Genomic DNA, 227,581 nt, shown 5'->3' with positions numbered 1-227,581 from the left:
GGCCCGGCTGGGCGCGACCGTCATCACCCAGCAGAACGCGAAGGTGCACGTCTCCGGTCACGCGTCCGCGGGCGAGCTGCTGTACCTGTACAACGCGGTGCGGCCCACCAACGCCATGCCGGTGCACGGCGAGTGGCGGCACCTGCGCGCCAACGCGGCGCTGGCCGTCGCGACCGGTGTGCCCGAGGAGCGCGTGGTGCTGGCCGAGGACGGCGTGGTGGTCGACCTGGTCGACGGCATCGCGACCATCGTGGGCCGGGTGCCGGTCGGTCACGTGTACGTGGACGGGCTCTCGGTGGGCGACGTGGGCGAGTCCACGCTGTCGGATCGCCTGGTGCTCGGCGAGGGCGGTTTCATCGCCATCACCGTGGCCATCGACTCCACCACCGGCAAGGCGGTGAGCACCCCCGAGGTGAGCGGGCGCGGCTTCTCCGACGATCCGACCGCCCTGTCGGCCGCCGCCGAACTCGTGGAGGCCGAACTGCTGCGCCTGGCGGGCGAGGGCGTCACCGACACCCACCGCATCGCCCAGTCCGTGCGTCGCGTGGTCGGCCGCTGGGTGGCCGACACCTACCGCCGCCGCCCGATGATCGTGCCCACCGTCATCGGCGTCTGACCCCCCGCACACGCGAGAAGCGCCGGAAGGCAATGCCTTCCGGCGCTTCTCATGTCGTCACGACGGGCGTTACTGCGCCTGGCAGGCCGCCGAGTCGAGCTTCGCGGCGCGCACGATATTGCAGGTGAACTGGTGCGACACCTTCCAGGTGTCGCCCTCGGCCACGAACTCGACGAAGGAGTTCTCCACCGGCTGGCCGCCGATGGTGACATCCGCGTCGGCCTTCAGCTTGCCTTCGCTCGGGTCGCCGACGTTGGTGATCTGCACCGTCACGTCGTTCTGCTTGGCCGCCTCGACCAGCTTGTCGACCAGCTGGGGGTCGCGCTCGGCGTCCTGGATCCAGGAGATCTTCTCCTCGGTGCCGACCGACGGGTCGAACGCCTTGTTGATGCGCTCGTTGAGCTCCTCGACCGTCGGCTTGGGCAGGTTCGGCGGCGTGGTGGTGGCGGGCGCCTCGCCCTCCACCGTGGCCTCCTCGCTCTTGCCCTCCTCGAACTGACCCGCGGGCGAGGTGGTGGCCGCGGAGCCGGTGGACGAGTCGTCGTCGGAGCTGCTGCACGCGCCCAAGGCGAGTGCCGACGCGGTCGCCACCAGGGCGATCGCGGCGCGAATCGAACGGTTCTTCACGTGATTCCCCTGTTTGGAAGTGAGTCGCGGTCCGGTGCCGGACGCGAAGGTGTCGGACTACAGCGAGTAGCCGGAGGTGCAGCGCCAGTCGACGACCCAGCCGCCGGACAGGCGGCCCAGCGCGGCCGAGCGGGCGGCGGAGTAGCTGGCGCGCGCGGCGCCGCTCCAGTACGACCGGTTGCTGGCGAGCACGCCGCAGCCGTTGGTCCACGACACCAGCGTGTAGCAGCCCGCGCCGCACACGCCCACGGCGGCGTTCTCGGCCTCGGCGTAGCTGCCGTAGTTGTTGGCGATGCCGTAGGCGCCGCTGCGCGACACGGCGATCGCACCGTAGTACCCGTACTGGGCTTCCGCGGCCGGCGCGGTCACCAGCATCGAACCGACCGTCGCCACGATGACCGCGGCGGCGGTGAAGAACTTCTTCAAGACGAATCCCCTTCTGGAAAGGTCCACGACCCTATGGACGAGTGACAAGCTACCGAGCAACGCCGTAGGAAGCCAGTCCGAAACTCGCGAATCGCGTTTTCGGCCTGTCTCCACGGCGCCGCCGTGGGATATGTTCTGCGCGTGAGCATGGCACAGCGAGAGCGCTCGGACCTGGTGGACGCGATGAACGTGGCGGGTCCCGACGCGGCGACCCTGTGCGGCGAATGGACCGTGCGCGATCTGGCGGCGCACCTGATCGTCCGGGAGCGCAGGCCCGACGCCGCTCCCGGCATCCTGCTGAAGCCGTTCGCGGGCTACCTGGCATCCGTGCAGGACAAGGTGGCGCGCAAGCCCTTTCCCGAGCTGCTGGAGCTGGTGCGCACCGGTCCGCCGTGGTGGTCGCCGCTCAAGCCCGTGGACGCGCTGGCGAATCTGAGCGAGATGTTCATCCACCACGAGGATGTGCGCCGCGCCGAACCCGGTTGGGCGCCGCGCGAACTCGCCGCCGCCGACGAGGAGAAGCTGTGGCGGCTGGTGCGCCGCGTCGGGAAGATGGCCTACCGCGCCTCGCCCGTCACGGTCGTGCTCCGTACGCCGGGCGGGGAGACGGTCACCGCGAAGCGGGTGGCCGAGCCGGTGGTGAGTCTGGTCGCCGCGCCGTCGGAACTGCTGCTGCATGCGTTCGGCCGCGATCAGGTGCGGTTGGAGACCGAGGGCGATCCGGACGCGATCCGCACCGTGCTCAGCTTGGACCGTTCGGTCTGAAACCGCGCCGTTCCGCGTCGCGAGCGGCCGATTTCGGGCCCGACCGGGGCGATTGGGACGGACGATACGTGTGTTGCGGATGGTGGGAATGGGGCGCTTCCCGCTAGCCTGGGTCCATGGCAGGTAAGTCCCGCGGCACCACGACACCTCGTGCGCGGGCGGGATCGACCCGGGGGAGGACCACCGCGGCGCGCTCTCGTTCCGCCACACCGCGCCGTGGCACGGCCGCGCGCGGACGTCCCGCGCCCGCCCGCAGGCCCGCGCGCCGGGCGTCGAACACCGCGCCGCTCGCGGTGTTCAAACGCAGCGTCACCGGCGGCTGGACCATGCTCGCGCGCGGCGTCGGCGCCACCACCCGCACGCTCAGCCGCGCGGGCGAGATCGAACACGGCCACCGCCGCGACGGCATCGCGCTGGGACTCATCGCGCTCAGCGGCGTCATCGCCGCGGCGGTGTGGCTCTCGGCGGGCGGCCCGATCGGACGCTGGGTGGAGGAGGCGATCCGCGCGGTCTCCGGATCCGCGTCGGCCGCGCTGCCGTTCGTCGCGACGGGCATCGCCGTCATCCTCATGCGCACCGAACCGCATCCCGAGATCCGGCCGCGCCTCGTGCTGGGCGGGCTGCTCGTCGGGTTGCCGCTGCTGGGCATCTGGCATCTGGCGGCGGGCGCGCCCACCGACGCGCACGGCCGTTCCCGCGCCGCCGGTTTCGTCGGATTCGTCATCGGCGGACCGCTGGCCGACGGGCTCACCGCCTGGCTGGCGGTGCCGATTCTGGTGCTGGCCATCGTGTTCGGCGTCCTGCTGCTCACCGGCACCACCGTGCGCGAGGTGCCGCAACGCTTGCGCGAATACTTCGGCACCGCCGCGGGCGGTGACGAATACGGCGAATTCGCGCCCGAGCGCGGCGAATTCGACCCGGCCGACTACGACCCCGAGGGTTTCCCGGTGCGTCGCACCGCCTCCCGCCGCCGCGGCCGCACGCCCGACGAGAACTACCCGCCCGACGAGTTCGGCGGCTCCGACGAGGTCACCGAGGTGCTGGGCGAACCGCCGCTGCGCGACGCCAAACCCATCGCCGCCGAACCGCCTCCGGCGCCCCCGAAGCCGAAGAAGAAGCCCGCGCCCAAGGTCCAGGACCAGACTCCGCCGCCCCCGAAGGAGCCGGAGTTCGTGGCGGACCGCGTCATCGAGGGCGACTACACGCTGCCGCCGCTGAGCCTGCTCACCGACGGCGATCCGCCCAAGAAGCGCAGCGCCGCCAACGAATCGATGATCGAGGCGATCACCGAGGTGCTGGTGCAGTTCAAGATCGACGCGGCGGTCACCGGATTCGTGCGCGGCCCGACGGTCACCCGCTACGAGGTGGAGCTCGGGCCCGGCGTGAAGGTCGAGAAGATCACCGCGCTGGCCCGCAATATCGCCTACGCGGTGGCCACCGAGAACGTGCGGCTGCTCGCGCCGATCCCCGGCAAGTCGGCGGTCGGCATCGAGGTGCCCAACTCCGACCGCGAACTGGTGCGCCTGGCCGATGTGCTCAAGGCGCCCTCCACCCGCAACGACCACCACCCGCTGGTGATCGGTCTCGGCAAGAACATCGAGGGCGAGTTCGTCTCGGCGAACCTGGCCAAGATGCCGCACCTGCTCGTCGCGGGTTCCACCGGCTCCGGTAAGTCCAGCTTCGTGAACTCCATGCTGGTCTCGCTGTTGCAGCGGGCCACGCCGGAGGAGGTCAGGATGATCCTGATCGACCCGAAGATGGTGGAACTCACGCCCTACGAAGGCATTCCGCACCTGATCACGCCCATCATCACCCAGCCGAAGAAGGCCGCCGCCGCGCTGGCCTGGCTGGTGGAGGAGATGGAGCAGCGCTACCAGGACATGCAGGCCAACAAGGTGCGCCACATCGACGACTTCAACAAGAAGGTGAAGTCGGGCGCCATCACCGCCCCGCTGGGCAGCGAGCGCGTCTACCGGCCCTATCCGTACATCCTGGCCATCGTGGACGAGCTGGCCGACCTCATGATGACCGCGCCGCGCGATGTGGAGGACGCGATCGTGCGCATCACGCAGAAGGCGCGCGCGGCGGGCATCCACCTGGTGCTGGCCACCCAGCGGCCGTCGGTGGACGTGGTGACCGGCCTGATCAAGACGAACGTGCCGTCGCGGCTGGCGTTCGCGACGTCCTCGCTCACCGACTCGCGCGTCATCCTGGACCAGCCCGGCGCCGAGAAGCTGATCGGCATGGGCGACGGTCTGTTCCTGCCGATGGGCGCGGGCAAACCCACCCGCCTGCAGGGCGCGTTCATCAGCGACGAGGAGATCCACGGCGTCGTCGACTTCGCCAAGAACCAGGCCGAGCCGGACTACCAGGAGGGCGTCACCGCGGCCAAGGCCGGCGAGAAGAAGGACGTCGATCCCGATATCGGCGACGATCTCGAATTGCTGGTCCAGGCGGTCGAATTGGTGGTCACCTCGCAGTTCGGCTCCACGTCGATGTTGCAGCGCAAACTGCGCGTCGGGTTCGCCAAGGCCGGGCGGCTCATGGACCTCATGGAGACGCGCGGCGTGGTGGGGCCCAGCGAGGGGTCCAAGGCCCGCGACGTGCTGGTCAAACCCGACGAACTCGACGGTGTGCTGTGGTCGATCCGCGGCGGCGGGGACGAGGCGCCCGAACCCGAGGAGTGAGCGCTCACCACAGGTGGGTGTGGTGGATCAGCGCGTCCACCAGCAGGGCGATGCCGAAGAGCGCGAACAGGATGCGCACCGACGCCGGGCCGTAGCGGGTCATCCCGCGCAGGACGGCCCGGTAGGCGCGGCGGGTGCGCCGCGTGTCGCGGGCGGCCAGCGCGAGCACCAGTAGCGGCAGCGAGAGCGCCAGCACGCAGTAGACGACGATGATCGCGGGCCACCCCGGCGGCTGGCGGGCGGAGAGCATCGCCAGACCGGCCAGGTACGGCACCGCCGTCGGCGCCTGCGCCAGGCCGATGGCCATCCCGACGAGCGCGAGCACCCAGGGGCGCCTGCGGGCGCGCACGGCCCACGCCGGTGGCTCGCGCACCGAACCCGCGGGCAGCGCGGCCAGCGCCAGCAGCACCGCGGCGGCCACCAGTTCACCCCGGTAGCGAATGGCGGGCGTCATCCGGAAATCGACCAGCTCGGTGAGCCAGCCGATGCCGAGCACGGTCAGGATGCCGAACGCGGTGGTCATCGCGAACACGCCCGCCACGAAGCTCAGCCCGCCCGGCAGCGGTGAGCGGCGGGCCAGCTTGCTGTCGGCGACCACGGCCGCCGTGACGCCCACCAGCAGCAGGTCCAGGGAATCCAGGAAGGCGAATCCGGCGAGCGCCAGGAGCAAGGTCGACATGACGCCACCGACCTTACGGGGGCGGCAGGTGTGTGTGGAATCATGGGGCGGCAACGACCCCGCAAGCCGACACGAACGGACAAATCGGGCAGTATGGCCGTCATGACCACCAACTCCGACAGGGCCGCGATATGCAGGTGACCGCACTCGTCTGGGTGATCACGATCGCGGTGATCCTCGGGCTGTTCGTCTTCGACTTCTTCGCGCACGTCCGTACGCCGCACGAGCCGACTTTCCGCGAATCCGGCTTCTGGTCGGCGTTCTACATCGCGTTGGCGCTGGCCTTCGGCGGGATCGTCGCCTGGCAGTGGGGCTCGACCTACGCCGGGGAGTACTACGCCGGTTTCGTCACCGAGAAGGCCCTCTCGGTGGACAACCTGTTCATCTTCCTCATCATCATGACCACGTTCGCGGTGCCGCGGATCTACCAGCAGAAGGTGCTGCTCATCGGCATCGTGCTGGCGCTGGTCATGCGCGGTGTCTTCATCGCGATCGGCGCCGCCGCCATCAACGCCTTCAGTTGGGTGTTCTACCTGTTCGGCGCGTTCCTGATCTATACGGCCGTGAACCTGCTGCGCGAGAGCGGGCACGAGGTGGAGGCCGAGGAGAAGCGCGACAGCCGCATCGTCGCGCTCGCCAAGCGCTATCTGCCGACCACCGAGGAGTACCACGGCGACAAGCTGGTCGTGCGGATCGACGGCAAGCGCGTGGTGACCCCGCTACTGCTGGCGCTGCTGGCCATCGGCTTCGCCGACCTGCTGTTCGCGCTGGACTCCATCCCCGCGATCTACGGCCTCACCCAGGAGCCGTACCTGGTGTTCACCGCCAACGCGTTCGCGCTCATGGGCCTGCGTCAGCTGTACTTCCTGATCGGCGGCCTGCTGGACCGCCTGGTGTACCTGTCCTACGGTCTGTCGGCCATCCTGGCGTTCATCGGCATCAAGCTGGTGCTGCACGCGCTGCACGAGAACACGCTGCCGTTCATCAACGGCGGTGAGCACGTGAAGGTCCCGGAGATCACCACCCCGGTGTCGCTGAGCGTGATCCTCGGCATCCTGGTGATCGCCACCGTGGCCAGCCTGATCAAGACCAGGGGCAAGGCCGCGTCCTCGACCTCGACCAAGTCCGAGTCCTAGCCGCAGGGTGCGCGCCCGGCCTCGCGCCGGGCGAGCGTCCGCGTCAGGCGAACGCGCCCATCACCGGCTTCCACTCGACGGCGCGGACCGCGTCGATGAGGTTCTCCCTGGCGAACGGGTCGTGCGCCAGCAACTCCTCGAGCGTGGCCGCGTCGTCGGCGCGGAAGAGCAGCAGCGCGCCGGAACCGTCCGGGTACGGGCCGGTGGAGAGCACCGTGCCCGCCTCGACGAGCCCGTTCAACCAGGCCCGGTGCTCGGGGCGGTGGGTGTCGCGGGCCGCGACGGTGGCCTCGGAGTAGGTGTAGTGGACGGCGAAGATCGGCACGGCTTTCGCTTTCTCGAACGGGGGGATCTCAGAGGGTGAGCAGCATGCGGGTGTTGCCGAGAGTGTTCGGTTTCACATAACTCAGGTCGAGGAACTCGGCGACGCCGGTGTCGTAGGACCGGCACATCTCGGCGTAGACCTCGGCGGTGACCGGGGTGCCGTCGATCTCGGCGAACCCGTGCCGCGCGAAGAACTCCACCTCGAAGGTCAGCACGAACAGCCTGCGCAGCTCCAGTTCCCGTGCCACCGCGATCAGCCGCCGCACGATCAGCTTGCCCACGCCGGCGCCCTTGACGTCGGGGTGCACCGCCACGGTGCGCACTTCGCCCAGATCGGCCCACAGCACGTGCAGCGCGCCACAGCCGACCACACGGCCGTCCCACTCGGCGACCCAGAACTCCTGCACCGCCTCGTAGAGCGTGACCAGGTTCTTCTCCAGCAGGATACGGCCCGCGTACACGTCGACCAGGCTCTTGATCTGCGGAACGTCAGAGGTTCGCGCTCGTCGCACGACGGGGCCCGCGCCAGGCGCGGCGGCTGCCGCGCTCGGATACGTGTCGCTGGTCGGACCACCTGCCGGTCCCCGAGAGGTCATGGGGTGCACAGTAGTCGGCCGGGTTACCGATAGTCTGATTGTGTGCCGCACATCCTGTCGTTCCGCTCACCGCATCGCGCCGGGGTAGCGCCGACGGATGTGCGCGTGGTCGTTTCCGCGACGCTCGCGTGCGGGGCGGGGGCATGAGCGTGCAGCCGGAGGAAATCGATCGGGGCTGGCCCGAGGCGGGTCTGCGACGTCCGGAGGCGTCCGGCGTCGCGGCGGAGACGCCGGTCCCGCTGCTCAATATCGCCAACGTGCTCACCATGGCGCGCATCGCGATCGTGCCGCTGTTCGTGCTCGCGCTCTTCGCGGGCGGCGGGCACGACACCGCCTGGCGGATCACCGCCACCGCGCTGTTCGCCTTGGCCGCCATCACCGACCGCTTCGACGGTCAGCTGGCCCGCAAGTACGGGCTGGTCACCGATTTCGGCAAGCTCGCCGACCCGATCGCCGACAAGGCGCTCATCGGCGCGGCCCTCATCGGGCTCTCCGTGCTGGGCGATGTGCCCTGGTGGATCACCCTCGTCATCTGCGGCCGCGAACTGGGCATCACGCTGTTGCGGCTGCTGGTGGTGCGGCGCGGGGTGATCCCGGCCGGGCGCGGCGGCAAGCTCAAGACGCTGGTGCAGTCTGTCGCCATCGGGGTGCTGCTGCTGCCGCTGGCCGGCGGTTTCGCCACCGCGGGCATGGCGCTGATGTACGTGGCGGTCGCGCTCACCGTCGTCACCGGGCTCGACTACGTCGGCCAGGCCGCGCGGGTGTGGTTCGCGGGCGGATCGGCGCGGAACCGCGCCGCATGACCGATCCGCTCACCACCGGCACCGACGCGGCCGAGCTGGTGCGCGCGCTCACCGCGACGGGCCACACCGTGGCCACCGCCGAATCGCTCACGGCGGGCCTGGTGGCCGCGACCGTCGCCGGGGTGCCCGGGGCCAGCAAGGTGCTGCGCGGCGGGCTCGTGGTGTACGCCACCGACCTCAAACACACCCTCGCCGACGTCGGCGCCGACCTGCTCGCCACCGAGGGACCGGTGTCGGCGGGCGCCGCCGAACAGCTCGCGGCGGGCGCCAGGGCCCGCTGCGGCGCCGACTGGGGGATCGGCCTGACCGGCGTCGCCGGACCCGATATCCAGGACGGGCATCCGGTGGGCACGGTGTTCCTCGGCCTGTCCGGACCGTGGCACTCCGAGGTGATGCGGTTGCAACTCCCGGGCGACCGGTGGACGATCAGACACACCGCGACTCGCGTCGCGGTGCGGGAACTGCTGCGGTGCGTTCAGGGCGGCTGAGTTTCGCGGGAACCATCGCGGCACCCCGGCACGTTGTGCTGGAAAGAACGGTGCACGCGTGGCCTGCCCTCGGGCGGCGCCGGGCGATCGGGAGCGAAGGAGATCGACATGACGCTGCTGCGAGAGGCGATCGGGGACAGTCTGCGGCGTGCTCGTCTCGCCCAGCACCGAACCCTGCGCGAGGTGTCCACCTCCGCGCGGGTGAGCCTCGGCTACCTGTCCGAGGTCGAACGGGGCCGCAAGGAGGCCTCCAGCGAGCTGCTGGCGGCCATCTGCGCGGCGCTGGACGTGCCGCTGTCGCGCGTGCTGTGGGACGTGAGCACGGTGATGGCGGGTGCCGACGGACCACCCGTGGAGGAGGCCGCCGCGGTGCCGGAGGCCGAGCGCAGCGAGGCCCCCGCCCCCGCCGAGGCCGCGGGCGAGCCCGCCGCCGCGACCATGTCCGCGGGCGCCGACGCCCGCCACCGGATCGCCGAGGAGACCAGGATCGTCATCCCGGCCCCCAAGGCCGACATGCTGGTCCTGGTGAAGAGCAACTGAGCGAATACGCCCGCTCGCGGGCAACGCTGCGGGCGGGCGCCGAAAACGGCTAGATTCTGTAGTAGGCGTCGATCGGGCCGGGTTGCTCCGGTCCGGCTGCCGCATGGTGGAGGATAGGCAATAACCGGGCGCGCGAAAGTCGCGGGCCCCGGCCGCGTCAAGCGGTACATCAGATGGAGGCGGGATCAATCGATGGCTAATCCGTTCGTCAAGGCCTGGAAATACCTGATGGCCCTCTTCGACTCCAAGATCGAGGAGCACGCGGATCCGAAGGTGCAGATCCAGCAGGCTATCGAGGAAGCCCAGCGGCAGCACCAGGCCCTCTCACAGCAGGCCGCGTCGGTCATCGGCAACCAGCGTCAGCTGGAGATGAAGCTGAACCGCCAGCTCGACGAGGTCGAGAAGCTCAACGCCAACGCGCGCCAGGCGGTGCTGCTGGCCGACCAGGCCGCGGCCGCGGGCGACACCGAGAAGGCGATCCAGTACACCAACGCGGCCGAGGCCTTCGCCGCGCAGCTGGTCACCGCCGAGCAGTCGGTGGAGGACCTCAAGGTGCTGCACGACCAGTCGCTGCAGGCCGCCGCGCAGGCCAAGAAGGCGGTCGAGCAGAACGCGATGCTGTTGCAGCAGAAGGTCGCCGAGCGCACCAAGCTGCTCAGCCAGCTGGAGCAGGCCAAGATGCAGGAGCAGGTCTCGGCCTCGCTGCAGCAGATGGACTCCACGCTGTCCGCGCCCGGCACCACCCCGAGCCTGGACGCGGTGCGCGAGAAGATCGAGCGCCGCTACGCCAACGCGCTGGGTTCGGCCGAGCTGGCGCAGAACTCGGTGCAGGGTCGCATGATGGAGGTCCAGCAGGCCAGCATCCAGATGGCCGGGCACAGCAAGCTCGAGCAGATCCGCGCCTCCATGCGCGGGGAGTCGCTGCCCGCGGGCGGCCAGCAGCAGGCCGCGCCCACCCAGGTCAACCCCGCGGCCGCCCCGCACCTGAACAAGGGCCAGGCCGCCCAGCAGTAGGCAGTTCGATCGAGAAGGGACCGGCGCGGTGGACGACGCGAACCGGCGCACCCCCCGGCGGGCGAGCTTGTCATGCCCGTCGGTGCGCACCGCCCGGCCCGCCGTCGGCCGCGCGACGTCCCCGCTCGCAGGTGTGAGGTAGAAGCATGAGCCGCAAGCGAACTCCCGCCCGCGCCTGGCAGGCGCCCGCGCCGCATCCCGGGCAGTTCGGCATGCCGAACGGGTCGCTGCCGGAGACGCTGCGCGATATGGGGGAGCATGCGCTCGTCGCGGTGCGCCGATGGGCCGATCCCCGGGAGCGAGAGCTGCGCAAGCGCCGCCGGGCCCGCCGCCGCAGCTACCAGCTCGGCACCGTCTCCGGCCTCACCACCGCGGGAACCGTTGGGCTGGTGGTGATCTCGGCGCCCGCCTGGGCCGTGGTGGTTCTCGGTGGCGGCGCTGTCGCGCTGGTCACCGGCACCGCCCTCAGCGCCCGCCGCTACCTGCGCCTGCGGCGATCCCCGCTGCCGCAGGCGGCGTTCGTCCCCCGCAAACAACCTCCGCTGCGCTCGGCCGCCCGCGCGCCGATCACCCGCCTGATCGGCGTCGAACGGGCGATGCACGGCCTCGTCGCCCAGATCGCCGCCAGCCACCGGCTCCCCGAGGACGAACTCACCGAGATGGTCGAGACCGCCGCCTCCGGCGCCGCCGCGCTGCACGCCCTGGCCTCCGACATCGTCGGCATGGAACGCGCCATCGCCTCCCTCGGCCACACCAACCCGCAGGCCGTGCAGGCGCTGATCGGCAACGTGCGCTTCGCACTCGGCCGCATCGAGGCGGGCATCGCCGAATACGAGCAGGTGGTCGCCGCCGCGGGCCGGGTGCTGGCGGTGCCGGAGAGCAGCGTCGTGGCGCACCGCTTCGACGGGATCGTGGCCGAACTGCGCGACGCCGCCGACCGTCTCGACGGCTGGGCGCAGGCGCTCACCGAGGTCGCCGACAGCACCGCCGTCGCCGCGCCGAACCTGTCCACCCTCGGGTACCGCACGGAGCGCCCGCTCTCGGGGTGAACCCTGAAATGCACCCCCATATCGCTGTTGACCTGGTGATTTCTGCCGCCCGGGGTGTCAGCATGGAGGTGTCGGATCGCCGGTGGGGCGCTTCGAGCGAAACGTCCAGGAGGCTGGAAATGCTGTGGAAGATCATCGGAGTCGTCGCGGTCGTCTGGATCGCCCTGGCCATCATCGGTGCGCTGATCAAGGGGCTGTTCCCGATCCTGGTGATCAGCGCCGTGGTGTTCGGCCTGTACCTGCTGTACAAGGCGGTGTCGGGCTCGGACAATTCGGCCAGCAAGCTGTAGACCGCGAAAAGCCAACGGGCCGTACCACCTCCATCGAGGAGGGGCACGGCCCGTTTCCGTGTGACTAGAGCTGACCGCTCTCGGCGATGACGACCTCGCGGGTGGGCTGCCCGGACTCCGAACCGGCCTGCTCGACGGCGGTCACCACGTCCAGGCCCTCGACCACGGTGCCGAACACCACGTGCTTGCCGTCCAGCCACGGGGTGGCGGCCGTGGTGATGAAGAACTGCGAGCCGTTGGTGCCGGGGCCGCGGTTGGCCATGCTCAGCACGCCGGGGCCGGTGTGGGTGAGCTGGAAGTTCTCGTCGCGGAACGTGTCGCCGTAGATGCTCTTGCCGCCGGTGCCGTCACCGTTGGTGAAGTCACCGCCCTGCGCCATGAAACCCGGGATGATCCGGTGGAACTTCGACCCCTTGTACCCGAAGCCGCGCTCCCCGGTGGCCAGCGCCCGGAAGTTCTCCGCCGTCTCGGGCACCACGTCGGAACGCAGCTCGATCACCACGCGCCCGGCCGGGGCGCCGTCGACGGTCAGATCGAAGAACACCCGGGGCAGCGCGTCGGCCTTGGCCGGGGTGGCGGTGAGCGGACCGGAGGCGAACAGGGCCAGGAGCGCGACGCCGAGGACGAGGGCGGCGCGAGTGAGCTTGGTCATGGCCCCACTGTCTACCGCACCCGGGTGGCGCGCGCGACACTCGGTCGGACATTCTCGGCCGGAGGCCTCGCGCCGGCGTGTTGAATGGGTCCATGGAGCAGCTTCCGGAGGACTGGCAGCGTGGTCTGGTGATCGCGGCGCATCCCGACGACATCGAGTACGGCCCGGCGGCCGCCGTCGCGCGCTGGACGAGTCAGGGCAAGGACATTCGCTATCTGCTCGTCACCAGCGGCGAGGCGGGGATCGCCGGCTTGCCGCCCGCCGAGGCGGGCCCGTTGCGCGAGGCCGAGGAGATCGCCTCGGCGAAGGTGGTGGGCGTGCCCGAGGTCGAATTCCTCGGCTATCCGGACGGCCGGATCACCGAGAGCCTGGCACTGCGCCGCGATCTGGCCGCCGCCCTGCGCAGGCACCGCCCGGAGATGGTCGTGCTGGGGCATTTCGGCAACACCTGGGCGCCGGGCATCGCCAACAGCGCCGACCATCGCGCCGTCGGGCGGGCCGCGCTGGACGCGGTGTCCGACGCCGGGAACGAGTGGATCTTCCCGGAACTGGCCGAGCTGGCGCCCTGGTCGGCGCGCTGGGCCGCGGTGGCGGGCCCGGTCGTGACGCACGCGGTGGACGTCACCGACCACATCGGCGCGGCCTACGCCTCGCTCGCCGAACATCGCCGCTACCTGGAAGCGCTGAGCCCCGAACCCGTGGCCGACCAGGTGCGCGCCGTCGTGGACCGGTCCACCGGACCCAAGGAGGGATTCCCGGCCGAGCGGGCGGTCGGCTTCGAGCTGTATTACTTCGGGTGAGCGGCGCGCGGAACGCGAAACCGCTTGTGGCGGTGGGTCGCATTCCCGTCCGGACGGGCCTTCCCGCCGAGGTGCGGCCATGTGGCAGGCTGGGCGGATGCGTGTAGCCGTGGTTGCCGGTCCCGATCCGGGACATGCCTTTCCGGCGCTGGCGCTGTGCGAGCGGTTCCTGGCCGCCGGTGACGACCCCGTGCTGTTCACCGGTCCGCGCTGGTTCGACCAGGCCAGGGACGCGGGCATCGCCGTGCGCAGGCTCAAGGGTCTCGCGCCGCGCCCGGTGGACGACGACGGCGACGCCGGCCGGCGCATCCACGAGCGGGCCGCGCACATCTCCACCGAGATCCTGCCCGACCTGAGCGCGATGCTGCCCGAACTCGTCGTCTCCGACGTGCTCACCGCGGGCGGCGGGATGGCCGCCGAACGCCTGGGCGTGCCCTGGGTGGAACTGTCCCCGCACCCGCTCTACCAGCCGTCGAAAGGGTTGCCGCCCATCGGGAGTGGGCTCGCGCCGGGGGAGGGACTGCGCGGGCGGATGCGCGACGGCGCGCTGCGCGCGATGACGGCGCGCGCCATCCGCAACGGGTTGCGGCAGCGGGCGAGAGCGCGGGAGGGCGTGGGCCTGCCCGCCGAGGACCCGGGTCCGGCGGCGCGCCTGCTTGCCACCCTGCCCGCCCTCGAGGTGCCGCGCCCGGACTGGCCCGAGAACGCCCACGTGGTGGGGCCCCTGCTGTGGGAGCCGACCGAGCACGAACTGGCGCTGCCCCCGGGCGGCGAGCCGCTGGTGATGGTGGCGCCCTCCACCGCGCACACCGGCGTCGCGGGGATGACCGAGACCGTGCTGGCCGGGTTGGACGGCGCGGGCGTGCGGGTGGCGATCTCGATGATCGACACCCCGCCCGCCGACCTGCCGCCGTGGGCGACGGCCGGGCTCGGCCGCCAGGACCGGCTGCTCACCCACGCGGCGGTGGTGGTGGGCGGCGGCGGCCACGGACTGCTGGCGAAATCGCTGCTCGCCGGCGTGCCCGTGGTCACGGTGCCCGGCGGCGGCGACCAGTGGGAACTCGCCAATCGTGCCGCGCGCCAAGGCAGTTCGATCGTCGTGCGCCCGCTGACCGCCGAGTCGGTCCGCGCGGCCGTGCAGGAGATGCTGGACCACCCGCGCTACACGGCCGCCGCCGAGGCCGCCGCGCTGAGCAACGCGGAGGTGGCCGACCCGATCGAGATCTGTCACCGGGTGGTCGAGAGCGTCCGGGCGTCCTGAACCGCCGGGGCGCACCCGCGCGGACGCGAGTATCTTGAATACGGTGCGGTTGACCGAGTTCCAGGAACTGATGCACGGCGAGTTCGGGGTGGCGCGCGGGGACGCCCTGCTGGCCGACCATGTGATCCCCAGCCTCGGCCGGACCGGCGCCGACGCCATCGAATCCGGGGTCGATCCCCGCGACGTGTGGCGGGCGCTGTGCGCCGAGTTCGACGTCCCGAAGGCGCGCTGGTGACCGCGGACCGGGTCGCCGAGCGGCGTCCGTACCGCCTGGACGAGCGGTTGCGCATGGTGCCCGTGGACCCGGAGGGCTTGGCGGCCCGGGTCGCCAAGGCGAACCCGCACGACTTCGCGAGTTTCCGCCAGACCGGACTGGAACTGATGCTGCTCGGCAGGCACGACGCGGCGCTGGACCACCTGGACCGGGCCGCGGAACTGGCCGTCACCGACCGCCAGCGGATCTCGGTCTGGATCAACCTGGCCGACGTGCACCGCTACCGGGGCGCCGCCCCCACCGCCGAGATCCTGTACCGGCGCGCCGTCGAGGCCGCGCGCGACGCCGGCGACGAGGAGGCGCTGTCCTTCGCCGCCCAGCATCTGGGCAAGGCACTGGCCGAACAGGGCCGCGCCGCCGAGGCGCGCGCACTGCTCAATGAGGCGCTGCGCCTGCGTCTCGCCGAAGGCGACGCCGAACTCATCGAATCCACCCGCACCGCCCTGGAGAACCTGGCCGAGCTGGTGATCCCCCTGCCCGCCGCGGTGACCGAGCTGCTGGGAGAGAACCCGGCCCACTCCGACGAGCACGAGGGGCTCAGCGGTGGCGTGGTCCGGGTGAACGGCACGTACTGGCTCAAGCGCGGCCCGCACGCGGTGGCCGAGCACGACCGGCTGATCTGGTTGCGCGGGCGGGGGATTCCGGTGCCGGAGGTGGCGGTGTTCGCCGAGGACGTGCTGGTGCTCGCCGACGCGGGCGCCCCCAGTCTGGCCGCCGCGCCCGGCGATTCGCCGGGCACGGCCATGGGCGAGGTGCTGCGCCGGTTGCACGCGCTGCCGGTGTCGGAGTGCCCGTTCGACGGCAGGCTCGACGTGACGCTGAACCTCGCGCGCAGGCAGGTCGTGGAGGGACTGGTCGACCCCGCCGACTTCGACGCCGACAACGCCGCGCTCACCCCCGAGGAGATCCTGGCCCGGCTGGTCGCCGAGCGCCCGGCCACCGAGGACCTGGTGGTGGCGCACGGCGATTTCACCCCGCCCAACGTGCTGGCGGGCGGAACGCTGCTGGACGTGGGCGCGCTCGGTCTCGCCGACCGCTACCGCGATCTGGCGCTCGCCGAACGCGACCTGCGCGAGGATTTCGGCCCGGCCGAGGTGGACGCGTTCTTCGCCGCGTACGGCCTGACCGATCCGGACCGGGTCCGCCTGGACTACTACCGCCTGCTCGACGAAGTGTTCTGAGCGGGACTCACGGTTTCCTGGCGTAGTGCCGCGCCGCCTTGGTGCGGTTGCCGCAGGTCGTCATGGAATGCCAGCGCCGGGTGCCGTTGCGCGAGGTGTCGTAGAAGAACAGCACGCACTGCGGGTGCGCGCACTGCCGGATGCGCTCGGGCGCTTCGGCCAGTAGCGAGAGCAGGTTCTCGGCGGCCAGCCAGGCCGGCAACCACCACTGTCGCGGCACGTCGGGCGTGCTGGCGGGCCCGTTCTCGGTGAGCGATCGGCGCAGGCGTCCGTGCTCGAGCACGGCGTTGAGGCCGGCGTGGTCGGCGTCCACGACGGTGGCGTGCACGGCGTCGCGGGCGGTGCGCACGGCGGTGAGCGTGCGCACGTCGGCGGGGAGCTCGCGCAAGCCCGCCGCGTCGAGCCAGACGCGCAAGCCCGCCACGTCGGTGAGCAGGTCGCGCGGGCCGGTCTCGTCGATCCAGCGCGTGTTCAACAGGTCCAGTGCGAGGGGTTCGCCGACGTGCGGACGCGGATCGAGCATGCCTGAGGGTAACGAGCGGCCGGCGGGTGTTTCGGCCACCACCGTTCTTCTAACCTCCTAAAACCATTTCAACGGTTGACGCACGGGGAGCTCGCGCGCTACGGTTATAACCGTTCAACAATCATACAACGGTTATAACCTCGGAGGAATCATGACCGCAGTGGCCGCACCCCAGCTCGCGACCGGGCACGTGGGGCTCAACGTCTCGGACCTGGATCGGTCGGTGGCGTTCTATCGCCGCGCGCTCGGCTTCGACGAACTCGGCGCGGGCGGGGAGGGCACGCGGCGCTTCGCCTTCCTCGGTGCCGACGGCAAGCTGCTGCTCACGCTGTGGCAGCAGTCCGAGGGCGAGTTCTCCACGGCGACACCGGGACTGCACCACCTGTCGTTCCAGGTCGACGACATCGATCAGGTGCGCGCCGTGGAGGCCACGCTGCGCGAGTTGTCGGTGCGCTTCGCCTACGACGGCGTCGTCGCACACGGGGAAGGCGCGGCCTCGGGCGGCATCTTCTTCGCCGATCCCGACGGCATCCGGCTCGAGGTGTACGCGCCCGGCGGCGCCGAGGCCGCGCCCGCACCCAGCGGCGCCGCGCCCACCTGCGGCTTCTTCTGAGCGACCGGACCCGCACGCCCGGAAGGGGATTCGTGATGACGCCGTTCCACGCCGGCGAGCTCGCGGTGCAGCGCCGGATGGCGCAGGCCGACATCGCGGTGAAAGTGGCCCGCACGATCCGCACGGGCGTGCCGCCGGTCGCGGCGGAGTTCCTGGCCGCGCAGCCGATGGTGGTGCTCGGCGCCGCCGACGGCGCGGGGCGGCTGTGGGCGAGTCAGCTCACGGGGCCGTCCGGCTTCGTCCGCACGACGGGGGAGGACGCCCTCGCGGTGGACGCGCGTCCCGCGGCCGGGGATCCGCTGGCCGAGGTGCTCGCGGGCCCCGCGCCGGTCGGCATGATCGCGCTGGAGCCGAGGCGGCGCAGGCGGATGCGCGTCAACGGGCACGCCGTCCCCGACGGGACGGGCCTGCTGATCACCACCGACCAGGTGTACTCGAACTGCCCGAAGTACATCTCGCGCAGGGAGATCGAGGACTATCGGCCGGGGGAGTCGTCCCCGGTGGCGCGTGGCACCGAACTCGACGCCGCGCAGCGCGCCGCCGTCGCGGCCGCGGATACCTTCTTCATCGCCAGCGCCGACGAAGACGGCAACGCGGACGCTTCGCATCGCGGCGGCAATCCGGGCTTCCTGCAAGTGCTTTCGCCGACCGAGCTGCGCTGGCCCGACTATCGCGGCAACTCCCTGTTCATGACGCTCGGCAACCTCGCCGTGCGCCCGGAATGCGGCCTGCTGATCCCGGACTGGACCACCGGAGGCGCGCTCCAGCTCACCGGCACCGCCGAGATCCGTTGGGAGACAGGTCTGTTCACGGCGGGTGCGCAGTGCGTGGTCGACTTCACCGTCACCGGTGTGGCCGCCGTCGCGACGGGCCCGTTGCGCTGGGGGCCGCCCGAGCTGTCGCCGGTCAATCCGTGAACGCCGGGTGGGCGCACGCCCGCCGCGGTTGTCGATGAGTTCTGCCGGTCCCCGGGCGGCGGGGCGGCCCGCGCCGTGCACGTGTGCGGGGTGGTCCGCCGGACCGACGGATCGCAACCGCGTCCGGGAGTGTCGTGGGCGCGTGTCGTTCGACCGCGCTGCTGCCGGGCGCGCGGGGCGTGCCGTGGGCGCGCGGGTCGTCCGGTCGGCGAGGTCGCCCGGCATCTCGCGGGTGCCGCGTGACCCGGGTGCGTGGGTCCTCGAGGGGCGGGGCGGTCCCGTCCGCGCGGGGTCCGGAACCGCGCCGCGTGTCGCCGGGCGCGTCGCTTGACTCGAACACTTGTTCGTCTAATGTGGTCATCGGAACTTGTCGGTGCCGCCCTCTAATGTGGGCGCCAACCACAGATCGAGAGACTCACCCGGCGAGAAGGGGATCGAAGGACATGGCACCACAGGCGTACGACCGCGACAAAGCGCTCGAACTGGCACTGGCCCAGGTGGAGAAGAGCTTCGGCAAGGGCGCGGTGATGCGGCTCGGCGAGGAGGCCCGCCAGCCCATCTCGGTGATCCCGACCGGGTCCATCGCGCTGGACGTGGCGCTGGGCATCGGCGGCCTCCCGCGCGGCCGCGTCGTCGAGATCTACGGCCCGGAATCCTCGGGTAAGACCACCGTCGCGCTGCACGCGGTGGCCAACGCCCAGGCGGCGGGCGGCGTCGCGGCGTTCATCGACGCCGAGCACGCGCTCGACCCCGACTACGCCCGCAAGCTCGGCGTCGACACCGACGCGCTGCTCGTCTCCCAGCCCGACACCGGTGAGCAGGCGCTCGAGATCGCCGACATGCTGGTCCGCTCCGGCGCCATCGACATCATCGTCATCGACTCGGTGGCCGCGCTCGTGCCGCGCGCCGAGATCGAGGGCGAGATGGGCGACAGCCACGTCGGCCTGCAGGCCCGCCTGATGAGCCAGGCGCTGCGCAAGATGACCAGCGCGCTCAACAACTCCGGCACCACCGCCATTTTCATCAACCAGCTGCGCGAGAAGATCGGCGTGATGTTCGGCTCGCCCGAGACCACCACCGGCGGCAAGGCGCTGAAGTTCTACGCCTCCGTGCGCCTGGACGTGCGCCGCATCGAAACCCTCAAGGACGGCAGCGACGCGGTCGGCAACCGCACCCGCGTCAAGGTCGTCAAGAACAAGGTGTCGCCGCCGTTCAAGCAGGCCGAGTTCGACATCCTGTACGGCCACGGCATCTCCAAGGAGGGCTCGCTCATCGATATGGGTGTCGAGCAGGGCTTCATCCGCAAGTCCGGCTCCTGGTACACCTACGAAGGCGACCAGCTGGGCCAGGGCAAGGAGAACGCCCGGAAGTTCCTGCTGGACAACACCGATGTGCGCGACGAGATCGAGAAGAAGATCAAGGAGAAGCTCGGAATCGGCGCGGATGTGACCGCCGACGTGGCCGAGGTGCCCGCCGATTTCTGAGTCCACCCCCTGCCGGCGTCCCCGTCGCGCCGATCGGCCCGCCCCCGGGCAGGCCGATCCGGTGCAGGATATGCGGCGCCGACTGCACGAACTCCTGTCCGCCGGACCCGTGGATACCACGGAGAACCGTTCCGGCGCACGGGAATCGGGACCTGTCCGGTCGGTCGAAGGTGGTTCGGCCGATGCGGACTTCCTGGGAGCCCGGTCGAGTTCGCCCGATCCGCAGCGGGCGGACTCGACCGGGGCCCCGTCCCGGAACGCGCGGCGAGGACGCTCCCGCCGCGGCGACTCCCGGTCCGGCGCGTCCGCGCGCGGCCGGGTGGGCCCGGTGGCGGCCGGGTCCGAGGGGGACGCGTGGGAGACGGAGGCGGGCGCGAGCCGGTCGACGTCGGAGCGCGCCCCCGTCGGCGGGACGGTCGAGCAGGCGAAAGAGGCGTGTCTGCGCCTGCTCGCCGTCCGCGCCCGCAGCCGTGCCGAACTGCTGAATCGCCTGGCGGCCAAGGGGTTCACCGTCGAGGTCGCCGAATCCGCCGTCGCGCGACTCGCCGAGGTCGGCCTGGTGGACGATGCCGCCTTCGCCGAACAGTGGGTGCACGCCCGGCACACCTTCTCCGGTAAGGGGCGCCAAGCCCTCGCCCAGGAACTGCGCCGCAAGGGCGTGGCCCAGGAAGACGCCGCACCCGCCCTCGCCGCGATCTCCACCGACGACGAACAGGCCCGCGCCACCGATCTGGTCCGTCGCAAACTCCGCACCCTGCCCCGGGACCTGGACCGCGACAAGGCGATCCGCCGCCTCGTCGGCATGCTGGCCCGGCGCGGCTACAGCCAATCCACCGCCTACACCGTCGTCAAAGCCGAACTCGCCGCCGCCGACCACGAACCGGCTGATCCGCACGGCCTGGACGACCTCGGCGAACCCTGACGACGGCACGGCTCACCCCGGCGCGGCCCCGCGAACATCGCGCGTGATTCGCCCGTGATCCGGCCCGCGCGCAGTGACGTGGATTACTCGAAACCCCTCCGCGTATTCTCCCTCGGGCCGAGGGGAATTCGGCGCGACGGCATATCCGCCGGTCCGAAGTCGATCATCCTGTTGCCACGGGAAATACGATCACTGCGAACACGACAGCACCCGAATATCACACCTAGAGTTGCCCTATCGTCTTTTTCATCGCGACCTAGGTTCTGCTATGGGGTGATTGTCATGACAACCTGCCACCTGCGAGCCGATCACGCGAAGCCCATCGACGCGCTTCTCGGCAATCGGGCCCAACGGTACTTCGGTGACGGATTCCGGCAGGGAACGGTGCGCTTCACCCGTGCCGCCGCCACCGATCCCGACGAGAACGCCCGCTGCGTCGGGTTCGGTTCCCTCGAGTATCCGGGGATGTGGTCACTGAAGAGTTCGGGGCCGCAAAGTATTCACGTCAGCACGATTGATACTTATCTGCTGGCGGTGTCGGCCGCATCGTCGCTATTGGAGACCACACTCCTGCGCGGGCGGCGGCGGGGCGACGATCCGCTCGGCTCGGCCTGGGTGCGCCGCTGCATCATCAAGGCGGGCACCGTGCCCATAGAAATGGGGCTCGACCGGATTCCCGTTTCCGCGACCCGGATCAATTCCTCCGACGCCGCCGCCGGACGCGTCCACGTGATTTCGGTGACGGTCGGAAATATGCTCGCGATTCTCGATATCGACACCGGGTCCACGGTGCCGCCGCAGAGCGCGACGGACGTACCGCGCAGCTATCGCGGGCACGCCACCGATCTCGCCGGCGTCACGGTGGCGCCGGACTTCTCGTCGGTGTCGGCCGACGCGGAGTACCGGACCGTGCCGGGCCCGGCCGAGAGCTACGCGGAGATCGAATCGCGGTTCCCCGGCAGCGTCACCTTCGCCGAGGCCTTCGTGGACATGCTCCAACTGGGCCAGGTGGGCCTCTACGCGATGGACGGCTTCGCGCGCGCGGACAGCAACACGCTCTGGATGCGCAGCACCCACTACGAGGCCACGACGCCGATCCGCCCGCGCGAATCCGGTGAACGGGTCACCACCGAGATCCACGGCGCGCGCGTCGTCACCCTGAAGGGCAGGCGGTGGCGCGCCGCGACCCTGGTGTCGCACCGCCCGTCGATGACGCTGAGTTGTTCCGTGGCACACGCGCTTCCGGACATCTCCCTCGGAAAGGTCGGCCACGATGACAGTGCGGCACACGGTATCGCTGCTGGGCATCGGCGGGTACGTTCCGTCGACCCGGCTCACCAATAAGCACCTGGAACAGCGCTTCGACACCACCGACGAGTGGATCACCCAGCGCACCGGGGTGCGGGTGCGCTACCACGCCGGTCCGGGCGAGGCGACGGGCGATCTGGCCGTCGCGGCCGGGCGCCGGGCCCTCGACCACGCGGGCCGCGACGCGGTCGACGCGGTGATCGTCGCGACCACCACCCCCGACCACCCGTGTCCGGGCACCGCGCCCGCGGTCGCCAGGCGGCTCGGGCTGGGCACGGTGGCGGCGTTCGACGTGCAGGCGGTGTGCAGCGGATTCCTGTACGCGGCCGCGATCGCCGACTCGTTCGTCCGATCCGGTGCGGCCGCTTCGGTTCTGGTGATCGGCGCCGACACGTTCAGCTCCATCCTGGACCCGGCCGACCGCACCACCTCGGTGATCTTCGGCGACGGCGCGGGGGCCGCCGTCATCGGCCGGTCCGCACGTCCGGACGAAAGTGGCTGGGGCGCTTTCGATCTCGGCAGCGACGGCGACGCGGCGGACTGGATCACGGTGCCGGGCGGCGGTTCCCGGGCCGCGTCCGCCCCGCACCTGGCGCTGGCCCCGGCCTTCCGGATGGAGGGACGCAAGGTGTTCCGGGCGGCGGTGGACTCGATGGCCGCGTCGTGCCGGACCGTGCTGGCGCGGGCGGGTTGGCGCGCGGGCGAGGTGACCCACGTCGTCGGGCACCAGGCCAATATCCGCATCCTGCGCTCCCTGGCCCACGTGCTCGATGTGCCGGAATCGCGCCTGGTGGTGCACCTGGACCGGGTGGGCAACACCTCGGCGGCGTCGATCCCGCTGGCGTTGACCGCGGCCAGCGGCCGTTTCGCCCCCGGCGACAAGATCCTGCTGACCGCGTTCGGCGGCGGCCTCACCTGGGGCGCGGCCACGCTCGTGTGGCCCGACGATGTATCCGCTACGACAGTGCTGGGAGAAACCGATGACTGACGTGACCTATCGCGAGCTGGCAGAACTGCTCGATCAGCACTTCCCCGAATTCGCGGGGGAGGTCGGGGAGGACACCACCTACGACGACCTGGATCTCGACTCGCTGGTGCTGGTCGAACTCGCCGTTGTGGTGTCGAAGAAGTTCGGCGTGGTGATCTCCGAGGAAGACGTGTTCGACGCCAAGGGTTTTCGGGCGCTGGCCGAGGTCGTGAACCGGCGCAGGCGGGAGGGGCCGGTCGGTGCCGCGGTGGACTGACCGGACGGGACCCCACCGCATGGTGTTCGCCGACGTGGACGGCACGGTGCTGCGGGGTTCCAGCCTGATCGACTTCCTGCTGTTCGACGCGCGGCGGCGCGGGGTGCGCGCGGCGGGGGAGGAGCTGGTCGCAACGGTGCGCGCGGCGGTGGCGGCGGGAGCGCCGCGCCACCGCACGGCTCCGCTGCTGTATTCGTGGTGGGCCGGTCGCCCGGTCCCGGAAGTTTTCGAGGCGGCGCGCGACTGGGTCGGCGCGCGGGTGCGGGCCGGCGATCTCGTCCATCGCGCCGTGCTGGACGAGATCGAGGGCCATCGCCGCGCGGGTGCGGAGGTGGTGTTCGTCTCCGCGTCCTTCGACGCGCCGCTCACGGCATTGTCGGAAGCATTGGGGGCCAACGCTTTCCGATGCACGCCCATGGAGGTGCGCGAGCGGGTCTACACCGGCGCGACCGGCGCGCCCATGCTCGGCGAGCGCAAGGCCGAGGTGGTGCGCGGCTGGCCCGTGCCCGCGGGCGCGCACCGCGTCGGCTACGGCGACCACGTGAGCGATCTGCCCATGCTGGCGGCCGTGGACGAACCCGTCGCGGTGACCGACGGGAGCGACGAAGCCCTGGTCACGGCCGCGCGAGCCCGGGGCTGGCGGGTGTTGCGCGCCGTTGCGGTTGAAGCAAATCGCTCGAACTCGTAATATCCGAGTTCGAAGTATATTCCGAGCCGGGGTCGTCCGGCTGCCACTTGTTCGCCCCTTCCCACGGAGGCATGACATGGCTCTCCCCACCACCGAGGCGCGCGCGTCCAACCCGGTGCTGGCCCTCGCCGCCCTGGCCATCGCCCAGCTGACGATCGGCCTGGACTACAACATCGTCTTCGTCGCGCTGCCGGAGATCTCGTCGAGCATGGGGTTCGGCCCGAACCACCTGCAGTGGACCGTCAGCGCCTACACGGTCGCGTTCGGCGGCTTCCTGCTGCTCGGCGGCCGCTGCGCCGACCTGATCGGCCGCAGGCGCATGTTCTACATCGGTCTCACGCTCTACGCGGCGGGCTCGACGCTGGGTGGTTTCGCCCAGAGCCCCGGCCTGCTGCTGGCCGCCCGCGCCGTGCAGGGTCTGGGCGGCGCGGTGCTCGCACCCGCGACGCTGTCGCTGATCACCACCGCGTTCAAGGAAGGTCCCGAACGCAACCGCGCGCTGGGCATCTGGGGCGCGTCCGGCTCTAGCGGCATGGTGCTCGGCTCGCTGCTCGGCGGCGTGCTGACCGAATGGCTCGGCTGGCGCGCGGTGTTCTTCGTGAACCTGCCGATCGTCGCGCTCGCCGCGGTGCTGGCCGCGGCGTCCATCTCGCGTGACGCGAACCCGCCGGTGTCGTTGCGCTCGTTCGACATTCCCGGCGCGATCGCCATCACCGGCGCGTCGACGCTGCTGGTGCTCGGCCTGGTACAGGGGCCGGAATCGGGCTGGACCGCACCGCTCACCGTCGTGAGCCTGCTCGCCGCGCTGGCGCTGGTGCTGGTGTTCGTCCGGATCGAATCCCGCACCGCCGAACCGCTGATTCCGCTGCGCGCGTTCCGCTATCGAAATCTGGTGCTGGGCGCGGGTATCGCGTTCAGCTTCATGGCGACCCTCGGCGCCATCCCGTACTTCCTGACCACCGTGTTGCAGAACGTCTACGGCTACAGCGCGTTCGAGACCGGGCTCGCGTTCATCCTGCCGTGCGCCTGCGTGCTGGCCGGCACCATGATCGGGGCGCGGCTGGCCTCCACCATCGGGCTGCGCGCTATGCTGCCCGCCGCCATGCTCGCGGCCGGGGCCGGGATCCTGCTGTTCGCGGTGCTGTTGCGGACCGACGGGTCGTTCGCCCGGCTCGCCGTCGGCATCGCGATCTTCAGCCTGGCGCAGGGCGTGATCTTCACCGGCATGTACGCCGCCGCGACGTCCGGGCTGCCCGACGAGGAACAGGGACTGGCCTCCGGCGTCGCCTCGAGCGGACAGCAGATCGGCGGCGCGGTCGGCCTGGCCGTGCTGGTGGCGGTGGCGGGCGCGGCGGGTGCCGACGCGGTGGGCGACGCGGCCGTCGTGGACGGGGCCCGCGCGGCCGCGTTCGTCGCGGCGTTCCTCATCGCGGCCGCCTCGATTCTCGGTCTGGCGCTGCGCATTGCGCGTCCGCAGCCGGACGCACCGGAACCAGGCCCGGTGCCGGAGGCGACCGGCGCCGACGGCGCGCGCGTGGCCGGTCTGGCGGCCGAGGGGGAGCGCCGATGAGCGCCGCCGCCCCGCTGCGGGTGGGCATCGTCGGGCTCAGCGCGTCGAGCGGGTGGGCCTCGCGGGCGCACGTGGCCGCGCTCGACGCCAGCCCGCACTTCACCCTGACCGGCGTCGCGGGCAGCACGCCCGCCTCGACGGCGGCGGCCGCCGAGAAATACGGGCTCCCGGTGGCCGCGGCCGATCCCGCCGCGCTGGCCGCCGACGAGCGGGTGGACGCGATCGTGGTCGCGGTGCGGGTGCCGCGCCACGAGGAGATCCTGCGGCAGGTGCTGCCGTTCGGCAAACCCACCTTCAGCGAATGGCCGCTCGCGCCCGACGCGCGGATCGCGGCCGAGCTGGCCGGGCTCGCCGAACGGCACGGCGCGCCGACGGCCGTCGGATTGCAGGCCAGGCACGTGCCGCAGGTGCGCCTGATCAAGCGACTGCTCGAGGGCGGCTATATCGGAGATGTGCTGTCCGCCAGGCTGATCGGTGACGCGGGCGGGTGGGGTGCGGCGACGCAGTCCGCGACCGCCTACACCGTGGACGCGGCCTCCGGCGCCGGGATGGCGGCCATCCCGTTCGGCCACACCCTCGACGCGGTGATCGACGTGCTCGGCCCACTGCACCCGGCCGGTGTCGTCACCGCCGTCGGGCAACCGGTGGTGCGGGTCCTCGACACCGGCGAGACCGTCCGCAAGACCACGCCCGACCAGCTCGGCCTGGTGGCCACCACCGCGGACGGCGCTGTGTTCACGGCCCACTACCAGGGCGGGCTCGGGCCCGGTACGACGTTCCTGTGGGAGATCCGCGGCACCGCGGGCGCCCTGCAATTGACCGGCGCCACCGGACATCTCCAGTTCGGCGCGGTCACACTGCGCGGCGCCAAGGGCGACGGCGACCTCGCGGAGCTCGAACCCGTCGCGGGGACCGACTACCGCGGGGTCGGGAGCGGTCTGAGCGGTCCGGCGGCGGTGGTCGCCGAGCAGTACGAAGCGTGGTACGAGGCGCTGACCGGCACGCCGTCGGAGCACGGCACGGCCGTCGACTTCCGGCACGCCGTCGCCCACCACGACCTGATCGACGGACTCCTCGCCCCGGGCCGGGTCGCCCGGAGCGCGGAACGCGACGAGCGGCGGCCGCACGTCATCACCTGACCTTTTCGATCCAGACGGCGTCGCTGCGACGGGGCAGTGCGGGATGCCGGCGGCCGGTCCCACCGGTCGCGGGACAGTATCAGGGAGGGAGACGAGCATGTCCGCTGCCACGAACATCCGGATGGTCGACGGCGACAACACTCCGCTGCGCGAGCTGGGGAATTTCCTGGCCAGGAAACGCGCGGCCATCCGGCCCGAGGACGTCGGGATTCCGGTCGCGCCGGGCGGCAAGCGACGCACGCCCGGCCTGCGCCGGGAGGAGGTCGCGTTCATGGCCGGCGTCGGATTGTCCTGGTACACCTGGATCGAACAGGGCCGCGCCGAGAACGTTTCGGCCTCGGTGCTGGACCGGCTCGCCGAGGTGCTCCAGATGACGTTGAACGAACGTCTCTATCTGCGCAGGCTCGCCGGCCTGGATTCCAAGGTGGCCCGGCCCGACAACCTGGTGCCGGTCGGACTGCTCCAGCCGTATCCGGACAGCTGGGCCGCCGGGCCCGCCTATGTGGTCGACTACACCTGGAACGTGCTCGTCGTCAACGAGGCCGCGCGCGAGATCCTCGCGCTCGCACCGGGGGTCAACCTGCTGGCGTCGGTGTTCGAGGACCCCGCCGTGAGCGGGGCGTTCACCGATGTCCCGCGCGCCCAGGAGGAATGGGTGGCGCGCTTCCGCACGCACATCTCCAGCTATCCGTGCGACGAGCGGATCTGCTCGCTGGTGCAGGGACTCTCCGACCGCAATCCGCGCTTCCGCAAGCTGTGGCAGCGCCACAATATCGCCGAGGATTCCTGCGGCGACATCCATCTCAACACCGACCGCGGCCCCACGCTCATGCACTGGACCACCCTGTGCTTCACCGAGCGCATGGGAATGAAGTTCGTCGCGTATTACCCGTTGCATTCCGAATCCGGCGGCGAATATTCCTGAGCCTGTTGGCCGCACACATACTCTCATTGCGCACAGGACATGGCGCGGCGGATATGCGAATCTGGGTCGACGGATTCGATTTCCGTGCCGATACGCACTCGTAGGCGCCGATTCAACCGGCCGACGGAGGAATAATGGATACATCATTCGGGATATTTCTTTCGCCGTTGCACGATCCGAAAACCGACCCGCACGTCAATATCCACCGGGATCTGGAACTGGTGGAATTCGCCGACCGGCTCGGCTTCGACGAATGCTGGTTCGGCGAGCACCATTCGCTGGGCTGGCCGCTGATCGGCGCGCCGGAGACGATGATCGCGGCTGCCGCCGTGCGCACCAGCCGCATCGTGCTGGCCAACGGCGTGGTGACCGTGCCGTTCCACCACCCCTTCCACATCGCCACCAGGGCGCTGCTGCTCGACCACCTCACCCGCGGCCGCTACATCCTCGGCCTCGGCCCCGGCGCCACCCCGAACGACGCCTACATGCTCGGCGTCCCGGCCGAGGAGCTCAAACCGCGCACCAAGGCGGCGCTGCCGACGATCATCGAACTCGTCAACGGCGACCGGCGCCTCACCGAGCACACCGACTGGTACGACCTGGTCGACGCGCGCATGCAACTGCCCCCGTACACCAAGGGCGGCATCGGGTTCGCCGTGTCGAGCGTCGGGTCGCCGTTCGGACCGCAGGTGGCCGCCGAATTCGGCCTGAGCCTGCTCTCGTTCGGCGCGCCGCCGCCCGGCTGGCCGGGTGCGGATCTGGCGGGGCAGTGGCGGATCGCGGAGGAGTCGGCGGCCGCCCACGGCACGACCGTGGACCGCGCCGACTGGCGGATCGCCGTCCCCATCCACATCGCCGAGACCAGGGAAGAGGCCTACGCCGCCGCGGAATACGGCTTCGGCCGGTGGATGCACAACTACTGGGGCGAGGCCGTCGGCGCACCCGTCACCCCGGGGGCGTCGCCGCGCGAGGACATCAGCACCGCCGTCGCCGAGAAGCGGGCGATCGTCGGGTCGGTCGAGGACGCGGTGGCCGCGATCGCCGAACTCCAGGACCGCACCGGCGGATTCGGCACCTTCCTGGCGTACTCGATGAACTGGGCGTCCTGGGAGGCCACCAAGCGCAGCTACGAACTGCTGGCCACCGAGGTCGCGCCGGTGTTCACCGGATCGACGGCGCGCGGGCTGGATTCGATCGCGTGGAGCAAGCGGTGGCAGGCCGACCGGGCGGCCGCCGCCGAGGCGCCCGTGCCGGTTCCGGTGCGCTGATGGGCATCCGGATCGCGCTGCTCGGCGCCTACGGCGCGGGCAAGACGACCCTGGCCACCGCGGCCGCCGCCGCGCTCGGGATACCGGCCGTGCAGGCGGACGGGCCGATGCGCCTCGACCCGGCCGACCCCGGCGAGAACGTGCACGACTGGACGCCCGCGCAGCTGTTCGGGCTGACGGTGGAGCGGTACGCGGCGCGCCGGGCGGCCGAACGCCACGACAGCTTCGTCTCCGACGGCGGCGTGCTGCACGAATTCGTCTACGGCGCACTGCGTCTGCGCTACGGCTCCTATCCGGGCACCCGCCGGCGCGCCGACCGCGCCCAGGTCCCGGCCGACGATCTGACGCGCACGCTCTCGCTGTTCTGGGCGCCCTACCCCCACGTCGAGCGCTACATCGACGCCACCTACACCCTGCTCGTCCATCTGCCTACCCGGTGGCCGCAGCCGGATGAGGACCCGCCCATCGACGAGCTGTTCCGCGCGCACACCGACGCCATGATCACCGAAATCGGCGCCCGATCGCGCCTGCCGGTGCACGTGCTCACCGGCGACACCGTCGACGAGCGGCTCGACCAGCTCACCGGGATCGTCGGCTCCACCCACCCGAAAGGGGTTCTGACATGACCACATTCGCCGAGATCACCGCCAAACGAGGCCCGGCGACGCCGCTGAAGGAGCGCGTCGCGCCCACCATGGCGCTGCCGAGTTTCCGCGACAACCCCCGGCTCAAGCTCGCGATCTCCGGCACCTTCTCCTCCGGCAAATCCACCACCACCGAGGCGCTGTCGATCGCCACGGGGCTGCCGCGCACGCACGCCAAGACCTCGCGCCAGTTGCTCGTGGACCTGGTGCCGGGCAAGACGGTGATGGAACTGAACGCCATGGAGCTGGTGAAACTGGGGCTGCGCCGCTTCGAGGAGCGCGTGCACAACGAATCCGGGCCGGGGCCGTTCATCTCCGACGGCGGCGTGTTCCACGAGTGGGTGTACTTCGAGGCGCGCATGCGCGTGGGCATCAACCCCGGGGCGACCTGGTGGTTCCAGTGGATCAAGAAGGCCGTGGGCTTCCCGGTCAAGCGGTTCTACCAGCGCTACACCGACACCCTCGGCGATATCACCCGGGCGCGCGCCAAGCGGATCTACGACGCGTACGTGCACCTGCCGGTCGAGTTCGACATGGAACCCGACGGGCACCGCCCGGTGTCGGAGCCGTTCCGGCGGCTCTCCGACGATCTGCTCATCGCCGCGCTCGAGGATCTCGAGATTCCCTACCGGGTGGTGGGCGGCACCATCGCCGAGCGGGTGACCACCATCATCGAGCTGTTCGATCTGCCGATCGCGGTGCCGGTGGAGGAGGCGATCGAGCAGGCGCGCCACCGGGTGGCGACCGACCTCGACGATCTCAAGGCCGATGCCCGCTTCCACGAGGCGCAGCGCGAGAAGAGCCTCTACCGGCGGATCAGCTACGCGTTGCGCTACTGAGCGGGGGACCGGCCGCGGTGCCGGATCATCCAGGGAGGGAACGAATGATCGGCAACGACAGTCGTCCGGCCGCGATGGTGGCGGACGGGCGCGCGCCCACCATGACCGCGGTCGGGCAGCACCGGCTCGGTGATCCGGACGTGCTCGAGCTCGTCACCGTGCCGGTGCCGCGGCCGGGCCCGGGGGAGGTGCTGGTGCGCGTCGCGGCGACCAGCCTGAACCCCACCGACTGGGTGCACCGGCGCGCGGAGGGGTTCCTCGGCGCGATCCCCGCGGGCGCGCCGCCGCGTGTGCTGGGCTGGGACGTGTCCGGCACGGTGGAATGCGTCGGGCTCGGCGTCACTCTCCACGACGTCGGCGACGACGTGTTCGGCATGCTGCCCTACCCCGGCGGGTATGGCGCGGCCGCCGAATACGTGGTCGCCCCCGCGCGGGCGCTGGTGCCCAAGCCGAGGGACGTGCCCCACACGCACGCGGCCGCCGTGTCGCTGGCCGGCGTCACCGCCGTGCAGGCGCTGATCGACACCGCGCACCTGCGTCCGGGCGACCGGGTGCTGGTGCACGCCGGGGCCGGGGGCGTGGGTCACCTGGCCACCCAGCTGGCGGCGGGGCACGGGGCGCACGTGGTCGCGACGGCCAGCCGCGGCCACCACGACTTCGTCAGCGAGTGCGGCGCGTGCCAGGTGATCGACTACACCACAACCCCGTTCGAGGACGAGGCGCACGACATCGACGTCGTCATCGACTGCGTGGGCGGCGACTACCCGGACCGGTCCGCGCGGACCCTGCGCGACGGGCGCGGCACCATCGTGTCGCTGGCGCTGAACCGGACCGAGCGGCTGCCCGCGCGTCCCGGACTACGGCACAAGCTGATGCTGGTCGAGGCCGACCACTACAGCATGTGCACCCTGGAGGAACTGCTCGCCGACGGCGTCCTCACGCCGCACCTCGCGGCGACCTTCCCGCTGGACCGCGCCGCCGACGGGCACCGGCTCGGCGAGACCGGCCACGTCGCCGGGAAAATCGTTCTCACGACCTGAGCGGACCACCATGACCCGAACGATCGTCGATCAGCACGCCTTTCGCGACACCCTGGGCCGGTTCGCCACCGGCATCGCCGTCATCTGCACCGTCGAGGACGGTGAACCGCACGGCTTCGCCTGCCAGTCGTTCACCGCGCTGTCTTTGTCGCCGCCGCAGGTGCTGTTCTGTCCGGCGCGCACCTCGCGGGCCTGGGCGGTGATCGCGCGCACCCGCTCGTTCGCCGTGAGCGTGCTCGCCGGCGATCAGCGCCCGGTCAGCGGGGTCTTCGGCTCGAAGGCCGAGCGGAAATTCGATGCGGTGGAATGGTTTCCGGCGCCCGGTTCCGGCAATCCGGTGCTGGCGGGCAGCCTGGCCTGGGTGGACGCCGAGATCACCTCGGTCGCCGACGGCGGGGACCACGAGGTGGTGATCGGCCGGGTGCTGCGCGTCGGCGTGGCGGACGCCGACCCCGGCCCGCTGCTGTACTACCGGGGCCGCTACGCCGGCGCGCTGGTCAGCGACCCGTAGCGGCGGCCAGGCGCTCCTCGGCGCACGAATCCACCGCCTTGCTCAGCAAGCGCGAAAGCTGTTCCTGCTCACCGGCATCCAGGGCGTCCAAGGGGGACCGCGCGGACAGGGCGGCCAGCACGTTGGCGCGACAGCGCTCGCCGCTCTCGGTGAGCACGACCTGCTTGGAGCGCCGATCCCGCGGGTGCGGTTCGCGGCGGATCAGCGACTGCGCCTCCATCCGGTCGGCCACGTAGGTGGCGTTGGACGCTTCGCAGGCCATCCGCGTCGCGAGTTCGCGCAACGTCATCGGGCCGTCGAGTTCGCGCAGCGCGACGACCTGGGAGGTGGTGATGCCCAGTTGCTCGGCGACCGCGCGGGAATGCGCATCCAGCAGTTGAGCCAGTCGCGCCGCCAAACCGGCGACCTGATCACGGGATGCGCATTCTTTCGGCATGGTTCCATCGTATCGCCGCCAATGGTCGCGGTTCCGCCGAAACCGGTATTCCGTGACTTCTCGGGCGGGAATATTTCTCCGCCGTTTCGAAAGTGTTCGATGTATTCACGCGACGGCGTCGCGGATTCGTACCGGCGAAATGTGATTTCCGGCAAACGCACGGCGGCGGCGGTATGAAACCCGCGCGAACGCCGAGCCCGGAATCGAGGGCACGCCGGTGCCGCAGGCGGGCGCGAAGCGCACCGGTCGCGCGGCCCGGCCCCGTACGATGTTCGCTGAGGTGTTACCGAGACAGGGTGAAGGGAGGAGTACCGGCATGACCATCGATATTCGCAAGGTGACCGTTCTGGGAACCGGGGTGCTCGGTTCGCAGATCGCCTTCCAGACCGCGTTCCACGGCTTCGATGTCACCGCCTACGACATCGACGACGAAGCGCTCGACGCCGCGCGCGACCGCTTCGCGACGCTCGTCACCACCTACGAGGCCGAGGTCGAGGGCGCGGGCGGCGGCAAGGCCGGGCGGACCGCCGAGAGCATTACGCTGACCGCCGACCTGGCCGACGCCGTCAAAGACGCGGACCTGGTGATCGAGGCGGTGCCCGAGGTGCTGACCATCAAACAGGACACCTACCGCAAACTGGCCGAATTGGCGCCCGAGCGCACCATTTTCGCGACCAACTCCTCCACGCTGCTGCCCAGCGATATCGAGGACGCCACCGGCCGTCCCGACAAGTTCCTCGCCCTGCACTTCGCCAATCGGGTGTGGAAGTTCAACACCGCCGAGGTGATGGGCACCGCCGACACCGACCCGGCCGTGTTCGCCGCGGTGGTCGCGTTCGCGGAGAACATCGGCATGGTGCCGATCGAATTGCACAAGGAGAAGGCGGGTTACGTGCTGAACTCGCTGCTGGTGCCGTTCCTGAACTCGGGCATCGCGCTGGCCGCGGGCGGCTACGCCGACCCGGAGGCCGTCGACAAGACCTGGCGCATCGCGACCGGCGCGCCCATGGGCCCGTTCCAGATCCTCGACATCATCGGCCTCACCACCCCGTACAACATCCTGGCCAACAGCGGCGAGGCCGACGGCGAGCAGCTCGCCGCCTGGCTCAAGGCGAACTACATCGACAAGGGCAAGCTCGGCATCGCCACGGGTGAGGGGTTCTACCGCTACAACGGGTGACGTCGCGATCGGTCACCCGCACCGATCGCCGACGAGCCGGGATCGGTCGTCGCTCCTCACGAAAAACGAAGGCGGCCCGCGAGATTCGCGGGCCGCCTCGTCGTCGCGTGGATCAGGGTTTCTTGGTGACGTCCACGCCCGGCGCGGCGTCGGTGATGACCGAGTCCGCGGCGAGCACCGCACCGCCCTTGGTGCGCTTGCGGATCCGCAGGCGCTGCTCCACCTTCGTCGCCGTCCAGCTGAGCGCGCTGTTGAGCAGGATCATGATGATCGCCACCACGATCAGCGACGGGATGATGTTGCCCTCGAGCGCGCCGAGCGACATGCCGTTCCGGACGATCTCCTCGTAGGTGATGATGTAGCCCAGCGCGGAGTCCTTGAGCGCCACCACCATCTGCGAGATGAGCGCGGGCAGCATGGCCGTCACCGCCTGCGGCAGCAGCACCAGGCGCATCAGCTGCGACTTGCGCATGCCCAGCGCCACCGCCGCCTCGGTCTGCCCCCTGGGCAGCGAGAGGATGCCCGCGCGCACGATCTCGGCGATCACCGCGCCGTTGTAGATGGTGAGCGCGGTGACGACCGCGCCCAGCGCCAGGTACTCCGAGTCGAACACGTCGTAGAACCCGTACACGGCGTAGAGGAAGATCATCAGGATCAACACCGGGATGGCGCGGGCAACCTCGACGATCGTGCCCGCCACCCAGCGCACCGCCCGGTGGTCGGACAGGCGCGCGATGCCGAACACGGTGCCGAGCACCAGCGCCAGCACGATGGACAGCAGCGCCGCCACGATGGTGCCGCGCAGACCGGGGATCAGGTACGTGCTCCACACGTCGCCGTCCAGGAACGGCGTCCACTTGTCGGCCGCGAACTGGCCCTGCTCGTCGAAGCCGCGGTAGACGAACCAGCCCGCGGCCACGACCGCGATCAGCACCAGCAGCGAGAAGAAGTGATTGCGCAGCCGCGCCTTCGGCCCGGGGGCGTCGAAGAGAACAGAGGCCTGTGCCTTCATCGCGCCACCTCGTATCGCTTGGCGAAGTACCCGAACAGCAGACCCATCGGCAGCGTGAGTATCACGAAGCCGGTCGCGAAGATCGCGCCGATGAGCAGCAGCGCCGCCTCGGTCTCGAGCATGTTCTTCATGAGGAACGACGCCTCGGCGACGCTGATGGCCGCGGCGACGGTGGTGTTCTTGGTGAGCGCGATCAGCACGCTGCCCAGCGGGGCGATCACCGACCGGAAAGCCTGCGGCAGCACGATGAAGCGCAGGTTCTGGGTGAAGGTGAGGCCGAGCGAGCGGCCCGCCTCCGACTGTCCCATCGCGACGGTGTTGATGCCGGCGCGCAGCGACTCGCAGACGAACGCGCCGGTGTAGATGGACAGGCCGATCACGGCCCACCGGAAGTTGTTGTTCGCCAGCGAATCCGGGCCGTCGGCGGCCAGCTTGATCTGCAACTGGGTGTAGAGGCCGACCGAACAGAACAGCAGGATCAGCGTGAGCGGGGTGTTACGGAAGATGTTGACGTACGCCGCGCCGACCCAGCGGGCGACCGGTACCGGCGAAACGCGCATGCCCGCGACGATCGTGCCGAGCACGAGGGCGCCGATCGCGGACAGCACGGCGAGCTGGATGGTCGTCCAGAAGGCGTCCAGGAGCTCGGTGTCGTACTTGGAGATCAAATCGAACACGGTGGGTGCGTGCCTCCGATCAGGACGGATCGCGGCGCGGGCGGCCTGCGATCGAGGCGGGTGGTCCCGGGATCCGCCGGGACCACCCGCACGAGGGTGGTGAGATCAGTACCGGTCGACCGTCGGCGTGGGCGGGGTGGGGTAGCTGGCCGCCTGGCCCACCGTCTCCTGGAACGCCCGGTCCCAGCTGCCGTCGGCGAACATCGCCTCGATGGCGTCGTTGATCTTGCCGCGCAGTTCGTCGTCGCCCTTCTTCAGGCCGATGCCGTAGTTCTCGGTGGTGAACGGCTCACCGACGACCTTGTAGGTGCCGGGCGACTGCGAGGCGTAGCCGGCCAGGATGATGTCGTCGGTGGTGACCGCCGCCAGCGCACCGCTGTTCACGCCCTCGAGGCACAGCGAGTACGTGTCGTAGGTCTGCAACTGGGTGTCGGGGAAGTTCTTCTGGATGTTCTGCGCCGGGGTGGAACCCGTCACCGAGCACACCGTCTTGCCCGCGATCGACTCCGAACCCGTGACCTCGGTGTTGTCGGCCTTCACCAGCAGCGACTGGCCCGCGATGTAGTAGGGGCCGGCGAAGTCGACCTTCTCTTTGCGCGCGTCGGTGATCGAGTAGGTCGCGACGATGAAGTCGACCTGGCCGTTCTCGATCAGGGTCTCGCGCTGCGGGGTCGGGGCCTCCTTGAAGGTGATGCCCTCGGGCTGCACGCCCAGCTTGCCCGCGACGTACTTGGCGACCTCGACGTCGAAACCGCTGTAGGAGCCGTCCCGGTTGCGGATGCCGACGCCGGGCTGGTCGAACTTGATGCCGATGGTGAGCTTGCCGTCGGCGGCGTTCTCCAGGGCCGACTTCTTCTCGCCGCCGCCACAGCCCGCGGTGAGCGCGGCGGCCAGGGATACGGCGAGTGCTCCGACACCGATCCGGAGCGCACGGTTGATCCTCATGGATTACTTCTCCCTCTCATGGGTGTGAACAGCTGGACTAGTGGCTGAGAATCTTGCCCAGGAAATCCTTGGCGCGCTCGGATTCCGGTGCGGTGAAGAAGGTCTCGGGGTCGGCATCCTCGACCACCTGTCCGTCGGCCATGAACAGCACCCGGTTGCCCGCGCGGCGGGCGAAGCCCATCTCGTGGGTGACCACGAGCATGGTCATCCCCTCCTTGGCCAGCGAGACCATCACGTCGAGCACCTCGTTGACCATCTCCGGGTCCAGCGCCGAGGTGGGCTCGTCGAACAGCATCACCTTGGGGTTCATGGCCAGGGCGCGCGCGATGGCGACGCGCTGCTGCTGGCCGCCGGAGAGCTGCGCGGGGTACTTCTCGGCCTGGTTGGCGATGCCGACGCGCTCGAGCAGTTCCATCGCGCGGGCGCGGGCCGCGTCCTTCTTCTGCTTGCGCACCTTCAGCGGCGCGAGCATCACGTTTTCCAGAATCGTCTTGTGCGCGAACAGGTTGAAGGACTGGAACACCATGCCGACATCGGCGCGCAGGGCGGCCAGCGACCGGCCCTCGGCGGGCAGCGGCACGCCGTCGATGGCGATATCGCCGGTGTCGATGGGCTCGAGGCGGTTGATGGTGCGGCACAGGGTCGATTTCCCGGAGCCGGAGGGTCCGAGGACGATCACGACCTGTCCTTTGGGGACCTCGAGGTCGATCTCACGCAACACGTGCAGATCGCCGAAGTGCTTGTTCACCTTGCGCATCGAGATCATCGGTGGCGCGGTGTCAGCGGTGGTGCCCTTGTCCAGGCTCGTGGCGTCCCCGGTCGGTTCGGGCGCGGAGGCGGCGTCGGTCATGGTCCATGACCTTAAAGGGAAAAGCCGGATTTGCCGCGCTTTCCGCGACACGCCGTCACGGCACGCCGAATCGTCACACTGCTGTAATCTCGCGGCTCGGCAGGCTACCGGGTCGTCACGTGCGCGGATGCCCGCGAGATTCGATTTTCGGGGCTGCGTACCCTGGACGGGTGGATTCGATCGGACAGCTCGCGACACCAGTGCGCAGTTACGAGGTCCGGACCTTCGGCTGCCAGATGAACGTGCACGATTCCGAACGCCTGTCGGGATTGCTGGAGGACGCCGGCTATGTCAAGGCCGCGCCGGGGGCGACGGCCGACCTCGTCGTCTTCAACACGTGTGCGGTGCGCGAGAACGCCGACAACAAGCTGTACGGCACCCTCGGTCACCTCGCGCCGGTGAAGGCGGGCAGGCCGGGCATGCAGATCGCCGTCGGCGGCTGCCTGGCGCAGAAGGACCGCGAGACCGTCGTGCGCAAGGCGCCGTGGGTGGACGTGGTGTTCGGCACGCACAACATCGGCTCGCTGCCCGTGCTGCTGGAGCGCGCGCGCCACAACGAGGAAGCCCAGGTCGAGATCCTGGAATCGCTCGAGGCGTTCCCGTCCACGCTGCCCGCCCGGCGCGAGTCCGCCTACGCGGGCTGGGTGTCGATCTCGGTGGGCTGCAATAACACCTGCACGTTCTGCATCGTGCCGTCGCTGCGCGGCAAGGAGGTCGACCGCCGCCCCGGCGACGTGCTCGCCGAGGTGCAGGCGCTGGTCGATCAGGGCGTCGTGGAGGTCACCCTGCTGGGGCAGAACGTGAACTCCTACGGCGTGAACTTCGCCGACCCCACCGAGGACCGCGACCGCGGCGCCTTCGCGAAGCTGTTGCGCGCGTGCGGGCGCATCGAGGGGCTGGAGCGGGTGCGCTTCACCTCCCCGCACCCCGCCGAGTTCACCGACGACGTGATCGAGGCGATGGCCGAGACGCCGAACATCTGCCCGCAGCTGCACATGCCGTTGCAGTCCGGGTCGGACCGGGTGCTCAAGGCGATGCGCCGCTCCTACCGCAAGGCCCGCTACCTGGGCATCATCGAGAAGGTCCGGGCGGCGATGCCGCACGCGGCCATCACCACCGACATCATCGTGGGCTTCCCCGGCGAGACCGAGGAGGACTTCCTCGAGACCCTCGACGTGGTGCGCCAGGCACGGTTCACCAGCGCCTATACCTTCCAGTACTCCAAGCGGCCCGGCACGCCCGCCGCCGACATGCCCGGCCAGCTGCCCAAGCAGGTCGTGCAGGAGCGCTACGACCGGCTCATCGCGCTGCAGGAGGAGGTGTCGCTGGCGGCCAACCGCGCGCTGGTGGGCGCCGAGGTGGAGCTGCTGGTGGCCGACGGCGCGGGCAAGAAGAACGCCGCCACCGCCCGGATGAGCGGGCGCGCCCGCGACGGCAGGCTGGTGCACTTCCGGCCGGGCGGCACCGCCGAGCCGATTCGTCCCGGCGATCTCGTCACCGTCGACATCACCGGCGCCGCACCGCATCACCTGATCGCGGACTCGGCGATCAAAGCGCACCGGCGCACCCGCGCGGGTGACGCCCACGAGCGCGGCCAGACCCCGAAGACCGAACCGATCGGCGTCGGGCTGGGGCTGCCGAGGATCGGCGCGCCCGCCCCCGAGCCGGTGGCCGCGGGCTGCGCGACCGGCTGCGGGACATGAGCGCGGCGCGCGGGACCGATCCGGACGACGAGCGCCGCCCCGGCGACGACTCCGGTACTACCGCGCGTAGTGGGTCGGCGGACGCGGCGGGCGACGGGGATGGCACAGTGGAGGCGAACAGCCGTCCGGTCCAGCCGCCCGAAGGAGACGAGAGCGCCGTGAGCTCGGTGGAGAGCAGGGAATTCGAACAGTTCCGCGACGACCTCGACAGTGTCGAGCGGCGCCTCGCGGGGGAGATCGACCCGGGTGCGCGGGCCATGGTGGTGGCGGTCGCGGTGTTCGCGCTGCTGCTCTCGCTGGCGCTGCCGCACGCGGGCACCGCGCGCGGTTTCGACGTGCTGCTGAACACCGAGGCGAGCACGATCGAGCACATCGGGCTGCCCTCGCGCCTGTTCGTCGCGTTCATCGCCGTGTTCGGCATCGGCTTCTCGCTCCTGGCGCTGATGACCCGGCGCTGGGTGCTGGCCTGGATCGCCGTCGCGGGCTCGGCCGTCGCGAGCGTGTTCGGCGTGCTGGCCATCTGGCACCGTCAGACCCCCGGCCTGGACAACTACGTCGGGGCGGGTCCCGGCATCGGCCTGATCCTGGGCGTGCTCGCCGTGATGACCCTGACCTTCCACTGGGTCCGCGTCGTCTGGAGCCGCACCGCCATGCACCTGGCCGCCGAAGAACAGCGCCGCAACGCCGCCGCGGCCGCCGAGAACGAGGAGCGCCGCCGCCTGCTGGGCGAGTGAGTCCGGGGGACTGTTGGGCGAGTGGGCGCGGGGCAGCGCGATCGGCGTGAGGATCATCCACACTCACGGCAGCGTCCCCGGCGACCACCCCGAGCCCCACGCATGCCGCAACCCTGAATGACCACGCGAAAGTGCTTGGTGCGCAGGGTGATTCGTGAACTCAGCGGTTGCTGACGGCGCCCTCGGCGGCCTCGGCCCATTCCCGCCACTGCTTGGCCTGCTCGAGCGCCTTCTCGGCGTCGCGCTGCTTGCCCGCGGCCTGCGCCTTGGCGGCCTGCTCCTCGAAGTGGGCGACCTTCTCGCGGAACTGGGCGGCGCGGGCCACCGCCTCCGGATCGGTGCGCCGCCACTGGGCGTCCACAGCCTCGCGGACCCGCTTCTCGATGGCGCGCAGCTTGCCCTCGAGCTCCTGCATGCGCTCGCGCGGCACCTTGCCGATCGCGTCCCACTTGTCCTGGAGTTCGCGCAGCGCGGCGCGGGCGGCGTCCAGGCCGTTGGCCGGGTCGATGTGGCCGTAGGCGCGCAGCAGTTCCTCCTTGGCGGTGGCGTTCGTCTCGAACTCCGCGTCGCGTTCGGAGACCGCGGCGTTGCGCGCGGCGAAGAACACGTCCTGGGCGCTCTTGAACCGCCGCCACAGCGCCTCGTCGGCCTCGCGGGGCGCCCGGCCCGCCGCCTTCCACTCGGTGAGCAGATCGCGGAACACGGCCGCGGTGCCGACCCAGTCGGTGGAACCGGACAGTTCCTCGGCGCGCACGCACAGCTCTTCCTTGCGCGCCTTGGCGGCGGCGCGTTCGCGGTCGAGTTCGGCGAAGTGCGCGCCGCGGCGGCGGTTGAACGATTCGCGCGCCTTGGAGTAGCGCTTCCACAGCGCGTCGTCCACCTTGCGGTCGACGCCGCGGATGGTCTTCCACTCGTCGAGGATCTCGCGCAGCCGGTCGCCCGCGGCCTTCCACTGGGTGGACTCCGCGGCGATCTTCTCCGCCTCGGCGCACAGCGCTTCCTTGCGCTCGGTGTGCTCGTGGCGGGCGCGCTCCTTCTCCTCCTTGGCGTGTGCGGCCGCTTCCTCGGAGTGCTCGGTGATGGCCTCGAGCCGTTTGGCGAGGCCCTCGATATCGCCGATGACGGCGGCGGTGGGCAGCGACTCGGCCAGCGCCAGGGCGGCGGCCTTGGTCTTGCGCGCGTCGGCGCCCGCGGCGAGGCGGGCTTCGAGCAGCCCGACCTCGGTGGCCAGATCGTCGAAGCGGCGGCCGAAGTGGGCTAGGCCCTCGGCGGCATCGCCGGCCTGCCAGGACCCGATGACGCGCTCGCCGTCGGCGGTCTTCACCCAGGCGGTGCCGTCCTCGTCGACGCGGCCCCATTTGCTCGGATCGGTGACGGTGGGGACCACCACGGGGTGCGGATGATCGTGACCCGGGACGGCGTGCGGCTTGGGATGGGCCGTCCCGGCGCCCGGCTTGGGTGCACCGGAGGGGCGCGGCGCGGTGCCGGGGGTGGCCTTCGCGGTTCCGTTGCTGTCGGTCATTGCTCTCCGTCCCTGCCGCGCGTCACGGCTGCCTGGTTACACCCTGGCTCATCCCGTGCAACCCGGTCCGAGCCCTGTGGACCATAGGTCCCCTCACCCCCGAGGGCGCGAACCCCGGGAGCTGTCAACCCGTCATGACCTGGGTTGTCGTCCCTCGACACTATCAATCTCGGCGGCGATTGACCCCACAGACACGAGAAGCCGGGGGCGTGGGTGAGCGGGCACCGCCGTGCGGCGGGCCGCGCGGGCGAACCGCTACCGTTTACCGCGTGTTGAGTATCGCCGCCCTGGTTCCGTCGCCGCCGGTCCTGGTCCCGGAACTGTCCGGCCGCCCGGTGGCCGCGACCGGGGCGGACGCCGACGACCCGCTGGTGTCGCTGCGCGCCGCCGTGCTGGCGGCGGGGCAGCGGCTGGCGGCCGTGGCCGCGCGGTGGACGGTGCTCGGCGCCGGGCCCGAAGCGGCCTCGCTCGGACCGGAGGCGAGCGGCACGTTCCGTGGTTTCGGTGCGGACGTGCGCGTTTCCCTGGGCGGCGCGGCCGGTCCGCCCGACCCGCTGCTGCCGCTTGCCGCGCTGATCGCCGGATGGTTGCGCGAGCAGGTCGCGCCCGAGGCGCGTGCCGACGCGCGCATCGTCGCGGCCGCCACCGCGGCCGAGGGCTGCGCCGACGTGGGCGCGATTTTGCGCGCGGAACTGGACGCCGACCCCGAACCGCACGGCGTGCTGGTCGTGGCCGACGGCGCCGCGACCCTGGCGAAGAACTCGCCCGGCTATTTCGACGAACGCGCCGAGGCGCACCAGGACGAGCTGGACCGTGCGCTGAGCGCGGGCGACCGGGCGGGCCTGCACGCGCTCGACCCCGGGCGGTGCGCGGAACTGGTCCTCGCGGGCCGCCCCGCCTACCAGGCGCTCGGCGGACTGTTCGCCACCGACCCCGCCGACCCATCCGTCGAAACCCTGTATCGCGCAGCACCTTTCGGCGTCGGCTACCACGTGAGCCTCTGGCGGCCCACCCGGGAGGCGCGATGACCCTCCCGATCGCCGTGGTCGGCCCCACCGCGACGGGGAAGTCCGATCTGGGCCTCGACCTGGCCGAACGCCTCGGCGGCGAGATCGTCAATATCGACGCCATGCAGCTGTACCGGGGCATGGACATCGGCACCGCGAAGCTGCCGCCCGCGCAGCGGCGCGGCATCCCGCACCACCAGCTCGACGTGCTCGACGTGACCGAGACCGCCAGCGTCGCCACCTACCAGGGGGCGGCCGCCGCCGACGTCGAGGACATCCTGGCCCGCGGCCGCGTTCCGATCGTGGTCGGCGGTTCGATGATGTACGTGCAGGCGCTGCTGGACGAGTGGGCGTTCCCCGCCACCGATCCCGAGGTCCGCGCCCGCTGGGAACGGGTGCTCGAGACCGAAGGCGTCGCGGCGGTGCACGCCGCCCTGCGCGCCGCAGACCCGGTCGCGGCGCGCACCATCCTGCCCACCGACGGCCGGCGCATGGTGCGCGCGCTGGAGGTGGTCGAGCTGACCGGGCGGCCGTTCGCGGCCTCCGCCCCGGTGATCGGCGAACCGCGCTGGGGCACCGTCATTCTCGGCGTCGACCGGGACACCGCCGCCTTGGACGAGCGCATCGAGCGCCGCACCGCGCTCATGTTCGAGACCGGACTCGTGGACGAGGTGATCGGCCTGCTCGACCGGGGCCTGCGCGACGGCGTCACCGCCCGCCGCGCCATCGGCTACGCGCAGGTGCTCGCCCACCTGGACGGCGAATACGATCTGGACCACGCCCGCGAACGCACCCTCATCGGCACCCGGCGCTACGTGCGCAGGCAGCGCTCCTGGTTCCGCCGCGACCCTCGGGTCCGCTGGCTGGACGGCGCCGATCCGGGGCTGCTCGACGCGGCGCTGGCCGCCGTCGCGACCGCGCGACACGACACAGAACGGACCCCGCAGTGACCCGACGCGTCAGCACCCGCAACGCTTCCGTGCAGGTGTGGCAGGCCTACCTGAACAACCGCACCAAACGGCACCGCGACGGCCGGTTCCTGGTGCAGGGCGTGCGCCCGATCACCCAGGCGGTGGCCAGCGGCTGGCCGCTGGAGACGCTGATCTACCGGCTCGGCGGGCCTGAACTCTCGTCGTGGGCGCGCGACCTGCTCGACGACACCGATGTGCCGAGCGTCGGGCTGGTGCCCGAGCTCATGGCCGATCTGGGCGAGAAGGCGAGCGGCACACCGGAATTGGTGGCTGTCGCCGAGACGCGGCACCCGGATCTGGACGAGTTCGCGCCCGGTGAGCCGGGCGAGGACGCGCCCGTGATCGTGGTGTTCGACCGCCCCAACTCGCCGGGCAACCTCGGGACGCTGATCCGCTCGGCCGACGCGTTCGGCGCCGACGCGGTGATCGTCACCGGGCACGGCGCCGACCAGTACGACCCGCAGGCGGTGCGCGCCTCCACGGGCTCGCTGTTCGCGGTGCCGGTGTACCGGGCGGCCGGGCCCGCGCAGGTGCTGGCATTGCGCGACCGGCAGGTGGCGCGCGGCATCCCCACCGCCGTGCTGGGCACCGACGAGCACGGCGCCGGCCCGCTCTACGACCGCGACCTCACCGACGCGGTGATCCTGGTGGTGGGCAACGAGACCTCCGGGATGAGCGCGGCCTGGCAGGATGCCTGTGACGAGGTGCTGTCCATCCCGATGGGCGGCACCGCCAGCTCGCTGGGCGCGCCGTCGGCGGGCGCGGTGGGGCTCTACGAAATTTCCCGGCAGCGCCGGACGTTCGCCAGATGACGACATGAGGAGATCACACGCGTGACGGACATCGAGTTCAGCAAGGGCCACGGCACCCAGAACGATTTCGTGGTGCTGCCCGACGAGGATGTCCGCCTCGACCTCACCCCCGAGCGCGTCGCCGCGCTCTGCGACCGGCAGCGCGGGCTCGGCGCCGACGGCGTGCTGCGGGTGGCCCGCGCGGGCGCGCTGCTCGCGGCGGGCGTGCTCCCCGCGCTGCCCGAGGGCGTGAGCGGGGACGACTGGTTCATGGACTACCGCAACGCCGACGGCTCGATCGCCGAGATGTGCGGCAACGGCGTGCGCGTCTTCGCGCACTACCTGGCCGCGACCGGTCGCGAGCCGCGCGGCGAGCACGTGGTGGGCAGCCGCGCCGGGGCGCGCCCGGTGACCGTGCACGCGGCCGATCCGGTGCGCGGTGAGGTGACGGTGGGCATGGGGGTGGTGCGCGAACTCGGCGAATCCACCGCGTCGATCGCGGGCTGGGCGGTGCCCGGTCTCGGCATCGATGTCGGCAATCCGCACCTGGCCTGCGTGGAGCGGGGACTGTCGGCCGAGGCGCTGGCCAAACTGGATCTGACCGTCCCGCCGGGCTACGACCCCGACCTGTTCCCGCAGGGGGTGAACATCGAGATCCTCACCCCGCTCGGCGGCGACGGCGCCGTCGACATGCGCGTCTACGAACGCGGTGTCGGCGAAACCCGTTCCTGCGGAACGGGAACCGTCGCGGCCGCGGCGGCGGCGCTGGCCGCGGAGGGTTTCGCGATCGCCACCGATACCGGCGAGGTGACGGTGCGGGTGCCCGGGGGAGCGGTGACCGTCACGGTGGCGAACGGGTCCGCGACGCTGCGCGGGCCGTCCGAACTCGTCGCGACCGGCAGGCTCGCGGGCCCGTGGTGGGACGGTCTGTGACCGTTCGCCGGGCGGATAACCGAATGCGCCGGGTCGCCGGACCTGGCAGCATGGAAGGCGTATGAGGAATTCAGAGACATTCGATATGACCGAGGCCGACGATCTGGACCCGGCCGAGGAATCGCGCGAGGGTGACGTGGTGGCCGAACATGCCGCCCGCATGCGGCGCAACGGGTGGAGCGCCGAGCCCACCGTCGGTGAACTCCAGCTCGAGGACCGCGGTTCGCTGCGGCGCGTGGCAGGACTGTCCACCGAGCTCACCGACATCACCGAGGTCGAGTATCGGCAGCTGCGCCTGGAACGGGTCGTGCTGGTCGGGGTGTGGACCTCGGGTTCGGCGGCGCAGGCCGACGCGAGCATGGCCGAGCTGGCCGCGCTCGCCGAGACCGCGGGCTCGCAGGTGCTCGACGCGCTGATCCAGCGTCGCGACCGGCCCGACCCCGCGACCTACATCGGCTCCGGCAAGGCCGACGAGTTGCGCTCGGTGGTGCTCGAGACCGGCGCCGACACCGTCATCTGCGACGGCGAGCTGACCCCGGCCCAGCTGACCGCGCTGGAGAAGGTCGTCAAGGTCAAGGTGATCGACCGGACCGCGCTGATCCTGGACATCTTCGCCCAGCACGCCACCTCCAGCGAGGGCAAGGCGCAGGTCGCGCTGGCCCAGATGGAATACATGCTGCCGCGGCTGCGCGGCTGGGGTGAGTCCATGTCCCGCCAGGCCGGCGGCCGGGCGGGCAGCAATGGAGGTGTGGGCCTGCGCGGTCCCGGTGAGACCAAGATCGAGACCGACCGCCGCCGCATCCGCGAGCGGATGGCCAAGCTGCGGCGCGAGATCCGCGAGATGAAGACCGCGCGCGAGACCAAGCGGGCGCGGCGCACCTCGTCGGGCATTCCGCAGGTCGCCATCGTCGGCTACACCAACGCGGGCAAGTCCAGCCTGATGAACGCGCTCACCGGCGCGGGCATCCTGGTGCAGGACGCGCTGTTCGCCACCCTGGACCCCACCACCCGCCGCGCCGAGCTGGACGACGGGCGCGAGGTGGTGTTCACCGACACCGTCGGCTTCGTGCGGCACCTGCCCACCCAGCTGGTCGAGGCGTTCCGCTCCACGCTGGAGGAGGTGACCGGCGCGGACCTGCTGCTGCACGTGGTGGACGGCTCCGACCCGATGCCGGCCGACCAGATCAAGGCCGTGCGCGAGGTGATCACCGACGTGATCAAGGAGGCCGGGTCGGCCGCGCCGCCGGAGTTGCTGGTGGTGAACAAGATCGACGCCGCCGACCCGACGGAGCTCACCCGGCTGCGCGGGGTGCTGCCCGACGCGGAGTTCGTCTCCGCGCGCACCGGCGCGGGCATCGAGGAGCTGCGCACCCGTCTGGCCACCGTGCTGGGCGGGCTCGACGTGGAGGTCGGCGTGCTGCTGCCCTACACGCGGGGTGACCTGCTCGCGCGCATCCACGCCGACGGCAGGCTGCTGTCCACCGAGCACGAGGAGACCGGCACCCGGGTGCGCGCCCTGGTGCCGCGCGCGCTGGCCGCGGCGCTGTCGGAGTTCGCCGACGGCGGCGTGCCGGTGGCCGCCGAGAAGTAGAACCGACCGCTCCGTACGCGCCCGTGGTGGTGATGTGCGGGGCGGTTCGTTCGTGCCGGGTGTCACTCCCGGAATCACCCTGGCGGACAAGGGGATTCGCACGGCAATTCGGCCTCGGTGGTCGTTGCGGCGCCATGCGGTGTGACCGATCCCACCTCGCCGAGCGACCATCCTGCAACCTGTTCCACCGTGATCCGGTAGTCTGGTTCGCGACGCCGCGACCGTCCGTGGTGCAGGGGACTTTCATTCCGTACGACGATGTGCCGGGATTATCGACATCCGATGGGGACGACACATGCCTGAATCCTCGCCCGCCGTGGCCCAGCTGTCCGACGGCGCACCGCTCGACGTGCGCCTCGGCGAGACCGACCTGCGCGTCCTCGAGGCGCTGCTCGCCCCACTGCGCGCCTGGACCAGTCCGCGATTCCTCGGCCTGGAGAACATCCCCGCCGACGGCCCGGTCCTGCTGGTCGGCAACCACAACCTCATGGGCGCCATCGACGCGCCCCTGCTGATGCCCGCCGTGCTGCGCGAGCGCGGCCGCGTCATCCGGGGGTTGGCCGAGCACGTGCTCATCGCGGTGCCCGGCGTGCGGCACTTCCTGCACCACTACGGCGCGGTGCGCGGCACCCGCGACAACTGCATGGCGCTGCTCGGGCGCGGCGAGGCGGTGCTGGTGTTCCCCGGCGGCGGGCGCGAGGCGGTGCGCCGCAAGAACGAGAAGTACCTGCTCAAGTGGGAGGGGCGCACCGGTTTCGCGCGGATGGCGCTGGAGGCGGGCGTGCCGATCGTGCCGGTCGCCATGATCGGCGTGGACGACGCGTTCGACATCGTCTTCGACGGTGACCACCCCGTCCTGCGGCCGCTGCGCTGGACCGTGCAGGCCCTCGGCCTCAAGCCCGACCTCACCCCGCCCCTGCTGCGCGGCGTGGGCCCCACCTTCCTGCCGCGCCCGGAGCGCTTCTACTTCTCCGCCGGCGTGCCCATCGATCCGGCGCCGTGGCGCGGCGCGGGCGATCTCGACGCCGCCGCCACCGAACTGCGCGACGTCGTGCGCAAGGCCCTCGAAGAGGAACTGAAATTCCTGCTCGCCGAACGCGACCGCGACTCCGGCCGCACCCTCACCGGCCGCCTCCGCGGGTTGCTCCCGTTCTGATCCGATCGGACCACCTCCTACCTCACCCGGCTGCGGGACCGTCGGCGAGCGCGCCCCACAGCTCTCTGCGCACTCCGCCGTGATGGGCTCGACCTCCACCGCCCGGTCGGCACCTCGGTCCCGCGGCCCCACTCTCCGCCTGGTCGACGGCACGGGCGGCGACCGAGCGGCCGGGCGGCAGCGCAGCACCATCGCTGGGCCTGCCCGCGTGATCGTCGTCGGCTATGGGTTCGCGCGCTCTCCGCCGGGTGGTCAGGTTTGCCGGGAGTGGCGCTGGATCGGACTCCGTCTACTCCGCTTTTCCTGGTGAAACCGCGCGTTCTCCGGGCGTGAAGTTAACAGTCATTCATGTTTCGGGTACCGTGTGCGGTAACGACGGGTCGGTGTGGACCGGCCGGGTGTCACCAGGAGGTTGGTTGTGGAGCGCACACTTTTCGAGCCCGAGCACGATCTGTTCCGGGAGTCGTTCCGCAAGTTTCTCGATCAGCACGTCGCGCCCCACCACGCGAAGTGGGAAGAGCAGGGCATCGTCGATCGCGACGTGTGGCTCGAGGCGGGCAAGCAGGGCTTCCTCGGCATGGCCGTGCCGGAGGAGTTCGGCGGTGGTGGGGTGCAGGACTTCCGCTACAACGCGATCATCACCGAGGAGTGCGTGAAGGGGCAGTACTCGGGCCTGGGCTTCGCCCTGCACAACGACGTGGTCGCGCCCTACCTGCTGGAGCTGGCCGACGAGGAGCAGAAGCGGCGCTGGCTGCCCGGCTTCTGTTCCGGGGAGCTCATCACCGCCATCGCCATGACCGAACCGGGCACCGGCTCGGACCTGCAGGGCATCAAGGCGCGTGCGGTGCGCGACGGCGACGAGTGGATCCTCAACGGCGCCAAGACCTTCATCACCAACGGCATCAACGCCGACATCGTGATCGTCGTCGCCCAGACCGATCCGGAGAAGGGCGCCATGGGCTTCAGCCTGCTGGTGGTCGAGCGCGGCATGCCCGGCTTCGAGCGCGGCCGCAACCTCGACAAGATCGGCCTCAAAGCCCAGGACACCGCCGAGCTCAGCTTCACCGACGTGCGCGTGCCCGCCGCCAACCTGCTCGGCACCGAGGGCATGGGCTTCATCCACCTCATGCACAACCTGCCGCAGGAGCGCCTGTCCATCGCCGTCATGGCCGCCGCCGCGATGGAGGCCTGCCTCGACATGACTTGCCAGTACGTGCGCGACCGCAAGGCCTTCGGCAAGCCGATCGGCGCGCTGCAGAACACCCGCTTCGTGCTCGCCGAACTGGCCACCAAGACCACCGCCGTGCGGATCATGGTGGATCGCTTCATCGAGGAGCTGAACGCGGGCAAGCTCAGCGTCGAGGACGCGGCCATGGCGAAGTGGTGGAGCACCGAGGAGCAGCTCGACCTCATCAACCGCTGCCTGCAGCTGCACGGCGGCTACGGCTACATGAAGGAATACCCGATCGCCAAGGCCTACATGGACGCCCGCATCCAGACCATCTACGGCGGCACCACCGAGATCATGAAGGAGATCATCGGGCGCGGGCTGAAACTCGCCTGACACCGGGCTGTTTCGCGCAGGGGAGGGGGCCGCCGCCCCGTCCCCTGCGTTCGGACGGGGCTCGCGGCGTCACGCCTGCGACAGGGTACCCACGGTCGCGCCGAGCGCCAGGAGTTCTTCCGCGACCAGTGCGGAAGCCTGCCGAACGGTGGTGTAGCGCACGGGCAGTCGGGTCTGGGCGATGTCGTTGAGCATCCCGAGGACGGCCTGCACCCGGAGGCGGGCCGCGGGCGCCGACCACTCCGGGTGGACGGCTCGGACGGTGCGGACCCAGTCGAAGACGTAGTCCAGCTGGACGGCGCGAATCTGCTGACGGTGCGGCTCGGGGAGGTGGATCACCTCGGTGAGCAGGACCTGCACCAGGCCGGGGTTGTCGAACGCGAAGGCGAGATAGCTCGCGATCAGCGCCCGCACCGCGTCGGTGTCGTCGCGCGCGGCCGCGAGGGCGCGATTCATGTCGATGCGCAGCCATTCGGCGCCACGGGTGAGTGCGGCGGCCAGCACGTCCTCTTTGCGGGCGAAGTGGTGGTAGACGCTGGGCCCGGCGATGCCGACGACCGTACCGATGTCCTCCATACCGACGTGGGCGTAGCCGTCGCGGGCGAACAGGTCGATCGCGGCGGCCAGCAGTTGCTCACGCCGCGTGCCGGGGCGCAGCGGCGCCTCCGGCGCGGCACCCGATGTCCCCGTCCGGAGCGCGGGCACGGGGGCGTGGACGACGGTCTCGATCAATGTGCCGAGCAGCGTGGAGAATTCGGGTTCGGGCAGGGTCACGTTGTGGAACGAGACGCTGGTCGCGACGGCCACCGCGCACGTCGCGAGCAGAACGGTAGCCTCGGCACCGAGGTCGGGACGCTGCGCGGCGATCTGGTCGGCCACCCGGCGGCGGAACCCGCGCATGCGGTGGTGCAGCGCGGTGCGGGTGTCCGGGGGGAGCTGCCGGGCCTCACGCCGCCACAGCACACCGACGTGGCGTTGCGCGATCGCGGCCGCGGCCAGGTCCGAGGCGAGCGGACGGGCGCCGGACTCGGTCTCGTCCAGCAGCCGGTCGGCGGCGTCGAGCGAGTCGGTGATCACCGCTTCGAGCAGCTGCCGCTTACCGCGGAAGTGCCGGTAGAGCGCGGAGGGGCCGACGGCGACCGCCTCGGCGATATCGCTCATCGCGACGTTGGCGTACCCGTCGCGGGCGAACAGCTCGGTGGCCGCGTCGAGGATGAGCGCCCGGCGGTTCGCCGGGCGTGTGCCGCGTGCGGGGCGGGCGTCACGCGTGGCCGGACTCCCGCTCACCCGCACCCCCTTCTCCGTCTCATGACACGTCGCGGCCGGCCTGTTCCCAATGCGGCTTGCGCAGCTCGCGTTTGAGGATCTTACCGGCGCCCGACAGGGGCAACGCGTCGGCGAACTCGACGCTGCGCGGGATCTTGTAGTTCGCGATGAGGGACTTGCAGTGGGTACCGAGTTCCTCGGCCGTGGCCGTCCGGCCGGGCGCGAGGACGACCACCGCGTGCACCCGCTCACCCCAGTCGGCGTCGGGGATGCCGATCACCGCGCACTGGGCGACGGCGGGATGCTTGGCCAGCGCGTTCTCCACCTCGGCGCTGTAGACGTTCTCGCCGCCGGTCACGATCATGTCCTTGAGCCGGTCCACGACGAACACGTAGCCCGCCTCGTCCATGTAGCCGCCGTCGCCGGTGTGCATCCACCCGTCGACCACCGCGGCGGCGGTCTCCTCGGGTTTGTTCCAGTACCCGAGCATCACGTTGTCGCCTTTGACGACGATCTCGCCCACGGTGCCGCGTGGCACCTCGTTCCCGTCGGGATCGACCACGCGCACCTCGGCGTGTGCGACGGCCCGCCCGGCGGCGCGCCGCAACTCGGGCCGCCGGTGGTCCTCGGCGGTGAGCAGCGTGGCGATCGGGGAGAGCTCGGTCATGCCGTAGGCCTGGGTGAACTCCGCCGAGGGGAAGGCCTTCGCCGCCCGCTCGAGCAGCGCCTCGGAGATCGGTGAGGCGCCGTAGAGCACGCGGCGCAGGCCGGACAGGTCGTGCTCGGCCGCGCCGGGGTCGTCGACGAGCATCTGGATCATGGTCGGGACCAGCAGCGAATCCGTGACCCGGTGTTCGGCCATGGCTTTCAGCACGCCGGGCGGGGTGAACACCGGCACGATCACGTGCGTCGCGCCCAGGACATTGCCGATGTTCCACGCCGCGTAGTCGGCGAGGTGGAACATCGGCGCGGCGTGCAGCAGGCGGCCGTGGCGGGTCGCCAGGTCGGTCGTGGCGAGTGCGCCCAGCGCGGAGGTGACGACGTTGTCGTGGCTGAGCATCACGCCTTTGGGGAAGCCGGTGGTGCCGCCGGTGTAGAAGAGGCCGAGCAGCTCGGCGCCGCCGGTTCGGGTGTCGGGCGCCGGATCGGACTCGGCCACCAGCGTCTCGTAGTCGAGGGTGCCGTCGGGCCGTTCCCCGTCGCCGATGAACACGACGTGTTCGAGCGGGTACTCCGCCAGGATCGCGGGCAGGGCCTGGGCGAACATGTCGTCCACGAGCAGCGTCGTCGTGCCCGAATCCCGCAGCGAGTAGACGATCTCGGCGGGACTCCACCGGATGTTGACCGGGTTGACGACCGCCCCGAGCCACGGCACCGCGATGTAGTACTCGTGATACCGATCGGAATTGAGCGCCAGAATGCCGACGCGGTCACCCTTGCCGACACCGAGCCCGCGCAGGGCACCCGCGAATCGCGCGACGCGGTCGGCCGATTCGGCGACGGTGCGGGTGCGCTCCCCGTAGATCGTCGCGAGGGCGTCGGGGCGCTGCTGGAGCGCGCGGTGCAGCGACTGCGTGAGGTACATCAGAAATCGAACCCTCCGCCGCAAACCAGCGTCTGCCCGCTGACGTAGTCGGACTCCGGCGTGCACAGCAGGTACACCGCGCCCGCGGCTTCGGCGGGCGCGCCGCCGCGCCCGAGCGGGATCATCCGCTCCATGGCCGCGAGCAGGTCGGGGTTGACGCCGACCTTGATCTGCTTGCCCGCCACGTCGATGGTGCCGCCGGTGTCGGCGGGCGCCTCGGTGAGCCGGGTCTTGATCAGGCCGAACGCGACCGTGTTGGCGGTGACGTTGTAGCGGCCCCACTCCTTGGCGATCGTCTTGGTGAGGCCCGTGAGGCCCGCCTTGGCCGCGGAGTAGTTGGCCTGCCCGGCGTTGCCGCCGGTGCCCGCGAGCGAGGAGATGTTGACGACCTTGCGGCAGGGGACGGGCTCGCCGGCCTGCCGCGCCTTCTTCACCAGGTCGCTGATCACCGGCTGCGCGGCGCGCAGGATCTGGAACGGCGCTTTGAGGTGCACGTCGAGGATCGCGTCCCACTGCTCGTCGGTCATCTTCTGGATGACGCTGTCCCAGGTGTAGCCGGCGTTATTGACGATGATGTCGAGGCCGCCGTAGGTGTCGACCGCGGTCTGCACGAACCGCTCGCCGAACCCGGATTCGGTGACGCTGCCGACGCAGGTGGTGGCGGTGCCGCCCGCGGCCTCGATGGCGGCGACCGTCTCCTTCGCCGGTTCGGCGTCGAGGTCGTTGACGACCACGCGCGCGCCTTCGGCGGCCAGTTTGAGTGCGATCTCGCGTCCGATGCCGCGGCCGGAGCCGGAGACGATCGCGATCCTGCCGTCGAGATTACCCATGGTGTACGAGTCCTTCCTGAAGGGAGATGCGGGCGTCACCGGTCAGGGTGACGGTGCCGTCGGGCAGGGTGACCGCGAGGTCGACCGTGGCGATATCGCCGTCGACGGCGGTCACCGTGCCCGTGCAGATCGGTTCGGCGTGTACCGGTGTGATGGCCGCGAAGCGCACTTGGAACGACCGGATGCCCTCCTGCCGAACCCACGAGGTGAGCAGCCTGCCGAGGTAGGCCATCGACAGCATGCCGTGCGCGAACACGTCGTCGAGCCCGGCCGAGCGCGCGACATCGATGTCGATGTGCATCGGGTTGTGATCGCCCGAGGCGCCGGCGAACAGCGCCAGCGTGGTCCGCGAGATCGGGGGCAGTTTCAGCGGGGGCAGTTCGGTGCCGACGGTGACGGTCATTTGCGCACCACCACAACGGTTTTCAGGTCGGCGACGGCCGAGCCGTCGGCGCGGGTCACTGCCGTCTCCTTCACGATGAACGTCAACGCGCCGCCCTTCTTCTGGTACGTGTCGGTGATACGCGGCGTCGCGGTGAGCGTGTCGCCGGCGCGCGCGGGGGAGTGGTAGACGAACGACTGCTCCCCGTGCAGGACCTTGCGCAGGTCCACGCCGAGCTCGGCGAGCCAGGCGAACGGGTCGGGCTGTTCGAGTTCGATCGCGAACAAGAACGTCGGCGGCACCACGTCGGTGGGGTTCGGCTCGCCGATCGCCTTGGCGAACAAGCGGAGCCGGCCCGCGTCGATGTACAGCGTCGAGGGAGCGAGTCCGGTACCGATCATCGGCCCACCTTTTCGTAGAGCGTGACGACCGTGGCACCGCCGAGGCCGATATTGTGCTGGAGCGCGACGATGCAGCCGTCCACCTGGCGTGCGTCGGCCTCGCCCCGCAGTTGCCACACCAGTTCGGCGCACTGCGCGAGTCCGGTGGCGCCCAGCGGATGTCCCTTCGACAGCAGCCCGCCCGACGGGTTGGTCACGACCCGCCCGCCATAGGTGTTGTCGCCGTCGAGGATGAACTTCTCGGCCGTGCCCTCGGGCGTGAAGCCCAGTGCCTCGTAGGTGAGCAGTTCGTTGGCGGTGAAGCAGTCGTGCAGTTCGGCGACCTTGATGTCCTCGGGGCCGACACCGCTGGCCTCGTACACCTGCCGGGCGGCCTCGCGCGCCATGTCGTAGCCGACGATCGCGGCCATCGACCGGGATTCGAACGTCGAGGCGGTGTCGGTTGTCATCGCCTGCGCCGCGATCGCGACATCGGCGCGCAATCCGTGCGTGCGGGCGAAGTCCTCGCTGCAGACCACGGCGGCTGCCGCGCCGCAGGTGGGCGGGCAGCACTGCAGGCGGGTGAGCGGGCCGTAGATGTGCGGGGAGGCGAGCACTTCCTCGACGGTGAGCTCGTCGCGGAACACCGCGTAAGGGTTGTGTTCGGCGTGTTTTCGCGATTTCACCGAGATCGCGGCGAAGGTCTCCGGCGCGGTACCGTACTTGTGCGCGTACTCGCGGCCCGCGCCCCCGAACAACTGCGCCGCGAACGGCGCCTCGCTGGTGCCCTGGATGTCGTGGACGATCTCCGAGAACGAGTCGAACGGCGTCGGGCGGTCGGTGAACGACATGGCCAGCGCGCCGCGCTGCATCTGCTCGAAACCGAGGGCGAGCACGCACTCGGCCGCGCCCGAGGCCACGGCCTGGCGCGCCAGGTACAGCGCCGACGACCCGGTCGAACAATTGTTGTTCACGTTGAGCACCGGGATGCCCGCGGGGCCGACCCGGTACAGCGCGGCCTGGCCGGAGGTGGAATCGCCGTACACCCACCCGGCGTAGGCCTGCTGGATGAGCGAGTAGTCGACCCCGGCGTCGGCGAGCGCAGCCCTGGTCGCCTTCTCGCCCATCACGTCGTAGGTCTCGGTACGGCTGGGGGTGGTGAAGGGAATCATCCCCACACCGGCGATGAGCGCTCGGCGTGACATCGGTGTCTCCTTGGTGCTGCCGGAATGAATCTAATAGATATTCACATAGCACGGTAAGGTATCAGCCGAAGCCGGGCAATGGGCCGGTTTCAACGAAAGTCGCAAGATTCACTTATGGCGGGTGCCGCAGTCCCGGGCGCGGGGGTGAACGCGTCGGTGTCGTCCCGCGACAGGCGCGGATTCAGCCGGTCGGGAGCAGGCAGGCGACGACGGTCCGGGTGGGGCGCGCGGCCGTGGCCGGATCGTGGTGGTCGATGCGGAATCCGTTGGCGCGCAGCAGGTTCACCAGTCCGTCGCCGCAGACCTCGCGGGCGTGCCCGGGTTCCATGACGAGGAGGTAGGCGTCCACGGCGAGACCGGTCAGGGCGGGGCGGTCGAGATCGACGGCGACGAAGCGACCGCCGGGGGTGAGCACGCGGGCGGACTCGCGGATCGCCGCGCGGCGCACCTCCGTCGGGACCTCGTGCAGGCCGAACGCCGCCATCACCACGTCGAAGGAGTTGTCCGGGTAGGGGAGCGCGGCGACATCGCCGCGCACCAGATCGACGGTGGTGATACCCGCCGACGACAGCTTGCGCAGGCCGACCGCGATCATCTCGGGGGAGATGTCCACGCCGACCGCGTGCGCGCCGGGCCGCCGCCGCGCCGGCAGCCGGGATGCGTAGCCGGTGCCCGCGCACAACTCTCGCACGCGCCCTGCGCGACGTGGCGCACCAACTCCTCGTGCGGGCGGCCCGGCAGCAGCGGGTTCGCCGCCTCCAGCACCTCGCCCGCCAGGGTGAACTTCACGCGGTTCCGCAGCGTCGACAGGGGAGTCGACCTACGGTCGGCGCACCGCCCCCACGAGGTACGAATCCGGCGTCACTTGCGCCGGGTGCGCACCAGCAGGCCGGCCACGTGCGCGCAGGCGGCCGAGCGCGCGCCCTCGGCGTCGCCGGAGCGGATCGCCGCGACGATGCGGTCGTGCTCGACCACGGCGATGCGGCGATTGTCGGGTGAGGTCCACATGTCGGAGCGGTACAGGTGCGCCTGTCCGTCCAGCCGGAACAGGGCCTCGCTCAACGGCTTGTTGTCGGCGATATCGCGGATGGCGGTGTGGAATTCGAGGTCGAGCCGGGCGTCGCGGCGCTGGTCGGCGGGCGAGTCCAGCAGATCGCGCTGTTCGTCGAGCATCGCCGACAGTTCCGCCACGTTGCGGTGCGTGGCCCGCAGCGTGGCGTGGTAGGCGGCGAGCCCGTCGAGGACTTCGCGGACCTGGAACACCGACCGGATGGTGTCGTCGTCCACGGTGTCGACCTTGGCGCCCGCGTTGCGGGTATAGACGGCGATGCCCTCGTTGATGAGCTGCTGCACCGCCTCCCGCACCGGCGTGCGGCTGACGTTCAGCTTCGCCGCCAGCGCGGGCACGCTCAGCGGCGTACCGGGCGGCAGGTCGCCCGCGAAGATCTGTTCGCGCAGGGTGGCGTGGACCGATTCGGCGAGCAGGGCGCGCTCGGTCGTCGTCATCTGTTGTTCTCCGCTGGTCCTGGCCACGCCCCACGGTAACGCGGGGCGTGGCGGGCTCGTCGTGGCGCGCGCGGGATCACCGGTCGCGGGCCGCCAGCACGCGCTCGGCTTCGCGCAGACCGGCCGGCGCGACGCCGGACTTCATCCCCGCCAGCTTGGCGGCGATGTTCTCGGCGATGGTGATCGGCGGATAGCCGGTCTCGCCGGGGCCGAGGCAGCCGGGCAGCGTCTCGATCACCGCGTCGTGGTTGCCGTCGAAGAAGAACGCCGCCGAGCGCCGCCGCCGGATGCGGCCGTCCACGATGGGCGGGTCCACGCGGTGCACCGTGGACAGCCACCGGTCGTTGGTCCAGCGCGCCATGGCGTCGCCCAGGTTCACCAGCAGTGCGCCCTCGGCGGGTTGCACGTCGTGCCACACGCCGTCCCCGTCGAGCACCTGCAACCCCGGTACGCGGTCGGCCCAGAGGATGGTGAGGATGCCGAAGTCGGTGTGCGCGCCCATGCCTGTCAGCTCACCGGCGAGCTGGATCTCGGATTCCGGTAGCGCGTAGTTGTTCATCTTCAGCACTTCGATCGAGTGATCGGTGAGCGCGTCGAAATAGCCTTCGGGCAGATGCAGCGCATCGGTGAACGCGCGCAACAGGATTCGCGACAGCTCCTGCGCGTGCCGGAAGTACTCCTCGATCGCGGGCCGGAATTCGGGCAGCACGCCCGGCCAGGTGTTGGGCGCGTAGCTCACGGCGGGCAGGGTCAGGCCCGGGTAGGCCGCGGCCTCGGTGCCGACGGTGAGCGATTCGTAGAAGTCGTTCATCATCGACGCCGACGCGATGCCCAGACTCATGCTCAGCGACTCGGTCTTCGGCGGCGAGTAGCCGCGATTCTCGGTGACGGGGCGCCGGTACTCCTTCTTCGTGTCGAGCGGCAGTGCGAAGAACGCGTCGAGCGCGTCGGCCAGGGCGCCGGTGACCTCGTCGGGAATGCCGTGCCCGACGATCTGGACGAAGCCCACCTCCCGGCAGGCGCGGTCCAGACGCGCGGCGAGCTCGGCGCGCGCCTCGGCGGACGATTCGACGCGGTAGGGCGTGATATCGATGGCCGGTACTTCGAACGTGTCGGACATATGTTCTCTCCCTGAGTGATTCATCGGTGCTCGCCCGAGGTGTGCCACTTGCCGACGAGCGCCCGCGAGACGGCGCTGAACACGACGAACACGGTGACGCCGAGCAGCGCGGCGAGGATGATGGCGGCGAACAGGTCTTCGGACTGCAACCGGCTGCGGTAGACGTCGAGCAGGGTGCCGATGCCGGGCTGGCCCTTCGCGAAGAACATGTCGCCGATGATCGCGCCCACCACGACCAGTCCGCCGGAGATCCGCAGACCGGTGAGGATGGACGGAAGTGCCGCGGGCAGTTCGAGTTTCACCAGCCGGTCCCACTTCGACGCGCGCGCCAGCGTGAACAGCTCGTGCTGGCTGCGCTCCACGGATTGCAGGCCGAACAGCGTGTTGGTGATGATCGGGAACAGCGCGATGATCACGCACACCAGCGTGCGCGCGAAGGTGCCGTAGCCGAACCACAATCCGATCAGCGGCACCAGGGCGAGGATCGGAATCACCTGGAGGGCGACGGCGTACGGGTAGATCGCCCGCTCCACCCACCGGGCGCGGCTCATGAGGGTGCCGATCGCGACGCCCGCCACCGCCGCCACGGCGAATCCGATCGCGGCCACGCGCGCGGTCACCGCGAGCGCCTCCAGCATCGGCCCCACGTGGGCGGGGTCGAGCAGCGATTCGGTGAGCACGCGGTGCGGGGCGGGCAGCAGGAAGCGGCGCTCCGGCGCGAGCACGAGGTAGGTGACGGCGTACCAGGCGGCGATCCCCACGGCGAACGACGCGAGCGGCAGGCCGATCGCGCTCGCGGTGCGTCCGGCGAGGCGGCCCAGCGTGGCCGAGTGGTCGGCCGGTTCTCTGGCTTTCGTCGCGGTGGCGGGCATTTCGGTGCGGGACACCAAGGGGACGGCGGTGTCGGTCATCGGGTTCCTCCGTGCAGGGACGCTGAGATCCGGGAGACGTGGTCGGTGAAGGCGGGCTCGTAGCGCAGGCCGGGGTCGCGCGGGTACGGGAAGTCGATGTCGATCACGTCGGCGATCCGGCCCGGCCGGGGCGTCATCACCACCACCCGGTTGGCGAGGAACACCGCCTCCGACACCGAGTGCGTGATGAACATGGCGGTGAATCCCTTGTCGCTGTAGAGCTTCTGGAGTTCGCCCTGCATGTCCAGGCGGGTCATCTCGTCGAGCGCGCCGAACGGTTCGTCCAGCAGCAGCACCTCCGGCGCGAGGGTGAGCGCGCGGGCCAGCGAGGCGCGCATCTTCATCCCGCCCGACAGCGTCTTGGGCAGCTGCCCGGCGAAATCGGTGAGGCCGACGGCGGCCAGCGCGGCGTCGGCGCGGGCCCGGCGGGTGGCGCGGTCGGCGCCGCGCAGTTCGATGGACAGCTCCACGTTGCGGCGCACGCTGCGCCACGGCAGCAGGGTGGGCTCCTGGAAGATGAAGCCGACCGATTCGGTGGCGACCGCCGCGGACCCGGAGGTCGGGCGTTCCAGACCGGCCGCCATGCGCAGCAGCGTCGATTTGCCGCAGCCCGAGGGACCGACGACGGCGACGAAGTCGCCGCGCCGCACCCGCAGGTCGATGCCCTCGAGGGCGACGGTTCCGGTGGGGAACCGCTTGGTGACGGAATCGAAGGACAGCTCGACGCCTTTGGTCAGTGTCCGCGCGTCCGAATCGCGCATCGTGTTCGCGAGCCCCATGCCTGGCCTCCGGGTCGGTGTGTGCATGCAGATCCACATGCTCGAACGTGACCAATGGTGGATTACATGTATGACGTGGCAATTGCCCCGTGTTACGCCGGGATGACTTTCTGCGTATTTACCTGGACATATCAGCGTCATCGGGAGAGTTCACGGAGTGGAAACAAATCCGACATTGCATGTAATCACCGGCGTTCGATAGTGGTCGTCGTTCGTCGGACGACCCGATCGGCGACCACCACCGCCCCCGCGGTACCCCGTTCGACCGGCGTTGCCCCGCCGCTTTCCCGTCGAGGAGACCAGTGACACCATCCCGATTCCGCACCCCGGCCGCCCTGGCCACCGCGGTCCTCGCCACCCTCACCCTGGCCGCGTGCGGCGGCGACGCCACCGACACGGCCGCCGTCGCGCTGGAGCCGGCCACCGGCGCGCGGGCGCTCGCCGACGTGTGTCCCGCGACCGTCGACATCCAGCTGCAATGGCAGCCGCAATCGGATATGGGCGCGCTGTTCCAGATGCTCGGCCCCGGCTACACCGTCGACACCGACGCCCGCTCGGTCACCGGGCCGCTGGTCGCGGGCGGCAAGGACACCGGCGTCGACCTCACGCTGCGCGCGGGCGGCCCCGCGATCGGGTTCCAGTCGGTGTCCTCGCAGCTCTACGTCGACGAGGAGATCGACCTCGGCATCGTGCACGGCGACCAGCTCGTGGCGGCGGCGGGCAGCCAGCGGGTGATCGGCCTGACGCCGCTGCTCGAGTACAGCCCCGCGATCCTCCTGTGGGACCCGGCCACCCACCCGGAGTGGCAGACCATCGCCGATATCGGCAAGTCCGGCGCGACGGTGGTGGTGTCGAAGGAGCAGATCTTCCCGCAGTGGCTGGTCGCGAGTGGCCTGCTCGAGGCCGGCCAGCTCGACACCACCTACGACGGCGCCCCCGCCCGTTTCGTCGGGGACCCCTCCATCGCCCAGCAGGGTTTCGCGAACTCCGAGCCCTACTCCTACGAGAACGACACCCCCGCCTGGAACAAGCCGGTGAAGTACGCGCTGGTCAAGGACGCGGGCTTCGACATCTACGCCTCCAACGTGGTGGTGCGCCCCGACAAGCTGGACGCGCTGACGCCCTGCCTGGAGCGGCTGGTGCCGATCATCCAGCAGTCCGGCGTGGACTACGTAGGCGCGCCGGAGCGGGCCAACGAGACCATCGTCGACATCATCGCCGCCGACCTCGCCTACAAGCCCTACAGCGCGGGCCAGGCCGCGGCGGGCGCGGAACTGCTTGCCGCGCAAGGGCTTCTCGCCAACGGGGCGAGCGGCACGTTCGGCACCTACGACCCCGCCCGCACCCAGCGCACCGTCGACCAGCTGCTCCCCATCCTCAACGCGGGCGGTGCGAATCTGCCCGCCGATCTGACCGGCGCGCAACTGTTCGATCCACGGTTCACCGACCCGTCCATCGGCATCCGCTGACCCCACCACGAGGAGATTCCCCATGACGCTCACCGAATTGCAGCGCGAGTCCAGGATGGGCGCGCTCGGGATCGAGACCACCGACCGCGAGATCCGCCGGATCAGCCTGGCGGACTTCGACTCCCGGCGCGCGGCGATCACCGAGGAGCTGTGGTCGGCCGCCACCGACATCGGGTTCTTCCAGGTCGTCGACCACGGCATCGACCTGGCGCGGGTGCGGGCCGCGTTCGCCGCGGCCGAGGCGTACTTCGCGCTGCCCGCCGAGGTGAAGGGCAAGTACCCGCTGAAGAAGGGCTTCAACTCCGGCTGGGAGTCCATGACGCAGGTGCGGCCCTCCATCGGGACGCCGGACCAGAAGGAGTCCTTCCAGGTCACCCGCCCGCACATGGACGACCTGTGGCCCACCGAGGACGAGCTGCCCGGATTCCGCGACACCGTGCTGGGTTTCGAGGCGTCGTGCTGGGAGCTGGCCATGCGGGTGCTCTCCTGCTTCGCCGACAAGCTCGGCTTCGAGCGGGACTTCTTCGCCGCGGCGCACGACCCGTCCACACCCGCCTACCAGAGCACGCTTCGACTGCTGCACTATTTCGCGCTGCCCGAGGACGCGGAGTTCGGCCCGGACACCTGGCGGGCCGGGGCGCACACCGACTTCGACTGCCTCACACTGCTTTTCCAGCGTGCCGGGCAGGGCGGTCTGCAAGTGTGTCCCGGCGCGGAGATGGAGACCCAGGAGTGGACGCCGATCGAACCGGCCGACGAGGTGATCACCTGCAATATCGGTGACATGCTCACCCGCTGGAGCGACGACCGACTGCCCTCCAACTTCCATCGCGTGAAGACGCCCGGCCCCGGCGAATACCGCGGCGCGCGCTACAGTCTCGCGTTCTTCGCGCAGGCCAACCGGGATGTGGTGATCTCCGGGCCGGCGGGCAAGTACCCGCCGATCACCGCGGAGGACTACCTGTACCAGCGGGTGAACGCCAACTTCGCCCGGCCGGCGCGATGAGCGCCGCGCTGCGCGGACTGCTGGGTGCGCTGCGGCGGCTGTGCGGGGACGCCGCCGCCGTGCACACCACGCTGCCGTTCAATCCCGGCTGCTGACCACTGATTCCGGAGCTCTACGGAGGATGCGATGACCACGACCGTCACCGGCGTGACCGTCTACACGGGCGGCGGCTGGCTGCCGGACCGTGATGTGCTGATCGAGGACGGGCTGGTGACGGCGATCGCGCCCGCGGGCACGGCGGGCGCGGGCGGCGTCGACGGGCGCGGGGGCTACCTGATCCCCGGCTTCGTCAACACCCACACCCACCTCCAGCAGTCGCTGCAACGCGGAATCGCCGAGGGGACACCGCTGTTGGAGTGGTTGCTCGCGGTCGGCGCGGAAGCCGTCGCGATCACCCCGGAGCGGGCCTACACGGCGACGGTGGCGGCGGCGCTGGAGGCGTTGCGCAGCGGGACCACGACGCTGATGGAGCACATGTGGCCGCATCCCTCGGCGGAGGTGCACGACGCCGTCGTCCGAGGATTGCGCGATACGGGGATTCGCGCCGTGCTCGGGCGCGGGATCGCCGACCGCGCGGACGCCAGCCGGCGGTGGGGGTTCGAACCGCGGCTCATGCAACCGCTGGACGACGTGCTCGCGCATACCGAACAACTGTTGAAAGACACCGAGGGCAGCGTCATTCAGGTCGGGCTCGCGGTGCCCAATCCGCGATCGGTGACGCCGGAGGGGATGGGCGCGATCGGTGAGTTCGCGCGCGAGCGCGGGCTGCCCGTCTCGATCCACCTGCTCGAGACGCCTACCGACGACCTGATGTGCCGCGAGCACGCCGGGCTCGGTGCGGTCGACTACCTCGACGCGCACGGGTTCCTGTGGGATCGGGTGCTCGCCGTGCACTGCGTCGCGCTGGACGAGTCCGGACGGCGCACACTCGCCGAACGCGGTGTCGCGGTGTCGTACAACCCGGTGAGCAATATGCGCTTGGGCAGCGGCGTGGCGGCCGTGCCCGATCTGCTCGACGCGGGCGTCGCGGTGGGGCTGGGCGTGGACGGCGCGGCCAGCAACGACACCCAGGACATGCTGGAATCGCTGCGCGCGGGCGCCTACGTGCAGCGCGCCGTGCGCGGGCGGGCCGATCTGCTCGGGTTCGCGGACATGCTCGACATCGCCTCGGGCGGCGCGAATTCCGCGCTCGGACTGCCCGCGCGCTCGGGCGGGGTTACGGTCGGGGACGTCGCCGACCTGACGTTGCTCCGGTTCGAGCGGGACTTCGCGACGCTGCCCGTGCGCGATCCCGGAGCGTCGATTCTCACCACCGGCAGCAGCCGGATCGTCGACACGGTGCTGGTGGGTGGGGAGGTTGTGGTGCGCGACGGGCGCAGCACCCGGGTGGACGAAGCCGAGCTGGTCCGGGAGCTCGTCGCCCTGGGGTGAGTGTTCGTTGCCGGTCCGAATCCCAGCCATCCCCTCCCCGGCGATCGTACTCGGTCGGCCCAGCATCATTCACCGCACCGTCTCTCGGCCACCGGCGACCCGTCCGCCGATCGGCCGTGCCGCGACCCGAGAGGTCCGACAGCCCAGCATCGTTCATCGAGTTGCCCGGTCCGCGGTGGCACGACGGCCCTTCTCGCTGACCGGGATTCCAGCCGATCGTCCCGGTTCGCCCGGGACCGAAGACGAAGGAGAACCCACATGACCGCACTATCGGGCGCGATCGTCCTCGGGCCGAACCAGTACGGCAAAGCCGAGAACCGCGTCGTGCGCATCCACCGCGAGAACGCCCGTCACGAGATCCGCGACGTGAACGTATCCACCACGCTGCGTGGCGATTTCGCGGCCGCCCACCTCGAGGGCGACCAGTCCGCGGTGCTGCCGACCGACAGTCAGAAGAACACCGCCTACGCCTTCGCCAAAGACCGCCTCGGTGCGATCGAGGACTACGGCCTCGATCTGGCCCGCCATTTCGCCAGCCGTTTCGCCGCCGTCGACTGCGCCCGGATCGATATCGAGGAGTACCTGTGGCAGCGCGCGACCGTCGCGGGGCGCGAGCACGACCACACCTGGATCCGCCGCGGGCAGGAGGTGCGCACCGCCGCCGTCACAGCCACTGCCGATGAGGCCTGGGTGATCGCGGGTCTGAAAGACCTCACCCTGCTCAAGTCCACCGGCTCCGCCTTCGAGGGCTTCCTGGTGGACGAGTACACCACCCTGCGCCCCGCCGCCGACCGCGTCCTCGCCACCACGGTCACCGTCGAGTGGCGTTACACGGCAACCGATATCGCTTGGGACACCACCTACGCGGACGTCCGCGCCCTCTTGATCGACCGCTTCGCCGACGTCGACTCGAAAGCCTTGCAGCAGACCTTGTTCGAGATGGGCAAGGCGGTCCTCGAAGCTCATCCACCCATCGCCGAAATCCGCCTCTCCGCCCCGAACAACCACCACTTCGCCTACGACCTCACCCCCTTCGGCCTCCCCAACCCCAACGAGGTCTTCCACGCCGCCGACCGCCCCTACGGCCTCATCCAAGCCTCCGTCCTCCGCACCGACGCCCCTGACGCGGGACCGTCCTGGCAGAAGGGCGCGGCCTGAATCGGCCGTCCTGTATGGCCGGCAGCCGCCTGACGCGAGGGAGTGTGCCACCTCGATCGTCACCTCGTGGCAGGCGTCGAGCCGCGTCCCGCCACCGCACCGCCTTCCGGTCGGCGGCGTCAACCGCGTCCTGAGCGCGCCAAGTATTCCAGCGCGAGCGTCGCCGCGTTGGCGCCGCACATGCCGTGTGCTCCGGGGCCCGGTGGGGTGGCGGCGGAGCAGAGGTACATGCCCGGTAGGCCGAGGGTGTAGGGGGACAGGGTGATTCGGGGGCCGAAGAGCAGTTGGCGGAGATCCTTGGCGCCGGTCATGATGTCGCCGCCCGCGAAATTGGCGTTGCGGGCGGGGATTTCGGTGGTGGACCGGACTTCGAGGCCGATGATCCGGTCGCGGAAGCCGGGGGCGAAGCGCTCGATCTGGGCGATGATCGCGGCGGTGGCGTCGCCCGGGTAGCCGTGCGGCACATGCGCGTAACTCCACACCGGGTGGACATCGCCCACCGATCGCGACGGGTCGGCTAGGTACTGCTGGCCGACCAGGACGAACGGACGCTCCGGCATCCGGCCCGCGTGGATGTCGCGTTCGGTGGCGGCCAGTTCGGCGTGGGTGCCCGCGAGATGGACGGTGCCGGCCCGGTGCGCGTCGGGGTTGGTCCACGGCACACCACCTTCCACCGCGAAATCGACCTTGAACGCCCCCGGCCCGCGCCGGAATCGCCGGAACGCCTTGGCGATTCGGGTGGGAAGCCGGTCGCCGAGAATGCGGGCGACCGACGCCGGATCCAGATCGAACAGCGTGACATCCGAATCCGCCAGCTGCGCGGCGGATTCCACGCGCACCCCGGTCTCGATCTTGCCTCCCAGATCGGCGAGCAACGCGGCCAGCGCGCCGGTGATGGCCCGCGACCCACCCTCGGCCACCGCCCACCCGTAACGGTGGCCCGCCGTGAGGATGCCCAACCCGATCGCCGAGGTGAGCGGGTAGTGCAGCGGCCGGAACGCGTGCGCCGCCACTCCGGTGAACAGTGCGCGCGCCTGCGGCGTCCGGAAGTACCGCGCGAACGCCGAACCGGGCAGCGCGGTCGGTGCGCCGAAGCGCGCCAACGTGATCGGGTGCCGGGGCACCCGCAGCAGCGGCCGCATGATGTCCTCGGCCAGCGCGTCGTACCGGGCGACCGGTCCCTCGAACGCCCACCGCCACCGCGCGCCGTCACGGCCGAGCCCGGCGGCGGTCCGCTCGACCGAGCGATGCAGCACGCCCGCCGATCCGTCGTCGAGCGGGTGGACGCAGTCGATCTCGGGCAGCCGCCAGGTCAACCCGTACCGGTCCAGTCCGAGCCCGTTCAGGAACGGCGACCCCACGGCCATCGGATGGATCGCCGAACAGTGGTCGTGTAACAGCCCCGGCACGATGGCTTCGGAACTCCTTGTCCCCCCGCCGATCTCGTCGGCCGCCTCCAGCACGGTCACCGTGACGCCCTCGGTGGCGAGGGCGACGGCGGCCGCGAGCCCGTTGGGGCCCGCGCCCACCACCGTCGCCGTGCTCACGCCAGCGCCTCGCGACCCTGCTCGGCGGGGCGCTCGGCCCGCGCCGCCGCCAGCGACCAGGTGACGTGCAGCGGGATCGGCCCGTTCGGCAGCCACGGCTGCTCGGCGACGGCGTCGGCCACCCGCCAGGTGCCGGTCTCGATGACGCCGTGCGCTGCGTCGATCAGCTTGTAGCGCTGGATGCCGCTGCCGAACGCCTCGGACTCCACCCACGCGATCACGCACTCGCCCGGTGCGAAGCGCGCCTCGCTCTGCACCGCGCGGATCATGTCCTCGTCGTGCAGGTGCCCGTCGCCGAAGTTGAAGCCCAGGATCGAGTTGCACAGGAACTCGGCCTCGCGCACGGTGCGCGTATCCACATCGGGCAGGCGGGCGATGAGCAGCGAGAACAGGCCGCGCGCCTGGCTGTGCATGCTGCGCCACGCGACCGTCTTCTGCAGGGTGATCTCGGCCCACGGCGGTTCGTAGCCGAAGGCGATGAACTGGTCGATCTGGTTGCCCGACGAGCGGGTGACGCGGTTGAGCTTGTCCTCCGCGCCCGGCGCGAACGCCCACACCGCCGACGCCCAGTTGCCCGCGTACTGCCGCATCGAGGGCAGGAACGACACCTTGTCGGGACGCAGATTGCCCAGCACCGGGAAGAACAGCAGTGCCACCGCGAGGCCGATCAGCAGCCACGGCGAGGACATGTCGGCCAGCGAGAAACCGTTCCAGTTCGGGAATCCGAGGAACAGGAAGACGGTCGCGTAGGCGAACACCACGTTCCATTCCAGCGGAACCGCCAGGGGGAACGTCGAAATGATGAACAGGTGGAAGGTCACCATCACGAGCACGGCCGCCAAGGTGAGCCACTTGTTCGTGGAGAACAGCAGGGTCAGCGGAGCCACGATCTCGACGAACGTGCCGCCGCCGTGTGCCATCACATCGGCCAGCCGCGAGGGACGCATGTCCTTCGGGAAGTCCCGGTAGTGCGCCCGCTTCACGAACTTGAAGGGAATCGACGGGCTGTTGGACACCATGGGCGGAACCACATTCGAGAAGTGCCTGCTCAGCTTGGAGAAGCCCGCGCCGACCCACACCACCACGATCAGCATCTTCAGCGCCACGATCATGTCCACGAACGGCAGCGCCGCGAAGAACACCAGCGCGGGCAGATACTGCTCGCCGCGCGCGGCCAGGAAGATCGTCTTGTCCCGCAGGCCCACCAGTATCAGCAGCGCGATGGGCGCGATCAACAGCGCCGGAGCCACCAGGCCCGAGGTGATCGAGGGCGCCACGCTCGCGAGCGAATCACTGGGCACGCCAGGCGAAACCAGCGCGACCACGAGGCTGGCCAGCAGCGCCAGGTACAGCGTCACGTCGACCCAGGTGCGCCGGTCGCCGTTCGTGCCCGGCACCCACCGCCACGGCCGCAGCCGGATGGTCCCCGGCCGCGCCCAGAAGCGGATGCCGCCGGTCATCGGCTTGACCTTGCCCGCCAGCGGCCCCCAGGACCCGGCCACGCCGATCGCCTCCAGCAGCACCGTCCACAGGATGACCTTCTGGTAGACGATGGGCTGGTTCCACCAGTCGGCGACATGCCAGAACGCGGGCAGCCCCGAGGTGAGCGTCGCCACCGTGATGCCGCCGATCGCGAAGAACACGACGAGCTTCGCGATGTAGACGAGGTGCACCATGCGCGGCGACCCGAAGCCGTTGTCGGCCCAGTCGAGCGCGAGGATGCGCATGCGCTCCATGAGCGGTCTGCGCAGGAACGATTCCGGCTCCACTGCCGGCAGGTCTGGTGTGGTGAATCCCATTGGAGTAACCCCTGATTCGTTTCGGAGGGTGCGATGTCAGACGGCGTCGGCGGTGACGAGGGCGCGGCGCAGCGAGGGCTTGTCGAGCTTGCCGACCGCGTTCTTGGGCAGCTCGTCGAGCACGGTGACGTCCACGGGCAGTTTGTATTTCGACATCCGGGCGCCGACGTGGGCGAGGATCCGCTCGGGCGGCAGGTCCGCGCCGGAGTTCAGCGCGACGAACAGCACCGGTTCTTCGCCGTACAGCGCGCTGGGCCTGCCGACCACGGCCGCCTCGGCGACCTCGGGCAGCTGGTAGACGACGTTCTCGATCTCCTTCGGGTAGATGTTCTCGCCGCCGCGGATGATCATGTCCTTGGCGCGGTCCACCAGCACCAGGTAGCCGTCGGCGTCGAGGTAGCCGATGTCGCCGGTGTGCAGCCAGCCGCCGGCCAGCGTCTTCGCCGTCTCGGCGGGACGATTCAGATAGCCGCGCATGACATTCGGGCCCTGGATGAGTACTTCGCCCGCCTCGCCGTCGGGTACCGGCGCGCCCGTCTCGTCGGCGATCCGCACGCGCTGGCCCGGCAGCGGGCGGCCCACGGTGCCGGGTTTGCGCGGCCCGGCCACCGGGTTGAGCGTGCTGGCGCAGGTGCCCTCGGACAGGCCGTAACCCTCGACAATCGTGATGCCGTAACGGGATTCGAACTTCTCGATCAGTTCGACGCTGGCCGGAGCCGCGCCGCAGATGCCGAACCGCACCCGCGAAGTGTCGGGACGGACCTGCGGCGGCAGGTCGGCGAGCATCGTGTAGATGGTCGGCACCGCCGAGAAGTAGGTGGCGCCGCTGGTGACGAGCCGGTCGAAGAACGTCTTCGGGCTGAAGCGCCCGGCGATGGTGGTGCGCCCGCCCGCCAGCAGCGGCGAGAGCGTGCTCACCACGATCCCGTTGACGTGGAACAGCGGCAGCACCAGCAGGCTGTGATCGGCGGCCGACAGTCCCAGCGCGTCGATCATCATGGCGCACATGGCATTCAGGTTCGCGTGGTCGAGCACCACGCCCTTCGGGCGGCCGGTGGTGCCGCTGGTGTAGATCAGCAGCGCGGGCTCGGCGTCGCCGACGCGGACCGGTTCGGTCGCCACCGGTTCGGGGTGGAGCAGTTCGGCGGGGGAGACCACGATCGTGTCGCCCGACGCGTAGGTGCTGTCGGTGACGAGCACCTTGGCATGCGCGTCGGTGAGCTGGTAATCGACCTCGGCGTTTGTCAGCGCCGGATTGACGGGCGTGAGCGCCGCACCCGTGTACCAGGCGGCGAACAGGGTGACGACCAACGTCACCGTGTTCGGCAACATGACGGCGACCACGTCGCCCGGCCCCACGCCGTGCGACCGCAGCGCGGCGGCGGCGCGGCGCACCCGCTCGTCGAACTGCGCGGCGGTGAGAGTGACGTCGTCGTCGGAAAGGCAAGGCGCGCCGGGGTTCTGGCGTCGGCGCGTGCCGGGGAGATCGGCGAGAGGCATGGGCGGTCCTGGTGTGGTGGTCCGGCTGATGACTCCCTAAAGGTAGGAATCAGTGACCTGGACCACACCATCGTGCGACGACGAACTACTCGCGCGGCTTTGTCTCCCGGAGACAATCGGCGGAGCTCGGCGGAACCCCGGCTCGCCAGAACCCCGGGGCTCGGCAGAACTCAGCGCCGCAGCACCGCCGACCCGAGCCAGTGGCAGGCCAGCAGCGCCACCTCCACGTCGAGGCGGTCCGCGCCGATCGGGCGCCCGCGCCGGTCGACCGCCTTGCGCACGCGGTACTTCACCGAGTTGAAGTGCAGGTCCAGCTCGAGCGCCGCCGCCTTGTAGCTGGCGCCGGTGCGCAGGAAGATCCGCAGCGTCTCGCGCAACCGGGCGTCGTCGGGGCTGTCGGTGGCCAGGCCGCCGAGCACGTCGCCCACCCATTCGCGCAGGTCGGCGGGATCGTCACCGAGCAGCGCGACCAGCGGCAATCCCGGATCGTCGGCGGCCACCACCCGGTGGCGGCCCGCACCGGCCACGGCGACCGCCCGCGCCCGCTGGGCCTGCCGGTGCGAGCGGCGGAAGCCGTCGATCCCCGCGCCCGGCCGCCCGATCGCGGCGTGCGGCGCGCCCGCCTGCCGGGCGAAGAACCGGCGGACGGCGGTGACAGGGCCGTCTGGTGCGGCACGGAACGGCAGCCAGGCCCAGCCGCTCGCGGTGTCGGTGGCGGCGAACAGCGGCGCGGCGTCGGTGCCCACCGCGTCGGCCAGCTCCCGGGCGAACCGCTGCAACCGGGTGAGCTGCTCGTCGTCGCCCGGTACGGCTTGCCCGTCGGGATACCACAGCACCAGCGCGAGGTGATGCCAGCGCAGCGGGTAGCGGATGGTCTCGGTCTCGGCGTCCACGTCGACGGGCGCGCGTTCGGCGAGCAGTTCCCGCACCCGCAGCGCGCGCACGCTGTTGCGGTTCTCCAGCCAGCGGTCGCGCTCCTCCTCGTACACCGCGACCACCTGCTGGCTGATCCAGTCGATGTAGGCGAACAGCACCCGGGTGATGGTCTCGATCGCCACGATCCCGGTGCCGGGCGGCATGTCGATACTGCGTAACTCGGCGAACACCAGCTCGGTCAACCGGCGCTGCCCCAGCCGGTATGCCCGGACCAGCGCGTTCACCGGCACACCGTGCTGGGCCAGGCGGCGCGCGTATTCGAGCGCGGCCGCGGGCGCGGTGATGCGCTCGACGGCGATGCCGTGGCGCAGCGCGTGCAGGATGGTGTCGACATTGCCCTCGACGCTGGCGCCGAGGAGTTCGAGGGTGCGCGCGTCGACGCGCAGCTCGGAGATCTGGTCGGTGAGCTCGTCGCTGATGACGCCGCTGACCTCGGTCACCCGCTCGTTCATGCGGGCGGCCAGGACGGCGACGTAGCCGCTCACATCGACCTCGTCGTCGGGACTCACGCCTCGAGGGTAGAGCGGCGAGCAGCGTGGGGAGGGCGTTTGCGTTGTCTCCCGGAGACGAAGATTCGCGGTGCGCGGGGCCGTCAGATGTCCGCGCGCAACAGGTCGAGCACCGCGTTCGGAGTCCAGCGCGGCGCCGCGCCCGGCCGGGTCGCCAGGTATTCGGCGATGCGGGGGAGCGGCCAGCCGTGGGATTCGGCCAGTCCCGCCGCGAGGTGGCGCAGGTACGCGGCGGCCGGCGGATTGCCCGGCAGGTCGGTGTGCCGCCACGGCGCGGTGCAGGTGAGGATCGGGTGACCGTCGAGATCGCCCGCGTGCACCAGGGTTTCGTAGCGGCCGGGCCCGAGGGCGTGGTGGCCGTCGGCGAGAACCTCGGCGAGCTCGAGGTCTTCGCCGGGTGGCCGGTACATCTCCTGCGCGACGATGTCCGAGAACTGCTGGGCGGTGATCAGATACGCGTGCGCGGCGGTCTCGCCCGCCGCGTTCGGCGTGTAGAAGGCGCGGCCGCCGGTCCAGGTCAGGGATTCGGTGGCGAAGTACAGCAGGCCGGGCAGCGTGACCGGGCGCGACTCGCGTGGCTCGGCGGTGTCGCGGCAGCCGGGCAGGGTGATCGCGCCGCCGCTGGGCCGTCCGCCGGCCAGGTAGCAGCGCAGCCGCTGCCGGTGCATGTTCGAGCCGTACGCGGCGTACCACACCCTCCCGGTCACCAGGCCATTGTGCCTCCGATGCCCATCCCCGGCGGCGGTGACTACGAATACTTCGACACAGTCCGTCGTTCGCTCGGCGGTGAGCGGGGCGACCGGCGGGTCACACATTGGGAGGAGGAGCGATGATCCCGCAGTTCGTGAATGCGCTGATAGCGGCCGTGAACGACTTCCTGGCACGGCTGTTGGTTCCGTGACCCCGGAGGGCCCGGGTGTGCCCCACCCGGGCCCTCACCACCAGCCGGTCGCCCGCTGCAACGCCAGGCACGACAGGGCCAGCACCAGGCCGAGCGCCCCGCCGAACACCAGCGGTCGCACGCCCGCCGAACGGATCCGCCGCCACGACAGCGAGGTCCCGATGGCGGCCAGCACCGCCGCGATCAACCACGTGCTCGTCCGCGACAGCGGCTCCGCCCAGCTCTCGGGCACCACCCCGAGCCCGGCGATCACCGAGGCCGCCACGAACAGCACCACGAACAGCGGAATCGTCCGCCACGCCGCGCGTTGCGCGCCGCTGGCCCCGCGCGAGCCCAGATGCAGTCCCACGCACATCGGCACGATCAACAGGCTGCGCACCAGCTTCACGATCACCGCGAACTGGGCCGCCGCCGCGCCGAAGATCGTGCCCGCGGCCAGCACCGACGACGTGTCGTTGATCGCCGTGCCCGCCCACAGGCCGAACGCCTCCTGCGACATGCCGAGCATTCGGCCCACCGGCGGAAACACCAGCACCGCAACGACATTGAACACGAAGATGGTGCCCAGCGCGTAGGCAACCCGCTCCCGGTCGGGGCGCAGCACCGCCGTCGCGGCCGCGATCGCCGACGCGCCGCAAATGGTCGTGCCCACCGCGATGAGGGTGGCCGACTGCCGGTCCATCGCCAGCATCCGGCCCACCAGCAGGGCGGCGACGGCGCCCACCACCACGGTGCCCGCCAGCACCACGGCGGTCTGCCTGCCCACGCTCAGCACCGCGCCGAACGGCAGTCCCAGACCGAGCAGCACGATGGCCGCGCCCAGCACCCGCTGCCTGGTCCATTCCAGTCCCGGCCCGAACACGCCGTCCTCGTCCACCGCCCGCCGCCGCGCGACGCCGACCGCCGCGCCGATCGCCAACGCCACCACCGGCGCGCCCAGCACCGGCAGTGCCGAGCCGATCAGCACGGCGACGGTGGCGAGCGCGGCGACGAGCGCGAGTCCGGGCAGGAATCGGGGTGAACAGCACATGCCTCACACCTTCACCGGCGCGCGCCGCGCCGAGTAGAGGCCGATTCGGCAGAGGCTCATCAGTGTGGCTTATGGGCATGCCGCGCGGTCGCGGTCGGGGGACTCCGCATAATCGTCCCCATGACGCTGCCACCGGGAACACCCGATCTGGAGGTTCTCGACCTGCTCGTCTCGGTCGCCGAACTCGGCAGCCTCGGGGCGGCCGCCCGCCGCCACGGCATCAGCCAGCCCGCCGCGAGCATGCGGATCAGCGCGCTGGAGCGCCGCCTGCACCTGCGCCTGCTCGACCGCGGGCCGACCGGCTCGGCGCTCACCGACGCGGGGCGCGCCGTGGTGGACCGCGCTCGCGACGTGCTCGAGGCCGCCCGCTCCTTCGGTGACGCGGTCGCCGAACTGCGCGCGCGAGCGGTGCCGCGCCTGCGCGTGGCCGCGTCGAAAACCATTGCCGACCATCGCATTCCGCAGTGGTTGCAGACACTGCGGGACACCCACCCCGAGGTGTCGGTGGCGCTGGAGGTGGCCAACAGCCGCCAGGTGATGGACATGGTGCGCGGCGGTGGCGCCGACCTCGGCTTCGTGGAAGGACCGCATCCGCCGCCCGATCTCGGCAGCCGCGTGCTCGGCGCCGACGAACTGGTGGTCGTGGTGGCACCGGCGCACGCGTGGGCGACCCGCCGCGACCCGCTCACCGTCGACGAGCTGGCGGCGACGCCGCTGCTGTGGCGCGAACCAGGCTCGGGCACCCGCGACGCGGTCTGGGAGGCGCTGGCCGAGCGGGCCGAACCCGCCCGTCCCGCCGCCGAACTCGGCTCGGCGGCCACCATCGTCGCCGCCGCCCGCACCGCCCTGGCCCCGGCCGTCCTCAGCCGCCTCATCGCCGCACCGGACTTGGCTTCGGGCGCGCTGGTGGAGGTTCCGCTCGCCGGCGGCCCGGTGCTCACCCGCCAGTTCCGCGCGGTCTGGCGGCGGGGCGCGCCGCCGTCCGGCCCGGCGCGGGCGCTGGCGGATATCGCCGCGGGGGATCTGCCCGCGCAGTAGGACTGTTCGCGGGCTTCCCGGTGCCGGTCGGTCAGTCCCGCGCGGTCTGGCGCCCCGGCACCGGTGCGGGCGGTCACGGCGTGGATGTCCGCGCGCGAGGTGCCGAGACCGGGCTCGGGTGACAGCGGCGCGTTTGGTGTGCCGCCCGACCGGCGACGGGGTTCGTGGGCAGGAGTGTTCGGCGTGGTATCCGAGTGCTGCTGCTCGCGTGGGGGTGTGCCGGTCACGGAACGCCGAGATTGCCCAGCGCGTGGGCTCGCCATGGGTACCGGGAGCTGTCGGCGCCTGCCCGCCGCAGCGCCCGGAGTGGTCCGCTCGCACTTCGCCGACCTCGCGCGCAAGTGGTGGTATTGCCGGATGCCCGCGCATTCGCGCAGGTAGGGGCACCGGTTCGGCGGCAGACAACTGGCGTAACCGCGCGGTAATTGCCGGAAACGCCGCGCGTAACCATCTCTTCCCAGCATTTGCCGCATGACAGGCAGAACGTATTCGCGGCTCCCGGGGAGCACCGCCGGGGGGAGCAGGCGCTCGGCGCCTGCGCGGCGGATCAGGGACATCCTGCGGGCGCGCATCCGCAGCGGCGTCTACGGCAACCGGCCGCTGCCCTCGGAGGCGCAGTTCGCCGCCGACTTCGCCACCAGCCGCAATATCGTGCGCGACGCGCTCACCCTGCTGCGCGACGAGGGACTGGTCGACCGCGTGCCCGGCGCGGGCACCTTCGTGGTCGTCGACAAAGCGGTGCAGAGCCTGGACCGCCTGCGCGGGCTCGCGGAGACCTTCGAGACCGGCGGCGACCGGGTGGTCAACACCGTGCTGCTCGCCGAGGTGGTGCCCGCGACCCCGATGGTGGCCGAACGCCTCGAACTCGAGCCCGCCACGCCGGTCGTCGCGCTGGAACGAGTCCGTCACCTCGACGGGGAACCGCTTTCCCTCGACGCGAGCTACCTCACCGCCGACGTGGGCGCCCCGCTGCTGGACATGGACCTCACCGGTTGCGACGTATTCCGTTTGCTGGAAGCCGAATTGGGCCTGCCGCTGGGTTCGGCGGCGGTGTCCATCGAGGCGGTCGCCGCCGATCCGACGGTCGCGGGCCTGCTCGCGGTGCGGCCCGGCTCGCCGCTGCTGTTCCTGGAACGACTCACCTACACCGACACCGGCCGCCCCATCGACCTCGAGTACGTGCGCTATCGCGGCGACCGGTTCTCGCTGTCGGGGCGGCTGCACCGCATCCCGGTCGCGCCGAATCGCGGTGCGCCCGAACCGAACGAAAGGGGCTGATCCGGATGTCGACCGACATTCCACCCGCCGCCACCCGCCGGGAACTGGCCTGCGATGTGCTGGTCGTGGGCGGCGGCACCGCGGGCACCATGGCCGCGCTCACCGCCGCCCGCCACGGCGCCGACGTGCTGCTGCTGGAGAAGGCGCACGTGCGGCACTCCGGCGCGCTGGCCATGGGCATGGACGGCGTCAATAACGCGGTGGTGCCCGGCAAGGCCAGCCCCGAGGACTACGTCGCCGACATCACCGTCGCCAACGACGGAATCGTCAACCAGCGCACCGTGTATCAGACCGCGACCCGCGGTTTCGAGATGGTGCAGCGGCTCGAGGGCTACGGCGTCAAATTCGAGAAGGACGAGCACGGCGAGTACGCGGTGCGTAAAGTGCACCGCTCCGGCAGCTACGTACTGCCCATGCCGGAGGGTCGCGACGTCAAGAAGGTGCTGTACCGCACTTTGCGCGCCCGCGACGTGCGGGCCAAGGTCACCATCAGCAACCGGGTCATGCCGGTGCGGGTCCTCACGGTGGGGGGAAAGGCGGTGGGCGCGGTCGGATTCGACACGCGCACCGGGGAATTCGTGACGATCTCGGCGGGCGCGGTGATCCTGGCGACCGGCGCCTGCGGCCGCCTGGGCCTGCCCGCCAGCGGCTACCTGTACGGCACCTACGAGAACCCCACCAACGCCGGCGACGGCTACGCCATGGCCTACCACGCCGGCGCCGAGCTCTCCGGCATCGAATGCTTCCAGATCAACCCGCTCATCAAGGATTACAACGGCCCGGCCTGCGCCTACGTCGCCAACCCCTTCGGCGGCTACCAGGTCAACGCCGAAGGCAACCGGTTCGTCGACTGCGACTACTGGTCGGGCCAGATGATGGCCGAGGTCAAACGCGAACTCGACAGCGCGCGCGGCCCCATCTACCTCAAGCTGAGCCACCTGCCGGACGCCACCATCACCCAGATCGAAGGCATCCTGCACACCACCGAACGCCCCACCCGCGGCACCTTCCACGCCGGGCGCGGCACCGACTACCGGACCCGCGACATCGAGATGCACATCTCCGAAATCGGTTTGTGCAGTGGGCATTCCGCCTCGGGCGTCTGGGTGGACGAGCACGCGGCCACCACCGTCCCCGGCCTCTACGCGGCGGGCGACATGGCGCTGGTCCCGCACAACTACATGATCGGCGCGTTCGTCTACGGCGACATCGCGGGGGAGAGCGCCACCGGCTACGCGAAGTCCGCCGCCCGTCCCGCCCTCCCCGAGGATCAGATCGAGGCCGCGCACGCGCTGATCTACCGCCCGCTCGGCAACCCGGACGGCCCGCCCCAGCAACAGGTCGAATACAAGCTGCGCCGCTTCGTCAACGACTACCTGCAACCGCCGAAGACCCAGCGCTACCTCACCCTCGGCGTGGAGGCCTTCGAACGGATGCACACCGATATCGCCGCCATGGGCGGGCGCACCCCGCACGAGCTGATGCGCTGCGCGGAGGTCACGTTCATCCGCGACTGCGCGGAGATGGCGGCGCGGGCGTCGCTGCGGCGCACCGAAAGCCGGTGGGGCCTCTACCATCAGCGCGCCGACTGGCCGAATGCCGATGACGCCGAATGGTTCTGCCACCTGAACCTGAGGCGCGGCGACTCGGGCGCCATGGAGTTCGTGACGCGTCCGGTCGCGCCCTACATCGTCCCGGTACCCGGCTTCACCCGCCCCGACGGCGTCCCCGACGTCGCGGCGCCGGATCTCGTCGGCGCGTGGAGCGGACGATGAGCGCCCGGCTGCTCGCGCTGATGGACCTCGCCGAAGAGTGTCCCGAACTCACCGAACTCGCGCCGTTCCTGCGCGATCCCGATCCGGAGGTCCGGCGCACCGCGCTCTCGGTGCTGAGCGAGACCACCGAGGAGTGGGCGGCGGCGTCGCCGCTCATCGCGGCGGGACTCGCCGATCCCGACGTGTCGGTGCGGCACGCCGCGATCGGCCTGCTCACCGAACTGCTCGAAGTGCTGGTTCCCGGAACGGAATTCGACGCGGTGCTGCGCGCCGCGGCCGGCGCGCCGGAACCGGCCGTGCGCGCGGCGGCGATCGAAGCGCTCTGGCGGCACCGGCGCACCGACGCCGCCGAACTGGCCGGGCGCCTGGCCGATCCGAACGCGGAGGTGCGCCGCGTCGTCGTCGGTGGGCTCACCTCCGTCGACGCCCTGGCCGAATTGGACACCGCGGCCGTCGATCCCGCGCCGCTGGTGCGGATCGCCGTTGCCAAAGGCGTCGCCGCCGTGGGCGATCCGCGCGGCGCGGCCACGCTGACCGGGCTCGCCCGCGACGACGACCCGCTGGTGCGCGCCGCCGCGTTCACCGCCCTGGCCGCGACCGGTTGCGACGGCGAGGCGTCGGCCCTCGCCGCGTCCGCGATGACCGATCCCGCCTGGGAAGTCCGCCAGGGCGCGGCCGCCGCACTGGCGGTGGCCGACCCCGACCTGGCCGCGCCGCTGCTCGTCGCGGCGATCACCGACGACAACCTCGATGTCCGCAAGGCCGCCGTGCGCGGACTGGCCGAGCGGATCGCCGAATACCCGGAGGTCACCGAAGCCCTTCGCACCGCCCTGGAGGACCCGGACGCCGACGTCCGCGCCTTCGCCCGCATAGGGATAGCCAACTCCGGAAAGGACCTCTGATGGCCCAGGTGAACACCCGTGTCGACGTGCCGGTCACGGTCGACGACGCCAAATGCATCGACGGCTGCACGCTGTGCGTCGACATGTGCCCGCTCGACTCGCTCGCGATCCACCCCGACACCGGCAAGGCGTACATGCACGTCGACGAGTGCTGGTACTGCGGTCCGTGCGCGGCGCGCTGCCCGGTCGACGCGGTCACCGTGAACATCCCCTACCTGCTGCGCTGATGGCGGGTGGAGGGCATCACGATGAGGAACACACGTATCCGCGCCGCCGCGCTGCTGCTCGGCCCCGTGCTCGCCGCGACGTTGCTCGCCGGCTGCGGGTCCGGCGGTGACGACGGCGCGATCACCGTCAATGTCGGGTACCAGTCCAAGACGATCAACACCGTCACGGCGGGCACCCTGCTGCGCGATCGCGGCACCTTCGAGGCGAAACTGGCCGAACTGGGCGCGGCCACCGGCGTCACCTACCGGGTGGAGTGGAAGGACTTCGCCTCCGGGCCGCCGCTCACCGCGCAGATGCTGGCCGGCCAGGTCGACATCGGCTCCATGGGCGACGCGCCGCTGCTGGTGAACGGCTCCAAGACCCGCGATCACGCCGACGTCGCCTCGGCGCTGATCGCGGTCACCGGCTACAACCTGCGCGGTTCGCTGAATCAGGTTGTGGTGCCTCGGGATTCGCCCGCGTCCACGTTGGCCGATCTGCGCGGCGAGGTGGTGTCCACCAGCGTCGGGTCGGCCGCGCACGGCATGCTCGCGACCGGACTCTCGGCCGCCGGGCTCACCCTCGAGGACGTGAAGCTGCTCGGCCAGGACCCGCCGGTCGGCGCGTCCGCGTTGCAGGGCGCGCAGGTGGCGGCGCTGGCGCAGTTCGTGCCGTGGCCGCAGACCCTGGTGTTCGACGGCAAGGCGCGCCTGCTCTACGACGGCGGCAGCGCCGAGATCCCGACCTTCCACGGCGTCGTGGCGGGCAAGCGATTCGGCGAACAGCATCCCGCGGTGGTGCAGGCGTTCCTCGCGGCGCAGCGCGAGACCACCGACTACCTCAACGCCAACCCCCTCGAAGCGGCGCAGCGCGTCGCCGAGATCACCGGCATCCCCGCCGAAGTGGTCTACCTCTACAACGGTCCCAACGGCCTGGTGAGCTTCGATCCGACCATCAAACAGCCTTTGGTGGAAGCCCTCGGATCCCTGCTCCCGTTCCTCCAGAGTTTGGGCGCGCTGGCCGATCTCGACCTCGGCCGGTTCGTCGATGACAGCCACCTGCGCGCCCTCTACGGCGCCGACTACGACCTCGCCCGCGACAGCACGGCCGCGCCGAGCCCGCTCGCCGGAACCGACCCGGTGTGCGGCGGTGTGGCCGACGATCCGGCCACCGCTTCGGAGGTGTGGTTCGCGGGACAGGACGGCACCACCGTCACCAGGACGCCCGCCTGCCTGCTGCGCCTCGTCGCCGAACGGGGCGGTGACCTGCGCGCCGCCTACGTCCCCGACGCGGGCACCGGCCTGCGGATCTTCGCCACGGCCGCCACCTGGGTGCACGACCCCGCCGCCGCGCCGGAGGAACGGCTGCGGCCCTTCGCCGTGGCCGCCGACGCCCGCGCCTACGCGGACAGCAGACCCGGCAGCACCGTCCTCGAGTACGCGGACGCGCTGCGAGCGCGCTAGCGGCGCACCGACTTTCACCCGACAGGAGTTCACATGACCCTCTCCGCGGAACCCCTCACCACCGCACCACCCGACGCCGGAGTCGCCGGTGGCAAACCACTCCGTATTCCATTGCCGGGCAAGGCGATCACGCGTCGTGCTCGGTCGGCGCTGCTGACCGCCGTTCCATTGGCGGGCCTGGTGCTGCTGTGGTACCTGCTCACCACCAACCAGGTGGTGCTGTGGCTGCGCTTCGACAAGATCCCCACGCCCGGTGCGGTGTTCGAGTCCTTCCGTACCCAACTCGGCACCGCCTCCTACTACGGCGACATCCTCGCCAGCACCCGCCGTATCCTGATCGGATTCGGCCTGGCCACCGTGACCGGTGTGCTGATCGGCATGGCGATCGGGCGCTCGCGCACGGTCAGCGCGCTGGTGCGGCCGGTGGTCGAGGTCTTCCGGCCGATCCCCGCGATCGCCCTGGTGCCGCTGGCCATCCTGCTGTTCCCGACCGGGGAGCAGGGCATCGTGTTCATCACGTTCTTCGCCGCGTTCTTCCCGGTGACCGTCAGCACCATCCACGCCATGCACGCGCTGCCGAAGGTGTGGGAGGAGGCGGCCCGCACGCTGGGCGCGCGACGGCACGAGATCCTGTTCCGGATCGCGCTGCCCGGCGCGCTGCCCGGCATCTTCTCCGGACTGTCGGTGGCGATGGGTGTCGCGTGGATCTGCGTGATCAGCGCGGAGATGATCTCCGGGCAGTTCGGCATCGGCTACTTCACCTGGCAGTCCTACGGTCTGCTCGACTACGCGAGTGTGGTGGTCGGCATGCTGACCATCGGCCTGCTCGGCTGGGCCACCGCGTTCGGGGTGGAACAGCTCGGCCGCCGGGTGAACCGATGGCTGCCGAGGGCCGTCCGGTGAGCGCGGGGGCGTCGGTGCGGTTGGCGGGGCTGCGCATCGCCTACGGGGACAGCCTCGCCGCCGAAGTGGACCTGACGGTGGCGCCGGGGGAGATCGTGGTGCTGCTCGGGCCGTCGGGCTGCGGCAAGTCCACGGTCCTGCGCGCGATGGCCGGGCTGCTGCCGCCGGTCGGCGGCACGGTCTCCGTCGACGGCGCGACCGTCGGGGCGGACGCCGGCGGCTGCGCCATGGTGTTCCAGGAGGACGCGCTGCTGCCGTGGCGCACCGCCCGCCGCAACGTGGAGTTCGCGCTGAAGTTGCGCGGCGTGCCGCGCGGCCGGCGGCGCGCGGAGGCGCTGGACCTGCTCGACCAGGTGGGCCTGGCCGGCTACGGGGACCACCTGCCCGGCGCGCTCTCGGGCGGGATGCGCCAGCGGGTGCAGCTGGCCCGCACCCTGGCCGCGCGGCCGCGGGTGCTGCTCATGGACGAGCCGTTCGGCGCGCTGGACGCCCAGACCAGGGCCGAGATGCAACGGCTGCTGATCTCGGTGTGGCAGCACCACCGCACCACCGTCCTGTTCGTCACCCACGACGTGGACGAGGCGCTGCTGCTCGCCGACCGGATCGTGCTGCTCTCGCCGCGCCCGGCGCGGATACGGCGCATCGTCGCGATCGACAGTCCCCGGGCGCCCGGCGCGCGGTTCGAACCCGAATTCGCCCGCAGGCGATACGAAATCCTGGCCGCGCTCGGCGAGACCGCCGCCGGCTCGACGGAGAGGAGCGCGTCATGACCTTCGTCATCGGCGCCGCGTGCGTGGACGTGATGGACCGCGCGTGCGTGGAGGAATGCCCGGTGGACTGCATCTACACCGGCGGGCGGATGGCCTACATCCACCCCGCCGAATGCGTGGACTGCGGCGCCTGCGAACCGGTGTGCCCGGTGGAGGCGATCTACCTCGACGCCGACATCCCGGCCGACCAGCGCGAGTTCGTCGACGAGAACGCGCGGTTCTTCGCCGAACCGCTGCCGGGGCGCGAGGCGCCGCTCGGATCGCCGGGCAGCGCGGCGAAAGCCGGTGAGATCGGGGTCGATACGCCGTTCGTCACGGAGTACGGGGTCTGACCCGATCCGGTGGCGGAGCGTCCCCCCGTGCGCGCCCTGGTCCGGTGGCGGAGCGTGCTCCGAGCCCGCCCGGTCCGGTGGCGGAGCGTCCCCCGAGCCCGCTCCGGTCCAGCGGCGCAGCATCCCTCGCGTCCGCGTGGGGTACGGGGAGAACCCGCGGTCGCGATACAGCGCGTATTGCGGCGCGCCCGCCACGGTCTCGTCCGTAGGTCGACCGTGGGAGGCAGGCAAGCGCCGGCGACACCGCCTCAGTGGAATGGCACAGCCTCGCTCGGGCCGCCCATGATCCGGCGTCACCGGCGTCACCGGCGGTCACCGGCGTGACGCGCGATATCTGTTGTAGCGCTGTGTGTTTCGGTGACAACGTCGTCGTCCGCGATGTCGCACCACTTCCAGTTACCGTCGAGTAACCTACGCCCGTTGTGAGTACTGAACAGTACCGCGCGAACTGGACACCGGATCGGCTCGGAGTTGGTATTTTCCCGGAAACCCGCCGTACGGCGGGTGTGGTACGAGTCGACGGGGGACCGCGGGCGCGTGTTCGAGTGGGATCTACCCGGCAGCGGGTCGGGTGTGCTGATGTTGGCGCGGGAGCGTGGCGTGGCGGCGGCGCCGGGGCCGCCGAGCGCGGACTGGGAGCTGGGCGCGGTGCGCGTGCTGGTGCGGCGTTTCGGCGGCGAACCCGGCCTCGGGCTGGAAGCGGGCCGCCGGTGCGCGGTGCGGGTCGGCGGGCCGTGGGGGCTGGCCGCGCTGTCCAGCAGCACGCTGCGGCAGGTGATCGACCTCGCGGTGCGCTATGCCGACCCTGGCTCCGGTCTGGGGCGCTTGACCTTCCGGGAGGACGAGCGGGAGGCGGCGCTGGTGTTCGACGACCTGTCGGTGCCCGGCGATCTGCGCCCGTTTCTCGCCGAGCGCGCCTTCGCGGAGATCCAGGGGATCGGTGCGCGATTGTTCGCCGCGGGGTTGCCGGTGCGGCGGGTGACGTTCCGGCACGGCATGCCCGCGCACACCCGGCGTCATCGCGCCGTGTTCGGGGTGGAGCCGCACTTCCGCGCGGCCGAGGACGCGCTGGTGTTCGCCGCCGCGTCGCTGGACCGGCGGTTGCCCCGCCCCACCAAGGGCGCGCGCGACTCCGCGGCGCGCCTGTGCCGGGATCTGTTGGACGACCGCAGCATTCTGACCGGCGTGGCCGCCGAGGTGCGCGAGGTGCTGATCCGCGATCCCGGCGTGATCCCCGATCTCACCGAGGTGGCCGCCGCGCTGTACATGAGTCCGCGCACCCTCTCGCGCAAGCTCAGCATGGAGGGCACCACGTTCCGGGTGCTGGTGGACGAGGTGCGCCAGGCGCTGTCCGAACAGCTGCTCGGGCACACCCGGATGACCACCGAGCAGGTCGCCAGCAGGCTCGGCTACGCGGAATCCGCGTCGTTCATCCGCGCCTTCCGGCGCTGGAACGGGTGCCCGCCCAGGGATTTCCGCTCCCGGGCGGGCGTCCGTGCCTGAGCCGCGCTAGATCTTGCGGATGACGGTGACGACCTTGCCCAGCACGCGGGCGTCGTTGCCGGGGATCGGCTCGAACAGCGGGTTGTGCGGCATCAGCCAGACGTCCTTGCCGGTGCGCTTGAAGGTCTTGACGGTGGCCTCGCCGTCGATCATCGCCGCGACGATATCGCCGTTGTCGGCGACGTTCTGCTGGCGCACCACCACCCAGTCGCCGTCGCAGATGGCCGCGTCGACCATCGACTGACCGACCACCTTCAGCAGGAACAGCGAGCCCTCGCCGACCAGCTCGCGCGGCAGCGGGAACACGTCCTCCACGGCCTGTTCGGCGAGAATCGGCCCACCGGCAGCGATCCGGCCGAGCACCGGGACGAACGTCGGCTCCGGACGGCCGGAATCGGCCACCGCCGCGTCGGCGTCGTCCAGGGCGGCGGCGCCCGGCAGGCTGGTCACCGCGCGCACGGCCTCGTCGAGGCCGCGCACGTCCACGGCGCGCGGACGATTCGGGTCGCGCCGCAGGTAGCCCTTGCGCTCGAGCGCGCGCAGCTGGTGGGCCACCGAGGAGGTGGAGGTGAGGCCGACCGCGTCGCCGATCTCCCGGATGCTCGGGGGGTAGCCGCGCTCGCTCACCGAGGTGCGGATGACCTCGAGGACCTTGCGCTGACGCGCGGTGAGATCGGTGCCGTTGAGAGCGGGGTCCGCGCCGGTGCCGCCCTCGTCGTCCGCGTCGTCTGTATGGCTCACCGGGTCCGCCCTTCCTGTGGTAGTCATCGCCCTTCGAATCTAGTCCGGTCCCGGCCCCGGATCAAACATCTGTTCGACGCATGTCGGGCGTTTCCCGCTGACATTGTCGGTGGCTCGTGGTAGAAATTCGAACATCAGTTCTTCGAACAAGTGATCGAACGCGACTCCTTCGAGCCATCCCCACAGCATCCATACGGAGGTTTGTCCGATGAACACAGCGATCCGCGAAACCCGCACCGCCGCCGATGCGCCCGCGCCGCTCGACCAGCTCCGCGCCCGGCGCACCGCCCAGCGCGGCGTCGTGCGGCGGGAGGTCGCCGAGCGCGGCCCCCGCGCGGGTGGCCCCGGCGTCGACGCGCGTGTCTACCGGCGCGGGCCGGTGCGCACCCCCGCCCTGCGGTACACCCGCGGCGCGCACCCGGTGCGCAGCGCCGAGGAGGCGCAGGTCGGCTTCGCCACCCTCGCTCTCGCCGCCCTGATCACCGCGATGTTCGTCATCGCCCTCATCGGCCTGGCCCACTGGCGCGCGGGCTCGATCGAGGGCACCGTGCCCGCCCCCGCGCCTGTTCAGGTCGAACAGCCCACGTGGGGTGGCGCCGTCCCCGCGCGCTGACGCCGCGACGGGGTCCCGCCGGGCCGTGGCCGATCCGGCCGATTCGGCGGCCGAAAATATCGATCGAGAACTGGAACACGTTGCTACTGTGCTGAAAACGTGACCCAGGCAACATCTTTGCCTCGATCGAGTCGGGATCCCCAGCCATGTCGCAGCACCCCGCGCGTCGCGCGTCGCGCGCACTCACCGCCCTGCTCTTCTGCCTCCTGCTCGGAGTCGCCGCCCTACCCGCCGCGCACGCGACGCCCGCCTACCACGGATATCTCGACCTGCCCTCCCTCAACGGCGAGGGCGAGCGCGGCGGCGGCTTGCATCCGGATCTCCCGCTGGACGAACCCACCCTGCGCGCCGCGCTGGATCGGGCACGTGCCGACGGGATCGCCCCGCGCCGCTACGCCACACTGCTGCACCAGTATTGGCTCGTGGTGGCCACCGGCAACGCCGCCATCGACCTGACCGGCTGGGACCCGAACCGCGGCGTCGCCGCCAACGCGCCCACGTTCAACCAGGTCTACGTCAACTACTTGCGCTTGGCCACCGCGCATCCCGAGTTCTGGTGGGCCGGTCTGGCCGGCATCGCGGGTGGTTCGTTCGCCTCCGGCTTCTTCGACATGAGCGACGTGGGCGGCGTCCTCGACCTGCCCGGCATCCACCAGCTCGGCAACGCCGTCGCCGACCTGTTGCGCGGCACACCACCGGAATTGGCGGGCGCCGTGCCCGCCGACATCCGGCTGCTGGCCACCGAGGGATCGCGTCTCACCGTCGCCGACATCACCTGGTACCAGACCCGGCTGATGATCATGCAGCGCCACATCTTCACCGACCTGGTCCCCATGCACGAGGCTTACGTCGCCCGCGGCCTGGCCGGGATCGACGAAATGCTCGCCGCCGGCCTCATCGACGCCGACATCCACGCGGCCTGGCGGTCGATCGAATCCGGCACTCGCGAGGGCTACATCGACGCCCTGATCCGCATGACCGACCGCGAGCAGAACCACGTCATCGCCGACCAGTGGGACGAGACCTCCGGCGGGCGCGGCGTGATGGGCCGGGTGCTCACCTATGTCAGCACCGTCGCGGGCAAACCCGCTGTGCCCGGCGTGCGGGCGCCAGGGGTGTTCGCGCCCGTGACGGTGCGCGCCGAAGTGGGCGGCCGCAGCCTCGCGCTGCGCATGCCGCTGCCCGATTTCAACTGGGCCGACCGCGACACCCGCTGGACCTACATCACCGGCGACCTGGTGCCCCGCCACATCGATCTGGAGTCGAACGCCGCGCTCGCCGCCACCGTGCTGGGCGAGCCGTTCGCCGACAAGCTGGCGCGCGGCCGGTTGCTGCCCCGGCTGCCCGATCTGCTCGCCGATCTCACCGCGCACTGGCAACTGGTCGGGTGATCGGCAGCGCCGCCCGGAACGCCCGGTTCCGGCACGGGTATCCTCGAAGGACTATGAAGGTATACCGGAGGTCGCCAGGGGTATACCTGCGCCGGGTACATCGACGAAGGATCTCGGATGCATTGCCCGTACTGCCGACACCCTGACTCGCGGGTGGTCGATTCGCGCGAGGCCGAGGAGGGCGCGGCCATCCGCCGCCGCCGCTCGTGCCCGAACTGCGGGCGGCGCTTCACCACGGTGGAGACCGCGATCCTGTCGGTGGTCAAGCGCAGCGGCGTCACCGAACCGTTCAGCCGCGAGAAGGTGATCCGCGGTGTGCGGCGCGCCTGCCAGGGCCGCGAGGTCGACGACGACGCCCTGAACCTGCTCGCCCAGCAGGTCGAGGACGCGGTGCGCGCCAAGGGTTCCCCGGAGGTCCCCAGCCACGAGGTCGGCCTGGCCATCCTGGGCCCGCTGCGCGATCTGGACGAGGTCGCCTACCTGCGCTTCGCCTCGGTCTACCGTTCCTTCACCTCCGCCGAGGACTTCGAACACGAGATCCGCGACATGCGCGCCGCCCGCGCGGCGGCGGCCGTCACCGCCGACTGAGAGCGCGGTCCGAGGTCGGACCGCCCGAGCGTGTTTCGACCGGTCGGCCAGGGCGGTCCCACGTGCCCCGGCCGAGGTCTGCCATTCGGGCGGGCCGGAGAAGAGGTGGGGGAGTAAGGCGCAACGCCGTCGCGGGTTCGACCGGGCGCTGTTTCGGCGACGTGGCCCGGTCGTCCCTCAGCGGCGTATCGAGGCGATCGCCTTCTCGATCCGTTTGGCCGACACCGGGTACGGGGTGCCGAGCTTCTGGGCGAACAGGCTCACGCGGAGTTCCTCGATCATCCACCAGATCGCGGTGACGTCGGGGGCGTGTTTACGCCCCTCGGGCAGGCTCGCGACCAGGCGGTCGTAGGCGTCGAGCACGCGGTCGATCTCGGCCATGCCCTGACGGTCGCGCACGGCCGAACCCGGCAGCGATTCCAGCCGCGCCAGCGCGGCCCGGAGGTAGCGGGGGAGTTCCCGCAGCCGCTCCCCGCCCCATTCGGTGACGAAACCGGCGAACACCAGGTCGGCGAGCTGGTGGCGGACGTCGTCGGCGATATCGCGTTCGGCGACACCGGTCAGCGCCGAGGACACCGCGTGCGCCGCCGCGAGCACCGGCACCACCCGCCGCACGATCCGCGCCACCTCCGTCGCCAGCTTCGGCCGGACGGCGGCGACGAGCGCGTCGAAGGCGCCCGGATCGCGCACCGGCCCGCCCGCCGCGGCGATCAGCTCGTCGGCGGCCGCGGCGCGGCAGTCCTCGATCAGCGCGTCCAGCGAACCGTACGGATTCTGGCTCAGCGCAAGGCGATCCGTGGCCGACAGCCCCGAGGTGACGGTGCGCGTGGAGGTCGGGATCGCGGCCAGCACCAGGGCGCGGGTGCCCGCGCGCATGGCGGCGGCCTGGGCGGCGGGGGAGCTGAGCACCCGCACCGCGACACCCTCCTTCTCGGGCACCAGCGCCGGGTAGCCGGTCACGGTCTGCCCCGCCACCTGCCGGCGCACGGTGGGCTCGAGCGTGCCCAGCGACTCGGACGTCCACACCGTCGCGGCCGGGCGTTCCGCACCCGCTGCGGCCCGCGCGACCGACTTCGAAACCTGTTCGGCGAGCTTGGTTTTCAGTGCGGCCAGGTCCTTGCCCTTGGCGAGCACCCGCCCGCCGCGATCCACGGCCGCGAACGTCATGCGCAGGTGATCGGGCAGCGCCGCGGGGTCCAGATCCTTCGGCGCGATGGTCACCGACCCCAGGCGTGTCAGTTCCCGCGCGAGCCCGGTGCGCAGCGGCTCGGCGCGCGGGGTGAGCGCGGCCAGCGCGGCGGCGGCGAAGTCGGGCGCGGGAACCACGGTGCGCCGCAAGGTCTTCGGCAACGTCTTGATGAGCGCGGCGGCCAGCTCCTCCCGCATACCGGGCACCAGCCAGTCGAAGCCGACGGCCCGCACGTGCGCGAGCTGCTCCACCGGGATGCGGACGGTGACGCCGTCGTCCTCCTGACCGGGCTCGAACTGGTAGGTCAGCGGGAAGCTGAGTTCGCCCTGGCGCCAGGCGTCGGGGAACGCGGTCGGGTCCAGCGCGGCGGCCTTCTCGTTCACCACCGTGGATTTCGTGAAGTCCAGCAGCGCGGGATCTTTGCGTCGCGCCGTGCGCCACCAGGTGTCGAAATGCCGCGCCGACACCACGTCGGCGGGGACGCGCTTGTCGTAGAACTCGAACAGCACCTCGTCGTCGACGAGGATGTCGCGGCGGCGCGCCCGGTGTTCGAGATCGGCGACGTCCTCGAGCAGCGCGCGGTTGCGATGGAAGAACTCGTGGCGGGTCTGCCATTCGCCCTGCACCAGCGCGTGCCGCAGGAACAGTTCGCGCGACAGTTCGGGATCGATGCGCCCGTAGTCCACCGGACGCCCCGTCACCAGCGGCACCCCGTAGAGCGTGACCCGCTCGTAGGCGCGGGCGGCGCCGCGTTTGCTGGACCAATGCGGTTCGGAGTAGGTGCGTTTCACCAGATCGCCCGCGAGCCGTTCGGCCCACTCCGGTTCCACCTTGGCCGCCATCCGCCCCCACAGCCGGGAGGTCTCGACCAACTCCGCCGCCATCACCCACCGCGGCGGCTTCTTCGCCAGCGACGAGCCGGGGAAGATCATGAACTTGGCGTTGCGCGCGCCGAGGAACTCCCGCGATTCGGCCTCGCGCACACCGATATGGGACAGCATGCCCGCCAGGAGGGATTGGTGGATCGCCGTCGAGTCCCAGGGGAGACCGTCGGACACGGTGGGTTTGCCGCGCCCGGCGCCTCGCGCCGCACGGCCGGAGCCGGCCGCCGCAGGCACAGATTCTGTTGCCGCCGAGGTGGTTTCGGAATCCGATCGGCGACCGGAATCCCTCGCCGTCCGGCTGCTTTCGGCCGACCAGCCCAGTCCCTTGGTGATGGTCCGCAGCTGCCCGTGCAGATCCTGCCACTCCCTGATCCGCAGGTAGTGCAGGAACTCGTCGCGGCACATGCGCCGGAACTGATTGGACGACAGCGACTTCCGCTGTTCGGTCAGGTAGTCCCACAGCCGCAGGTAGGCCAGGAAGTCCGAGCCCTCCACGGTGAACCTGGCGTGCTTCTCATCCGCGGCCTGCTGATGCTCGGCCGGGCGCTCGCGCACATCCTGGATGGACAGCGCCGCCACGATCACCAGCACGTCGGCCAGGCAGCCGTCGCGATGCGCCTGCACCAGCATCCGCGCCATGCGCGGATCGACGGGCAGCTGCGCCATATCGCGGCCCACCGGCGTGAGCGTGAGCTCGGCTTCGCCGCGCGCCAGCGCGCCCAGCTCCTCGAGCAGGGCGATGCCGTCGCGGATGGCGCGACCGTCGGGGGCCTCCACGAACGGGAAGCTCTCGATATCGCCGAGCCCGAGCGCGGTCATCTGGAGGATGACGGCGGCGAGGTTGGTGCGCAGGATCTCCGGTTCGGTGAACGCGGGCCGCGACTCGAAATCGTCCTCGGCGTAGAGGCGGATCGCGATGCCGTCGGCGACGCGGCCGCAGCGGCCGGAGCGCTGCCGCGCCGAGGCCTGCGAGACCGGTTCGATCGGCAGCCGCTGCACCTTCGTGCGCATCGAATAGCGCGAGATGCGGGCGGTGCCCGGATCCACGACATAGCGGATGCCCGGCACGGTGAGTGAGGTCTCGGCCACGTTGGTGGCCAGCACCACGCGCCGGCCGGTGTGCGGGGCGAACACCCGGTGCTGTTCGGCCGCCGAGAGCCGGGCGTAGAGCGGCAGGATCTCGGTGCGCGGCAGCTTCAGATCGCGCAGGGCGTCGGCGGTGTCGCGGATCTCGCGTTCCCCCGAGAGGAAGACCAGCACGTCGCCGTCGCCCTCGGCGAACAGTTCGCGCACCGCGTCGCCGATGGCGTCGGTCGGGTCGCGGTCCACCACCCGGGTGTCCTCGTCGTCCTCGTCGGCCGCGGGCAGCTCCAGCGAGAGCGGCCGGTACCGGATCTCGACCGGATAGGACCGCCCGGAGACCTCGACAATCGGTGCGGGCGTGCCCTTCTCGTCGGCGAAGTGCCGGGCGAACAGCTCCGGGTCGATGGTCGCCGAGGTGATGATCACCTTCAGGTCGGGCCTGCGCGGCAGCAGCTGTTTCAGGTAGCCGAGCAGGAAGTCGATATTGAGGCTGCGCTCGTGCGCCTCGTCGATGATGATCGTGTCGTAGCGGCGCAGCAGCCGGTCGCGCTGGATCTCGGCGAGCAGGATGCCGTCGGTCATGAGTTTGACCAGGGTGCGCTCGGAGGCGTGGTCGGTGAAGCGCACCGTGTAGCCCACCACGTCGCCCAGTTCGGTGCCCAGCTCCTCGGCGATGCGTTCGGCGACCGTGCGCGCAGCCAGCCTGCGCGGCTGGGTGTGGCCGATGGCGCCGCGGATGCCGCGGCCCAGTTCCAGGCAGATCTTCGGGATCTGGGTGGTCTTGCCCGACCCCGTCTCGCCCGCGACGATCACCACCTGGTGCTCGGCGATGGCCTTCGCGATATCGGCGCGGCGCGTGGTGACGGGCAGCTGCTCGGGGTAGCGAATGCGCGGCACCGCCGCGCGGCGTGCTTCGACCCGCAGTTCGGCGGCGTCGATCTCGGCGGCGATCTGCTCCAATTCCGCGCCGCGGGCCCGGTCCAGCCGACGGCGCAGCCGGTGCTCGTCGCGGAGGGAGAGATTCGCCAGGCGGGTGCGGAGCTCGCGCGCTCCGGTGTCAGCTGTCCTGGTCATCGCGCCGTCCAGCCTACCGGGCCGGGCCCGACCGCCCGTCGTGACGGCGGCGACACCCGCCCGCGCGGAGATTGCCACCCGTGTGCCGGTGCCGGTGATTCGGCGGGGCGATCGGCCCCGCGTGTGCGAGGATCGCCCCATGAACGCGGGCTCGGGCACGGCGTGGTGGATCAGGGGGCTCCGGGTTGCCTTCGGTGTACTCGGTGTCGTGGCGCTGGTGTGGATTCCGGTGCGCAACCTGGACGTCGAGACCTTCTCGACGGCGAACTACTTCAGCTACTTCACCATCCAGTCCAACGTCGTGGGCGTCGTGGTGCTGTTGATCGGCGGCCTGCGCGATCCGCTCGCGCAACGCTGGCAGGTGATCCGCGGCGCGGCCACGCTCTACCTGATGATCACCGGCGTCGTGTACGCGGTGCTGCTGGCCGATATCGACGTGATGCTCACCGACAAGTGGATCAACGACATCCTGCACCGCGTGCTCCCGATCGTGCTGGTGCTCGACTGGCTCGCGGCCCCCGCCGCCCTGGCGATCACCGGCAAACTGATCGGTGGCTGGCTGATCTATCCCGTCGTCTACGGCGCCTACACCCTCATTCGCGGCCCGATCGTGGACTGGTACCCGTACCCGTTCATCGATCCTCGCGAACAAGGTTATGTGTCGCTCACCATCGGGCTGATCGTACTGACCGGGGTGTTCGCGCTGCTGGCCGTGGCGGTGGCGGCGGTGGGGAATCTCGCCGGGCGGTGGCGGGAACGGAGTCCGGCCCCATAGGCCCCGGCCGGGCGGGCGGCGGCGCGGTGCGGTAAAGGTGGTGGACATGAGTGCGTTGTGGCATGGGTTCGCCGATATGGGTGCCGTCGAGCGGGACGGCGCGTTCGTGGTGGCGCGTGGGGAGGGCGCCTACATCTACGACGAGGCGGGCACCCGCTACCTCGACGCCACCGCCGGGCTGTGGTTCGCCAACGTGGGGCACGGTCGCGCGGAGATCGCGGAGGCGGCCGCCGCCCAGATGCGCACGCTCGCGCACTATTCCAACTTCGGCGATCTCGCCGCGCCCGTCACGCGGGAGCTGGCCGAGCGGCTCGCGGCGATCGCGCCGGTGCCCGGCAGCAAGATCCTGTTCACCTCGGGCGGTTCGGACGCGATCGACACCGCCGCCAAGCTGGCCCGCCGCTACTGGCACGTGCGGGGCAAACCGGAGAAGACGCTGGTGGTGGGCCGCGAACGCGCCTATCACGGCATGCACATCGGCGGCACGGCGCTCGCCGGTATCCCGGTGAACCGCGAGGGGTACGGCGAGTTCGTGCCCGATGCGCGCACCGTCGCCTGGGACGACCCGAAGGGCCTGCTGAGCCTGATCGAGGAGGTGGGCGCCGACCGCGTCGCCGCGTTCTTCTGCGAACCGGTCATCGGTGCGGGCGGGGTGTACCCGCCGCCGCAGGGCTATCTCGCCGAGGTGCGCGAGCTGTGCCGCGAGCACGACATCCTGTTCGTCGTCGACGAGGTGGTGACCGGGTTCGGCCGCATCGGCGGCAGCTGGTTCGCCTCCTCCCGCTTCGACCTCCAGCCCGACATCATGACCACCGCGAAGGGCCTCACCAGCGGCTACCTGCCGATGGGCGCGGTCTTCGCCGCGCCGCACCTGGCCGAGCCGTTCTTCGCCGGCGGGGTGTGGTGGCGGCACGGCTACACCTACGGCGGGCACGCGGCGGCCGCCGCCGCGGCCATGGCGAACCTCGACATCCTCGAGCGCGAGAACCTGCTCGCCGCCTCCGCCCGGCTGGAGGGCACGCTGCACGAGAAGCTCGCCCCGCTGGCCGCGCACCCGCGCGTGTCGGAGGTGCGCAGCGGGTTCGGCGCGGTGGCGGCCGTGCAGCTGGCCGATCCGTCCGAAGCGCTCGGACTCGTGAAAGACCTGCGGGCCCAAGGGGTTTCGAGCCGTGCCGCCGGGCAGGGCGCCTTGCAGATCTCGCCGTCGTTCGTGATCACCGACGAGCAGGTGGACGAACTCGTCGCCGCATTCACGCGCGCGCTCGGCTGACCGCACCCGAAATTCACTGGCCGGGCGTGCCCGCCCGGCGCTACCTTTTCCTGTTCGCATTCGTCGTCGCGGGGAGGGAAAGGTATGGAGGCGGCCGTCACGGTCACTCCGGATCAGCTGCCGGAGCTGTTGCTGCACGTCGCCGTCGTCCGGCCGGTATTCCTGTGGGGCGCACCGGGTATCGGCAAGAGCTCGCTGGTGCGCACGTTCGCCGAATCGCTCGGACTGGAGTGCGTGACGCTGCTCGGCACCCAGCTGGCGCCCGAGGATCTGATCGGGGTGCCGCAGATCGTCGGCGACCGCAGCCGGTTCGCGCCGCCCGAGATCATCGCCCGCCCGGAGCCGTACTGCCTGTTCCTGGACGAGCTGAACGCCGCCTCCCCGGAGGTGCAGAAGTCGTTCTACTCGCTGATCCTGGACCGTCGCATCGGCACCTATGAACTGCCCGCGGGCTCGGTCGTCATCGGCGCGGGCAACCGCGCCACCGACAACGCGCTCGCACGCCCGATGGCCTCGGCGCTGGTCAACCGCATGGTGCACCTCCACCTGCGCGCCGATGTGGACGACTGGCTGAAATGGGCCGCGCACCACGACATCCACCCGTGGATCGTGCGCTACCTGACCCAGCGCCCCGACCACCTGTGGTCGCCGACGCCGAAGACCGAGGCGCCGTTCTCCACCCCGCGCGGCTGGCACATGCTCTCCGACGCCCTGCACTCCTGCGGCGAGGACGTCGGCGCGGAAACCCTGGAAGTGCTGGCGGCGGGCACCCTCACCGCGGGGCACGCCTCGGCGTTCCGCGCGTTCGTGAAGACCATCCGGCACGCCTACGACCTCGACGCCGTGCTGAAGGGCGAGGCGGATTGGCCGCGCGAGCCCGCCGACCGCGATCTGCTCTACTTCCTCTCCGAGACCTTCCGCGCCCGGCTGATCAAGGAGTTGCCCGGTGCGCGCGCCCAGGTTTCGCCCACGGTGAGCCGATTCGTGTTGCGCGCCAAGGCGATGCTGGTCGAGCTCGCCGAGATCTCGGTCGAGTGCGCGCAATTGGTGATCGCCTCCGACGAGGACGGCGCGCCGGTGCTGCCCGCGTGGTTCCTCGTGGAGGTCTCGCGCGATCTGCCCCGACTGGCCGCGCGGCGCTGAGATGGCGGGTTCGCGACGCAAGCGCAAGGAATCCGTCGACCCGTGGCGCAAGGCCGTGGAGGACGGCTGGCAGATCGCGCGCGGACACCGCGCGCTGGGATACCTGGCGGGCCACTTCTACGCGCTCGATGAGCACACGCCGCGCGAGGTATGGGCGCAGATCTTCGGCGGCGCCGTCGGCTTCCACCCGAAACGTCGTGCCACCGCGGCGGAATGGGCGTGGGCGTTCGCGCACTGCCTGCTGCACGCGGGGTTCGGGCACCTCGATCCGCGCATCGCCGACCGACGCAATCTCGGCCCCGAGCCCGACGGCTCGGCGCGAAGGCGCGATCTGTGGGAGCCACATCCGGCCTATCGCGCCGCCTGTTGCGCGGTGGTCGATCAGTACCTGGCCACCATGAAGATCGGCGCCCGCCCGCTCGACTTCCCGGCCGCGCCCCCGATCTCGGACGAACACGCGACGGCGCTGCGGTGGGGCGACACCGCGGTTCCCGCAGCCTACGAGCGGCCGGAGACCCCCGATTTCTTCATCAGTGGCGCCGGGGCAGCGGCCCGCGCCGACCACCAGGGCGCGTTCGCCACCGGTCTGGCCGCGGCCGCCCGCGACGCGCTCGCCCTCGCCGGTGGTGTGCACACCGTCGACGGACTGCGGAACAAGCAGCCGTGGGACCTGGCGCTGGGCTGGTTCGTGTCCTCGTATCCGCTGCTCGGCGCGCTGGCCGCGGGGATGACGGTGGTGGCCGACGCGGATCTCGCACGCGGCTGGGACATCTCGATCGCCGCCGTGAACGCCGAAGCGGCCGAGATCTACGTCAACCCGCTGGCCGGGCTGACGACCGACGAGTGGCGTTTCGTCCTCGCGCACGAGATGCTGCACGCCGCGCTGCGCCACGGCGAGCGCGCGGGCTGGCGCGACCACTACCTGTTCAACGTGGCCTGCGACTACGTGGTGAACGGCTGGCTGGTCGAGATGGCGGTGGGGGAGATGCCCGAGGGCCTGCTCTACGACCCCGAGCTGAAAGGGTGTTCCGCCGAGGAGATCTACGACCGGCTCGCCACCGACCTGCGGCGCCAGCGCAAACTGCGCACCCTGCGCGGACGCGGTCTGGGCGACGTGCTCGGCGAGCCGCCGGCGCATCCCGGCAGCGCCGGACGCTACGTGGACCTCGACGAGTACTACCGCAACGCGCTCGTCACCGGGCTGGCCTACCACCTCAACAGTGGGCGCGGCGACGTCCCCGCCGGGCTGGAACAGGCGATCCGGGCGCTGGACCAGCCGCCGCTGCCGTGGGACGCGCAACTCGCGCGCTGGTTCGACGAGTACGTCCCGGCCGTCGAACGCCGCCGCAGCTACGCCCGCGCCTCCCGGCGCCAGGCATCCACGCCCGACATCCCGCGCCCGGCCTGGGTGCGCCCGGAGGATCAGGTGCGGATGCCCACGTTCGGCGTCGTCCTCGACACGTCCGGGTCGATGGATGTGAAGCTGCTCGGTAAAGGGTTGGGCGCCATCGCTTCCTACGCGCTGGCACGGGACGTGTCGCGCGCCCGGGTCGTCTACTGCGACGCCGCCGCCCACGACGCCGGCTACCTGCCGGTCGAAGAGATCGCGCGCGGCGTGCGGGTGCGCGGGCGCGGCGGCACCGTGCTGCAACCGGGCATCCGCCTGCTCGAACGCGCCGACGACTTCCCGCCCGACGGCCCGATCCTGGTCATCACCGACGGCGCCTGCGACGTCCTGCGTATCCGCCGCGAACACGCCTTCCTCATCCCGGCGGGCGCGACCCTGCCGTTCCGGCCGCGCGGTCCGGTCTTCCGGATGCGGTGAGTGGTCGCGGTGGCGGCGGAGGCCGGCCCCGGAACCGCTGTGGTGGAGAGGGTTTCGCTCGCCAGTGTGACCCGCGACGGGTCCGAGCGCCTCCATGGTCACTGTGCCCGTGCACCGATGCGACGGAGGCCGTTTCGCGTTCCAGTGCGCAAAGGCAAGGTCAGCTGCCTACAGGGCCAGGGTGAAGAACATGCTGTGCGTGTCCTCGATGTACTCCCCGAACGGTGGGCAGCGCACGAATCCGTGCCGCTCGTAAAGGCGTTGGGCGGGTGCGTAATACGGTGCCGCGCCGGTCTCCAGGCTCAGCCGCCGATAGCCACGGTCTTGTGCGACGTTGATTATGTGAGCGAGCAGCGCAGCCCCCACACCGCGGCCGGTGTGTCCCGGTGCGGTGCGCATGGATTTGATCTCTCCGTGCTCGGCGTCGAGTTCCTTCAGCGCGCCGCACCCGAGGAGGACGGTGGCGTCGCGCATGCTCCACACGGTGACGCCGGGCGCGCGCAGGGCGCCGGGGTCGAGCGCGTGCATGCTGTCGGCGGGGGAGTGCGCGCGCATCTCGGCCAGGTGCGCCGTGAGCAACGCGAGGATGTCGGGGCCGGTGAGGTCGTCGACGCCGATGCGCGGCTGCTGGGACATGAACCAATCTTGACCCTGGATTCTCGACGGCGCGAGGCGCGGCACCTACTGTGGGATAGCTGACTTCCGGGTGGTGGTGTGACATGAAGCGGGTGAGCGCGATCGCGACCGGCGCGGCGCGGCGGATCGCCGACGAGACCTACTACGCGAGCCTCGCGGTGCGCGCCGGGCTGGTCACGCCGGAACGGCCGGATCGGTTGGTGCACATGGGCGCCGCCGTGGCGCGCTTCGGCACGCTCGGCGGACTGGTCACTTTCGCCGCGCTGCGCTACCGCGACCGCGCGGCGCTGATCGACGAGCGGGGCGCGGTCACCTTCCGCGAACTCGACGAGCGCAGCAGCGCCCTGGCCAATGCCTGGCGAGCGCGCGGCCTGCGCGACGGCGAAGGCGTCGCGATCCTGGCCCGCAACCACCGCGGCTTCCACTACGCCCTGTTCGCCGCCGCCAAATGCGGTGCGCGCGTCATCCTGCTCAACACCGATTTCGCCGGACCGCAACTGCGCGAGGTGGCCGAACGCGAAGGCGCCGACCTGCTGGTCCACGACGACGAGTACACCGGCATCCTCGGCGACCTGCGCACCCGGCGCGGCCGCTTCCGCGCCTGGACCGACGCGCCCGCCGTCGACTCCCTCGACAACCTCATCGCGGCCGGTGCGCGCACCCCGCCGCGCCGCCCGGCCACCACCGCGAAGATCGTGCTGCTCACCAGCGGTACCACCGGCACGCCCAAGGGCGCCGCCCGGCGTGAACCGCTCTCCCTCGCCCCGCTCGGCGCGATCCTGAGCCGCATCCCGTTCCGCGCCCGCGAAGTCACCGAATGCCCGGCGCCGCTGTTCCACACGCTCGGCTTCGCGCACGCCATCATGGCGCTGGGCTTCGGGTCGACGCTGGTGGTGCGGCGCCGGTTCGACCCGGCCGAGGTGCTGCGGAGCCTGCACACCCATCGCGCGACGGCGCTGGTGGCGGTGCCCGCGATGCTGCGGCGCATCGTGGACCTCGGACCGCAAGCGCGTGCGGGACTGGACTTCTCGCGGTTGCGCATCATCGTCGTCGCGGGTTCACAGCTCGGCGCGGAACTGTGCGTGCGGGTCACCGAGGCGTTCGGGCCCGTGGTGCACAATCTGTACGGCTCCACCGAGGTCGCCTACGCGACCATCGCCACTCCCGCCGATCTGGCCGTCGAGCCGGGCTGCGTCGGCAGGCCGGTGCCGAGTGCCACCGTGAAGATCTTCGACGACCACGACCGGGAGCTGCCGCGTGGCCGCACCGGACGCATCTTCGTGGGCAACGACTTCCGGTTCGACGGCTACACCGGCGGCGGCGACAAGACCCGCCTCGGCCGTCTGATCGCCACCGGCGACCTCGGCCATTTCGACAGCGCGGGCAGGCTTTTCGTCGAAGGCCGCGAGGACGACATGATCGTCTCCGGTGGCGAGAACGTCTTCCCGGGCGAGGTGGAGGAACTGCTCGCCGCCCACCCGGCGATCGAGGAGGTCTGCGCGTTCGGGGTGGACGACGAGCGCCACGGCCAGCGCCTGCGCGCCGTGGTGGTCGTCCGCCCCGGCCACTCGCTCACCGCCGACGACGTGCGCGACCACGTCCGCAGCCACCTGGCCCGCTTCAAAGTGCCCCGCGACGTGCGGTTCGCCGAGGCGTTGCCCCGCAACCCGACCGGCAAGGTCCTCGTCCGCGTCCTGCGCGAACAGCCCTAGCTCCGACCCGTTTTCGCGGCCGCGGTCGCCTTCTCCTCTGTTCTCGGAGCCGCGTCGTCGGGCGGGCTACCGCGGCATCGGCGTGCCGTCTGCATTGCCGAACGGCGATCTGCGCGCGGCTAGGAAGGCGATACGCGCCTTACGCCGCACCGAACAGGCGGCGCACGCGGCGGCGCAGGTGGATGGGAGCGGGGCGCGCGGTCGCGAACCAGCCGGGCTGGCCGACGTCCACCAGGCCGCCCCGGCGTTGTTCGACGCACGCCACGATGGCGTCGGCCACCGGTTCCGGGCCCGGCGCGTAGCCGGGTGCCACCGTGCTGACGAGCACGCCGCGTCCGGCCAACCCGTCCTGGAGGGCGGCGCCGAGCCCGGTGACGGCGTGCTTGGTGGCGCAGTAGACGGCCGTGCCGAGCGCGCCCGTCACGCCTGCCGCCGAGCCGATATTGACGATGTGGCCGCTGCCCTGGTCGAGGAATGCCCGTGCGGCCGCGCGGGTTCCGGCGATGACCGCGCGCAGGTTCACGTCGATCTGGCGGTCGGTATCGGCGTCGGACTCGACCAGGAACTCCTCGGCCGGTGGCGCGTCGGCGGCGTTCACCACCGCGTCGAGCCCGCCGAGTTTGCGCGCGGCCGCGTCGAGAAAGTCGGGGAACGCCTCCGCGCGAGCGGTGTCCAGCGTCAGGCCGTGGATCACGCCCCCGTGCAATCGTCCGAACTGATCGGCCACGGCGCGCGCCCGTCCGTGATCCGGGTCCCCGATCACCACCCAGGACCCGGCGGCCAGGAAGGCCAAGGCGGTTTCGCGGCCGATTCCGCTCGCCCCACTGATGATCGCCACACGTTTGCCAACAAGTGTCCTCTTCGACATATGTTCTCGCTCGCCTCCGTTCGCCTTCGACGGTAAGGCCGCGCTGACGGCGGAGCCATGCGATGTCGGGTCACGACTTTTCGTATATCGGCCAGTCCCGGCGCGCGATGCGCGAAGTTCGCCGACTCCGGGGCGGACGCCGGGGACGCGCGGCTGTCCTTGCGATGTCCGGCCAAACGCATGCGGATTCCGGCCAGCGGCGTCCACCATGGAACCGTGTCCTCCTGGGAGTGGCGGCGTTCGGTGACCCTGTCGGCGGTCTTGGTCGAGCTCGCGGGCGAGTACGGCCTCGGGCCGGGAGAGTGCCTGCGCGGCACCGGGATCGAGCCGGCGCTGCTCGGCACGCCGGGCGGCGAGGTCACCGCCGCGCAGGAGCTGGCGCTCGTCGGCAATGTCGTCGACCGCTTCGGCGACCGGCCCGGCCTGGGCATCGAGGCCGGAATGCGCACGCACGTCACCAGTTACGGCGCGCTCGGACTCGCCCTGCTGAGCAGTTCGACCGTGGGCTCGGCGGTGGATCTGCTGCTGCGCTACATCCGCATGACCACCACGTTCGCCCGCACCTGGCACGTGCGGCGCGACGGCCACCTGCTGCTCTACGCCGACGACCGCGACATCGCGCCCCCGCTGCGCGGCTTCCTGCTCGAGCGCGATGTGGCGGTGCTGCTGCGCAACTGGGCCGCCGTCTGCCAGCAGCCCGCGCCGGTGGTCCGCGGCGAGGTGGCCTGGGACCTGCGCCCACGCCTGCAACCGCTGCTGGACGACTACGGCATTCCGTGCACCGACGGCCCCGGCCCGCACCTGGTGGTGTTCGACACCGCGGGCTTCGAAGACCCGCTGCCGCAGGCGAGCCCGCTCACCGCCCGGTTCTACGAGGAGCAGTGCGCGCGCCTGCTGCGGCGGCGCGGGCTCGAGACCGGCGTGGCGGGTGCGGTGCGGGAGGTGCTGCTGCACCGGCTCGGCGGGCGCGTCGCCCAGGAGGACGTGGCGGCCGCGCTGCACATGAGCCTGCGCACCATGCGCCGCAGGCTCGCCGAGGAGGGCACCTCCTACCGCACGCTGTGCGTGGAGACCTACGGCGGGCTCGCCGAAGAGCTGCTCGCGACCGGGCTCACCGTCGAGGACGTCGCCTACCGCATGGGATACGCGGGCGCGCCGAGCTTTTCGAACGCGTTCAAACAGTGGCGCGGTGTCTCGCCCGGCCGCTTCGCGCGCACCGCGCTGGAGCGGCACGGCGCCGGAAACGCCACCTCCCGCAAGCGCCGGGTGCGAGCATGAACTGAGCAGTCCCACGATCGCGGCGACGAAAGGTGGTGGGGTGTGGCCGAATTCGTGCAGGAATACGCCGCGGTGCGGTGGACGGTGGTGGTGGCGTTCCTGGTGGCCTCGGTCATCGTGGTGGCGCGGTTCGCGACCGTCCGCCCGGCCGTCGCGAGCGGCCCGGATCCCGCTGTCGCGCACCGGGAATCCGACGCCGCGCACCTGGTGATGTGCTTGGTGATGCTGGCGATGCTGGTGTTCCCCACCGGCGCGTCGCCGCACGCGCTGCGCGGGGTGCTCGTCGCCATGACGGTGGTGTTCGCCGCCTCCGTGGTGCACCGCCTCGCGCAGTGGCGCGCGGGTGTGCCGGAGGCCGCGGCGGGGGCGTTCGCTATCGGCTACCACGCGGTGGCGGCCGGGGCGATGCTGTTCGCCATGGGCGGGCACGGCGCGTCCGGGCACACCGGCCCACCGATGCTCCCCGCGCTGGCGCTGGCCGCGCTGTTCGCCGCCGACGCGCTCGCGGTGCTGCTGGCCCGGGGTGGGCACCGGCTGCCGCATCCGATCGGCGGGAGCCGGGTGGCGTCGATCCCGCACGTGGTGATGGACCTCGGCGCCGCCTACATGCTCATCGCCGCCGTCGCCGGCTGACGATTCTCAGATGTCGACCACCGAGTCGGCTACCACCCGGCCACCCAGGCGCACCCAGCCGTCGGAATCCCATTCGGTGAACAGCTGCGAGCCCGCGCCCTGCGTGATGATCAGGCTGCGCCGCAACTGCGCGGTGAGCGCCACCGCCGCCGCGCCGGTCGCCTGGTCCTCCTCGATGCCCAGCGTGGGCGCGAACATGCGCGAGCGGATCGCGCCGCGATGCTCGTCGGTCCAGGTCCACAGGTAGTGCGGGCCGCCGGGAAAATCGTCGGGGCGCAGCGCGGCCAGTTCCTCGGCGTCGGCGAGCTGGTGGAGTTCGAAGGCGGGCGCCCACGCGGCCCGCGCCTTGATCCAGGTCAGGCCCTCGGCCAGCTCCACGGGCACCGGACCCGCCGGCATCTCCAGCACCCGCACCGGGGTGCCCTGCTCGGCGAACCACCAGGCGGTGCCCACCGAGGGGTGACCGGCGAAGGGGAGTTCGACGGCCGGGGTGAAGATCCGTATCCGGGCGATCTCGTCGACCGGGTCCTCGACCACCACGGTCTCGCTGTACCCGGCGCGCGCGGCCAAGGCCTGCCGGTCGGCGGCGCCGACATCGTCCGCGCGGGCGATACCCAGATGGTTGCCGAGACGTCCGGTCGCGTCGGTGAATACGCGCAACACCTCGATCCGTGTGCTCATGGCCTCCGGTTCATCCTGTGTGCCCATGGCCGCGAGCCTACCGGCTGCACCCGCTGGCAACCCATGGGCGAACACAATGTTCACCACACGACGGAGGCCCCGACCTGTCCGGGTCGGGGCCTCCGCAGCGGAACGCGTCTCAGACCGCGGCGCCCGCGAGCGCCTCGGTGGACTGCACGGCCTGGCCCACACCGGCCACGATGGCGGCGGCCCGCAGCGATTCGAAGATCACCTCGCGGTCCACGCCCGCCTCGCGCAGCGTGTGCTCGTGCGCTTCCAGGCAGTGGGCGCAGCCGTTGATCGAGGAGACCGCGAACGACCACAGCTCGAAATCGGCCTTGTCGACGCCGGGGGAGCCGATGATCTGCATCCGCAGACCGGCCCGCAGGTCGTCGTAGCGGCCGCCGAGGAACGCCTTGCCCCGGTAGAACACATTGTTCATGCCCATGATCGAGGCGGCGCCGAGCGCGGCGTTGTACGCCTCGGCCGACAGGATGTCGGCGGCCTCCTCGGCGATCTCGCGCAGCGTCGTCGCCGACCGGGTCGCGGCCGCCGACGCCAGCAGGGTGCCCCACAGCTGCTGCTCGTTCAGCACGGTGGTGCGTGCCAGGGAGGACAGGTTGAGCTTGAGGTCCTTCGCGTACTCGGGGAGGGAGTTCTTCAGGTTCTCAATGCTCATTTCGTATGGTTCCTCTTGTCGATCTGGGCCCCGGCGGGCCGGTGTGGGAAGGTGCTCCCCGCATGGCGCGGGGCGCGGATTCGATAGGGGGAGCGGGGATTCCGGCTCAGACGCTGGCGGCGAGCAGCTCGCCGGCGTTGATGGTCGGGTCGCCCTTCTTCCAGTTGCAGGCGCACAGCTCGTCGGACTGCAGGGCGTCGAGCACGCGCAGCACCTCGTCGACGTTGCGGCCGACCGAACCGGCGGTCACCGAGACGAACTGGATCTCGTTGTTCGGGTCGACGATGAAGGTGGCGCGGTCGGCGACGCCGTCGGCGTTGAGCACACCGGTCGCGGCGGCCAGCTCACGCTTGAGGTCCGACAGGATCGGGAAGGGGAGGGTCTTGAGGTCCTCGTGCTGGGCCCGCCACTGGAAGTGCACGAACTCGTTGTCCACCGAGGCGCCCAGCACCTGCGCGTCGCGGTCGGCGAACTCGTCGTTCAGCTTGCCGAAGGCGGCGATCTCGGTGGGGCACACGAAGGTGAAGTCCTTCGGCCAGAAGAAGACGATGCGCCACTTGCCCGCGTGGTCGTCGCTGGTGATCTGGGTGAAGTAGTCGTCGGGCTGCTGAGCGTCGACCTTCGACAAATCTCCGCCGATGACGGCCTTGAGGTTGTATGCCGGGAACTGGTCGCCGATGGTCAGCAGGGCCATGCTGTCTCTCCTCGTGATTTCGTGGGTTTGACGTGCGAAAGCGTTCGTCAGTGATCTTGCCGAAAGAACGGTGAAAGGTAAAGGTGATCAGTCGCACTACACTGATAGGCGTGACTGATCAGACTTATCAGCCGACACTCTCGCAGCTGCGTGCGTTCGTGGCGATCGCGGAATACCGGCACTTCGGCACCGCGGCCGCCCGGCTCTCTGTGAGCCAGCCCACGTTATCGCAAGCGCTGGCCGCATTGGAAAACGGCCTGGGGCTGCAGCTGATCGAGCGCAGCACCCGCCGCGTCCTGGTCACGGCGGCGGGCATGCGGCTGCTGCCGCAGGCGATGGCGACGCTGGAGGCGGCCGACCGCTTCGTCGCCACGGCCACCGGCGACGGGCTGGGCGGCGCGCTGCGGCTGGGCATCATCCCCACGGTCGCGCCGTATGTGCTGCCGGGCCTGCTGCCCGAGCTGCGCAAGCGCCTGCCGGCCCTGGTGCCGCAGGTGGTGGAGGATCAGACCGCGCGGCTGCTCGAAGGGTTGCGCACCGGCGTGCTCGACGTGGCGCTGCTGGCGTTGCCCGCCGACGCGCCCGGCCTCGTCGAGATCCCGCTCTACACCGAGGAATTCGTGCTGGTCACCCCGCGCGGGCACGAGTTGGCCGGCCGCCGCGACATCGCGCCCTCGGTGCTCGGGTCGCTCCCGCTGTTGCTGCTCGACGAAGGGCACTGCCTGCGCGATCAGGCGCTGGAGCTGTGCCGCTCGGCCGACGTGCACCCCGGCGCCGTCGGCGATACGCGCGCCGCCTCGCTGGCCACGGTGGTGCAGTGCGTGGCGGGCGGGCTCGGTGTCACGCTCATCCCCGAGATGGCCGTGCCCGCCGAAACGGCAAGGGGCACACTGGAAACGGCGCGCTTCGCCGACCCGGCGCCGGGCCGCACCATCGGCCTGGCCTTCCGCGCGTCCAGCGCCCGGCGCGAGGACTACGAGTACCTGGCCGCCATCATCCGCGCGCAGCGGCCGCTGTGAGGCGTTGACCGGGCGGGCGGTGTCTGGGACGCTGCTGACGTGCGGATTCATCATCTCAACTGCGGCTCGATGGCGCTGGGCATGGTCGACCACTGCCTGCTGATCGAGACCGAGACCGGACTGGTCCTGGTGGACACCGGCTACGGCACGGCGTGCGTGCGCGATCCGGGCCGGATGGTCGGGCCCGCGCGGTTCGCCCTCGGCGCGGCACTGGCCGAGCACGAGACCGCCGTGCACCGCGTCCGGGCGCTCGGCCTGGACCCGGCGGACGTGCGCGACATCGTGCTCACCCACCTCGACCTGGATCACGCGGGCGGACTGTCCGACTTCCCCGACGCCCGCGTGCACGTGCACGGTCCGGAACTGCGGGCGGCCGAGAAGTCGCGGAATCCGCGGTACCGGCCCGCCCAGTGGGCGCACGGCCCGAAGTGGGAGATCAACGAGGCGAACGGCGGGGACGAGTGGTTCGGCTTCCGCGCCGTGCGCGAGCTCCCCGGCCTGCCGCCCGAGATCCTGGTGGTGCCGCTGTACGGCCACACCGCCGGGCACGTCGGCGTCGCCGTCGACACCGGGCAGGGGTGGTTGCTGCACGCGGGGGATTCGTATTACGTGGGCAGCGAAGTCGATCCGGTGCGCCCGCACACGCCGTTGATCTTCACGGTGCTGGAGGCGCAGTCATTGCTCAGTCAGGTGTTCCGGGACAACAAGCGGCGGTTGAGCGAGCTCAACCGCGAGCACGGGGGCGAGGTCACGGTGTTCTCGTCGCATGACACGAAGGCGTTCGAGCGGCTTTCGGGGTAAGCCAACGCCTTCGGCGTATTGCTCGGCATTTGGTGCCAATGCCACAGGTGTGGGTTGTGGCTCGGTCGGACTCCGGGTGTGTTCCGGGAGTCGCTCGGTGAGCCACCCCTTGCCCGCTGCGGCTGAGGCGCTGTCGGTGGGCGGCGGGATGACAAGCGTCGGCTGAGTGAACTCGGTCATGACCACGGGGCTTTGGTTCGGGCGGGTGTGGGGCCAAGTGCCTTATCCGTGATCGGGTGAAGTGCGCGTTCACCGGCCGACGTCGTCGGCCTTTGCTCGGCATCTAGTGCCGATGGCATACCTGTGGTTCTGGCAGGCGGGGGTTGGTGAGTGACGTTAGAGTTGGTCGGCAAAAGGGAGGAGAGTGCGTTGCACGATTCGACTGCCGGGCGGCTGAGCCGTGTCGCCGAGCCCGGGCTCGCCCTTTTCGCTTATGGCACACTGCAATTCCCCGAAGTGCTGATGCGGTTGATCGGGCGCTGCCCGGATCTGGCGCCCGCGCGGGTGCCGGACTGGCGGGTGGCAGCCCTGCCCGGTCGGGTGTACCCGGGCCTGGTGCCCGCGCCCGGTGCGAGGGCCGTGGGGAAGCTGGTGACCGGGTTGAGCGAGCGTGAGTGGGCGGTGCTCGACGCGTTCGAGGACGACGAATACGAACTGCTGCCGGTGGAGCCCGAAGGGGTCTCCGGCATCGTGCTGACCTACGTGTGGACCGCCGAGGTCGACGAACACGACTGGCGCGCCGAGGAATTCGACGCCGAGCTGCTGGCTGACTTCCTCGCCCGCTACACACACGGCCAACTCGCGCCACCCTGAGCGAACCAGGGGATGCAGGCGCGAAAACCCCGGCTCCGGTGGGAAATCCCTTCGGGGCCGGGGTTTTTCGGTGGGTCAGGCGTGAACGCGCAGGGCGTGTGGTTCGATGGCGCCGCGGATCAGGGCGCGGCCGTCGACGGTCTCCGGCCGGTAGGGGAGCCTGGTCAAACGGTCCACCATGCCGGGCACCGGATCGTCGATCTCGTCCACCAGCCCGAACAGGAACGACCATTCGTGCTCGTCGCTGCCGTAGTGCACGACCGTGCCGAACTGGTCGTGGAAGCGCTGCCAGGAGCGCTTCAGGGTCTCGTTGCGCCACATCGTCGCGCACCCCGCCTGCGCGCTCAGCACGCCGCCGGGAGCGAGCAGAGCCCGACATCGGGACAGGAACTCCGACTCGTAGAGGCGGTTGTGCTGGGCGTCCTCCACCCGCTCGTCGGGCAGATCGATGACGATCACGTCGTAGCGGGCGCCGGTCCGGCGCGCGGTGGCCAGGAAGTCCCAGCCGTCGGCGTAGTGCACCGTGATCGGGCCCTCGCCGCGCACGGCGGCCTCGAGCTCGTCGGGGGTGTAGCCGTAGGGGAGGTGGCGCGCGCACAGCTCCACCTCGAGCTGATCGATGTCGACGTGATCGACGTGCGTCGCGCCCGCCGCCACCGACATCTGGCTGGCCACGCCCTCGCCGGAACCGATGATGAGGACGTTGTCGAGCTTCTCGGCCAGCACGAAGGCGGGCACCATCATCGCCTCGTGGTAGGTCAGCTGGGAATACTCGGTGGACTGGCGGTCGTCGTCGGAGAACAGGCTGACGCCCTGCTCGGTGCGCGCGATCACCATGTGCTGGAACGGCGTACGGGTGTCCACGATCACCTCGTGGAGATCCCAGAGGCGGGTCAGGCCGTCGCCGACCGGCTCCTCGATCCGCTGCGCGCCGTGTCCGCGGCGCACGACCTTCATCTGGACATCCTTCGGCGACAACGCGTCCCGCAGATGTTCGACGGCCTTCGTGGCGCCCGCGCCGATGCTGCCGCAGGTGAACACGTCGACGAAGATGTCGCCGGACTCCGGATAGGTGTGAATCGAGGCGTGGGACTCCGACAACAGCGCGAGGACGGTCACCCCCTGCGGTGCGAACTTCTTGTGCACGACATCGCAGATGGTGACGCCCGCCGCGATCAGAGACTCACGCAACGCCGATTCGAGTCGTTCGAGATCGTCGCACAGGGCTGCGTCGACACCACCGAACTCGGCCAGCACGTGCCAGCCGGTGAATTCCGCCGTCATAGGCAAACTCACTCTCGCTCAGCGCCCGAGACATGAACGGTCAAGGGCGGAAAACCATTGAAGGACACCGACGAATAGCTCGCGGTATAGGCGCCGGTGTCGAGGATCTGGAGGCGATCACCGGCTCGCAACGTGGTCGGCAGAAGGACCCGTGTGCGTTGATACAGTACATCGTCGCCGTCGCAGGTCGGACCGGCGATCACCGCCTCGTCGACGGGGTCTCCGTCACGGTCGGTGACGAAGCGGTAGGCGATGTACTCGTTCTCGGTCTCGGCCATGCCGTTGTAGCGGCCGATGTCGAGATACACCCAGCGCCGTCCGTCCGGCGCGTGACGCACGCCGACGACCTCGGCGTGGATGGTGCCCGCGTTCCCGACCAGCGCGCGGCCCGGCTCTATCACCAGATCCGCTGTCTCGGGCAGGAATTCGGCCGCCGCGGCGTTCACCACGGCGGCGATCTCGCTCAGCGCGGGCGCGGCGTCGGCGTACGAAATGGGCAGGCCACCACCGATGTTCACCGAGGTGACGCGAATATCTTTGTCCGCCAACGCGTCCGCGATCGCCCCCGCCTGCCGGATGCCGATCCGCCAGGCCTCGGGATCGAGCTGCTGGGACCCCACGTGGAAGTACGGACCCGCCACCGCGAGACCGAGATCACGCGCCCGCACCAGCAGGCGCAGCGCCTCGGCGGGGGTGCAGCCGAACTTCGCGCCGAACGGGGTGCGCGACTGCGGCGCCGAGGCCAGGAACCGGCACTCCACCTCCGCGCCCGGCGCCAGTTCGGCGATGCGCTCGAGATCGTCCTCGGTGTCGAAGGCGAAGCGGCGCACCCCGGCGGCGTGGGCGCGGGCGATATCGGCCGCCTTCTTGATCGGGTTGCCATAGCAGAGCTTGCTCGCGGCGACGCCCAGGCCCAGGCACAGGTCGATCTCCCCGATGCTGGCCACGTCGAACTCCGCGCCCTCGGCGTCGAGCAGCGTGATCAGCTCGGGCACCGGACTCGCCTTCACCGCGTAGCGGAGGCGCGAGCGCGCGCCGCGGGCACGCACGGCGGCGTCGAGCGCGCGGAAGTTCTCCCGGACGCGGTCCGGGTGGATGACGAGGTACGGGGATTCGGGCATGGTTGATCTTTCGCGTGGGCGGCAGCGGAGAGAGTATCAGCGGCCCCTACCCGGGAACGAATCCGTCGAAACCTGGAATTCTTCCGGTGTGGACAGGGGGGACGGCGCGGGGTGAGGGCCTACCCTTCGGACACCGTGACCTCGTCGAACACCACTTCGCCCGCCGCGTCGGACTCGGCCAGATCGACCACCGCCTCGATCGCCCAGCCGTGTTCACCGGCCGGATCGTCGAGGGTCTGGCGCACGTGCCAGAAGCCGGGACGCGTTTCCACCTGGAACATCTGCGGGCCGCGCGCGTCGGGCCCGGTTCCGATGCTCTCGTACTCCGCGAAGTACGGCGCCAGCGCGGCCTCCCAGTCCGGACCGGGGCCCAGCGCGGCCAGCTCGTCCCAGCGGCGCAGCGCGGCCAGATCCACCCGGCGGAACATGGCGTTGCGCACCATCACCCGGAAGGCGCGCTCGTTCGCCGAGATCGGGCGCACCGCCTCCGCGCCGAACGCGACCTGCTCGGCGTCGGCCTCCGCGCCGGGGCCGGTGAGCTGCTCCCATTCGTCGAGCAGGCTCGAATCCACTTGGCGCACCAGCTCACCCAGCCATTCGGTGAGGTCGTCGAGCTCCTCGGTGCGCGCGGCGTCGGGCACGGTGCGGCGCAGCGCGCGGTAGGCGTCGGCCAGATAGCGCAGCACCACGCCCTCCGAGCGGGCCAGCTCGTAGTGGGAGATCAGCTCGGCGAAGGTCATCGAGCGCTCCACCATGTCGCGCACCACCGACTTCGGCGACGGCGCGAACTCCGACACCCACGGGTGCCCGGCGCGGTAGGTCTCGTAGGCCGGTTCGATCAGCTCGGCCAGCGGCTTGGGCCAGGTGACCTCCTCGAGCAGCTCCATGCGCTCCTCGTACTCGATGCCGTCGGCCTTCATCTCGGCGACGGCCTCGCCGCGGGCCTTGTGCTGCTGGGCCATCAGCAGCTGGCGCGGGTCCTCCAGAGTCGATTCGATGAGTGACACCACATCGAGGGTATACGTGAGGGAGTCGCGGTCGAGGAGTTCGAACGCGGCCAGCGCGAACGGCGAGAGCGGTTGGTCGAGCGCGAAATCGCGTTGCAGATCGACGGTGAGGCGGGCGTAGCGGCCCTTGGCGTCGGGTTCCGGCAACTGCTGCACCACGCCCGCGTCGCGCAGCGCGCGGTACAGGCGGATCGCGCGCAGGATGTGCCTGCGCTGCGCCGGGCGCGGTTCGTGGTTGTCCTCGAGCAGGTGCCGCATCGCCTGGAAACAGTTGCCGGGCCGGGCGATCACGTTGAGCAGCATGGCGTTGGTCACCGCGAACCGCGACACCATCGGCTCCGGCTGGGCCGCGACCAGCCGGTCGAAGGTCTCCTCGCTCCAGGACACGAATCCCTCGGGGGGCTTGCGGCGCTGCACTTTTCGCTGTTTCTTCGGGTCGTCGCCCGCCTTGGCCAGCAGGCGGGCGTTCTCCACCTCATGCTCGGGGGCCTGCACCACCACCGTGCCCATGGTGTCGAAGCCCGCACGCCCGGCGCGCCCGGCGATCTGGTGGAACTCGCGCGCCTTGAGCCTGCGGGTGCGCACGCCGTCGAACTTGGTCAGGCCGGTCAGCAGCACGGTGCGGATCGGCACGTTGATGCCGACGCCGAGGGTGTCGGTGCCGCACACCACCTTCAGCAGACCGTCCTGGGCCAGCTTCTCCACCAGCCGGCGGTACTTCGGCAGCATGCCCGCGTGGTGCACGCCGATGCCGTGGCGGATGAGCCGCGAGAGCGTCTTGCCGAAGCCCGCCGCGAACCGGAAATCGCCGAGTGCCGCGGCGATCGCGTCCTTCTCGGCGCGGGTGGAGAAGTTCACGCTGGTCAGCGCCTGCGCCCGTTCCAGCGCGGCGGCCTGGGTGAAGTGCACGACGTACACCGGGGCCTGATGGGTGGTGACCAGTTCCTCGAGCGTCTCGGTGATGGGTGTGCGCACATACGAGAAGTGCAGCGGCACCGGCCTTTCCGAGCCCGAGACGACGGCGGTGGGGCGGCCGGTGCGGCGCTCCAGATCGCGGGCGAAGAAATCGACCTCGCCGAGCGTGGCCGACATCAGCAGGAACTGGGCGCGCGGCAGCTCCAGCAGCGGCACTTGCCAGGCCCAGCCGCGGTCGGGGTCGGCGTAGAAGTGGAACTCGTCCATCACGACCTGGCCCACGTCGGCGCCGGGGCCCTCGCGCAGCGCCAGGTTGGCCAGGATCTCGGCGGTCGCGCAGATGATCGGGGCGTCGGCGTTCACGGCGGCGTCGCCGGTGACCATGCCGACCTTGTCGGCGCCGAACACCTCGCACAGCGCGAAGAACTTCTCGCTCACCAGCGCCTTGATGGGCGCGGTGTAGTAGGTGCGCTGCCCCCGGGCGAGCGCGAACAGGTGCGCGCCGACGGCGACCAGGGATTTGCCCGAGCCGGTGGGGGTGGCCAGGATGACGTGGGATCCCGAGGCCAGCTCCAGCAGCGCCTCGTCCTGCGCCGGATACAACGGCGTGCCCTGCTCGGCGGCCCACATGCCGAACGTCTCGTACAGCGCGTCGGCGTCGGTACCCGGAATGTCGAGCAGCTCGGTCAGATCCACTCCGACCAGCTTAGGGGACGGTCCGCGCGCGTCCCGGTCCGGTGGTCACCCGTCCGTGACGGCGCCGCCGCCCGCGGAGTCTCAGGTGTTGTCGCCGCCCTCGTAGCCGCCCTGTTCGGCCAGGAACCGCTCGAACTCCGCGCCCAGTTCGTCGCCGCTGGGCAGCTCGCCGTCGCCGGCCAGCAGGCTGGACTGGCGCTCCTGGGAGGTGACGAAGCTGTCGTACTGGCGTTCCAGCGCGTGCACCACGGTCTCCACCTCGGAGTTTCCCGCGATGTGCTCGTTGACCTGTTCGCGGACCCGGGCCGCGGCCTCGCCCAGCGCCGCCAGTGGCAGCGTGAGCCCGGCGTTGTCGGCGACGTTCTCCAGCAGCGTCTGCGCCGCCTCGGGGTAGGCGGTCTGGGCCAGGTAGTGCGGCACGTGCACCGAGAACCCGACCGATTCGTGCCCGTGCTGGGCCATCCGGAACTCCAGCAGCGAGGACGCGCTGCCCGGCACCTGCAATTCGCCCGGCCAGCGCTGGTGATCGCCGATCAGGTCGCGGTCGGAGGAGTGCGCGGTGATACCGAGCGGACGGGTGTGCGGGATGGCCATCGGAATGGCGCTGAGCCCGATACTGCGCCGTACACCGAGCTGTTCGGCCAGCAGCCGCACCGCGGTGGTGAACTTCTCCCAGCGCAGGTCCGGTTCCAGACCCGCCAGCAGCAGGAACGGGGTGCCCGCGGTGTCGCGCAGCGCCCACAGGTTCAGCTCCGGCTCCGCGTAGTCGGCGAAGTGGTCGGTCTTGAACGTCATCAGCGGGCGGCGCGAGCGGTAGTCCAGCAGCTCGTCCACGTCGAACGAGGCGACCAGTTCGCTCTCCAGGCTCTCGCGCAGGTGCGTGGTGGCCAGGCGCACGGCGTGGCCCGCGTCGGTGAACCCCTCCAGCCCGTGGACCAGGACCGGGCCCGAGCCGTCGGCGGACGACAGCTGCGGAGCGGGGAACTCCAGTTCGTACATTCGCGACTCGTAGTCCATCGCGTACTCCTTCCTGCGCGGTCCGCCGTCGCGGCCGGTCGCGGGCAGCGCGGCGGGGGACCCACGTCCATTGTCCCCCATGGCGGCGCGGCGCACCGAACATGGTGCGGACACCGACCCGTACGTGATGCCAACAGTCGCGCGGCACCGCGCATTCCCGAACGCGTTGCGCCCCGCGCACTCCCCGGGTCGGCGTCGGCGTGGCATCGCGGCCGGGCACCGTGAGTTTGGCACAGTGGGCGTGTGACTGTGCCGGTTTCGTCGGGGCCGAGGTACGTGGTCGTCGCGCTGGCGCTCGCCGCGTGCGCCGCCCTGCTGGCCGGCTGCGGGCAGACCGTCACCGGCGAGCCCGTGGCCGTGGAGCAGCCGGTGCGGCGGGTCGACGCCCAGCTGAGCGCGTTGCTGCCCGATCCGGCGCGGTTTCCCGCCGGGTATCCCGCGGTGGTGCTGCCGCCCGAGGCGGCCGCGCAGGCCGCGGGGGATCTGAACGGCGTCGCGCGCGGTTCCTCGGTGCGGCCCGAGACGTGCGCGCCGCCCGAACAGCGGTACGGGCCGGACGACACGGTGATCGCGGTGGGGACCGCCGAGCGGACCCGCGCGACCCTGACGGTCGAACTCACCCGCACCGATGATCCGCTGTCCGCTCTGCGCGAACAGGTGCGCCGGTGCGGGGAACTGCGCGTGGGCCGGGCTGGCGCGACCGCGACGGTGACCACGACGCTCGACCCGTCCCCGCCGGTGGACGCCGACGACACGCTCGCCCTGCGGCGCACGGTCGCACCCGATGTGGGCGGCGCCGGGCTCACCCAGTCCATGCGGACGCTCGCCGGCCAGATCGGCGATGTGCGAATCACCGTGACGTACATGACATTCGGCGACGAAACCCCCGATACGGCGGCACTCGACGAGTTGTTCACCACGGCGGTGGGGAAGGTGCGCGCGGCCTAGGGTCTCGCGTGTCGTGATCGCCGGTCACGGAGCAGTCCGGCTCGGCTCCGAAAACTTGCGCCGTGCGTGTCTGTCGTTGCCGGGTACCCGAGCGCAGTCGTGCCGCCGGCGGCGGGAGCCGAGTGGCCGGCCCGGTTGCGCTGCGAGCCCGGCACGGGCCGGGTTGTGCACAGCCGCCGTGTTTTCCCCAGGCCTGTCATCGGCCCAGGTCGGCGCCCCGGCGGCGGTGCGCCGGAGCGCGGAGCATGGCGGCATGACCACTCCAGCGAATCCGGCCCGCGGCACGGGCGCCGCGGCACGCACCGCAGCCACCGACCGTGCGCGCGCCGAACCGGCCGCCCCGGACATCGCCGTCCGCCCGCCGGGCGTGCGCCACCGCCCGCCGGGTGCCCGCCCCGCGCGAATCTGCCCGCGCCCGCAGGGAATCGGCCTCGACCGGCCCGCCCGATACCTGCGGGGCGATCCGGGTGAGGCCCGCGGCGGGTACATCCCGGAATGCGCGGAACCCTCGCCGATGTACCGGGGCGGCTACACCCGGCGCCCGGTGCGGGTGGACGATCCCGGCGAGCTGATCGCCGCGCTCCCCGCCATGGTCGGCTTCTACCCGCACCGGTCCCTGCTCGTCGCCGTGCTCGGCCCGCCGGTCGCGCCGGGCGCGAGCTCCGGGATCGCCGCCGTGGTGCGCTTCGACCTGGACCCGCCGGGTGGGCGGCGCGGTTCGGCGGCCGCGTTCGCGGACTGCGTGCGGCGCATCTGCGCAGCCGAGGGCGCCAGGGAGACGCTGGCGGTGATCGTCGACGACCGCATGGACCCGCCGCCACCCGGGGCCCACTCGGGGCACGTGGTGATCGCCGATCTGATGCTGCACCTGGGTGGCGACGGCATCCGCGTCCGCGGCGCCTGGGCCGCCACCGCGATCGAGGAGGGCGGGGCGTGGTGGAGCGTGCGCGGCCCGGTGTCGCAGGGGGAGCTCCCCGATCCGACGGCGTCCACCGTCGCACTGGCCCACGTCCTGGACGGGCGGCCGATCCTGCGCTCGCGCACCGAACTCACCGCGATCGTCCGGCCGGACGCCGCGCGGGTGGCGGAGGTGTCGGCCGCGCTCGGCGACGCGCTGGGCCGGGCGCGCGACCGGCTCGCGGCGGCCGTGCGCCACGACGACGTCACCGGATACCGCAGGCGGGCACTGGAATACGTGCTGTGGCAGGTGGCGTGTGCGGGCTCCGGCACCATTCCGGCCGCGCGCGAGATCGCGGAAGTGCTTGCCGCCCTGCGTGATCGCACGGTCCGCGACGCGATGTTCGCGCTCGCCGCGGGCGACCACGCCGCCGACGCCGAGCGCCTATGGGTCACGCTGGTGCGGGCGGCGCCGGGTCGCGACCGCGCCGAGGCGGGCGCGTTGCTCGGCTACAGCGCGTATCTGCGCGGGGACGGCCCGCTCGCCGGTATCGCGCTGGAGTCCGCGCTCGACGCGGACCCGGACCATACGATCGCGATGCTGCTGGACACGGCGCTACGGGCGGGCATGCGCCCGGAACAGCTGCGCCGCCTCGCCCGCACCGGTCACGACACCGCCGCCCTGCTGGGCATCGATCTGGGACCGGTACGGACGTGAGGGCGGCGTCAGGGGGCGCTGTGCGCGCGAGAACCGAGGGAGCGCAAGAACTCCCACGCGTCGGCGACGATCACGTCCAGATCGGTGTGGCGCGGTGCCCAGCCGAGCTCGGCGATCACCCGTTCGCTGGAGGCGATGAGGGTGGCCGGATCGCCCGGCCTGCGCGGCGCGTCCTGTGCGGCGATCGGCAGGCCGGTGACCCGCTCGCACGCCGAGATCACCTCGCGCACCGAGAATCCCGCGCCGCTGCCGAGGTTGTAGATCCGGTGCACGCCCGGTTCCGAGGCGCGCAACGCCAGCAGGTGCGCGTCGGCGAGATCGCGGATGTGGATGTAGTCGCGCACCGCGGTGCCGTCGGGGGTGGGCCAGTCGGTGCCGAACACCGAGATGGCCTTGCGGTGCCCGAGCGCGACCTGGAGCACGAGGGGGATGAGATGCGTTTCCACCACGCGGTTCTCGCCGAGGCCGCCGTAGGCGCCCGCCACGTTGAAGTAGCGCAGGCTCGTGGCCGCCAACCCGTGCGCGATCGCGTAGGAGGTGATCGCGTGATCGATGGCGAGTTTGGAGGCGCCGTAGGGGTTGGTGGGCGCGGTGGGCGCGTCCTCGGTGATCGGCACCCGTTCGGGCTCGCCGTACACGGCGGCGGTGGAGGAGAACACCAGGCGCGGCGTGTTCGTCAGGCGCATCGCCTCGAGCAGTTCGAGGGTCTTCACCACGTTGCCGTGCCAGTACTTCTCCGGCTGCTGCACCGATTCGCCGACCAGCGACTGCGCCGCGAAATGCAGGACGCCGTCGAAGGATTCGGCGCGCAGCAGGGCGGGCGCCGCCTCGGCCACATCGCCCGGCACGAACCGGGCGCCCGCGGGCACGCCCTCGGCGTTACCGGTGGAGAGATCGTCGACGACGACCACCTCGTGGCCGTCTTCGAGCAGGACCTGCGCGCAGACGCCGCCGACGTAGCCGGCGCCGCCCGTGACCAGAAGTCTCACGGATCAGACCAGCCTGACCTGGACGGCGTGCGCCATCTCGTCGGACAGTTCGAAGCCGTCGTGACCGGGAACGGTGATGATCACCGAACCGGGCTTGGTCTCCACGGTGACGCGGGCGTCCGGCACCACGCCCGCCTCCCGCAGCTGACCGATGACCTCGGGGTCGGTCTGGATGTGCTCGGCGAGGCGGCGCACCACGACCGCGTGCACCTGCCCGTGCGGCAGCTCCGAGAGCCGAACCAACTGCTCCTCGATCGCGACGGGTGCCTCGACACCCAGTTCGTCCAGTCCGGGGATCGGGTTGCCGTACGGCGAGGTGGTGGGGTGATTGAGCACCTCGACCAGACGCCGCTCCACGTCCTCGCTCATCACGTGTTCCCAGCGACACGCCTCGGCGTGCACGTTCTGCCAGTCCAGGCCGATGATGTCGACCAGCAGGCGCTCGGCCAGCCGATGCTTGCGCATCACGGCGACGGCCATGCTGCGCCCCTTCTCGGTGAGCTCGAGGTGACGGTCGCCCGCGACCAGCAGCAGGCCGTCGCGTTCCATGCGCGCGACGGTCTGGCTCACCGTCGGGCCGCTCTGCTCGAGGCGCTCGGCGATCCGGGCGCGCAGGGGCACCACGCCCTCCTCCTCGAGGTCGTAGATGGTACGGAGATACATCTCCGTGGTGTCGACCAGATCCTTCACCTGTTACCCCTTCGTCGGCACGAATTCTACCCACGCAAGCTCGTTGGGCCGTGTGCCGGACCGGTACGCGTCCCGACGCCGGAACCCCTGTCGGCGCACGGGCTGTCGCCGCGTTCGCACTTGTTCTCTTTCTACTGCATGCGAACGTCCGACGGGGCCGGTAGCTTCCCGCGTACCGTTGCGAGCATGGCCACTGCACCCTCGGCGTCCTCCCGGGAACCCGGGGCGCGCCGGAGCGGGAGCACCGTCGTCTGGAGCGATCGCTATGTCGACTACTCCTGGACTCCGGAGCACCCGATGAAACCGGCGCGCCTGAAGTTCACCATGGCGTTGGCGGAAAGTCTCGGATTGTTCGACGGTGTCGAGCGCTTGGAGCCGGCGGAGGCGGGCCTGCCCGACCTGCTGCGCGTCCACACCGCCGACTACATCGAGGCCGTGCGGCACGCTGTCCAGCCCCCTGGCGAACCGGTGGCGCCACCGTACGGCCTCGGGTCCGCCGACAACCCGGTGTTCCCGCGGATGCACGAGGCGGCGTCGGTGATCGTCGGCGGCACCCTGGCCGCCGCGCGCGAGATCGCCGAGGGCCGCACCCGCCGGGCCGTGAGCATCGGGGGTGGTATGCATCACGCCATGCCCGACTCGGCGGCCGGCTTCTGTGTGTACAACGACGTGGCGGTCGCCATCTCGTGGCTGCTCGACCACGGCTTCGACCGGATCGCCTATATCGACGTGGACGTGCACCACGGCGACGGGGTGCAGCGGGTGTTCTACACCGACCCGCGGGTGCTCACCGTGTCCATCCACCAGCACCCGGCGACGCTGTGGCCCAACACCGGCTGGCCGGAGGAGACCGGTCTCGGCGCGGCGGAGGGCACGGCGATCAACCTGCCCGTGCTGCCGGGCACCCCCGACGCGCAGTGGTTGCGCGGATTCCACGCGGTGGTGCCGAGCGCGGTGGCGGCGTTCCGCCCGCAGATCGTGGTGAGCCAGTGCGGGGTGGACACCCACCGGGAGGACCCGCTGGCCGATCTCGCGCTCACCGTGGACGGGCAGCGCGCGGCGTTCCTGGCGATGCGCGACCTGGCCGACAAGTACGCCGAGGGCCGCTGGCTGGCCGTGGGTGGCGGCGGCTACGGACTGGTGCGCGTGGTGCCGCGGGCGTGGACCCACCTGCTCGCGGCCGCGCTGGACCGCGAGATCCCCACCGGCACCGCGATTCCCGCGGACTGGCTGGAGATGATCGGGGCGGCCGCGCCGTCGATCACCCCGCCGCGCACCATGGGCGACGGAGGGAACATCGAGTTCCGCCCCTGGGACGGTCCCGGGGGCGCCGTCGAAACCGGGGACGCCAGATTCGACCGCCTCCAGCGGTCCATCGACACGGCCGTATCGGCCACCCGCCGGGCGGCTTTCGGCGCGCTCGGTCTCGATCCGGAGGACCCTCGTGACTGACCAGCCCCTCGTCCCGGACTCGCCGTCGACCCCGGCCGTGCCGCCCCCGCCGCCGGAGCACTGGTTCGCCGACGTGCTCGCCTCCGACGGGGGCGTGGTGCGCCTGCGCCCGGTCACGCCCGAGGACGCCGAGCGCATCCAGGAATTCCACCGGGCGCTGTCCGAGCGCACCCGGTATCTGCGGTATTTCGGTCCGTACCCGCGGATTTCGCCCAAGGACCTGTACCGCACGACCCACCTCGACTACCACGACCGCGTCGGGCTGGTGGTGGAGCTGGGGGAGTCGATCATCGCGGTCGGCCGCTACGAACTGCTCGATCGCACCGGTCCGCGCGCCGCCGAGGTCGCGTTCGTGGTGGCCGACGAACACCAGGGCCGCGGGCTGGGCTCCATCCTGCTCGAGCATCTGGCCGGTGCGGCGGCGGAGAACAAGATCGAGACCTTCGTGGCGGACGTACTCGCGGAGAACACTGTGATGGTCACCGTGTTCCGCGAGGCCGGCTACCAGGTGGAGCGCAGCCGCGACGGGTCGGTGCTGCACCTGGAGTTCGCCATCGACCCCACCGAAGCGCTGGTGTCCGTGCGGGATTCGCGCGAGCGCGCCTCCGAGGCGCGCAGCGTCGGCAACCTGCTCGCACCGCGGTCGGTGGCAGTGATCGGGGCGACACCCGCGGTCGGGCGGGTCGGCGGCGCGGTGCTGGCGAACCTGCTCTCCGGGGTGTTCCAGGGACCGGTGTTCCCGGTGAACCCGACGCGTCAGGCGGTGCGCGGCGTGCGCGCGTACGCGACGGTCCGCGAGATCCCCGACGAGGTGGACGTGGCCGTGGTCGCGGTGCCCGCCGAGGCGATCGACTCGGTGCTCGACGACTGTATGGCCAAGGGCGTCAAGGGACTGGTGGTGCTCACCGCGGGCTTCGGGGAGACGGGCACCGAGGGGATGTCGGCCGAGCGCGCCCTGGTCGCGGCCGCGCGGATGCACGGGATGCGGGTGGTGGGGCCGAGCGCCCTCGGCATCGCCAATACGGATCCGGCGGTCTCGCTCAACGCGACCTTGGCCCCGGTGCTGCCCGCGCGCGGGCGCATCGGATTCTTCTGTCAGTCCGGCCCTTTGGGCGCGGCGATCCTCGCCGAGGCCGCGGCACGCAACCTGGGGCTGTCGACGTTCGTGTCGGCGGGCAACCGCGCCGACGTGTCCGGCAACGACCTGCTCCAGTACTGGGACACCGCGCCCGACACCGACGTGATCCTGCTGTATCTGGAGAGTTTCGGTAATCCGCGCAAGTTCTCCCGCATCGCGCGGCGGGTGGCGCGCGGCAAGCCGATCGTCGCGGTGAGCAGCGGGCGTCAGGTGGCGCGCGGCGGGGCGTCCGGCGATATGGACCGCTCGATCGTGCGAGACCTGTTCGCGCAGGCCGGCATCGTGCAGGTGGACTCGATCTCGGAGCTGTTCGACTGCGCGGCACTGCTGGGGTATCAGCCGCTGCCGGGCGGGCCCCGTCTCACGGTGATCAGCAACAGCACGGCGCTGAGCTGGCTGGCGGCCGACGCCGCGCGCGGTGAGGGACTCACGGTGGGCGAGCCGGTGGACCTGGGGCCGCAGGCCACACCCGGTGCGTACCTGGACGCGGTGGTGGAGGCGTTGCGCTCACCCGAAACCGATTCGGTCATCGTGGTTTTCGCGCCGCCGGTGCCCGTGCCGATGGGCGCGTTCGCCGACGCCATCCGGGAGGCGGCGAGCGCGGTGCCCGAGGCGGAGAAGCCCATCCTCGCGACATTCGTGGCCGAGCAGGGCCTGCCGAATCTGCTCACGGTGCGCGGGCCGGGCGGGATGGCGGTGCGCGGGTCCATCCCGTCCTACCCCGATCCGGAGCGGGCGGCCCGCGCCCTCGCGCGGGTGCGCCGGTACGCCGAATGGCGCACCCGCCCGGGTTCGGCGGTGGTGCGACCCGAGGGGATCGACGCCGAGCGCGCGCGGGAACTGGTGTCGCGGTGGATGGCGGAGTCCGGTGGGCGGTGGCTCACCGACCTCGAGGTGGCGGAACTGCTGGCGTGCTACGGGATCCGGGTGGTCGACTTCCGGGAGGTGCGCGACGCCGAGGAGGCAGTCGCGGCGGCAGAGGAACTCGGCTATCCGGTGGCGGCGAAGGCGACGGGGGAGATGTGGCGGCGCCGCCCCGACCTGTCGGGTGTGCGCCTGGACCTGTGGCGGCCCGAGGCGGTGCGGCAGGCCTACGCCGACCTGGTGGAGGTCTGCGGGGACCCGGTGCTGCACATCCAGAAGATGGCGCCCAAGGGCGTGGGCTGCATCGTGCGGGTGCAGGACGATCCGTCGTTCGGTTCGGTGATCGAGTTCGGCCTGTCGGGCATGATCATCGAATTGCTCGGCGACCGCGCCTACCGCGCGCTGCCGCTCTCGGCCGACGAGGCGGCCGCGCTGATCGACGCACCGCGCGCCGCGCCCCTGCTGTCGGGCACACCGGCCAGCCCACGCGTGGACAAGGCCGCCCTCGCCGAACTCGCCCAACGCATTTCGGCCCTCTTCGACGACCTCCCGGAAATGCGGGAACTCTCCTGCGACCCCGTCCTGGCTTCGCCCACCTCCGCCGCCATCCTCCACGCCCGCGGCCGCGTCGGCCCCGAACCCAGCCGCTTCGACACCGGCCCCCGCCGCCTGGCCTGACGCCCCCAGAGGCTATCGGGAACGGAACTCACGGCGAGCCTGTCGGTGGCCGGGGTGGACGAACGCCCCGGGCGGATGAGCGGGGAACTCGTGACGGCGGTCGGGGTGGGCTGACGGGCCCGGAGGATTCGGGGATGGAACTCACCGCGGACCTGGCGGCGGCCGGGGTGAGCGGATGCCTCGAGCCGATTCGGGATGGTACTCGTGGCGGACCTGGCGGCGGCCGGGGTGAACGGAAGCCCGAGCCGATTCGGGGATGGAACCCGGCTTGATCTGGGACGATCGAGATTCGATCAGAGAGGCTCGGGATGAAAGGTGCGGGGGTCGCGGGGTTGGCCGCGCTGGTGTGCTCGGCCGCCGCCTGTGCGTTGCCGTTCGGGGCCGGGTCGCCGGTGGTGCGGGAGGATGAGCTGGAGCGGTCGGTGCGGCAGTCGCTCGGGGAGGAACTGGGGCAGGAGCCGGAGGTGGACTGCCCCGGCGATCTGGAGGGCACCGCGGGCACGACGATGCGGTGCGCCTTCACCGCGGAGGGCAAGACCTTCGACCTGACCGTGACGGTCACCTCGATCGAGAACGACACGGTCAAATACGACATCGAAGTCGAGTCCGCGCCGTGACGCGACGCCGACAAGAGTTCGCCGACCGGCTCGCGCGAACCCGGAGGGGGGCGGGACGCGCGGACACCGGTCGGCGCTGACGGTGACCGGAACGGTCACCGAGCTGGGGGCCCGAGCCGCGGGAAAGCGGCGCCCGGCGGGTGGATCAGCTGGCGTAGGCCCGCAGGCGGTCGGCCCGCTCACCCTTGCGCAGCTTGGACATGACCTCGCGCTCGATCTGGCGCACCCGCTCGCGGGACAGCCCGAACAGCTTGCCGATCTGGTCGAGGGTGCGGGGCTGGCCGTCGTCGAGGCCGAACCGCAGGCGGATCACCTGCTGCTCGCGCTCGTCGAGGGTGGCGAGCACGCTGCGCACGTCGTGGTGCAGCAGGCCCGCGATCACCGCGGACTCGGCGGAGGTGGCCTCGGAATCCTCGATGAAATCGCCGAGCGGGGCCTCTTCGTCGTTGCCGACCGGCATGTCCAGGCTCACCGGGTCGCGGCTGTGGTCGAGCAGATCGGAGATCTTCTCCACCGGGATGCCGGACTCGTTGGCCAGTTCCTGGTCGGTCGCCTCGCGGCCCAGCTGCTGATGCAGTTCCCGCTTGATCCTGGCCAGCTTGTTGACCTGCTCCACCAGGTGGACGGGCAGGCGGATGGTGCGGCTCTGGTCGGCCATACCGCGGGTGATGGCCTGGCGGATCCACCAGGTGGCGTAGGTGGAGAACTTGAAGCCCTTGGCGTAGTCGAACTTCTCCATCGCGCGGATGAGGCCCAGGTTGCCCTCCTGGATGAGGTCCAGCAGCGGCATGCCGCGGCCGGTGTAGCGTTTGGCCAGTGACACCACGAGGCGCAAGTTGGCTTCCAGCAGGTGGGCACGGGCGGCCTGGCCCTCGCGCACGATGATCGCGAGATCCTTCTTGCGGCTCGCGGAGAGCCGCTTGCCCGTCTCCAGCAGGTGCTGGGCGTAGAGGCCCGCCTCGATGCGCTTGGCCAGCTCGACCTCGTCGGCGGCCGTGAGCAGCGCGGTGCGGCCGATCCCGTTCAGGTACACGCGTACCAGGTCGGCGGCGGGGCTCTGGGCGTCGAGGTCCGAATCGCTGGTGCGCACACGAGTGGTGGCGGGGCTTGTCATGACTTGCCTCCTGTCGGTGGTGTCTCACTCCGAACAACGGACCCGACACGGAGAAAGTTCCCCGCACAGGCGCCGATAAACCGCGCTGAACTGCGGCTTTCGGCACCTGCGTCTGAGAAGTTCCTGAGAACAGCGCGCCGGGGAACTCGCGGGGGTCGTCTCGGACCCGACCGGCGCGCTCCGCCTCACCCGGCGGACGGAACCGGACGGATCAGACCGTGCCGCACCAGGCCCGCCACGACCGCGAGCGCGTCGGCCGCGAGTTCCGGGGTGACGTCCTCGTATCCGTGGGCGAGTGCCAGCAGTTCGACCAGCTCGTATAACGGGAGCCCGTCGGAGCGCATTCCCGCGACCAGGGAGATCGTCGTCCCGTCCACCTCGTGCTGCCAGCGCGGTCCGTCGCCGCGGTGCAGGCGCGCGACGCGTTCGTCCCAGCCCTCGGGGCCGGGCAGGAACACCCGCTCGAGGGCGGTGGCGGGATCCACGGCGAATCGGGTGGACCAGGCGAGCCCTTCGTCGGCCGCCGCGGCGCGCAACCAGGCCGACCGCTCGAAGTAGGCGCTCGCTTCCGCGCCGAGCGGGTCGTCGAACCCGTGGGTGAGGTCCTCGGCGAGCAGTTCGGTGGGGCCGTCGATCGCGCGCAGGTAGACGAAGCCGAATCCGATGCCCTCGACGCCGGCGGCGGCGAACGCGTCCAACCAACGTTCGGCCCGCTCCTGCGCGGCGGGATCGCGCGGGTCCAGCCCCGCGTCGCGCAGCCAGGTGCCCACGTACAGGGCGGGATCGGCGACGTCGCGCTGCACCACCCAGGCGTCCACCCCGTGCGCGGGCAGCCAGGAGGAGACCCGGTGGCGCCAGTCCTCGCCGTCGACGTGGACCCAGGCCGAGAGCATGGCGGCGGTGCCGCCGGGGGCGAGTAGATCGGGCGCCCGGGAGATGACCAGTTCGCTTGCGCCGTCGAGCGCCAGTCCGGAGTCGCGATAGGTGTGCTCGATGCGCGCCGGACCCACGACGAACGGCGGATTGGCGACCACCTGATCGAAACGCCTGCCCGCGACCGGCTCGAACCACGAGCCTTCCAGCAGTTCGATGTCGAGGTCGTTGAGCGCGGCGGTGGCCTCGGCCAGCCACAGCGCGCGCGGGTTCACATCGGTCGCCGTGACCGAGCGGGCGTAGGGCGCCGCGTGCACCGCCTGCACGCCGCAGCCCGTGCCGAGATCGAGCACGGTGCCGACCGGACGGGTCGGGGTGGCGCGCAGCAGCGACAGCGAGGCGTGGCCGACGCCGAGCACGTGATCCTCGGTCAGCGTGCGCCTGCGCATGGAGTCGTCCAGATCGGACAGGATCCAGCGGTTGCCCGCGCCCGCGTCGAGGGGGCGCAGGTCCAGCGCGGCGCGGATCTCGTCGCCGTCGCGGGTGAGCAGGCCGGCCGCGAGCGCGCGCTCCACATCGACGGGCGCGAGCGCCGCGCTCACCTCCCGCTCCGGCAGCGCGTCGCCGAGCAGCAGCAGGCGGATCAGCGTGCCCAGCTCACCGAGCGCACGGGCGGCCCGGCGCACCGGCACCGGCTCGGACCGGCCCAGCGCCGCGTGCACGTCCTCGCCCAGCGCGGTGAGCAGGGTGTCGGCGTCGTACCCGATCCGGGTCAGCGTCGCCCGCAGATCCGGGCACAGCGCGGTGAGCAGGGAGCCGGTGGTCGTCTGATTCGCAGGCACCCCCGTACTCTGCCACCGCCGGCGACCGGCCCCATATCCGCGCGCCCGGTGTCGCGCCCCGATCGCCTGCCGAGAGGAGTGCCCTTCGCACGGGGCGATCACCGCAGTGACGACTGGATGCTGGCAGTGGTCCGCTGACCAGAGTCGAATCCGTGGCCGCTCCCGGGGCATCCGGTGGTGGGGGAGACGCCACGCATGCCGAGACAACGGTTGGTTGGTGGATTGCACCGCCCGGTCGGGCCGCGTCCCGGGTGCGGTCGCAGCGGTGGGCGTGGCGGGCGCTGGGATGCGGTCGCTCCTGCGAGTCGGATCCGGTTGGCTCCGCTCCGGTTTCCGGAGGGGAGCGGACTCGATACCGTCGGGACGCCCCCTACACCCCTTCCGGGTCGCGGCTCGTCACGCAGTACTCCAGGTCGGCCGGGTCGGTGAGGACGATCCAGTGCTCGTGGCGGCGCACGACGGTGGCGCCGAGGGATTCGTGCCAGGCGGCGGTGGCGTCGATGTCCGAGGAGGACAGGTCGATGTGGGCGGTGGTGGGACGGTCCTCGCCGAGGCGCTGCAACAGGAGCTGGATCGGCAGCTGGTCGGCCGACCGCAGGCGGGCGAATTCGGGCAGGCGGCCCGTCGTGTACTCCCAGCCGGTGAGTTCGCTCCAGAACTGGGTCTCGGTGGCGTGCGCGGAGTCTCCGATATCCAGACAGACCTGGTCGAGGCGGGTGAGGGTGCCGTCGGGCGCGCGGAAGGCGGGCGCGGGGGCGCCTTGGGCGCGCCCCGACGGCGTGAAGCAGAAGATCTGCCCGCCCGGCGAGCGCAGCACCGCGTAGTCGGGGTGGTTGGCGACCAGGTCGGCGTCCAGGTCCAGGGCCGCGCGCACGGCGGTGGCGATGTCGTCGACGTCGAAGTCCAGGTGTACGCCGCCCAGTCCGGCGACCGACTGCATCTTCACGCCGGCCGCGGCGAACAGCGCGGGATCGGGGAGCAGCGTGAGGAATTCGTCGTTCGGGCCGCGACGGGGCGAGAGGGCGGTGCCCGTGATCGTCGACCAGAACGCGGCGCAGTCGTCGAAACGTTGTGCGGGACGGTCCAGGAAGGCCCATGCCCAGCGAATCACGGTGTTCTCCTGTGTGGTTCGGCGCGGGCCGGTGTGGTGGGCGCCACGCGGTGCGGCACACACAGTAGGGCCCGGTGCGAGACGTGTCGAGGCGACGTGGCGTGATCTCGAGGTTCTGTGACGTTTCTGCCACTAGTTCGCGGGGGTAACCTCCGGCAAGCTCGGCGGGTGACCGAACTGCGTACCTCACCGGCGGCCACCGGTTCCGGCCGCCCGCACCCCGCCTGGATCGTGGCCGGCGTCGGCTTCGTCGCCCTGCTGGGCGCGGCCGCGTTTCGCTCGGTGCCGAGCGTGCTGCTCGGCCCGCTGCACGAGGAGTTCGGCTGGTCGCACGGCACCATCGGACTGGCCGTCTCGCTGAATCTGCTGCTCTACGGGCTGATCTCGCCGTTCGCGGCGGCGCTGATGGACCGGTTCGGCATCCGCCGGGTGGTGGCGTGCGCGCTGGTGCTGGTGGCCGCGGGCAGCGGCCTCACCGTCTTCATGACGCAGGCGTGGCAGCTGGTGGCGACTTGGGGACTGCTCGTCGGCGTCGGCGTGGGGTCGATGTCGATGCCGTTCGTGGCGACCATCACCGGACGCTGGTTCGTCCGCCATCGCGGCCTGGTCACCGGCGTGCTCACCGCGGCGGGCGCGACGGGCCAGCTGATCTTCCTGCCGTTGATCGCCGCGCTGGCCCAGGACCACGGCTGGCGGTTGCCCGCGCTGGTGGTGGCGGGTACCGCGCTGGCGGTGGTGCCGCTGGTGCTGCTGTTCATCCGCGAGTACCCGAGCGATGTGGGCGTCGCGGCGTACGGCGCGCAGCCCGGCGCGGACGCGCAAGTGCGCGTGCCCGCGGCCGGTGCGTCGCGGGCGCTGACCGTGCTGGGCCGCATCGCGCGCACCCGCGGATTCTGGCTGCTGGCAGGCGGTTTCGCGGTGTGCGGGGCCTCGACCAACGGGCTGGTCGGCACGCATTTCGTGAGCGCGGCGCACGACCACGGAATGCCCCCGACCACGGCGGCGGGCCTGCTCGCGCTGGTCGGGGTGTTCGACGTGGCGGGCACCATCGCCTCGGGCTGGCTCACCGATCGCGTCGACCCCCGCTACCTGCTGCTGGCCTACTACAGCCTGCGCGGGCTGTCGCTGATGATCCTGCCCTCGCTGTTCGCGCCGCACACCGAGCCCAGCATGTGGGTGTTCGTCGTCTTCTACGGCCTGGACTGGATCGCGACCGTGCCGCCGACGGTGGCGCTGTGCCGGGAACTGTTCGGCGACGACGGGCCGGTGGCGTTCGGGTGGGTGTTCGCCTCGCATCAGATCGGGTCGGCGTTGGCGGCGACCGGCGCGGGCGTCATCCGCGACGCGCAGGGCAGCTACGACCTCGCCTGGTACGTGGCGGGCGCGCTGTGCGGACTGGCCGCCCTGATGTCGATCCTGGTGCGGCGGCGCGCCGGGTGAGCCTCAGCCGTCGATCGCGTTGTGCGGCGTGGACTCGATCGCGCGGCGCGGGCGGTCCCAGCGGCTCGGCTCGTCCTTGCTGCGCGGCGGCCGGTCGTTGGCGATGAGCACCGCGATCCACGGCAGCGGCACCGAGGCGCCGATGATGAGCAGCGAGATCCACGGATTGGCCCAGATCCCGTAGGCGGCACCGGCCAGCACCAGTGCGGGTATGCGGAACGCCATGATGATCGTGTAGCGGCGCACCCGCGCCCGGTGCTGATCCTCCAGCGACGGGGCGGCCTCGGTGATGAGCACCGGATGTTCTCGGTCGGCGCCGGGGAAGTACCCCCGCGATCGCTTGGTGGAGGTGGGCACCGTGACATCCGGCCCGTGGTCGCTGTCGCCGGCGTTCGGGGTATCGCCGTCCTGCTGCATACCTCGAGTCTTCCACTCCGCGCCCGCCCTGCACACCCCGAGGTCGGTTCTCCTCGCCCGCGAGCGGGCCGGCCGCCGCATGCGGCATCATGGAATCCGTGAGTACCGACACCCTGGTTCGCCCGGATACGACGACCGACGAGACGACGGGCGACGACACCCCGAAGTTCTTCCACTACGTGAAGAAGGACCGGATCGCGGAGAGTGCCGTCATGGGCACCATGGTCGTCGCCCTGTGCGGCGAGGTCTTCCCCGTCACCCGGTCCCCGAAGCCCGGCTCCCCGGTCTGCCCGGACTGCAAGAAGGTCTACGAGACCCTCCGCAAGGGCGACTGACTCGAACGTCGTCGCGCCGCACCTCGCGCGGTGCGGCGCGTTGTCGTGCTCGGTGTGCGGTGCTCCAGGTTGTGCGCAGTGCTCTAAGTTGTGCGCAGTGCTCTAGGTTCCGCGGAGGGCGTCGGGCACCTGGGCCAGCGTTCCGTCGTCCTCGGCACGCTTCTCGACGGACTCGGCCGGCGGATCGTCCTTCGCCACCGGCTCCTTCACCAGCGACACCGTCGCCTCCTCGTCGTCCCCGCGCACCTGGTTGGTCCACCACTCCTTCATCTGCTCGATGCGGGTGGCGCGGGCGGGCCAGAACTCCTGGACTGCGGCGTTGAACTCGGCGCCGAGGATCACCGCGAAGCCGAGCGAGAACGTGAACAGCAGGAACGCGATCGGGGTGGCCAGCGCGCCGTAGCTGACGCCGGTCTCGGTGATCCAGGACAGGTAGCGCCGCAGCCCCTCACTGGCCGCCATGAAGAACACGCCGGCCACCAGCGCCCCGCCGAAGAGCCGGTGCCAGGGCAGCGTGCGGTGCAGCGCGAGCTTGTAGAGGGTGGTCAACCCGACGATGAGCAGCAGGCCGACGCCCGGATAGTAGAAGCTGTCCACCAGCCGCAGCCCCGGCTCGCGCCACGAATCCGGCAGTACTCGCCCGATCAGGGTGGGCCCCAGCGCCACCAGCGGCAGGATCAGCACCGCCGCCACCAGGAACTGCACGTAGAGCAGCAGCGCGAAGATGCGCTGCCACACCGGGTGCCTGGCATCCTTCTGGTCGTGCGCCTCCACGATGGCGTCCACGAACGTGGCCATCGCCGAGGAACCCGCCCACAGCGAGAGCACGAAGCCCACCGACACCACCGCACCGCGCCCGCGGCCCAGCACATCGGCGACGGTGGGCTCGATCAGATCGTTCACCACGGCGGGACTGAACAATTCCCGGCTGAACGTGATGATCTTGGAATTCACGATCTCGACGGTGTCGGGCCCGAACCAGCCGCCCACGTACCCGAGGCTGCCGAGCACGCCGAGCAGCAGCGGCGCCAGCGAGAGCGTCTGCCAGAACGCGGCCGCCGCCGATTTGGCGAAGATCGAGTCGTGCCAGGCCTTCACCGCCACCCGCACCACGAGCCTGCGGGCCTGGCGCAGCCCGTGGCGCACCCGGCGCGCCGCGGCGGCCGGACCGCGTGGCGGCACGCCACCGCCGCCGCTGTGGACCGGCTCCTCGCCGTCCCACGCGGCGCCCTCGGGTAGCGCGCTGACATCGGACATGTGCCTACAGCATCGCGCACCGGGCCGCCGCGCACAGCGGCGTCCCCGCGACGTGTCGGCGGGCGACGGGTGAACATCGTGCGCGAACCCCCGATCGCTGTGACGCGGATCAAGCCCGCCGCGTCGGTTTGGCGACACGCCGTCACGGGCCGCTACTGTCTTCTTCGTGACGGGTTCGGATGGCGCTGCGGCGGGAGATGGGGCGACTCCGGGCAATTCGCACACGCCCGCCGGCGGGGGTTCGCTGCGCGCCTGGCAGCGCCGCGCATTGACGAAGTACCTGGCCACGAAGCCGCGCGACTTCCTCGCGGTGGCCACGCCCGGTGCCGGTAAGACCACCTTCGCGCTGCGCGTCGCCGCGGAACTGCTGGCCGACCGCACCGTCGACCAGGTCACCGTGGTCGCGCCGACCGAGCACCTCAAGCACCAGTGGGCGGGCGCGGCGGCCCGCGTGGGCATCCAGCTCGATTCCCGGTTCTCCAACGCGACCGGTGGCACCTCCGGCGACTACCACGGCGTGGTGGTCACCTACGCGCAGGTCGCCTCGCATCCCTCGCGGCACCGGGTGCGCACGGAGAACCGCAGGACGCTGGTGATCCTCGACGAGATCCACCACGCGGGCGACGCGAAGAGCTGGGGTGAGGCCACCGAGGACGCGTTCGGCAGCGCGACGCGGCGCCTGGCGCTCACCGGTACCCCGTTCCGCTCCGACGACAGCCAGATCCCGTTCGTCACCTACGAACCCGACGAGTCGGGCTTCCCGCGCTCGCGCGCCGACCACACCTACGGCTACGCCGACGCGCTGGCCGACGGCGTCGTGCGCCCCGTCGTCTTCCTGGCCTACTCCGGTGACGCGCACTGGCGCGACAGCGCGGGCGAGGAGCACACGGCCCGCCTCGGCGAGCCGCTGAACGCCGAGCAGACGGCCCGCGCCTGGCGCACGGCCCTGGACCCGGCGGGCGACTGGATCTCGAAGGTGTTGCGCGCCGCCGACATTCGCCTGCGCCAGAAGCGCACCTCCGGCATGCCCGACGCGGGTGGCCTGGTGATCGCGACCGATCAGGAACGCGCCCGCGAGTACGCCGAACTGCTGGAACACATTTCGGGGGAGAAGCCGGCGCTGGTGCTCTCCGACGATCCCAGCTCCTCGCAGCGCATCGGCGAGTTCAGCGCGAGCACCCAGCCGTGGATGGTGGCGGTGCGCATGGTGTCCGAAGGTGTCGACGTGCCGCGCCTCGCGGTGGGCGTGTACGCGACGAGCGCGTCGACGCCGCTGTACTTCGCCCAGGCCATCGGCCGTTTCGTGCGCGCCCGCAGGCCGGGGGAGACGGCGAGCGTGTTCCTGCCCTCGGTGCCGGTGTTGCTGGATCTGGCCGCGCAGCTGGAGTTGCAGCGCGACCACGTGATCGGCAAACCGCACCGGGAGAAGAACACCCTCGACGACGAGCTGCTCATCGACGCGAACCGCCAGAAGGACGAGCCGGGCGAGGAGGAGAAGAAGTTCGTGGCGCTGGCCGCGGACGCCGAACTCGACCAGGTGATCTACGACGGTTCCTCGTTCGGTACCGCGACTGTGGCGGGCAGCGACGAGGAGGCCGACTACCTCGGCATCCCCGGCCTGCTCGACGCCGAGCAGATGCGCGCGCTGCTGCGCGACCGCCAGGCCCGCCAGGTCGCCGACCGGGGCGAGGTGAAGGTGCAGGAGGCCGGCCCGCAGGTCGCGACCGCCGCCGAGCGGGTGGCCACCGCCGACCGCCTCGGTGAACTGCGCCGCGAGCTGAACAGCCTGGTCGCCATGCACCACCATCGCACCGGGAAACCGCACGGCGTGATCCACGGTGAACTGCGCCGGGAATGCGGAGGCCCGCCGACCGCGCTGGCCACCGCCGAGCAGCTCCACGAGCGGATCGCGGCGCTGCGCCGTCGGTGAGCCTCAGGACGGCCAGGCCGCCATCGCGACGTCGATGGATCCGGTGAGTTCGTCGAGCCCCGCGCCGTCGCGCGCCTGGATCGACAGCCCGTACAGCACGGTCGTGTAGAACGTGGCCAGCGCTGCGGTGTCGACGTGCGCGGCCAGATCCCCTTCGGCCACACCGCGATCGAGGCGCGCGCGGATCTCCGCGGTGGTCTCGCGGCGCTTCTCGACGAGGAAGTCGCGCACGCCGGTGCTGCGGGTGGTGTAGGTGGCGCCGGCGAGAACCACCATGCAGCCGCGCGGTTTTCCCGCCTCGGTGTACGCGACGGCGTTGTCGCGCAGCATCGCCTCGACGGCCGCGCGGGCAGTGGGTTCCTCGCGCAGGGCGCGGTCGGTGTACCCGCCCTCGGCGTCGCCGTAGACGTCGACCGCCGCGCGGAACAGCTCCTCCTTGGAACCGAACGCCGCGTACAGGCTGGGGGAGTTGATGCCCATCGCGGCCGTGAGATCGCTCATCGACGTGCCTTCGTACCCGTGCTCCCAGAACACCTCCATGGCCCGGCGCAGCGCCACGGACCGGTCGAACGCCCGCGGCCGTCCCCGTTCTGCCATCGCGCACCCCTTTCTGTACCGATCATTAAATATACCCGTTGACAGATACGGTGCCGTGCGCTTGGCTATTTATGTATCAATCGACACAGAATTGGAGTTCTCCGATGACGGATCTCGCGGGCAAGGTGGCACTGGTGACGGGCGGTAGCAGGGGGATCGGCGCGGCCATCGCCCGCCGCCTCGCCGCCGACGGCGCCACCGTCGCGCTGACCTACCGCAACGGCGGTGCGCTCGCCGAGGAGGTCGTGAGCGGCATCGAAGCCGGGGGCGGGCACGCCTTGGCCATCCGCGCCGACAGCGGGGACGCGGCCGAGGTCGCCGCCGCCGTGCACTACGCCGCCGACGAACTGGGACGCTTCGACATCCTGGTGAACAACGCGGGCATCTTCGCGGCCAAGCCCTTCGAGGAGTTCTCCGTCGAGGAGGTCGACCGGGCGCTGCACGTGCACGCCCGCGCCGCGTTCGTCGGCGCGCAGGCGGCGGTGGGGCGGATGAACGGCGGCGGGCGCATCATCAGCATCGGCAGCAATCTCACCGAACGCGCGCCCTTCGCCGGGCTCACCCTCTACAACCTCAGCAAGTCGGCGCTCAACGGTTTCACCAAAGCCCTTGCGCGCGAACTGGGTCCGCGCGACATCACCGTCAACCTGGTGCAGCCGGGCTCGACGGACACCGATATGAACCCCGCCGACGCCGAGGACGCCGCCGATCAGGTCGCGCTCTCCGCGCTCGGCCGGTTCGGCGCGGCCGAGGACATCGCGGGCACCGTCGCGTTCCTCGCCGGCCCGTCGGGGCGCAATATCACCGGCGCCATCCTCACCGTGGACGGCGGCACCAACGCCTGAGCCGCACGGCGGCCATCGCGGGCTCGCCGCCCGGCGCCGAGCAGGGCAGGGACCTCGCCGCTGGTCGCCGGCGTCCGCTCAGCGCACCATGCACGCCGCGCGGTGTTCTCGCGCACGACCCGCCTGCGACGCGGTGGCTCATCCGCCGAAGTACCGGCCGGGCGGCACACCCACGGCCCGCCGGAACGCCGCGACGTACGCGCTGGGCGTGGCGTAGCCGACCCGCCCCGCGATCCGCGCCACCGGCAGGCCCGCCGCGAGCAGCGGCAGCGAGGCCGCCAGCCGGGTCTGGGTGCGCCACTGGGCGAACCCGAGCCCGGTCTCGGCGGCGAACAGGCGGGCCAGGGTGCGGGAGCCGGCCGCCACCTCGCCGCCGAACTCGGCGAGGGTGCGCTGATCGGACGGGTCGGCGGTGAGCGCGTCGGCCACCGCCAGCGCGCGGGGATCGGTGGGCCGGTGCGCGCCGATCGGGATCACGTCCACCGGCTCGAGCAGATCGAAGACCACCGCCTCGGCGCGGGCGCGCGCGGCGGGGTCGACCGTGCCGGTGAGGTGGCCGAACAATTCGCCGAGCAGCCGGCCCACCCGCAGCATGGTCGGCGCGGTGAGCGTGACCGGGCAGCGCTCGGGTTCGACGAAGATGCCGCTCAGGGTCGCGCCGTCGGCGGTGCCGGTGCGGTGCGGGTGCCCGCCCGGGATACACAGCGCGCGGGTCGGCGGCAGCACCCAGTGCCCGCGGGCCGTCTCGACGGCGAGTACTCCCCGTGCGGCCCAGGCGGTTTGGTGCTGCGGGTGGGCGTGCGTGTCGAACCAGTGTCCGGCGGGCAGGCGCGCCGCGCCGAACACCATGGCCGTCGGTCCCGGTGGTGCGCTCACCAGCGCGGGATGTCCGTTCTGCGACACGGTTCGTCACGGTAGCCGCTCGCGGACGGGCGTGGGGATTCCTACCGTCGAGGGATGGCGATGAACTTCCTGCACCGGTGGTGCTGCCGGTCGGCGATGTAGGAGCGGGTCAGCACGACGCGGCTGGTGCCGTGGGCGCTGGACGGGCTGGACCTCGGCGCGTCCACCCTCGAGATCGGCCCCGGTTATGGCGCGAACATCCGCGCGCTGCGCGAGCGCACCGGCGCGCTCACCGGCGTCGAGATCGATCCCGAGCTGGCGGCCCGGCGGCGGACCACACACCCCGGCGAGGTGCGGGTGGTCGAGGACGACGGCGCCGAAATGCCGCTGCCCGACGGGGGATTCGACTCCGTGGTGTCCTTCACGATGCTGCACCACGTGCCGTCCCCCGAGCGTCAGGACGCCCTGTTCGCCGAGGCGCTGCGGGTGCTGCGCCCCGGCGGGGTGTTCGCGGGCAGCGATGGCCTCGACGGCTTCGGCTTCCGCCTCATCCACCTCGGCGACACCTGCGTGCCCGTCCCCCGGACACCGCGACCGGCCGCCTCGCCCGCGCGGGATTCACCGATATCGAGATCGCAACGGGCGCAAGCAGTTTCCGCTTCCGCGCCCGCCGGCCGGACTGACCGCTCAGCCCAGCACCTGGACCGCGTAGAACACCGCGGTCAGCACGGCCAGCGCACCGAGCGCGGTGCGCAGGGCGGTGTCGGGCACGCGCGGTTGCAGGTGCGCGCCCAGGTGGCCGCCGCACAATCCGCCCAGCCCGCAGGCGAATCCGAGGAGCCACTCCGGGGCGATATCGGGGCCCGCGGTGGTGATCGCGAGCACGGCGTAGGTGAGCGCACCGACGATCGAGGTGACGAAGGTGGCGGTGAGCGCGGCGGGGGCGAGCACCGCCAGCGCCACGCCACGACCGGCCAGGATCGGGCTGAGCAGAGTCGCCACCGATGCCGTAGACGCCCCCGACCACGCACACCGCGAGCGCGGCCACGCCCACCGTCGTGAGGACATCCATCCGCACACTATGGCAGGACCCGCGCCGCTCGGATCCTCACCCGGCGTCGAAGAAGTGCTCCGGGTCGAGGGTGTGGAGCGGGGTCCAGCGGGGTGATTCCGGGGCGGTGTCCGAATCCGGGTGGGCCGCTTCGAAATAGCCCTGGAGCTCCAGCGCCAGGCGCGGGTGCTCGTCCACGCGGCGGGCCACGTCGTAGAGCACCGCCAGCAGGTGGACGCAGCGGGGGTTGCGCGCCGGACAGGAGCAGTCGGTCGCGGCCAGGACCGGGGCCGGGTGCACGCCGGCGCCGGCCAGCGCGCGGTGCGCCTCGTCGGTGACGATCGTCGCGTCCGGGATCACGGCGGCGATGGCGTCCACCGTCTGCCGCGACAGCGGTGCGACCTCCACGTGGGTCACCGACGCCTGTCCGCCGCGATGGATGTGCGCGCGCACCACCCGGCCCTCGACGGTGGCCGACACGCCCTGGTTGCGGGCGATGCTGCGGGCGCGGGGCAGCATCGGATCGGGCCGGGTCTGGCGCAGCGGTTCGGCCAGGCGCACCCAGTCCCGGCCCCACGCGGTGTAGCCGAATTCGTTGTCCGCCATCAGTTCTCCCGCTTGCGTCGCAGGATCTCGACGAGCTGGTCGTCGTCGAGGTTCGCCAGTGCCGCGATGCCCGACTCGTCGGACAGGTCGGTCAGCGCGGATTTGCGGTCGTGCATGCCGGCGATGTGTTCCTCCACGGTGGTGGCGCTGGTGAGCGTGGTGATGGTGACGGTGCGGGTCTGGCCGATGCGGTGCGCCCGGTCGGAGGCCTGCGCCTCCACGGCGGGATTCCACCAGCGGTCGAAGTGGATCACGTCGGCGGCGCGGGTGAGGGTGAGCCCGGTGCCCGCCGCGCGCAGGCTCAGGACCAGCACCGGCGGCCCGCCCTCGGACTGGAACTCGCGCACTATCGCGTCGCGCGCGGCGCCGTCGAGGCCGCCGTGGAAGAACGGCGCGTCGATGCCGAACTGCTCGGCGAAATGCCGCACCAGCAGCTCACCGGTCTGCCGGTACTGCGTGAACACCAGTGTGGGAGAACGCGTTTCGAGATTGGTGGCGACGATGTCGGCGCACTGGTCGAGTTTGCCGGAGCGTCCGGCGAGTTCGGTGAGCTCGCCGGTGATCAGGCCGGGGTGGTTGCAGACCTGTTTGAGCGCGGTGAGCGCGGCGAGCACCTTGCCGCGCCGCGCGAACCCGGAGCCGAACCCGTCGTCCACGGCGCGGTCGAGCAGCCGGTCGTAGAGCCGTTCCTGCTCGGCGGTGAGGTCGCAGAGCAGATCGGTGTGGATCTTGGCGGGCAGGGCGGAGGCGACCTGACTCTTCTTGCGCGCCAGCATGATCGGCTCGAGCGCGTCGCGCAGGCGGGCCGCCGCCGTGGTCGAGCCCTCGCCGATGGGCCGCACGAACCGGCGGCGGAACTGGGCGCGGTGCGCGAACAGGCGCGGGGCGACGAGGTTGAGCAGCGCCCACAGCTCCTCGAGGTGGTTCTCGACCGGCGTGCCCGTCAGCGCGATCTTCGCGGCGGCGGGCAGCGACCGCGCCGCGCGGGAGACCTGCGTGCGCGGATTCTTCAGCGCCTGCGCCTCGTCGAAAACAGCTGTTGCCCAGTGTGTTTCGGTCAGCGCCGCGCCGTGGATCCGGAGGGTGGGGTAGCCGGTGACGACGATGTCCCCGGCGCCCGCCTTCAACTCCCCGCCCCGCCACGCGAGGGCGCGCGGCCCCGGCGCGAATCGCGCGATCTCGTGCACCCAGTTGCCGACGAGCGAGGTCGGGCACACCACCAGCTGCGGCCCGTCCTCGGCGCGGCCGGTCAGGAACCCGATGGCCTGCACGGTTTTTCCGAGGCCCATCTCGTCGGCCAGGACCGCGCCGCCGTACGCGTCGATCGTCTCGTGCAGCCAGCCCACGCCGCGCACCTGGTACGGACGCAGATCCGCACGCACCACCGGCGCGAGATCGCCTGCCAGACGGGTGGTTTCGCGCAGCACCCGCAGCGCCCGCTCGCTCGACACGATCGACGTGCCCACGGCGTCGGGAACGGCGTGCGCGGCGGGTGGCAATCCGTCCGGAGTGTCGCCACGCAAGACTTCCTGCCAGCGGAGCAGGGAATCGGCCGGCGGGGAGCCGGCTTCGGCAGCGGCCAGTTCGTCGGGAGTGACCACCGCGCACGCGACGTCGACGACTTCGATTCCGCTCCGATCCGGGGTGGGGACGGCCAGCGCGAGGGTCTCGCGATCGCCGAATCCGTCCGGTGCCGGGCCCGGTGCGCGGCCGGACCAGGTCCACAGGGCGAAGAGGTGGCGGTCGGGCAGGTAGGTGGCCTGTGTGGTGCGCAGGGCAAACCCCCATGATTGTCGTATGGTGTACGGAATGCTGGGACAACGTACACCATACGATGTTTTATTCCCAGGCCGTCTTTCGAGGAGTGTTGCGTGCCGCACGATGACGCCGCCGAGGCCAGGCAATTGCTCACCCTGCTGTGGCGCGAGGTGCTGCCCCCGCGCGCGGGCGGGCGCGGGCCGAAGCAGACCGTGAGCGTGGACGCGGTGGTGGCCGCGGCGGTGCGACTGGCCGATCGTGACGGCTACGAGAAGGTGTCCATCCGCGCGGTCGCGGCCGAACTGGGCCTGCGTCCCATGAGCCTCTACACCTACGTGCCGAGCAAGCGGGCGCTGACGGCGCTCATGGTCGACGCCGTCGCCGACGAGGACGCGCCGATTCCGGCGGAGCTGCCGGCGCGGGAACGGATGGCGGGGATCGCGCGCCAGGTGCGTGCCGAACTGCTCGCCCACCCGTGGTTGCTCGACGTCTCCCCGTGGCGCATGGTGTTGGGGCCCGGCCGGATGCGCCGCTACGAGAATCAGCTGGCCGCGCTCGAGGGGATCGGCCTGACGGATCTGGCGATGGACCGGGTGGTGGCGGTGCTGACCGAATTCGCCACCGGGAACGCGAGGATGGCGGTGGCGGCCGCGCGCGAGACGGCCGAGCTCAGCGACGAGCGGTGGTGGGAGCGCTACGGGCCGGAGCTGACCGAGATCATGCCCGCCGACCGTTTCCCGCTGGCCGGCCGGGTCGGCGCGGCGGTGGGGGAGCACTATCGCGCGCCCGCCGATCCGGACGGCGCGTTCGAGTTCGGGCTGGGCCGGATGCTGGACGGCATCCTGGCCGGACTCGACGGCGACGCCGCGAAGGACTGACTACAACACAGCGGCAGCGGGCGACGTGTCCGTCGCCCGCTGCCGGGGATGTTCAGTTGTTCGATGCTGTTGTGTCGGGACGTGAACGGCGGGTCAGAGGGCGGGCGCCGATTCCGTGTCGATGACGGCCTCGAGCTCGCGCAACCGATCCATGTGCTCGTTCGCGTGATGCTGGCAGAAGAGCAACTCTCCACCTGCGGGCAGGGTGGCGCGCACCCGTGCGGCCGCCCCGCAGCGGTCGCAACGATCGACCGCGGTCAGTGGGGTGCTTGTCAGGGTTCCTGGCATGACTCCTCCGTCCTGGCTCCCGGCACTACAGTCCGTTCACCTGGTGTGGGGCCCGTGGTCACTCACCACGAGCTCGCTACCGCTACTTCCCAGCAGTGGTATGACTACTCTGTCAGACGTTCGGGACGGGGGCATTGTTCCCGCAAGTGATTCTGTGTGTTTTCTCTAACACGACCTGGTGTTTCGCTGAAGGCGAACATCCCAGCTCGCGCGGACCGCACACCGTCGATCACCCCACGAACACGCCTATCCAGTTGGTCTGGAAGGAGATTACCCGTGACGTACGACACTCAACCGCCGGTTTGGAGTTGTGACCTGGCACAGGGCGCGCAATTTCCGGCAAACCACCGCACGCCGCGTCCCGCTGCCGTAGTCGTGGTTTCGTGGCGAGCCCGGCGGGATGCGTGGCGATCGCGAGAAGTGGAGTCGACGTGCCGCACGGTGGCCCGCGAGTGCTCGGTCCGGCCGCGCGGCGGTTCGTCCCAGGGGCTTGTCAGGCGCGGTGACCTGCGCCACTATACTCTATGTCATCATGCATAATCCGCAGCGGTGAGGAGACGGGCGTACGGCATGGAGATCGGTGTGGTGGTGGAGCCGCGGTTGCCCGGCGCCCTGGAGTTCGTCGGGGAACTCGAGCGGCTGGGGGTGTCGTCGGTCTGGGTGCCGGAGGTCTGGGGGTACGACGCGCTGACCGCGCTCGCCTTCCTGGCCGCGCGCACCGAGCGAATCGGGTTGGGCACCTTCGTCGTTCAGCTCGGCTCGCGGAGCCCGGCGCTGCTGGCCACCTCGGCGCTGAGCTTGCAGGTGCTCTCGGGGGAGCGGTTCCGCCTCGGGATCGGGGTGTCGGGTCCCCGGGTGATGGAGGGGTGGCACGGGGTGCGGTTCCGGCGCCCGGTCCAGACCACCAGGGAGACCATCGAGATCGTGCGCGCCGTCGCGCGGGGTGGGCCGTTGCGCTACGAGGGGCAGGTGTACGAACTGCCGCTGCCCGACAGTCGCGGCCGCGCGCTGAGCCCGCTCACGGCGCCGGGCCACGTCCCGGTCTACGTCGCGGCGATGGGGCCGGCCAACCTGGAACTCACCGGCGCCGTGGCCGACGGCTGGCTGGGCAACGCGTTCATCCCGGAATCCGCCGAGGTGTTCTTCGCGCCGCTGCGCGCGGGGGCCGAGTCGCGCGGCCGGACGCTGGCGGATCTGGATCTCGTGGCCCCGGTCGCGGTGGAGATCCACGACGACGAGGCCGCCGCCGCGGCCGCCCGCCGCCGCCACGCCGACGGCTACGCGTTCACCATCGGCGCCATGGGCTCCTCGGCCGGTGAGAACTTCTACAACGCGGCCTTCGCCCGCCTCGGCTTCGGCGCACAGATCGCGCGGGTCGCCGAGTTGTGGCAGTCCGGGCGGCGCGAGGAGGCTCGCGCGGCGGTGCCGCTCGAGCTGGGCGCGCTGACCAACCTGGTCGGCACCCGCGCGCACGTCGCGCAGCGGCTCGACCGCTACCGCGAAGCGGGGATCACCACCGTGCTGGCCAAATCGGAGGGCGGTTTCGACGCCCAGCTCGCGACCGTCACCACCCTGCTCGAACTCGCCCGCTGACGAGCGATCGTTCCGTAAGAAAGGAAACCCGTGCGCTACCGCGACTGTCCGACGATCGAAGTGACCCGGCGCGTCGCCTGCACCCCCGAGCAGGCATGGAAGCTGGTCACCGACATCACCTTTCCCGCCCGGCACTCCACGGAGGTGGAGTCGGTGGAGTGGATCGCCCCGGCCGATCGGGTGGCGCCGGGGGCGCGGTTCCGGGGCAGCAACCGGCACGAGGCGCTGGGCGCGTGGCAGACCGAGTGCGAGGTCGTGGAGGTCGAACCGGAACGCCGCTGGGTCTACGACGTGCACGGTCCCGACGGGGTCGGCGCCACCTGGGGCTTCGAGATCGACCCGGCCCGCGACGGTGTGATCGTGCGGCAGTGGGCGCGGATGGGGCCCGGCTCGTCGGGGCTGAGCGTCGCGATCGCGAGCATGCCGGACAAGGAGGCGCGCATCGTCGCCAACCGGCTGGCGGAGTGGGAGCAGAACATGCGGGCCACCCTGGCGGCGATCGAGGCGGCCTGCGGTTCGGCGGGCTGATCGCCCGGTCAGCGTGTCTTGGTGAGGAAGAGCTGGGACTCGACCAGCAGCTCGAGCTGCTCGGCGACCTGGTCGAGCGGTGCGGTGCTGCGCTGGGCCCGGCACAGCACCGTCGCGCCCTCGATCGCGGCCAGCGACATCGTGGCCAGCCGCGCCGACACCGCGGGTGCCAGCCCCTCGGCGTCGAACGCGCCGGTCAGCGCCGCGTGCCACCGCGCGAAGAGGGCCTCCGCGTGGGCGAACAACTCCGGGTCGTCGTCGGCGGGGCCGACCGCTACCGCCACCACCGGGCAGCCCGCCGTGAAGTCGCTGTCGCGCAGGATGGTGCGCCACAGGTCGGTGAAATCGGCCAGCGCGCCGCGATATCCGCGCGCGGAGGCCGAGTCGATGATCGTGCCGATGGCGTCGCCGGCGAAGCGGAGGGCCTCGGTCAGCAGTTGCGCTCGCCCGCCGGGGAAGTGGTGATACACCGAGCCGCGCGGAGCGCCGCTGCGGGCGAGGACGGCGTCGATGGTCACGCCGCCCGCGCCGCGTTCGCGCAGGACCTCGACCGCGGCGGTCACCATGCGCTCCCGCGTCGACTTCCGTTCCGTCACGCCGACCTCCACCCGGCACCGCGTCGCCTTGCCGCGCGAGAATTATAGGAGACAGCATAATCCGTGCTCCGTGCTCCGTGCTCCGTGCTCCGTGCTCCGTGCTCCGTGCTCCGTGCTCCGTGCTCCGTGCTCCGTGGTCGCGGACGCTCGCGCGATCCCAGGACGCGGTGAAGCCGGCGGTTGCGCTGTTCGATCAGGCGTGCCAGGAAGGTCGCCATTCAGCGCGTGCACAACTCGCCGACGCCACCCCGGCGTGGACGCGAGCCCCACTCCGAACGTCACCCGCGTGCCGAAGCTGCGCCCCATAGGATCGTCGGGGCGTGCTCGATCGACGCGCACCGGCGAGACAGGAGTGGGATGTGCCCGTGACCCCCGACAGCCGTCGACTGGTCCACCTCTGTGACCCGGAGCAGTGGCGGACCGCCCAGCGGCTCGGCGAACACCGCCCGGATTCCCTGACCACGGAAGGCTTCATCCACCTGTCCGCCCCCGCCCAGGTCCACCTGCCCGCCAACCGCCTCTTCGCGGGCCGCCGCGATCTGCTGCTCCTGCACATCGACCCCGGCGCCCTCACCGACCCCGTCCGCTGGGAACCCGGCGTCCCCACCGACCCGGCCTCCATGCGTTTCCCCCACCTCTACGGCCCGCTCCCGGTCGCCGCCGTCACGGCGGTCAGCGACTACCTTCCCGGCCCCGACGGCACCTTCGCTCCGCTGCCGGACTGAGTCAGTGCGCCCGGGATTGGCGGGCGACGATGGCGGCCTGGACCCGGGATCGCACACCGAGTTTCGTGAGGACGCGGGAGACGTGGGTCTTCACGGTGGTCTCGCCGATGAACAGGCGGGCGGCGATCTGGGCGTTGGACAGGCCCTCGCCGAGGCAGTCCAGGACTTCGCGTTCGCGCTCGGTGAGGTCGGCCAGGCCGTCCGGTTCGGTGGTGGCGGCCTCGGGTGGGGTGGCGGCGAAGGCGGAGATCACCGCGCGGGTCACCTCCGGGGCGAGCACGCCGTCGCCCGAGGCGACCGCGCGCACCGCCTCCACCAGCGCCTGACCGGACGTCGATTTGAGGACGAAGCCGGACGCGCCCGCCCGCAGCGTGCGGAACACGTACTCGTCGAGGTCGAACGTGGTGAGGATGAGCACCCGCGCCAGGCTGTCGGTGGTGATCCGCTCGGTGGCCTCGATCCCGTCCACGCCCGGCATACGGACGTCCATGAGCACCACGTCGGGCCGCAGCGCCTTGGCCTGCGCCACCGCGATATCGCCGTCGGCGGCCTCGCCCACCACCTCGATGCCCTCGGCGGTGTCGAGGATCATCCGCAGACCCGCCCGGATGGCGCCGTGGTCGTCGGCGATGAGTACCCGGATCATGACACCTCCGCGTTGCGAGTCGGCGCCGCCGCCAGCGGCAGTTCGGCGTGCACGGACCAGTCGCCGTCGACGGGGCCCGCGGTGAAACGGCCGCCCAGGGCGGCGGCGCGCTCGCGCATGTTGATCAGCCCCCGGTGCGCGGAGTCGGGGTCGGCCGACGGCCGGGCCGCGGTGGTCGTGGGATTGCGGACCGTCACCGCGAGGGTGTCGCCGCCGGCGCGCACGCCGATCTCCACACGCTGCCCCGGCGCGTGCTTCATCGCGTTGGTCAGCGCCTCCTGGATGATCCGGTAGGCGGCCTGGTCTACGGCGCTGGGCAGCGGTTCGTCCGGCAGCGCGTCGGCCACGCGCACCGCGATCCCCGCCGACCGCGCCGCGTCCACCAGGATCGGCAGCTGCGCGAGCGTGCGGGGCGCGACGGCGTCGTCCTCGGCGCCGTCGTCGCGGCGCAGCAGGCCGATCATGGTCCGCATCTCCTGCAGCGCGCTCACGCTGTTGGCGCGGATGGAGCCGAGGATGCCCGCCATTGCGGGGTCGGCGGGGCGCGCGTTCAGCACGCCGAGCGCGGCCTCGGATTGCAGCGCGATGGCCGACAGGTGCCCGGCGATCACGTCGTGCAGGTCGCGCGCCATGGTCTTGCGCTCGTCGGCGATGGCGGCGCGCCGGTCCAGTTCGGCCACCAGGCCCAGGGCCTGCGCGCGGGATCGTTCGGCGGCGGCGACCTCTTTGTGTGTGCGCACCGACAGCGCCCACCAGATCGGCGTGCCCACGAAGGCCGCGGCCGCGGCCGCCGAGAGCACGAACACGCGCCAGTCCCCGGTGCCGGCGAGGACTCCGATCGTGACGATCACCGAGAGCGTGCCCGCCGCGATCGTCACCCGTCGCGACACCACCGCGCTGCCGTACAGCACAGCCGCGTAGATGAAGTCGGAGTAGATGATCCACACCGGCACGGTCGGGCCGAGCGCGAAGTCCACCCCGAGCGGGACGAGTCCGCCGAGCAGCGACACCAGCGGCCTCCGCCTGCGGAACAGGCTCAGCGCGCACAGCAGCATGAGGACGCCGAACCGCACGGCCAGCGGCGGCTGGGCGCTCGCGTTGCCCATCGGGTACAGCCCGGACAGGTACAGGCCCGCGCCGAGCGCGAAGATGAACGCGCTGATCAACGCGTCCTGCGCGGTCGCCGACAACGCCTGCCACTGCCTCACCGCACCATCACAGCACACGCGCCGCGACACCCGGGTCGGCCGAAGTGATGACGCGCGATCGATCCGACGGCCGACGCCCCCGGCACGGCCCTCGCGCCAGGCTCGGAGCGTGACACTGCTCCTGGCTCTGATCGGACTCGCGCTGGTCGACTCCACCAGCATCGGCACGCTCATCGTCCCGCTCTGGCTGCTGCTCGCCCCGGACCGGCCGCCCGCGCGCCGCCTGCTGATCTACCTCGCCGCGATCGCGACGTTCTACTTCGCCCTCGGCGTGGTGCTCTCCACCGTCGTCGGCGCCGGGCTCGACCGGTTCGGCGAGCTGGCGCGCAGCCCGGTGGTGCTGGTGCCGCAGCTGGTGCTCGGCGTCGCGCTGTTCGCCGTCTCGTGGCGGTTCGACTCCAAGAAGCGCCGCGCCCGCGGCGCGCCGGACCGCATCGCCGCCTGGCGGGACAAGGCGCTGCGCAGGCAGAACACCGGCGCGGGCCTGGCGATCCTGGCGGTGAGCGCGGGCACGCTGGAGGCGTTCTCGATGCTGCCCTACCTGGCCGCCATCGGCCTGCTGGCCACCAGCGACGTGTCTGCGGCGGGGTCGGTGGGCCTGCTCGCCGGGTACTGCGTCGTGATGGTGCTGCCCGCGCTGGCGCTGATGGCGGCAAGGTCGTTGCTGCACAGCAAGATCGAGCCGCTGCTGCGCCGGGTCGACGCGTTCGTCTCCCGGCACGCCGACAGCGCGACGGGCTGGGCGCTGGCCATCGCGGGCATCGTGCTGGTGCGCGGGGCCATCGGCGGGTTGGCCGCCACCTAGCGTCGCGCGCGGCGCTACCCTGGCGGAGTGAACGTCGACGTCACCGCTCTGCCCGGTATCGGAGTACGCAAGGATTTCCAGGTGCGCTCCGGTCGCCGGATCGGCGTCGTCGACCATCGGGACGGCGGCATCGATCTGATCGTCTCGAAGGTCGGCGACCCCGACGCCTGCGCCGCCCAGGTCGCCCTCACCAGCGACGAGGCCGCGGTGCTGGCCAATCTGCTCGGTGCCCCGCAGCTGGTCGCCGAGTTGCGCGCCGACCACCGCGACCTGCCGGGCATCACCACCCGTCAGCTGCCGGTCGGCGACGACTCCCCGTACGCGGGCCGCACCCTCGGCGAGACCGCCATGCGCACCCGCACCAAGGCCTCGATCGTCGCAGTCATGCGGGCGGGCCAGCTGCACGCCTCGCCGGGCCCCGATTTCACCTTCGCCGCCGACGACCTGCTCGTGGTGGTCGGCACGCCGGACGGACTCGACGCCGCCGCGAAGCTCCTCGCGCGCGGGTGAGCCGGTGAGTACCACCGCGCTCGGGCTCATCCAGCTCGGGGCGGTGTTCTTCGCGCTCGGCATCCTGGGACGCGTCGCGGGCCGCTTCGGCATGTCACCGATCCCGCTGTATCTGCTGGGCGGGCTGGCCTTCGGCGTGGGCGGCGTGGTGCCGCTGGACGAGGCCATCGACTTCGGCCATCTGGCCGGCGAGATCGGCGTGGTGCTGCTGCTCCTGCTGCTCGGCCTCGAATACACCGCCGCCGAGCTGGTCACCGGGCTGCGCCGCTCGTGGCCCGCGGGCCTGATGGACCTGGTCGTCAACGCGACGCCGGGCGCGGCGGTGGCGCTGTTGCTGGGCTGGGGTCCGGTCGGTGCGGTGGTGCTGGCCGGCGTCACCTACATCTCGTCGTCCGGGATCGCCGCCAAGGTGCTCACCGACCTGGGGCGGCTGGGCAACCGGGAGACACCGGTGGTGCTGTCGATCCTCGTGTTCGAGGACCTGGCCATGGCCGTCTACCTGCCGATCCTCACCACGGTGCTGGCCGGGGTGGGATTCCTGGCGGGTCTGGAGACGCTCGCGATCGCGCTGATCACCGTCACGGTGGTGCTGCTGGTGGCGCTGCGCTACGGCCACTATGTGTCGGCGGTGCTGTCCAGCTCCGACAACGAGGCGTTCCTGCTGAAGCTGATCGGCGCGGCGCTGCTGGTGTCGGGTCTGGCGGCCACGCTGAACGTGTCGGCGGCGGTGGGCGCGTTTCTGCTCGGCATCGCGATCTCGGGGCCCACGGCGCACCAGGCCGCGAAACTGCTGGAGCCGCTGCGCGATCTGTTCGCCGCCATCTTCTTCGTCGCGTTCGGCCTGAGCATCGACCCGTCGGCGATCCCGCCGGTGCTGGGCTGGGCGGTGGCGCTGGCGGTGCTCACCGCCGCCACCAAGATCGCCACCGGGTGGTGGGCGGCCGGTGTGCAGGGCATCGGCCCGAAGGGCCGGGCCCGGGCGGGCGCGGCGCTGGTGGCGCGCGGTGAATTCTCCATCGTCATCGCGGGATTGGCGGTGGCGGCGGGCGCGGTCACCGTCGAACTCGCGGCGCTGGCGTCGGCGTACGTGTTGTTGATGGCGGTGCTCGGGCCGGTGGCGGCGCGGGTGGTGGAACCGGTGGTCGACCGGGCCCAGCGCGTGCGGAAGGGCTAGGACCGCACGGCGCGGTGGCGCTCGATCCGTCGCCAGAACAGCGTGGCCGCCGTGCCCACCAGCAGTCCGATGAGCGCCGCGCAGAAGTGCCCGTAGTCGGTGAAGGTGGGCTCGATCACGATAGCCACCACCAGCGCGCCGAGGACGACGACCACCCACACCACCCGGACCCACCCGCGAAAGCGGAACGCGAGCGCGGCGAGCACCGCCGTGAACCCGTAGCTCGTGCCGACGTCGGCGGCCGTGGCGACGCGCACGGGGATGAGGTCGCGGTCGAGGGCGCGGTCGATGGCGGTGACCACCAGCAGCGAGGCGCCGATGTGCCCGGTCGCGAACAGCGCGATCCAGCGCCCGGTGCCCAGCCACCGTTCGGCGGCGGCCATCACCACCAGGAACTCGGCGATGACGAGCCACGGGAACCCGCCCTCGATCCAGAACGCCGACGCCACCAGCACCTGCACCGGGTCCCGTTGCATATTGCGCAGATTCGTCGACGCCGACAGGATCAGCCGGTGCTCGACGGACTCGCCCACCCCGCGCAGCGTCCACCAGGTGACGAACAGCGTGAACGCGTAGGCCACGCTGGCCGGGGCGGCGGCCAGGTGCGCCCGGAGCGCGCCGGGTAACCGGCGCACCAGGCCGGGGCGGCGCAGCCAGTCGCCCGCGGCCCGCAGTTCGGCGCCGAGATCGACGGTCTGAAGCCAGGGAACGGCCACACCGGCAGTCTGCCGCCTCGTTCCGGCGTGTGGCGTTCGCGACGCGCCGCGAGGCCGCAGTGCACTCGTAACCTCGATTCACACCCGGGCAATATTCGCTCTCAACAATCGGACCACCGACCAGTACACGGCCCGAGGAGTGCGCGAACCATGGCGATCGACGCGGCGAAGACCACCGGGGACGACGTCCCCGACGACTATTTGGCGAAGCGGACCCTGCGTTCCGGGTCCGCGGGCTGGGTGCTGCTCGCCGGGCTCGGCGTGAGTTACGTGATCTCCGGCGACTATTCCGGCTGGAACTTCGGCATCGGGGAGGGCGGGTTCGGCGGGTTGCTCATCGCGACCGTCGTCATCGCCGCGATGTACCTGGCGATGGTGCTCGGCATGGCGGAGCTCTCGGCGGCGCTGCCCGCCGCGGGCGGCGGCTACACCTTCGCGCGCCGCGCCCTGGGCCCCTGGGGCGGATTCGCCACCGGCACCGCCGTTCTGCTCGAATACGCGATCGCGCCGGCCGCCATCGCCACGTTCATCGGCGCCTACGTGGAATCGCTGAATCTGTTCGGCATCACCGACGGCTGGTGGGTGTATCTCGCGGTCTACGCGCTGTTCATCGGCATCCACCTGAGCGGGGCGGGGGAGGCGCTCAAGGCGATGTTCGTGATCACGGCCATCGCGCTGGTCGGCCTGCTGATCTTCGCCGTGTCCGCCTGGGGCCGTTTCGATCTCGCGAATCTCACCGATATCCCCGCCGACCCCGAGGCGGTCGGCAGTTCGGAGTTCCTGCCGTTCGGCGTGATGGGCATCTGGGCGGCGGTGCCGTTCGCGATCTGGTTCTTCCTCGCCGTCGAAGGTGTGCCGCTGGCCGCCGAGGAAGCGCGCGATCCGGAGAAGAACGTGCCCAAGGGCATTCTCATCAGCATGCTCGTGCTGATGGGCACGGGTGTGGTGGTGCTGTTCCTGGCCACGGGAGCCCTTGGCGCGGAAGCCATCTCGACATCCGGTAACCCGCTGGTGGAGGCGCTGGGCGACGATGGCGCGGCGCGGGTGGTGAACTACATCGGCCTGGCCGGGCTGATCGCGAGCTTCTTCTCCATCGTCTACGCGTACTCGCGCCAGACGTTCGCGCTCTCGCGGGCCGGCTACCTGCCGACCAGCCTGTCGGTGACCAACTCGCGCAAGGCGCCGGTGCTCGCGCTGATCGTGCCCGGCGTGATCGGTTTCGGGCTGTCGCTCACCGGGCAGGGCGCGATGCTGCTGAACATGGCCGTATTCGGCGCGGCGGTGAGCTACGTGCTGATGATGGTGAGCCACATCGTGCTTCGTGTGCGCGAGCCCGGTATGCACCGGCCTTACCGCACGCCGGGCGGCATCGCCACCACGGGATTCGCGCTGGTGATCGCCTGCGTCGCGGTGGTGGCGACCTTCCTGGTCGACCCGGTCGCGGCGGGCTGGACGTTCGCCGCGTTCTGCGCGTTCCTGCTGTACTTCGCGGTGTACAGCAGGCACCGGCTGGTGGCCGCCTCGCCCGACGAGGAGTTCGCCCTCCTCGCGAAGGCCGAGGAGGAGCTGGAATGACCCGCTACACCCAGCGGTTGCGGGGCGTCAGCTATTCGTTCGACGGCCTGGTCGATCTGCTCGCCAAGGCGACGCCGTTGCGCAGCGGCGACCAGCTGGCGGGCTGCGCCGCCGCCACCGACGCCGAACGCGCCGCCGCGCAGTGGGCGCTGGCGGAGGTGCCGCTGACCGCGTTCCTGCGCGATCCGGTGGTGCCGTACGAGACCGACGAGGTCACCCGGCTCATCATCGACACCCACGATCGCGTTGCCTTCCAACCGATCTCGCATCTCACCGTCGGGGGGTTGCGAGACTGGTTGCTGGCCGTCGCGGCGGGGGACGGTGGCGCGGCCCCCGCCGCGACATTGCGCGCCGTCGCGCCGGGGTTGACGCCGGAAATGGTGGCGGCCGTGAGCAAACTGATGCGCAACCAGGATCTCATCGCGGTGGCGAAGGCCGCCGAGGTGACCGCCGCGTTCCGCACGACGATCGGCCTCCCTGGCCGGTTGGCGACGAGGTTGCAGCCCAACCACCCCACCGACGATCCGCGCGGGATCGCGGCGGCGGTGCTGGACGGACTGCTGCTCGGCTGTGGCGACGCGGTGATCGGCATCAACCCGGCCACCGATTCCCCCAGGGCCACCGCGGATCTGCTGCACCTGCTGGACGAGGTGCGCACCCGGTTCGACATCCCGGCCCAGTCCTGTGTGCTCGCGCACGTGACGACCACGCTGGGGCTGATCGAGGCGGGCGCGCCGGTGGACCTGGTGTTCCAGTCCGTCGCGGGCACGGAGGGCGCGAATTCCGCCTTCGGCGTGGACCTTTCGCTGTTGCGCGAGGCGAACGAGGCCGGGCGCTCGCTCGGGCGCGGCACGGTGGGCGACAACGTGATGTACCTGGAGACCGGGCAAGGGTCGGCGCTCTCGGCGGACGCGCACCGAGGTACCGGCGGCCGCCCCGTCGACCAGCAGACCCTGGAGGCGCGCGCCTACGCGGTGGCGCGGGCGCTGGACCCGCTGTTGGTCAACACGGTCGTCGGGTTCATCGGCCCCGAATACCTCTACGACGGTAAGCAGATCATCCGCGCGGGCCTCGAGGACCACTTCTGCGGGAAGCTGCTCGGCCTGCCCATGGGCGTCGACGTCTGCTACACCAACCACGCCGAGGCCGACTCCGACGACATGGACACCCTGCTGACGTTGCTGGGCGCGGCGGGTTGCGCGTTCGTCATCGCGGTGCCGGGCGCCGACGACGTGATGCTCGGCTACCAGAGCCTGAGCTTCCACGACGCCCTCTACGCCCGTCAGGTGCTCGGCCTGCGGCCCGCCCCCGAATTCGAGTCGTGGCTCGCGGGTCTCGGCATGCTCGACCCGTCCGGGCGCCTGCGCGCCGTGCCGCCCCTGGCCTCGCCGCTGCGCGCCTTGGCGGGATGAGAGGCGGAATGCGTTTTTGGGCAGGCGAATCAAGCTCGGTAGATATCCGGGGCGAGTGGCGCTCGCGCCGCGTCTCGGAGGGGCGCGGGTGGTGCCGGACGGTGCGGTGGTGCAGTCATGAACCTTCGCAATCCGATACTCGACCGCCGCGGTCGCGCGTGTTGCCCGACGGTGTGGTGCAAGGAGGCGGTTGGGTGAGCGAGTGGAGTGCCGGATCGGAGAGGCCGACGTGGCGTCGAACGCGCATCGGAGGCAGGGAGACGACGAGATGAGCGACGGGATAAGGGTGATCGGCGCGAGCGCCGTGGAAGACGTTGCCGCCCAGGAATTCTGGCGCGAGCTGCGGCGCACGACCCAGGCGCGGATCGGGCTCGGCCGCACGGGCGACGCGTTGCCCACGCGCCGTGTGCTCGAGTTCCGTGCCGCGCACGCCGCCGCGCGCGACGCGGTGCACCTGCCCTTGGACGTGCCCGACCTCGCCGCCCGCGTCGCCGAGGTCGGCCTGGGGGAGCCGGTGCACGTGCGCAGCCGCGCGGGTGAGCGGGCGGAGTACCTGCGCCGCCCGGACCTCGGGCGCCTGCCGGACGATCTGCGCGCGGTTCCGCACAGCGGCGCCGATGTGGGATTCGTTCTGGCGGACGGTCTTTCGCCCCGCGCCCTGGCAGACCACGGCCCCGCGACCCTGGCCGCGCTGGCCGCCGAACTCGCCGGGCATCTCACCCTCGCACCGCCGGTGATCGCGACCCAGGCGAGGGTGGCGCTGGGCGACCATGTCGGCGCGGCCCTGGGCGTCACCACGGTCGTGGTGCTCATCGGCGAGCGCCCCGGCCTCTCCGTCGCCGACAGCCTGGGCCTGTACCTCACCCACCTGCCGCGCCCCGGCCGCACCGACGCCGACCGCAACTGCGTCTCCAATATCCACCCGCCCGAAGGCCTCGGCTACACCGAGGCCGCGAAGGTCCTCGCGAGCCTGATCACCGGCGCCCGCACCCTCGGCCGCTCGGGCGTCGACCTCAAGGACACCTCCCGCACGGAGCTCGATGGCGGGTCGGCTGCGCCGATCGGTGAGTGAAACCGAGGCGGTCCAGGGTAATTCGCCTGGTCTCGGCCCGACGCCCGGAACGTGCGGTGGGGGCCTTCGCCGCCCGGTCCGGTCGGGCTCCGGGCGGGGCACACGAGAGGGAACGCGCTCACCGGCCGGTCCCGACGACCTCGCCTGGTGCGTGACGAACGAGCCGGCCCAGCCGACGCCCGCACTGGCGGGTCCGGCCGAATTCGTCACCGGCGCAAGCTCATGGTCGGCGGCGCGAGAGCAATCGGCAGCGCATGTCCACCTCTGCGCCGTGACCGCGTCCGGTCCGCGCATCGGGAGGGGCCGGCCGTCAGCGGCGTGACACGTCGTCGGTGGTCGGCCAGTAGGGCGTGCTGCGCAGCGGCACCACGACCGCGCCCACCGAGGCCGGTTCCCGTTCGGGGAGCGGCAGATTCGCGATGTCGTCGGCGGCGGGACGGTAGGGACGAGGGCGGGGCGGTGGGGGATCGTCGCGTTCGATGGCGGTGAGGCTCACCGCGATGAGGACCAGCATGGTGACGATGCTGATGCCGACGATCAACGGCGCCAGCAGTTCCATCGCGCCGGCCCCGCCCACCGGCTCGTCGTGCCCGCCGCCGTGTTCGGCATGCATGGACGCCATACCGGTGTAGTGCATACCGCACACCGCCGCCGCCATGATGAGCGCGGCGCCGACCGTGGCGAGGAAACGCTGGACGCGCACCGTGAACCACAGCGCCGCCGTGGCCGCCACCACCGCGATCGCCACGGACAGCGCCACCAGGGGCGCCGAATAGCCGATCGTGGCGTGCGAGCGCAGCGCGACCATGCCGGTGTAGTGCATCGTCGCGACGCCCAGACCGGTCACCGTGCCGCCGCTCAGCAGCGCCGTGACCGTCGGGCGCGGCCTCACCACGACGAACAGGCCGATGCCGACCACCACGATCGCGGTGACGGCGCTCACCAGCGTGAGCGGCACGTCGTAGCGGATCTCCACCCCGGCGATGGAGAAACCCAGCATGCCGATGAAGTGCATGACCCAGATGCCGGTGCCGCCGAGCGCGAGCGCGGCCAGGAGCAGCCAGCCCACGCGGTTCGAGCCGGTGCGGGCGCGGGCGGCGCACTGCAATCCGAGCAGCGAACCGGTGAAGGACATGAGGTAGGCCAGCAGCGGCGTCAGCCACCCGTAGCTGAAGTGGTGGATGTCGAGCAACGTGCAACCCCAGGGACCGGGCCGAGACCGCCCGGCGAGGTGAAAAACTTGCGATTCAGACTGTACGACAGGCGCGTTCGTCCCGGGGGCGAAATCCGTTCGGGCGGGAGTGTTCTGGATCACTTCACAACGGCATCGCCGCGCGGCTGTACGAGGCCCGACGAACGACACTCGGCCCGCGCCGGAAACGACACCGGGCCCGTGTCCCCTCGCGCTGCCGGTAATGGCAAGCGCCGCAAGGGGATACGGGCCCGGAAGCCTCGGTTCTAGTCGAGGTAGTCGCGCAGCACCTGCGAGCGGCTGGGGTGGCGCAGCTTGCTCATGGTCTTGGACTCGATCTGGCGGATGCGCTCACGGGTGACCCCGTACACCTGACCGATCTCGTCCAGGGTGCGCGGCTGGCCGTCGGTGAGGCCGAAGCGCAGCCGCACCACGCCCGCCTCGCGCTCGGACAGCGTCTCCAGCACCGACTGCAGCTGATCCTGCAGCAGCGTGAAGCTCACCGCGTCGACCGCGACCACGGCCTCGGAATCCTCGATGAAATCGCCGAGCTGGCTGTCGCCCTCGTCGCCGATGGTCTGGTCCAGCGAGATCGGCTCGCGCGCGTACTGCTGGATCTCGAGGACCTTCTCCGGCGTGATGTCCATTTCCTTGGCCAGCTCCTCCGGCGTGGGCTCGCGGCCCAGGTCCTGGAGCAGCTCGCGCTGGATGCGGCCGAGCTTGTTGATGACCTCCACCATGTGCACCGGGATGCGGATGGTGCGGGCCTGGTCGGCCATGGCGCGGGTGATGGCCTGCCGGATCCACCAGGTGGCGTACGTGGAGAACTTGTAGCCCTTGGTGTAGTCGAACTTCTCCACCGCGCGGATCAGGCCCAGGTTGCCCTCCTGGATCAGGTCCAGGAACGCCATGCCGCGGCCGGTGTAGCGCTTGGCCAGCGACACCACCAGGCGCAGGTTCGCCTCGAGCAGGTGGTTCTTGGCGCGGTTGCCGTCGCGGATGATCCAGTTGAAGTCGCGGCGGGTCGCCACCGGCAGCTTCTCGCCCGCCTCGGCGAACTCGCGCATCTTCTCCGCCGCGTACAGGCCGGCCTCGATGCGCTTGGCGAGCTCGACCTCCTCCTCGGCGTTGAGCAGCGCGACCTTGCCGATCTGCTTGAGGTAGGCGCGGACCGAGTCGGCCGAGGCGGTGAGCTCGGCGTCCTTGCGGGCCTGGCGCAGCGCCTCGGACTCCTCCTCGTCCCAGACGAAGTCGCCGGAGGCCTTGTCGGCGGCCGTGGGCTCCTCGGCGCCCTCGGCTTCGGCCTCCTCGGGCTCGGTGGTCTCCTCGACCAGTTCCGCGTCCTCGGCGAGATCGCCCTCGTCGACCTCGAGGTCGTCGAGATCCTCCAGATCGATGGCCTCGTCCTCGATGGCCTCGTCGGCACCGGGCTCGCCGTCGGGGCCTGCCTTCTTGGTGGCGGCCTTCTTGGCGGGCGCCTTCTTCGCCGCGGCCTTCTTCGCGGGCGCCTTCTTGGCGGCGGCCTTCTTGGCCGGAGCCTTCTTCGCGGCAGCCTTGCGGACCGGCCGTGCTGCGGTTACATCTGTGGGGTCGGCATCGGCCGATTCGGCGGTCTGACGGGTCGTGGCTACCACGTACGCCCTTTCGTGACGGTCTCGTGCGGCGTCACGCCAGAGTGGTGTTCCGGCGGAGCGGTCTGTCGGGTTTCACCGGCGCAGCGCCGGTCGGGTGTCTCCGGCGTGCCGCCGGGCGTGTTCCATTGTAACGATCCAACCAGGGTACTCACGGCACGATGCCCAGTTGCGGCGCGGCCGGTCGCCCCGGCGCGCATACGGAGGGCAGTACCCCGGCATCCGCGCGGCAAACGATTCACGGCGCGAGGCCGGAGTCGATGGCCATGGCCGCGCCCACGATGCCCGCCGTGTTCCGCAGGTGCGCGGGCACCACCGGAGTTCGGTTGCCGAGCAATGGAATCCACTGGTCGGCGTCGCGGCTGATGCCGCCGCCCGCCACGATCACCTTCGGCCAGAACAGGTTCTCCAGGCCGATGAGCACCGTGGAGACCGCCGCGGCCCACTGCGGATAGCTGAGCCCGTCGCGATCCTTGATCGAGGCCGCGGCGCGGTGCTCGGTCTCCATGCCGCCCACCTCGAGGTGGCCGAGTTCGCTGTTGGGCACCAGCGTGCCGTTGTGGATCAGCGCCGACCCGATGCCGGTGCCGAAGGTCAGCAGCAGCACCAGCCCGTCGAAATCCTTTGCCGCGCCATAGCGGTCCTCGGCCAGACCGGCCGCGTCGGCGTCGTTGAGGACGGTGACCTCCCGCCCGCCCAGCGCGCCGGAGAACAGCGCGCGGGCGTCGGTGCCGATCCAACCCTTGTCGATATTGGCGGCGGTGCGCACCACCCCGCCCAGCACCACGGCGGGCACGGTCAGCCCGACCGGGCCGGACCACTCCGCCTCGGCGACCAGTTTCGCGACCGCCTCGGCGACCGCCTGCGGGGTGGACGGGCGCGGTGTGGCGATCTTGATCCGCTCGTGGAGCAGCTCGCCGGTGGCCAGATCCACCGCGGCGCCCTTCACCCCGCTGCCACCGATATCGATACCGAACGCGTGCCCCCGAGCGGACATGGCTAACCCCTCGTTCCCATAGCTGGCCGATGTGGAAAGCAGCACCCGTCGCACCGGAACCCGCGCGCCGCGGCTCCGGGCGTGCGAAAGGGTGCCCGACGACGGCGCTGTGTCGTGCACGACAAGAGTAGTCGGGTCCGTCCCGGCGTGCGCGCACGGCCGTGATCGCCGTCGCACCCGCGCCGCGCGGCGCCCCGGCCGCTGCGCGCGCCCGCCGATCTGTGATGCGATGGAGTCGTGCCCGAATCCAGGACTCCCGTAGCCGAAGCCGCCCCCGAGACCCCCGCCGACGCCGCCGAGTTGCGCCGCGTCGCGATCGACCTCGCCGAACGCGCCGCCGAGCACGTCCGCGCCCGCCGCCCCGAGGTGTTCGGCCCGGCGGGGGAGCGGGCCGACGGCGCGGTGCGCAGCAAGGCCCACGCCACCGACCCGGTGACCGTGGTGGACACCGAGAGCGAGCAACTCATCCGCGACCTGCTCGCCGAGCATCGTCCCGGCGATCCGATCGTCGGCGAGGAAGGCGGCGGCAGCCTCACCGGCGACGACGCCGTGCACTGGGTGGTCGACCCGATCGACGGCACGGTGAACTTCCTGTACGGCATTCCCGGCTACGCGGTGTCGGTCGCGGCCCTGCGCGGCGGCAGGCCGGTGGCGGGCGCGGTGGTGGACGTGGCGCGCGCCGTCACCTACAGCGCGGGCCTGGGGCTCGGCGCGACCTCGGTCACCGCCGACGGGGTGGTCGACACGCTGCGCTGTTCCGCGGCCGACGAGGTGGCCATGTCACTGGTGGCGACGGGGTTCGGCTACGGCGCGCACCGCCGCACCCGCCAGGCCGCGCTGATCGCCGAAGTGTTGCCCCGGGTGCGCGATATCCGCCGCTTCGGCGCCGCCGCGCTCGATTTCTGCCACGTGGCCGCCGGGCGTGTCGACGCCTATTTCGAGCACGGGCTCAACGCGTGGGACTGGGGTGCGGGTGCGCTGATCGCCGCGGAGGCGGGCGCGCTGCTCACCCTGCCGCCCGCGACCTCCACGGGCGAGCGGGGGGAGCTGGTCGTGGCGGCCGCGCCCGGCATCGCGGCCGAACTCGGGGCGCTGCTCGCCGCGGTGGGCGCGACCGACCCGATCCCGGACCGCTGAGCGGCTAGCAGCGGGCGGTGCGCGCGGCCTCGAGCAGGTCCACGTCGATCGCGGCGTTCTCGCCGGCGGGGGCGTTCTTGAGGGCGCGCAGCACCTCTTCGGCGTCGTTGCTGGGCTGGATGTCGCGGAACAGCGAGCCCAGCACCAGTTCCACCACGTCGTCCTCGCGCTGATCCTCGATCAGCTCGGCGCACGGCACCACCAGCTGCACGGCCGCCGCGGCCGGGCGCCCGTTCACGCCGAAACGGATCTGGCCGGTGCACTCGAGATCGCCGTTGACGTATATCGGATCGTTGCCGATCTGGGTGTCGGGCGCACTCGCGAAACCGAGATCGCCGAGCTGCGCGGCGACGTGCGCGGCCTGGCCGCGCTGATTGTTGGCGTTGAGCACGCGCACCCGGCTGTCGGTCAGGCGCGCGGGCTGCACGTCCTCGAGCCGACCCGAACCGACGCGCTGGCCCAGCGCAGGCGCGGGCGCGGCGCCCGGCTCGGCGGCGGGGCTCGGCGAATTGCACGCCATCGCAGTGGTATCCGCGTCCTCCGTCGTCAGCGCGCGCACCCAGACGATGGCACAGATCACCGCCATGACGGCCATCATGACGAGCCAGGGCTGGGGGCGGCGGCGTGGGTACGGACGGCCCTGGGGGTCCGTCGCACTGCCTTCGGTGATCAGGGAAACCACGAGCCACACTCTACGAAAGTCCGCGCGAGCCGGTGCGGAAGGTCTCGGTGAGTTGATCGCTCGGTGTCGATTCCCCGTCGTTTTCGACTCATCTGTGTTTTGATTGCGACTTTTCGCGCGCCGTCCGCTATTGTCTGGCGGCCCAGATCGAATCGCCGGCGGCGAATACGGTGGTCGGTCGCGGGAACAAGAAGGGCATGTCCTGCGTTTACCGAGCGCTGTCGGGAGTGGATCACGGCGATCCCACCCGATAGGTGAACGGTGCACGTGTGATGTGCACCACCGGCGGGGCGGTGCGGTCACCCCGATTCCGGCGCGGAATCGGAGCGACAACAGCCGGTCCGGGATATACGGAGTAAGGACGAGGGGAAGACGACATGGCAACCGACTATGACGCACCGAGGCGCACCGAAACCGACGATGTGTCGGAGGACTCGCTGGAGGAGCTGAAGGCTCGTCGTAACGAGGCGCAGTCCGCCGTCGTGGATGTCGACGAATCCGATACCGCGGAGTCGTTCGAGCTTCCCGGCGCCGACCTGTCCGAGGAGGTGCTGTCGGTCCGGGTGATTCCCAAGCAGGCCGACGAATTCACCTGCTCGAGCTGTTTCCTCGTGCACCATCGCAGCCGACTGGCCAGCGAGGCGGGCGGGCAGCTCATCTGCATGGACTGCGCCGCCTGAGCCCGCGCGACCGCGCGCACACGGCCGGACCAGCCGGTCCGGCCCGATGACACAACTCAGCCCGCGCTCGGCAGCCCGAGCGCGGCCAGGACCTTTTCCGGATGACGGGTACTGACCAGCCAGTACGGCGTCGGATCGTCCGGATCATCGAGAACGAGCAACACCATGGGGCCGACCCAGGGCCGATGTTGGACATAGGCGGCCGGGTCCAATTGGCGGCCGAGGGCCGCACTCTTCGCGGAGGGGGGAACCACCGTCGCGCGAGCGACGAAATTCACGGGCAGATGCGCGCGGTCGGCGCGCAGTTCCGGCGTGCCCGCGCCGTCGTCGGTGACCTCCACGCGGTGGCGGCTGAACCACAGCAGCACCCACACCGGGATCGGGAACAGCAGCGCGTACGGCAACCAGGCGCGCAGCCCCGGCGCGCCCATGTGGATCTCGGCGGCCAGCAGGCCCGCGATGCCGAAGCCGATCGGCCACCACCACAGCGGCACCCACAGGCGTTCGCGATACCGCGGCCGCGCGGGCGCGCCCGGGCGGTCACGACCCGGTTTCTCGTTGTCCGTCACGGCGGGGTTGGGCTGGTCCGACACGTTTCCACAGTAGGCCAGCCGACCGCGAAGCCCGACGCCAGGTACGCGTACTCTCGTGCACTGTGAGCGCACTTTCACCGATACCCCTGCTGCGGCTGGATCCCGGCATTCCCGTGCCGACGCGCGCCCACGCGGGCGACGCGGGCGTGGACCTGTGCACCACCGAGGACGTCATCCTGGAGCCGGGCGAGCGCGTGCTCGTCGGCACCGGTGTGGCCGTGGCGCTGCCGGTCGGCACGGTGGGGCTGATCCATCCCCGGTCGGGCCTGGCCGCCAAGACCGGTCTCTCGGTGGTGAACACCCCGGGCACCGTGGACGCGGGCTACCGGGGCGAGATCAAGGTGTGCCTCATCAATCATGATCCGCGCACGCGCATCGAACTGCGCCGTGGCGACCGGATCGCGCAGCTGCTGGTGCAGCGGGTGGAACTGGTCGACTTCGTGGAGGTCGACCGGCTCGACGAGACGACACGGGGTGCGGGTGGTTACGGGTCCAGCGGCGGGCACGCCAGTCTGGGCGCGGGGACCGAGGCGGGCCGGGCGACCGGCGGGGAGGCGTGAGGCGAGGAATGTTCGGGAAAAAGAAGAAGCAGTCCGACGAATTCGACGACGACCGGTTCGACGAATACGGCGACGAGTACGACTACGACGAGGACGAGGCGGACTACGACGAAGAGCCCGCCTACGCCCCCGCGGCCGAGGTGGACGCCGAGGCGCCGCCGACCGGCCCTTACGACTACGAGGACGTGGCCGAACTGCTGGAGGCGGTCGCCGACCAGCGGCTGGATCTGGGGTCGGTGATCCTGCCGGTGCCGCCGGGCGGGCAGTTGCAGGTCGAGATGACCCCCGACGGCACCCCGCAGGCGGTGCACCTGGCCACCGAGCACGGCAGGCTCACGGTGGCCGCCTACGCCGCCCCCAAATCGCCCGGCCAGTGGCGGCTGGTGGCCGCCGATCTGGCCGAGTCGCTGCGCAAGGACGGCGCGCGGGTGGCCATCGAGACCGGTCCGTGGGGCCGCGAGCTGCTGGCCATCACCGAGGGCGCCGATCTGCGCTTCATCGGTGTCGACGGCTACCGCTGGATGGTGCGCCTGGTCGCGGCGGGCCCGCGCGGCGCCGCCGACGACGGCACCCCGCTGGTCACCGCGGCGCGCGCCATCCTCGGCGAGACCGTGATCCGGCGCGGCACCGATCCGCTGCCCGTGCGCGATCCGCTGCCGGTGGTGCTGCCCCAGCAGCTCGCCGAGCAGCTGGCCGCCGCGCATCAGGCGCAGGTCCAGCAGCAGCAACAGCAGCAGGTGGCCGCCCAGGCCGCGGCCGCCGCGCAGGCGCAAGCGCAGGCCGCGCCCCAGCCGGTGCGGCCGCAGCCCCTGCCCGAGGGACCGCGCCGCGGTGTCGAGGGCTCGGCCATGCAGCAGTTGGGATTGAACTAGCCGGAATCCGCCCAACGGTTGCCCGAGCAGCCGTGGCGCGGATTCGGTGTTCGTGAATGGCGGGCTCGCAGTGGGCTCAGTCGAAGTCGGGGAATCCGGTGTGTCCCAGGATCGCCGGGTCCGCGCCGAGTTCGTCGAGGGTGATGCGGTGCAGCCGCGCGTGCGGGAGCGCCGCCGCCCACTCGCGCGCGACGTCGAACGGATGCACGGGGTCGTCGACCGCCGTCACGACGGCGACCGGGGTGGCCACGGCGGCGAGCAGATCGGTGCCGGGCCACTTGTATCCGGCGGCCTCCTCCAGCGCGTCGGGCAGATGCGGCCACTGGGAGCGCCACGACCGGGTCAGCGCGTCCGCGAGCCAGGCCGGGCTGCTCGCGCGCATCCGCGCCTCGACCGCCTCGAGTCCGTCGGCGCGCAACTGCTCGGCGGTCACCGCCGCGCTCAACGCGGCGGGGCAGTCGGCGGTGTCGGGCCCGGTCCACGCGGGCAGCGCCGCGACCACGCCCGCCACCGAATCCGGGTGTGACGCAGCCCATTCCACCGCTATCGCGGCGCCCAATGAGATTCCGGCCACCACCAGCGGACCGTGCCGCGCCGCGTCGTCCAAGGCCGCCCGGCAACTGGCGACGACCGCCCGCGGATCGGGGTCGACCGCCCGCAGCGTCAGCCCGCGCGCCGCCGCCGCGGGCCCGAACGCGTGCCCCGCGAAATGCGCGTCGGAGCCGGTGCCGGGCAGGGCGACGACCTGGGTCGCGACCGGCCGTGTGCGGCCCGCCCGATCTGGGTACTCGATCACCGGGCCGAGCGTAGCGGGGCCCGTCGCCGACATCTACAGTGGCGGTGTAAGGCCATCTAGCAGGAGAGCGTGCCATGCCATCCGCAGCCTCAGGGTATTTTCGACGTCTGGGCCGCAGGCTGACCGAGGACATCGACCAGCTCGATGCCGAGGAGCTCGCCGAGACCGCGGAGGCGTCGGGCGCTCGCCCGGTGTCGGAATGCCGCCGCGGTGACGAGGCCACGATGCTGGGCCGTCTGCGCAGTGTCGAGGCCTGTTCGAAATCGGCGGGCGCCAGTGTTCAGGCGGAATTCTTCGACGGCACCGATGCCATCACCCTGGTGTGGATCGGCCGTCGGCGCATCCCCGGCATCGAGCCGGGGCGGCGCATCCTGGTCCGCGGCCGGATCGGTGATCGGGACGGCCGCAAGGTGATGTTCAACCCCTACTACGAATTGCGCGGGAACAGCTGACACGCATGCCATCGAGCCACGATAACGGCGCCGAACTCGGAACGCCGACCGATACCGCACGGCCGAGCGCCGACGCCGACGGGCTACGGCCCGACGACGGCACCGGGCTACCACCCGACCACGGCTCCGGGCCCCGGCCCGACGACGACCATCCCGGGCCCGATGCCCGCGAGGCGAAGGCCGAACAGACCCTGCTCGAGCAGATGGGCGGCTTCAGCGGCCTGATCTACTCGACCGTCCCGGTGGTCGTGTTCGTCCCCGTCAACACCCTGTTCGACCTGACCGCGGCGATCTGGGCCGCGCTCGGCGTCGCCGCCGCGATCCTGATCCTGCGCCTGGTGCGGCGCGAACCGGTCCAGCCCGCCATCTCCGGGTTCATCGGCGTCGGCATCTGCGCGTTCATCGCCTACCGGATGGGGGAGGCCAAGGGCTTCTTCCTGTTCGGCATCTACACCAGCCTCGTCTACGGCGGTGTGTTCCTGCTCTCGATCCTGGTGCGCTGGCCGCTGGTGGGCGTGATCTGGGGCGCGCTCAACGGGCACGGCTCCTCGTGGCGCACCGATCGCCGCGCGATCCGGCTCTACGACATCGCGACCGTGGCCTGGGTGCTGGTGTTCGCCTCGCGCTACCTGGTGCAGTCCGAGCTCTACGAGACCGACCGCACCGGCTGGCTGGCCGTGGCACGCATCGGCATGGGCTGGCCGCTCACCGCGGTCGCGTTCGCGGTCACCATCTGGGCGGTGCGCCGCGCCGGGCACCTGCCCGCCAAATCCAAGTCCTGACCCCGGGAAAGGTGGGGCCCGGTCCACCGCGGAGGTGGACCACTACCCACCCTTGGGTGTCTGGTCGCCGGGTCCCGTTCGACGGACGATCGTTGTCGACACCAAAAACGCAACGTTCGCCGAAAGGACTCGGAGAGTGGCTACCGAGCACAAGACCGCGACTTCTCGCACCCACGCCCATTCCAGCCCCGCCCTGTCGGAGAGCAGGCGGGTCGCCGCCGAACTCGAGCAGCTGATCGGCCCCGCCGCCGCCGGCGACAAGCGCGCGATCTCCGAGATCGTGCGGTTGGTGCACCCGCTGGTGCGCCGCTACTGCGGCGCGCGCATGGGCAACACCGCGCACCTGCAGGTCACCGCCGACGATGTGGTGCAGGAGATCCTGCTCGCCACCGTCAACTCGATCCCGCGCTACCGCGACCAGGGCAAATCGTTCCTCGCCTTCGTCTACGGCATCGCCGCGAACAAGGTGGCCGACGCGTTCCGCCGGTCCCAGCAGCACCCCACCTACCCCGTCTCCGAGGTGCCCGATATGGCGTCCACCGCGGCGGGCCCGGAGGAGTGGGCGCTGGCGCTGGAGCGGCGCGCCGCCACCAGGGAACTGATGAAGGTGCTCACCCCGGCGCACCGCGAGGTGCTGGTGATGCGGATCGTGCTCGGCTGGTCGGCCGCGCAGACCGCGGAGGCGATCGGCACCAGCCCCGGCGTGGTGCGGGTAATGCAGCATCGCGCGCTCAACAAGCTGCGCGCGCAGTTGCAGCCCGCGGCCTGAACGCCCCGTCGCGACAGCCGAGCCGTATCGGGGAGTTATGGCTGGATGTCGTGGGGCGCGAGCGCCAGGCGCAGATCCTCTTCGGCCTCCACGGAGGTCACGAACAGCAGCTCGTCCTCGCCCTCGAACGGGTCGTCGGGCTGCGGCACGATCACCCGGCCGCCGCGCAGGATCGTCACCAGGGCGGCGTCGCGCGGCAGGGTGAGCGTGCGGACCGGCTTGCCCGCCAGGGCCGTGTCGGCGGGCAGCGTGATCTCCACCAGATTGGCCTGTCCCTGCCGCAGGGTCATGAGCCGCACCAGGTCACCGACCGACACGGCTTCCTCGACCAGCGAGGCCAGCAGGCGGGGCGTGGACACCGCCACGTCCACGCCCCAGGAGGCGTCGAAGAGCCATTCGTTGCGCGGGTCGTTGACCCGGGCGACCACGCGGCGCACGCCGAACTCGGTCTTGGCCAGCAGGCTGTGCACCAGGTTGGCCTTGTCGTCGCCGGTGGCGGCGATGACCACCTCGAACGACTCCAGACCCGCCTCCTCGAGCAGCGCGAGCTCGCACGCGTCCGCGTGCACCCACTGCGCGCCGGGGACCGATTCGGGGTCGATGTGGGCGAGCTGGCGTTCGAGCAGCATCACGCGGTGCCCGCCGCGCAGCAGTTCCCTGGCGATGGAGCGGCCGACCGCGCCCGCCCCGGCGATGGCGACATTCATGACGTGTCCCTCAGTCCTCGGGGGCCGGCGGTTTGGCGGCCAGCGCGACGGCCTCGCCCACGCTGCCCGAACTCGTCGCCACGTAGACGACGTCGTCGGCCTGGACGATGGTCTTGCTGTCGGGCACCACGCCCTGCCCGAACCGCAGGATGAACGCGACGCGCACCGAAACGGCCTGTTCCAGATCGCGCACGGTGCGCCCGTACCAGTCCTCGTGCAGCGCCAGCTGCGCGACGGCCATGGTGCCGGTGGGGTCGCGCCAGGTGGTGGTGCTGGTGTCGCCGATGAGGGTGCGCAGGAAGCGGTCGGTGGTCCACGGCACGGTGGCGATGGTGGGGATGCCGAGCCGCTCGTAGACGGCGGCGCGCTTGGCGTCGTAGATGCGGGCGACCACCCGCTCCACGCCGAAGGTCTCGCGCGCCACGCGCGCGGAGATGATGTTGGAGTTGTCGCCGGAGGAGACGGCGGCGAACGCGTCGGCGCGCTCGATTCCCGCGCGGGTCAGCACATCCCGGTCGAAGCCGACGCCCAGCACCCGCTCGCCGGGGAAGTCCGCGCCCAGACGCAGAAACGCGCCCTCGTCCCGGTCGATGACGGTCACCTCGTGACCGACCCGGACCAGGGCGCGCGCCAGTGACGAGCCGACCCGCCCGCACCCCATGACCACTACGTACACCGTGCAACCTCGCTCTTGGACACCGTGGCGGACGCGCCGCGGCCTGTGGGCGCAACCGTACTCGCCACACGCGCCCATGGCCCATTTTCCCCGTCGGCCGCGAGGGCAAACCCGAATGTGGCACGCCACCGGTCCAACCCCCGGCGCGATCGGGCCACGAGGGATCTATGCTCGCTCCAGTGTCCAAGATGACGACGGCAGCCAAGCGGTTGCTGCTCGGCCGGCCGTTCCGTAGCGATTCGCTCGGCCACACCCTGCTGCCGAAGCGAATCGCGCTGCCGGTGTTCGCCTCCGACGCGCTGTCCTCGGTCGCCTACGCGCCGGAGGAGATCTTCCTCATGCTGTCGGTGGGCGGCGTCTCGGCCTACCTGTACGCGCCGTGGGTGGGCGTCGCGGTCGCCTTCGTCATGGCGGTCGTGGTGGCCAGCTACCGGCAGAACGTCCACGCCTACCCGTCGGGCGGCGGTGATTACGAGGTCGCGACCAAGAACCTGGGACCCACCGCCGGGCTCACCGTCGGCAGCGCGCTCCTGGTCGACTACGTCCTGACTGTGGCGGTGTCGATCTCGGCGGCCGCGTCCAACATCGGCTCGGCGATCCCGTTCGTCAACACGCACAAGGTGTTGTTCGCGGTGGTGGCCATCGCGTTGCTCACCGCGATCAACCTGCGCGGCATCCGCGAATCGGGCGCCGCGTTCGCGGTGCCGACCTACGCGTTCATGATCGGCATGTTCGCGATGCTGGGCTGGGGCCTGTTCCGCACGATGGTGCTGGGGGAGGAGCTCACGGCGGAGTCGGCCGGGTTCCAGCTGGAGGCCGAGGACAGCTACCTCTACGGCATCGCGCTCGCGTTCCTGGTGGCGCGGGCGTTCTCCTCGGGCTGCGCGGCGCTGACCGGTGTGGAGGCGATCAGCAACGGGGTGCCCGCCTTCCGGAAACCCAAGTCGCGCAACGCCGCGACCACACTGCTGATGCTCGGCGCGATCTCCATCACGCTGCTGATGGGCATCATCGTGCTGGCCCAGAAGGTCGGCATCGTCTACGCGCACGACACCGACCACCTGATCGGGGCGCCGCAGGACTACCACCAGAAGACACTCATCGCGCAGCTCGCGGAGACGGTGTTCCAGGGCTTCCCGGCCGGGTTCTTCTTCATCACGATCGTCACGGCGCTGATCCTCGTGCTGGCCGCCAACACCGCGTTCAACGGCTTCCCGGTGCTGGGTTCGGTGCTGGCGCAGGACCGCTATCTGCCGCGTCAGCTGCACACGCGCGGCGACCGGTTGGCGTTCAGCAACGGCATCCTGTTCCTGTCCGGCGCGGCGATCGCGTTCGTGGTGGTGTTCGGCGCCGAAGTGACCCAGCTCATCCAGCTCTACATCGTCGGGGTGTTCGTCTCGTTCGTGCTCAGCCAGACCGGCATGCTGCGGCACTGGACGCGCGCGCTGCGCACCGAGACCGATCCGGCGCAGCGGGCCAGGATGAAGCGCTCGCGGGTGATCAACGCCGTCGGCCTGACCGCCACCGGCGCGGTGCTGGTGATCGTGCTGGTGACCAAGTTCTTCGCGGGCGCGTGGATCGCCATCCTGACGATGGTGTCGATCTTCGTGGTGATGAAGATGATTCGCCGCCACTACGATTCGGTGGCCAGGGAGCTCGACGAGTACGAGTGGGACGGTGTGCTGCCCAGCCGCACCCATTCGATCGTGCTGGTCTCCAAACTACACCTGCCCACCCGTCGCGCCCTCGCCTACGCCCGCGCCACCCGCCCCGACACGCTCGAGGCGATCACGGTGAACGTGGACGACGCCGACACCAGGGCGCTGGTGCGGGAGTGGGAGCGCAGCGATATCACGGTGCCGCTCAAGGTGATCGAATCGCCGTATCGGGAGGTCACCAAGCCGGTACTGGACTACGTCAAGCGGGTGCGCCGCGACGCGCCGCGCGATGTGGTGACCGTGTTCATCCCCGAGTACGTGGTGGGGCACTGGTGGGAACAGGTGCTGCACAACCAGAGCGCGCTGCGCTTGAAGGGGCGGTTGCTGTTCGAGCCGGGCGTGATGGTGACGAGCGTGCCGTGGCAGTTGAGTTCGTCGGCGCGGGCGAAGCAGGCCGGTGTGATGAACGCGCCCGGTGCGTTCCGGCGCGGGTACGAGGACCGGCAGTGAGCGGGGACGGTTGTCGCGGCGCGGCTGTGAGCGGGCTCGGCAGTGAGGTGACGCTGTGAGCGGAACTTCTTGGTACGGAAGAACTTTCGAGATTCACCTCGGCCCGCCGGGGCACGGCGGGTTCTGCGTCGGCAGGCACGAGGGCCGGGTGGTGTTCGTGCGGCACGGACTGCCCGGCGAACTGGTGCGGGCGCTGGTGACCGAGGATCGCGGCGGATCGTTCTGCCGCGCCGACGCCGTGGAGATCCTGGAAGCGTCGGTCGACCGGGTGCCCTCGACGTGTCCGGTGTCGGGGCCCGGGGGAGCGGGGTGCTGCGATTTCGCGCACGCCACCCCGGCGGCGCAGCGGGCGCTGAAGGCGGCGGTGGTCGAGGAACAGCTGCGGCGGGTGGCGCGTATCGAGCGCGAGGTCGTGGTGGAGCCGGTGGCCGGATACCCCGCCGACGCGTCGACGGGCTGGCGCACCCGGGTCCGGCTGCCCGTCGACGCCGAGGGCCGGGCCGGGATGCACCGGTATCGGAGCGCGTCGGTGATCCCGGATCTGCGCTGCCCGCAACCTGTTCCGCGCGCGATGGACGGGCTGGCCGACCGGCTGTGGACACCGGGCGCGGACCTGGTGGTGACGGTCGACGGGGACGGCGTGCGCCATGTGGTGGAGGTCGCGCCCGCCGAAACCGGTGGGCGGGGCGGTCGTTCAGGTCGTGGGGGCGGTAGGGCTGGGCGTGCGGCGGAGGACCGTCGTGGGCGCGGTAGTGCTGATCGTGGGAGTGCGGGGCACGGCGGTCGTGGGCGCGGCGGGGCCGATGGTGAGCGTCCCGGGTCCAGCGGGCGTGGGGCCGGGGATTCTGGCTCCGGGCGCGCCGGTGGCTCGCGTCCGGGCAGGGCGGAGGGATTCCCGGCGGGACCCGGTCGGCGGGACCGTCCCGGAGGCGAGCGTCGCGGCGATGAGCCGCTTGCCGCGCCCTTCGACAGCGGATCGGCGAGCGGCGGCTCGGTGCCGGAACCCGGTGGGGGAGAAGGGGTGCCGAGCCGCCGCCAGGCGATGGCGCGCCGGGCCGCCGCGCACGCCGATCGCGTCGAGTACGTGATCGAAGGCACCGGCCGTGCCGTCGAGTACGTGGCGGGCCGCCGCTGGGAGGTCTCCTCGACAGGCTTCTGGCAGGCGCATCGTCTTGCCGCCCAGTGCTATTCGGACGTGGTCGCCGACTGGGCCGGACTGTCACCGGGCGCGCGCGCCTGGGATCTCTACAGCGGCGCGGGCGTTTTCGCGGCGCGCTTGGCCGAAGCGGTCGGCCGGACGGGCGCGGTGCTGGCCGTCGAATCGGCCCGCCCCGCCGTCGCCGACGGTCACGCCGCCCTGCGCGACCTTCCCTGGGTGGACCTGCGCGCCGACCGTGTCGAACGCTGGATCGGCGCCCACACCGTCACGCCGGACGCCGTCGTCCTCGACCCGCCCCGGGCGGGCGCGGGCCGCGACGTGATCACCGCCCTCACGGCGGCCGCCCCCGATCGCATCGTCCACATCGGTTGCGACCCGGCCTCTTTCGCCCGCGACCTCGCCCTCTACATCGAGGCCGGGTACCGCCTGTCCGCCCTACGCGCCTTCGACGCCTTTCCCTCCACCCACCACGTCGAGTGCCTGGCCCTGCTCGAACGCTGAGCGGGGCGGGCTTCACCGGATCTTGGTATCGGCCGTGGCCGGCCGAACATCCTGCCCCCGCCACGATCGGCCGTGGCCGCCGGGAATTCGCGGGTGCGCTATGACCGGGCGCGTCGCCAGAGCTGCCTGGTGACGGCCATGGCGGCGAACGCTCGCGACCCACGTCGCGGCGGCGATCGCCGAGACGCTCAGGCGCTCCAGGCCGGGTTGCGGCCGAGGTAGCGCAGCAGGGCGGTGGTGGGGTCCTCGTTCGGGGCCACCTCGTCGGCCGGGGCGTAGACGCCGTAGGCGCGCAGCGGCTCGACGAACTGGCGTGCCGCGTCGAGCAATTCGCGCGACATCTCCGGGGTGAGGGGCGAGGGCTGGCCGGTGGCCAGGGCGATGTCCCAGGCGTGCACGGCGGCGTCGAGCGCGCAGGCGGCGACGCCCAGCGCGGGCGGCATGGAGTTCGGCGGGACCGGGACGGGAATTTCGGTGGCGTCGGGGGAAACGGTGCCGAACGCGTCGGCGGCGGCACTCACCGCCTTCTCGACGAGGGCGACCGGGTCGCCGGACAGCGTGCCCGACGGGGCGAAGGGATCCTCCTCGGGGCCCGGCCCGCCGGTGAGGAAGGCGGCGAATCCGAGCTGATCGCCCGCGGAATGCTGCACGACCTGCGTGACATTCCACTCCGAGCAGGGTGTGGGCGCGGCCCACTGGTCCGCGCGTACCCCGGCGACGGTGGTGCGCAGGGCGTCGTGCGCGGCGTCCAGCAGGGGCCAGGTGTGCTGCGTCATGATGTGCTCCTTCGTTCGGCGTTGACACCACTGTAGCGGAATGAAGCATTCCGTTCCAGTGGTGCGCCGAACTCTTCTCACCCTGTTTCGCGGCAGCGGTCGCAGATCACTCCAGGCGCCAAGTGGCGCGCAGGGTGGCGTTCACCTCCGATTCGCCGAGTTCCACCTGCACCGAGCCGCCGTATTCGGCGATCGGCGCGGCCATGGCGCGCATCTTCGGCGCGAAAGACGGTGCGGCGGCGGTGTTCTCGGTGATCTCCAGCACCTCGCCGAGGGTGCGTCCGGCGCGTTCGGCGTAGCGGCGCGCGCGGCCGAGCGCGTCGTCCCAGGCCGCGTCGCGGGCGCGGGCGAGCAGGTCGGCCTGATCGGCGAAGGTGAGGGTGAGCCCGCCCAGCCGCACATCGTCACCGCCGGCTTCCACGGCCCGCGCGAGGATGTCGGCGGGCCCCGGATCGCCCGCCAGATCGCGCAATGCGATCACCAGATCCGACGTCGCCACGTACCCCGTCACCCGATTCCCCTGCCCCTCCGTCCACACCGTCTCGCTGCGCACCGACAACCCACCGGTCGCGATGTCGGTGTCCCCCACGCCGTTCCCGCGCAACGACGCCGTCACCGCCGCCACCCGCTCCCCGGCCCGCCCGTAGGCGATCGCCACCGTGCTGGCCCGCGACTCCACCGACAACGTCACCCGCATCAGATCCGGCTTCTCCCGCACGCTCCCCGCCCCGAACGTCGTCACCACCCCGTCGACCTTCTTGCCCATTACGTCACCTCTTGTCTCGGATTCGATCGGTCCCATCCTTCAACGGCTACCCGACGATGATCGTCCCCTCGTCGTTCGCTTGCTCACGTGCCACGGTCGTGCGTTCTCGATCGACGCGCCGCGTCCAACTTGGTGAGGCGTTGTCGGACTGCTCAGCTCGTGTCGGCTGCGTCGTGCCGCCGCCCGAGATCGGGCGTGGGCTCCTCCGGTACCCTTGACCAGCGTGTTCGGCAATACGCCTGTGCCGCAAGGTCTTTCCGGTGCCCGGCCTTGGATACAGGCGATCGAGACGGTGTCGTATGTATCGCGGCGGCGGCCGGTGCAGCCACCGCGCGATGTTGTCATTGTCGGCGCGCGTGCAGATGAAGCTATCGCAATGTACGAGCGAGTCGCGGCATACGTGTGTCCGAGTGAGCGGTCCTTCGCGCCCGTCCGCTATATAGGATTCTACTGCGACAAGAAGATCGAGCCGTATTTTCCGGCTGTTGAAGAGGTGGTCGTACCCACTCGGTGGAGTGGCGATGAGGACTGCGCCACGGCTGGAAGGGTGGTGAGCAATTCCAAGTGTTTTTGTTGTCGGAGAAACGTGCATCGGAAACGCTGACTCGGCCCGGAGATACGCCGATCGTGCACAAGAAGACGGGTCGCGGCTCGGCCTTCGTGCAGTACAAGAGGTATTTCGCGCACTCGGCGCTCATGGCGGCGGATGACACTGAGCATCTCTCGTGATGTCCGTTCCGAATGCGACCGGCGCAGCCGCTCCCCGGACTGCGTGGGCAACGCTGTTCGTGACACTGGTGCGCAGACCAGTGGGTCACGTCTCCGGGAGACATGAGACTCGCTCTACGGAGTGTTGCTGGGCGGCGCGGTCGGAATGCAGCGCCGGCCGGCGACGGTTACGAAGTGAAGAAAATCGAGCGCGCGATGACGCGTACGGGCGCGAGTGTGCTCACGACCTTCACCCCGGGCTTCGCGATCCGGACCTGCTGGGGCTGCTTTCCGAGTGGTCGAGCGGATGCTCGCCGATTGACCGTGCGGACACTCATCGGGGTAATCCCTTGTCCGCCAGCAGAATTAGTTTCTAGTAGTCCCCGCCCCGCACGGCGATGGCGCGCACCGCCGCGTCCATCTGCGCGTAGGCACCGGCGGCGAGGCGTTCCAGCAGCGCGAGTTTGAGGTGGGGAGCCTTCTCGGTGAGGGCGTCGAAGCGCGGTGGCGGGAGGACGGCGACGCGGACGCGGGAATCGGCGCGGACCTCGTTGACGAAGGGCCCGCCGACCAGCATGGGGATCTCGCCGAAGGACATCCCCGCCGACAGCGTCACCAGGCGGTGGGTGCGGCCGTCGCCGCCCTCGAAGGTGATCCGCACGCGCCCCTCGAGGATCAGGTACAGCCCGGATCGTTCGCTGCCCCGCCGCGCGATCACTTCGCCGCGTGCGATGGTGCGGGTCTCGAAATCGGCCGCGAGACGGGCGCGGTCGTCGGCGCTCAACGCGGCCAGCAGGGGATGTTCGGCGACGGTGATGGACACGCACGCCTGCTGGCCGGCCGGACGGTGCCGCTCCAGCACGATGTCCTCGCACCACTCCGTCGCGGTGTCGCGGTCCACGAACACCCGCCCGCGCGGGTCACGCGGGTCCAGGCTCGACACCAGGTGCCCGAGCTTGGCGTCGGGATCGACCAGCGCCACCCGGCATCCGGCCGCCGCGAGTTCGCGCTGCAACCCGTCGAGCATCGTCACCGCGATCGCGCTCACGTCGCCGACTCGGCGCAGATCGATCACCAGCGCGTCCAACTCCCCGGCCTGCGGTTCGATCACCCGCACGGCCCGTTCCGCACCGGCGAACAGCAGGTCGCCGTGCAGTTCGTACACCCGCGCGCGCGACCCGTGCGCGTCCAGCACGGCGATCTCCTCGGGGCTGCGCCGCCGCCGCGACGGCACCTCCGCCACCGTGTAGTCCGCGCGAATGGCGGCGCGCGCCGCCCGCGTGACGTGCAGGAAGTGCAGTTCCAGCCGTCGCGAGAGCTCGCGGCAGGCGGCCACGCCGCGCACGCTGTTGCCGTGCTCGTCCAGGCGCGGGGAGTACACGGCGATGCCGATCTGGCCCGGCAGCACCGCGAGGATGCCGCCGCCCACCCCGCTCTTGGCGGGCAGCCCGACGGTGGACACCCAGTCGCCCGCCGCGTTGTACATGCCGCACGTGGTCATCACGCTCAGCACCTGTTCGGTGAGCGCCGTGGACAGCGCGCGCTCCTTGGTGAGCGGGTTGACGCCGTTGTTGGCCAGCGTCGCCGCCATGATCGCCAGATCGCGGCAGGTGATGTCGACCGAGCACTGCCGGAAGTAACGGTCCACCGCGTCGTCGGGGTCGGCGTCGAGGATGCCGAAGGAGCGCAGCATGTAGCCGATCGCGCGGTTGCGATAGCCGGTGCGCGCCTCGGAGGCGTACACCGCTTCGTTCAGCGTCAGCTCGCGGCCCGCGAACCGCGAATACGTGCGCCGCACCCGCTCGAACTTGTCGGCGGCGTCGCGGCCGTCCACCAGGGAGGCGGCGGTGATCGCGCCCGCGTTGATCATCGGATTGCGCGGGCGCTCGGTGACGGGGTCGAGGCTGATCTCGTTGAAGGGCTCCCCGGAGGGCTCCACATCGATGCGTTCCGCCACCGCCGCGAGCCCGCGATCGGCCAGGGCCAGCGCGTAGGTGAACGGTTTGGAGATGGACTGGATGGTGAACGGCAGGTCCACATCACCGGTGCCGTAGACCCGGCCGTCGGCGGTGGCCAGGCACAATCCGAACGAATCCGGGGGCACCGCGGCCAGTTCCGGGATGTAGTCGGCGGGCGCGCCGGAGGTGTCGGCCCGGCACAGGGCGTACACGTCCTCGACGATCCCGGCGACCACACCGGGATCGACCGCGCGCGGAACCTCGGCGATGGGGGCGGCCACAGGACAACTGTAAAGGGCGGGCGCGCACCGCGGCTGGAACGCCGCAACCCCGTTCCGTCAACGTGACGGGTGCGATGCCGTCCTTCGTCGGCAGTGCCCTGACCGGGCGGGTACGGTTGGGAGAACAGCCGGACACCGGAAGGTGTCCGCGTATGTCCGGTCTCACAGCCCGTGGCGGAGGTGTCGGGTGCGGGCGGTTGTCGGGCAAGGGCATCCGTCGCACCTCCGTAGACTGACCGGATCAGAAGCGCTATCCGGAGGGAGCGAGTTCAGGTGGGAGTCCTTTCCCGGGTCGACACGCCCGAAGACCTGCGCCGGCTGACCGTGGCCGAGGTGCGGGAGCTGGCGGAGGAGATCCGTGAGTTCCTGGTGACGAAGGTCGCCGCGACGGGCGGTCACCTCGGCCCCAACCTCGGTGTGGTGGAGCTGACCATCGCGCTGCACCGGGTGTTCGACTCGCCGGCCGACCCGCTCATCTTCGACACCGGCCACCAGGCCTACGTGCACAAGATCCTCACCGGTCGCAAGGACCAGTTCGACGGCCTGCGCAAGCGCGGCGGACTGTCCGGCTACCCGAGCCGCGCCGAGAGCGTCCACGACTGGGTCGAGTCCTCGCACGCCTCGGCCGCGCTGTCCTACGCCGACGGCCTGGCCAAGGCGTTCGCGCTCACCGGTCAGCGGGACCGGCACGTGGTCGCGGTGGTCGGCGACGGCGCGCTCACCGGCGGCATGTGCTGGGAGGCGCTGAACAATATCGCGGGCGCCCCCGACCGCTCCGTGGTGATCGTGGTCAACGACAACGGCCGCTCCTACGCGCCCACCATCGGCGGGCTCGCCGAGCGGCTCACCGCGCTGCGCACCCAGCCCGTCTACGAACACGCGCTGGACGCGGGCAAACGCCTGCTCAAGAGCATTCCCCGGGTCGGGGAGTCGGCGTATTCGATGGTGCACGCGGTCAAGGCGGGCATCAAGGACGCGGTGAGCCCGCAGGAGCTGTTCGGCGATCTCGGGCTCAAGTACGTGGGCCCGGTCGACGGGCACGACGCCGCCGCGATGGAATCGGCGCTGCGGCGGGCCAAGGACTTCGGCGGCCCGGTCGTGGTGCACGCGGTGACGCAGAAGGGCCGCGGGTACGCGCCCGCCGAGAACCACGTCGCGGACCAGATGCACGCCTGCGACCCGATCGACCCGCTCACCGGCGAACCCGTCGGCGGTCCCAAGGCGGTCGGCTGGACGTCGGTGTTCTCCCAGGAACTCATCGCGCACGCCGAGCGCCGCGACGACATCGTCGCCATCACCGCCGCCATGCCGGGTCCCACCGGGCTGGCCGCGTTCGGCGAGCGGTTCCCGGACCGCATGTTCGACGTCGGCATCGCCGAACAGCACGCGATGGCGTCGGCGGCCGGCCTGGCGCTCGGCGGGCTGCACCCGGTGGTCGCCATCTACTCGACCTTCCTCAACCGCGCGTTCGACCAGCTGCTCATGGACGTCGCGCTGCTGAAGCAGCCGGTCACGGTGGTGCTGGACCGCGCGGGCATCACGGGCACCGACGGCGCCAGCCACAACGGCATGTGGGATCTGTCGGTGCTGGGCATCATCCCCGGCATCCGGGTGGCGGCCCCGCGTGACGCGGCCACGCTGCGCGAGGAGCTCGCCGAGGCGCTGGCCATCAGCGACGGCCCCACCGCCGTGCGGTTCCCGAAGGGCAGCGTCGGCGACGACATCGCCGCCGTGGAGCGCCTGGACGGCGTGGACGTGCTGCGGCTGCCGGAGGGCGACGGCGGTTCGGCGCAGGCCCAGCGCGGCGACGTGCTGGTGGTGGCCGTGGGCTCGTTCGCCTCGTGCGCACTGCGCGTCGCCGAACTGCTCGAGCCCGAGGGCGTGAAGGTCGCCGTCCTCGACCCGCGCTGGGTGCTGCCGGTCTCCGACACCATCGTGAAGCTGGCCGAGAACTACCGCCTGGTGGTGACGCTGGAGGACGGCGGCCTGCACGGCGGCATCGGCTCCACCGTCTCGGCGCGGCTGCGCGCCGCCGGACTCGACGTGCCGACCCGCGATCTCGGTGTACCGCAGGCGTTCCTGGACCACGCCTCGCGCGGCGAGGTGCACGAGGAGCTGGGGCTCACCCCGGCCGATGTCGCGCGCCGCATCCGCGGCTGGCTCGACGCCCGCTGATCCGGGGGTTCCCACCCGTTCGACCGAGGTGCGGTGCTGGCCGTAGGGAAGCATCGGCGGCTGGGGTGTCTGCGGGTGGTGCGCCGGGGCGACACCGTCTACCTGGTGTGGCTCCGGCCGCCCGAGGTGACCGTCGCACAACCCGGCGCGAAGGCGCGCACCGCATCCGACCGCTCACGAGTCAGGCCCGCATGGTGCTGCGGCAAGGGGTGTATCTGCCCCCGTTCGGGGAACTGGCCGACCCGCGCGCCATCGCCGAGCAGCGCGGCACCCTCGACGGTTTCGAGGTCACCCTCGCTGTGCCGCCGGAACGCGACGGCGAACGTGCCGCCTACGAACGGCCGGCGCCACCTGGTGGCTGCGCCAGCTCCCCGAAATCTCTTCCCGCGAAGAAGCTTTCACGCTGGCGCGGCGCGGGCCCTCCTGCGAAGGGGCGACGCGGCGGCGCCTACTTCTCGGCGGTCAGCGCCGCCGCGAGCACGGGGACGGCGAGTTCGCGCTGCCACGGCCGCGCGCCGCCCGACTTCAGGAAATCCTCTATCGCCGAGGACAATTCGGCCGCGTCGGCGCGCTGGTAATCGGGCAGGCCGTCCCAGCACAGGCGGCGCACGAGGTCGGGGGAGAGCAGGTTCTCCACGGGAATGCTGTGGCGCGTGGACAATTCGCCCATGGCGGTGCGGGCGCGGGTGAGGCGGGCGGCGGCGGCCGGATCGCGGCGCTCCCAGCGGTTCACCGGCGGCGGCCCGTCGAAAGGCTGTGTGAGCGGCGGGAGTTCGCTGTCGGGCAGGGTGCGGGCGCGGTCCACGGCGCCCAGCCATTCCCGGGAGTAGCGGCGCTGGCGCGGCCCGCCGAACACCGGGAGGGCGCGCAGTTGCGCGATGGTGCGCGGGTCGGCGGAGGCGGCGGCGACGATCGCGCTGTCGGGCAGGATCCGGGCGGGCGCCACATCGCGGGAGCGGGCCAGCGCGTCGCGGGTGGTCCACAGCTCGCGCACCACCGCCAGCTGTCTGGTCTTGCGCAGCGTGTGGATGCCGGAGGTGCGCCGCCAGCGGTCCGCCTTCGGCGCGGGCGGCTCGTTGGTCCGCACGTGCTCGAATTCCTGTGCGGCCCAGTCGTTTTTGCCCTGCTCGTCCAGATCGGCGGCGACCGAGTCGCGCAGTTCCAGCAGCAGTTCCACGTCCAGCGCGGCGTAGTTGAGCCAGTCAGCGGGCAGCGGCCGGGTGGACCAATCCGCCGCGCCGTGCCCCTTGCGCAGCGCCCGGCCGAGTAGTCGCTCCACCATCGCGGCGAGCCCGACGCGCTCGTAGCCGGCCAACCGACCGCCCAGCTCGGTGTCGAACAGCCGCGCCGGGCGCAAGCCCAGCTCCGCCAGCCCCGGCAGGTCCTGGTCGGCCGAATGCAGCACCCACTCGAGTTCGTTGATCGCCTCGGCCAGCGGGGTGAGCGCGTCGGTCACCGGGATCGGGTCGATCAGGAAGGTGCCCGCGCCCGCGCGGCGCAGCTGGATCAGGTAGGCGCGCGCCGAGTAGCGGAAACCGGACGCGCGCTCGGCGTCGACGGCGAGCGGGCCGTGCCCCGCGGCGAGGGCGCGGGCGGCGGCCGCGACCTGCTCGGCGGTGTCGAGCACCGGTGGCACCCCGTCGGCGGGCGCGAGCAGTGGTTCCGCTGGGTTCTCTCCCGCGCTGCGCCCCTCGTCGGGCTGGTCTGCTTCCGGCATAGACCTGAACTTTACGTTGTGGTCAGGTACGTACGTTGCTGGTATGCGACTCCGGGTGCGCGGAAAGGCTCCCGGGAACGCCCGGCGCGACTCCGATACGTCCCCGGGTGAGCACCAAGATCGCCAGCCCCGCGCACGCCATCACCACCGTGTCGACCCATTGCAGCCGAGGTTCGATGGCGGCGGCGACAAACCCGTAGCAGACGTTCGACACCGTGTGCGCGACCACGGCGACCATCGTGTTCGCGCCGGCGGCGTTGTAGAGCCACCCCAGGACGACGGACAGGCCGTCGTCGACACGATATACAGCGCGAAGTTCGAATCGCATCGGGCGACTTCCGGATTCCACTACAGCGGCAGGTGCCACACCGACCAGGCGAGCCCGAGCACCAGGTTCGCCGCCCACGGCGCGAGCACGCGCTGGAGCCAGGGCAGCGCGTAGCCGCGCCGGACGACTGCGCGTCACGGGCCAGAAGCGCCGCCGGTATCCAGGCGGCCCAGGTGAGGGGGAACGCGGCGAGGAAGAACGGCACCGGTCGGCCGCGTGTCGGCGCGGTCGGCTGGGTCGGCATGGTGGCTCCCGGAGATCGGTGTGACAGGAGCGGCCGAAGTAACCAGCGGAGACGTCATCGGGCATCGCTACGCGGAGCGAGTCTCGGGTGAGCGGGTGACACCGGAGGGTTACGCGTCGTTGCTTGTGTAGGGGTCTGGGCGCAGATGTGTCACCCCGGCCGGGGGCAGCCCCGCCGAATAGGCGAGCACCTCGCAGAACGCCTCCACGTGCGGGCGCATCTCGGTGGTGAGCGCGGTCCAGGAGGCGCGCAGCTCGAGCTGGTGGGCGCGCGGCGGGCCCGCGATATCGCCGTAGCGGACCGAACTCGTCGCGGTGACGGTGCCGCCGAGCGCCGTGTACGGCTCGGCGCGCGACTCCAGCGAATCCACCAGCCAGCTCCACGCCACCTCGGGCAGCAGTGGGTCGTTGGCCAGCGAGGCATCGATATCGGCCTGCACGTAGGCGACCAGCCGGAACACGCCGTGCCACGCGTCGTCGCCGTCGGGATCGTGCAGCAGGATCAACCGCCCGAACGCGTCGCCCTCGGAATCGACCGGCACCACAGGGGTTTCGGGATGTTTGACTTCCGCGCCGATGGCGTAGGAGTACGGGGCGAGGCGCTGTGGGGGCCGGATGGGCGCGAGCTCGATCCGGGGATGCACTGTCGCGGTGCCCATCGCCTCGACCGCGGCGCGGAAGCGAGGTGGCTCGCCCGGGGGTCCTTCGGTCGGTGCGGCGCCGTCGCGGAAGTCGAGCGGTGTCACAAATGCGACGGTAGACCCTGGGCGCTCCCGGCGGGCGGAGGCGCGCCGCCGGAGATGCCCGCCGCCCGTGCCGGAGCGGTCGCGGGCCCGCCTACGATAGCGGTGATGAGCACCTACACCCGCCGCCGGTTGACCGACGCCCCGTTCCTGGCCGCCGCCACCGGCGCGACCCCGAGCAGGCGTCCCGTGTGGTTCATGCGCCAGGCCGGCCGCTCGCTGCCCGAGTACCGGGAACTGCGCGCGGGCATCGGCATGCTGGAGTCCTGCTTCGATCCGGAGCTGGTGTGCGAGATCACCATGCAGCCGATCCGCAGGCACGGCGTGGACGCGGCGATCCTGTTCTCCGACATCGTCGTTCCGCTCAAGGCGGCCGGTGTGGACCTCGACATCGTGCCCGGTGTGGGTCCCGTCGTGGCGTCGCCGGTGCGCACACTCGACGATGTGCGCAAGCTCCCGCGCCTGCGCCCCGAAGAGGTCGGCGCGGTCACCGAGGGCGTGCGGCTGCTCACCGGCGCGCTCGGGCAGACCCCGCTGATCGGGTTCGCCGGCGCGCCCTTCACGCTCGCGTCCTACCTGGTGGAGGGCGGGCCCAGCAAGAACCACGAGCGCACCAAGGCGATGATGTACGCCGACCCCGCCACCTGGCACGAGTTGCTCGGCGTGCTCACCGACATCACGATCGTGTTCCTCCAGTCCCAGCTCGCGGCGGGCGTGGACGCGGTCCAGCTGTTCGACTCCTGGGCCGGCGCGCTCTCGCTGGCCGACTACCGCCGGTTCGTGCTGCCGCACTCCGAGCGGGTCTTCGCCGAGGTCGCCGACGCGGGCGTGCCGCGCATCCACTTCGGCGTCGGCACCGGCGAGTTGCTGGGCGCGATGGGGGAGGCGGGCGCCGACGTGGTCGGCGTCGACTGGCGCGTGCCGCTCACCGACGCCGTGCGCCGCGTGGGACCCGGAAAAGCGTTGCAGGGCAACCTCGATCCCGCCGTGCTCTTCGCCGGGTCCGCGGCGGTCGAGGCCGAAGCGCGGCGCATCGCCGCCGAGGCCGATGAGGCGATCGTGCTGGGTGCGAGCGGGCACATCTTCAACCTCGGGCACGGGGTGCTGCCCGATACCGATCCGGGTGTGCTGACCGCGCTGGTGGAACTCGTCCACGAACTCTGAGTGGAAGGGGGCTCGGGCGGGAGTCGGGGCCCAGGGTGCCGTCGGACTGCCAGATCGGGCGCGACGGTCGGGATCGGGGCGGTTGGATCCAGGCTGCGTCGGGGCTGACGAGGTCAGGCCGAGGCGTCGGGATCCGGGCGGCAGGCGGCTCGGCACCCGAACGCGCTGCGGATCGGGGTGTGTCCTCGCAGCGGCTTCTCTCGGGCTCGCGTCCGGTAGGCATGGCCGAACGGCGAGTATCCGGATTGCCGTGCGCTGCGTTCGTGCTCGTCGGCCGCGCCGCGCTCGTGGTCCGACTCACGCGCCGGTGATCTGCACGCGCTGCGTGGGGACGGCACCGGGGCGCACTGCGAAGGCTCGGCGTGATCCAGCGAACATCCGGTGGGTCGGGCGGTCGCCGTGCGCAACGGGCGGGCTACGGTCGGGGCATGAGGATCGCGATTGTCGGGGGCGGGATCAGTGGGCTGGTCGCGGCGTACCGGTTGCGGTCGCGGCTCGGGGCCGATGCGGATCTGGTGGTGCTCGAGCGGGGGGAGCGCGCGGGTGGCATCCTGCACACCGGTGAAGTCGGCGGGGAGACAATGGATCTCGGGGCCGAGGCGTTCGTCGGACGCAGGCCCGAGGTGCCCGCACTGCTGCGGGAACTCGGCATCGAGGATCAACTCGTCACCCCCGCGGGGCTGCGGCCCCTGATCTGGGCGGACGGGTCGGCGCATCCGCTGCCGCCGCGTACGCTGATGGGCATCCCCTCCGACGCCGAATCCCTGCGCGGCCTCGTCGACAGCGACACCCTGGAGCGGATCGCCACCGAATCGACCCGCCCGCTGGCCTGGTACCGCGACGCCGACCTCGACGTGCACAGCCTGGTGGCCGACCGTTTCGGCACGCAGGTCGTGGAGCGCAGCGTCGACCCGCTGCTCGGCGGCGTGTACGCGGGCAGTTCTCGCTCCATCGGTGTGCGCGCCGCCCTGCCCACCTTGGCCGCCGCCCTCGACGCGGGCGCGACCTGCCTCACCGCCGCCGTCGCGGCCGCCCTGCCGCCGCCGTCGGACGCCCCGGTGTTCGGCGGCCTGCGCGACGGGTACCGCGTACTGCTCGACGCCCTGCTGGACGCGTCGAAGGCGCGCGTGGTCACCGGCACGGCCGTCACGCGGCTGGCCAAGTCGACGCGCGGGTGGGTGGTGGACCCGATCGGCGCCGTCGACGGCGTGGTGCTCGCGACGCCCGCCCCCGCCACGGCACGGCTGCTGCGCCACCTGGCTCCCGCCGCCGCCACCGCCGCGGCGGGCATCGAACTGTCCTCCTCCGTGGTGGTCGCCCTGTCCCTGCCGCACGACACCCCGCTGCCGCAGCACTCCGGCATCCTCGTCGCCACCGGAGAGCCGTTGCGCGCCAAGGCATTCACCCTCTCCAGCCGCAAGTGGCCGCACCTGGCCGACCGCGACACCGCCCTCGTGCGCGCCTCCTTCGGCAAATTCGGCGACGACAAGCCACTGTCCTGGTCCGACGACGAGCTCGTCACGGCCGCCACCGAGGACCTGTCGACGGTCACCGGCATCCCTCTCACCCCGCTGGCCGCCACAGTCCGACGCTGGCCAGGCGCCCTGGCCCAGTACGCCCCAGGCCACCTCGACCGCATCGCCGAACTCGAAACCGCCACAGCCGATCTCGACGGCCTCGCGCTGGCCGGCGCCTACCTCCACGGCGTCGGCGTCCCCGCCTGCGTCGCCTCCGGAGACGCCGCCGCGGAGCGCGTGGCCGCCGCCTTGGCCTGAGCCGAACCACCGGGCACAACAAGTTACCGTGACGGACGGGCCACCTCTACCGAACTCGGTCGTCGAGGTCGATGCGGATGGTGAGCATGCGCCCGCCCGTGGCGAGTCGTCGCAGGGCGAGGCCGTCCAACCGGTAGAGCGGGCGTCCCCGACCGAGTTCCGCGTGCCGGGCGCGCGCGTCGTCGTCGGGCAGCAGGTGCGCGGTCCCCGTCCGCCAGCGCGCCCGCGCGCCGTCGCGGCCGCGGCTGGGCCGCGCCTTGATCCGGACTCGCGGGTTCGCGCGGATGTTGTGCACATAGGCGTTGTCCGCCCGCCCGGCGATCAGCCAGAACGTGTTGCCTCGCAACCCATTCGCCACCGGAACCTGCCGCCGCTGCCCCGTCCGCCTGCCGACGGTCTCCACCAGCGCGAACGTCGGCGGCGCCACCCCCGCCCGCAGCGCCGCACTCATCAGCGGATGCATAACCCGGCGATTGAACGCCACCTCCCACGTCGACAGCCCCATCACCATCCCCTCCTCCGCGTCGCCGCCAGCGTACCGTGCACCGATGCCCCGACTGACCCACCGCCCGCTGCTCTACCTCGACGTGGACGGACCCCTCATCCCGTTCGGCGCGACGACCCGCGACCTGCCGGGTGGGTACCCGTCCTTCCCTCCGGAGCCACCCGCCTCGGCGAATCCCTTACTGGCCCGGCTGAATCCGGCCCTCGGCGCCCGGCTGATCGCCTTGGACTGCGAGCCGGTGTGGGCGACGACCTGGCGGGACGAGGCCAACGACGAGGTCGCACCGCGAATCGGCTTGCCGCGCTTGCCGTTCGTGGACTGGCCGGACCAGGACGACGAGGAACTCCGGCACCGGAAGACCCGTCCCCTGGTCGACCACGCCGCGGGCCGACCCTTCGTCTGGCTCGACGACGAGATCACCGACGCCGACCGCGCCTGGGTGACCACCCACCACCCCGCCCCCGCCCTGCTCCACCGCGTGGACCCGCGCTACGGACTCACGGACGCCGACTTCGACGCGCTCACCACGTGGCTGCGCACGAGCGCGCGGTGAGGGCGGCCACCCCGGCCGTATCGCGGCGTACTCGACCGGCAGCATCCCGGCACCTGGCATGCGATTGCGCGCCGCGTAGCCGCGCACGCCGACGCCCATCCGCTGCGCGACCGCCTCACCGATCTCTGCGCTCAACTTCCCGACGCCACCCTCGACCTTTGGCACGAACAGGACGCCGGGGCAGCGCATTCCGGCTGCGGCTACTGGACGATCACCGGTACGCGACGGGTCCGACGAGCATCGCACGATCGAGGATTCCCGGGACGAACCGCACTCCGGTGAGCTTCGCGGCCGAGGCGAAAGCTCTCGGCAGGGCAGCGGAGTAGTCGGTGTCCCGATCACTGTCGTCCCAGTCGCCCTCGTCGTCCCGCATGTCCAGCGTCATGCCGAGCTCCCGCATGAACCCGTTGAGCCGGTCGGGCTCGGCGCCGTGTCGGCGGTGGGGACAGTCCAAGGGTGAGTAGCCCGTGACAATCGTGCCGTCGATCGCGAGCACGAGGCTGCCCTCGGCGTAGTCGTGCCGTGCATGGTGGCAGGCGTCACCGACAATCGGCGGCTGGACGCGGACCCGCCGGCCAACAGCCCCGACCGACCGGCCGACCGCGCCCCAGTGGCACGATGGGATTCATGGCGCGACTCGATTACCAAGCACTCAATTCCACGATCCGGTACCTGATGTTCTCGGTGTTCCAGGTGCAGCCGGGCGTGCTCGGCGACGACCGCGCGGCCGCCGTGAAGGAGGCCCGCGCGTTCTTCGACGGGCTGGCCGACCGCGACGTCGTGGTGCGCGGGATCTACGACGTCGCGGGAATGCGCGCCGACGCCGACTTCATGATCTGGACCCACGCCGAGCGCGTCGAGGATCTGCAGGCCGCCTACGCCGACTTCCGCCGCACCACCGAACTGGGCCGCGCCAGCGCCCCGGTGTGGAGCACTGTGGCGCTGCACCGGCCCGCCGAGTTCAACAAGAGCCACATCCCCGCGTTCCTGGCGGGGGAGGACGCGGGCAACTACATCTGCGTCTACCCGTTCGTGCGCTCCTACGAGTGGTACCTGCTGCCCGACGAGGAACGCCGCAAGATGCTGGCCGACCACGGCAAGGCCGCCCGCGGCTACCCCGACGTGCGCGCCAACACGGTCAGCTCGTTCGCGCTGGGCGATTACGAGTGGATCCTGGCCTTCGAGGCGCCCGAACTGCACCGCATCGTGGATCTGATGCGGGATCTGCGCGCCACCGAGGCACGGCTGCACGTGCGCGAGGAGATCCCGTTCTTCACCGGTCCACGGGTGGAGATCGACAAGCTCATCGCCGCGCTGCCCTGAGCCTCGAGGCGGCCTGATCACCGCCCCGGCCTGCGCACACCCGCATGCCCCGGGTTTTCGGGGCATGCGTTGCGTATCGCGCAACCCTTACTCTTCGCTCAGCGTTCGGTCGGCTACTCGGCTGCGCTGTCCGAGGGGTGCAGCCGCAGTGCGACGGAGTTGATGCAATAACGCTTGTCGGTGGGCGTGGGATATCCCTCGCCCTCGAAGACGTGGCCGAGGTGGCTGTGGCAGTTCGCGCACAGCACCTCGACACGGTGCATACCCAGCGAATCGTCGGACCGCAGGATCACGGCGTCGGAGTCGGCCGGATCGAAGAACGACGGCCAGCCGCAGTGCGAGTCGAACTTCTCGGTGCTGCGGAACAACTCGGCGCCGCAGGCGCGACAGCTGTACACGCCTTCGGTCTTGGTGTCGGTGTACTCCCCGGTGAAGGGACGTTCGGTCGCGGCCTCGCGCAGCACCGCGTACTCGGCCGGATCCAGCTTGGCGCGCCATTGCTGCGGCGTGAGCTGGATCCGGGGCGCGGGTAGGGACGTGTCGGCGTCGGAACTCATTGCTCCACGCTAATACGTTTCTCCTCTTCGAGCTTCGTGCCATTCCTGACCTGCGCGGATTCGGGCTGGGTGACCGTGACAGGCGGCTGTTGCGGCCCGCGCGGATCGGGGGCGTCGCGCATCCACGCCGGATCGAGAACCGGCAGCCTGCCCTCGCGGCGCGCGGCCAGATACCGGTCGGCCAGCACGCAGAACACGACGATGATCAGCAGGCCCCAGCCGAATGTGATGCGAAGGTACTCGAGGTTGCGGCCGAGACTCTGCCAACGGTCCGACAACCACTTGTCGTAGGACAGGAACCCGAAGATCGCCAGCCAGGCCGGCCAGTTCCGCAGCACCGAATTGCGCAGCACCACCGACATCAGGAAGGGGAACAACAGCATCGAGTAGTACATCTGGCCCAGTCCGGCCAGCAGGAACTCCGCGAGCAGCAGCACGCCGGAGGACGTGGTGACGAAGAACAGTTCGTCCTCGCGGTAGTACCGGTACAGCAACCACAGCGAGATCGCGACCAGAGCGCACATGCCGAGGCGGATGCCCCACATCAGCGGATCGGGCAGACCGTAGTAGGCGGCGTTGCCCGGGACGGAGCTGTTGAAATAGTCCCTGGTCTCCAGCAGATACGGCAGGGTTCTGGCGAGGAAATCGCCGGCGTCCACATGCAGTGGCCACGCGATGACGTTCAGCGCGACCGGTACGCCGATCGCGGTGATGAACACCTTCCACTGTCCGCGCGCCGCCGCCACCAGCACCAGCGGCGCCAGCGTGGGTTTCACCGTGATGCTCAAACCCAGTATCGCCCCCGCCCAGAGGTCTCTGCGTCGTAGCAGCAGGTGCAGGAAGATCAGTTCCGCCAGCAGGATGCAGCCGTTGACATTGGTGAAGACCAGTGTGTTGATGACCGTCTCGGACATGAACATGGCCAGCAGCAGCGCGGGTGCGGCGACCGAGCGCACCGTGTAGTGGAACAGCTTCAACAGTAGGTACCAGGCCAGCAGGATGGCGACCGCGTTGAGCAGGATGAACAGCCACCGGGACTTCTCCGGATCGATCAGCGCGATCGGCGCGATCAGCAGTGTGCCGCCCGGTGGGTACAGGTAGTGCGGATCGACCGAGTCGAAGTTGGCGGTGTACACGGGCTGGCGGTTGAGGAAGGCCAGCGACGCGTTGTAGACCGGCTTGTAGTCATCGGTGACGAACCCGTTGACAGCCTTGATGAAGACCCGATTCAGCACCGTCATGACCGCGAGCGGCCAGAGTGCGAACTTGATCACCTCGGCGGTGGTGCGAGCAGTCCGGGGCTCGAGCTGTCGAAGTAACACTGGGGCACGGTACACCGGCCGGGCGGCGAATAGGTTGCCGGGATATGTCTCGGCGTGCCGGAGGCGACGATGCGCGACCGCTATCGGACCGGCCGGCCGGGCCGCGCCGAGATCATCGCCTGACCGGAAGCGGCTCGAGTGATCAGGCCGGGCAGGCGCTGCCGTCCTGGGGCAGCCGGGCCTCGGCCAGGTAGTCCTGCAGCAACCGCTGGGCGCATCCCGAATGGTTGACCACCGGATGGCCCCAGCCCTGCCAGCGCGCCGTGGCGTGCCGCGCGCCCGCGACACCCAGCGCACCCGTGACCGAGGAGGCGCCGTCCGCTCCCACGACCGGGTCGGCGACCCCGCCCAGCACCAGCACCGGGACCGCGATCCGCTGCGGCAGCGTTGCCGTCGCTGACACCGGCCACGCCGAGCAGTCCAGCAGCGCCAGCGCCGCCGAACGCCCGAACACCGGGAACTTCTCGCCCCAGTCGCGCATCAGCTCGGTCGCCTTGGCGGCGGTGGGCGGCTGCTGGGTGTCGGTGCAGCGGTTCACGAACTGGCCGTCGCTGGCGGTGGCCGCCGATTCGCGCAGGATCAGCGCGCCGAGCGCGGCGCGGTCGCCCCGTCCGGCCGCCGAGAGCGAGTCGGCCAGTTCGCCGACACGATCGGCCTGATCCGAGCGCGGGCTGCCCAGGAAGCCGGTGATCGCGGTGAGCAGGGCGTTGGCCGAGATATCGCCCAGCTCGCCCGCACCGGCCCGGCGCACCAGATCGGCCACCGCGCCGCGCGGATCGGGCCCGAGCGAACATCCGACGCCCACGCAGCGCTGCGCGAACGCGGTGAGCGCCGCCTCCGCGCCCTGCAGGCGCTGCTCCTCGGCGGTGACGGCGTCGGTGCCGACCGCCTCGGGGGAGTCGAGCACCAGCCGCGACACGTGGTCGCCGAATTTGCGCACGTAGTTCAGCGCCACGTGCGCGCCGTTGCCGGTGCCCAGCAGGTCGATGTGCTCGACCTCCCACTGCCTGCGCAGCTGTTCGATGTCGTCGGCGGCGTGGGAGGCGTCGAAAGTGTTCTCGTAGGGCTGCAGGAAGTCGCGGCAGGCGATGGTGGAGTCCCGGCTCAGCGCGGCCATCGCCTGCACCGGATCGCCCGCGCCCGGCCCGAACTGGGCGTTATCGGCCAGCGGATCGCGCAGTTCCGGCGGCAGGCAGTCGATCGGCTGCGACGTGCCGATTCCGCGCCGGTCCACCGCCACGACGGGGCGGTTCGCCAGCACGCCCACGCCCGCGGGGCCGACGGCGAGACCTGCCAGTGTGGCGGTCGAGGAGCGGTCCGAGCCCGAGGTGAGCACCAGCGGCGGCGCGTCGGCGGGCGTCTGCGCCAGCTTCGCCCGCATGGCGCCGTTGCGGAAGTTGCCGAGCACGGTGCCCGCCGAGTCGATCGGCGTGGAGTACTCGGCGCATTCGAGCACCAGCCCGGCGGGCGCGGGGCCGAGCCCGAGCAGGCGCAGCGTCGACTCGGTGCAGTCGCGCCAGCTCAGATCGGATTTCGGCGCGGTCGCGCGGGGCGGCGGGGGCGGTGTGGCGTCGGTGGTCTCGCCGCCTCCGCCCACGGCGGGATGCTCCACCGCCACACCGGGACGGTCGGAGGGGCCCGCGCCGCAGCCGGCGACCAGGATCGAGAGAGCCGCGGTGAGCACGGCGGCGCGAGTCCAACGCATGCGCTACAGCCTGCCAGGTTCGCGCGCGTGTTTCATCGACGGGCCCATCGGGTCAGTACCGTGCCGTCGGTGTCGAGCAGCACGTGCGCGCGGTGCAGCGGGCGGCGGAACTCGTGCGCCGACAGCGAGATTCGCCGGGCCGTGCCCCCGACGAGCAGCGGCGCGGTGGTCACGCACAACTCGTCGACCACGTCGGCTTCCAGCAGTTCGCCGAACAGATGCGGCCCGCCCTCGCACAGCACGCGCGGGAGACCGCGCTCGGCCAGCACCCCCAGCAACCCCTTCGGCGTCACCGCGACACCACCCGCCTCGATCACCTCGCCGCCCGCCTCGGCCAGTGCGCGTTTGCGATCGGCGGGCGCGGTGGCGGTGGTGAGGATCAGCGGCGGCACGGCGGCGTCGGTGAACAACCGGCACCCCGGGTCCAGCGCCGCGCTCGCCGTGACCACCGCGATCGGCGGCGGCGTGCCGTCGGGGTGCCCGCCGAACCCGCGCTCGTGCAGCGCGCGGCGCCGGGCGGCGTCGGTGCGGGCGCCGCCGTAGTTCTCGGCGCGCACCGTACCCGCGCCGACCAGCACCACATCGGCCAGATCGCGCAGGAGCATGAACACCGTCTTGTCGGCCGGGGTGCCCAGGCCCGCGGTGACGTCCTCGCTGGTCGCGGCTCCGTCGATGCTGGTGACGAAATTCGCTCGCACCCAGGGCGCGTCGGGCTCGGCCGGGTACGCGTACAACTCGGCCAGCTCCTCGGAGCTCAGGTCTGTGAGCTGGATCGCATTGGGGATACGCTGCATGAAATCAGATCACACCACGTCATTAGGCTTCGCACATGCAAGAACGCCTTGTCGATCGCCATCCGGAGGTTCCGGCGGACCAGCTCGTCGCCCAGATGGTGCCCCCGCCCATGTTCGACGAGGTGAGTTTCGGGTCCTACATCCCCGATCCCGCCGAGCCCAGCCAGGCCGCCGCGGTGAGCAAGGCCGAGGCGTTCTCCGGCCAGGTCGCCAAGATCCACAAGGCGTCGGCCAAGAAGGGCCTGTTCGGTAAGAAGAAGCAGGTCAGCGGCGCGGGCCTGTATCTGGACGGCGGGTTCGGCGTCGGCAAGACCCACCTGCTGGCCTCCATCTTCCACAGCGCGCCCGCCCCGAAATCGTTCGGCACCTTCGGCGAATTGACCAACCTGGTCGGTGCGCTCGGCTTCAATAACGCGGTCGAGCGCCTGTCCGCCAACAGCGTGTTGTGCATCGACGAATTCGAACTCGACGATCCGGGCGACACGATGCTCGTGTCGCGGCTGCTGACCGAACTGTCGGCGCGCGGCGTGTCGATCGCCGCCACCTCCAATACGCTGCCCGGCCAGCTCGGGGAGGGCCGTTTCGCCGCGCAGGACTTCATGCGCGAGATCAAGAAGCTGGGCGCGATCTTCGAGGCGGTCCGCGTGGACGGCCCCGACTACCGCCACCGCGACCTGCCGCCCGCCCCGGAGCCCACCTCGCCCGAGGCGCTGGCCGAAAAGGCCGCCGCCACACCCGGTTCCACGCTGGACGATTTCGACACGCTGCTGAAGCACCTGAGCACGCTGCACCCGTCGAAGTACGGCGCGCTGATCGCGGGCTTGTCGGCGGTGTTCATCGCGGGCGTGCACCCGGTGACCGATCAGGCCGTCGCGCTGCGCATCGTGGTGCTGGCCGACCGCCTCTACGACGCGAGCGTGCCCGTCACGGTGTCGGGCGCCAAGCTCGACGAGATCTTCTCGCAGGAGATGCTCGACGGCGGCTACCGCAAGAAGTACCTGCGCGCGATCTCCCGGCTGCTGGCGCTCTCCCGGTTCGAGGCCGCCACCGCCTGATTCGTTTCCCGCCGGACCACGGCATGTCGCGCGGTGGTTGCCTCCCGGTTGCTCCGGATTCGGCGCGGCCCGGCAGAATCCAGGCGGAATCGGCTGCCTGTCGACGGGGCCGCTCGACAGGCAGTAGTCGAAAGGCCCTTGGACCGAACCCGTGCCGCCCAGGCGGCCCCGACCGAAGGATGCCCGTGCTCCGTTCCCGTGCTCTGCGCGCACCGCTCGTCGCGCTGTGCGGTCTGACCGTCGCGTTCGGTCCCGCGCTCACCGTCGCGACCGCCGCACCGCCCGCCGCCGTCGCCGCCGACCGGTCGCTGGGACTGACCGGTGTGCAGAACGCGCGCGACGCCGGCGGCTACCGCACCGTCGACGGCCGGTGGGTGCGCACGGGTCTGGTGTTCCGCACGGGCCAGCTGGACAAGGCGACCGACGCCGACCTCGGTGTGCTCGCCGCGCGCGACGTGCGGGTGGTCGACGATCTGCGCACCGTCTTCGAACGGGCCATCGCCCCGGACCGTATTCCGGCGGGCGCGCAAGACAATTGGGACGACGTGATCGGCCAGGCGCCGCCGCAGGTGCTGGTCACCACCCTCACCGGCGGGGACGATCTGTACCGGGCGTTCGTCACGCTGCCCGGCGCGAACGCCGCCTTCGCCTCGGTGCTGCGCGACATCCTCACCACCGACGGCGCCGTGCTCTACCACTGCACCGCGGGCAAGGACCGCACCGGCTGGGCGTCGGCGGTGCTGCTCACCGTGCTCGGTGTGGACCGCGCGACGGTGACCGAGGACTACCTGCTGTCGAACGTGTATCGCAATGCGACGCCGGAGGATTCGCTCAACGGAGTGCGTCAGGAGTGGCTGGACGCCGCGTTCGACGAAGTGGAGCGCGTCTACGGCGATTTCGACGCTTACGTGCGTGACGGACTGGGTCTCACCGATGCGGAAGTGAGCGCGCTGCGCGCGAAGATGCTCGCCTGACCCGCCCGCGCGGCTACCATCCCGGCATGGCGACATTCGAGACATGGGACGGTCTGACACTCCATTACCGTGAGTGGGAGGGCGATGGCCGCACCGTGGTGCTGCAGCACGGTTTCGTCGCCGACACCAACGCCAACTGGATGGCGATGGGCGTGGTGAACGCGCTGCGCGAGACCGGCTGCCGGATCGTCTCGCTCGACGCGCGCGGCCACGGCCGTTCCGAGAAGCCCCATGACGCGCAACGGTATTCGTGGTCGGCGATGGCCGAGGACGTGCGCGCCCTCTACGACGAACTCGACCTCGCCGACGTCACCCAGGTGGGCTACTCGATGGGCGGGATCATCTCGCTGCTGGTGGCCGCCGAGGACAAGCGGGTGGGGCGGCTGGCGGTCGGCGGCATCGGATCCGGCGTGATCGACTGCGGCGGCGTCGACCGGCGCGTGGTCCAGCTCGACGAACTGCGCGTCGCGATGACCGGCGACGGCACGGACGCACCGCCCGCGGCCCGCGCGTTCCGCCTGCTGGCCGACGCCGTGCGCGCCGACCTCGACGCCATCGACGCCGTGGTCACCGGCCTGGACGCCGCCCCCATCAGCACCCTGGACGACGTCACCGTGCCCACGCTGGTCCTGGCCGGCGTGGACGACCCGCTGGCCGCCGAACCCGACCGCCTGGCCGCCGCCCTGCCCGACGGACGCCTCGTGACCGTGGCGGGCGATCACATGACCGCCGTCTCCAACCCCGAATTCGGCGCCGCCCTGGCCGATTTCGCGCGCTAGAACACCAGCCGCATCACGAAATCGTGGTGGATCCGGTTGCCCACCGTGAACGTGCGCGTGCCGACGGTCTCGAACCCGTGCTTGGCGTAGAACCGCTGCGCGCGCTTGTTCTCCTGGTTCACCCCGAGCCACATCCCCGCGTAGTTCCCAGCCTTCGCCTGCTCCAGCGCGGCCTTCATCAGCGCCGTCGACACCCCCGTCCCGTGATGCCCCGGCAGTACATACATCTTGCTGACCTCGAGCACCGGCCGCAGATCCACCGCCCGCGCCACCTCGGGCTCGGGCGATTCCCCCTCCTGCAGCATCGCGTACCCCACGATCTCCCCACCCGCGACCGCCTTCAAGACCGTCCGCGTCGGATCGCTCAAATACTCCCCGAACCGCTCCCCGGACAGCACCTCGGTGATGAAGACCTCGATATCGTCGGCCGTCGCATCCGGCGGGCAGGCCAACGGAAACGTCGCGGCCGCCACATCACTGAGGGCCTCGGCATCCCACAACCCCGCCCGGTCGACGATGACTGGCAAGTTGCTCATGTGTCCATAAGAGCACACGACCGGCGGTGAAAGCGCCCCGCGACCGGGTTCGGAAGACGAGCGCCACAAGTTCGGTCACCGGCACATCGCCGCGGGATCGGCGCCTGCGACGTCGGCGATGCGGTGGGTTCGGCGCATCCGGTCACGGCGGGCGAGTCACAGCTGGTGTCACGCGGACATGGGCGCACCCCTGACGGCAAGGTGGGGCCGAATTGACGGCGGGTGCCCGGTGAGGTGGCCGAGGATTGCAAATGTGATCCCTCGGTAACACGTTCGTGCGAGTATGACCGCCGATGTCGGCTGTTCGAGGGAGTGCGCGGTGACCGAGTTTCTGGACACGATAAACGGCTACATCTGGAGCGACGCCCTGGTCTATCTGTGTTTGGCCGCGGGCGTCTATTTCTCGATCCGGTCGAGATTCCTCCAGGTGCGCCAAGTACCCGAGATGGTGCGGTTGATGATTCGGGGGGAGAAGTCCCCGTCGGGTGTGTCGTCGTTCCAGGCGTTGACGATGTCGCTGTCGGGACGGGTGGGCACCGGCAATATCGCCGGTGTGGCGACGGCGATCGCGTTCGGCGGGCCGGGGGCGATGTTCTGGATGTGGGCCGTGGCGTTTCTCGGTGCCTCGACGTCGTTCGTGGAGTGCACGCTGGGGCAGATCTACAAGACGCGTGATCGGTTGACCGGTGAGTATCGGGGTGGGCCCGCCTACTACTTGAGCCGGGCGATGGCGCACACGAAGGCCGCCCCACTGTTCAAGGTCTACGGGATCGTGTTCGCCGCGGTCACCGTGCTGGCGTGCGGCGTGCTGTTGCCCAGCGTGCAGTCGAATTCGATGGCCTCGGCGATGAACAACGCGTGGGGTGTGTCCGAGTGGACCGTGGCGGTGGGCACGGTGATCGTGCTGGCTTTCGTGATCATCGGTGGCGTGAAGCGGATCGCGGCGTTCGCCTCGGTCGTCGTGCCGGTCATGGCGGTCTTCTACATCGCGGGCGCACTGGTGATCGTCCTGGCGAACGCGTCGGAGCTGCCCTCGATCATCGGCACCGTGCTGTCGAGCGCCTTCGGTGCGGACGCGGCGTTCGGCGCGATCATCGGTGCGGCAGTCATGTGGGGTGTCAAACGCGGCGTCTACTCCAACGAGGCGGGGCAGGGCACCGGGCCGCACGCGGCGGCGGCCGCCGAGGTCTCCCACCCGGTCAAGCAGGGCTTCGTGCAGGCGTTCGCGGTCTACATCGACACCCTGTTCATCTGTTCGGCGACCGGGTTCCTGATCCTGTCCACCGGCGCGTACCGGGTGTACGAGGGTGAGTCGGCGTCGGGAGCGGTGATCGCCGAGGGTGGTGCGCTGCCCTCGGACGCGGTGGTCGGGCCGACGTTCGTCCAGGTCGGTTTCGACACGTTGTGGAGCGGTGCGGGGTCGACGTTCATCGCGGTGTCGCTGGCGTTCTTCTGCCTGACCACGATCATCGCCTACTACTACATGGCCGAGACCAACCTGCGGTTCCTCGTCGGCAAGTACGGGCCCGCTCCGGTCCCGCTCATCCGGGGCACGATCGGGTCGAACACCACGATCCTGCTGCAGACGTTGATCCTGGTCTCGGTCGTGGTCGGTGCGGTCTCGACCGCGTCGGAAGCGTGGACGCTCGGTGACATCGGGGTCGGATTGATGGCCTGGCTCAACATCATCGGCATCCTCATCCTTCAGCAGCCCGCCTACAAGGCGCTGCGCGATTACGAGCGCCAGAAGAAGTCCGGGCTCGATCCGGTCTTCGATCCGAAGGCGTTGAACATCGTCGGCGCGACGTTCTGGGAGAGCTACGAGCCCTCCAGCAGAAAGGACCGGGAGCCCTCCCGGAACTAGGACCGAACCAGCCGGGGCAGGTGGGGTCAGGTCCCGGCGCGCGAATCCGAGCACCCCGCCGGCCACCAGTCCGGCCGTGACCCCGGTCCGCGTGGTGAGACCGACCCGGTGCGGGGCCCGGCCGGGTACGCCCGCCAGGTGCGCGAACGGTGAGATGTTCGCGCACCTGGCAGGGTGCGGTTCTGCCGCGCACGATCACGCCGACGAGCAATCGCTCGCGACCGGGATCGCACCGACGGGAGCCACGGCGCAGGGCACCCGGCCGAATGCGAGGACGGCGGCGCCGAGCGCTGGCCAGGCCACCGGGCGGCCTCGAGCGCACCGCCCAGGGCGTCTGCGAACCTCAGCGGCGCCCCGCCGATCACCACACCGACCCACATCGCGAACCCGACACCGGCCGGCACGACGACGCCCACGGTGGTGACCTGGACCTCGATCGCGAGGATGCGCGTTCGTGACAGCAGCAGCGCGAACAGCGGAGTCCACCGGCGCTCGGTCTCCTCGGCGGCGAGCGCGGCGGTCCTCCCCACGTCGTAGAGCCCGCTCGCCTCCGCCAGCAGCCGGAACATCACCGAGGCCAGCCCGGTCGCCGACTCCATTCCGGTGATCTCCGCGAGGTCGGCGAAGGGGATTCTCAGCCACGCCGGAGCGGGCACGCCCTCGGCGGTCACCTTCGACAGCAGACCGCCCACCACCAGCGCCGCGGTCGCCGTAGCCGCCGCCGACCGCGTCGGCAACAGTGGCGCGCCGAGCAGCCCCACCGCTGCGACTACCGCTGCGACACCGAATATCCCGGTCTCGTGCACGACCGCGCTTGTCACGGCGGTGCCGGTGACGACCAGAACGACCATCGCACCCAGCAGCCCGGCCACCAGCAGGAGCGCACGAAGCAGGCCCCGCACCGAATCCACCGCGCGAACCCGGCCGCGAGCAGCAGCTCCGATCGCGCCGCGTCCGCCACGCCACGACTGACGCGCGTCGCGGCCGGCGACACCCACACCGCAGCCAGGACCAGCACCGGAGTCCCGGTGCGCCACACCGTGAAACCACCCGGATCACCCAACGCCGGCGGCTTGCCGAACACGGTGCGTATCGCCGGATTCTCCGCCAGCGCGCGGATCGCGTCGTTGTCGACGGCACCGGCGCACCCACCCACTCGGAGAAGTCGATGTCCCGCTCGCGATCGGCCGTTTCGTCGGACCTGGGTTCATTTCGGCGTGGCGCGAAGGTCGCCGAACACGGCGTACGCGTTGCCTTCGCGATCGACGTTGGTGACTTGCAGGCGCAGCCGCAGGGCGTTGGTGATATCGAGGTCGATCGGGATGGTCTGGCCGATCTCGATGGAGTGCCCGGCGATCAGGACGCCGTCCGCGTAGATCTCGAACTGCATGGACAGTCCGCTCGGGGTCGCGTCGTCGCGGACACCGAGGATGCCCTCCAAGCGGGTGTACTTCCGGGCGAGGTCGTACTCGACGTACCCGGGAATCCGGACACGCGGATTGATCATGACCGAACGGGTGTAGGTCGTACCGGAGACGGCCGCGGCACCGGTATTGAATCGGTAATAGTTGCTGTCGTCGAGTCTTCGGAAGTCGGCGAGGTATTGCGTCCCGACGACGCTCGCGGAATCGGGCGTCGTGGCCGAGCCGCTCGTCGCTGTCGTGGGTGTCGTTGTCGGCGAACCGCTTCCGGTCGTGGTCGATGTGCTCGGGGGCGGCGCCACGATCGTCGTGACGACGATCGTCGGAGCCTCTTGGGCCTGTGGTTCGCGCAGTGTGACGATCGCGATCGCGGCGGCCAGGACCACCAGCGCGCCGCCGAACGCGGCCGGCGCCGCGTACCGCTTCCATCGGCGTGGGCTGCTCGGCGTGGCGGGCAGGTCCGCCAGCACCGCGTCGATCTGCGCCTGCGTCGTGGCGGCGTGAATGCGCGCCGACCGCTCGTCGAATTCGCCGATACCGATCCGGCCCGCGGAGAGGTGTTGTTCGAGAAGCGTGGACGCGCGCTCGCGTTCGGCGGTCCCGATCCTCGGCTGGAGGTTGTCGTTCATGGTCGTAGCCTTACGTTGTATAGTGTCGAGCGGGATCGACCTCGCCGTCGCCGTTTCGGCATTCCGCAAGAGATATCGCGTTATGCCCCTGGGCAATCGCGGTCGATCAGGGGAGCGGTCGGGCTATTCGAAGAGGGTCGGATCCCCCCACGCGAGTTCCGGTAGTCGCCGTGACTTGCCGATGGCGGCGGCGACACCCGCGAGCATCGGCGGGCCGATGGTGTCCGGCCGGTAGGCGACCAGTCGGAGGCGAAGGACGCGCGAGACGTCGTAGTGGATCCGGATCGGCTCGCCGTAGGTCGCCCGAACCTGTTGCCGGGGCTCGTTGTCCAAGAAGACCTGGAAATGCCCGGTCTGGTTCACATCCACGGCATCATCGAGAATGCCGACCACAGCCTCGAATTCGCGATATCTGCGGCCGAGGTTGTATTCGATGGGGCTCCTCGGGTCACCACAGAAGACGGGACAGCGATGGACGATGCTGTTCCCGTAGTGCTCGGCGTCGAGGTCCGCGCTGCCGAATCTCAGGTCGGGTCCGCGCCGCACCGGTTCCAGTACGGTCGTCAGCAGCCGGGCCTTCCTGCGCACCGGCACCGAGATCGGCGCCGTCGGTGTGGAAACCGACGTGGGCGCCGGGCCGGTGTATGGCGAGCCGATCCACTGCCCGCGATCGGGCATGGGGTGCTCGCCCCGGCCGGTGAAGGCAGCGAGTAGATCCGCCACTCCGTCACGCGTGAATTCGTCGATCACGAAGTGGGTCGCGGAGTACGGCAGTAGGAACACGGGGATCTCGTCGATCGACCGTCCGGGCAGCACTACCGGGAGAATTCGGCGCGTCTCGCCGACCAAGTTCTGTGTGATCGCGTTGCGGATCATCGCGCTCTCGAACTGCGCGCCGCGGCCGCGGTCCGGTTGCTCGGATCCCTCGGCCCGCCTTTTGTAGTCGGGTGAGGCGATGACGAGCACGAAGTCCGCCCGCGACAGCTGGTCGATCGCCCACAGCGACCAATCGCGCCGCTCCGCGTCGTACCAGCAATCCAAGTGGACATCGGCGCCGATTTCGGTCCGCAGAAAGGTCGCGAACCGGCGGACGAGTTCCTTGTGCTGCTTCGAGTCGTGCGAATACGAGACGAATACGCGTGGCTCGTCCCCGGAACGATACGAAATTCGTTCTCCGACACCCGTCATGCCTGTCCTCCGTGCCGGATTGTTGCCGTGTGGCGCACAGCTTACGTCCTGTTCGCTCGTTTGAAACCTGACACTGTCCAGTGGGCCGGATCGGCACAGTGGGATCGAAATCCACTGCGGCGCAAGTCGATAGACAGCGTGCCGAAGCTCTCGAATTGAGTCCTGCGTCCTCGCGTTCCACTCCCGGGATGAGCCTCTCGAGCCGGCTAACCGCGGGAAACTTGCCGGCCCGTGCGCCGGACGCTCTGGGAGACCGTGCGCTGAGTCCATTTCCAATCCGGCATGCGATGGCGGATCACGTAACCGGTCACGATCGCGGCGACGGCCACCAGGGCGACCAGCGCGAGCCCGCCGTTGCCCGAGCCGAGGGCGATGAGGAATGTCAGCACGGACACGCCGGTGGCGGCCAGATAAGCTACGACGTGGTCGGAGCCGTACCACTTCACCTGGGCCGCGCGGTCCACCAGCCGCTGTATCTCGCCGACGTGCTCGCGCACCTCGGCGAGTTCCTCGCCGCGCAGGTCGAGCGCCGAGATCCGCGCCAGCGTCTCCCGCGAGAACGCGAGTTGCGCTTCGTTGGTGATACTCCGGCTACCGTCGGCGAACTCGCTCCATTGATCGGTGATGGAGTCGGCGAGCGCGGCGGCCAGGCCCTCCTTGAAGTAGGCCACATCCGGATAGTCCCGAACGGCGTTCTCGTAGAGGGGAATCGCCAGCTCCACGTCCTTGTCCACGTAGGTGTTCGCGACGCCGATGGCATAGAGCGGGTTGCCCGGATCGAGAGCCCGCGCGCGTTCGTACGCTTCGCGAGCCCGCACCCAATCGCGCGCGCCGCAATGCACATCGCCGAGCACACCGTGGAAGCGAGGATCGTCGGCGTTCAGCCGGAGGGCTTCGGTGATCTCGAACAACGCATCGCTGCCGTTGTCCAATTCGAGTGAGGCTTGGGCGCGGATATGCCATGCCTCCGCGTCGCCGGGGTGCCGATGCGTCGCCTCGGAGGCGGCCATGTGCGCCTGAAATCCGTCGCCGCTGTCGAGATACTCGTGCGCGATCGATGTCCAGTCGCGCTGCGTGTCGTCGGGTAGGGGCTTGTGATCCATGAGAATGTCCCGCCTGTCGTGCTCAGAGCGCGTCGATTTTCTGAATCAACTTGCGTCGCTTGAGATATACCCGGTCGCAGCATCCCGCGATTCCCATCCGCTGGGACCAGGACGACATCCACACGGCCACGCTGACGTTTCCGTTGTCCATCTGGGTCACCGTGACCGAGAGGACGGGCTTGTCGTTGCCGACCGAGGCCAAGCCGAATCCTCGGGCCTGAAAGTTCAAATCCCCGGGTCCGTCGACCGCGCGCCACCACACGGACCCGAAATGGTCCCGTACCACATCGATTACGTGGTTGTACGGCGCCTTCGCATAGGTGTCGATCTGTTTCCTCGCACCGACGGTGAAGAAGAACGCGATCACCAGTACGGCGGCGAACGCGATACCGAGGAGGACGAGCAATGCTTCCATCGTGAGCTCCTGAACTCCGGCCGCGGCTCAGCCCGCGGCGCTGTCCAGGGCATCACGGTCGAAAGGAGACATTCCTGGACATCTGGAAAGCGCTTGAATACACTGCACGGGTGCTCGTGCCGGACCACGGAGGTGATGATGGCCGGCTCGCGGCGAAAGGTCGTCGATCCCGATTCCGCTCTGGAGCACTTCGTCACCGCGCTGAACCAGGCCTTGCTGCACGCTGAGAAGCAGCACGGAGCCGTCAGCCGGGCGAAACTGGCCAGGCGGCTGAATATTTCGCTGGGTAGCGTGTACGCCTATCTCAACGGCACGACGCTGCCGCCCCCGGCGGCGCTGGAGTCGATGCTCTTCGAACTGCATCTCGACGGGCCCGCGGTGGGGCGTTTGACGACCTTGCGTGACGACGTGGAGATCGCCCGGCGGACCCGGCGGGAGCGTGGTTCCGCGGACCCGCGCCGTAGCTCATATGCCGCCGAATTACCCAGGGATACACGGCAATTACTCGGCCGCGACGCGGAGCTGAAGCGGATCATCACCCTGCTGACGGCACCGGACACCGGCGCGAGTGCTGTCTGCGTGCTGTCGGGCGCTGGAGGTGTCGGTAAGACGGCCCTGGCGGTGCGGGCCGCTCGCAGCCTGGAGAAGGCGTTCCCCGACGGGTGCCTGTTTCTCGACCTGCGCGGCTACGCCGACACCGCCGTCATGCCGGCCGGCGAGGCCGCGGACAAGCTCTTGCGCCAGCTGAACGCGCCACCCGAGTCCGTGCCCGCGCAGCCGGACGAGCGTTTCGCCGCGCTGCGCGACTTGCTGCGCGGCCAACGCCTGCTCATGGTGCTGGACAACGTGCTCGACGCCGCCCACATCCGGCCGTTGCTGCCGACCGACGGCGAGAGCCGGGCGCTGGTCACCAGCCGGAGCAACCTCAACGGTCTCGATGACGCCGAGCGGATACACATAGCGCCACTGTCGCCGGGTGATTCGGCGGCGTTGGTGCGTGCGCTCACCGCGGATCTGGGGGCAGACCGCCGCCCGTCCGAGCGGCAACTCGAGGCAATGACGCACAGGTGCCAGGGCCTGCCGGTCGCCATCAGGATCGCCGCCGCGTTCGTGCGCACCGAACCGTGGCCGAGCGACGACGATGCCGGTGGCATCGAGATGTTCCACGACGGAGACCGCGATCTCGAAGCGTTGTTCGAACGCTCGGTGGTGCGATTGGCACCCGAGCACGCGCGGACCTTCACGACACTCGGACTCGTGCGCGGCCCCGACTTCGATATCGCGGCGGCGGCCGCCCTGTGTGACAGCGACCACGGCGTGGTCCGCCGCGCGATTCGGCACTTGATCGAGGTCAATCTTCTCGTGGCTCCGAGGGCCGGGCGCTACGAATTCCACGACCTCGTCCAGTCTTTCGCACGCCGGCGAGCCGAAACGACGCTCACCAGGGAAGAATGCGATCGGATCCACGACCGGATGGTGGATCACTACCTGTCGACCGCCGACGCGGCGGATCGTCTGCTCACGCCCGACCGGCACCGCGCCGGAATGTCCCCGGCGGCGCGCGACACCGGGCACGCGATGCGCGAATACCGCCACGCCATGGCGCAATTGACCGCCGACCGCGGCCATCTGCTGGCCGCCGCGCGGACGGCGTTCGAGCGTGGTCGTGACGAACAGTGCTGGCAATTGGCGTTCGCCGTGCGGGGATTCGCGTTCATCACCCACGACATCGATCTGTGGACCCGGACCCACGAACTCGCCTTGGCCGCGGCGGAACGCGCGGGAAACGCCTACGCCGAGGCGGTGACCACCAACAATCTGGGACTCGCCCAAGTGATGAGCGGCGACGTCGAGGCCGCGTCGGCGCGCTACCAGCGAGCCGGGACACTGTTCAGGACGATCGGCGACGCCTACGGCGAGAACGTCGCGCTGGCGCACGACGCCTGGGCTCAGTTCCTGCGGGGGGAGCTGACGGAAGCGCGGCGCAAGAGCGGTGACGCGCTCGCGTTCCTGAGCGCGAACGGACGACCGAGGAACGTGGCCATCCTTCTCCGCGACACCGCCACCATGGAGATAGCGATGGGCCGGTGGGCGCTGGCGGTGCCGATGGTCCAGGAGGCGCTCGAGGTTTTCCGCGCCCACGGATTACATCTCGACGAGGCGATCGCCTACAACGTACTGGGGCGTGCTTACCAGGGGCTCGACGCACTGCGGCAGGCGAGCGAGATGTTCTCGCGCGCGGCCGAACTCGCATCACGGTCGGGCAGTCTGCTCGAAGAGGCCCGCGGCTGTGTCGGCCTCGGTGAGATCGCGGCGGCGCAAGCCAACTGGCCCGCGGCCCGGATGCACTGGAATCGTGCGCTGAGCGGGTACACCACCTTGCGGGACCGGGACAGGCAGGACGAGATACGCGCGCGGCTGGCCGCGTTGCCGAGCGCCGGCGACTGAACCGGCGCCCGGCGTCACGCTACCGCGCCGGCGCCTTCCACTCGTACTTGCACAGCTGGCACTGATACTTCTGCCAGCCCTGGCGGTCCTTCTCACCGACATCCATTCCGGTCTTCTTGGAACATTGCGGGCAAACCTCGGCCATCGCCTGTCTCCTTCCTGTTTGCCAGCCCAGGAAGCCACACTCGGAACGGGCCGGACCACAGCAGTTGGAAACCGCTGAAAAACACCGGAAAAGACTGCGCGGGCGCACGATCCACGAGCGCTCGCGCGCGATTAGCCTGGCGTCATGCCCACATCTGCCCGGTTGCGGCACGGTGACCTGATCGCCGGACTGCCGCGTGCCACCCGCCACGGGACATCGTCATGGTGACCGCGGTGATCGCCGCCGGCGCCAGCATTGTCGTCGCGGTGCTGACGTACGCGCTGACTCAGCGCGGCGCGATACGCCAGGAGCGGCGGCAGGCGCGACTGCTGCGTGTCAGCAGCCAACTCGCCGACCTGTACGGACCGCTGCGCGCGCTGATGGAAACGAACGAACAGACCTGGGAGGCGCTGCGGGAGTCTCATCTGCCACCACGGGTGGAGCGCCGGTTCGACGCCGCCGATCCCGAGTGGCGCCGATGGCGTGACCTCGTCCTGATGCCCGCGAATCGAGCCATGCGAGACCTCATCCTCGAACACGCCGACCTCTTGCTGGAATCCGAACTGCCGGAACCACTGCGACAGTTCTGCGCCCACGTCGCCGCGTTCGAAGTCGTCCTCGCCGCCGAAGCGGACGGCATTGTTCTGCCCACTTTGGTCCGACATCCCGGCGAGGCGTATGTGCGGCAGGTGCGCGAGGCGTTCGACTTGCTTACGGCCGAGCGGCGCCGACTGCTCGCGTCGTGACCGCGACGGGGTACTCGGCCGCTTGCGGAACCACGCGCAGGATTCGCTCGGTCGGCGCGTCGGCCCCGCCGTTCCGATGAGCTGATCCGTGCGGTCGTTCAGTTCTGGAAGAGGCAGAACAGGTGTCCGGCGGGGTCGATCATCACCCGCACGTCCGGTTGGGGTTGGTGGTCGGCGAGGGTGGCGCCCGCCTCGAGGGCGTGCCGTTGGGCGGCATCGAGATCGTCGACGGGTAGGTCGAGGTGGGCGGTAATGTGTTGTCGGCCAGCCTGACTCGGCCAGGTCGGACGGACGTACCGGCGTTCGTACTCGATATCGAGGGTCATCAGGCCGGGCACGCCGGGGCTCGTAGCTGGGCCCACCCCGCCTCGGGAGGGTCGCCGGGCCGCGGGTCCTCCAGCGTGCTGATGGTCCAGCCCAGCAATCGTTCGTAGAAGCTGGCCAGTTCACTCGGGCTGGGAGCGGCGAGGGTGACGCTCGATACCCACATCGGTTGTCCGGTCACAGGTGGTGACACTACGGCTTCGCCGAGGGGGCAGCGTGGAAATCCGGGGTTGCCGGGTCGCCCAGCTCGCCGCGGTCGTGCGGCGCTGCTGGCCGGTCGGCGGACGATCGGTGGGCTGGAAGCCTTCGACCGCACGAACTACGAGATATCCGTCGATCAGAGGTGGCCACAGGCGGGGATGAGCGGCTGCGGCCGGGCGCTGCGTTCTGAGGGCCGCCCATCGGCGCGCTACCGATCGACTGCACCCGTGTCCGGTAGCTCCGCCCAATCTTGAAGGGCGGCAACGAATTCCTCGGGCGCGTCGGATTCCGGATACGTGCCGGCGCCCTCGATGATGACCGTCTTGTGGTGGGGGAAGGTGGATTCCAGGCGTTCGCGTTCCTGGGGGCGGAAGGCGATGTCGGCGTCGCCCCAGATGTCGGTCTCGACATCGGCGGCCCGCCGTACCAACTCCGCGCTGCGCCTTCCGGTTTCGAGGTCGGCCCGCACGACGGCGGCACCCTCGATGCCACCCTGCGCGCCGACCCCGCCTACATCCTCGGCCTCGCCGCCGGCGCGCTCACCGTGAGCGATGTCCTCGCCTTCGGGCTGGCCGAGATCGACGGCGACGAGGCCGTTGTCCGCGCCGTCTTCGCCGCCTGACGAGCGCCGCGCGGCACCGAGATCGACTGCGTGAAAGACGCGGTGCATCCCGGAGATTCAGACGCCGAGAACCACGAAGACCACGCACACCGCGGTGGCGAACCCGAGCCAGGCGGCGAGGCCCGCCTCTATTCGGGCTGTTCCTGCAGGGCGCGGACCTCGATGCGGGAGCCGAGCGCGGCGGAGGCCTGCTCGGCCCAGGCCAGCGCCTTCTCCTGGGTGGGCGCCTCGATGATCCAGAAGCCGCCGACGTATTCGGTCGCCTCCACGAACGGGCCGGGGACGTGCTTGGGCTCGTCGCCGGTGGCGTCGACGGTGATCGCGGTCGACGGCGGGTGCAAGCCGCCGGCGGTGACGAAGGCGCCCGCCTCGTTCAGGTCGGTGTTGAAGCGCTCGACGGCGGCCATCAAGGCCTCCATTTCGGCCGGATCGAACTCCTGCATCGACTCCATCGTCGGCTCTTCGGCGGTGTCGTGCGGGACGGTGAGGAAGTATTGCGTCATGGGGGTTCTCGCTTTCGGTTGTGCGGGTTCTGTGGTGATACTGACATCGGTGCAGACCTCGCCCGCGCCGGAAACTCATCGGTCACCCGGGGACGTGATCACGGTCGGCTCGGAGTCGACAGGTTCCTGGCGTGTTCGGCGCCGAGAGGTCACGGCCAGTCGGCCGACGGCGCGAGTCCAGATCCGCGGGGCTACAGTGTCATCGCCGCATCCTCGCTCGGCTCTGCATGTCCTCGACGCACGTGACGGTGATGTCGACGATCCGGCCGTCCAAGCCGCGTTCGCGCATCCCCGCGCCGGCGAGCTCCTCGGCGCGCAGGCGGGCGATGACTTCGGCGTCCTCCGGGCTCTCGTCCGCGACCTGGAGCAGGTAGCGGAACTGGTAGCCGATCAACTCCGGCGAATACAGGAACGTGCCCTCCGGGGTGAACCGCGCGGCGAACATGTCGTGCGCGTCCTGCTCGGCGCGCAACCGATCACGTTGGGCGGCATCGAGATTCGCGAAACGGCCGCAGACCGTGACGCGGTACGTGCGATTCATGCCGACGCCCCGTCCCGGCGGGTGGCGGCCGCGAACAGCGCCACGATCTCGGTGGTCAGCCGCTCGGCGTCGACCTGGCCGGCGCTCAATCGCATCGCGGCACTGTCCAGGACGGTGCGCACCGCGAAAGCCATGGTGCGCGTGTCGAAAACGCGCATCTCACCGCTCTGCCCGCCTTCCTCGAACAGGGTGACCAGCTCGTCGAGCGAGTCCGTCGCGCGGTCGCGGTAATACCCCCGATCCCGGCGCCCGAAGTACTCGACCACCGCGAGCAGAGCTCCGGCGGCGTCCGGGTTCCGCGCGCAGTACTCCAGATAGGTGCGAATGTAAGTGGCGAGCCGTTCGCCGCTGGGCGCGCGCTCGGCCAGGATCCGCGAAAGCGTCGGCGCGAGTTCACTCACCACCGTCTCGGCGACGGCCGCGGCGAGGTCGTCCTTGCCCGCGTAGTTGCCGTGCACCGCGCCCCTGCTGAACCCCGCGTGCTCGGCGACGGCGTGCAGGGACGTCGCGGCGACGCCCTGCCGCGCGAAAAGTTCGATCGCCGACGCGACGAGACGCCTGCGGGTCTCCCGCTGACTTTCCTCGCGGGTGAGCCTGGGCGGGCGGACGGGGGTCGAGTTCACGAATTCAGGATACGAGGTGGTATCTGAATGTCAATGTGTATCTGAATGGTCCCCTCGAGGACCGCTCGGAGGGCGAACGCGGCGAACGAGTGATCCTTCGGTGCTGCGTCCGGGTGCGGATCGCGCGCCCCACAGGCGGGTGGGCATCGCGAAAGGTGTTGCAGGGAGTCGTATCCGGTGCCGGCTCTCGGCTGGTGGGCGGTGCTCGCGGGAAAGCTTCGCGCGCATCGGGAATCGCCGGTGTTCGGCCGGGTCAGTCGGTCGTCGCGGTGGCGGAGATTTCGGGCACCTCGGCGCGGGCCTTGGTCACCGCATCGGCGATGACGTCGATCTCGTCGCGGTAGGTCCAGTCGTGTTCGCGGGACGCGGGGTTCCCCGAGCTCGAAACCGCGCAGGGGAGGGCCCGGGCGCTCCACCCGCGCTCGGTGAACGCCGTGACCAGCGGCTTGTAGAAGCGTGAGCCGATCGCCATGGCGGGGGCGATCAGCACGATCGGCGAGTTGTCGTGCGTGCGCGACGATGGCACTCGGGGTACTCCTTCGGTGGGCGGCCGTTCGGGAAATCCGCTACGGCAAGTCCGAACTCCGGCGGGATCGTCCCCGGTGACCGGTTCGGCGTGCGTCGCTCAATCCTGGAATTCGCAGATCACGACCGGGATGTCGCGGGTGGTCCTGCGCTGGTAGTTCGCGTATCCCTGGTAGGCCTCGGTGATTCGCGGCCAGAGTTCGGCCTTCTCCTCGGGGGTGGCGGTGTGCGCGTGGATCTATAGCATGACCTCGATCGACGCCCCCGCCACGCCATACACCTACACCCGCGGCGACGAATTGTTCGGCCGCGCACAGCAAGTCATCCCGGGCGGTGTTTACAGCCACCTCGGCCCGCTGGGCGGCTGCCACATTCCTCGAACGGCGTTCCCGCAGTTCGCGTCTCGTGCCGAGGGCACCCGTTTCTGGGATGTCGACGGCAACGAGTTCATCGACTACCTGTGCGGTTACGGGCCCAACGTGCTCGGCTACGGTGACCCCGAGGTGCGGGCCGCCGCCCGCGCCCAGGAGGCCCTCGCCGATGTCGTCACGACTCCCGCGCCGATCATGGTGGAGTTCGCCGAACTGCTGGTCGACACGGTGGCCAGCGCCGACTGGGCGTACTTCGCCAAGACCGGCGGCGACGTCACCACGCTGGCGGTGATGACGGCGCGGGCGGCGACCGGCCGGCGCCGGATCGTATTCTTCGAGGGGTACTACCACGGTGTGGCGCCCTGGACGCAGAAGCCGGGCGTGCCGGGTGTGCTGGACCAGGACGTCGCGGGCAATATCGAGGTGCCGTGGAACGACTTCGAGGCCCTGCGCGCGGTGTTCACCGAGCATCGCGGCGAGATCGCGGCGCTGATCGCCAACGGCTACAACGTCTCCGCGCTGTGCGGGCACGACAGTCTGCGCGACGCGGTGAGCAGCGTGTTCTACACGGGCAGCTACTGGATGAGCGCCGTGCCGTTCGCGGCGGGGATCACGACGCTGACCAAGCTGCGGCGGATCGACGGTCCCGCGCGATTCCGCGAACTCGGCACCCGGCTGACCAGCGGTCTGGTCGAGGTCGCCGCGGCCAGCGGGTACACGCTGGTCACCTCGGGCGAACCGGCGCTGTTCTATCTGCGTCTCGCGGACGACGATTCGCCGACGCTGCACCAGCGGTGGATCGCCGAATGCGTCCGCCGCGGCGCGTTCCTGGTCTCGCACCACAACCATTTCGTCAACGCGGCGCTCACCGAGACCGATATCGACCGCACCCTCGACATCGCCGATGACGCGTTCGCGGCGCTGCTGGACGCGGGTGCGTGATGAGGCGGGTGCGCGGCGAGATCGCCGCTGTCGCCGCCGCGTACGGCGTGCAGGGCATGCGCTACGCGGTGGCGGTGACGTCGCTGCCGGAGTTCAAGTCGCGGCTGGGCGTGGACGAGATGACGCTCTCGCTGATCGTGCTCGGCGCCTGCCTGACCGCGGCGCTGGGGTCGATGCTGGCCGACGCGGTAGCGGTGCGCCGGGGCAGCCGCAAAGCGCTGTGCGCGGGTCTGGTGGTGGAGGCGGTCGCGCTGCTGGGCGTGCTCACCGCCGGTGACCTGGCCGTGTTCGCGGCGGGTTTCGCGGTCTACGGCGTCGGGCTCGGCGCGGTGGACGCGGCGGCGAACATGCAGGGCGTGCTCGCGCAGCGGCGCGAAGGTGTGCCGCTGCTGGGCCGGATGTACGCCGCGTACACCGCGGCCGCCCGGGTGAATTCGTTCAACTACGGCGGCGCGGTCAGCCTCGGGATGGTGGCGTCGGGGCCGAGCCTCGGGTACGCCTTCGCCATCCCGGCGCTCATCCTCGTCGCGGCGGCGCCGGTCCTGCGGCGCGTGCGTGCCGATGCCGGGATCCGTACCGCGCCAGCGGTTCCCGAGACTGCTTGGTCACACCCTCTGTGGCCGACCCCGCCGTGGCACACTGGCCTCGACGGGGCGTTGGTGAATCCCGCTGTGGCGTCGGTCTTTCCGGACACAGTTGCCGCTACGGTGTGACCGCCCACCCGGTTACGCGGCGTGTCCGATGTGCTGGGCCGAGTCGCCGATCACCGCGCCTTCCGCGCCGGTCAAGGTCTGGATGAAGGCCAGTTGTTCGGCCCGGCCGCGCGCCGCGGCACGGGCGAACTCGCCGGGCACCACCCGCATCCAGACCGACCGCACCGCGTTCGGCGGTATCCGCAGCAGCGGATACCACGGCGGGGTGTAGGCGGGCAGGCCGAGCTGTTTCATCGCGGCGGGGCCCAGGAACATGGTGGCGATCGACAGGTGCTGGGACCGGGCGACGCGCCTGCGCAGCTCGGTGAGGTGGGGGTAGTGCCAGCCCAGCGGTTCGTCGAGCATCGGCATCGCCAGCTGGCGTGAGGTCTCGTCGGGGTTCGTGATGGCCGTCATCGTGTGGTACAGGATGCGGACGCTGTCGCGAAAACCGTTGGGCAGGAAGCGTTCTTCCACACCCATCACCCAGCCGACGTAGCGGGTGAAGTGCGCGACGGCGTCCAGGTCGCGCCGGGTCGGTAGGCGCCCGAGGCCCATGGCGCCGATCATCGGCGCGATGAGGGCGCCCACCAGAGTGGCGGCCATATCGGTCTGGTTGATCGGCAGTCCCCACTCCTCGCCCCGCCAGTCCGGCATGGCGGTGATGTGGCGGCGCACCATCGAGTGGATCATCCGCACGTGCAGCGTGGACCGATATCCCACGCCCTGCGCCAGCATCCCGCCCGGGGCGCTGACGTCCATCGCCCACTGCGTCGTCTCGGCGAACCGTTTCGCGGGACCCTTCTCCAGCGCCCCGGTGCGCAGCAGGGTCTTGTTGAAGCCCGAGGCCAGGTACCCGCCGAGGAACGACATGTCGCGGGCGACGTAGAGGCCGTCGCGGCCGCCGACCCCGAACACGAGTTCGGCGTGGCGGATCTTGTCCCAGTCCACCCAGTCCGGCGGCGTCTCGATGTGGTCCAAGAACTCGCGCAGCGGCGCGGGCGCGTCCGGCACCGCCGCGATCCCCTCGCGCAGCGCGCGCTCGAACAGCGGGCGGGTGGTCGCCATGCCCTCGCGGTACATCCAGTCGACCAGCTCGTCCATCGGCCGGTCGCCGAGGGTCAGCGCCTCGCCGAGCTCGCGGAACTGGTCGGGGGTCGGCTCGCGCAGCCCGAGGGCTCGCGCGAGCGGGGCCAGGGCGGGGCCCGCGACCGGCCGCGGTGCCGCCGGGTGCCGGGTGGGGACGGCCGTATCCACCGAATCCATGGGAGCTCTCCTTTGAGCGCGGGCGCCGCGCGGCGGCGTCCACCTGCCATCAGTTCTGGCAAGATTCTCTTCCAGAATTCGAATGTTGGCAAGGCTCTTTGCCAGATATGCGAAAAGTGCCTGCTCGCGGGGCACTGCCGGGTCAGGGCGTGGGTGGCTCGGTCGGCCGGACCCGGCGGATGGCGCGGTCGAAGGAGTTCCGGATGACCGGTGCGAACAGCGGGGCGAAGCGGGCGAGGGCGGCGGTGCGCAGATCGGGGTACACCTCGAAGCGGCGTTCCAGCACGGCGGCCAGGACGGCGTCGGCCACGCGGGCGGGCGGGATGGCGGGAATGGCGCCGTTGAGGGCGGTGGTCTCGGCCGGGCGGGTCGCCTTCTCCTCGGTCAGCATCGGTGTGTCGACGTCGGCGGGGTAGACGCAGGCGACGTGCACGCCGTGCGGGCGCAGCTCGAGGCGCAGCGCCTCGCAGAGGCCGCGCACTGCGAATTTGGCCGGGCCGTAGGCGGAATAGCCGTACACGCCGACGAGCGCGGCGGCCGACGCCACCGCGACCAGCGAGCCGCGCCCCCGGGCCACCATGCCGGGGGCGAGCGTGCGCAGCACGTGCAGCACGCCGAAGTAGTCCACCTCCATCATCCGGCGGAAGTCCTCGTCGGCGAGTTCCAGGAAACGCCCGGGTATCACCGCGCCGGCCGAGCAGACGGCGATGTCGACGGGTGCGTCGGTGGTGAGTTCGGCGATGGCCGCCCGCACCGCGTCCGCGTCGGACACGTCGGCCGAAGCCGTGCGCACCCGGATGCCGTTGGCGCGCAAGCGGTCCGCCGCGCCTTCGAGCCGTGCCGTGTCGCGGGCGATCAACGAGAGCGCCACGCCCTCGTGCCCGAGGCGTTCCGCGACGGCCAGCCCAATTCCGCTGGAGCCGCCGGTGATCAAGGCGTGCCGCCCGCGCAGATCGTTCATGGGATCACGGTAAGCGGCCCGCGCGAATTGTGAAACTGTGTTGTCTACCAACACTTTCCCCGTGCAAGTGCCCCTGATTTTGTGGGCACTCGCAGCGCTTCCGCGCCGGTTTTCGGAATCGTTCACAATTGTTGATCTTGCTGGTTGTCGGGAGAACAGTACCGCTGCGTACCGCGTCGCGCCGGACTAGCCTGGGGCTCGGGAGCGAACGGCGAGAACCTTTCCCTGACGCAGGAAAGCCGTTGTTCCGCAAGGAGTTTCACAACTCGTTTCTTTGTCCGTGGGCGCGCCCGCCCGCGGATCTTCATCCGACCGGCGGCGGGTTGTCGCGCGCGCCGGTGTCGTGGAGGAGCAGTCACGTGTCGAAGATCGCAATTGTCGGCATCGGGTGCCGGTACGCCGGCGGGATCGATTCTCCGGAATCGTTCTGGGAATTCGTGGTGGGCAAGAAGGACGGGGTGGTCGACATTCCGCCGCAGCGGTGGGATTGGCGGCGCTACTACGATTCCGACAAACGGGCCGCCGGACGGATGTACACCCGGCGCGGCGCGTTCCTCACCGCCGATCCGTGGCTGTTCGATCCGGACTTCTTCGGCATGTCGCCGCGCGAGGCCACCGGACTGGACCCGCAGCAGCGCCAGATCCTCGAAGTGGCCTGGGAGGCGCTGGACGACGCCGGGGTCGCGGGTCGTGTGTCGGGCGAACAGCTGGGCGTGTACGTGGGCGCGTTCACCGCCGACCACACCATCACCGCCGTGGCCGGTCCCGCGCTGGCCCACGTCGACATGCATACCGCCGCCAGCGCCTCCTACACCATGCTGTCCAACCGGATCGCGTACGCGCTCAACCTGATCGGGCCCGCGCTCACCGTGGACACGGCTTGCTCGTCGTCGCTGGTGGCCTTTCATCTGGCGTGCCGGGGCATCGCCGACGGCGACTGCCGGATGGCGCTGGCGGGCGGTGTGACGATGATGCTGCAACCCGAGACGTTCGTCATGATGTGCAAGGGCGGATTCCTCGCCGCCGACGGGCGCAGCAAATCCTTCGCGGCCGCCGCCGACGGGTACGGGCGCGGCGAGGGCGCGGGCATGGTGGTGCTGCGCAGGCTCGACGACGCGCTGCGCGACGGCGACCGGATCTACGCCGTCGTGGAGGCGACCGGCACCAATCAGGACGGCCGCACCACCGCGATCACGGTGCCCAACAGCGATTCCCAGGAGGATCTGGCGCGCACCGTGCTGGCGCGCTCGGGCATCGCCGCGCACCAGGTGTCCTATGTGGAGGCGCACGGCACCGGCACCCCGGTGGGTGATCCGCTGGAGTTGCGTGCCATCGGCCGCGTCTACGGCGCGGTGGCGGGGCGCGAGACGCCGCTCGGCGTCGGTTCGGTGAAAGCCACCCTCGGGCACACCGAGGCGGCTTCGGGTATCGCGAGCATCATCAAATCCGCACTGGCGGTGCATCATCGAACGCTGCCGCCGCAGGGCTGGTTCGACGAACCCAACCCCGACATCCCCTTCGACGATCTACGCCTGGCGGTGCAGCTCGAGGCGGAGCCGGTCGGGCCCGAGGTCGAGCGGATGGTGCTGGCGATCAACGGGTTCGGCTACGGCGGCACCAACGCACACGCCGTCATCGGCGAGCCGCCGCGTCGCGATGAGCACGAATCCCATTGGGAGCCGAAGCATTTCGGAGTGCTGCCGCTCTCGGCGCGCAGCGAGCCCGCCGTGCGCGCATTGGCCGCCGGCTACGCCGATCTGATCGCCGCGGGCACCGACCCGGCCCGGCTCGCCGAAGCGGCCTGGACCCGTCGCGCGCACCACCGCTTGCGTGCCGCGCTGCCTTTCGCGGACCCGGCCGGACTGCCGGACGCGCTGCGGGAGTTCGCGTCCGGGGAGGGCGCGGTGCGCCCGATTCCCGCGCGCTCGGCCGGTCTGGTCTTCGTCTTCTCCGGGATGGGCCCGCAGTGGTGGGCGATGGCGCGGGATCTGCTGGCGGCGGGCGGGGCGTTCGCCGCCGAGGCCGCCCGCATCGACGAGGTCTTCCGTGGCATCGCCGGGTGGTCGATTCTGGCGGAACTGCGCCGGCCCGAGGACGAGTCGCGCGTGACGGCGACGGAGGTCGCCCAGCCCGCCAACTTCCTCGTGCAGGTGGCGCTGGTGCGCGAACTCGCCGAACTCGGGGTGCGCCCCGAGGCCGTGGTGGGGCACAGCGTGGGCGAGGTGGCGGCGGCGTACGTGACGGGCATGCTGTCGCTGCGCGAGGCGTTGCTGGTCGCCCACCATCGCGCCCGGTTGCAGGCGAGCACCGCCGGATCGGGCGGGATGCTCGCGGTGGGCCTGCCGGCCGACCGGGTGCGTGAACTGCTCGACCCCGACGCTCGCATCGACGTCGCCGCGATCAACAGCCCGTCGGCCGCAACTCTCTCCGGCGATATCGGGCAATTGCAGGCGCTGGCCGAATCCCTCTCGGAACAAGGCATATTCGCGCGCATGCTGCGCGTCGAGGTGCCGTATCACAGCCGGGTCATGGACGGCATCCTCGACGAGCTGCGCACCGCGCTGGCGTCTCTCACGCCGCGGGAACCGGCGATCCCGCTGTACTCGACCGTCACCGGCGGGCAGGTGACCGAGGGCGGCTGGGACGCCGAATACTGGTGCGCGAACGTGCGGCAGCCGGTCCGCTTCGCCGACGCGATCGACGCGCTCGTGCGCGGCGGGCACCGGGTGTTCCTGGAAGTGGGCCCGCACCCGGTGCTTTCGGCCAACGTCCGCGAGATCCTGCTGACGGCGGGGGAGTCCGGGACGACCGTGGCGACCTTGGATCGCACCCAACCGGACGCGGAGAGCCTGCGCCGGACCCTGGCCGGTCTGTACGCGGCGGGCGCGCTCGACATCGGCGCGCTGTTCCCCTCTCCCGCACCGCATCTCCCGCTCCCGCGCTATCCGTGGCAGCAGCAGGCGCTGCGCGACGAACTCCCGCTGCTCACCCAGATGAAGCACGGCACGCCCGACGGGTACCGCATGCTCGGTGACCCGGATCTCGACGGCGGCTCCGAGTGGGAGCTGCGCCTGAGCGCCGAAACGCTACCCTGGCTGCCCGATCACGTCGTCGGCGGTGCGCGCTTGCTGCCCGGTGCGGCCTATCTGGAGGCGGCGCTGGCCGCGGCGGCCACCCGGACGTCGGCGGCGTCGGTCGCCGCCGAGGACGTCCGGTTCGTCGCACCCCTGGTCGCCGACCCCGCCGAAGCCCCGGTGCTGCGCACCCAGGTGGAGGAGTCGACGCGGCGGTTCACGATCCGTTCCCGCTCCGCCGCGGGCACGGTGTGGACCGTCCACGCCACCGGTCGTCTCGTGGAGGGCGCGTTCGAGTCGTTCGCCGTCGAGGTGCCCGCCGCCGACGGGCTGATCGAGGTCGATCCCGCCGAGTTCTACACCGGCCTCGCCGGGCGCGGGCTGGAGTACGGCCCGGCGTTCCGGCGGGTGCGCACGCTGCACGTGTCCCCGGAGGTGGCGGTCGCGACCGTCGACGCCGAAACAGATCCCGGCGCTGGCTATCTCGCCCACCCGTGCGTCACCGACGCGGCGTTCCAGACCGTGGCGCTGCTGGTCGGTTCGGCGGTGGGCCGGTTGCAGGGCACCGTGGTCCCGGTGGGAGTCGCCACGGTGCGCCGTTTCGGGCCCGTGTCGGGGCAGGTGCGGGTGGTCGCCCGCAGGCACGCCACCGACCCGCTCGCCGCCGACATCGGCGTGGTCGATGCCGAGGGGGCGCTGTGCCTGCACCTGGAGGGTGTCCGGTTCGGCTCGATCACACCGGGCCGCACCGCGCTGGACGGTCTGACGGATCTGTTCTACGAGGAGGTCTGGGACCTGCGCGACCCCCTGGACCCAGCCCAGCTGCCCGCCCCCGACGACAGTGCGACGCTGGTGGTGGCGCTCGGGAGCACGCCGCATCCGCGCGCGGGCCGCCTCGCGGGCGCGCTGCCGCACGCGTTCACGTTCGGGGTCGAGGCGAGCGACGACCTGGAAGCCGTTCTCGGGGAACGTCTTCGGACCGCCGCCGCAGCGGGCAGGCCGCGCCTGCACGTCTGCGTGGTGGCGGGCGCCGGCGACGACGTCGCGGCGCTGTGGACGCTGAAACGGATCGCCGTGACGATCGAGACCTTCCTCGACGCCGACCTGGCCGCGCGTGAGGCGACGATGCCCGGCCTGGGCGACGGCAGCGTCTACGTCACCGTGGTCACCGAGCGCGCGTTCGCCCACCCGGACGATGACGCCGAACCCGACTCGGGTCACGCCGCCCTGGCCGGGGCGCGCCGCGTCCTGCTGAGCGAGCAGTCCAGGCTGCGCTGGCGGCTGATCGACACCGATCCCGACACCACTCTCGCCGAGCTGACCGCCGAACTCACTGTGCCGGGCGCCTTCTCCCACGACAACGCCGACGAGATCATGCTGCGCAACGGTTTACGGTGGTCGCCCGTCGTGACGCGGACGCTGCCGCAGCGGCTGGCCGCGATGGACCGGGCCGAACCGCTCACCGATCCGGAGGCCAACTTCGCCCTGGAGGTGCCGCCCTCGCGGATCCTCTCGCAACTCGGGTGGCGGCGCTGCGCCCGGCCCGCGCCGGGTCCCGGGGAGGTCGAATTGCGGATGCAGGCGGTCGGCCTGAACTACAAGGACCCGCTCAAGGTCATCGGGCTGCTCGGCGAAAGAGAGTTGAGCCCCACCTATTTCGGGACCAGCCCCGGTATGGAGGGCGTCGGCGTCATCACGCGTGTGGGCCCGGGGGTGACCGGACTGCGCGAGGGCGATCTGGTCGGCACGGCGGCGCGGGGCATGCTCACCCGCTACCACCTCTCGCCCGCCGACCTGATCCTCGCGGTGCCCTGGACCACCGCGACGCCCGCGCCCGTAGGGTCCCGCGCCGCGTCCGGCGACGCTCGGAATCGGGAGACCGCCGACCGCAACGGTTCCGTACCGACCGGCGTCCCCGAAGCGACACCGATCAGCGCGCCCGTGGGCGTGGCGGATCTGTCCCTCGAGCCCGGAACCTGCACCAGCACAACCGCTTTCGCCACCGCCGAGTACGCGCTGCTGACCCTGGCGCGCGTCCGGCCCGGGGAGACGGTGCTCGTGCATGGCGCGGCGGGCGGGGTGGGATCGGCCGCGATCCAGGTCGCGAAAGCGGCGGGCGCGACGGTGATCGGCACCGCGAGCACCGTCGAACGCCGCGCCTACGCCCGCGACCAGGGCGCCGACCACACGCTGGCCTCGCGCTCGCTGAATTTCGCCGACGACGTGCTCGGGCTCACCGGCGGTCGCGGCGCGGACGTCATCCTGAGCACCGCGCCCGGCGAGGCCCTGCGCCGCAATTTCAAGGCCGCGGCCGAGTTCGGGCGCATCGTGGAGATCGGCAAGGCCGACATCTACCTCGGCGGCACCCTCGATATGGCGGCGTTCGACAAGAACGTCACCTACTTCTCCATCGACCTCGACCGGATGATGGCGCACCGGCCCGGGGAGGTGATCGCCCTGGTGCGCGGGGTCTACGAGAAGATCGGGGCGCGCGAGTACCGGCCCCTGCCGTTCGACGTATTCCCGGCCGGCGAGGTGGCGCGCGCGTTCGACGAGGTGCTGCGTTCCGAACGCAGAGGCCGGGTCGCGGTGGGCCTCACCGACGACGCGCCCCCGGTGCGCCCGGCCTGGCACGAGGTGCGGATCCACGCCGACGCGCGCTACCTGATCACCGGCGGCTTCGGCGGTTTCGGGCTGGCCACCGGCCGCTGGCTCGCCGACAAGGGCGCCCGGCACCTGGTCCTGGCCGGGCGCGGCGGCGCCACCACCGAGATCGCGCGCAGGCAGCTGGCGGCGTGGCGGGCGCTGGGCATCGAGGTCACCGAGGAACTGGTCGACGTCACCGACGCCGGCGCGGTCGCGGAGATGGTGCGCCGCAACCATTCCGAGCGGCATCCGTTGCGCGGGGTGTTCCACACGGCCGGTGCGGTGGCCGACCGGCGCGTCGCCGACTTGGACCTCGACGCGCTGGAGCGCGTGTACCGGCCGAAGGTCGAGGGTGCCCGCGCCTTGCACGCCGCCGTCACCGGCGCGGGGATCTCGCTCGATCAGTTCGTGCTCTACTCCTCCGGCGGGTCGATGTTCGGCATCTTCGGCCAGTACAACTACAACGCCGCGAACGCCGCGATCCAGGCGTTCGCGGAGGCGCTGCACCGCCGGGGCCACCGCGTGACCTGCATCGGCTGGGGCCACATGGCGGGCACCGGCGGCGGGATGGCCGCCGACGAGGCCGTCGAGAAGTACTTGCGCGCCGCGGGATTCGATCCCATCGATATGGACGACGGACCCGCCTACCTGGAGCAGGCGTTGCGGCTGGGCGTCACGCAGGCGGCGATCATCCCGATCGACTGGTCGCGCCTGGACAGCGCGGTCGCCCACCTGCGGCACCTCTCGCGCACCGCCGGCCAGGTCGCGGCGGCCGCCGAGGAGAACTCCGCCGGCGAGCGGTTGCGTGCCGCGCTGGCGGAACTCGACGAGGCCAAACGCGGTGAGGTGGTGGCGAATATGCTCGCCGAGCAATTGGCCGAGGTGATGGGCGTGTCCGCGGACTCCATCGACCTCACCGTCCCGGTCACCGAACTCGGCCTGGACTCCCTGATGGGCGTGGAGTTCGGCGCGCGGGCCAGTAAAGCCCTCGGCGTACAGCTCATCTCGCTGCAATTGGGTCGCAGTTTCGACCTGCGGCAAGCGGGCGCGCGCATCGCCGAGGCCATCGTGGCCGGACAGGGGACGCAGTCGTGAGCGGTGATGCCCGAGAGATCGCGCGGCGGCTGCTCGACGGGGTCGGCGGGGGCGGTCCGGCGGCCGCGGCACCACCACCCCCGCCCGCGCCGCCGCCCCCGCCCCGGCGCGGCCCCGGACGGCAGTTCGCCGATCACCCCGAGGTGGTCACCGCGACGGCGCGCCGCGCGGCGGTGCGGTCGATGGCCGAGCTGACCGAGATGGGCAACCCGCTGTTCCTGCCGCGCACGGGACCCAACGGCCCGGTGATCGAGACCGCGGCCGGGACGCTGACGAATTTCTCCAGCTACAACTACCTCGGCCTGGCCCATGATCCGCGTGTCGTGCGCGCCGCGCGGGACGCCGTCGAGCGATACGGCGCGTCGGCCTCGGCCAGCCGGATCATCTCCGGCGAGATCGACCTGTACCAGCGGCTGGAACAGCGGCTGGCGCGGCTCTACGACGTGGGCGGCGCGATGATCACCACCAGCGGCTACCTCACCAACGCCGGCGTGATCGGGTTCCTGCTCGGCGAGCGCGATGTGGCGGTGTGCGACGCGCTCGTCCACGCCAGCGTGGTGTCGGGCACGCGGTGGGCCGGCGCGCGGCGGATCACGTTCCGCCACAACGATCCCGGCTCGCTGCGCTCGGTGCTGCGGATGTCGCGCGCACGATTCGACCGGGCCCTGGTCGTGATCGAGGGCCACTACAGCATGGACGGCGACATCGGCCGCGTCGGTGAGATCGCCGCGGTGGCACGGGAATACGACTGCGCGGTGATGGTCGACGAGGCCCATTCGCTCGGGGTGCTCGGCGCGCGCGGGCACGGCGTGCGCGAGCATTTCGGGCTGCCCGGCGACGCGGTGGACATCTGGATGGGCACCCTGTCCAAGGCGTTGGGCAGCACCGGCGGATTCGTCGCGGGCGACGCCGATCTCATCGATGCCCTGCGTGAGATGGCGCCCGGTGTCGCCCAGCTCACCGGCGGCCCCGCACCCGCGGCGGCGGCCGCGGCGCTCGCCGCGCTCGACGTCTTGGACGCCGAACCGGGACGGCTGCAACGGCTATGGGACAACGCGCGCCTGTTCACGGTGGCGGTGCGGGCGCGCGGGCTCGATCTCGGCATGTCCGAAGGTACGCCGATCTGCCCGGTGCTCGTCCCCGGCGACGCCCAGGTCGGATTCGCCTCCGCGCTGCTGCTGCAAGGCGGCATCTACGCGGGCCCGGTTGCCGCGCCCGCCGTGGCCGCCGGGGAGGAACGGCTGCGCTTCTTCCTCACCAGCGAACACACCGAAGACCAGCTGACCACCGCCGCCGACCGGGTCGCCGACGCCGTCGCGACCGCCACCACCCTGTCCGACCTGGCCGGCGACTGGACCACCCCGAGGGAGACATGACCGATACATCTGTACTCGCCACCCGTTCCGAGACCGCCCGCTATCTGCACCGGGCCGCCGGGCGACTGGCGGGCAAGCCGTTCCCCGCCCGGTTGCGCGCCTGGGACGGCAGCGAAGCGGGGGAGGGCGGCCCGCTGATCACGCTGCACAATCCGCACGCGCTGCGCCGCATGCTGTGGCGACCGGACGATCTGGGCGTGGCCCGCGCCTACATCGACGGCGATCTCGGGATCGAGGGCGCGGCCGACGACTTCATGGTGGCCGTCATCGAGGCCGGCGACGCGGCGCTGTGGGACCTGCTCACCGGTCGCGTGGTGCCCACCCTCACCCGGGGGATCGCCGCGCTGCGCCTGCTGGGCTGGGCCGCCCGTCGCCGGGCCCTCGGCACGCCACCACCCCGTCCGGAGTCCGAGGCGCCCTGGCGCGGCGGGGCCGACCACTACGAGATGAGCAACGAGTTCTATCGCCTGGTGATCGGTGAATCCATGGTCTACTCCACGGCGCTGTGGCCCGATCCGGAGCAGCCCGGCGACCTCGACGCCGCCCAGCGGGACAAGCTGGAGTTGATCTGCCGGGAGCTGCGGTTGCGGCCGGGGTCGCGGTTGCTCGACATCGGCTCGGGCTGGGGCGCGCTCGCCGTGCACGCCGCCCAGCACCACGGCGCGCGCGTCCTGGGCGTCACGCTGGCCGCCGAACAGGTCTCCTACGCCACCGAACTCGCCGAACGCGCGGGCGTGGCGGATCGGGTCGAGTTCCGGCAGTGCGATTTCCGCGATGTGCGCGACGGGCCGTTCGACGCGATCTCCAGCATCGAGGTGTCGCTGCACCTGAATGCCCGTGCGCTGCGCGGCTTCTCGCGGCGGTTGCACGATCTGCTGGCGCCGGGCGGGCGCGTGTTCAGCCAGGACGTCACCACCACCCGGCGCGGCAAACTGCTCGAGAACATCTCGGGGTTCCTCACCGCCTATGTCTTTCCCGAGGTCCACATCCCGACCGTTCCGGCGTTGCGCCGCAGCCTGACCCGCGCCGGGCTGCGCATCGAGAGCTACTGCGATCTCACCGAGCACTTCATCGCGACCGACCGCACCTGGCTGCACAATATCGAAACCCATTGGGACGCGATCGTCGCCGAGATCGGGCTGCCGCGCGCCCGCGCCGAACGCCTGTTCGCGGCGACCTCGGTGGCGAGTATGCGGACCGGGCTCAATCAGGCGTCCTACACCATCGCCCGCCGCCCCGGCGGTGGCGCATGACCCTGCTGATCTTCCTGGCCGCCGTGGTCGCCGAGGTCACCGCGACGGTGTCGCTGAAGCTGTCCGACGGGTTCAGCAAGCTGTGGCCCACCCTGCTGGTCGGTGCGGGCTATCTCACCGCCTTCGGTCTGCTCGCGCTGCTGTTGCAGCGCGGGCTGGAGGTCGGTGTGGTCTACGCGGCGTGGTCGGCGGTCGGGTTGGCCGCCGTCGCCGCCATCGGCGTGCTCTTTCTCGGCGAATCACTCAGCCCGGCCAAGGTATTCGGCCTGACCCTGATCGTCGTCGGCGTGGTCACCCTGCAATTGGCGGGCGTGCACTGATCTCTGGTGAGGTGTCACCGTTTCCGGCGGCGCAGCGCGAATCCCGCCGCGACGGCGAGCACGACCACTAGTCCGGCGCCCGCGCCCAGCAGGACGATCTCGGGGAACCTGCCCGTGTTGTCCGTGGCCGAGGGCCGGGGGCGCGCGGTGGGGCCCGCGGTATCGGAATCCGTTCCGGCGTGGCCGGATTCGTAGGTGGGCGGCGCGCCGCCGGTGTCGGTGACGGCGAGGTCGATCCGGACGGGGAGGGCGCCGCAGTCGCCCGCGTCGCTGTTGACCCGGACCATGAGGTAGTGCGGGCCCGGCAGGGCCTGGACGCGTACCGACGGCCGCTGGTGTTCGCGGTTGAGGTAGGTCACGGGCACGGTGGCGAGCGCCTTGCCGTCACCGGGCAGCGCGCGCGCCTGGCTCCCGTCGTGACCGGTTGTCGCACTGTCGATCTGGGCACGCAGCGGTGAGTACAGCTCGGTGCCGATATTGGTGTGGAAGCGGTCGCCGGGACGGGTGCACGCCCCGAACTCCACCCGGTACGACAGCCCCTGTCCCCATCCCAGATCGACCCGGTAGAAGACGTATTCGCCCGGACGCACGGCATCGGTGTACACGCCGGAGCCGTCCAGTTCGGCGGCGACGGTGAACGATCCGCCGCCCACCACCGGCCGGGCGGGCCCGGACTGCTCGACGTGGCCGACCGGCTCCGCTCGCGCGGGCGGTCCGGCGTCGGTGGCGGGCGCTTCGACGCGGACCAGCAGTTCCAGCGGCACCCGCGCGGCGCCGGAGCCGCCGGATTCCCAGTCGACCGAGACGGCGTAGCGCCCCCCACCCTGGCAGACGTCGGGATCGTCCGCGCCGACCCGATACACCAGGGCTGCGGTGACGACCCGCCCGGTCGACGCGACATCGGTGTTGCGCTCGGTGCGGCATTCCGTGCCGTCGACGCCGTGGATCCGCACCAGCAGTGCGTTCGCCCCCGGCTCCCGCTCGTCACGCTGCCCGAACGCCGCGGTGCCCGTGAGGTAGGCGATACCGCCTTCCGGCACGTCGACCGTCCAGAACTGGCGTTCCCCGCGAATCAGGTTCGCCAGGTACTGGCCGGTGCCGAGTGCGGGCGCGTCCCGGACGTCCGGCGTTCCGCGGGTCGGCACGCCGACCGGTTCGTAGGTGCGCAACGCCGTCTCGGTGACCCGCGGCAGGATCTGTTCCAGCGCCGCCCCGGTTCCGGCGTCGGTGTAACTGCCGCCGGTGGCGTGCGCCAGGCAGATCAACTGGTCGCGCGCGGCGTCGTCGACGTCGAATCCGATGGCGTGCACGATGATCGACGCGCCGTCGGTCCGGAGGTCGCGCGCCACGTCGCACGGGTCCGGGGGCGCGCAGGTGTCGATGCCGTCGGAGACGAGCACGATCGAGCGGGGCCCGTCGGACGGCAGCCCGTCGGCCGCGTGCCGCAAGGCGGTGCCGATGGGTGTATAGCCACGGGGAACGACGCCGTCCACCGCTCGGTTCAGCCCCGCGCGGTCGAGCCTGCCGACGGGATGCGGTGTGGTGACGTCGCGGCATCCGGCCTCGCGCTCGGCCTCCGAGGACCCGGTGCCGGTCCCATACACCGAGAGCCCCACCTCCGCCGTCTCGGGGGCCGCCTCGACGAACTGACGCACGGCCCGTTTCGCGGCGTCGATCTTGGTCCCGCCGCCGGGGTCGGCGGCGAGCATCGAGCCCGACGCGTCCAGCACCAGCATCGTCGGCGCGTAGCCGCCGTCACCGGGCCGGGCGGAGGCCGCACCCGCCGGCACCGCCAGCGCCAGCAGCGCCGCGCACACCGCACCGAGAATTCGATTCATTTCTCCCCCAGGGAGTTTCACCGCCGACGATCGCGTCAAGAAAAGGCGACCGGTGCGGAATCGGCAAGCCCCGAGTATGCGGGGCAACGGTGTTGCCCGGCGCGTGCTCGCGCCGGTGCGGTCACCGCGACGCCGCCGTCACAAGAATGCCGAGGAATTGTTTGTGACGCGGCGTAGTCCTCGGCCGCGGGGCGTATTCCTCGCGGATTTCGATTGTACTGTTCGATTGTTCGGCGAATCCGGTTCGCCGCGTCGCCGATGTCTGATTCGCGAGGGCGCGACGGTTGTGAGGAATGGATGACATCTCGATCCGAGGCGTTGGAAGACAGTGTCGCCGAGAAGGATTCGCGGCCGGCTTTCGCGTGGCGCGAGGTGTCGATCGTCGCGGGCGCCGCGGGATTGTTGTTCCTGCTGCGGCTCGATCGCTATCGGATCGGTGGCGACGAACTGTATTTCGTCGCGGCGGGGCAGCGGCCGGACGTGAGTTACGCCGATCAGGGGCCCGTCGTGCCGTTGCTGGCGGCTTTGGCCGACCACCTCGCGCCGGGGTCGACGGTGGCGCTGCGGCTGCCCGCCGTGGTCTGCACGGTGGTCGCCATCGTCCTCAGCGCCGTGCTGGCGCGGGAGTTCGGGGGCGGGCGGTGGCCGCAGACGCTGGCGGCGCTGGCCTACGCGACCACGCCGATGGCGGTCATGCAGTCGGCCATGCTGAGCACCTTCGCCCTGGACATCACGCTGACCGCGCTGGTGGCCTGGCTGCTGATCCGCTGGGTGCGGGTGCGCGACGACCGGTTGCTGCTGGCGGCCGGACTGGTCGCGGCCCTCGATTTCCAGGTGAAGTGGTTGATCCCGATCGTGTGGGCGGGGTTGGCGGTGGGGGTGCTGCTCTTCGGCCCGCGAGAAATGCTGCGCCGGCCCGCATGGTGGGCGGCGTCGGTCGTCTTCGCGCTCTCGGCCGTGCCGATTCTGTGGTGGCAGCACAAGAACGGCTGGCCGCAATTGGCGATGGGCGGGATAGTCCGGGACGAGCAAATGGCCACCGCCTCGCTGGTCGCGATGCCGTGGACGATGATTCAGGTCACCGGCGCGCTGGGATTGCTGCTGCTCGCCGGAATCTGGGCGGGGCTGGTCTCGGAACGGTTCCGCCCCTACCGATTCCTGATTCCGATGATCGCCCTCGGACTACTCGGCGTGGTGCTCGGCGGTTTGCGCCCGTATTTCGTGGCCGGTGCGTTTCCGGGATTGTTCGCGGCGGGCGCGGTGTATGTGGCGCAGCGGAAATGGGACCGGCGAGCGCTGGTCGCCGGTAGCTCGCTCGTCGCGGTGGCGACCGCGATCTGCGTGGGGTTGGTCGTCGCGCTGCCGCTGCCGGAATCCCAGCTGCGGCAACCCACCGACCGGTACTCCCAGATCGACGCGCGCAGCAAGTTCTTCGGCCCCAGCGGGTGGGAGAGCCTGGTCGCGGGCGTTGCGGAGGCCCATCGCCGAGCGCCCGCGAACGGTGAGACCGTGATCGTCACGCAAAACTATTGGCAGGCAGCCGCACTCGACCACTTCGGCCCCGCCTACGGACTGCCCGCCGTCTACAGCCCGAACCGCGGATACGGATTCTTCGGCCCACCCCCGGACACCGCGACCACCGTGCTCTACGTGGGCGTGGACGACCCCGGAACCGCCCTGCCCCTCGACTTCACCGAAACCACGCGTCTGTCCGGTATCGACGAACCCCTCGGCTTCCCGGGCGTGAATCGCGATGTGACCGTGTGGCTTTGCCGCGATCCGGCAGTGTCGTGGTCGCAAGGTTGGCCCGAGATGCGCACACTGGTTCTCGTGGACGGCACGGAGCGCTAGCGGCGCAGTAGAACCGGCTGCGGATACCGGACGAAGCGCCACCCGAGTCCGCTTGCGTGTCGGCGAAGCCGCCCGCCTCCGTCGCCGGTCGAAGTCACCGAACTCGCGGATTTCCCTGAGCGACCGCCGACATCACCCGCTCGGCATGGAGCCCTTCACTCCGCCAGTGCCGCCTCCAGCATCGGCCAGGAATTGTGTAGGTCCCGCTCCCAGTAACCCCAGGAGTGCGTGCCGCTGGGGCGGAAGTCGAAGGTGGCGGGAATGTCCAACTCGCGCAGCCGGTCCCGCAGTTGGGCGGTGCACAGGTTGGCGACCGCGTCGAGCACGCCGCCGATCACGAGCTGATCGGCGAGCTTCACCGGATTGCGCTCGATGTCCGGTCCGTCGAGCGTGTCGAGCGGGCCGGGCCTGCCGTTGCCGGTGGCGACGTAGATCGCGGTGCCGCGCAGTTCGGCGGCGCGCAGGTAGGGATCGTTGGCGGCCCACAGCGCGTCGGTGGGCGGTCCCCACATATTGAGCGGATTGCCTTGCCGCCCCACGACGATCGCGTCCACCAGCGCCTGCCCGCTCGGATCGCTGGTGCGCACGCACCCGCTGTAGGAGGCCACGGCCCGGAACCGGTGCGGCGCTTCGATCGCCAGTTGGAACACCGCGGCCGCGGCCATCGACAACCCGGCCACGGCGTTGGCGCCGGTGGTGGTGAACGCGGTGTCGATGACGGGTGGCAGCTCCTCGGTGAGGAAGGTGGTCCACCGGTGCCGCCCCAAGCGCGGATCGTCGGCGCGCCAATCGGTGTAGAAACTCGCGCCGCCCCCGACGGGCATCACCACGTTCACGTGCTTGTCGGCGAAGAACGTCTCGGCGTCGGTCTTGGTGAGCCAATTGCTGCCCTCACCCCAGATCTCGGTGTCCGACCCGCCGTCGACGCCGTTGAGCAGATACAGCGTGGGCGCGGGCCTCGTGCTGTCGGCGGCGGGCAGCACGATGATCGGCACGGCACGGCCCATGGCCGCCGAGTGGACCCTCAACTCGAGCACGCGTCCCGGCCCGGCCGTGGCCGTCTCCAGACGCGAGCCGTTCGCCGCGGGTTTCGCGGCCGCCATCGCCCGAAGCGGCGCGTCCCCCGGCACACCGGGATCAGCCGGGGCCTGGCCGTACGCACAGCACAGCACCGCGGTGACCGCCACCGCGCCCCGCGCCACACCTCGCCGCCCGCGAATGCCCACCGCACCACCACCTCACGATCAGGGAAAAGTGGGGTCAGGCTACGACCGGCCGCCGCCGCGCCGGGACGGGTTGCCCGAGGTTTGGGCACATCGCCAAACCGGCGTGGGCGGGCTTGGTTCCGGACATAACAGCCGCGCGCCCCGCCGCGGCGCGCGCGGACTCCGGTCGATCGGGTTACGAATCCCCGCATCGTTTGGTCGAATTGGAAGACCCGCCGGTTCTGTATCGCCGACCCGCTCGAATCCGTCGGAGGCGCGGCGGGTACCGGGCGGCGGGGTTGCGCCGAGAGGGAGGGGTACGCCACCATCAGTACTTTTATGATAACCATTGTCATTAAGCTGCGGGAAGTGCCGGGCCCGGATGTCCCGGCGCACGGCGGCACCGGCCGTCGCACGGCAGGGATGCGGCGGGCGCGCGGTTGACGGGACGCTGAACGGGGAAATGTTGGAGAAGGGTTTGTTCCTGAGGCCGCTCGTGAGTGGGCTGCTGCGGGAGGTGCTCGACGCGCCGGACCTGGTGTCCGGACTGGTCGAGGCGTTGGGATCGCCGGTGAACATCGTGGTACCGCAACAGATGACCGAGAACGCGGCGGCGTTCCGGGCGGTGTACCGCGCGCATCATCTCAGCGGCGGTGTGTATTTCGCGCACAAGGCGAATCGGTCGAGCGCGCTGCTGCGCCAGCTCGCCGCGGGTGACACCGGCGTCGACGTGGCCTCGCTCGGCGAGTTGCAGCACGCGCTGTCCTGCGGTTTCGCCGGGGACCGGATCATGGCGACCGGGCCGAAGGACATCGATTTCCTGTGGCTCGCGGCGCGGGTCGGCGCGATCGTGAACGCCGACTCGCGCGAGGAGCTGGTGGCACTCGCGGAGCTCGTCGAGCGGCACGGGTTGGCGCCGGTGCGAGTGATGATGCGGCTGGCCGCTTTCGACTCGCCCGGGGTGAAGGTGCTGAGCAGGCCCAGCCGATTCGGCGTGCATCAGCGCGAATTGCCCGGCGTGCTGGACCTTCTCGACGGCCACCGCGACGCTCTGACGTTACTGGGCGTCGCCTATCACCTGGACACCAACGGCTTGGACGAGAAGGTGCTCGCGCTGGAGGGGTGTCTACTCGCCATGCGCGAGGCTCTCACGCGCGGATTCGCGCCCACGGCGATTGATATCGGCGGCGGCTTCGGCGTGAACTACCTGGCCGACCGCGGCGAATGGGAGCGCTACACAACCGAACTCACGCACTCGGTACTCGGCCGGCGCCCGGCCATGACGTGGCACAACCACGGTTACGGGCTGCGCGCCGAGGCGGGCACGCTGCGCGGGGCGCTCGGCGTCTATCCCGCCCACCGGCGCCTCGCGGGCCCGAAGTACCTGGGGGAACTGCTGACTCGCACGGCGCCCTCGCTGGGCAGGCCGCTGGCCACCCTGCTGCTGGAGAACCTCTACGACCTGCACGTCGAACCCGGCCGGGCGCTGGTGGACCAGTGCGGTCTCACCCTGGCCCGGGTGGCGGAGGTGCGCACCACCCACGACGGTGACGTCCTGGTGCGGCTGGCCGCCAACTCCCGCGACATCAGCACCGAGGACCATGCCGTGCTGATGGATCCGGTCCTGCTCGGCACGCGCCCGCCCGACGCCGAGCCCTCGGAGGTCTACTTCTCCGGAAACCTGTGTCTCGAAGACGATTTGATCACCCGCCGGAAGGTGACGCTGCCGCGGCCGCCCGTCCCCGGCGACGTGCTGGCGTTCGTCAACACGGCGGGCTACTTCATGGATTTCGCGGCGGACCACGCGCTGATGCAGCCCATCGCCCCCAAGGTCGCGGTCTACCGCGACGCGGGCGTGTGGAAATGGTGTCTCGATGAACAGTATTGGCCCGTGAAAGGTGATCGCGCATGAAGTACGACAGCATCCTCGACGTCATCGGGGATACGCCGCTGGTCCGGATCGATCCGGCCGTGCACGGGCTGCACCACATCGACCTGTACGCGAAGCTGGAGATGCTCAACCCGTTCGGTTCGGTGAAGGACCGCCCGGCCTGGAACATGGCGCGCGACGGACTGGCCGGTGCGGTGGAGCGCGGTGATTCGATCGTGGAGCTCTCCAGCGGCAACACCGCCAAGGCGCTGGCGGTGATCGCGGCCATGCACGGGCTGCCGTTCAAGAGCGTCACCAACCGCATGAAGGTGCCCGAGATCAAGGATCTGCTCCTGCTGCTCGGCGCGGAGATCGAGGAACTGCCCGGCCAGACCGAATGCCTCGACCCCACCGACACCGAGGATCCGCTGACCCGCATGTACCGGAAGCTCACCGAGGACGGCGGCGGCCACCTGCACACCGACCAGTACTTCAATCCGCGCAATCCCGAAGCGCACCGGTCGAGTACGGCGCCGGAGATCATCAAGGATCTCGACGGCCAGGGCCCGGACATCTTCCTCGCGTGCGTCGGCACCGCGGGTTCGTCCACCGGCGTCGCGACCGTGTTGCGCGAACACAATCCAGCGGTGTCGGTGGTCGGCCTGGTCGCGGACAAGTCGGATTTCATTCCCGGCATCCGCAATATCGACGAGGTCAACGAGGTCGGCCTGTTCGATCCGGAGAACTACGACACGATCGAGGCCGTTACCGCGCAGCAGGCCATCGACGGGATGCTCACGCTCAACCGCCGCTGCGGCATCCTCGGCGGACCCACCTCGGGCGCCGCGTACTTCGGCGCGGTGCGCCACCTCGCCGAGATCGACGCCACGCTCACCGAACGCCGCACCGCCGTGTTCATCGTGTGCGACCGCGTGGAGAGCTACATGAGCTACGTCCGCAGGCTGCGGCCGGAACTGCTCGAGCAGCCGCCCCGCCCCGATTCGGTGGACACGGTGACCGACGCCGAGGTCGCGGCGGTCGTGTCGATGGACGTGGCCGACGCGCGGCTCTGGCTCGCGGCGGAGCGGCCGCTGGTGGTGGACCTGCGCGGCGCGTTCGCGTATTCGGCGCTGCACATCGAACATTCGATCAATATCGTGGACGAGCTGTTCGACGAGCTGATCCGCGGCGGGCTGCCGTTCGGGGCGGGCAAGCCGGTGCTGCTGGTGTGCCCGGTCGGCGAGAAGTCCGCGCGCTACGCGGCGCTGCTGAGCAGGATGGGGCACCGCGACGTGCGCAGCCTGCGCGGCGGTGTGGTGGCCTGGCGCGACGCCGGCGCGCCGCTGGTGCGGGACTGAGCCATGTCGACCTCGACCGATACCTCCGTGCTGGACCGGCTCGCGCCATGGCAGGCGCGGTTGCGCGCGGAATTCCCCATCCTGCACCGTGATCCGGGCCTGGCCTACCTGGACAGCGCCGCCACCGCGCAGAAACCCGCGGCGGTACTCGAGGCCGTCACCGAATACCTCACCACGACCAATGCCAACGTGGGTCGCGGTTCCTACCCGTGGGCGACCGGGACCGCCGCCCGGGTTGAGGCGGCGCGCGAGCGCGTGCGGAAGGCCCTGGGCGACAACGGCACCGACTCGTCGGTGGAGTTCGTCGGCGGAACCAGTCACGGGTTGCGCGCCGTCGCGCAGGACTGGCTCGCCGATCTGCTCGCCGACGGCGACGAGATCATCGTCCCGTTCGGCGACCACGAGGCCAACCTGCGCCCCTGGCTGGACCTGCGCGACGAGCTGGCGCGGCGCGGGGTGCGGGTGACGGTGGTGCCGATGCCGGTGGACCCGGCGTCGGGCGACTACGACCACCGCGCCCTGCCCGCGGTGGTGACGCCGCGCACGCGGTTCGTCGCGGTCACCCACGTGCACCACGTGTTCGGCGCGGACATGAACGTGCACCGGGTGCGCGAGGCGGTGGGCCCGGACGTGCCGATCTGCCTGGACGCCGCGCAGAGCGTCGGGCACGGGCCGGTGTCGGTGGCCGAACTGGACGTCGATTTCGTGGTGTTCTCCGGGCACAAGATGATGGCGCTGCCCGGCGTCGGGGCGGTGTGGGCGCGCAACCGGCGCGGGCCACGTTTCGCCTTGCGCGGTTGGGAAGGCACGCCCAACACGGCCGGAATCATCAGTGTGGCAGCGGCTTTCGACTGGCTGGAGGGCGCCGGGCTGGAGCGCGTGCGGGAGTGGAACGCCGCGCTGTGCGTGCGGCTCACCGACGGGCTCAGCCGATTGGCGGGTGTGCGGGTGCTGGGTTGTCAGCACAGCCTCACCGCGGATTCGGCGGCGCAGCGCCGGGAGAGCATCGTGACCTTCCAGCACGCCCGGGTGCGCTCCGACGACCTGGGTTTCGTGCTGGCCGACGAAGGGATCATGGTGCGCGCCGACAATCACTGCCAGGCCGGGCGCGCCGCCGGGGACGCGGCCGTGCGGGTCAGCGTGCATGTCTACAACACCCCCGAGGAGATCGACCGGCTCCTCGCGGTGGTGGGTCGTTGTGAAGGGATGACGAGTTGAGCCAGACCTGGCCACCTCAGCGGGGCGTGCGCCCCAGGTAGGCGGTGCGGGCGGTGAGCAGGCCGAGGTCGGCGCGGTGGCCGAGCCAGTGGGCGCCGGTGGGGTCGAGCAGGAGTTCCCAAGTCGCGCGGTCGTTCTCGTCGAGGAACGGTGTCGCGCGGGCGACGCGGGCCGCGAGTTCCTCGATCACGACGGTGCGCACCTGGTCGGACACCGGTGCCGGGAGGTCGAGCAGTTCGGTGACGCTGGTGACCTCGACCAACCCGGCCGCGCGCAGTACCTCGGTCCAGCCCCGGCGCTGGCGTCGCGCGCCCGTCCGTCCCGCGAACCACTGGGTGGACCAGCGGTTGTGCGCCTCGTCCAGGCGGATCTCCAGTCCGGGCAGGCCGACGCCCGCGTCCCACGGCAGGCAGCGGGTGGGCAGTCCGCCCTCGGCCACGCAGAGGGTGCCGCCCGGCCGCAGCGCCGACGCCAGCGCCCGTACCGACGCCTCCCAGTCCAGGGTGTGGTGCAGGCACGCCGACGACCAGATCGCGTCGACGGGCTCGGGCAGCGGCGGCGCGCCCTCCTCGAGGTCGTGCGCGACCGGGAGCACCCGCTCGGCGACACCGGCCTCCCGCGCCGCCGCCATCGTGGCGTCGAGCATGGCCGGGTCCAGATCCACCGCGTACACCCGGCCGCGCGGGCCGACCGCCGCCGCCATCGCCACCGTCGCGGACCCGGCTCCGGGGCCCACGTCGACCGCGATGTCGCCGTCCGAGATCCGCAGCGGCGCGAGCAGCCGACGGGTCACGTCGAGGAACACGGCCTCCGCGGCGGCGGGGTTGCGGGTGGAGGTCCCGACCCCTGGGCGGACCGTCCGCTGGTTCGTGGTGGTCATGCCGGCGATCATAATGAACATCATTTCCATCTACCGGAGGTGGGTCGGCGTGCCGCGGACGTATCGCCCCGCGCCGTGAAGATTTTCTTAAGGATTTCGATCCGATCCCCCAGAGGAAAACAATTCCCGAGATCGGCCGGATCGCCGAACGCGGCACCCTCGACGCGTTCTTCCTCGCCGACAACCCCGCGATCCGCGAGGACTCGCTGGTCAGACCGGGCGGGCGCGCGCTGGAGCCCTCCACCATCCTGGCCACCGTCGCCGCCGCGACCGAGCACATCGGGTTGATCGGCACGCTCTCGACCACGTTCAACGACCCCGTGGAGCCGGCCGAGCGCTTCCTCACGCTGGACCACCTCAGCGGTGGGCGCGCCGCGTGGAACGCCGTCACCACCTACAACGCCGCCGCGGGCGGCAACTTCGGCCTCACCTCGCTCCCGGATCGCGCCACTCGGTACCGGCGCGCGCACGAGTTCGTGGACGCGGTGATCGCGCTGTGGGCGGCTACCCGCTCGACGAGCCCTTCCCGGAACCGGCGCTCGCCGACCCGGCCGACCCCGACGTCTTCGCCGCCTCCCTCGGCTTCCGCGAATCGCTGGTGCGCGGCATCCGGGAGCGCGGCCCCGGATTCACCCTGCGGGACGCGCTGTTCGAGTTCGGCTCGGGTGGGCACCGCCGCATCGTCGGCTCGCCCGAGGAGGTGGCCGACACCATCGAGGACTGGTTCCACGCGGGCGCCGCCGACGGTTTCAACCTCGTGCCCGACGGATTCGCCTCCGGTCTGGAGATCTTCGTCGACGAGGTGGTCCCGATCCTGCGCCGCCGCAACCTGTTCCGGCACGAGTACGCCGAGACCACCTTGCGGGAGCGTTTCGGCTCGCCCCGGTGCGCGTCAGTTCGGCGGCATGACGTGCGGCGCGAGTTCCGACCGAGAGGACCACAACCATGAGCCGACCGCGGCTGCTGCTCAACGCTTTCACCATGAACACCGCCACCCACGTCTCCTACGGGACGTGGCGGCGCGAGGACGCCAGGCAGACCGAATTCCACACCCTCGAACCGTGGCTGGAGCTGGCCCGCATCCTGGAGCGGGGCGGGTTCGACTCGGTGTTCTTCGCCGACGTGGTAGGGCTCTACGACGATTTCGACGGCGGGTGGGACACCCACGTCACCGAGGGGTTGCAGATCCCGAATTACGATCCCTCCGCGCTGGTTTCGGCGCTGGCGTCGGTGACCGAGCACCTGGGCATCGTGATCACCAGTTCGGTGCTGCAGGACCACCCGTTCTCGTTCGCGCGCAAGATCTGCACGCTGGATCACCTCTCGCGCGGGCGGATCGGGTGGAACGTGGTCACCAGCGCGCTGCGCAACTCCGCGCGCAATTTCAACCTGCCCGACCGGGTGGAACACGACGCAAGAAGCTGACGGGCTCGGACTTCCTGCCGGATTCGCATCCGGCGCGCCGGTGGCGCGGGGCGTTCAGCGAGGAGGCGGTGGCGACCGCGCCCTGAGTGTGCATGACTACGGTGTGAGGGCGTAGTCGGTCAAGGATATTCGGTCTCGGGCGATCGTGGAACGCGGCAATGAAAGCCGTTACCATATTCGATAGTTCTCGGGTTCGTGCCGATTCGCCGGTGCGGGACGCTCCTTTCGGGCCGGGGTCCGATCGAATGTAGTACGGTTTCGATACGTAGATAACGCACTCCTCCGGGAGTGCGCCGACCGGATCGGGAGCGTCCCCATGACCACCGCACCGCCGCGCGCGCGGCGCCTCCGCCTCGCGATCACCCTCGCCGCCGTGTGCGCCGTCGTGGTGACCGGGATCGTCCTCGTGGCTCGCGAACAACGCGACGCGCCCACCTCGGCCGCACCCGGCCCGGCCGCGGTGGTGCGACCCGACAGCCACCGGCTCGACGCCCCCGAGGGCGCCCGCGTGACCTTGGTGGAGTTCCTCGATTTCGAGTGCGAGGCGTGCGCCGCCATGTATCCCGTGGTGGAGCGGCTGCGCGAGGAGTACCGCGACCGCGTCACCTTCGTGGTGCGGTACTTCCCGGTCCCCTCGCACTTCAACGCCGAACGCGCCGCCCGCGCCGTCGAGGCGGCCGCGCGGCAGGGGCGGTTCGAGCAGATGTACCAGCAGATGTTCCGCACCCAGGCGGGCTGGGGCGAGCGCCGCGTGCCGCTGGACGAGGTGTTCCGCGGCTTCGCGCGCGAATTGGGCTTGGACATGGCGGCTTTCGACGCCGACTACGCCGACCCGCGCGTGGGCGAGCGGGTCCGCGCCGACTTCGAGGACGGTCTCGCCCTCGGCGTGCGCGGCACCCCGACCTTCTTCGTGGACGGCGAGCCGATCGCCCCGAACGGCTACGAGTCGCTGGCCGAGGCACTCGACGCCGCGCTGCGCTGAGGGGCCGGCGCCTACTCGGTCACGCGCGCGCTGCCGTGCTATCACCACGGGTGCTCGCCACCCCGTC

Annotated in this window: 213 protein-coding genes and 4 pseudogenes (1 of these 217 running past the window's edge); 121 read left to right on the top strand and 96 right to left on the bottom strand. The window is 71.0% G+C overall.

What is annotated here, in order from left to right; genetic code table 11:
• On the top strand, positions 1-616 hold the 3' portion of the coding sequence (locus OHB21_RS34545) for a ribonuclease J (protein WP_113974922.1). Its footprint begins 1,481 nt before the window's first position; 616 of the gene's 2,097 nt are visible here — the last part of the coding sequence; the start codon falls outside the window, past its left edge; its stop codon occupies positions 614-616.
• Between the two features lie 69 nt (positions 617-685).
• Here the strand turns inward: OHB21_RS34545 and OHB21_RS34540 are convergent, their stop codons facing one another.
• Positions 686-1,243: a hypothetical protein gene (locus OHB21_RS34540; RefSeq protein ID WP_067514362.1), complete on the bottom strand. Its 558-nt coding sequence runs from the start codon at positions 1,241-1,243 to the stop codon at positions 686-688.
• A gap of 57 nt (positions 1,244-1,300) precedes the next feature.
• Positions 1,301-1,669 carry a DUF4189 domain-containing protein gene (locus OHB21_RS34535; protein WP_084538223.1) on the bottom strand — a complete coding sequence of 123 codons (369 nt, stop codon included), beginning with the start codon at positions 1,667-1,669 and terminating at the stop codon, positions 1,301-1,303.
• A gap of 141 nt (positions 1,670-1,810) precedes the next feature.
• On the opposite strand from OHB21_RS34535, the gene OHB21_RS34530 reads away from it, so the two are divergent.
• A complete protein-coding gene (locus tag OHB21_RS34530; protein WP_067514396.1) occupies positions 1,811-2,434 on the top strand; it encodes a TIGR03085 family metal-binding protein in 624 nt (207 codons plus the stop codon).
• A 116-nt stretch (positions 2,435-2,550) separates the two neighbouring features.
• Positions 2,551-5,121: a DNA translocase FtsK gene (locus OHB21_RS34525; protein WP_067514364.1), complete on the top strand. Its 2,571-nt coding sequence runs from the start codon at positions 2,551-2,553 to the stop codon at positions 5,119-5,121.
• A gap of 4 nt (positions 5,122-5,125) precedes the next feature.
• Here the strand turns inward: OHB21_RS34525 and OHB21_RS34520 are convergent, their stop codons facing one another.
• Positions 5,126-5,800 carry a GAP family protein gene (locus OHB21_RS34520; protein ID WP_067514366.1) on the bottom strand — a complete coding sequence of 225 codons (675 nt, stop codon included), beginning with the start codon at positions 5,798-5,800 and terminating at the stop codon, positions 5,126-5,128.
• 131 nt (positions 5,801-5,931) lie between these two features.
• Here OHB21_RS34520 and OHB21_RS34515 point away from each other — a divergent pair, with 131 nt between their 5' ends.
• Complete coding sequence (locus OHB21_RS34515; RefSeq protein ID WP_067514368.1) at positions 5,932-6,936, top strand: TerC family protein; 1,005 nt, start codon at positions 5,932-5,934, stop codon at positions 6,934-6,936.
• A gap of 43 nt (positions 6,937-6,979) precedes the next feature.
• Here OHB21_RS34515 and OHB21_RS34510 read toward each other — a convergent pair whose 3' ends face one another.
• Together OHB21_RS34510 and OHB21_RS34505 are read right to left on the bottom strand one after the other, a co-directional pair.
• Positions 6,980-7,261 (bottom strand): YciI family protein, encoded by a 282-nt coding sequence (locus OHB21_RS34510; RefSeq protein ID WP_067514370.1) that lies wholly within the window; start codon positions 7,259-7,261, stop codon positions 6,980-6,982.
• Between the two features lie 28 nt (positions 7,262-7,289).
• Positions 7,290-7,856, bottom strand: coding sequence for an amino-acid N-acetyltransferase (locus OHB21_RS34505; RefSeq protein ID WP_113974921.1), 567 nt, complete (start codon positions 7,854-7,856; stop codon positions 7,290-7,292).
• A 143-nt stretch (positions 7,857-7,999) separates the two neighbouring features.
• Here OHB21_RS34505 and pgsA point away from each other — a divergent pair, with 143 nt between their 5' ends.
• The 6 genes from pgsA (at position 8,000) to OHB21_RS34475 (ending at position 12,040) form a co-directional block, all read left to right on the top strand.
• Positions 8,000-8,659: a CDP-diacylglycerol--glycerol-3-phosphate 3-phosphatidyltransferase gene (gene pgsA, locus OHB21_RS34500; protein WP_067514373.1), complete on the top strand. Its 660-nt coding sequence runs from the start codon at positions 8,000-8,002 to the stop codon at positions 8,657-8,659.
• The gene (locus OHB21_RS34495; RefSeq protein WP_067514398.1) at positions 8,656-9,147 is read left to right on the top strand and encodes a CinA family protein; all 492 of its coding nucleotides are present in this window, start codon (positions 8,656-8,658) and stop codon (positions 9,145-9,147) included. Before pgsA ends, OHB21_RS34495 begins: the two co-directional genes overlap by 4 nt.
• A 108-nt stretch (positions 9,148-9,255) precedes the next feature.
• A complete protein-coding gene (locus OHB21_RS34490; protein WP_067514377.1) occupies positions 9,256-9,687 on the top strand; it encodes a helix-turn-helix domain-containing protein in 432 nt (143 codons plus the stop codon).
• Between the two features lie 192 nt (positions 9,688-9,879).
• The gene (locus OHB21_RS34485) at positions 9,880-10,701 is read left to right on the top strand and encodes a PspA/IM30 family protein (RefSeq protein ID WP_067514379.1); all 822 of its coding nucleotides are present in this window, start codon (positions 9,880-9,882) and stop codon (positions 10,699-10,701) included.
• 146 nt (positions 10,702-10,847) lie between these two features.
• Positions 10,848-11,750 (top strand): phage shock envelope stress response protein PspM, encoded by a 903-nt coding sequence (pspM, locus tag OHB21_RS34480; protein ID WP_067514381.1) that lies wholly within the window; start codon positions 10,848-10,850, stop codon positions 11,748-11,750.
• Between the two features lie 119 nt (positions 11,751-11,869).
• Positions 11,870-12,040, top strand: a complete 171-nt coding sequence (locus OHB21_RS34475) for a hypothetical protein (RefSeq protein ID WP_170160691.1) — start codon at positions 11,870-11,872, stop codon at positions 12,038-12,040.
• A 64-nt stretch (positions 12,041-12,104) separates the two neighbouring features.
• Here OHB21_RS34475 and OHB21_RS34470 read toward each other — a convergent pair whose 3' ends face one another.
• Positions 12,105-12,692, bottom strand: a complete 588-nt coding sequence (locus tag OHB21_RS34470) for a peptidylprolyl isomerase (protein ID WP_084538224.1) — start codon at positions 12,690-12,692, stop codon at positions 12,105-12,107.
• A 92-nt stretch (positions 12,693-12,784) separates the two neighbouring features.
• On the opposite strand from OHB21_RS34470, the gene OHB21_RS34465 reads away from it, so the two are divergent.
• From OHB21_RS34465 to OHB21_RS34450, 4 genes are all read left to right on the top strand, one after another.
• Positions 12,785-13,492, top strand: a complete 708-nt coding sequence (locus OHB21_RS34465; RefSeq protein ID WP_067514383.1) for a PIG-L deacetylase family protein — start codon at positions 12,785-12,787, stop codon at positions 13,490-13,492.
• A gap of 97 nt (positions 13,493-13,589) precedes the next feature.
• Positions 13,590-14,753: a glycosyltransferase gene (locus tag OHB21_RS34460; RefSeq protein WP_195125563.1), complete on the top strand. Its 1,164-nt coding sequence runs from the start codon at positions 13,590-13,592 to the stop codon at positions 14,751-14,753.
• A 43-nt stretch (positions 14,754-14,796) separates the two neighbouring features.
• Positions 14,797-14,988 carry a DUF3046 domain-containing protein gene (locus OHB21_RS34455; protein ID WP_067514385.1) on the top strand — a complete coding sequence of 64 codons (192 nt, stop codon included), beginning with the start codon at positions 14,797-14,799 and terminating at the stop codon, positions 14,986-14,988.
• Positions 14,985-16,208: a phosphotransferase gene (locus OHB21_RS34450; protein WP_324192074.1), complete on the top strand. Its 1,224-nt coding sequence runs from the start codon at positions 14,985-14,987 to the stop codon at positions 16,206-16,208. Before OHB21_RS34455 ends, OHB21_RS34450 begins: the two co-directional genes overlap by 4 nt.
• A 7-nt stretch (positions 16,209-16,215) precedes the next feature.
• On the opposite strand, the gene OHB21_RS34445 is transcribed toward OHB21_RS34450, so the two are convergent.
• Entirely contained in the window at positions 16,216-16,731 is a 516-nt protein-coding gene (locus OHB21_RS34445) for a CGNR zinc finger domain-containing protein (RefSeq protein WP_067514386.1), read from the bottom strand.
• Between the two features lie 151 nt (positions 16,732-16,882).
• On the opposite strand from OHB21_RS34445, the gene OHB21_RS34440 reads away from it, so the two are divergent.
• The 16 genes from OHB21_RS34440 to OHB21_RS34365 all read left to right on the top strand — a co-directional run bounded on the left by OHB21_RS34440 (position 16,883) and on the right by OHB21_RS34365 (position 31,843).
• Entirely contained in the window at positions 16,883-17,344 is a 462-nt protein-coding gene (locus OHB21_RS34440) for a VOC family protein (RefSeq protein ID WP_067514388.1), read from the top strand.
• A gap of 35 nt (positions 17,345-17,379) precedes the next feature.
• Positions 17,380-18,261, top strand: a complete 882-nt coding sequence (locus OHB21_RS34435) for a pyridoxamine 5'-phosphate oxidase family protein (protein ID WP_195125564.1) — start codon at positions 17,380-17,382, stop codon at positions 18,259-18,261.
• 443 nt (positions 18,262-18,704) lie between these two features.
• Positions 18,705-19,745: a recombinase RecA gene (recA, locus tag OHB21_RS34430; RefSeq protein WP_195125565.1), complete on the top strand. Its 1,041-nt coding sequence runs from the start codon at positions 18,705-18,707 to the stop codon at positions 19,743-19,745.
• Between the two features lie 328 nt (positions 19,746-20,073).
• Positions 20,074-20,667, top strand: coding sequence for a recombination regulator RecX (recX, locus tag OHB21_RS34425; protein ID WP_232331961.1), 594 nt, complete (start codon positions 20,074-20,076; stop codon positions 20,665-20,667).
• Positions 20,668-20,721: 54 nt separating this feature from the next.
• Positions 20,722-22,011, top strand: a complete 1,290-nt coding sequence (locus OHB21_RS34420) for an AvrD family protein (protein ID WP_195125566.1) — start codon at positions 20,722-20,724, stop codon at positions 22,009-22,011.
• The gene (locus tag OHB21_RS34415) at positions 21,941-22,963 is read left to right on the top strand and encodes a beta-ketoacyl-ACP synthase III (protein ID WP_067514803.1); all 1,023 of its coding nucleotides are present in this window, start codon (positions 21,941-21,943) and stop codon (positions 22,961-22,963) included. The genes OHB21_RS34420 and OHB21_RS34415 overlap by 71 nt, the downstream gene beginning before the upstream one ends.
• Entirely contained in the window at positions 22,956-23,219 is a 264-nt protein-coding gene (locus OHB21_RS34410) for a phosphopantetheine-binding protein (protein ID WP_067514801.1), read from the top strand. Before OHB21_RS34415 ends, OHB21_RS34410 begins: the two co-directional genes overlap by 8 nt.
• A gap of 19 nt (positions 23,220-23,238) precedes the next feature.
• On the top strand, positions 23,239-23,907 hold the full coding sequence (locus OHB21_RS34405; protein WP_067514799.1) for an HAD-IB family phosphatase: 669 nt from the start codon (positions 23,239-23,241) through the stop codon (positions 23,905-23,907).
• 76 nt (positions 23,908-23,983) lie between these two features.
• Positions 23,984-25,477: an MFS transporter gene (locus OHB21_RS34400; protein ID WP_113974920.1), complete on the top strand. Its 1,494-nt coding sequence runs from the start codon at positions 23,984-23,986 to the stop codon at positions 25,475-25,477.
• Entirely contained in the window at positions 25,474-26,616 is a 1,143-nt protein-coding gene (locus OHB21_RS34395) for a Gfo/Idh/MocA family protein (protein WP_113974919.1), read from the top strand. The genes OHB21_RS34400 and OHB21_RS34395 overlap by 4 nt, the downstream gene beginning before the upstream one ends.
• Positions 26,617-26,713: 97 nt before the next feature.
• The gene (locus tag OHB21_RS34390) at positions 26,714-27,541 is read left to right on the top strand and encodes a helix-turn-helix transcriptional regulator (protein WP_067504762.1); all 828 of its coding nucleotides are present in this window, start codon (positions 26,714-26,716) and stop codon (positions 27,539-27,541) included.
• Positions 27,542-27,675: 134 nt separating this feature from the next.
• The gene (locus tag OHB21_RS34385) at positions 27,676-28,809 is read left to right on the top strand and encodes an LLM class flavin-dependent oxidoreductase (RefSeq protein WP_067504760.1); all 1,134 of its coding nucleotides are present in this window, start codon (positions 27,676-27,678) and stop codon (positions 28,807-28,809) included.
• The gene (locus OHB21_RS34380; protein ID WP_195125567.1) at positions 28,809-29,435 is read left to right on the top strand and encodes an AAA family ATPase; all 627 of its coding nucleotides are present in this window, start codon (positions 28,809-28,811) and stop codon (positions 29,433-29,435) included. The genes OHB21_RS34385 and OHB21_RS34380 overlap by 1 nt, the downstream gene beginning before the upstream one ends.
• Positions 29,432-30,292, top strand: a complete 861-nt coding sequence (locus OHB21_RS34375; RefSeq protein WP_228790851.1) for an AAA family ATPase — start codon at positions 29,432-29,434, stop codon at positions 30,290-30,292. Before OHB21_RS34380 ends, OHB21_RS34375 begins: the two co-directional genes overlap by 4 nt.
• Before the next feature lie 44 nt (positions 30,293-30,336).
• Complete coding sequence (locus OHB21_RS34370) at positions 30,337-31,332, top strand: NADP-dependent oxidoreductase (protein ID WP_228790854.1); 996 nt, start codon at positions 30,337-30,339, stop codon at positions 31,330-31,332.
• A 10-nt stretch (positions 31,333-31,342) separates the two neighbouring features.
• On the top strand, positions 31,343-31,843 hold the full coding sequence (locus OHB21_RS34365; protein WP_067504753.1) for a flavin reductase family protein: 501 nt from the start codon (positions 31,343-31,345) through the stop codon (positions 31,841-31,843).
• On the opposite strand, the gene OHB21_RS34360 is transcribed toward OHB21_RS34365, so the two are convergent.
• The gene (locus tag OHB21_RS34360; RefSeq protein ID WP_067504750.1) at positions 31,830-32,279 is read right to left on the bottom strand and encodes a MarR family winged helix-turn-helix transcriptional regulator; all 450 of its coding nucleotides are present in this window, start codon (positions 32,277-32,279) and stop codon (positions 31,830-31,832) included. The genes OHB21_RS34365 and OHB21_RS34360 overlap by 14 nt on opposite strands.
• Before the next feature lie 316 nt (positions 32,280-32,595).
• Between OHB21_RS34360 and OHB21_RS34355 the strand changes: the two genes are divergently transcribed.
• Positions 32,596-33,459 (top strand): 3-hydroxyacyl-CoA dehydrogenase, encoded by an 864-nt coding sequence (locus tag OHB21_RS34355; protein WP_067504747.1) that lies wholly within the window; start codon positions 32,596-32,598, stop codon positions 33,457-33,459.
• A 112-nt stretch (positions 33,460-33,571) separates the two neighbouring features.
• Here the strand turns inward: OHB21_RS34355 and OHB21_RS34350 are convergent, their stop codons facing one another.
• The 4 genes from OHB21_RS34350 to OHB21_RS34335 all read right to left on the bottom strand — a co-directional run bounded on the left by OHB21_RS34350 (position 33,572) and on the right by OHB21_RS34335 (position 36,859).
• On the bottom strand, positions 33,572-34,471 hold the full coding sequence (locus tag OHB21_RS34350) for an amino acid ABC transporter permease (protein WP_067504744.1): 900 nt from the start codon (positions 34,469-34,471) through the stop codon (positions 33,572-33,574).
• Entirely contained in the window at positions 34,468-35,148 is a 681-nt protein-coding gene (locus OHB21_RS34345) for an amino acid ABC transporter permease (RefSeq protein WP_067504741.1), read from the bottom strand. Before OHB21_RS34345 ends, OHB21_RS34350 begins: the two co-directional genes overlap by 4 nt.
• Positions 35,149-35,253: 105 nt before the next feature.
• Positions 35,254-36,093, bottom strand: coding sequence for a glutamate ABC transporter substrate-binding protein (locus OHB21_RS34340; RefSeq protein ID WP_067504738.1), 840 nt, complete (start codon positions 36,091-36,093; stop codon positions 35,254-35,256).
• A gap of 37 nt (positions 36,094-36,130) precedes the next feature.
• Entirely contained in the window at positions 36,131-36,859 is a 729-nt protein-coding gene (locus tag OHB21_RS34335; RefSeq protein ID WP_067504770.1) for an amino acid ABC transporter ATP-binding protein, read from the bottom strand.
• Positions 36,860-37,113: 254 nt separating this feature from the next.
• Here OHB21_RS34335 and miaB point away from each other — a divergent pair, with 254 nt between their 5' ends.
• On the top strand, positions 37,114-38,646 hold the full coding sequence (miaB, locus tag OHB21_RS34330) for a tRNA (N6-isopentenyl adenosine(37)-C2)-methylthiotransferase MiaB (protein ID WP_195125568.1): 1,533 nt from the start codon (positions 37,114-37,116) through the stop codon (positions 38,644-38,646).
• A complete protein-coding gene (locus OHB21_RS34325) occupies positions 38,643-39,380 on the top strand; it encodes an Rv2732c family membrane protein (protein WP_228790857.1) in 738 nt (245 codons plus the stop codon). The genes miaB and OHB21_RS34325 overlap by 4 nt, the downstream gene beginning before the upstream one ends.
• Before the next feature lie 160 nt (positions 39,381-39,540).
• Here OHB21_RS34325 and OHB21_RS34320 read toward each other — a convergent pair whose 3' ends face one another.
• On the bottom strand, positions 39,541-40,902 hold the full coding sequence (locus OHB21_RS34320; protein WP_195125569.1) for a DUF349 domain-containing protein: 1,362 nt from the start codon (positions 40,900-40,902) through the stop codon (positions 39,541-39,543).
• Positions 40,903-41,171: 269 nt separating this feature from the next.
• Here OHB21_RS34320 and OHB21_RS34315 point away from each other — a divergent pair, with 269 nt between their 5' ends.
• From OHB21_RS34315 to OHB21_RS34285, 7 genes are all read left to right on the top strand, one after another.
• Positions 41,172-41,930, top strand: coding sequence for a class III extradiol ring-cleavage dioxygenase family protein (locus tag OHB21_RS34315; RefSeq protein ID WP_113974918.1), 759 nt, complete (start codon positions 41,172-41,174; stop codon positions 41,928-41,930).
• Positions 41,927-42,859 (top strand): tRNA (adenosine(37)-N6)-dimethylallyltransferase MiaA, encoded by a 933-nt coding sequence (miaA, locus tag OHB21_RS34310; RefSeq protein ID WP_084537382.1) that lies wholly within the window; start codon positions 41,927-41,929, stop codon positions 42,857-42,859. Before OHB21_RS34315 ends, miaA begins: the two co-directional genes overlap by 4 nt.
• Positions 42,856-43,692 (top strand): TrmH family RNA methyltransferase, encoded by an 837-nt coding sequence (locus tag OHB21_RS34305; protein WP_067504723.1) that lies wholly within the window; start codon positions 42,856-42,858, stop codon positions 43,690-43,692. Before miaA ends, OHB21_RS34305 begins: the two co-directional genes overlap by 4 nt.
• 30 nt (positions 43,693-43,722) lie before the next feature.
• Positions 43,723-44,604 carry a diaminopimelate epimerase gene (dapF, locus tag OHB21_RS34300; RefSeq protein ID WP_113974963.1) on the top strand — a complete coding sequence of 294 codons (882 nt, stop codon included), beginning with the start codon at positions 43,723-43,725 and terminating at the stop codon, positions 44,602-44,604.
• A gap of 160 nt (positions 44,605-44,764) precedes the next feature.
• Positions 44,765-46,195 (top strand): GTPase HflX, encoded by a 1,431-nt coding sequence (hflX, locus tag OHB21_RS34295; protein ID WP_067504720.1) that lies wholly within the window; start codon positions 44,765-44,767, stop codon positions 46,193-46,195.
• 295 nt (positions 46,196-46,490) lie between these two features.
• Positions 46,491-47,351, top strand: a complete 861-nt coding sequence (locus tag OHB21_RS34290; RefSeq protein ID WP_084537380.1) for a lysophospholipid acyltransferase family protein — start codon at positions 46,491-46,493, stop codon at positions 47,349-47,351.
• A 418-nt stretch (positions 47,352-47,769) separates the two neighbouring features.
• On the top strand, positions 47,770-48,915 hold the full coding sequence (locus OHB21_RS34285) for an acyl-CoA dehydrogenase family protein (RefSeq protein WP_067504698.1): 1,146 nt from the start codon (positions 47,770-47,772) through the stop codon (positions 48,913-48,915).
• Positions 48,916-48,984: 69 nt separating this feature from the next.
• On the opposite strand, the gene OHB21_RS34280 is transcribed toward OHB21_RS34285, so the two are convergent.
• The 11 genes and pseudogenes from OHB21_RS34280 to OHB21_RS34230 form a co-directional block, all read right to left on the bottom strand.
• Positions 48,985-50,202 carry a TetR/AcrR family transcriptional regulator gene (locus OHB21_RS34280; RefSeq protein ID WP_067504694.1) on the bottom strand — a complete coding sequence of 406 codons (1,218 nt, stop codon included), beginning with the start codon at positions 50,200-50,202 and terminating at the stop codon, positions 48,985-48,987.
• A gap of 19 nt (positions 50,203-50,221) precedes the next feature.
• A complete protein-coding gene (locus OHB21_RS34275) occupies positions 50,222-51,766 on the bottom strand; it encodes an acyl-CoA synthetase (RefSeq protein ID WP_067504691.1) in 1,545 nt (514 codons plus the stop codon).
• Positions 51,766-52,596, bottom strand: coding sequence for an SDR family NAD(P)-dependent oxidoreductase (locus OHB21_RS34270; RefSeq protein ID WP_067504688.1), 831 nt, complete (start codon positions 52,594-52,596; stop codon positions 51,766-51,768). Before OHB21_RS34270 ends, OHB21_RS34275 begins: the two co-directional genes overlap by 1 nt.
• Positions 52,589-52,999 carry a MaoC/PaaZ C-terminal domain-containing protein gene (locus OHB21_RS34265; RefSeq protein WP_067504685.1) on the bottom strand — a complete coding sequence of 137 codons (411 nt, stop codon included), beginning with the start codon at positions 52,997-52,999 and terminating at the stop codon, positions 52,589-52,591. Before OHB21_RS34265 ends, OHB21_RS34270 begins: the two co-directional genes overlap by 8 nt.
• Positions 52,996-53,379, bottom strand: a complete 384-nt coding sequence (locus OHB21_RS34260) for a MaoC family dehydratase N-terminal domain-containing protein (protein ID WP_067504682.1) — start codon at positions 53,377-53,379, stop codon at positions 52,996-52,998. Before OHB21_RS34260 ends, OHB21_RS34265 begins: the two co-directional genes overlap by 4 nt.
• Positions 53,376-54,563: a lipid-transfer protein gene (locus OHB21_RS34255; RefSeq protein ID WP_067504679.1), complete on the bottom strand. Its 1,188-nt coding sequence runs from the start codon at positions 54,561-54,563 to the stop codon at positions 53,376-53,378. Before OHB21_RS34255 ends, OHB21_RS34260 begins: the two co-directional genes overlap by 4 nt.
• A 181-nt stretch (positions 54,564-54,744) precedes the next feature.
• Positions 54,745-55,260, bottom strand: a pseudogene (locus OHB21_RS34250) (methyltransferase domain-containing protein); the annotation flags it as partial.
• 164 nt (positions 55,261-55,424) lie between these two features.
• Complete coding sequence (locus tag OHB21_RS34245; protein WP_067504677.1) at positions 55,425-56,069, bottom strand: GntR family transcriptional regulator; 645 nt, start codon at positions 56,067-56,069, stop codon at positions 55,425-55,427.
• 76 nt (positions 56,070-56,145) lie between these two features.
• Positions 56,146-57,189 (bottom strand): isopenicillin N synthase family dioxygenase, encoded by a 1,044-nt coding sequence (locus OHB21_RS34240; RefSeq protein ID WP_067504674.1) that lies wholly within the window; start codon positions 57,187-57,189, stop codon positions 56,146-56,148.
• A 20-nt stretch (positions 57,190-57,209) separates the two neighbouring features.
• A complete protein-coding gene (locus tag OHB21_RS34235) occupies positions 57,210-58,100 on the bottom strand; it encodes an ABC transporter permease (protein WP_067504671.1) in 891 nt (296 codons plus the stop codon).
• Positions 58,097-58,879, bottom strand: a complete 783-nt coding sequence (locus tag OHB21_RS34230; RefSeq protein ID WP_067504668.1) for an ABC transporter ATP-binding protein — start codon at positions 58,877-58,879, stop codon at positions 58,097-58,099. The genes OHB21_RS34235 and OHB21_RS34230 overlap by 4 nt, the downstream gene beginning before the upstream one ends.
• Positions 58,880-59,181: 302 nt before the next feature.
• Between OHB21_RS34230 and OHB21_RS34225 the strand changes: the two genes are divergently transcribed.
• The 4 genes from OHB21_RS34225 to pucL all read left to right on the top strand — a co-directional run bounded on the left by OHB21_RS34225 (position 59,182) and on the right by pucL (position 63,943).
• Complete coding sequence (locus OHB21_RS34225) at positions 59,182-60,348, top strand: nitrate ABC transporter substrate-binding protein (RefSeq protein WP_067504665.1); 1,167 nt, start codon at positions 59,182-59,184, stop codon at positions 60,346-60,348.
• 22 nt (positions 60,349-60,370) lie between these two features.
• Positions 60,371-61,354: an isopenicillin N synthase family dioxygenase gene (locus OHB21_RS34220; protein ID WP_067504662.1), complete on the top strand. Its 984-nt coding sequence runs from the start codon at positions 60,371-60,373 to the stop codon at positions 61,352-61,354.
• Between the two features lie 126 nt (positions 61,355-61,480).
• Positions 61,481-62,785, top strand: a complete 1,305-nt coding sequence (locus OHB21_RS34215; protein ID WP_067504659.1) for an amidohydrolase family protein — start codon at positions 61,481-61,483, stop codon at positions 62,783-62,785.
• Positions 62,786-63,043: 258 nt separating this feature from the next.
• A complete protein-coding gene (gene pucL / locus OHB21_RS34210; RefSeq protein WP_195125571.1) occupies positions 63,044-63,943 on the top strand; it encodes a factor-independent urate hydroxylase in 900 nt (299 codons plus the stop codon).
• A 119-nt stretch (positions 63,944-64,062) separates the two neighbouring features.
• Here the strand turns inward: pucL and OHB21_RS34205 are convergent, their stop codons facing one another.
• From OHB21_RS34205 to OHB21_RS34180, 6 genes are all read right to left on the bottom strand, one after another.
• The gene (locus OHB21_RS34205; RefSeq protein WP_195125572.1) at positions 64,063-65,490 is read right to left on the bottom strand and encodes a phytoene desaturase family protein; all 1,428 of its coding nucleotides are present in this window, start codon (positions 65,488-65,490) and stop codon (positions 64,063-64,065) included.
• The gene (locus tag OHB21_RS34200; RefSeq protein ID WP_067504649.1) at positions 65,487-67,289 is read right to left on the bottom strand and encodes a DUF3556 domain-containing protein; all 1,803 of its coding nucleotides are present in this window, start codon (positions 67,287-67,289) and stop codon (positions 65,487-65,489) included. Before OHB21_RS34200 ends, OHB21_RS34205 begins: the two co-directional genes overlap by 4 nt.
• 36 nt (positions 67,290-67,325) lie before the next feature.
• Positions 67,326-68,789 carry a class I adenylate-forming enzyme family protein gene (locus tag OHB21_RS34195; RefSeq protein ID WP_195125573.1) on the bottom strand — a complete coding sequence of 488 codons (1,464 nt, stop codon included), beginning with the start codon at positions 68,787-68,789 and terminating at the stop codon, positions 67,326-67,328.
• Positions 68,790-68,959: 170 nt separating this feature from the next.
• Positions 68,960-70,177 (bottom strand): PucR family transcriptional regulator, encoded by a 1,218-nt coding sequence (locus OHB21_RS34190; RefSeq protein WP_084537381.1) that lies wholly within the window; start codon positions 70,175-70,177, stop codon positions 68,960-68,962.
• Between the two features lie 140 nt (positions 70,178-70,317).
• On the bottom strand, positions 70,318-70,941 hold the full coding sequence (locus OHB21_RS34185; protein WP_324192075.1) for a histone deacetylase: 624 nt from the start codon (positions 70,939-70,941) through the stop codon (positions 70,318-70,320).
• 228 nt (positions 70,942-71,169) lie between these two features.
• Complete coding sequence (locus OHB21_RS34180) at positions 71,170-72,165, bottom strand: YeiH family protein (protein ID WP_067504640.1); 996 nt, start codon at positions 72,163-72,165, stop codon at positions 71,170-71,172.
• Positions 72,166-72,285: 120 nt separating this feature from the next.
• Here OHB21_RS34180 and OHB21_RS34175 point away from each other — a divergent pair, with 120 nt between their 5' ends.
• The 9 genes and pseudogenes from OHB21_RS34175 (at position 72,286) to OHB21_RS34135 (ending at position 82,336) form a co-directional block, all read left to right on the top strand.
• Complete coding sequence (locus OHB21_RS34175) at positions 72,286-73,203, top strand: LysR substrate-binding domain-containing protein (RefSeq protein WP_195125574.1); 918 nt, start codon at positions 72,286-72,288, stop codon at positions 73,201-73,203.
• 471 nt (positions 73,204-73,674) lie between these two features.
• Positions 73,675-74,481 (top strand): GntR family transcriptional regulator, encoded by an 807-nt coding sequence (locus OHB21_RS34170; protein ID WP_067504634.1) that lies wholly within the window; start codon positions 73,675-73,677, stop codon positions 74,479-74,481.
• 5 nt (positions 74,482-74,486) lie between these two features.
• Positions 74,487-77,158, top strand: a pseudogene (locus tag OHB21_RS34165) (fumarate reductase/succinate dehydrogenase flavoprotein subunit).
• The gene (locus OHB21_RS34160; RefSeq protein WP_067504631.1) at positions 77,158-77,385 is read left to right on the top strand and encodes a 4Fe-4S dicluster domain-containing protein; all 228 of its coding nucleotides are present in this window, start codon (positions 77,158-77,160) and stop codon (positions 77,383-77,385) included. Before OHB21_RS34165 ends, OHB21_RS34160 begins: the two are co-directional and overlap by 1 nt.
• Before the next feature lie 21 nt (positions 77,386-77,406).
• Entirely contained in the window at positions 77,407-78,828 is a 1,422-nt protein-coding gene (locus tag OHB21_RS34155; RefSeq protein ID WP_067504714.1) for an ABC transporter substrate-binding protein, read from the top strand.
• A gap of 33 nt (positions 78,829-78,861) precedes the next feature.
• On the top strand, positions 78,862-79,731 hold the full coding sequence (locus tag OHB21_RS34150; RefSeq protein ID WP_195125575.1) for an ABC transporter permease: 870 nt from the start codon (positions 78,862-78,864) through the stop codon (positions 79,729-79,731).
• Positions 79,707-80,501, top strand: a complete 795-nt coding sequence (locus OHB21_RS34145) for an ABC transporter ATP-binding protein (protein ID WP_195125576.1) — start codon at positions 79,707-79,709, stop codon at positions 80,499-80,501. Before OHB21_RS34150 ends, OHB21_RS34145 begins: the two co-directional genes overlap by 25 nt.
• Entirely contained in the window at positions 80,498-80,833 is a 336-nt protein-coding gene (gene fdxA, locus OHB21_RS34140) for a ferredoxin (protein WP_067504628.1), read from the top strand. The genes OHB21_RS34145 and fdxA overlap by 4 nt, the downstream gene beginning before the upstream one ends.
• Positions 80,834-81,370: 537 nt before the next feature.
• A complete protein-coding gene (locus OHB21_RS34135) occupies positions 81,371-82,336 on the top strand; it encodes an AraC family transcriptional regulator (protein ID WP_147265724.1) in 966 nt (321 codons plus the stop codon).
• A 6-nt stretch (positions 82,337-82,342) separates the two neighbouring features.
• Here OHB21_RS34135 and lexA read toward each other — a convergent pair whose 3' ends face one another.
• Positions 82,343-83,104, bottom strand: a complete 762-nt coding sequence (gene lexA, locus OHB21_RS34130; protein ID WP_067504625.1) for a transcriptional repressor LexA — start codon at positions 83,102-83,104, stop codon at positions 82,343-82,345.
• A gap of 181 nt (positions 83,105-83,285) precedes the next feature.
• Between lexA and OHB21_RS34125 the strand changes: the two genes are divergently transcribed.
• The 3 genes from OHB21_RS34125 (at position 83,286) to nrdR (ending at position 85,669) form a co-directional block, all read left to right on the top strand.
• A complete protein-coding gene (locus OHB21_RS34125; protein WP_195125577.1) occupies positions 83,286-83,690 on the top strand; it encodes a hypothetical protein in 405 nt (134 codons plus the stop codon).
• A gap of 146 nt (positions 83,691-83,836) precedes the next feature.
• Positions 83,837-85,081 (top strand): hypothetical protein, encoded by a 1,245-nt coding sequence (locus OHB21_RS34120; protein ID WP_067504551.1) that lies wholly within the window; start codon positions 83,837-83,839, stop codon positions 85,079-85,081.
• Between the two features lie 117 nt (positions 85,082-85,198).
• Positions 85,199-85,669, top strand: coding sequence for a transcriptional regulator NrdR (nrdR, locus tag OHB21_RS34115; RefSeq protein WP_067504548.1), 471 nt, complete (start codon positions 85,199-85,201; stop codon positions 85,667-85,669).
• A gap of 177 nt (positions 85,670-85,846) precedes the next feature.
• Here the strand turns inward: nrdR and hrpA are convergent, their stop codons facing one another.
• Positions 85,847-89,899, bottom strand: coding sequence for an ATP-dependent RNA helicase HrpA (gene hrpA / locus OHB21_RS34110; protein WP_195125578.1), 4,053 nt, complete (start codon positions 89,897-89,899; stop codon positions 85,847-85,849).
• A gap of 139 nt (positions 89,900-90,038) precedes the next feature.
• Here hrpA and OHB21_RS34105 point away from each other — a divergent pair, with 139 nt between their 5' ends.
• From OHB21_RS34105 to OHB21_RS34090, 4 genes are all read left to right on the top strand, one after another.
• Positions 90,039-90,674, top strand: a complete 636-nt coding sequence (locus OHB21_RS34105) for a Pr6Pr family membrane protein (RefSeq protein WP_195125579.1) — start codon at positions 90,039-90,041, stop codon at positions 90,672-90,674.
• Positions 90,675-90,720: 46 nt separating this feature from the next.
• Positions 90,721-91,944 (top strand): aminotransferase family protein, encoded by a 1,224-nt coding sequence (locus tag OHB21_RS34100; RefSeq protein ID WP_195125580.1) that lies wholly within the window; start codon positions 90,721-90,723, stop codon positions 91,942-91,944.
• A gap of 84 nt (positions 91,945-92,028) precedes the next feature.
• On the top strand, positions 92,029-93,087 hold the full coding sequence (locus OHB21_RS34095; protein WP_067504539.1) for an AAA family ATPase: 1,059 nt from the start codon (positions 92,029-92,031) through the stop codon (positions 93,085-93,087).
• Between the two features lies 1 nt (position 93,088).
• Positions 93,089-94,912: a vWA domain-containing protein gene (locus OHB21_RS34090; RefSeq protein ID WP_195125581.1), complete on the top strand. Its 1,824-nt coding sequence runs from the start codon at positions 93,089-93,091 to the stop codon at positions 94,910-94,912.
• Between the two features lie 168 nt (positions 94,913-95,080).
• Here the strand turns inward: OHB21_RS34090 and OHB21_RS34085 are convergent, their stop codons facing one another.
• Positions 95,081-95,548 (bottom strand): GNAT family N-acetyltransferase, encoded by a 468-nt coding sequence (locus OHB21_RS34085; RefSeq protein ID WP_067504532.1) that lies wholly within the window; start codon positions 95,546-95,548, stop codon positions 95,081-95,083.
• Positions 95,549-95,631: 83 nt separating this feature from the next.
• On the opposite strand from OHB21_RS34085, the gene OHB21_RS34080 reads away from it, so the two are divergent.
• Positions 95,632-97,260, top strand: a complete 1,629-nt coding sequence (locus OHB21_RS34080; protein ID WP_067504529.1) for an acyl-CoA synthetase — start codon at positions 95,632-95,634, stop codon at positions 97,258-97,260.
• A 139-nt stretch (positions 97,261-97,399) separates the two neighbouring features.
• On the opposite strand, the gene OHB21_RS34075 is transcribed toward OHB21_RS34080, so the two are convergent.
• Positions 97,400-98,128 (bottom strand): SDR family NAD(P)-dependent oxidoreductase, encoded by a 729-nt coding sequence (locus tag OHB21_RS34075; protein WP_195142204.1) that lies wholly within the window; start codon positions 98,126-98,128, stop codon positions 97,400-97,402.
• 216 nt (positions 98,129-98,344) lie between these two features.
• Here OHB21_RS34075 and OHB21_RS34070 point away from each other — a divergent pair, with 216 nt between their 5' ends.
• Together OHB21_RS34070 and OHB21_RS34065 are read left to right on the top strand one after the other, a co-directional pair.
• On the top strand, positions 98,345-99,406 hold the full coding sequence (locus OHB21_RS34070) for an AraC family transcriptional regulator (protein ID WP_232331654.1): 1,062 nt from the start codon (positions 98,345-98,347) through the stop codon (positions 99,404-99,406).
• Positions 99,407-99,448: 42 nt separating this feature from the next.
• The gene (locus OHB21_RS34065; protein WP_067504520.1) at positions 99,449-100,039 is read left to right on the top strand and encodes a DUF5134 domain-containing protein; all 591 of its coding nucleotides are present in this window, start codon (positions 99,449-99,451) and stop codon (positions 100,037-100,039) included.
• Between the two features lie 6 nt (positions 100,040-100,045).
• On the opposite strand, the gene OHB21_RS34060 is transcribed toward OHB21_RS34065, so the two are convergent.
• From OHB21_RS34060 to OHB21_RS34050, 3 genes are all read right to left on the bottom strand, one after another.
• Complete coding sequence (locus tag OHB21_RS34060; RefSeq protein WP_067504619.1) at positions 100,046-100,720, bottom strand: PhzF family phenazine biosynthesis protein; 675 nt, start codon at positions 100,718-100,720, stop codon at positions 100,046-100,048.
• A gap of 139 nt (positions 100,721-100,859) precedes the next feature.
• On the bottom strand, positions 100,860-101,399 hold the full coding sequence (locus tag OHB21_RS34055) for a carboxymuconolactone decarboxylase family protein (RefSeq protein WP_067504517.1): 540 nt from the start codon (positions 101,397-101,399) through the stop codon (positions 100,860-100,862).
• 106 nt (positions 101,400-101,505) lie between these two features.
• The gene (locus OHB21_RS34050) at positions 101,506-102,093 is read right to left on the bottom strand and encodes a peroxiredoxin (RefSeq protein WP_067504515.1); all 588 of its coding nucleotides are present in this window, start codon (positions 102,091-102,093) and stop codon (positions 101,506-101,508) included.
• 110 nt (positions 102,094-102,203) lie between these two features.
• Here OHB21_RS34050 and OHB21_RS34045 point away from each other — a divergent pair, with 110 nt between their 5' ends.
• The 3 genes from OHB21_RS34045 (at position 102,204) to OHB21_RS34035 (ending at position 104,726) form a co-directional block, all read left to right on the top strand.
• Complete coding sequence (locus OHB21_RS34045) at positions 102,204-103,112, top strand: hydrogen peroxide-inducible genes activator (protein ID WP_067504512.1); 909 nt, start codon at positions 102,204-102,206, stop codon at positions 103,110-103,112.
• Between the two features lie 39 nt (positions 103,113-103,151).
• Positions 103,152-103,913, top strand: coding sequence for an MBL fold metallo-hydrolase (locus OHB21_RS34040; RefSeq protein WP_067504509.1), 762 nt, complete (start codon positions 103,152-103,154; stop codon positions 103,911-103,913).
• A gap of 369 nt (positions 103,914-104,282) precedes the next feature.
• Positions 104,283-104,726 carry a gamma-glutamylcyclotransferase family protein gene (locus tag OHB21_RS34035; protein WP_228790863.1) on the top strand — a complete coding sequence of 148 codons (444 nt, stop codon included), beginning with the start codon at positions 104,283-104,285 and terminating at the stop codon, positions 104,724-104,726.
• Positions 104,727-104,801: 75 nt separating this feature from the next.
• Here OHB21_RS34035 and speD read toward each other — a convergent pair whose 3' ends face one another.
• The 4 genes from speD to OHB21_RS34015 form a co-directional block, all read right to left on the bottom strand.
• Positions 104,802-106,010 (bottom strand): adenosylmethionine decarboxylase, encoded by a 1,209-nt coding sequence (gene speD, locus OHB21_RS34030; RefSeq protein WP_067504505.1) that lies wholly within the window; start codon positions 106,008-106,010, stop codon positions 104,802-104,804.
• Positions 106,011-106,018: 8 nt separating this feature from the next.
• Positions 106,019-107,131 carry a type III PLP-dependent enzyme gene (locus OHB21_RS34025; RefSeq protein ID WP_067504501.1) on the bottom strand — a complete coding sequence of 371 codons (1,113 nt, stop codon included), beginning with the start codon at positions 107,129-107,131 and terminating at the stop codon, positions 106,019-106,021.
• 119 nt (positions 107,132-107,250) lie between these two features.
• The gene (locus OHB21_RS34020) at positions 107,251-109,749 is read right to left on the bottom strand and encodes a DEAD/DEAH box helicase (RefSeq protein ID WP_067504498.1); all 2,499 of its coding nucleotides are present in this window, start codon (positions 109,747-109,749) and stop codon (positions 107,251-107,253) included.
• An 81-nt stretch (positions 109,750-109,830) separates the two neighbouring features.
• Complete coding sequence (locus OHB21_RS34015; RefSeq protein ID WP_195125583.1) at positions 109,831-110,766, bottom strand: PAC2 family protein; 936 nt, start codon at positions 110,764-110,766, stop codon at positions 109,831-109,833.
• Positions 110,767-111,009: 243 nt separating this feature from the next.
• On the opposite strand from OHB21_RS34015, the gene OHB21_RS34010 reads away from it, so the two are divergent.
• Entirely contained in the window at positions 111,010-111,714 is a 705-nt protein-coding gene (locus OHB21_RS34010; protein WP_232331653.1) for a DUF5642 family protein, read from the top strand.
• A gap of 253 nt (positions 111,715-111,967) precedes the next feature.
• Positions 111,968-113,329, top strand: a complete 1,362-nt coding sequence (locus tag OHB21_RS34005) for a DUF4192 domain-containing protein (protein WP_228790867.1) — start codon at positions 111,968-111,970, stop codon at positions 113,327-113,329.
• An 8-nt stretch (positions 113,330-113,337) separates the two neighbouring features.
• On the opposite strand, the gene galE is transcribed toward OHB21_RS34005, so the two are convergent.
• Entirely contained in the window at positions 113,338-114,318 is a 981-nt protein-coding gene (gene galE, locus OHB21_RS34000; RefSeq protein WP_067504492.1) for a UDP-glucose 4-epimerase GalE, read from the bottom strand.
• 3 nt (positions 114,319-114,321) lie between these two features.
• Positions 114,322-115,008: a metal-dependent transcriptional regulator gene (locus OHB21_RS33995; protein WP_067504490.1), complete on the bottom strand. Its 687-nt coding sequence runs from the start codon at positions 115,006-115,008 to the stop codon at positions 114,322-114,324.
• A 186-nt stretch (positions 115,009-115,194) separates the two neighbouring features.
• On the opposite strand from OHB21_RS33995, the gene OHB21_RS33990 reads away from it, so the two are divergent.
• From OHB21_RS33990 to OHB21_RS33980, 3 genes are all read left to right on the top strand, one after another.
• Positions 115,195-116,460: an acetoin utilization protein AcuC gene (locus OHB21_RS33990; RefSeq protein ID WP_067504487.1), complete on the top strand. Its 1,266-nt coding sequence runs from the start codon at positions 115,195-115,197 to the stop codon at positions 116,458-116,460.
• Entirely contained in the window at positions 116,453-119,140 is a 2,688-nt protein-coding gene (locus OHB21_RS33985; RefSeq protein ID WP_195125584.1) for a bifunctional acetate--CoA ligase family protein/GNAT family N-acetyltransferase, read from the top strand. The genes OHB21_RS33990 and OHB21_RS33985 overlap by 8 nt, the downstream gene beginning before the upstream one ends.
• Before the next feature lie 308 nt (positions 119,141-119,448).
• Complete coding sequence (locus tag OHB21_RS33980; protein WP_067504482.1) at positions 119,449-119,757, top strand: DUF4333 domain-containing protein; 309 nt, start codon at positions 119,449-119,451, stop codon at positions 119,755-119,757.
• 145 nt (positions 119,758-119,902) lie between these two features.
• On the opposite strand, the gene OHB21_RS33975 is transcribed toward OHB21_RS33980, so the two are convergent.
• The 3 genes from OHB21_RS33975 to OHB21_RS33965 all read right to left on the bottom strand — a co-directional run bounded on the left by OHB21_RS33975 (position 119,903) and on the right by OHB21_RS33965 (position 123,697).
• Entirely contained in the window at positions 119,903-120,871 is a 969-nt protein-coding gene (locus tag OHB21_RS33975) for a sigma-70 family RNA polymerase sigma factor (RefSeq protein ID WP_067504479.1), read from the bottom strand.
• Between the two features lie 185 nt (positions 120,872-121,056).
• Entirely contained in the window at positions 121,057-122,586 is a 1,530-nt protein-coding gene (locus OHB21_RS33970; protein WP_084537368.1) for a DUF7782 domain-containing protein, read from the bottom strand.
• 370 nt (positions 122,587-122,956) lie between these two features.
• Entirely contained in the window at positions 122,957-123,697 is a 741-nt protein-coding gene (locus tag OHB21_RS33965) for a VOC family protein (RefSeq protein WP_067504604.1), read from the bottom strand.
• A 168-nt stretch (positions 123,698-123,865) separates the two neighbouring features.
• Here OHB21_RS33965 and OHB21_RS33960 point away from each other — a divergent pair, with 168 nt between their 5' ends.
• The gene (locus OHB21_RS33960; RefSeq protein WP_195125585.1) at positions 123,866-125,137 is read left to right on the top strand and encodes an MFS transporter; all 1,272 of its coding nucleotides are present in this window, start codon (positions 123,866-123,868) and stop codon (positions 125,135-125,137) included.
• Positions 125,138-125,140: 3 nt separating this feature from the next.
• Here the strand turns inward: OHB21_RS33960 and OHB21_RS33955 are convergent, their stop codons facing one another.
• Positions 125,141-125,554, bottom strand: coding sequence for a DUF3099 domain-containing protein (locus OHB21_RS33955; protein WP_084537367.1), 414 nt, complete (start codon positions 125,552-125,554; stop codon positions 125,141-125,143).
• A gap of 98 nt (positions 125,555-125,652) precedes the next feature.
• Here OHB21_RS33955 and OHB21_RS33950 point away from each other — a divergent pair, with 98 nt between their 5' ends.
• The gene (locus tag OHB21_RS33950; protein WP_067504595.1) at positions 125,653-125,889 is read left to right on the top strand and encodes a DUF3039 domain-containing protein; all 237 of its coding nucleotides are present in this window, start codon (positions 125,653-125,655) and stop codon (positions 125,887-125,889) included.
• Between the two features lie 102 nt (positions 125,890-125,991).
• On the opposite strand, the gene OHB21_RS33945 is transcribed toward OHB21_RS33950, so the two are convergent.
• Positions 125,992-127,146 carry a YihY/virulence factor BrkB family protein gene (locus OHB21_RS33945; protein ID WP_084537365.1) on the bottom strand — a complete coding sequence of 385 codons (1,155 nt, stop codon included), beginning with the start codon at positions 127,144-127,146 and terminating at the stop codon, positions 125,992-125,994.
• A gap of 244 nt (positions 127,147-127,390) precedes the next feature.
• Here OHB21_RS33945 and OHB21_RS33940 point away from each other — a divergent pair, with 244 nt between their 5' ends.
• Positions 127,391-129,076, top strand: coding sequence for a DEAD/DEAH box helicase (locus tag OHB21_RS33940; RefSeq protein WP_113974962.1), 1,686 nt, complete (start codon positions 127,391-127,393; stop codon positions 129,074-129,076).
• Between the two features lie 3 nt (positions 129,077-129,079).
• Here OHB21_RS33940 and OHB21_RS33935 read toward each other — a convergent pair whose 3' ends face one another.
• A complete protein-coding gene (locus OHB21_RS33935) occupies positions 129,080-129,673 on the bottom strand; it encodes a TetR/AcrR family transcriptional regulator (protein ID WP_067504470.1) in 594 nt (197 codons plus the stop codon).
• 104 nt (positions 129,674-129,777) lie between these two features.
• Between OHB21_RS33935 and OHB21_RS33930 the strand changes: the two genes are divergently transcribed.
• The gene (locus OHB21_RS33930; RefSeq protein ID WP_195125586.1) at positions 129,778-130,518 is read left to right on the top strand and encodes a 3-oxoacyl-ACP reductase family protein; all 741 of its coding nucleotides are present in this window, start codon (positions 129,778-129,780) and stop codon (positions 130,516-130,518) included.
• 138 nt (positions 130,519-130,656) lie between these two features.
• Here the strand turns inward: OHB21_RS33930 and OHB21_RS33925 are convergent, their stop codons facing one another.
• On the bottom strand, positions 130,657-131,421 hold the full coding sequence (locus OHB21_RS33925; RefSeq protein ID WP_232331652.1) for an AraC family transcriptional regulator: 765 nt from the start codon (positions 131,419-131,421) through the stop codon (positions 130,657-130,659).
• A gap of 54 nt (positions 131,422-131,475) precedes the next feature.
• Here OHB21_RS33925 and OHB21_RS33920 point away from each other — a divergent pair.
• Positions 131,476-132,044, top strand: a pseudogene (locus OHB21_RS33920) (class I SAM-dependent methyltransferase).
• Between the two features lie 4 nt (positions 132,045-132,048).
• Here the strand turns inward: OHB21_RS33920 and OHB21_RS33915 are convergent.
• The 3 genes from OHB21_RS33915 to OHB21_RS33905 all read right to left on the bottom strand — a co-directional run bounded on the left by OHB21_RS33915 (position 132,049) and on the right by OHB21_RS33905 (position 134,769).
• A complete protein-coding gene (locus OHB21_RS33915; protein ID WP_198161676.1) occupies positions 132,049-132,363 on the bottom strand; it encodes a TSUP family transporter in 315 nt (104 codons plus the stop codon).
• 106 nt (positions 132,364-132,469) lie between these two features.
• Positions 132,470-133,018, bottom strand: coding sequence for an SWIM zinc finger family protein (locus tag OHB21_RS33910; RefSeq protein ID WP_067504453.1), 549 nt, complete (start codon positions 133,016-133,018; stop codon positions 132,470-132,472).
• Positions 133,018-134,769 (bottom strand): DEAD/DEAH box helicase, encoded by a 1,752-nt coding sequence (locus tag OHB21_RS33905; RefSeq protein ID WP_195125640.1) that lies wholly within the window; start codon positions 134,767-134,769, stop codon positions 133,018-133,020. Before OHB21_RS33905 ends, OHB21_RS33910 begins: the two co-directional genes overlap by 1 nt.
• A gap of 120 nt (positions 134,770-134,889) precedes the next feature.
• On the opposite strand from OHB21_RS33905, the gene OHB21_RS33900 reads away from it, so the two are divergent.
• Positions 134,890-135,654, top strand: a complete 765-nt coding sequence (locus OHB21_RS33900; protein WP_195125587.1) for a TetR/AcrR family transcriptional regulator — start codon at positions 134,890-134,892, stop codon at positions 135,652-135,654.
• Between the two features lie 93 nt (positions 135,655-135,747).
• Here the strand turns inward: OHB21_RS33900 and OHB21_RS33895 are convergent, their stop codons facing one another.
• Positions 135,748-135,942 carry a DUF7455 domain-containing protein gene (locus OHB21_RS33895; RefSeq protein WP_033087939.1) on the bottom strand — a complete coding sequence of 65 codons (195 nt, stop codon included), beginning with the start codon at positions 135,940-135,942 and terminating at the stop codon, positions 135,748-135,750.
• Between the two features lie 549 nt (positions 135,943-136,491).
• Here OHB21_RS33895 and OHB21_RS33890 point away from each other — a divergent pair.
• Together OHB21_RS33890 and OHB21_RS33885 are read left to right on the top strand one after the other, a co-directional pair.
• Positions 136,492-137,535 (top strand): LLM class flavin-dependent oxidoreductase, encoded by a 1,044-nt coding sequence (locus tag OHB21_RS33890; protein WP_324192081.1) that lies wholly within the window; start codon positions 136,492-136,494, stop codon positions 137,533-137,535.
• Between the two features lie 30 nt (positions 137,536-137,565).
• Complete coding sequence (locus tag OHB21_RS33885) at positions 137,566-138,063, top strand: SRPBCC family protein (protein ID WP_067504448.1); 498 nt, start codon at positions 137,566-137,568, stop codon at positions 138,061-138,063.
• 8 nt (positions 138,064-138,071) lie between these two features.
• Here OHB21_RS33885 and OHB21_RS33880 read toward each other — a convergent pair whose 3' ends face one another.
• The gene (locus tag OHB21_RS33880) at positions 138,072-138,629 is read right to left on the bottom strand and encodes a TetR/AcrR family transcriptional regulator (protein ID WP_195125642.1); all 558 of its coding nucleotides are present in this window, start codon (positions 138,627-138,629) and stop codon (positions 138,072-138,074) included.
• Between the two features lie 389 nt (positions 138,630-139,018).
• Between OHB21_RS33880 and OHB21_RS33875 the strand changes: the two genes are divergently transcribed.
• Positions 139,019-139,384: a DUF952 domain-containing protein gene (locus tag OHB21_RS33875; protein ID WP_407675066.1), complete on the top strand. Its 366-nt coding sequence runs from the start codon at positions 139,019-139,021 to the stop codon at positions 139,382-139,384.
• 1 nt (position 139,385) lies between these two features.
• Here OHB21_RS33875 and OHB21_RS33870 read toward each other — a convergent pair whose 3' ends face one another.
• A complete protein-coding gene (locus tag OHB21_RS33870; protein WP_195125588.1) occupies positions 139,386-140,030 on the bottom strand; it encodes a response regulator in 645 nt (214 codons plus the stop codon).
• The gene (locus tag OHB21_RS33865) at positions 140,027-141,238 is read right to left on the bottom strand and encodes a sensor histidine kinase (protein WP_067504441.1); all 1,212 of its coding nucleotides are present in this window, start codon (positions 141,236-141,238) and stop codon (positions 140,027-140,029) included. The genes OHB21_RS33870 and OHB21_RS33865 overlap by 4 nt, the downstream gene beginning before the upstream one ends.
• 109 nt (positions 141,239-141,347) lie before the next feature.
• Here OHB21_RS33865 and OHB21_RS33860 point away from each other — a divergent pair, with 109 nt between their 5' ends.
• Genes OHB21_RS33860 through OHB21_RS33850 form a run of 3 tightly spaced genes read left to right on the top strand, consistent with a single transcriptional unit; the run spans position 141,348 to position 143,727 of the window.
• Positions 141,348-142,043: a GAP family protein gene (locus OHB21_RS33860; RefSeq protein WP_232331648.1), complete on the top strand. Its 696-nt coding sequence runs from the start codon at positions 141,348-141,350 to the stop codon at positions 142,041-142,043.
• 27 nt (positions 142,044-142,070) lie between these two features.
• A complete protein-coding gene (locus OHB21_RS33855; RefSeq protein ID WP_195125590.1) occupies positions 142,071-142,553 on the top strand; it encodes a cation:proton antiporter regulatory subunit in 483 nt (160 codons plus the stop codon).
• Positions 142,554-142,557: 4 nt separating this feature from the next.
• Entirely contained in the window at positions 142,558-143,727 is a 1,170-nt protein-coding gene (locus OHB21_RS33850) for a cation:proton antiporter (protein ID WP_195125591.1), read from the top strand.
• On the opposite strand, the gene OHB21_RS33845 is transcribed toward OHB21_RS33850, so the two are convergent.
• A complete protein-coding gene (locus OHB21_RS33845) occupies positions 143,724-144,443 on the bottom strand; it encodes a rhomboid-like protein (RefSeq protein ID WP_067504435.1) in 720 nt (239 codons plus the stop codon). The two genes, OHB21_RS33850 and OHB21_RS33845, sit on opposite strands and share 4 nt — an antisense overlap.
• A 150-nt stretch (positions 144,444-144,593) precedes the next feature.
• On the opposite strand from OHB21_RS33845, the gene eat reads away from it, so the two are divergent.
• The 3 genes from eat (at position 144,594) to eutC (ending at position 148,502) form a co-directional block, all read left to right on the top strand.
• Positions 144,594-146,018, top strand: a complete 1,425-nt coding sequence (eat, locus tag OHB21_RS33840; protein ID WP_067504433.1) for an ethanolamine permease — start codon at positions 144,594-144,596, stop codon at positions 146,016-146,018.
• Positions 146,015-147,430, top strand: coding sequence for an ethanolamine ammonia-lyase subunit EutB (locus tag OHB21_RS33835; RefSeq protein ID WP_067504430.1), 1,416 nt, complete (start codon positions 146,015-146,017; stop codon positions 147,428-147,430). Before eat ends, OHB21_RS33835 begins: the two co-directional genes overlap by 4 nt.
• Before the next feature lie 268 nt (positions 147,431-147,698).
• Positions 147,699-148,502, top strand: a complete 804-nt coding sequence (gene eutC / locus OHB21_RS33830; RefSeq protein WP_067504426.1) for an ethanolamine ammonia-lyase subunit EutC — start codon at positions 147,699-147,701, stop codon at positions 148,500-148,502.
• A 310-nt stretch (positions 148,503-148,812) separates the two neighbouring features.
• On the opposite strand, the gene OHB21_RS33825 is transcribed toward eutC, so the two are convergent.
• The 3 genes from OHB21_RS33825 to ppgK all read right to left on the bottom strand — a co-directional run bounded on the left by OHB21_RS33825 (position 148,813) and on the right by ppgK (position 152,322).
• Entirely contained in the window at positions 148,813-149,694 is an 882-nt protein-coding gene (locus tag OHB21_RS33825) for an MHYT domain-containing protein (RefSeq protein WP_067504424.1), read from the bottom strand.
• Between the two features lie 266 nt (positions 149,695-149,960).
• Positions 149,961-151,328: an RNA polymerase sigma factor gene (locus OHB21_RS33820; protein ID WP_195125592.1), complete on the bottom strand. Its 1,368-nt coding sequence runs from the start codon at positions 151,326-151,328 to the stop codon at positions 149,961-149,963.
• A 235-nt stretch (positions 151,329-151,563) separates the two neighbouring features.
• Complete coding sequence (gene ppgK, locus OHB21_RS33815) at positions 151,564-152,322, bottom strand: polyphosphate--glucose phosphotransferase (RefSeq protein ID WP_067504418.1); 759 nt, start codon at positions 152,320-152,322, stop codon at positions 151,564-151,566.
• A gap of 237 nt (positions 152,323-152,559) precedes the next feature.
• Here ppgK and OHB21_RS33810 point away from each other — a divergent pair, with 237 nt between their 5' ends.
• Entirely contained in the window at positions 152,560-153,459 is a 900-nt protein-coding gene (locus OHB21_RS33810) for an inositol monophosphatase family protein (protein ID WP_067504415.1), read from the top strand.
• Positions 153,460-153,463: 4 nt separating this feature from the next.
• Here the strand turns inward: OHB21_RS33810 and cei are convergent, their stop codons facing one another.
• A complete protein-coding gene (gene cei, locus OHB21_RS33805) occupies positions 153,464-154,141 on the bottom strand; it encodes an envelope integrity protein Cei (RefSeq protein WP_067504578.1) in 678 nt (225 codons plus the stop codon).
• Positions 154,142-154,518: 377 nt separating this feature from the next.
• Between cei and OHB21_RS33800 the strand changes: the two genes are divergently transcribed.
• Positions 154,519-154,821: a DUF4193 domain-containing protein gene (locus tag OHB21_RS33800; RefSeq protein ID WP_067504411.1), complete on the top strand. Its 303-nt coding sequence runs from the start codon at positions 154,519-154,521 to the stop codon at positions 154,819-154,821.
• Between the two features lie 56 nt (positions 154,822-154,877).
• On the opposite strand, the gene OHB21_RS33795 is transcribed toward OHB21_RS33800, so the two are convergent.
• Positions 154,878-155,390 (bottom strand): DUF3093 domain-containing protein, encoded by a 513-nt coding sequence (locus OHB21_RS33795; RefSeq protein WP_067504575.1) that lies wholly within the window; start codon positions 155,388-155,390, stop codon positions 154,878-154,880.
• Between the two features lie 86 nt (positions 155,391-155,476).
• On the opposite strand from OHB21_RS33795, the gene dut reads away from it, so the two are divergent.
• Positions 155,477-155,974, top strand: coding sequence for a dUTP diphosphatase (gene dut / locus OHB21_RS33790; RefSeq protein ID WP_067504407.1), 498 nt, complete (start codon positions 155,477-155,479; stop codon positions 155,972-155,974).
• Positions 155,975-155,982: 8 nt separating this feature from the next.
• Positions 155,983-156,846 (top strand): DUF3710 domain-containing protein, encoded by an 864-nt coding sequence (locus OHB21_RS33785; RefSeq protein ID WP_067504405.1) that lies wholly within the window; start codon positions 155,983-155,985, stop codon positions 156,844-156,846.
• A gap of 76 nt (positions 156,847-156,922) precedes the next feature.
• Here OHB21_RS33785 and OHB21_RS33780 read toward each other — a convergent pair whose 3' ends face one another.
• Positions 156,923-157,642, bottom strand: coding sequence for an alpha/beta fold hydrolase (locus OHB21_RS33780; protein ID WP_324192082.1), 720 nt, complete (start codon positions 157,640-157,642; stop codon positions 156,923-156,925).
• Between the two features lie 74 nt (positions 157,643-157,716).
• Between OHB21_RS33780 and OHB21_RS33775 the strand changes: the two genes are divergently transcribed.
• The 3 genes from OHB21_RS33775 to OHB21_RS33765 all read left to right on the top strand — a co-directional run bounded on the left by OHB21_RS33775 (position 157,717) and on the right by OHB21_RS33765 (position 159,645).
• A complete protein-coding gene (locus OHB21_RS33775; protein WP_067504403.1) occupies positions 157,717-158,094 on the top strand; it encodes an OB-fold nucleic acid binding domain-containing protein in 378 nt (125 codons plus the stop codon).
• Between the two features lie 203 nt (positions 158,095-158,297).
• Entirely contained in the window at positions 158,298-158,876 is a 579-nt protein-coding gene (locus OHB21_RS33770; protein WP_067504569.1) for a DUF3159 domain-containing protein, read from the top strand.
• A gap of 136 nt (positions 158,877-159,012) precedes the next feature.
• The gene (locus OHB21_RS33765) at positions 159,013-159,645 is read left to right on the top strand and encodes a sigma-70 family RNA polymerase sigma factor (protein WP_084537363.1); all 633 of its coding nucleotides are present in this window, start codon (positions 159,013-159,015) and stop codon (positions 159,643-159,645) included.
• A 35-nt stretch (positions 159,646-159,680) separates the two neighbouring features.
• On the opposite strand, the gene OHB21_RS33760 is transcribed toward OHB21_RS33765, so the two are convergent.
• Together OHB21_RS33760 and OHB21_RS33755 are read right to left on the bottom strand one after the other, a co-directional pair.
• Positions 159,681-160,352, bottom strand: a complete 672-nt coding sequence (locus OHB21_RS33760; protein ID WP_067504401.1) for a potassium channel family protein — start codon at positions 160,350-160,352, stop codon at positions 159,681-159,683.
• 10 nt (positions 160,353-160,362) lie between these two features.
• Entirely contained in the window at positions 160,363-161,028 is a 666-nt protein-coding gene (locus OHB21_RS33755; protein WP_067504398.1) for a potassium channel family protein, read from the bottom strand.
• Positions 161,029-161,207: 179 nt separating this feature from the next.
• Between OHB21_RS33755 and OHB21_RS33750 the strand changes: the two genes are divergently transcribed.
• Both OHB21_RS33750 and OHB21_RS33745 read left to right on the top strand, forming a co-directional pair.
• The gene (locus OHB21_RS33750) at positions 161,208-163,196 is read left to right on the top strand and encodes an APC family permease (protein ID WP_067504395.1); all 1,989 of its coding nucleotides are present in this window, start codon (positions 161,208-161,210) and stop codon (positions 163,194-163,196) included.
• 55 nt (positions 163,197-163,251) lie between these two features.
• A complete protein-coding gene (locus OHB21_RS33745) occupies positions 163,252-164,856 on the top strand; it encodes a class I SAM-dependent RNA methyltransferase (RefSeq protein ID WP_324192083.1) in 1,605 nt (534 codons plus the stop codon).
• Positions 164,857-165,044: 188 nt separating this feature from the next.
• Here OHB21_RS33745 and OHB21_RS33740 read toward each other — a convergent pair whose 3' ends face one another.
• From OHB21_RS33740 to glsA, 3 genes are all read right to left on the bottom strand, one after another.
• Positions 165,045-165,632 (bottom strand): TIGR03086 family metal-binding protein, encoded by a 588-nt coding sequence (locus tag OHB21_RS33740; protein WP_067504392.1) that lies wholly within the window; start codon positions 165,630-165,632, stop codon positions 165,045-165,047.
• Between the two features lie 106 nt (positions 165,633-165,738).
• Complete coding sequence (locus OHB21_RS33735) at positions 165,739-166,398, bottom strand: SIMPL domain-containing protein (protein WP_067504388.1); 660 nt, start codon at positions 166,396-166,398, stop codon at positions 165,739-165,741.
• A gap of 1,081 nt (positions 166,399-167,479) precedes the next feature.
• The gene (glsA, locus tag OHB21_RS33730; RefSeq protein WP_407675064.1) at positions 167,480-169,345 is read right to left on the bottom strand and encodes a glutaminase A; all 1,866 of its coding nucleotides are present in this window, start codon (positions 169,343-169,345) and stop codon (positions 167,480-167,482) included.
• Between the two features lie 273 nt (positions 169,346-169,618).
• Here glsA and dxs point away from each other — a divergent pair, with 273 nt between their 5' ends.
• Complete coding sequence (gene dxs, locus OHB21_RS33725; RefSeq protein WP_067504385.1) at positions 169,619-171,520, top strand: 1-deoxy-D-xylulose-5-phosphate synthase; 1,902 nt, start codon at positions 169,619-169,621, stop codon at positions 171,518-171,520.
• Positions 171,521-171,968: 448 nt separating this feature from the next.
• Here dxs and OHB21_RS33720 read toward each other — a convergent pair whose 3' ends face one another.
• From OHB21_RS33720 to OHB21_RS33710, 3 genes are all read right to left on the bottom strand, one after another.
• Positions 171,969-173,237, bottom strand: a complete 1,269-nt coding sequence (locus tag OHB21_RS33720) for a ribonuclease D (RefSeq protein WP_067504382.1) — start codon at positions 173,235-173,237, stop codon at positions 171,969-171,971.
• A 22-nt stretch (positions 173,238-173,259) separates the two neighbouring features.
• Positions 173,260-173,565, bottom strand: a complete 306-nt coding sequence (locus tag OHB21_RS33715) for a hypothetical protein (RefSeq protein WP_067504379.1) — start codon at positions 173,563-173,565, stop codon at positions 173,260-173,262.
• Positions 173,566-173,918: 353 nt separating this feature from the next.
• Positions 173,919-174,554 (bottom strand): DUF3000 domain-containing protein, encoded by a 636-nt coding sequence (locus tag OHB21_RS33710; RefSeq protein ID WP_084537361.1) that lies wholly within the window; start codon positions 174,552-174,554, stop codon positions 173,919-173,921.
• A gap of 105 nt (positions 174,555-174,659) precedes the next feature.
• Between OHB21_RS33710 and hemE the strand changes: the two genes are divergently transcribed.
• Together hemE and OHB21_RS33700 are read left to right on the top strand one after the other, a co-directional pair.
• Positions 174,660-175,715, top strand: a complete 1,056-nt coding sequence (hemE, locus tag OHB21_RS33705; RefSeq protein WP_228790870.1) for a uroporphyrinogen decarboxylase — start codon at positions 174,660-174,662, stop codon at positions 175,713-175,715.
• A 428-nt stretch (positions 175,716-176,143) separates the two neighbouring features.
• A complete protein-coding gene (locus tag OHB21_RS33700; protein ID WP_195125594.1) occupies positions 176,144-177,490 on the top strand; it encodes a protoporphyrinogen oxidase in 1,347 nt (448 codons plus the stop codon).
• A 46-nt stretch (positions 177,491-177,536) separates the two neighbouring features.
• On the opposite strand, the gene OHB21_RS33695 is transcribed toward OHB21_RS33700, so the two are convergent.
• Positions 177,537-177,995 (bottom strand): nitroreductase/quinone reductase family protein, encoded by a 459-nt coding sequence (locus OHB21_RS33695; RefSeq protein ID WP_195125595.1) that lies wholly within the window; start codon positions 177,993-177,995, stop codon positions 177,537-177,539.
• A gap of 43 nt (positions 177,996-178,038) precedes the next feature.
• Between OHB21_RS33695 and OHB21_RS33690 the strand changes: the two genes are divergently transcribed.
• Entirely contained in the window at positions 178,039-178,548 is a 510-nt protein-coding gene (locus OHB21_RS33690; RefSeq protein WP_195125596.1) for an HAD domain-containing protein, read from the top strand.
• Between the two features lie 211 nt (positions 178,549-178,759).
• Here OHB21_RS33690 and OHB21_RS33685 read toward each other — a convergent pair whose 3' ends face one another.
• Entirely contained in the window at positions 178,760-179,098 is a 339-nt protein-coding gene (locus OHB21_RS33685; RefSeq protein ID WP_267898894.1) for a DUF6461 domain-containing protein, read from the bottom strand.
• Between the two features lie 77 nt (positions 179,099-179,175).
• Between OHB21_RS33685 and hemQ the strand changes: the two genes are divergently transcribed.
• Complete coding sequence (gene hemQ, locus OHB21_RS33680) at positions 179,176-179,871, top strand: hydrogen peroxide-dependent heme synthase (protein ID WP_067504556.1); 696 nt, start codon at positions 179,176-179,178, stop codon at positions 179,869-179,871.
• A gap of 113 nt (positions 179,872-179,984) precedes the next feature.
• Here the strand turns inward: hemQ and msrB are convergent, their stop codons facing one another.
• From msrB to OHB21_RS33660, 4 genes are all read right to left on the bottom strand, one after another.
• On the bottom strand, positions 179,985-180,428 hold the full coding sequence (gene msrB, locus OHB21_RS33675; protein WP_067504361.1) for a peptide-methionine (R)-S-oxide reductase MsrB: 444 nt from the start codon (positions 180,426-180,428) through the stop codon (positions 179,985-179,987).
• Complete coding sequence (locus OHB21_RS33670) at positions 180,425-181,765, bottom strand: glycosyltransferase family 87 protein (RefSeq protein ID WP_067504357.1); 1,341 nt, start codon at positions 181,763-181,765, stop codon at positions 180,425-180,427. Before OHB21_RS33670 ends, msrB begins: the two co-directional genes overlap by 4 nt.
• A gap of 127 nt (positions 181,766-181,892) precedes the next feature.
• Positions 181,893-183,455, bottom strand: a complete 1,563-nt coding sequence (locus tag OHB21_RS33665) for an alpha/beta hydrolase (RefSeq protein ID WP_195125597.1) — start codon at positions 183,453-183,455, stop codon at positions 181,893-181,895.
• 32 nt (positions 183,456-183,487) lie between these two features.
• Positions 183,488-184,249, bottom strand: coding sequence for a pyrimidine reductase family protein (locus OHB21_RS33660; protein WP_113974914.1), 762 nt, complete (start codon positions 184,247-184,249; stop codon positions 183,488-183,490).
• Positions 184,250-184,284: 35 nt separating this feature from the next.
• Here OHB21_RS33660 and zapE point away from each other — a divergent pair, with 35 nt between their 5' ends.
• The 3 genes from zapE to OHB21_RS33645 all read left to right on the top strand — a co-directional run bounded on the left by zapE (position 184,285) and on the right by OHB21_RS33645 (position 187,057).
• Positions 184,285-185,304 (top strand): cell division protein ZapE, encoded by a 1,020-nt coding sequence (gene zapE, locus OHB21_RS33655; RefSeq protein ID WP_067504303.1) that lies wholly within the window; start codon positions 184,285-184,287, stop codon positions 185,302-185,304.
• Positions 185,305-185,489: 185 nt separating this feature from the next.
• Entirely contained in the window at positions 185,490-186,278 is a 789-nt protein-coding gene (locus OHB21_RS33650; protein WP_324192084.1) for a tyrosine-protein phosphatase, read from the top strand.
• A gap of 26 nt (positions 186,279-186,304) precedes the next feature.
• Complete coding sequence (locus OHB21_RS33645) at positions 186,305-187,057, top strand: alpha/beta fold hydrolase (protein ID WP_067504297.1); 753 nt, start codon at positions 186,305-186,307, stop codon at positions 187,055-187,057.
• Here OHB21_RS33645 and OHB21_RS33640 read toward each other — a convergent pair.
• Positions 187,054-187,584 (bottom strand): GNAT family N-acetyltransferase, encoded by a 531-nt coding sequence (locus OHB21_RS33640; protein ID WP_067504343.1) that lies wholly within the window; start codon positions 187,582-187,584, stop codon positions 187,054-187,056. The two genes, OHB21_RS33645 and OHB21_RS33640, sit on opposite strands and share 4 nt — an antisense overlap.
• A gap of 328 nt (positions 187,585-187,912) precedes the next feature.
• On the opposite strand from OHB21_RS33640, the gene OHB21_RS33635 reads away from it, so the two are divergent.
• Positions 187,913-189,457, top strand: coding sequence for an alanine/glycine:cation symporter family protein (locus OHB21_RS33635; RefSeq protein WP_067504340.1), 1,545 nt, complete (start codon positions 187,913-187,915; stop codon positions 189,455-189,457).
• Positions 189,458-189,483: 26 nt separating this feature from the next.
• On the opposite strand, the gene OHB21_RS33630 is transcribed toward OHB21_RS33635, so the two are convergent.
• From OHB21_RS33630 to OHB21_RS33610, 5 genes are all read right to left on the bottom strand, one after another.
• Entirely contained in the window at positions 189,484-190,368 is an 885-nt protein-coding gene (locus OHB21_RS33630) for a hypothetical protein (RefSeq protein ID WP_195125599.1), read from the bottom strand.
• A gap of 296 nt (positions 190,369-190,664) precedes the next feature.
• Positions 190,665-191,507 (bottom strand): DUF1707 domain-containing protein, encoded by an 843-nt coding sequence (locus OHB21_RS33625; RefSeq protein WP_067504288.1) that lies wholly within the window; start codon positions 191,505-191,507, stop codon positions 190,665-190,667.
• Between the two features lie 123 nt (positions 191,508-191,630).
• The gene (locus tag OHB21_RS33620; protein WP_067504284.1) at positions 191,631-192,695 is read right to left on the bottom strand and encodes an SEFIR domain-containing protein; all 1,065 of its coding nucleotides are present in this window, start codon (positions 192,693-192,695) and stop codon (positions 191,631-191,633) included.
• Between the two features lie 206 nt (positions 192,696-192,901).
• A complete protein-coding gene (locus OHB21_RS33615) occupies positions 192,902-193,798 on the bottom strand; it encodes a tetratricopeptide repeat protein (protein WP_195125600.1) in 897 nt (298 codons plus the stop codon).
• Between the two features lie 22 nt (positions 193,799-193,820).
• The gene (locus OHB21_RS33610; protein WP_067504279.1) at positions 193,821-194,213 is read right to left on the bottom strand and encodes a hypothetical protein; all 393 of its coding nucleotides are present in this window, start codon (positions 194,211-194,213) and stop codon (positions 193,821-193,823) included.
• A 138-nt stretch (positions 194,214-194,351) separates the two neighbouring features.
• Between OHB21_RS33610 and OHB21_RS33605 the strand changes: the two genes are divergently transcribed.
• On the top strand, positions 194,352-196,661 hold the full coding sequence (locus tag OHB21_RS33605; protein ID WP_195142206.1) for a tetratricopeptide repeat protein: 2,310 nt from the start codon (positions 194,352-194,354) through the stop codon (positions 196,659-196,661).
• Positions 196,662-197,027: 366 nt separating this feature from the next.
• Positions 197,028-197,552, top strand: a complete 525-nt coding sequence (locus tag OHB21_RS33600) for a hypothetical protein (RefSeq protein ID WP_067504274.1) — start codon at positions 197,028-197,030, stop codon at positions 197,550-197,552.
• Between the two features lie 98 nt (positions 197,553-197,650).
• On the opposite strand, the gene OHB21_RS33595 is transcribed toward OHB21_RS33600, so the two are convergent.
• Together OHB21_RS33595 and OHB21_RS33590 are read right to left on the bottom strand one after the other, a co-directional pair.
• On the bottom strand, positions 197,651-197,890 hold the full coding sequence (locus OHB21_RS33595) for a VOC family protein (RefSeq protein WP_232331643.1): 240 nt from the start codon (positions 197,888-197,890) through the stop codon (positions 197,651-197,653).
• On the bottom strand, positions 197,878-198,057 hold the full coding sequence (locus OHB21_RS33590; protein WP_198161670.1) for a VOC family protein: 180 nt from the start codon (positions 198,055-198,057) through the stop codon (positions 197,878-197,880). The genes OHB21_RS33595 and OHB21_RS33590 overlap by 13 nt, the downstream gene beginning before the upstream one ends.
• 348 nt (positions 198,058-198,405) lie before the next feature.
• Here OHB21_RS33590 and OHB21_RS33585 point away from each other — a divergent pair, with 348 nt between their 5' ends.
• Positions 198,406-198,699, top strand: coding sequence for a hypothetical protein (locus OHB21_RS33585; protein ID WP_195142207.1), 294 nt, complete (start codon positions 198,406-198,408; stop codon positions 198,697-198,699).
• 128 nt (positions 198,700-198,827) lie between these two features.
• Here OHB21_RS33585 and OHB21_RS33580 read toward each other — a convergent pair whose 3' ends face one another.
• The 5 genes from OHB21_RS33580 to OHB21_RS33560 all read right to left on the bottom strand — a co-directional run bounded on the left by OHB21_RS33580 (position 198,828) and on the right by OHB21_RS33560 (position 201,129).
• Positions 198,828-199,202: a YciI family protein gene (locus OHB21_RS33580; RefSeq protein ID WP_067504266.1), complete on the bottom strand. Its 375-nt coding sequence runs from the start codon at positions 199,200-199,202 to the stop codon at positions 198,828-198,830.
• 199 nt (positions 199,203-199,401) lie between these two features.
• Positions 199,402-199,743: a DUF6204 family protein gene (locus OHB21_RS33575; RefSeq protein ID WP_067504263.1), complete on the bottom strand. Its 342-nt coding sequence runs from the start codon at positions 199,741-199,743 to the stop codon at positions 199,402-199,404.
• Positions 199,740-200,366 carry a TetR/AcrR family transcriptional regulator gene (locus OHB21_RS33570; protein ID WP_067504261.1) on the bottom strand — a complete coding sequence of 209 codons (627 nt, stop codon included), beginning with the start codon at positions 200,364-200,366 and terminating at the stop codon, positions 199,740-199,742. The genes OHB21_RS33575 and OHB21_RS33570 overlap by 4 nt, the downstream gene beginning before the upstream one ends.
• Positions 200,367-200,619: 253 nt before the next feature.
• On the bottom strand, positions 200,620-200,892 hold the full coding sequence (locus OHB21_RS33565) for a hypothetical protein (protein WP_067504260.1): 273 nt from the start codon (positions 200,890-200,892) through the stop codon (positions 200,620-200,622).
• A 99-nt stretch (positions 200,893-200,991) separates the two neighbouring features.
• Positions 200,992-201,129 carry a nitroreductase/quinone reductase family protein gene (locus tag OHB21_RS33560; RefSeq protein WP_084537360.1) on the bottom strand — a complete coding sequence of 46 codons (138 nt, stop codon included), beginning with the start codon at positions 201,127-201,129 and terminating at the stop codon, positions 200,992-200,994.
• Positions 201,130-201,136: 7 nt separating this feature from the next.
• Here OHB21_RS33560 and OHB21_RS33555 point away from each other — a divergent pair, with 7 nt between their 5' ends.
• Together OHB21_RS33555 and OHB21_RS33550 are read left to right on the top strand one after the other, a co-directional pair.
• A complete protein-coding gene (locus tag OHB21_RS33555) occupies positions 201,137-202,204 on the top strand; it encodes an aminotransferase class III-fold pyridoxal phosphate-dependent enzyme (protein WP_195125602.1) in 1,068 nt (355 codons plus the stop codon).
• Entirely contained in the window at positions 202,204-202,917 is a 714-nt protein-coding gene (locus tag OHB21_RS33550) for an MFS transporter (RefSeq protein WP_195125603.1), read from the top strand. Before OHB21_RS33555 ends, OHB21_RS33550 begins: the two co-directional genes overlap by 1 nt.
• Before the next feature lie 12 nt (positions 202,918-202,929).
• On the opposite strand, the gene OHB21_RS33545 is transcribed toward OHB21_RS33550, so the two are convergent.
• Together OHB21_RS33545 and OHB21_RS33540 are read right to left on the bottom strand one after the other, a co-directional pair.
• Positions 202,930-204,162, bottom strand: a complete 1,233-nt coding sequence (locus OHB21_RS33545) for an oxygenase MpaB family protein (protein WP_228790876.1) — start codon at positions 204,160-204,162, stop codon at positions 202,930-202,932.
• A 142-nt stretch (positions 204,163-204,304) separates the two neighbouring features.
• The gene (locus OHB21_RS33540) at positions 204,305-205,123 is read right to left on the bottom strand and encodes an SDR family oxidoreductase (RefSeq protein ID WP_067504256.1); all 819 of its coding nucleotides are present in this window, start codon (positions 205,121-205,123) and stop codon (positions 204,305-204,307) included.
• A gap of 359 nt (positions 205,124-205,482) precedes the next feature.
• Here OHB21_RS33540 and OHB21_RS33535 point away from each other — a divergent pair, with 359 nt between their 5' ends.
• The 4 genes from OHB21_RS33535 to OHB21_RS33520 are packed head-to-tail and all read left to right on the top strand — an operon-like array spanning position 205,483 to position 214,887.
• Positions 205,483-211,938, top strand: coding sequence for a type I polyketide synthase (locus OHB21_RS33535; protein ID WP_324195179.1), 6,456 nt, complete (start codon positions 205,483-205,485; stop codon positions 211,936-211,938).
• On the top strand, positions 211,935-213,314 hold the full coding sequence (locus OHB21_RS33530; protein ID WP_195125604.1) for an aminotransferase class I/II-fold pyridoxal phosphate-dependent enzyme: 1,380 nt from the start codon (positions 211,935-211,937) through the stop codon (positions 213,312-213,314). Before OHB21_RS33535 ends, OHB21_RS33530 begins: the two co-directional genes overlap by 4 nt.
• The gene (locus tag OHB21_RS33525) at positions 213,311-214,567 is read left to right on the top strand and encodes an SAM-dependent methyltransferase (RefSeq protein WP_195125605.1); all 1,257 of its coding nucleotides are present in this window, start codon (positions 213,311-213,313) and stop codon (positions 214,565-214,567) included. Before OHB21_RS33530 ends, OHB21_RS33525 begins: the two co-directional genes overlap by 4 nt.
• Positions 214,564-214,887, top strand: coding sequence for a DMT family transporter (locus OHB21_RS33520; protein ID WP_067504248.1), 324 nt, complete (start codon positions 214,564-214,566; stop codon positions 214,885-214,887). Before OHB21_RS33525 ends, OHB21_RS33520 begins: the two co-directional genes overlap by 4 nt.
• Before the next feature lie 14 nt (positions 214,888-214,901).
• Here OHB21_RS33520 and OHB21_RS33515 read toward each other — a convergent pair whose 3' ends face one another.
• Positions 214,902-216,725 carry a vWA domain-containing protein gene (locus tag OHB21_RS33515; RefSeq protein ID WP_195125606.1) on the bottom strand — a complete coding sequence of 608 codons (1,824 nt, stop codon included), beginning with the start codon at positions 216,723-216,725 and terminating at the stop codon, positions 214,902-214,904.
• A 297-nt stretch (positions 216,726-217,022) separates the two neighbouring features.
• Between OHB21_RS33515 and OHB21_RS33510 the strand changes: the two genes are divergently transcribed.
• Positions 217,023-218,576, top strand: coding sequence for an ArnT family glycosyltransferase (locus tag OHB21_RS33510; RefSeq protein ID WP_195142208.1), 1,554 nt, complete (start codon positions 217,023-217,025; stop codon positions 218,574-218,576).
• Positions 218,577-218,731: 155 nt separating this feature from the next.
• Here OHB21_RS33510 and OHB21_RS33505 read toward each other — a convergent pair whose 3' ends face one another.
• On the bottom strand, positions 218,732-219,796 hold the full coding sequence (locus OHB21_RS33505) for an alpha/beta hydrolase (RefSeq protein WP_067504321.1): 1,065 nt from the start codon (positions 219,794-219,796) through the stop codon (positions 218,732-218,734).
• Between the two features lie 481 nt (positions 219,797-220,277).
• Here OHB21_RS33505 and OHB21_RS33500 point away from each other — a divergent pair, with 481 nt between their 5' ends.
• Genes OHB21_RS33500 through OHB21_RS33490 form a run of 3 tightly spaced genes read left to right on the top strand, consistent with a single transcriptional unit; the run spans position 220,278 to position 224,227 of the window.
• The gene (locus OHB21_RS33500; protein WP_324192086.1) at positions 220,278-221,693 is read left to right on the top strand and encodes a Y4yA family PLP-dependent enzyme; all 1,416 of its coding nucleotides are present in this window, start codon (positions 220,278-220,280) and stop codon (positions 221,691-221,693) included.
• Positions 221,690-223,009, top strand: a complete 1,320-nt coding sequence (locus OHB21_RS33495) for a pyridoxal-phosphate dependent enzyme (protein ID WP_195125609.1) — start codon at positions 221,690-221,692, stop codon at positions 223,007-223,009. Before OHB21_RS33500 ends, OHB21_RS33495 begins: the two co-directional genes overlap by 4 nt.
• Positions 223,010-223,012: 3 nt before the next feature.
• Entirely contained in the window at positions 223,013-224,227 is a 1,215-nt protein-coding gene (locus OHB21_RS33490) for an aminotransferase class V-fold PLP-dependent enzyme (protein ID WP_195125610.1), read from the top strand.
• Positions 224,228-224,243: 16 nt separating this feature from the next.
• Here OHB21_RS33490 and OHB21_RS33485 read toward each other — a convergent pair whose 3' ends face one another.
• Positions 224,244-225,107 (bottom strand): class I SAM-dependent methyltransferase, encoded by an 864-nt coding sequence (locus OHB21_RS33485; RefSeq protein WP_170160687.1) that lies wholly within the window; start codon positions 225,105-225,107, stop codon positions 224,244-224,246.
• 131 nt (positions 225,108-225,238) lie between these two features.
• Here OHB21_RS33485 and OHB21_RS37680 point away from each other — a divergent pair.
• From OHB21_RS37680 to OHB21_RS33470, 4 genes and pseudogenes are all read left to right on the top strand, one after another.
• A pseudogene (locus OHB21_RS37680) lies at positions 225,239-225,661 on the top strand (LLM class flavin-dependent oxidoreductase); the annotation flags it as partial.
• On the top strand, positions 225,604-226,056 hold the full coding sequence (locus OHB21_RS37675; RefSeq protein ID WP_067504231.1) for an LLM class oxidoreductase: 453 nt from the start codon (positions 225,604-225,606) through the stop codon (positions 226,054-226,056). The pseudogene OHB21_RS37680 and the gene OHB21_RS37675, both read left to right, overlap by 58 nt.
• Entirely contained in the window at positions 226,053-226,532 is a 480-nt protein-coding gene (locus OHB21_RS33475; protein WP_195125611.1) for an LLM class flavin-dependent oxidoreductase, read from the top strand. The genes OHB21_RS37675 and OHB21_RS33475 overlap by 4 nt, the downstream gene beginning before the upstream one ends.
• 316 nt (positions 226,533-226,848) lie before the next feature.
• The gene (locus tag OHB21_RS33470) at positions 226,849-227,514 is read left to right on the top strand and encodes a DsbA family protein (protein ID WP_195125612.1); all 666 of its coding nucleotides are present in this window, start codon (positions 226,849-226,851) and stop codon (positions 227,512-227,514) included.
• The last annotated feature ends 67 nt before the right edge of the window (positions 227,515-227,581 follow it).

The sequence above is a fragment of the Nocardia puris genome (assembly GCF_036051655.1).
Taxonomy (GTDB): domain Bacteria; phylum Actinomycetota; class Actinomycetes; order Mycobacteriales; family Mycobacteriaceae; genus Nocardia; species Nocardia puris.
Note: the sequence above shows the minus strand (reverse complement) of the source record. Positions and strands in the feature narration are given on the sequence as shown.

What these genes read in the sequence shown, in the direction of transcription:
- OHB21_RS34435 (WP_195125564.1), top strand. Translation starts at nt 17,380, where the DNA reads ATGACGCCGTTCCACGCCGGCGAGCTCGCGGTGCAGCGCCGGATGGCG.
- OHB21_RS34090 (WP_195125581.1), top strand. Translation starts at nt 93,089, where the DNA reads ATGGCGGGTTCGCGACGCAAGCGCAAGGAATCCGTCGACCCGTGGCGC.
- lexA (WP_067504625.1), bottom strand. Translation starts at nt 83,104, where the DNA reads ATGACTACCACAGGAAGGGCGGACCCGGTGAGCCATACAGACGACGCG.
- fdxA (WP_067504628.1), top strand. Translation starts at nt 80,498, where the DNA reads ATGACCTTCGTCATCGGCGCCGCGTGCGTGGACGTGATGGACCGCGCG.
- OHB21_RS33515 (WP_195125606.1), bottom strand. Translation starts at nt 216,725, where the DNA reads ATGAATCGAATTCTCGGTGCGGTGTGCGCGGCGCTGCTGGCGCTGGCG.
- OHB21_RS33735 (WP_067504388.1), bottom strand. Translation starts at nt 166,398, where the DNA reads ATGGGCAAGAAGGTCGACGGGGTGGTGACGACGTTCGGGGCGGGGAGC.
- OHB21_RS33870 (WP_195125588.1), bottom strand. Translation starts at nt 140,030, where the DNA reads ATGATCCGGGTACTCATCGCCGACGACCACGGCGCCATCCGGGCGGGT.
- OHB21_RS34095 (WP_067504539.1), top strand. Translation starts at nt 92,029, where the DNA reads ATGGAGGCGGCCGTCACGGTCACTCCGGATCAGCTGCCGGAGCTGTTG.
- OHB21_RS34375 (WP_228790851.1), top strand. Translation starts at nt 29,432, where the DNA reads ATGACCACATTCGCCGAGATCACCGCCAAACGAGGCCCGGCGACGCCG.
- OHB21_RS33610 (WP_067504279.1), bottom strand. Translation starts at nt 194,213, where the DNA reads ATGGAAGCATTGCTCGTCCTCCTCGGTATCGCGTTCGCCGCCGTACTG.
- OHB21_RS34405 (WP_067514799.1), top strand. Translation starts at nt 23,239, where the DNA reads ATGGTGTTCGCCGACGTGGACGGCACGGTGCTGCGGGGTTCCAGCCTG.
- nrdR (WP_067504548.1), top strand. Translation starts at nt 85,199, where the DNA reads ATGCATTGCCCGTACTGCCGACACCCTGACTCGCGGGTGGTCGATTCG.
- OHB21_RS33930 (WP_195125586.1), top strand. Translation starts at nt 129,778, where the DNA reads ATGACGGATCTCGCGGGCAAGGTGGCACTGGTGACGGGCGGTAGCAGG.
- OHB21_RS34075 (WP_195142204.1), bottom strand. Translation starts at nt 98,128, where the DNA reads ATGTCGAAGAGGACACTTGTTGGCAAACGTGTGGCGATCATCAGTGGG.
- OHB21_RS34445 (WP_067514386.1), bottom strand. Translation starts at nt 16,731, where the DNA reads ATGCTCGATCCGCGTCCGCACGTCGGCGAACCCCTCGCACTGGACCTG.
- OHB21_RS33660 (WP_113974914.1), bottom strand. Translation starts at nt 184,249, where the DNA reads ATGCAGCGTATCCCCAATGCGATCCAGCTCACAGACCTGAGCTCCGAG.
- OHB21_RS34390 (WP_067504762.1), top strand. Translation starts at nt 26,714, where the DNA reads ATGTCCGCTGCCACGAACATCCGGATGGTCGACGGCGACAACACTCCG.
- OHB21_RS34290 (WP_084537380.1), top strand. Translation starts at nt 46,491, where the DNA reads ATGCCTGAATCCTCGCCCGCCGTGGCCCAGCTGTCCGACGGCGCACCG.
- OHB21_RS34015 (WP_195125583.1), bottom strand. Translation starts at nt 110,766, where the DNA reads ATGGACTACGAGTCGCGAATGTACGAACTGGAGTTCCCCGCTCCGCAG.
- OHB21_RS33910 (WP_067504453.1), bottom strand. Translation starts at nt 133,018, where the DNA reads ATGGCGGACAACGAATTCGGCTACACCGCGTGGGGCCGGGACTGGGTG.
- speD (WP_067504505.1), bottom strand. Translation starts at nt 106,010, where the DNA reads ATGACGGCGGAATTCACCGGCTGGCACGTGCTGGCCGAGTTCGGTGGT.
- OHB21_RS34240 (WP_067504674.1), bottom strand. Translation starts at nt 57,189, where the DNA reads ATGTCCGACACGTTCGAAGTACCGGCCATCGATATCACGCCCTACCGC.
- OHB21_RS33775 (WP_067504403.1), top strand. Translation starts at nt 157,717, where the DNA reads ATGCCATCCGCAGCCTCAGGGTATTTTCGACGTCTGGGCCGCAGGCTG.
- OHB21_RS33785 (WP_067504405.1), top strand. Translation starts at nt 155,983, where the DNA reads ATGTTCGGGAAAAAGAAGAAGCAGTCCGACGAATTCGACGACGACCGG.
- OHB21_RS34270 (WP_067504688.1), bottom strand. Translation starts at nt 52,596, where the DNA reads ATGGGTAATCTCGACGGCAGGATCGCGATCGTCTCCGGCTCCGGCCGC.
- OHB21_RS33615 (WP_195125600.1), bottom strand. Translation starts at nt 193,798, where the DNA reads ATGGATCACAAGCCCCTACCCGACGACACGCAGCGCGACTGGACATCG.
- OHB21_RS33980 (WP_067504482.1), top strand. Translation starts at nt 119,449, where the DNA reads ATGAAAGGTGCGGGGGTCGCGGGGTTGGCCGCGCTGGTGTGCTCGGCC.
- OHB21_RS34235 (WP_067504671.1), bottom strand. Translation starts at nt 58,100, where the DNA reads ATGACCGACACCGCCGTCCCCTTGGTGTCCCGCACCGAAATGCCCGCC.
- OHB21_RS33715 (WP_067504379.1), bottom strand. Translation starts at nt 173,565, where the DNA reads ATGCGATTCGAACTTCGCGCTGTATATCGTGTCGACGACGGCCTGTCC.
- OHB21_RS34495 (WP_067514398.1), top strand. Translation starts at nt 8,656, where the DNA reads ATGACCGATCCGCTCACCACCGGCACCGACGCGGCCGAGCTGGTGCGC.
- OHB21_RS34005 (WP_228790867.1), top strand. Translation starts at nt 111,968, where the DNA reads ATGACCACTCCAGCGAATCCGGCCCGCGGCACGGGCGCCGCGGCACGC.
- OHB21_RS34520 (WP_067514366.1), bottom strand. Translation starts at nt 5,800, where the DNA reads ATGTCGACCTTGCTCCTGGCGCTCGCCGGATTCGCCTTCCTGGATTCC.
- OHB21_RS34335 (WP_067504770.1), bottom strand. Translation starts at nt 36,859, where the DNA reads ATGATCTCGATGCGCAAGGTGAACAAGCACTTCGGCGATCTGCACGTG.
- OHB21_RS33990 (WP_067504487.1), top strand. Translation starts at nt 115,195, where the DNA reads ATGGCCACTGCACCCTCGGCGTCCTCCCGGGAACCCGGGGCGCGCCGG.
- OHB21_RS34465 (WP_067514383.1), top strand. Translation starts at nt 12,785, where the DNA reads ATGGAGCAGCTTCCGGAGGACTGGCAGCGTGGTCTGGTGATCGCGGCG.
- OHB21_RS33495 (WP_195125609.1), top strand. Translation starts at nt 221,690, where the DNA reads ATGAAGTACGACAGCATCCTCGACGTCATCGGGGATACGCCGCTGGTC.
- OHB21_RS34215 (WP_067504659.1), top strand. Translation starts at nt 61,481, where the DNA reads ATGACCACGACCGTCACCGGCGTGACCGTCTACACGGGCGGCGGCTGG.
- OHB21_RS34360 (WP_067504750.1), bottom strand. Translation starts at nt 32,279, where the DNA reads ATGCCGAAAGAATGCGCATCCCGTGATCAGGTCGCCGGTTTGGCGGCG.
- pucL (WP_195125571.1), top strand. Translation starts at nt 63,044, where the DNA reads ATGACCGCACTATCGGGCGCGATCGTCCTCGGGCCGAACCAGTACGGC.
- OHB21_RS34400 (WP_113974920.1), top strand. Translation starts at nt 23,984, where the DNA reads ATGGCTCTCCCCACCACCGAGGCGCGCGCGTCCAACCCGGTGCTGGCC.
- hemQ (WP_067504556.1), top strand. Translation starts at nt 179,176, where the DNA reads ATGGCGCGACTCGATTACCAAGCACTCAATTCCACGATCCGGTACCTG.
- OHB21_RS34230 (WP_067504668.1), bottom strand. Translation starts at nt 58,879, where the DNA reads ATGGGGCTCGCGAACACGATGCGCGATTCGGACGCGCGGACACTGACC.
- OHB21_RS34160 (WP_067504631.1), top strand. Translation starts at nt 77,158, where the DNA reads ATGGCCCAGGTGAACACCCGTGTCGACGTGCCGGTCACGGTCGACGAC.
- OHB21_RS33665 (WP_195125597.1), bottom strand. Translation starts at nt 183,455, where the DNA reads ATGCGTTGGACTCGCGCCGCCGTGCTCACCGCGGCTCTCTCGATCCTG.
- OHB21_RS34175 (WP_195125574.1), top strand. Translation starts at nt 72,286, where the DNA reads ATGACGCTGCCACCGGGAACACCCGATCTGGAGGTTCTCGACCTGCTC.
- hflX (WP_067504720.1), top strand. Translation starts at nt 44,765, where the DNA reads ATGCGGCGCAACGGGTGGAGCGCCGAGCCCACCGTCGGTGAACTCCAG.
- OHB21_RS33490 (WP_195125610.1), top strand. Translation starts at nt 223,013, where the DNA reads ATGTCGACCTCGACCGATACCTCCGTGCTGGACCGGCTCGCGCCATGG.
- OHB21_RS34275 (WP_067504691.1), bottom strand. Translation starts at nt 51,766, where the DNA reads ATGTACCTCACGCAGTCGCTGCACCGCGCGCTCCAGCAGCGCCCCGAC.
- OHB21_RS33770 (WP_067504569.1), top strand. Translation starts at nt 158,298, where the DNA reads ATGGGCGGCTTCAGCGGCCTGATCTACTCGACCGTCCCGGTGGTCGTG.
- OHB21_RS33545 (WP_228790876.1), bottom strand. Translation starts at nt 204,162, where the DNA reads ATGGATTCGGTGGATACGGCCGTCCCCACCCGGCACCCGGCGGCACCG.
- eutC (WP_067504426.1), top strand. Translation starts at nt 147,699, where the DNA reads ATGAGCGACGGGATAAGGGTGATCGGCGCGAGCGCCGTGGAAGACGTT.
- OHB21_RS34105 (WP_195125579.1), top strand. Translation starts at nt 90,039, where the DNA reads ATGAACGCGGGCTCGGGCACGGCGTGGTGGATCAGGGGGCTCCGGGTT.
- OHB21_RS34340 (WP_067504738.1), bottom strand. Translation starts at nt 36,093, where the DNA reads ATGAGGATCAACCGTGCGCTCCGGATCGGTGTCGGAGCACTCGCCGTA.
- OHB21_RS33625 (WP_067504288.1), bottom strand. Translation starts at nt 191,507, where the DNA reads ATGAACGACAACCTCCAGCCGAGGATCGGGACCGCCGAACGCGAGCGC.
- OHB21_RS33550 (WP_195125603.1), top strand. Translation starts at nt 202,204, where the DNA reads ATGAGGCGGGTGCGCGGCGAGATCGCCGCTGTCGCCGCCGCGTACGGC.
- OHB21_RS34025 (WP_067504501.1), bottom strand. Translation starts at nt 107,131, where the DNA reads ATGCCCGAATCCCCGTACCTCGTCATCCACCCGGACCGCGTCCGGGAG.
- OHB21_RS34085 (WP_067504532.1), bottom strand. Translation starts at nt 95,548, where the DNA reads ATGTCCCAGCAGCCGCGCATCGGCGTCGACGACCTCACCGGCCCCGAC.
- ppgK (WP_067504418.1), bottom strand. Translation starts at nt 152,322, where the DNA reads ATGTCCGCTCGGGGGCACGCGTTCGGTATCGATATCGGTGGCAGCGGG.
- OHB21_RS33760 (WP_067504401.1), bottom strand. Translation starts at nt 160,352, where the DNA reads ATGAATGTCGCCATCGCCGGGGCGGGCGCGGTCGGCCGCTCCATCGCC.
- OHB21_RS34325 (WP_228790857.1), top strand. Translation starts at nt 38,643, where the DNA reads ATGAGCGCGGCGCGCGGGACCGATCCGGACGACGAGCGCCGCCCCGGC.
- OHB21_RS34380 (WP_195125567.1), top strand. Translation starts at nt 28,809, where the DNA reads ATGGGCATCCGGATCGCGCTGCTCGGCGCCTACGGCGCGGGCAAGACG.
- OHB21_RS34255 (WP_067504679.1), bottom strand. Translation starts at nt 54,563, where the DNA reads ATGTCACGCCGAGCGCTCATCGCCGGTGTGGGGATGATTCCCTTCACC.
- OHB21_RS33975 (WP_067504479.1), bottom strand. Translation starts at nt 120,871, where the DNA reads ATGACAAGCCCCGCCACCACTCGTGTGCGCACCAGCGATTCGGACCTC.
- OHB21_RS34060 (WP_067504619.1), bottom strand. Translation starts at nt 100,720, where the DNA reads ATGAGCACACGGATCGAGGTGTTGCGCGTATTCACCGACGCGACCGGA.
- OHB21_RS33895 (WP_033087939.1), bottom strand. Translation starts at nt 135,942, where the DNA reads ATGCCAGGAACCCTGACAAGCACCCCACTGACCGCGGTCGATCGTTGC.
- OHB21_RS34170 (WP_067504634.1), top strand. Translation starts at nt 73,675, where the DNA reads ATGACAGGCAGAACGTATTCGCGGCTCCCGGGGAGCACCGCCGGGGGG.
- OHB21_RS34150 (WP_195125575.1), top strand. Translation starts at nt 78,862, where the DNA reads ATGACCCTCTCCGCGGAACCCCTCACCACCGCACCACCCGACGCCGGA.
- OHB21_RS33835 (WP_067504430.1), top strand. Translation starts at nt 146,015, where the DNA reads ATGACCCGCTACACCCAGCGGTTGCGGGGCGTCAGCTATTCGTTCGAC.
- OHB21_RS33555 (WP_195125602.1), top strand. Translation starts at nt 201,137, where the DNA reads ATGACCTCGATCGACGCCCCCGCCACGCCATACACCTACACCCGCGGC.
- OHB21_RS33575 (WP_067504263.1), bottom strand. Translation starts at nt 199,743, where the DNA reads ATGAATCGCACGTACCGCGTCACGGTCTGCGGCCGTTTCGCGAATCTC.
- OHB21_RS34155 (WP_067504714.1), top strand. Translation starts at nt 77,407, where the DNA reads ATGAGGAACACACGTATCCGCGCCGCCGCGCTGCTGCTCGGCCCCGTG.
- OHB21_RS34220 (WP_067504662.1), top strand. Translation starts at nt 60,371, where the DNA reads ATGACGCTCACCGAATTGCAGCGCGAGTCCAGGATGGGCGCGCTCGGG.
- OHB21_RS34395 (WP_113974919.1), top strand. Translation starts at nt 25,474, where the DNA reads ATGAGCGCCGCCGCCCCGCTGCGGGTGGGCATCGTCGGGCTCAGCGCG.
- OHB21_RS33510 (WP_195142208.1), top strand. Translation starts at nt 217,023, where the DNA reads ATGACATCTCGATCCGAGGCGTTGGAAGACAGTGTCGCCGAGAAGGAT.
- OHB21_RS33525 (WP_195125605.1), top strand. Translation starts at nt 213,311, where the DNA reads ATGACCGATACATCTGTACTCGCCACCCGTTCCGAGACCGCCCGCTAT.
- miaA (WP_084537382.1), top strand. Translation starts at nt 41,927, where the DNA reads ATGACCCTCCCGATCGCCGTGGTCGGCCCCACCGCGACGGGGAAGTCC.
- OHB21_RS34385 (WP_067504760.1), top strand. Translation starts at nt 27,676, where the DNA reads ATGGATACATCATTCGGGATATTTCTTTCGCCGTTGCACGATCCGAAA.
- OHB21_RS34055 (WP_067504517.1), bottom strand. Translation starts at nt 101,399, where the DNA reads ATGAGCATTGAGAACCTGAAGAACTCCCTCCCCGAGTACGCGAAGGAC.
- OHB21_RS34245 (WP_067504677.1), bottom strand. Translation starts at nt 56,069, where the DNA reads ATGACGACGACCGAGCGCGCCCTGCTCGCCGAATCGGTCCACGCCACC.
- OHB21_RS34505 (WP_113974921.1), bottom strand. Translation starts at nt 7,856, where the DNA reads ATGACCTCTCGGGGACCGGCAGGTGGTCCGACCAGCGACACGTATCCG.
- OHB21_RS33945 (WP_084537365.1), bottom strand. Translation starts at nt 127,146, where the DNA reads ATGTCCGATGTCAGCGCGCTACCCGAGGGCGCCGCGTGGGACGGCGAG.
- OHB21_RS34125 (WP_195125577.1), top strand. Translation starts at nt 83,286, where the DNA reads ATGAACACAGCGATCCGCGAAACCCGCACCGCCGCCGATGCGCCCGCG.
- OHB21_RS34490 (WP_067514377.1), top strand. Translation starts at nt 9,256, where the DNA reads ATGACGCTGCTGCGAGAGGCGATCGGGGACAGTCTGCGGCGTGCTCGT.
- OHB21_RS34195 (WP_195125573.1), bottom strand. Translation starts at nt 68,789, where the DNA reads ATGCCTCTCGCCGATCTCCCCGGCACGCGCCGACGCCAGAACCCCGGC.
- OHB21_RS33690 (WP_195125596.1), top strand. Translation starts at nt 178,039, where the DNA reads ATGCCCCGACTGACCCACCGCCCGCTGCTCTACCTCGACGTGGACGGA.
- OHB21_RS34460 (WP_195125563.1), top strand. Translation starts at nt 13,590, where the DNA reads ATGCGTGTAGCCGTGGTTGCCGGTCCCGATCCGGGACATGCCTTTCCG.
- OHB21_RS34320 (WP_195125569.1), bottom strand. Translation starts at nt 40,902, where the DNA reads ATGACCGACAGCAACGGAACCGCGAAGGCCACCCCCGGCACCGCGCCG.
- OHB21_RS34200 (WP_067504649.1), bottom strand. Translation starts at nt 67,289, where the DNA reads ATGGGATTCACCACACCAGACCTGCCGGCAGTGGAGCCGGAATCGTTC.
- pspM (WP_067514381.1), top strand. Translation starts at nt 10,848, where the DNA reads ATGAGCCGCAAGCGAACTCCCGCCCGCGCCTGGCAGGCGCCCGCGCCG.
- OHB21_RS34265 (WP_067504685.1), bottom strand. Translation starts at nt 52,999, where the DNA reads ATGACCGTCACCGTCGGCACCGAACTGCCCCCGCTGAAACTGCCCCCG.
- OHB21_RS34440 (WP_067514388.1), top strand. Translation starts at nt 16,883, where the DNA reads ATGACCGCAGTGGCCGCACCCCAGCTCGCGACCGGGCACGTGGGGCTC.
- msrB (WP_067504361.1), bottom strand. Translation starts at nt 180,428, where the DNA reads ATGAGTTCCGACGCCGACACGTCCCTACCCGCGCCCCGGATCCAGCTC.
- OHB21_RS34475 (WP_170160691.1), top strand. Translation starts at nt 11,870, where the DNA reads ATGCTGTGGAAGATCATCGGAGTCGTCGCGGTCGTCTGGATCGCCCTG.
- OHB21_RS34370 (WP_228790854.1), top strand. Translation starts at nt 30,337, where the DNA reads ATGATCGGCAACGACAGTCGTCCGGCCGCGATGGTGGCGGACGGGCGC.
- OHB21_RS33645 (WP_067504297.1), top strand. Translation starts at nt 186,305, where the DNA reads ATGGCGACATTCGAGACATGGGACGGTCTGACACTCCATTACCGTGAG.
- zapE (WP_067504303.1), top strand. Translation starts at nt 184,285, where the DNA reads ATGCAAGAACGCCTTGTCGATCGCCATCCGGAGGTTCCGGCGGACCAG.
- OHB21_RS33605 (WP_195142206.1), top strand. Translation starts at nt 194,352, where the DNA reads ATGGCCGGCTCGCGGCGAAAGGTCGTCGATCCCGATTCCGCTCTGGAG.
- OHB21_RS34260 (WP_067504682.1), bottom strand. Translation starts at nt 53,379, where the DNA reads ATGATCGGTACCGGACTCGCTCCCTCGACGCTGTACATCGACGCGGGC.
- OHB21_RS34515 (WP_067514368.1), top strand. Translation starts at nt 5,932, where the DNA reads ATGCAGGTGACCGCACTCGTCTGGGTGATCACGATCGCGGTGATCCTC.
- OHB21_RS34485 (WP_067514379.1), top strand. Translation starts at nt 9,880, where the DNA reads ATGGCTAATCCGTTCGTCAAGGCCTGGAAATACCTGATGGCCCTCTTC.
- OHB21_RS34350 (WP_067504744.1), bottom strand. Translation starts at nt 34,471, where the DNA reads ATGAAGGCACAGGCCTCTGTTCTCTTCGACGCCCCCGGGCCGAAGGCG.
- OHB21_RS33540 (WP_067504256.1), bottom strand. Translation starts at nt 205,123, where the DNA reads ATGAACGATCTGCGCGGGCGGCACGCCTTGATCACCGGCGGCTCCAGC.
- OHB21_RS33700 (WP_195125594.1), top strand. Translation starts at nt 176,144, where the DNA reads ATGAGGATCGCGATTGTCGGGGGCGGGATCAGTGGGCTGGTCGCGGCG.
- OHB21_RS33720 (WP_067504382.1), bottom strand. Translation starts at nt 173,237, where the DNA reads ATGCCGGAAGCAGACCAGCCCGACGAGGGGCGCAGCGCGGGAGAGAAC.
- OHB21_RS34355 (WP_067504747.1), top strand. Translation starts at nt 32,596, where the DNA reads ATGACCATCGATATTCGCAAGGTGACCGTTCTGGGAACCGGGGTGCTC.
- OHB21_RS33695 (WP_195125595.1), bottom strand. Translation starts at nt 177,995, where the DNA reads ATGGGGCTGTCGACGTGGGAGGTGGCGTTCAATCGCCGGGTTATGCAT.
- OHB21_RS33800 (WP_067504411.1), top strand. Translation starts at nt 154,519, where the DNA reads ATGGCAACCGACTATGACGCACCGAGGCGCACCGAAACCGACGATGTG.
- OHB21_RS34050 (WP_067504515.1), bottom strand. Translation starts at nt 102,093, where the DNA reads ATGGCCCTGCTGACCATCGGCGACCAGTTCCCGGCATACAACCTCAAG.
- OHB21_RS33740 (WP_067504392.1), bottom strand. Translation starts at nt 165,632, where the DNA reads ATGACGCAGCACACCTGGCCCCTGCTGGACGCCGCGCACGACGCCCTG.
- OHB21_RS34525 (WP_067514364.1), top strand. Translation starts at nt 2,551, where the DNA reads ATGGCAGGTAAGTCCCGCGGCACCACGACACCTCGTGCGCGGGCGGGA.
- OHB21_RS33475 (WP_195125611.1), top strand. Translation starts at nt 226,053, where the DNA reads ATGAGCCGACCGCGGCTGCTGCTCAACGCTTTCACCATGAACACCGCC.
- OHB21_RS33620 (WP_067504284.1), bottom strand. Translation starts at nt 192,695, where the DNA reads ATGACGGGTGTCGGAGAACGAATTTCGTATCGTTCCGGGGACGAGCCA.
- recA (WP_195125565.1), top strand. Translation starts at nt 18,705, where the DNA reads ATGGCACCACAGGCGTACGACCGCGACAAAGCGCTCGAACTGGCACTG.
- OHB21_RS34365 (WP_067504753.1), top strand. Translation starts at nt 31,343, where the DNA reads ATGACCCGAACGATCGTCGATCAGCACGCCTTTCGCGACACCCTGGGC.
- OHB21_RS33470 (WP_195125612.1), top strand. Translation starts at nt 226,849, where the DNA reads ATGACCACCGCACCGCCGCGCGCGCGGCGCCTCCGCCTCGCGATCACC.
- OHB21_RS33955 (WP_084537367.1), bottom strand. Translation starts at nt 125,554, where the DNA reads ATGCAGCAGGACGGCGATACCCCGAACGCCGGCGACAGCGACCACGGG.
- pgsA (WP_067514373.1), top strand. Translation starts at nt 8,000, where the DNA reads ATGAGCGTGCAGCCGGAGGAAATCGATCGGGGCTGGCCCGAGGCGGGT.
- OHB21_RS34470 (WP_084538224.1), bottom strand. Translation starts at nt 12,692, where the DNA reads ATGACCAAGCTCACTCGCGCCGCCCTCGTCCTCGGCGTCGCGCTCCTG.
- OHB21_RS34415 (WP_067514803.1), top strand. Translation starts at nt 21,941, where the DNA reads ATGACAGTGCGGCACACGGTATCGCTGCTGGGCATCGGCGGGTACGTT.
- OHB21_RS34145 (WP_195125576.1), top strand. Translation starts at nt 79,707, where the DNA reads ATGGCTGCCGAGGGCCGTCCGGTGAGCGCGGGGGCGTCGGTGCGGTTG.
- OHB21_RS34190 (WP_084537381.1), bottom strand. Translation starts at nt 70,177, where the DNA reads ATGAACGAGCGGGTGACCGAGGTCAGCGGCGTCATCAGCGACGAGCTC.
- OHB21_RS33485 (WP_170160687.1), bottom strand. Translation starts at nt 225,107, where the DNA reads ATGACCACCACGAACCAGCGGACGGTCCGCCCAGGGGTCGGGACCTCC.
- OHB21_RS34180 (WP_067504640.1), bottom strand. Translation starts at nt 72,165, where the DNA reads ATGTGCTGTTCACCCCGATTCCTGCCCGGACTCGCGCTCGTCGCCGCG.
- OHB21_RS34120 (WP_067504551.1), top strand. Translation starts at nt 83,837, where the DNA reads ATGTCGCAGCACCCCGCGCGTCGCGCGTCGCGCGCACTCACCGCCCTG.
- OHB21_RS34100 (WP_195125580.1), top strand. Translation starts at nt 90,721, where the DNA reads ATGAGTGCGTTGTGGCATGGGTTCGCCGATATGGGTGCCGTCGAGCGG.
- eat (WP_067504433.1), top strand. Translation starts at nt 144,594, where the DNA reads ATGGCGATCGACGCGGCGAAGACCACCGGGGACGACGTCCCCGACGAC.
- OHB21_RS33580 (WP_067504266.1), bottom strand. Translation starts at nt 199,202, where the DNA reads ATGACGCAATACTTCCTCACCGTCCCGCACGACACCGCCGAAGAGCCG.
- OHB21_RS33600 (WP_067504274.1), top strand. Translation starts at nt 197,028, where the DNA reads ATGGTGACCGCGGTGATCGCCGCCGGCGCCAGCATTGTCGTCGCGGTG.
- OHB21_RS33880 (WP_195125642.1), bottom strand. Translation starts at nt 138,629, where the DNA reads ATGGTGACCGCCGCGGTCGAGGTCCTGCGCGAACGCGGCGCGGGCGGC.
- OHB21_RS34410 (WP_067514801.1), top strand. Translation starts at nt 22,956, where the DNA reads ATGACTGACGTGACCTATCGCGAGCTGGCAGAACTGCTCGATCAGCAC.
- OHB21_RS33520 (WP_067504248.1), top strand. Translation starts at nt 214,564, where the DNA reads ATGACCCTGCTGATCTTCCTGGCCGCCGTGGTCGCCGAGGTCACCGCG.
- OHB21_RS34080 (WP_067504529.1), top strand. Translation starts at nt 95,632, where the DNA reads ATGAAGCGGGTGAGCGCGATCGCGACCGGCGCGGCGCGGCGGATCGCC.
- OHB21_RS33935 (WP_067504470.1), bottom strand. Translation starts at nt 129,673, where the DNA reads ATGGCAGAACGGGGACGGCCGCGGGCGTTCGACCGGTCCGTGGCGCTG.
- hemE (WP_228790870.1), top strand. Translation starts at nt 174,660, where the DNA reads ATGAGCACCTACACCCGCCGCCGGTTGACCGACGCCCCGTTCCTGGCC.
- hrpA (WP_195125578.1), bottom strand. Translation starts at nt 89,899, where the DNA reads ATGACCAGGACAGCTGACACCGGAGCGCGCGAGCTCCGCACCCGCCTG.